The sequence below is a fragment of the Actinomadura sp. NBRC 104425 genome, from assembly GCF_030269545.1.
Taxonomy (GTDB): Bacteria; Actinomycetota; Actinomycetes; order Streptosporangiales; family Streptosporangiaceae; genus Spirillospora; species Spirillospora keratinilytica.
Genome location: NZ_BSTN01000009.1, coordinates 57099 through 248362, shown reverse-complemented (window position 1 = coordinate 248362; position 191264 = coordinate 57099). Strand labels below are relative to the sequence as shown.

General features: G+C 72.7%; 184 protein-coding genes, 2 tRNA genes, 1 pseudogene and 2 riboswitches (1 of these 189 only partly in view). Of the genes and pseudogenes, 108 read left to right on the top strand and 79 right to left on the bottom strand.

Annotated features, from left to right (window positions below):
* The coding region (locus QSK22_RS16970) for an amino acid adenylation domain-containing protein (RefSeq protein ID WP_502872321.1) at positions 1-7940 on the top strand (7940 nt) is incomplete at its 5' end.
* Between the two features lie 10 nt (positions 7941-7950).
* On the opposite strand, the gene QSK22_RS16965 is transcribed toward QSK22_RS16970, so the two are convergent.
* The 4 genes from QSK22_RS16965 to QSK22_RS16950 all read right to left on the bottom strand — a co-directional run bounded on the left by QSK22_RS16965 (position 7951) and on the right by QSK22_RS16950 (position 12674).
* Positions 7951-9168, bottom strand: a complete 1218-nt coding sequence (locus QSK22_RS16965; RefSeq protein ID WP_285495164.1) for a sensor histidine kinase — start codon at positions 9166-9168, stop codon at positions 7951-7953.
* 5 nt (positions 9169-9173) lie between these two features.
* Positions 9174-9827 carry a response regulator transcription factor gene (locus tag QSK22_RS16960; protein WP_285495151.1) on the bottom strand — a complete coding sequence of 218 codons (654 nt, stop codon included), beginning with the start codon at positions 9825-9827 and terminating at the stop codon, positions 9174-9176.
* Positions 9828-10034: 207 nt separating this feature from the next.
* Positions 10035-12269, bottom strand: coding sequence for a glycoside hydrolase domain-containing protein (locus QSK22_RS16955; RefSeq protein WP_285495150.1), 2235 nt, complete (start codon positions 12267-12269; stop codon positions 10035-10037).
* A 174-nt stretch (positions 12270-12443) separates the two neighbouring features.
* On the bottom strand, positions 12444-12674 hold the full coding sequence (locus QSK22_RS16950; RefSeq protein ID WP_285495149.1) for a hypothetical protein: 231 nt from the start codon (positions 12672-12674) through the stop codon (positions 12444-12446).
* Positions 12675-13114: 440 nt separating this feature from the next.
* Between QSK22_RS16950 and QSK22_RS16945 the strand changes: the two genes are divergently transcribed.
* Positions 13115-14005: a hypothetical protein gene (locus QSK22_RS16945; protein ID WP_285495148.1), complete on the top strand. Its 891-nt coding sequence runs from the start codon at positions 13115-13117 to the stop codon at positions 14003-14005.
* A 461-nt stretch (positions 14006-14466) separates the two neighbouring features.
* Complete coding sequence (locus QSK22_RS16940) at positions 14467-14775, top strand: hypothetical protein (RefSeq protein ID WP_285495147.1); 309 nt, start codon at positions 14467-14469, stop codon at positions 14773-14775.
* Between the two features lie 729 nt (positions 14776-15504).
* Here QSK22_RS16940 and QSK22_RS16935 read toward each other — a convergent pair.
* Positions 15505-15576 (bottom strand) — tRNA-Arg (locus QSK22_RS16935).
* A gap of 119 nt (positions 15577-15695) precedes the next feature.
* On the opposite strand from QSK22_RS16935, the gene QSK22_RS16930 reads away from it, so the two are divergent.
* The 27 genes from QSK22_RS16930 (at position 15696) to QSK22_RS16800 (ending at position 43346) form a co-directional block, all read left to right on the top strand.
* Positions 15696-16058, top strand: a complete 363-nt coding sequence (locus QSK22_RS16930; RefSeq protein WP_285495163.1) for a response regulator transcription factor — start codon at positions 15696-15698, stop codon at positions 16056-16058.
* A 21-nt stretch (positions 16059-16079) separates the two neighbouring features.
* Positions 16080-16763, top strand: a complete 684-nt coding sequence (locus tag QSK22_RS16925) for a DALR anticodon-binding domain-containing protein (protein WP_285495146.1) — start codon at positions 16080-16082, stop codon at positions 16761-16763.
* The gene (lysA, locus tag QSK22_RS16920; protein ID WP_285495145.1) at positions 16760-18151 is read left to right on the top strand and encodes a diaminopimelate decarboxylase; all 1392 of its coding nucleotides are present in this window, start codon (positions 16760-16762) and stop codon (positions 18149-18151) included. Before QSK22_RS16925 ends, lysA begins: the two co-directional genes overlap by 4 nt.
* 32 nt (positions 18152-18183) lie before the next feature.
* Positions 18184-19470 carry a homoserine dehydrogenase gene (locus QSK22_RS16915; protein WP_285495162.1) on the top strand — a complete coding sequence of 429 codons (1287 nt, stop codon included), beginning with the start codon at positions 18184-18186 and terminating at the stop codon, positions 19468-19470.
* 112 nt (positions 19471-19582) lie between these two features.
* Positions 19583-20650: a threonine synthase gene (gene thrC, locus QSK22_RS16910; protein ID WP_285495144.1), complete on the top strand. Its 1068-nt coding sequence runs from the start codon at positions 19583-19585 to the stop codon at positions 20648-20650.
* Complete coding sequence (gene thrB, locus QSK22_RS16905) at positions 20647-21633, top strand: homoserine kinase (RefSeq protein WP_285495143.1); 987 nt, start codon at positions 20647-20649, stop codon at positions 21631-21633. The genes thrC and thrB overlap by 4 nt, the downstream gene beginning before the upstream one ends.
* Positions 21634-22124: 491 nt before the next feature.
* Positions 22125-24095 (top strand): transcription termination factor Rho, encoded by a 1971-nt coding sequence (gene rho, locus QSK22_RS16900; RefSeq protein ID WP_285495142.1) that lies wholly within the window; start codon positions 22125-22127, stop codon positions 24093-24095.
* A 252-nt stretch (positions 24096-24347) separates the two neighbouring features.
* Positions 24348-25655 (top strand): sensor histidine kinase, encoded by a 1308-nt coding sequence (locus QSK22_RS16895; RefSeq protein WP_285495161.1) that lies wholly within the window; start codon positions 24348-24350, stop codon positions 25653-25655.
* A gap of 44 nt (positions 25656-25699) precedes the next feature.
* Positions 25700-26350, top strand: coding sequence for a response regulator transcription factor (locus QSK22_RS16890; RefSeq protein ID WP_285495141.1), 651 nt, complete (start codon positions 25700-25702; stop codon positions 26348-26350).
* Positions 26351-26579: 229 nt separating this feature from the next.
* Complete coding sequence (rpmE, locus tag QSK22_RS16885) at positions 26580-26804, top strand: 50S ribosomal protein L31 (protein WP_285495140.1); 225 nt, start codon at positions 26580-26582, stop codon at positions 26802-26804.
* Positions 26805-27033: 229 nt separating this feature from the next.
* Positions 27034-28119 (top strand): peptide chain release factor 1, encoded by a 1086-nt coding sequence (gene prfA / locus QSK22_RS16880; protein ID WP_285495139.1) that lies wholly within the window; start codon positions 27034-27036, stop codon positions 28117-28119.
* A complete protein-coding gene (gene prmC / locus QSK22_RS16875) occupies positions 28116-28976 on the top strand; it encodes a peptide chain release factor N(5)-glutamine methyltransferase (RefSeq protein ID WP_285495138.1) in 861 nt (286 codons plus the stop codon). Before prfA ends, prmC begins: the two co-directional genes overlap by 4 nt.
* Positions 28977-29040: 64 nt before the next feature.
* Positions 29041-29874 (top strand): L-threonylcarbamoyladenylate synthase, encoded by an 834-nt coding sequence (locus QSK22_RS16870; RefSeq protein WP_285495137.1) that lies wholly within the window; start codon positions 29041-29043, stop codon positions 29872-29874.
* Between the two features lie 733 nt (positions 29875-30607).
* Entirely contained in the window at positions 30608-31819 is a 1212-nt protein-coding gene (locus tag QSK22_RS16865) for a DUF2207 domain-containing protein (protein ID WP_285495136.1), read from the top strand.
* A gap of 15 nt (positions 31820-31834) precedes the next feature.
* On the top strand, positions 31835-32995 hold the full coding sequence (locus tag QSK22_RS16860) for a glycosyltransferase family 4 protein (RefSeq protein ID WP_285495135.1): 1161 nt from the start codon (positions 31835-31837) through the stop codon (positions 32993-32995).
* A gap of 318 nt (positions 32996-33313) precedes the next feature.
* Positions 33314-33742 carry a Cg1360 family ATP-synthase-associated protein gene (locus QSK22_RS16855; RefSeq protein ID WP_285495134.1) on the top strand — a complete coding sequence of 143 codons (429 nt, stop codon included), beginning with the start codon at positions 33314-33316 and terminating at the stop codon, positions 33740-33742.
* Between the two features lie 81 nt (positions 33743-33823).
* Positions 33824-34051 (top strand): AtpZ/AtpI family protein, encoded by a 228-nt coding sequence (locus tag QSK22_RS16850; RefSeq protein WP_285495133.1) that lies wholly within the window; start codon positions 33824-33826, stop codon positions 34049-34051.
* Between the two features lie 154 nt (positions 34052-34205).
* Positions 34206-35006 carry a F0F1 ATP synthase subunit A gene (gene atpB, locus QSK22_RS16845; protein WP_285495132.1) on the top strand — a complete coding sequence of 267 codons (801 nt, stop codon included), beginning with the start codon at positions 34206-34208 and terminating at the stop codon, positions 35004-35006.
* Between the two features lie 115 nt (positions 35007-35121).
* On the top strand, positions 35122-35346 hold the full coding sequence (gene atpE / locus QSK22_RS16840) for an ATP synthase F0 subunit C (protein WP_285495131.1): 225 nt from the start codon (positions 35122-35124) through the stop codon (positions 35344-35346).
* 38 nt (positions 35347-35384) lie between these two features.
* Positions 35385-35957: a F0F1 ATP synthase subunit B gene (locus tag QSK22_RS16835; RefSeq protein ID WP_285495130.1), complete on the top strand. Its 573-nt coding sequence runs from the start codon at positions 35385-35387 to the stop codon at positions 35955-35957.
* Positions 35954-36772 carry a F0F1 ATP synthase subunit delta gene (locus QSK22_RS16830; RefSeq protein ID WP_285495129.1) on the top strand — a complete coding sequence of 273 codons (819 nt, stop codon included), beginning with the start codon at positions 35954-35956 and terminating at the stop codon, positions 36770-36772. Before QSK22_RS16835 ends, QSK22_RS16830 begins: the two co-directional genes overlap by 4 nt.
* 37 nt (positions 36773-36809) lie before the next feature.
* Entirely contained in the window at positions 36810-38456 is a 1647-nt protein-coding gene (gene atpA, locus QSK22_RS16825; protein WP_285495128.1) for a F0F1 ATP synthase subunit alpha, read from the top strand.
* Positions 38457-38463: 7 nt separating this feature from the next.
* Positions 38464-39363 (top strand): F0F1 ATP synthase subunit gamma, encoded by a 900-nt coding sequence (locus QSK22_RS16820; RefSeq protein ID WP_285495127.1) that lies wholly within the window; start codon positions 38464-38466, stop codon positions 39361-39363.
* Between the two features lie 2 nt (positions 39364-39365).
* Complete coding sequence (gene atpD / locus QSK22_RS16815) at positions 39366-40796, top strand: F0F1 ATP synthase subunit beta (protein WP_285495126.1); 1431 nt, start codon at positions 39366-39368, stop codon at positions 40794-40796.
* A 42-nt stretch (positions 40797-40838) separates the two neighbouring features.
* Positions 40839-41228 carry a F0F1 ATP synthase subunit epsilon gene (locus QSK22_RS16810; RefSeq protein WP_285495125.1) on the top strand — a complete coding sequence of 130 codons (390 nt, stop codon included), beginning with the start codon at positions 40839-40841 and terminating at the stop codon, positions 41226-41228.
* A 93-nt stretch (positions 41229-41321) separates the two neighbouring features.
* The gene (locus QSK22_RS16805) at positions 41322-41753 is read left to right on the top strand and encodes a DUF2550 domain-containing protein (RefSeq protein ID WP_285495124.1); all 432 of its coding nucleotides are present in this window, start codon (positions 41322-41324) and stop codon (positions 41751-41753) included.
* A gap of 51 nt (positions 41754-41804) precedes the next feature.
* Complete coding sequence (locus tag QSK22_RS16800) at positions 41805-43346, top strand: M28 family peptidase (RefSeq protein ID WP_285495123.1); 1542 nt, start codon at positions 41805-41807, stop codon at positions 43344-43346.
* Positions 43347-43383: 37 nt separating this feature from the next.
* On the opposite strand, the gene QSK22_RS16795 is transcribed toward QSK22_RS16800, so the two are convergent.
* On the bottom strand, positions 43384-44322 hold the full coding sequence (locus tag QSK22_RS16795) for a DUF4097 family beta strand repeat-containing protein (RefSeq protein WP_285495122.1): 939 nt from the start codon (positions 44320-44322) through the stop codon (positions 43384-43386).
* A gap of 135 nt (positions 44323-44457) precedes the next feature.
* On the bottom strand, positions 44458-45108 hold the full coding sequence (locus QSK22_RS16790; protein ID WP_285495121.1) for a cob(I)yrinic acid a,c-diamide adenosyltransferase: 651 nt from the start codon (positions 45106-45108) through the stop codon (positions 44458-44460).
* 149 nt (positions 45109-45257) lie between these two features.
* Here QSK22_RS16790 and QSK22_RS16785 point away from each other — a divergent pair, with 149 nt between their 5' ends.
* Positions 45258-46847: a GMC family oxidoreductase gene (locus QSK22_RS16785; protein WP_285495120.1), complete on the top strand. Its 1590-nt coding sequence runs from the start codon at positions 45258-45260 to the stop codon at positions 46845-46847.
* A gap of 380 nt (positions 46848-47227) precedes the next feature.
* On the opposite strand, the gene QSK22_RS33775 is transcribed toward QSK22_RS16785, so the two are convergent.
* The 6 genes from QSK22_RS33775 to QSK22_RS16755 form a co-directional block, all read right to left on the bottom strand.
* Positions 47228-48127, bottom strand: coding sequence for an N-acetylmuramoyl-L-alanine amidase (locus QSK22_RS33775; protein ID WP_352231453.1), 900 nt, complete (start codon positions 48125-48127; stop codon positions 47228-47230).
* Between the two features lie 122 nt (positions 48128-48249).
* Positions 48250-49752, bottom strand: coding sequence for an aldehyde dehydrogenase family protein (locus QSK22_RS16775; RefSeq protein ID WP_285495119.1), 1503 nt, complete (start codon positions 49750-49752; stop codon positions 48250-48252).
* Between the two features lie 399 nt (positions 49753-50151).
* On the bottom strand, positions 50152-51459 hold the full coding sequence (locus QSK22_RS16770; RefSeq protein ID WP_285495118.1) for a sensor histidine kinase: 1308 nt from the start codon (positions 51457-51459) through the stop codon (positions 50152-50154).
* Positions 51460-51532: 73 nt separating this feature from the next.
* Positions 51533-52348, bottom strand: coding sequence for a site-2 protease family protein (locus QSK22_RS16765; RefSeq protein WP_285495117.1), 816 nt, complete (start codon positions 52346-52348; stop codon positions 51533-51535).
* 85 nt (positions 52349-52433) lie between these two features.
* Complete coding sequence (locus QSK22_RS16760) at positions 52434-53018, bottom strand: TetR/AcrR family transcriptional regulator (RefSeq protein ID WP_285495116.1); 585 nt, start codon at positions 53016-53018, stop codon at positions 52434-52436.
* A gap of 56 nt (positions 53019-53074) precedes the next feature.
* Complete coding sequence (locus tag QSK22_RS16755; protein WP_285495115.1) at positions 53075-53482, bottom strand: DUF3224 domain-containing protein; 408 nt, start codon at positions 53480-53482, stop codon at positions 53075-53077.
* Positions 53483-53633: 151 nt separating this feature from the next.
* On the opposite strand from QSK22_RS16755, the pseudogene QSK22_RS16750 reads away from it, so the two are divergent.
* A pseudogene (locus tag QSK22_RS16750) lies at positions 53634-54846 on the top strand (RNA-guided endonuclease InsQ/TnpB family protein); the annotation flags it as partial.
* Between the two features lie 69 nt (positions 54847-54915).
* On the opposite strand, the gene nucS reads toward QSK22_RS16750, so the two are convergent.
* Complete coding sequence (nucS, locus tag QSK22_RS16745; RefSeq protein ID WP_285495114.1) at positions 54916-55596, bottom strand: endonuclease NucS; 681 nt, start codon at positions 55594-55596, stop codon at positions 54916-54918.
* A 253-nt stretch (positions 55597-55849) separates the two neighbouring features.
* Between nucS and QSK22_RS16740 the strand changes: the two genes are divergently transcribed.
* Complete coding sequence (locus tag QSK22_RS16740; protein WP_285495113.1) at positions 55850-56236, top strand: SCO5389 family protein; 387 nt, start codon at positions 55850-55852, stop codon at positions 56234-56236.
* Positions 56237-56305: 69 nt separating this feature from the next.
* Here QSK22_RS16740 and QSK22_RS16735 read toward each other — a convergent pair whose 3' ends face one another.
* Positions 56306-57352: an LLM class flavin-dependent oxidoreductase gene (locus QSK22_RS16735; RefSeq protein WP_502872320.1), complete on the bottom strand. Its 1047-nt coding sequence runs from the start codon at positions 57350-57352 to the stop codon at positions 56306-56308.
* On the opposite strand from QSK22_RS16735, the gene QSK22_RS16730 reads away from it, so the two are divergent.
* The 3 genes from QSK22_RS16730 to QSK22_RS16720 all read left to right on the top strand — a co-directional run bounded on the left by QSK22_RS16730 (position 57351) and on the right by QSK22_RS16720 (position 60301).
* Positions 57351-58982, top strand: coding sequence for a 3-hydroxyacyl-CoA dehydrogenase family protein (locus tag QSK22_RS16730; protein WP_285495112.1), 1632 nt, complete (start codon positions 57351-57353; stop codon positions 58980-58982). The genes QSK22_RS16735 and QSK22_RS16730 overlap by 2 nt on opposite strands.
* A 40-nt stretch (positions 58983-59022) precedes the next feature.
* Positions 59023-59358 (top strand): Rv1322 family protein, encoded by a 336-nt coding sequence (locus tag QSK22_RS16725; protein WP_285495111.1) that lies wholly within the window; start codon positions 59023-59025, stop codon positions 59356-59358.
* A gap of 151 nt (positions 59359-59509) precedes the next feature.
* Positions 59510-60301, top strand: coding sequence for an alpha/beta fold hydrolase (locus QSK22_RS16720; protein ID WP_285495110.1), 792 nt, complete (start codon positions 59510-59512; stop codon positions 60299-60301).
* A gap of 15 nt (positions 60302-60316) precedes the next feature.
* On the opposite strand, the gene QSK22_RS16715 is transcribed toward QSK22_RS16720, so the two are convergent.
* The 3 genes from QSK22_RS16715 to mce all read right to left on the bottom strand — a co-directional run bounded on the left by QSK22_RS16715 (position 60317) and on the right by mce (position 64160).
* Positions 60317-61774: an AI-2E family transporter gene (locus QSK22_RS16715; RefSeq protein ID WP_285495109.1), complete on the bottom strand. Its 1458-nt coding sequence runs from the start codon at positions 61772-61774 to the stop codon at positions 60317-60319.
* Positions 61775-61959: 185 nt separating this feature from the next.
* Positions 61960-63276 (bottom strand): DivIVA domain-containing protein, encoded by a 1317-nt coding sequence (locus QSK22_RS16710; RefSeq protein WP_285495108.1) that lies wholly within the window; start codon positions 63274-63276, stop codon positions 61960-61962.
* 458 nt (positions 63277-63734) lie between these two features.
* The gene (mce, locus tag QSK22_RS16705) at positions 63735-64160 is read right to left on the bottom strand and encodes a methylmalonyl-CoA epimerase (RefSeq protein ID WP_285495107.1); all 426 of its coding nucleotides are present in this window, start codon (positions 64158-64160) and stop codon (positions 63735-63737) included.
* A 131-nt stretch (positions 64161-64291) separates the two neighbouring features.
* Between mce and QSK22_RS16700 the strand changes: the two genes are divergently transcribed.
* A complete protein-coding gene (locus tag QSK22_RS16700) occupies positions 64292-65482 on the top strand; it encodes an acetyl-CoA C-acetyltransferase (RefSeq protein ID WP_285495106.1) in 1191 nt (396 codons plus the stop codon).
* A gap of 78 nt (positions 65483-65560) precedes the next feature.
* Here the strand turns inward: QSK22_RS16700 and QSK22_RS16695 are convergent, their stop codons facing one another.
* Positions 65561-66181: a DUF4230 domain-containing protein gene (locus QSK22_RS16695; protein WP_285495105.1), complete on the bottom strand. Its 621-nt coding sequence runs from the start codon at positions 66179-66181 to the stop codon at positions 65561-65563.
* A gap of 228 nt (positions 66182-66409) precedes the next feature.
* On the opposite strand from QSK22_RS16695, the gene QSK22_RS16690 reads away from it, so the two are divergent.
* A complete protein-coding gene (locus QSK22_RS16690; RefSeq protein WP_285495104.1) occupies positions 66410-66724 on the top strand; it encodes a DUF3817 domain-containing protein in 315 nt (104 codons plus the stop codon).
* A gap of 71 nt (positions 66725-66795) precedes the next feature.
* On the opposite strand, the gene QSK22_RS16685 is transcribed toward QSK22_RS16690, so the two are convergent.
* Together QSK22_RS16685 and QSK22_RS16680 are read right to left on the bottom strand one after the other, a co-directional pair.
* Positions 66796-68220 (bottom strand): hypothetical protein, encoded by a 1425-nt coding sequence (locus QSK22_RS16685; RefSeq protein ID WP_285495103.1) that lies wholly within the window; start codon positions 68218-68220, stop codon positions 66796-66798.
* Positions 68213-69070, bottom strand: coding sequence for an ATP-binding cassette domain-containing protein (locus QSK22_RS16680; protein WP_285495102.1), 858 nt, complete (start codon positions 69068-69070; stop codon positions 68213-68215). Before QSK22_RS16680 ends, QSK22_RS16685 begins: the two co-directional genes overlap by 8 nt.
* 637 nt (positions 69071-69707) lie before the next feature.
* Between QSK22_RS16680 and QSK22_RS16675 the strand changes: the two genes are divergently transcribed.
* Together QSK22_RS16675 and QSK22_RS16670 are read left to right on the top strand one after the other, a co-directional pair.
* Positions 69708-70604 (top strand): tetratricopeptide repeat protein, encoded by an 897-nt coding sequence (locus tag QSK22_RS16675; RefSeq protein ID WP_285495101.1) that lies wholly within the window; start codon positions 69708-69710, stop codon positions 70602-70604.
* A gap of 513 nt (positions 70605-71117) precedes the next feature.
* Positions 71118-72521 carry an NAD-dependent malic enzyme gene (locus tag QSK22_RS16670; RefSeq protein WP_285495100.1) on the top strand — a complete coding sequence of 468 codons (1404 nt, stop codon included), beginning with the start codon at positions 71118-71120 and terminating at the stop codon, positions 72519-72521.
* Between the two features lie 33 nt (positions 72522-72554).
* Here the strand turns inward: QSK22_RS16670 and QSK22_RS16665 are convergent, their stop codons facing one another.
* Positions 72555-73313, bottom strand: coding sequence for a hypothetical protein (locus QSK22_RS16665; protein WP_285495099.1), 759 nt, complete (start codon positions 73311-73313; stop codon positions 72555-72557).
* Positions 73314-73481: 168 nt separating this feature from the next.
* On the opposite strand from QSK22_RS16665, the gene QSK22_RS16660 reads away from it, so the two are divergent.
* The 5 genes from QSK22_RS16660 (at position 73482) to QSK22_RS16640 (ending at position 77408) form a co-directional block, all read left to right on the top strand.
* Positions 73482-74057: a YqgE/AlgH family protein gene (locus QSK22_RS16660; protein ID WP_285495098.1), complete on the top strand. Its 576-nt coding sequence runs from the start codon at positions 73482-73484 to the stop codon at positions 74055-74057.
* 9 nt (positions 74058-74066) lie between these two features.
* Complete coding sequence (locus QSK22_RS16655; RefSeq protein ID WP_285495097.1) at positions 74067-74201, top strand: hypothetical protein; 135 nt, start codon at positions 74067-74069, stop codon at positions 74199-74201.
* Positions 74198-74446, top strand: coding sequence for a DUF3039 domain-containing protein (locus tag QSK22_RS16650; RefSeq protein ID WP_285495096.1), 249 nt, complete (start codon positions 74198-74200; stop codon positions 74444-74446). The genes QSK22_RS16655 and QSK22_RS16650 overlap by 4 nt, the downstream gene beginning before the upstream one ends.
* A 358-nt stretch (positions 74447-74804) precedes the next feature.
* Positions 74805-75605: a zinc metalloprotease gene (locus QSK22_RS16645; protein ID WP_285495095.1), complete on the top strand. Its 801-nt coding sequence runs from the start codon at positions 74805-74807 to the stop codon at positions 75603-75605.
* 36 nt (positions 75606-75641) lie between these two features.
* Positions 75642-77408: a DEAD/DEAH box helicase gene (locus QSK22_RS16640; RefSeq protein ID WP_285495159.1), complete on the top strand. Its 1767-nt coding sequence runs from the start codon at positions 75642-75644 to the stop codon at positions 77406-77408.
* Between the two features lie 45 nt (positions 77409-77453).
* Here QSK22_RS16640 and QSK22_RS16635 read toward each other — a convergent pair whose 3' ends face one another.
* Positions 77454-78032: an isochorismatase family protein gene (locus QSK22_RS16635; RefSeq protein ID WP_285495094.1), complete on the bottom strand. Its 579-nt coding sequence runs from the start codon at positions 78030-78032 to the stop codon at positions 77454-77456.
* Between the two features lie 50 nt (positions 78033-78082).
* Complete coding sequence (locus QSK22_RS16630) at positions 78083-79441, bottom strand: nicotinate phosphoribosyltransferase (RefSeq protein WP_285495158.1); 1359 nt, start codon at positions 79439-79441, stop codon at positions 78083-78085.
* A gap of 122 nt (positions 79442-79563) precedes the next feature.
* Between QSK22_RS16630 and clpS the strand changes: the two genes are divergently transcribed.
* From clpS to QSK22_RS16560, 14 genes are all read left to right on the top strand, one after another.
* On the top strand, positions 79564-79860 hold the full coding sequence (gene clpS, locus QSK22_RS16625; RefSeq protein ID WP_285495093.1) for an ATP-dependent Clp protease adapter ClpS: 297 nt from the start codon (positions 79564-79566) through the stop codon (positions 79858-79860).
* Positions 79861-79873: 13 nt separating this feature from the next.
* Positions 79874-80404 (top strand): DUF2017 domain-containing protein, encoded by a 531-nt coding sequence (locus tag QSK22_RS16620; RefSeq protein WP_285495092.1) that lies wholly within the window; start codon positions 79874-79876, stop codon positions 80402-80404.
* A gap of 98 nt (positions 80405-80502) precedes the next feature.
* The gene (locus QSK22_RS16615; RefSeq protein ID WP_285495091.1) at positions 80503-80919 is read left to right on the top strand and encodes a M67 family metallopeptidase; all 417 of its coding nucleotides are present in this window, start codon (positions 80503-80505) and stop codon (positions 80917-80919) included.
* A 384-nt stretch (positions 80920-81303) separates the two neighbouring features.
* Positions 81304-81576, top strand: coding sequence for a MoaD/ThiS family protein (locus QSK22_RS16610; protein ID WP_285495090.1), 273 nt, complete (start codon positions 81304-81306; stop codon positions 81574-81576).
* 18 nt (positions 81577-81594) lie between these two features.
* On the top strand, positions 81595-82542 hold the full coding sequence (locus QSK22_RS16605) for a PLP-dependent cysteine synthase family protein (protein ID WP_285495089.1): 948 nt from the start codon (positions 81595-81597) through the stop codon (positions 82540-82542).
* Between the two features lie 191 nt (positions 82543-82733).
* Positions 82734-83549 carry an acyl-CoA thioesterase gene (locus tag QSK22_RS16600; protein WP_285495088.1) on the top strand — a complete coding sequence of 272 codons (816 nt, stop codon included), beginning with the start codon at positions 82734-82736 and terminating at the stop codon, positions 83547-83549.
* 139 nt (positions 83550-83688) lie between these two features.
* Positions 83689-84501: a glutamate racemase gene (gene murI / locus QSK22_RS16595; RefSeq protein WP_285495087.1), complete on the top strand. Its 813-nt coding sequence runs from the start codon at positions 83689-83691 to the stop codon at positions 84499-84501.
* Positions 84502-84531: 30 nt separating this feature from the next.
* Positions 84532-85281, top strand: a complete 750-nt coding sequence (locus tag QSK22_RS16590) for an MBL fold metallo-hydrolase (RefSeq protein WP_285495086.1) — start codon at positions 84532-84534, stop codon at positions 85279-85281.
* Positions 85282-85307: 26 nt separating this feature from the next.
* Positions 85308-86027, top strand: a complete 720-nt coding sequence (rph, locus tag QSK22_RS16585; RefSeq protein WP_285495085.1) for a ribonuclease PH — start codon at positions 85308-85310, stop codon at positions 86025-86027.
* Complete coding sequence (gene rdgB / locus QSK22_RS16580; protein ID WP_285495084.1) at positions 86024-86665, top strand: RdgB/HAM1 family non-canonical purine NTP pyrophosphatase; 642 nt, start codon at positions 86024-86026, stop codon at positions 86663-86665. Before rph ends, rdgB begins: the two co-directional genes overlap by 4 nt.
* 126 nt (positions 86666-86791) lie before the next feature.
* Entirely contained in the window at positions 86792-87262 is a 471-nt protein-coding gene (locus QSK22_RS16575; protein ID WP_285495083.1) for a hypothetical protein, read from the top strand.
* Positions 87263-87284: 22 nt separating this feature from the next.
* The gene (locus QSK22_RS16570; protein ID WP_285495082.1) at positions 87285-87845 is read left to right on the top strand and encodes a SigE family RNA polymerase sigma factor; all 561 of its coding nucleotides are present in this window, start codon (positions 87285-87287) and stop codon (positions 87843-87845) included.
* The gene (locus tag QSK22_RS16565) at positions 87835-88374 is read left to right on the top strand and encodes a hypothetical protein (RefSeq protein ID WP_285495081.1); all 540 of its coding nucleotides are present in this window, start codon (positions 87835-87837) and stop codon (positions 88372-88374) included. The genes QSK22_RS16570 and QSK22_RS16565 overlap by 11 nt, the downstream gene beginning before the upstream one ends.
* Positions 88375-88378: 4 nt before the next feature.
* Positions 88379-88855, top strand: a complete 477-nt coding sequence (locus QSK22_RS16560; RefSeq protein WP_285495080.1) for a ribosomal protein L7/L12 — start codon at positions 88379-88381, stop codon at positions 88853-88855.
* A gap of 43 nt (positions 88856-88898) precedes the next feature.
* On the opposite strand, the gene QSK22_RS16555 is transcribed toward QSK22_RS16560, so the two are convergent.
* Positions 88899-89819 (bottom strand): anti-sigma factor RsbA family regulatory protein, encoded by a 921-nt coding sequence (locus tag QSK22_RS16555; RefSeq protein ID WP_285495079.1) that lies wholly within the window; start codon positions 89817-89819, stop codon positions 88899-88901.
* The gene (locus QSK22_RS16550) at positions 89816-90742 is read right to left on the bottom strand and encodes an MEDS domain-containing protein (protein ID WP_285495078.1); all 927 of its coding nucleotides are present in this window, start codon (positions 90740-90742) and stop codon (positions 89816-89818) included. Before QSK22_RS16550 ends, QSK22_RS16555 begins: the two co-directional genes overlap by 4 nt.
* Positions 90743-90954: 212 nt before the next feature.
* Here QSK22_RS16550 and QSK22_RS16545 point away from each other — a divergent pair.
* Positions 90955-91039: transfer RNA gene (locus tag QSK22_RS16545), tRNA-Leu, on the top strand.
* An 89-nt stretch (positions 91040-91128) separates the two neighbouring features.
* Here QSK22_RS16545 and bcp read toward each other — a convergent pair.
* Positions 91129-91596: a thioredoxin-dependent thiol peroxidase gene (bcp, locus tag QSK22_RS16540; protein ID WP_285495077.1), complete on the bottom strand. Its 468-nt coding sequence runs from the start codon at positions 91594-91596 to the stop codon at positions 91129-91131.
* A 187-nt stretch (positions 91597-91783) separates the two neighbouring features.
* On the opposite strand from bcp, the gene QSK22_RS16535 reads away from it, so the two are divergent.
* On the top strand, positions 91784-92086 hold the full coding sequence (locus QSK22_RS16535) for a DUF3618 domain-containing protein (protein ID WP_285495076.1): 303 nt from the start codon (positions 91784-91786) through the stop codon (positions 92084-92086).
* Positions 92087-92155: 69 nt separating this feature from the next.
* Here the strand turns inward: QSK22_RS16535 and QSK22_RS16530 are convergent, their stop codons facing one another.
* The 6 genes from QSK22_RS16530 to QSK22_RS16505 form a co-directional block, all read right to left on the bottom strand.
* A complete protein-coding gene (locus tag QSK22_RS16530; RefSeq protein ID WP_285495075.1) occupies positions 92156-93283 on the bottom strand; it encodes a carbohydrate kinase family protein in 1128 nt (375 codons plus the stop codon).
* A 50-nt stretch (positions 93284-93333) separates the two neighbouring features.
* Positions 93334-94011 (bottom strand): SIMPL domain-containing protein, encoded by a 678-nt coding sequence (locus QSK22_RS16525; RefSeq protein ID WP_285495074.1) that lies wholly within the window; start codon positions 94009-94011, stop codon positions 93334-93336.
* Positions 94012-94069: 58 nt separating this feature from the next.
* Complete coding sequence (locus tag QSK22_RS16520; protein ID WP_285495073.1) at positions 94070-95254, bottom strand: amino acid deaminase/aldolase; 1185 nt, start codon at positions 95252-95254, stop codon at positions 94070-94072.
* Between the two features lie 64 nt (positions 95255-95318).
* Positions 95319-96284 (bottom strand): CE1 family esterase, encoded by a 966-nt coding sequence (locus QSK22_RS16515; protein ID WP_285495072.1) that lies wholly within the window; start codon positions 96282-96284, stop codon positions 95319-95321.
* Between the two features lie 45 nt (positions 96285-96329).
* Positions 96330-96638: a winged helix-turn-helix domain-containing protein gene (locus QSK22_RS16510; RefSeq protein WP_285495071.1), complete on the bottom strand. Its 309-nt coding sequence runs from the start codon at positions 96636-96638 to the stop codon at positions 96330-96332.
* The gene (locus QSK22_RS16505; RefSeq protein WP_285495070.1) at positions 96635-97066 is read right to left on the bottom strand and encodes a hypothetical protein; all 432 of its coding nucleotides are present in this window, start codon (positions 97064-97066) and stop codon (positions 96635-96637) included. Before QSK22_RS16505 ends, QSK22_RS16510 begins: the two co-directional genes overlap by 4 nt.
* Positions 97067-97275: 209 nt before the next feature.
* Between QSK22_RS16505 and purU the strand changes: the two genes are divergently transcribed.
* Together purU and QSK22_RS16495 are read left to right on the top strand one after the other, a co-directional pair.
* Positions 97276-98139, top strand: coding sequence for a formyltetrahydrofolate deformylase (gene purU / locus QSK22_RS16500; protein WP_285495069.1), 864 nt, complete (start codon positions 97276-97278; stop codon positions 98137-98139).
* A gap of 132 nt (positions 98140-98271) precedes the next feature.
* A complete protein-coding gene (locus QSK22_RS16495) occupies positions 98272-98862 on the top strand; it encodes a DUF6286 domain-containing protein (protein ID WP_285495068.1) in 591 nt (196 codons plus the stop codon).
* 496 nt (positions 98863-99358) lie between these two features.
* On the opposite strand, the gene QSK22_RS16490 is transcribed toward QSK22_RS16495, so the two are convergent.
* Entirely contained in the window at positions 99359-100849 is a 1491-nt protein-coding gene (locus QSK22_RS16490) for a cation:dicarboxylate symporter family transporter (protein WP_285495067.1), read from the bottom strand.
* Positions 100850-101035: 186 nt separating this feature from the next.
* Here QSK22_RS16490 and QSK22_RS16485 point away from each other — a divergent pair, with 186 nt between their 5' ends.
* The 6 genes from QSK22_RS16485 (at position 101036) to QSK22_RS16460 (ending at position 107068) form a co-directional block, all read left to right on the top strand.
* Positions 101036-102670, top strand: coding sequence for a sensor histidine kinase (locus tag QSK22_RS16485; protein WP_285495066.1), 1635 nt, complete (start codon positions 101036-101038; stop codon positions 102668-102670).
* Positions 102667-103350: a response regulator gene (locus tag QSK22_RS16480; protein WP_285495065.1), complete on the top strand. Its 684-nt coding sequence runs from the start codon at positions 102667-102669 to the stop codon at positions 103348-103350. The genes QSK22_RS16485 and QSK22_RS16480 overlap by 4 nt, the downstream gene beginning before the upstream one ends.
* A 67-nt stretch (positions 103351-103417) precedes the next feature.
* On the top strand, positions 103418-103690 hold the full coding sequence (locus tag QSK22_RS16475; RefSeq protein ID WP_285495064.1) for a hypothetical protein: 273 nt from the start codon (positions 103418-103420) through the stop codon (positions 103688-103690).
* A 138-nt stretch (positions 103691-103828) separates the two neighbouring features.
* On the top strand, positions 103829-105229 hold the full coding sequence (locus tag QSK22_RS16470; RefSeq protein ID WP_285495063.1) for an MFS transporter: 1401 nt from the start codon (positions 103829-103831) through the stop codon (positions 105227-105229).
* 130 nt (positions 105230-105359) lie between these two features.
* Positions 105360-106523 (top strand): thiolase family protein, encoded by a 1164-nt coding sequence (locus QSK22_RS16465; RefSeq protein ID WP_285495062.1) that lies wholly within the window; start codon positions 105360-105362, stop codon positions 106521-106523.
* A 104-nt stretch (positions 106524-106627) separates the two neighbouring features.
* Positions 106628-107068, top strand: a complete 441-nt coding sequence (locus QSK22_RS16460) for a winged helix-turn-helix transcriptional regulator (RefSeq protein ID WP_285495061.1) — start codon at positions 106628-106630, stop codon at positions 107066-107068.
* A gap of 39 nt (positions 107069-107107) precedes the next feature.
* Here the strand turns inward: QSK22_RS16460 and QSK22_RS16455 are convergent, their stop codons facing one another.
* The 6 genes from QSK22_RS16455 to gcvT form a co-directional block, all read right to left on the bottom strand.
* Positions 107108-107485 carry a type II toxin-antitoxin system death-on-curing family toxin gene (locus QSK22_RS16455; RefSeq protein ID WP_285495060.1) on the bottom strand — a complete coding sequence of 126 codons (378 nt, stop codon included), beginning with the start codon at positions 107483-107485 and terminating at the stop codon, positions 107108-107110.
* Entirely contained in the window at positions 107482-107691 is a 210-nt protein-coding gene (locus QSK22_RS16450) for an Arc family DNA-binding protein (protein ID WP_285495059.1), read from the bottom strand. Before QSK22_RS16450 ends, QSK22_RS16455 begins: the two co-directional genes overlap by 4 nt.
* 102 nt (positions 107692-107793) lie before the next feature.
* Positions 107794-109167, bottom strand: coding sequence for an L-serine ammonia-lyase (locus tag QSK22_RS16445; RefSeq protein ID WP_285495058.1), 1374 nt, complete (start codon positions 109165-109167; stop codon positions 107794-107796).
* A gap of 47 nt (positions 109168-109214) precedes the next feature.
* Entirely contained in the window at positions 109215-110471 is a 1257-nt protein-coding gene (gene glyA, locus QSK22_RS16440) for a serine hydroxymethyltransferase (protein ID WP_285495057.1), read from the bottom strand.
* A 3-nt stretch (positions 110472-110474) separates the two neighbouring features.
* Positions 110475-110864, bottom strand: a complete 390-nt coding sequence (gene gcvH, locus QSK22_RS16435) for a glycine cleavage system protein GcvH (RefSeq protein WP_285495056.1) — start codon at positions 110862-110864, stop codon at positions 110475-110477.
* A gap of 20 nt (positions 110865-110884) precedes the next feature.
* Positions 110885-111964, bottom strand: coding sequence for a glycine cleavage system aminomethyltransferase GcvT (gene gcvT / locus QSK22_RS16430; protein ID WP_285495055.1), 1080 nt, complete (start codon positions 111962-111964; stop codon positions 110885-110887).
* Positions 111965-112042: 78 nt separating this feature from the next.
* Positions 112043-112132: riboswitch (glycine riboswitch) on the bottom strand.
* A gap of 1 nt (position 112133) precedes the next feature.
* Positions 112134-112230: riboswitch (glycine riboswitch) on the bottom strand.
* A 229-nt stretch (positions 112231-112459) separates the two neighbouring features.
* On the opposite strand from gcvT, the gene QSK22_RS16425 reads away from it, so the two are divergent.
* Complete coding sequence (locus QSK22_RS16425; RefSeq protein WP_285495053.1) at positions 112460-113752, top strand: M50 family metallopeptidase; 1293 nt, start codon at positions 112460-112462, stop codon at positions 113750-113752.
* On the opposite strand, the gene cds1 is transcribed toward QSK22_RS16425, so the two are convergent.
* Positions 113713-114876 carry an L-cysteine desulfhydrase Cds1 gene (gene cds1, locus QSK22_RS16420; RefSeq protein ID WP_285495052.1) on the bottom strand — a complete coding sequence of 388 codons (1164 nt, stop codon included), beginning with the start codon at positions 114874-114876 and terminating at the stop codon, positions 113713-113715. The genes QSK22_RS16425 and cds1 overlap by 40 nt on opposite strands.
* A 70-nt stretch (positions 114877-114946) precedes the next feature.
* Positions 114947-116548 (bottom strand): ATP-dependent DNA ligase, encoded by a 1602-nt coding sequence (locus QSK22_RS16415; protein ID WP_285495051.1) that lies wholly within the window; start codon positions 116546-116548, stop codon positions 114947-114949.
* 162 nt (positions 116549-116710) lie between these two features.
* On the opposite strand from QSK22_RS16415, the gene QSK22_RS16410 reads away from it, so the two are divergent.
* Both QSK22_RS16410 and QSK22_RS16405 read left to right on the top strand, forming a co-directional pair.
* Complete coding sequence (locus QSK22_RS16410; protein ID WP_285495050.1) at positions 116711-117514, top strand: hypothetical protein; 804 nt, start codon at positions 116711-116713, stop codon at positions 117512-117514.
* A 397-nt stretch (positions 117515-117911) separates the two neighbouring features.
* Entirely contained in the window at positions 117912-118622 is a 711-nt protein-coding gene (locus QSK22_RS16405) for a 4'-phosphopantetheinyl transferase family protein (protein WP_285495049.1), read from the top strand.
* 49 nt (positions 118623-118671) lie between these two features.
* On the opposite strand, the gene QSK22_RS16400 is transcribed toward QSK22_RS16405, so the two are convergent.
* The gene (locus QSK22_RS16400; protein ID WP_285495048.1) at positions 118672-119535 is read right to left on the bottom strand and encodes an SDR family NAD(P)-dependent oxidoreductase; all 864 of its coding nucleotides are present in this window, start codon (positions 119533-119535) and stop codon (positions 118672-118674) included.
* A gap of 60 nt (positions 119536-119595) precedes the next feature.
* On the bottom strand, positions 119596-120222 hold the full coding sequence (locus tag QSK22_RS16395; RefSeq protein WP_285495047.1) for a TetR/AcrR family transcriptional regulator: 627 nt from the start codon (positions 120220-120222) through the stop codon (positions 119596-119598).
* Positions 120223-120304: 82 nt separating this feature from the next.
* On the opposite strand from QSK22_RS16395, the gene QSK22_RS16390 reads away from it, so the two are divergent.
* Positions 120305-121768 carry a flavin-containing monooxygenase gene (locus QSK22_RS16390; protein ID WP_285495046.1) on the top strand — a complete coding sequence of 488 codons (1464 nt, stop codon included), beginning with the start codon at positions 120305-120307 and terminating at the stop codon, positions 121766-121768.
* On the opposite strand, the gene QSK22_RS16385 is transcribed toward QSK22_RS16390, so the two are convergent.
* The 5 genes from QSK22_RS16385 to QSK22_RS16365 all read right to left on the bottom strand — a co-directional run bounded on the left by QSK22_RS16385 (position 121758) and on the right by QSK22_RS16365 (position 126154).
* Entirely contained in the window at positions 121758-122825 is a 1068-nt protein-coding gene (locus QSK22_RS16385; protein ID WP_285495045.1) for a hypothetical protein, read from the bottom strand. The two genes, QSK22_RS16390 and QSK22_RS16385, sit on opposite strands and share 11 nt — an antisense overlap.
* A gap of 269 nt (positions 122826-123094) precedes the next feature.
* Positions 123095-123742 (bottom strand): TetR/AcrR family transcriptional regulator, encoded by a 648-nt coding sequence (locus QSK22_RS16380; RefSeq protein ID WP_285495043.1) that lies wholly within the window; start codon positions 123740-123742, stop codon positions 123095-123097.
* A 106-nt stretch (positions 123743-123848) separates the two neighbouring features.
* The gene (locus QSK22_RS16375) at positions 123849-124481 is read right to left on the bottom strand and encodes a TetR/AcrR family transcriptional regulator (protein ID WP_285495042.1); all 633 of its coding nucleotides are present in this window, start codon (positions 124479-124481) and stop codon (positions 123849-123851) included.
* A gap of 110 nt (positions 124482-124591) precedes the next feature.
* Positions 124592-125536: an aggregation-promoting factor C-terminal-like domain-containing protein gene (locus tag QSK22_RS34020; protein ID WP_502872319.1), complete on the bottom strand. Its 945-nt coding sequence runs from the start codon at positions 125534-125536 to the stop codon at positions 124592-124594.
* 102 nt (positions 125537-125638) lie between these two features.
* A complete protein-coding gene (locus QSK22_RS16365) occupies positions 125639-126154 on the bottom strand; it encodes a MarR family winged helix-turn-helix transcriptional regulator (RefSeq protein WP_285495041.1) in 516 nt (171 codons plus the stop codon).
* A gap of 204 nt (positions 126155-126358) precedes the next feature.
* Between QSK22_RS16365 and QSK22_RS16360 the strand changes: the two genes are divergently transcribed.
* From QSK22_RS16360 to QSK22_RS16315, 10 genes are all read left to right on the top strand, one after another.
* Positions 126359-127174, top strand: a complete 816-nt coding sequence (locus QSK22_RS16360) for an MlaE family ABC transporter permease (RefSeq protein ID WP_285495040.1) — start codon at positions 126359-126361, stop codon at positions 127172-127174.
* On the top strand, positions 127175-128029 hold the full coding sequence (locus QSK22_RS16355; protein WP_285495038.1) for an MlaE family ABC transporter permease: 855 nt from the start codon (positions 127175-127177) through the stop codon (positions 128027-128029).
* Positions 128030-128072: 43 nt separating this feature from the next.
* The gene (locus QSK22_RS16350) at positions 128073-129137 is read left to right on the top strand and encodes an MCE family protein (protein WP_285495037.1); all 1065 of its coding nucleotides are present in this window, start codon (positions 128073-128075) and stop codon (positions 129135-129137) included.
* Positions 129134-130273 carry an MCE family protein gene (locus QSK22_RS16345; RefSeq protein ID WP_285495036.1) on the top strand — a complete coding sequence of 380 codons (1140 nt, stop codon included), beginning with the start codon at positions 129134-129136 and terminating at the stop codon, positions 130271-130273. Before QSK22_RS16350 ends, QSK22_RS16345 begins: the two co-directional genes overlap by 4 nt.
* Positions 130273-131328 (top strand): MCE family protein, encoded by a 1056-nt coding sequence (locus tag QSK22_RS16340; RefSeq protein WP_285495035.1) that lies wholly within the window; start codon positions 130273-130275, stop codon positions 131326-131328. The genes QSK22_RS16345 and QSK22_RS16340 overlap by 1 nt, the downstream gene beginning before the upstream one ends.
* Complete coding sequence (locus QSK22_RS16335; RefSeq protein WP_285495034.1) at positions 131328-132386, top strand: MCE family protein; 1059 nt, start codon at positions 131328-131330, stop codon at positions 132384-132386. The genes QSK22_RS16340 and QSK22_RS16335 overlap by 1 nt, the downstream gene beginning before the upstream one ends.
* A complete protein-coding gene (locus QSK22_RS16330) occupies positions 132383-133489 on the top strand; it encodes an MlaD family protein (protein ID WP_285495033.1) in 1107 nt (368 codons plus the stop codon). The genes QSK22_RS16335 and QSK22_RS16330 overlap by 4 nt, the downstream gene beginning before the upstream one ends.
* Entirely contained in the window at positions 133486-134793 is a 1308-nt protein-coding gene (locus QSK22_RS16325; protein ID WP_285495032.1) for an MCE family protein, read from the top strand. The genes QSK22_RS16330 and QSK22_RS16325 overlap by 4 nt, the downstream gene beginning before the upstream one ends.
* Before the next feature lie 24 nt (positions 134794-134817).
* Entirely contained in the window at positions 134818-135864 is a 1047-nt protein-coding gene (locus QSK22_RS16320) for a prolipoprotein diacylglyceryl transferase (protein WP_285495031.1), read from the top strand.
* Positions 135865-135952: 88 nt separating this feature from the next.
* Positions 135953-136420 carry a MarR family winged helix-turn-helix transcriptional regulator gene (locus tag QSK22_RS16315; RefSeq protein ID WP_285495030.1) on the top strand — a complete coding sequence of 156 codons (468 nt, stop codon included), beginning with the start codon at positions 135953-135955 and terminating at the stop codon, positions 136418-136420.
* A gap of 20 nt (positions 136421-136440) precedes the next feature.
* Here the strand turns inward: QSK22_RS16315 and QSK22_RS16310 are convergent, their stop codons facing one another.
* The 3 genes from QSK22_RS16310 to QSK22_RS16300 are packed head-to-tail and all read right to left on the bottom strand — an operon-like array spanning position 136441 to position 138961.
* Positions 136441-137340, bottom strand: coding sequence for a DMT family transporter (locus tag QSK22_RS16310; RefSeq protein ID WP_285495029.1), 900 nt, complete (start codon positions 137338-137340; stop codon positions 136441-136443).
* A 13-nt stretch (positions 137341-137353) separates the two neighbouring features.
* Entirely contained in the window at positions 137354-137794 is a 441-nt protein-coding gene (locus tag QSK22_RS16305; protein ID WP_285495028.1) for a thioesterase family protein, read from the bottom strand.
* 15 nt (positions 137795-137809) lie between these two features.
* Entirely contained in the window at positions 137810-138961 is a 1152-nt protein-coding gene (locus QSK22_RS16300) for an acyl-CoA dehydrogenase family protein (RefSeq protein ID WP_285495027.1), read from the bottom strand.
* Positions 138962-139142: 181 nt separating this feature from the next.
* On the opposite strand from QSK22_RS16300, the gene QSK22_RS16295 reads away from it, so the two are divergent.
* Entirely contained in the window at positions 139143-139868 is a 726-nt protein-coding gene (locus tag QSK22_RS16295) for an ArsR/SmtB family transcription factor (protein ID WP_285495026.1), read from the top strand.
* A gap of 169 nt (positions 139869-140037) precedes the next feature.
* Here the strand turns inward: QSK22_RS16295 and QSK22_RS16290 are convergent, their stop codons facing one another.
* Together QSK22_RS16290 and rpsD are read right to left on the bottom strand one after the other, a co-directional pair.
* The gene (locus QSK22_RS16290; RefSeq protein ID WP_285495025.1) at positions 140038-140925 is read right to left on the bottom strand and encodes a TauD/TfdA dioxygenase family protein; all 888 of its coding nucleotides are present in this window, start codon (positions 140923-140925) and stop codon (positions 140038-140040) included.
* A gap of 93 nt (positions 140926-141018) precedes the next feature.
* Positions 141019-141624 (bottom strand): 30S ribosomal protein S4, encoded by a 606-nt coding sequence (gene rpsD, locus QSK22_RS16285; protein ID WP_285495024.1) that lies wholly within the window; start codon positions 141622-141624, stop codon positions 141019-141021.
* 67 nt (positions 141625-141691) lie between these two features.
* Between rpsD and QSK22_RS16280 the strand changes: the two genes are divergently transcribed.
* Together QSK22_RS16280 and QSK22_RS16275 are read left to right on the top strand one after the other, a co-directional pair.
* Positions 141692-142585: a DUF2470 domain-containing protein gene (locus QSK22_RS16280; protein WP_285495023.1), complete on the top strand. Its 894-nt coding sequence runs from the start codon at positions 141692-141694 to the stop codon at positions 142583-142585.
* Between the two features lie 330 nt (positions 142586-142915).
* Positions 142916-144148: a trans-sulfuration enzyme family protein gene (locus QSK22_RS16275; protein ID WP_285495021.1), complete on the top strand. Its 1233-nt coding sequence runs from the start codon at positions 142916-142918 to the stop codon at positions 144146-144148.
* Between the two features lie 78 nt (positions 144149-144226).
* On the opposite strand, the gene QSK22_RS16270 is transcribed toward QSK22_RS16275, so the two are convergent.
* On the bottom strand, positions 144227-145408 hold the full coding sequence (locus QSK22_RS16270) for a DUF5925 domain-containing protein (RefSeq protein ID WP_285495020.1): 1182 nt from the start codon (positions 145406-145408) through the stop codon (positions 144227-144229).
* Between the two features lie 117 nt (positions 145409-145525).
* Between QSK22_RS16270 and QSK22_RS16265 the strand changes: the two genes are divergently transcribed.
* Positions 145526-146383: a hypothetical protein gene (locus tag QSK22_RS16265; RefSeq protein WP_285495019.1), complete on the top strand. Its 858-nt coding sequence runs from the start codon at positions 145526-145528 to the stop codon at positions 146381-146383.
* 57 nt (positions 146384-146440) lie between these two features.
* Here the strand turns inward: QSK22_RS16265 and QSK22_RS16260 are convergent, their stop codons facing one another.
* On the bottom strand, positions 146441-147118 hold the full coding sequence (locus QSK22_RS16260; protein ID WP_285495018.1) for a uracil-DNA glycosylase: 678 nt from the start codon (positions 147116-147118) through the stop codon (positions 146441-146443).
* Here QSK22_RS16260 and QSK22_RS16255 point away from each other — a divergent pair.
* Both QSK22_RS16255 and QSK22_RS16250 read left to right on the top strand, forming a co-directional pair.
* Entirely contained in the window at positions 147117-147242 is a 126-nt protein-coding gene (locus QSK22_RS16255; RefSeq protein WP_285495017.1) for a hypothetical protein, read from the top strand. The two genes, QSK22_RS16260 and QSK22_RS16255, sit on opposite strands and share 2 nt — an antisense overlap.
* A gap of 121 nt (positions 147243-147363) precedes the next feature.
* Positions 147364-149064: a WS/DGAT/MGAT family O-acyltransferase gene (locus QSK22_RS16250; protein WP_285495016.1), complete on the top strand. Its 1701-nt coding sequence runs from the start codon at positions 147364-147366 to the stop codon at positions 149062-149064.
* An 801-nt stretch (positions 149065-149865) separates the two neighbouring features.
* Here the strand turns inward: QSK22_RS16250 and QSK22_RS16245 are convergent.
* Positions 149866-150969, bottom strand: a complete 1104-nt coding sequence (locus QSK22_RS16245; RefSeq protein WP_285495015.1) for a GH12 family glycosyl hydrolase domain-containing protein — start codon at positions 150967-150969, stop codon at positions 149866-149868.
* A 304-nt stretch (positions 150970-151273) separates the two neighbouring features.
* On the opposite strand from QSK22_RS16245, the gene QSK22_RS16240 reads away from it, so the two are divergent.
* Entirely contained in the window at positions 151274-152692 is a 1419-nt protein-coding gene (locus tag QSK22_RS16240) for an MFS transporter (protein ID WP_285495014.1), read from the top strand.
* A 47-nt stretch (positions 152693-152739) separates the two neighbouring features.
* Here QSK22_RS16240 and ddaH read toward each other — a convergent pair whose 3' ends face one another.
* Together ddaH and lpdA are read right to left on the bottom strand one after the other, a co-directional pair.
* Positions 152740-153606, bottom strand: a complete 867-nt coding sequence (ddaH, locus tag QSK22_RS16235; protein WP_352231455.1) for a dimethylargininase — start codon at positions 153604-153606, stop codon at positions 152740-152742.
* A gap of 250 nt (positions 153607-153856) precedes the next feature.
* Positions 153857-155260, bottom strand: a complete 1404-nt coding sequence (gene lpdA, locus QSK22_RS16230) for a dihydrolipoyl dehydrogenase (protein WP_285495013.1) — start codon at positions 155258-155260, stop codon at positions 153857-153859.
* Positions 155261-155825: 565 nt separating this feature from the next.
* On the opposite strand from lpdA, the gene QSK22_RS16225 reads away from it, so the two are divergent.
* Positions 155826-156287 (top strand): hypothetical protein, encoded by a 462-nt coding sequence (locus QSK22_RS16225; RefSeq protein WP_285495012.1) that lies wholly within the window; start codon positions 155826-155828, stop codon positions 156285-156287.
* Positions 156288-156348: 61 nt separating this feature from the next.
* On the top strand, positions 156349-157818 hold the full coding sequence (locus QSK22_RS16220) for an MFS transporter (protein WP_285495010.1): 1470 nt from the start codon (positions 156349-156351) through the stop codon (positions 157816-157818).
* An 8-nt stretch (positions 157819-157826) separates the two neighbouring features.
* Here the strand turns inward: QSK22_RS16220 and QSK22_RS16215 are convergent, their stop codons facing one another.
* The 3 genes from QSK22_RS16215 to QSK22_RS33770 all read right to left on the bottom strand — a co-directional run bounded on the left by QSK22_RS16215 (position 157827) and on the right by QSK22_RS33770 (position 159537).
* Positions 157827-158417, bottom strand: coding sequence for a hypothetical protein (locus tag QSK22_RS16215; protein WP_285495009.1), 591 nt, complete (start codon positions 158415-158417; stop codon positions 157827-157829).
* Positions 158414-158818 carry a hypothetical protein gene (locus QSK22_RS16210; RefSeq protein WP_285495008.1) on the bottom strand — a complete coding sequence of 135 codons (405 nt, stop codon included), beginning with the start codon at positions 158816-158818 and terminating at the stop codon, positions 158414-158416. The genes QSK22_RS16215 and QSK22_RS16210 overlap by 4 nt, the downstream gene beginning before the upstream one ends.
* Before the next feature lie 362 nt (positions 158819-159180).
* Positions 159181-159537 (bottom strand): epoxide hydrolase N-terminal domain-containing protein, encoded by a 357-nt coding sequence (locus QSK22_RS33770; RefSeq protein ID WP_352231454.1) that lies wholly within the window; start codon positions 159535-159537, stop codon positions 159181-159183.
* A 207-nt stretch (positions 159538-159744) separates the two neighbouring features.
* Between QSK22_RS33770 and QSK22_RS16205 the strand changes: the two genes are divergently transcribed.
* From QSK22_RS16205 to QSK22_RS16160, 10 genes are all read left to right on the top strand, one after another.
* On the top strand, positions 159745-161166 hold the full coding sequence (locus QSK22_RS16205; protein WP_502872318.1) for a family 2B encapsulin nanocompartment shell protein: 1422 nt from the start codon (positions 159745-159747) through the stop codon (positions 161164-161166).
* A gap of 136 nt (positions 161167-161302) precedes the next feature.
* Positions 161303-162673, top strand: coding sequence for a family 2B encapsulin nanocompartment shell protein (locus QSK22_RS16200; protein ID WP_285495006.1), 1371 nt, complete (start codon positions 161303-161305; stop codon positions 162671-162673).
* 8 nt (positions 162674-162681) lie between these two features.
* Positions 162682-163776, top strand: coding sequence for a family 2 encapsulin nanocompartment cargo protein polyprenyl transferase (locus tag QSK22_RS16195; RefSeq protein ID WP_285495155.1), 1095 nt, complete (start codon positions 162682-162684; stop codon positions 163774-163776).
* Positions 163777-164034: 258 nt separating this feature from the next.
* Positions 164035-164796, top strand: coding sequence for a GntR family transcriptional regulator (locus QSK22_RS16190; RefSeq protein WP_285495005.1), 762 nt, complete (start codon positions 164035-164037; stop codon positions 164794-164796).
* 90 nt (positions 164797-164886) lie between these two features.
* Positions 164887-166266: a hypothetical protein gene (locus QSK22_RS16185; RefSeq protein ID WP_285495004.1), complete on the top strand. Its 1380-nt coding sequence runs from the start codon at positions 164887-164889 to the stop codon at positions 166264-166266.
* 8 nt (positions 166267-166274) lie between these two features.
* On the top strand, positions 166275-167726 hold the full coding sequence (gene ulaA / locus QSK22_RS16180; RefSeq protein ID WP_285495003.1) for a PTS ascorbate transporter subunit IIC: 1452 nt from the start codon (positions 166275-166277) through the stop codon (positions 167724-167726).
* A 31-nt stretch (positions 167727-167757) separates the two neighbouring features.
* Positions 167758-168057 carry a PTS sugar transporter subunit IIB gene (locus tag QSK22_RS16175; protein WP_285495002.1) on the top strand — a complete coding sequence of 100 codons (300 nt, stop codon included), beginning with the start codon at positions 167758-167760 and terminating at the stop codon, positions 168055-168057.
* A gap of 39 nt (positions 168058-168096) precedes the next feature.
* Positions 168097-168831, top strand: coding sequence for a sugar isomerase domain-containing protein (locus QSK22_RS16170; protein WP_285495001.1), 735 nt, complete (start codon positions 168097-168099; stop codon positions 168829-168831).
* A gap of 24 nt (positions 168832-168855) precedes the next feature.
* Positions 168856-169452 carry a TetR/AcrR family transcriptional regulator gene (locus QSK22_RS16165; RefSeq protein WP_285495000.1) on the top strand — a complete coding sequence of 199 codons (597 nt, stop codon included), beginning with the start codon at positions 168856-168858 and terminating at the stop codon, positions 169450-169452.
* 53 nt (positions 169453-169505) lie between these two features.
* Complete coding sequence (locus QSK22_RS16160) at positions 169506-170705, top strand: geranylgeranyl reductase family protein (RefSeq protein ID WP_285494999.1); 1200 nt, start codon at positions 169506-169508, stop codon at positions 170703-170705.
* Positions 170706-170912: 207 nt separating this feature from the next.
* Here the strand turns inward: QSK22_RS16160 and QSK22_RS16155 are convergent, their stop codons facing one another.
* Positions 170913-171176 carry a hypothetical protein gene (locus tag QSK22_RS16155; RefSeq protein WP_285494998.1) on the bottom strand — a complete coding sequence of 88 codons (264 nt, stop codon included), beginning with the start codon at positions 171174-171176 and terminating at the stop codon, positions 170913-170915.
* A 163-nt stretch (positions 171177-171339) separates the two neighbouring features.
* Entirely contained in the window at positions 171340-172254 is a 915-nt protein-coding gene (locus tag QSK22_RS16150; protein ID WP_285494997.1) for a DNA-processing protein DprA, read from the bottom strand.
* Between the two features lie 392 nt (positions 172255-172646).
* On the opposite strand from QSK22_RS16150, the gene QSK22_RS16145 reads away from it, so the two are divergent.
* The 3 genes from QSK22_RS16145 to QSK22_RS16135 are packed head-to-tail and all read left to right on the top strand — an operon-like array spanning position 172647 to position 173944.
* Entirely contained in the window at positions 172647-173015 is a 369-nt protein-coding gene (locus tag QSK22_RS16145; protein WP_285494996.1) for a phage holin family protein, read from the top strand.
* 15 nt (positions 173016-173030) lie between these two features.
* Positions 173031-173480: an ATP-binding protein gene (locus QSK22_RS16140; RefSeq protein ID WP_285494995.1), complete on the top strand. Its 450-nt coding sequence runs from the start codon at positions 173031-173033 to the stop codon at positions 173478-173480.
* 35 nt (positions 173481-173515) lie between these two features.
* Entirely contained in the window at positions 173516-173944 is a 429-nt protein-coding gene (locus tag QSK22_RS16135) for an SRPBCC family protein (protein ID WP_285494994.1), read from the top strand.
* Positions 173945-174018: 74 nt separating this feature from the next.
* Here QSK22_RS16135 and QSK22_RS16130 read toward each other — a convergent pair whose 3' ends face one another.
* The 7 genes from QSK22_RS16130 to QSK22_RS16100 all read right to left on the bottom strand — a co-directional run bounded on the left by QSK22_RS16130 (position 174019) and on the right by QSK22_RS16100 (position 183435).
* Entirely contained in the window at positions 174019-174975 is a 957-nt protein-coding gene (locus QSK22_RS16130) for a LamG-like jellyroll fold domain-containing protein (protein ID WP_285494993.1), read from the bottom strand.
* 138 nt (positions 174976-175113) lie between these two features.
* Complete coding sequence (locus tag QSK22_RS16125) at positions 175114-177228, bottom strand: PQQ-dependent sugar dehydrogenase (RefSeq protein WP_285494992.1); 2115 nt, start codon at positions 177226-177228, stop codon at positions 175114-175116.
* A gap of 96 nt (positions 177229-177324) precedes the next feature.
* On the bottom strand, positions 177325-178548 hold the full coding sequence (locus QSK22_RS16120; RefSeq protein ID WP_285494991.1) for an SLC5/6 family protein: 1224 nt from the start codon (positions 178546-178548) through the stop codon (positions 177325-177327).
* Between the two features lie 6 nt (positions 178549-178554).
* Positions 178555-179706 (bottom strand): Gfo/Idh/MocA family protein, encoded by a 1152-nt coding sequence (locus QSK22_RS16115; RefSeq protein ID WP_285494990.1) that lies wholly within the window; start codon positions 179704-179706, stop codon positions 178555-178557.
* Between the two features lie 726 nt (positions 179707-180432).
* Positions 180433-181248, bottom strand: coding sequence for an ABC transporter ATP-binding protein (locus QSK22_RS16110; RefSeq protein WP_285494988.1), 816 nt, complete (start codon positions 181246-181248; stop codon positions 180433-180435).
* Between the two features lie 176 nt (positions 181249-181424).
* Positions 181425-182447 carry an ABC transporter substrate-binding protein gene (locus QSK22_RS16105; protein ID WP_285494987.1) on the bottom strand — a complete coding sequence of 341 codons (1023 nt, stop codon included), beginning with the start codon at positions 182445-182447 and terminating at the stop codon, positions 181425-181427.
* 91 nt (positions 182448-182538) lie between these two features.
* Positions 182539-183435: an ABC transporter permease gene (locus QSK22_RS16100; protein ID WP_285494986.1), complete on the bottom strand. Its 897-nt coding sequence runs from the start codon at positions 183433-183435 to the stop codon at positions 182539-182541.
* 135 nt (positions 183436-183570) lie between these two features.
* Between QSK22_RS16100 and QSK22_RS16095 the strand changes: the two genes are divergently transcribed.
* Positions 183571-184722 (top strand): LacI family DNA-binding transcriptional regulator, encoded by a 1152-nt coding sequence (locus tag QSK22_RS16095; RefSeq protein ID WP_285494985.1) that lies wholly within the window; start codon positions 183571-183573, stop codon positions 184720-184722.
* Between the two features lie 149 nt (positions 184723-184871).
* Here QSK22_RS16095 and QSK22_RS16090 read toward each other — a convergent pair whose 3' ends face one another.
* From QSK22_RS16090 to QSK22_RS16075, 4 genes are all read right to left on the bottom strand, one after another.
* On the bottom strand, positions 184872-185723 hold the full coding sequence (locus QSK22_RS16090) for a GntR family transcriptional regulator (protein ID WP_285494984.1): 852 nt from the start codon (positions 185721-185723) through the stop codon (positions 184872-184874).
* 83 nt (positions 185724-185806) lie between these two features.
* Complete coding sequence (locus tag QSK22_RS16085) at positions 185807-186025, bottom strand: DUF397 domain-containing protein (protein WP_285494983.1); 219 nt, start codon at positions 186023-186025, stop codon at positions 185807-185809.
* 36 nt (positions 186026-186061) lie between these two features.
* Positions 186062-186268: a DUF397 domain-containing protein gene (locus QSK22_RS16080; protein WP_285494982.1), complete on the bottom strand. Its 207-nt coding sequence runs from the start codon at positions 186266-186268 to the stop codon at positions 186062-186064.
* The gene (locus QSK22_RS16075) at positions 186265-187107 is read right to left on the bottom strand and encodes a helix-turn-helix domain-containing protein (RefSeq protein WP_285494981.1); all 843 of its coding nucleotides are present in this window, start codon (positions 187105-187107) and stop codon (positions 186265-186267) included. The genes QSK22_RS16080 and QSK22_RS16075 overlap by 4 nt, the downstream gene beginning before the upstream one ends.
* Before the next feature lie 97 nt (positions 187108-187204).
* On the opposite strand from QSK22_RS16075, the gene QSK22_RS16070 reads away from it, so the two are divergent.
* Both QSK22_RS16070 and QSK22_RS16065 read left to right on the top strand, forming a co-directional pair.
* Entirely contained in the window at positions 187205-187540 is a 336-nt protein-coding gene (locus QSK22_RS16070) for a hypothetical protein (RefSeq protein ID WP_285494980.1), read from the top strand.
* Positions 187537-187947 carry an ATP-binding protein gene (locus QSK22_RS16065; RefSeq protein WP_285494979.1) on the top strand — a complete coding sequence of 137 codons (411 nt, stop codon included), beginning with the start codon at positions 187537-187539 and terminating at the stop codon, positions 187945-187947. The genes QSK22_RS16070 and QSK22_RS16065 overlap by 4 nt, the downstream gene beginning before the upstream one ends.
* A 345-nt stretch (positions 187948-188292) precedes the next feature.
* Here QSK22_RS16065 and QSK22_RS16060 read toward each other — a convergent pair whose 3' ends face one another.
* The 4 genes from QSK22_RS16060 to glpK all read right to left on the bottom strand — a co-directional run.
* Positions 188293-188763 (bottom strand): hypothetical protein, encoded by a 471-nt coding sequence (locus tag QSK22_RS16060; protein ID WP_285494978.1) that lies wholly within the window; start codon positions 188761-188763, stop codon positions 188293-188295.
* A 142-nt stretch (positions 188764-188905) separates the two neighbouring features.
* Positions 188906-189331, bottom strand: coding sequence for an SgcJ/EcaC family oxidoreductase (locus QSK22_RS16055; protein WP_285494977.1), 426 nt, complete (start codon positions 189329-189331; stop codon positions 188906-188908).
* A 192-nt stretch (positions 189332-189523) separates the two neighbouring features.
* On the bottom strand, positions 189524-189667 hold the full coding sequence (locus QSK22_RS16050) for a hypothetical protein (protein WP_285494976.1): 144 nt from the start codon (positions 189665-189667) through the stop codon (positions 189524-189526).
* A 181-nt stretch (positions 189668-189848) separates the two neighbouring features.
* A protein-coding gene (gene glpK / locus QSK22_RS16045; protein ID WP_502872322.1) for a glycerol kinase GlpK crosses the window boundary here: on the bottom strand, positions 189849-191264 show its 3' portion. 81 nt of this gene lie beyond the right edge of the window; 1416 of the gene's 1497 nt are visible here — the last part of the coding sequence; its start codon lies beyond the right edge, outside the window — the gene reads right to left on this strand; its stop codon occupies positions 189849-189851.

The window sequence follows — 191264 nt, the reverse complement described above, 5'->3', positions numbered from 1 at the left end:
AGTTGTACATCGCCGGTGCCGGGCTGGCGCGCGGGTATGTCGGCCGGGCGGGTTTGACGGGTGAGCGGTTCGTGGCCTGCCCGTTCGGTTCGGGTGAGCGGATGTACCGGACCGGTGACCTGGCCAAGTGGACACCGGACGGGCAGTTGGTGTTCGCGGGCCGGGCGGACGAGCAGGTGAAGATTCGCGGGTTCCGGATCGAGCTCGGCGAGATCGAGAGCGTCCTGCATGCCCACCCCCACGTCGTGCAGGCGGCGGTCGTCGCACGCGAGGACACCCCGGGGGACCGGCGTCTGGTCGCCTACGTGGTGCCCGCCGGGGGCGAGACAGCCGTCTCCCTGACCGATGAACTGCGTGACTTCGCGGCTCGGCGGTTGCCGGAGTACATGGTTCCGGCCGCTGTGGTCGTGTTGGGCGAGTTGCCGTTGACCGCGAACGGGAAGCTGGACCGTAGGGCGCTGCCTGCGCCCGAGGGGGCTGCCGGTGGTGGCGGCCGGGGGCCGGCGAACGAGACCGAGGTGGTCTTGCTGGAGGTGTTCGCCGAGGTTCTCGGGTTGGAGTCGGTCGGGGTCGACGACGGTTTCTTCGAGCTGGGCGGGCATTCGCTGCTGGCGATCCGGCTGCTGTCGCGCATCCGGGCCCGGCTGGGTGTGGAAGTGAAGATCCGGATGCTGTTCGAGGCGCCGACGGTGGCGGGTCTGGCGGCGCGGCTGGCCGAGGAGGCGGGTCGGGCGCGGTTGCCGTTGCGGGCGGGGAAGCGTCCGGAGCGGGTGCCGCTGTCGTTCGCTCAGCGTCGCCTGTGGTTCCTGGCCCAGCTCGAAGGCCCCAGCCCCACCTACAACCTTCCGCTGGTCGTACGGCTGACCGGGAACTTGGACGTCGCAGCGCTGAACGCGGCGTTCCGCGACGTCATCGCCCGCCATGAATCGCTCCGCACGGTCTTCCCAGCCGTGGACGGCGAGCCCTACCAGCGGATTCTCGACCCGGACGAACTGGACTGGCGGATGGAAGTGCGCCAGGTGGCGCCCGCCGAGATGGCCCGGGCCGCCGAACAGGCCGGATGGCACACATTCGACCTCTCCGCCGAGATGCCGATCCGGGCCTGGCTCTTCGTCCCCGCCTCCGAGGAGACGGAGAACGGCCCGGTCCAGAGCCTGCTCGTGGTGCTGATCCACCACATCGCGGGCGACGGCTGGTCGCTGGCACCGCTCGCCCGCGATGTGTCGACCGCATACACCGCGCGGGCGCGCGGCGAGGCCCCGGCGTGGGAGCCGTTGCCGGTGCAGTACGCCGATTACGCCTTGTGGCAGCGGAGGCTGCTGGGTGAGGAGTCCGATCCGAAGAGTCTGCTGTCGGCTCAGGTCGATTACTGGCGGCGGACTCTGGAGGGCGCGCCGGAGGAGCTGGTCCTGCCGACGGACCGGCCGCGCCCGGCGGTGGCCGGCCACCGCGGCCACGCGGTGCCGGTGCGGGTGCCCGCCCAGGTGCACGAACGACTGGTCGACCTCGCCCAGGCCGAAGGCGCCACCCCCTTCATGGTCCTGCAGGCCGCACTGGCCGTCACCCTGTCCCGGCTCGGCGCCGGCACCGACATCCCCATCGGATCGGTCGTCGCGGGCCGCACCGACGAGGCCCTGGACGACCTGGTCGGATTCTTCGTCAACACGTTCGTCATCCGCACCGACCTGTCCGGGGATCCAACGTTCCGGCAGGTGCTGGCCCGGGTGCGGGAGGCCGGCCTGAGCGCGCTGGAACACCAGGACGTGCCGTTCGAACGGCTGGTGGAGGAGCTGGCGCCGGAGCGGTCGCTGGCCCGGCACCCGCTGTTCCAGGTGGCGCTGACCGTCCAGAACACCGCCCGCGCGACGCTGGAGCTGCCCGATGTGCGCGCCGCCGGCGGCGGCTCGCCCGAGGACGGGCCGCTCCTGGTGCCGGCGAAATTCGACCTCGACATGACGGTCCGGGAGGTGTTCGACGCGCAGGGGCGGCCCGCCGGGCTCCGCGGCATGGTGATCGCCACCGCGGACCTGTTCGACCAGGGCACCGCCGAGACCTTCGTCCAGCGCTGGGTGCGGGTGCTGGAGGCCGTGACCGCGGCACCGGACCAGCCCGTCCACGCCGTCGACGTCCTCGACCCGAGCGAGCGCGCGCAGGTGCTCGACGGGTGGAACGACACCGCGGTCGACGTGCCCGAGACCAGCGTCGTGGACATGTTCGAACGGCACGTCCGCGCCCACCCGGACGTCCCCGCGGTCGTGGCCGACGGGGTGGAGCTGTCGTACCGGGAGCTGGACGTGCGGGCGAACCGGCTCGCCCACCATCTGCGCGGCCTGGGCGTCGGACCGGAATCCGTCGTGGGCGTGGTGCTGGAACGCGGCGCCGAGCTCCTGGTGGCGATCCTCGCGGCCTGGAAGGCGGGCGCGGCGTACTTGCCCGTCGACCCGGTCAACCCGGCCGAACGCGTGGGCCTGATGCTGGCCGACGCCGGCGTGGCCTGCGTGCTGGCCGGCGGCGGCGCGCGCGACCTCGCCGCGGCCGCCGCCGAGCACGCCGCGGTCCCGGTGATCGTGCTGGACGAGCCGGAGACGCGGGCGCGGGTCGAGGCCCTGCCCGACACGGCTCCGGACGTCCACGTGGATCCCGGCTGCCTGGCGTACGTCATCTACACGTCCGGGTCGACCGGCGTGCCGAAGGGCGTGGCGGTCTCGCGCGGTTCGCTGGTGAACCTGGTGTCGGTGTTCGGGCCGATGCTGGACGTCGGCCCGGGCGTGGGAATGCTGCAGTTCGCGTCGTTCGGGTTCGACGCCTCGGTGCTGGACGTGGCGGTGGCGTTCGCGTACGGCGCGACGCTGTGGGTGGCCGGTGAGCGGCAGCGGCTCGAACCGCGGCGGCTGCGGGAGCTGTCGCGGGTCCGGGTGGCGAGCCTCGTCCCGTCGCTGTTGAGCGCGCTGGAGCCGGAGGACCTGGCGCACATCGGGCCGATGGTGGTCGGTGCCGAGGGCATCAGCGAGCCGGTCGCGCGCAGGTGGGCGGCTGGACGGCTGCTGATGCACGCCTACGGCCCGACCGAGGCGACGGTGATCGTCGCGGTGGGTGAGGTGGACCCGGACGGGGCGGGGCCGGTGTCGTTCGGCCGTCCGATCGCCAACACCCGCATCTACGTCCTGGACGACAGGCTCAACCCGGTGCCGGTCGGTGTCGTGGGCGAGCTGTACATCGCGGGCGCCGGGCTGGCACGCGGCTACATCGGCCGGGCCGGGCTGACCGGTGAGCGGTTCGTGGCCTGCCCGTTCGGCTCGGGCGAGCGCATGTACCGCACCGGCGACCTGGCCAGATGGACGCCGGATGGGCAGTTGGTGTTCGCGGGTCGGGCCGACGACCAGGTCAAGATCCGCGGGTTCCGGATCGAGCCGGGCGAGGTCGAAGCCGTCCTGCGAACCCACCCGGATGTGCACCAGGCCGCCGTGCTGGCCCGTGAGGACACCCCCGGAGACAAGCGCCTGGTGGCCTACGTGGTGCCCGCCGGTGACGCTCGGCCGGGCGCCGAGGTGTTGCGTGAGCACGTGGCGCGGCGTCTGCCGGAGTACATGGTCCCGGCCGCCGTGATCACCCTGGACGAGCTACCGCTGACCGTGAACGGCAAGCTCGACCGCAAGGCCCTGCCGGTCCCCGAATACGCCACCGGCACCGGCCGGGCCCCGTCCACGGTCCAGGAGGAGCTGCTGTGTGGCGCCTTCGCCGACGTGCTCGGCGTGGCGTCCGTGGCGGTGGACGACGACTTCTTCGAGCTCGGCGGCCACTCGCTGCTGGTGGTCCGGCTGCTGTCGCGGATCCGGGCGGTGCTCGGCGCGGAGGTGCCGCTGTGGATGCTGTTCGAGGCGCCGACCGTGGCGGAACTGGCCGCCCGCCTCGCGGAGGACGGCGGGGACCGGGCCCGTCAGCCGCTGCGCGCCAGGCCCCGGCCCGAGCGGGTGCCGCTGTCGTTCGCACAGCGCCGCCTCTGGTTCCTGGCCCAGCTGGAAGGCCCCAGCCCGACCTACAACATCCCGGTGCCGGTTCGGCTGAGCGGTGACCTGGACGTCGCCGCGCTGAACGCCGCCCTGCGGGACGTGATCGGCCGTCATGAGTCGCTGCGCACGGTGTTCCCGTCCGCGGACGGCGAGCCGTACCAGCACGTCCTGGACATGCGGGACCTCGACTGGTCCCTGGAGACCCGCCGCGTCGAACCCGAACAACTGGCCGACGCGATCGCCCAGGCGTCCCGGTACGCGTTCGACCTGTCGGCGGAGGTGCCGATCCGGGCGTGGCTGTTCGAGCCGGGCTCCGACGAGCGGGTGCTGCTGCTGGTCATGCACCACATCGCCAGCGACGGATGGTCCATGGGCCCGTTCGGCCGGGACCTGTCGACGGCGTACGCGGCGCGGATACGCGGCCGGGCGCCGGACTGGGAGCCGCTGCCCGTCCAGTACGCCGACTTCACCCTGTGGCAGCGGGAACTGCTGGGCGACGAGTCCGACCCGAACAGCCTGCTCGCCGAGCAGATCGGCTACTGGCGGCGGACGCTGGCCGGTGCGCCGGAGGAGCTGGCGCTGCCGACGGACCGGCCCCGCCCGGCCACGTCCCGCCACCTCGGGCACTGGACGCCGCTGCGGGTGCCCGCCGACGTGCACCAGCGGATCACCGAACTGGCCCGCGCCGAGGGCGTGACGGTGTTCATGGTCCTTCAGGCCGCGCTGGCGGTAACCCTGTCGCGGCTCGGCGCCGGCACCGACATCCCCATCGGGTCCCCGATCGCCGGACGCACCGACGAGGCCCTGGACGACCTGGTCGGGTTCTTCCTCAACACGCTGGTGATCCGCACCGACCTGTCCGGCGACCCGGACTTCAGGCGCGTCCTGGCCCGGGTGCGCAGGACGAGCCTGGACGCCATCGCGCACCAGGACGTGCCGTTCGAACGGCTCGTGGAGGAGCTGGCGCCGTCCCGGTCGCTGGCCCGGCACCCCCTCGTCCAGACCGTGCTCACCATGCAGAACACCGAGCGCGCCGCGCTGGACCTGCCGGGCGCCCGGGCCCGCGGCCAGGCCGCCGACACCGGCGGCACGGCGCTCGTCCCGGTCAAGTTCGACCTGTACCTGCCGGTCGCGGAGACGTTCGACGCGCAGGGCCGGCCGGCCGGGATCCGCGGCGCGGTGACCGCGTCGGCGGACCTGTTCGACGCGTCGACGGCGGCCCGGATCGCCGACTGGTTCACCCGGGTGCTCGACGGGGTGACCGCGGCTCCGGACATGCGGCTGCACGAGGTGCGGGTGCTCCGCCCCGAAGAACGCGAGCTGGTGCTCGACCGGTGGAACGACACCGCCACCGCGGCCGCGGCACCCCTCCTCGTCCGGGCGTTCGAACGGCGGGCGGCCGCCGACCCGGACGCGGTGGCGATGGTCGCCGACGACGAGGAGCTCACCTACGGCGAACTCGACGCGCGGGCCAACCGGCTGGCGCACCACCTGCGTTCCCTGGGAGTGGAGGCCGAGTCGGTCGTCGGGCTGTGCTTCCCGCGCGGTGTGGAGATGGTCACGGCGATCGTGGCCGTGTGGAAGGCGGGAGCGGCGTATCTGCCGGTCGACGGGCGGCTGCCGGTCGAGCGGATCGCGTTCATGCTGGCCGACTCCCGGGCGCAGGTGGTGGTCGGCACGCAGGAGGCGCTGGACGATCTTCCCGCCGGGCGGGTCACCCTGGTCGCGCTCGACGACCCGATGACCGAGGCCCTGCTGTCCGCCTGCCCGGACACGCCGCCGCAGGCCGCCGCCGATGCGGCGGGGGCGGCGTACGTGATCTACACGTCGGGGTCCACCGGCACCCCGAAGGGCGTGGCGGTCACCCAGGGAGCGCTGGCCAACTATGTCGCCTCCGTGTCCGACCGGCTGGGCTGGACCGGCGCGGGCACCCGCTACGCCCTGCTCCAGCCGCAGTTCACCGACCTGGGGAACACCGTGGTCTTCACGGCCCTGGCGACGGGCGGGCGGCTGCACGTTCTCGACCCGGCGAACGTCACCGACCCCGAGGCGGTGGCCGGATACCTGGCCGAGCAGCGGATCGACGCGCTGAAGGCGGTGCCATCCCACCTGGCCGCGCTGACCGCGGCGGCCGGGACGCAACGGCTGATCCCGGCACGGTCCCTGGTGCTGGGCGGCGAGGCCGCGTCCCCGGACTGGGTCGCCGAGCTGGTGGAGGCGGCCGGAGACCGGCGCGTGTTCAACCACTACGGCCCCACCGAGACCACCATCGGCGTGGCCACCGCCGAGCTGACCCCGCAGGTCGTCGCCGACGGCGTCGTGCCGATCGGCACGCCGATCGCCAACACCCGGCTGTTCGTCCTCGACGACGCGCTGAACCCCGTGCCGGTCGGGCTCACCGGAGAGCTGTACGTGGCCGGGGCCGGGCTGGCGCGCGGCTACGTCGGCCGCCCCGGGCTGACCGCGGAACGCTTCGTCGCCTGCCCCTTCGGAACCGGCGAGCGGATGTACCGCACCGGCGACCTGGCCAAGTGGACGCCGGACGGCCAGTTGGTGTTCGCCGGCCGGGCCGACGACCAGGTGAAGATCCGCGGGTTCCGGATCGAGCCCGGCGAGATCGAAGCCGCCCTGCTGGCCCACCCGGACGTGTCCCAGGCTGCCGTCATCGCCCGCGAGGACACCCCCGGCGACAAACGGCTCGTCGCCTACGCCGTGCCCGCCGCCGGCGGCACCGCGGACGACGCGTCCCCGGACCGGGGCGGGCTGCGGGACTTCCTCGCCCAACGGCTGCCGGACCACATGGTGCCCGCCGCCGTCGTCACGCTCGACGAACTGCCGCTGACCGGCAACGGCAAACTCGACCGCAAGGCGCTGCCCGCCCCCGCCCGCACCGGCGCCGAAACGGCCGCGGGGACCGCCGGGCGCAACCCCGCCACCGCCCTGGAAAACCTGGTCGGCGAGGTGTTCGCCGAGGTCCTCGGCGTGCCGGCGGTCCGGGTCGACGACGACTTCTTCCAGCTCGGCGGGCACTCCCTGCTGGCCGTCCAGCTCGTCACCCGGCTGCAGGAGAAGGGCGTGTCGGTGACGGTGCGCAACGTCTTCGCCGCACCGACCGTCGCCGGGCTGATCAACCAGCTGAGCCTGTCGTCGCTGAGCGACTCGCTCGGGCGGCTGCTGCCGATCCGCACCGAGGGGGACCGGCCGCCGTTCTTCTGCGTCCACCCCGGCGCCGGCCTGAGCTGGTGCTACCGGCCGCTCGCCCGGTTCGTCCCGGACGATTTGCCGCTGTACGGGCTGCAGGCCGCGGGCCTCGACGGCGGCACCCCCGCCGAGAGCGTCCGGGAGATGGCCGCCGACTACATCGAGCAGATCCGCGCGGTGCAGCCGACCGGCCCCTACCACCTGCTCGGCTTCTCCTTCGGCGGCGTGCCCGTCCACGAGATCGCCGTGCAGCTCCAGGCCGCCGGGGAGACCGTCGCCGCGCTGGTCGTCATGGACGCCTACCCGTTCGTCGACCGGGACGGCGCGCGGCCGCCCGCGCCCCTGTCCGAGCCCGGTGAGCACCCGGCCCCCGAGGAGACCGGCCCGGAAACCGACCTGCGGCGCACCGCGGAGCGGTTCCGCGAGGAGGTCGGCGAGGTCCTCGGCGGCATCTCCGACGAGGAGCTGATGCTCGTCGCGAAGATCTTCCACAACAACACCGCGTTGCGCAGGAAGCACCGGCCGGGCGTCTTCGACGGGGACATGCTGCTGTTCACCGCCGGCGAGTACGCCGACGGCAACGCCCCGGACCCCGGCCGCTGGGAACCCTACGTGCGGGGCGAGATCACCGTGGTCAGCCTGCCCTGCCGGCACACCGACATGATGCTGCCCGACATGCTGCGCGACGCCTGGCAGGCGATCGCCGAATGGCTGGAGTCCAGGGGCTGAGCGGCCGGGCTCAGCGCGCCGGCGCGCGCGGGGGGACACAAGTGCGGACCGGGAGGGCGACGGTGACGCGGAGCCCGCCGTCCGGGTTGGCCGTCGCGTGCACGGCGCCGTCGTGGGCGCGGGCGATGGCGGCCACGATGGACAGGCCGAGCCCCGCGCCCTCCGCCGCGCCGGTCCGCTCGGCGTGCAGCCGCCGGAACGGTTCGAAGAGCTCGCCGACCCGCTCCGGCGGGACCAGCGGCCCGGTGTTGCTGACCACCAGGCCGGTGTCCGGGGCCAGCTCGACCGCGACGCGCCCGCCCGGATGGTTGTGCCGGATCGCGTTCTGCACCAGGTTGGCGACCAGCCGGGCGAGCATCACCTCGTCCCCGACGACGGTCACCGGGACGGTGGCGACCGAGACGGCGACGCCGCCCCGCTCGGCGAGCCGCCGGTGCTCGGCGACGACCTGCTCCACCACGCCGCCGAGGTCCACCGGATCGCGGGTGTCGAGGCCGCGTTCGCCCTGCGCGAGGGTGAGCAGGCCCTCGATGAGCCGTTCCGACCGCTGGGTGTTGCGCAGCAGCTCGGCCCGGATCCGCTCCACCTTCGCGGGCGTCGGGTCGGCCAGGCCGATCTCGATGGCGGTGCGCTGGATGGCCAGCGGGGTGCGCAGCTCGTGCGAGGCGTTGGCGACGAAGCGGCGCTGGCTGGCCACCGCCCGCTCCAGCCGGTCCAGCATCGCGTCGAAGGTGTCGGCGAGCTCCTTCAGCTCGTTCTGCGGCCCGCCGAGCGCGATGCGCTCGTGCAGGTTGGACAGCGACAGCCGGCGGGCGGTGGCGGTGACGTGGTGCAGCGGCCGCAGCAGCCGCCCGGTCAGCCACCAGCACACCGCGAACGCCAGCACGGCGATCACCGCGATCGCCACCACGGTGATCAGCCGCTGCGAGCTCGCCAGACTGGCCAGCAGCTCGCCCCGCTCGTCGTCGGGGTTCACCGCGCCCGGCCCGGCCGCCGAGTAGGGGACCGACGCGCACGGCGCCTGGGGCGGGCGCCGGTCGCACGGAATCGAGGCGACGCGGGAGCCGAACGGGAAGTCCTGAACCTTCCGGCCGAGGACCTCCTGCTGGAGCCGCGCCGCGCCGACCAGCACGGCCGAGGTGATCACGGTGAAGAGCCCGCCGTAGAGCAGCGTCATCCGGGCCCGCACCGAGCCGCTGAACGGCCACATGCGCCGCACGGCGCGCATCGCCCTCACAGCCGGTACCCGCTTCCCGGCACCGTGATGATGACCGGCGGGTCACCGAGCTTGGCCCGCAGTTTGCTCATCGTCACCTTGACGACGGTGGTGAACGGGTCGGTGTGCTCGTCCCAGGCCCGTTCCAGGAGCTCCTCGGTGCTCACGACCCTGCCGCGCGCCTGCATCAGCACCTCCAGCACCGCGTACTCCTTGGGGGACAGCCGCAGGTAGCGGCCGTCGCGGTGGGCCTGCCGGCGCGCCGTGTCCAGGGTGATGCCGCTGCGTTCCAGCACGGGCGGCAGCGGCGGGTTGGCCCGGCGGGCGAGCGCGCGGATCCGGGCCACCAGCTCGTCGAACGCGAACGGCTTGGCCAGATAGTCGTCGGCGCCGAGGTTCAGGCCGGTGATCCGCTCGTGCACCGCCCCGGAGGCGGTCAGCATCAGGATGCGCACCGGGTCGCCGCGCTGCGCCAGCTCGCGGCAGATCTCGTCGCCGTGGACCTGGGGCAGGTCCCGGTCCAGCACGAGCACGTCGTAGCGGTTGACCGCCAGGCGTTCCAGCGCGGCGGCCCCGTCGTAGGCGACGTCGACGGCCATGGCCTGTTCGCGCAGCCCTTCGGCGATGAGGTCGGCGAGGAAGCGTTCGTCTTCGGCCACCAGTATGCGCATGATCTCATTGGGCCAGATCGACGGTAAGACCGCGGTTAACGCACTCAGCCGCAACCGGCCATCCCGGCTTGCGGGGCCCCGAGCAGCACATTCGGGGCGGCCGCCCGCTTCCTCGCGCACCGGAACGGGAGGCGGCGTCGTCAGGCGTCTGTGCCGCTGCCGACGTCGCCGGGTCGGCGGACCCGTGCGGTGGCGCGGCCGCGCCGGTCAGCCGCGGAGCGGGGCGTTGTACTTCTCGAAGATCAGGTAGAAGTCGAAGGCGCGGCGTCCATAAGCGATCGCATCCGAGCCCGTGCCGTTGTACCGCGCCAAAACCTTTTCCGTTTCCGCGTCGCTGTAGCGCAGCGGGGCGGTCGTGACGCCGACCTTGTGCGCGCCGTGGATGAGCACCAGCGGCACGGTGCTCACGTTGTAGTCGTCGTCGTCTCGTAGGCGCCTCCAGACCCGCCACATGACGTGCCAGTCGTCGCCGTTCAGCCGGGGTTCGCTGATGAGGTGCACGTCGATGGCATGGTTGCGGGCGCCGATGGCCGTTTCCGCGAAGATCTGGGCCACGCCGGTGCTGGCGTCCTTCCTCGACACGGTCGGCGGCGGCGGGGGGCCGACGGGGTTCTTCTCCCATTCCTCGTACGCCTCCAGGTACTGGTAGTAGGCGGCGACGGCGAGGTCGGCGACCGGGTCGCCGATGTCGGCGTGGTACTCCCAGAAGACCACGGTCTGGATGAGGGACTTGCGTATCCGGAAGGCGCGGCTGAGGCCGGTGATCAGCGCATCCATGTCCTGCAGCTTGCCGACGCACATCCTCGTGCTGCGCAGGCGTCCGCCGCCTTCCAGACCGTGGGACTCCATGTAGGCGAGGAGTTCGCGGAAGAGCCGGTCGCCCTGAGACCAGTCGAACGCGACGTCCAGCCGGTCGGTCGCCGGACGCGGGGCGAACCGCGTCTGGCCGGGGTCGCGGCCGGAGGCGATGTTGTTGTCGATCTCGATGCGGCCGGCGTCCCCGCCGACCCAGATCGTGGAGATCTGGTCGAAGGCCCAGTTCTTCGGCAGCGGGAACCCCAGGTTGCCGCTGTAGCCGACCGACATGTCCGATACGAAGCTGGAGACCGTCAGCCCCTCCGCGGCCAGGCGGCTGCACACGTTCCGGGGTGCGTAGACGCCGATGGAGTAGGGACCGCCGTAGTTCGCCATGCGCGCCGCGAGGGCCCGGAAGTAGGGGATGACGCGGCTGGTGACCTCCTCGTCGACGGCGTCGTAGTCGACCGCAAAGTAGACCGTGGTGCCGCGCTGGAAGCCGTGCTCCTGGGCGGCGTCGACCGCGGCCTGGGCGTCGTGGGCGCCCTGGCCCGGGGTGAAGTAGTCGCGGTCGCCGCCGTTGGTCTGGTAGATGGGGAACACCGAGAGCCCCGCCGCGGTGATCGTGTCGAGTTCGCCCGGCTGGATCTTCTTGTTCTTGGCCTTCGGGCCGGGTGCGTTGCACAGGTACCGGCCCACGGTGGTGTAGCCCTCGGCGCGCAGTGTCCGCGCGCGGGCGGCGGTGATCTCGGTGATGCAGTCGCAGGCGGTGCCGCGGCGGGTCGGGTCGCCGGTGCTGACGAGCAGCGAGGCCCAGGTGCGGAAGTCCCCGGTTCCGGTGGCCGGGAGCCGTACGAACCGCTGGAAGTCCGCCACCGTGCGCGCCACGGCGTCGGTGTAGCGGCCGTCGAACGGCGTCCGCCAGCCGTTGAAGGTCATGGCGGCCTGGAAGAGGTGCACGAACTGCTTGCCGGTGTCGGCGGCGCCCACGCCGAGGACGGCCTGCTGCTTGATGCCCGCCTGGGTGCCCGGGCCGAAACGTCCGTTCGCGACGTCGTCGGACATGCCCAGCTCGAACTGGATGGCCAGGAGCAGGGCCTTCTGAACGTCTCGGGAGAAGTGGCCGTCACACGGCGTGATGAAGAAGTCGCGGCGGCCGGTGTAGCGCCCGTTGAGCCACTGCTGGATCGAGCGGACCTGGTCAGAGCCGTCTCTGACCGGGACGTAGGCGTCCATGGTGAGCAGCGCCTTGAACACCTTCGGCGTCACTCCATCGCCCGGGTACACGCTGGCGACGCCCATGTGCTGCTTCAGCCTGGTGACCGCGGCGGACACCCGCGCGTTGTAGACGCCGTCGATCTCCCCGCCGTCGTACCCCTTGCAGTACAGGGCGGACTGGACGATGCGACAGATGTTGCCGTGGCGGGTGTTGCCGTCGATGACCGGGAACCGCGACTGCAGGACGGCCAGGGTGGCGGGGCCGAAACTGTCGGACAGTTCGGCCAGGCCTAGTTCGTACTGCAGCGCCCGGGTGAGCGCGTGCATCACCGTCCAGCCCGTCTTACCGGTCACCTCGATCTTCGGGATGCCGGGGACGTTGTAGGAGTTGACGAACCGCTGCGCCCGCTCCACCATCGCGTCGGCCATGATCGGTCTCCCTCGACGCCGTGCCTTCGACTACCGTGACTACATTGAGTGACAAGTAAATAGCATGGTGTATTTCATTGATCCGAGGGGGGACTAGGGCATGTCCGGTGGGGCCTTACAGCCTTTGTCCGGTGGCGCGGGCTCGGCCGTGAACCGAGCCCGCGCCGTCATGCGTCACGGTCGAAGCACCCACAGCACCCACTTGAGCGTGCCCGGGCGGCACTGGAACCTGCTCCAGTCCCCGCGCTCCACGCCCTGGTGGCCCGCGGAGACACAGCCGTCGTAGGTCCAGTACTTGTCCTCGATCACCCAGCCGGTGATGCGCGAGTGGGCCGTGGAGGACGAGGCCTGCGCGGGAGGGGCGGCGAGCGTGAGCGACGCGATGGAGGCGGCCGTGAGCATCACGGCGGCCGGAAGCGTAGTCGCATCTTGGTTTCTCCTTCTGGATGCCAAGCGCGGTGCACCGGACGGGCACCGTCGGCGGGAGCCGGCGCCGCGCGACCGGCGGCCGACGCCCGGAGACCAGAAAAATCCGCTGGTAGAGGCGTCCAACAGGGCGGTGGACAGGCTCGGCCGCCTTCGTCCGAGCCGCGGCCGGGGACGGACAGCAAACGGCGAGGCCCGACCACAAGTGGACACGCATAGTCACCGCTCGGACACTTTCCGACAGAATCGGGTGAGATAATCGGCGGCGGGGTCGGCACACCACTCGAGCGCAGAGGGCCGGCGTGACGATAAGCGATGATTCACAGGCTTCCCGGGCGGCGCGTCGACCCGAGCTGGACTCGGTGACGAGCGGAGACGAACTGGCGAGACTGCTGGCCGAGCAGTACGCGCGGGCGGACGTGTCGCTGCGGGAGCTGGAGTTGCGGGCGAGCAAGGCGGGCGGGACCCGGCTGCCGCGTGCGACCTGTTCGGACATGCTCGCCGGTCGCAGGTTCCCCAAGAAGGCGGTGATGGTGGCGTTCCTACGGGCGTGCCAGGTGCCCGAGGAGCAGATACCCGGATGGGAACGGGCATGGGAGCGGGTGAAGATTTCCCAGATGTCCGCCGCGCAGGCCGTCAAAACGCGGATTCCCGGAGCGGAACAGGACGCCGCCGACCCTCAGCGTCCCTCAGGGGAATCCGAAGACGGCGGCGCAACGGCGACTCGGAACACAGACGGCCCCGTCCGCGGCCGCACGCGTCTCTGGCGTCGCATCGGGGTATTCGTCGGGCCGGCCGCTGCAACGGGGGCGGCCACCGCCATCGGACTTATGACGCTCACCGACTCCGGCGCCCCGCGCACACTGACCGACGACGGACGTGCGTTCGGCAGCGGCGGGTCGAGTCGCTTCACCGTGATCGTCGATCCGGCCCATTCCGAAATACGGCTGACCCGCCGTCTCGACGCCGCCATCGCGCGGCAGACCGCGACCGTCGCCGTCAACGGGGAACTGGCCGAGATATGGCATCCCCTGCATGGAGAGGCCCAGGGCTGGAAGGAGCAGAGCATCGTCCTTCCACCGGCACTGACCGTGGGGCGCCGCCGGCTCACCATCACCAACACGTTCGTGTCCTCGGCACTGGACTTCAACGAGTTCACCTACTTCGTCGACCAGAAGGTCGACGGCGTCTGGTCCCGGGCCGACACCGTCGACATCGGCCAGAACCATCCCGACAGTGAAGCGGCGCATCACTACCGCATCGCCAACCAGACCTGGTACGGAACGCGCCATCTCCGCTGCCTGAAATGAACCCGCCCCGCCGCGATGCGCCCGGCCCGGAATGCGCACGGAATGGGTTCGACATTTCGGCCACCCCAACACTCGCCCGAAAGAACGTGGTGCGATCATCCGGCCCCACCATGCTGCTGATCACCATGCTGGTGGCGGCCGCAGGGGGCGCGGTTGATCGGAGCTCCGAGGCCGGTATGCGAATCTGCACCGGCCGCAGGAGACGGTCGTGCCCCGTCGTTAATGCGCCGCCGATCGAGACCGGCGGGCTCCGGCCCGCAGTGCGTTGCAGGGGGACAAGCCGACGCTGCGGCAGACCGCCTAACGTCTCCTGATCTCAGTCAACAGGCCCAATGCTGGGGCGTCCGCCGCCCGATGGCACGCGGCCCTGCGGGTATGAGCGGGGCCGGGGGCGCGGCCGGCGGGACGATCCGTTTTCATGGTGACTGGAACAGCGGCTGGTCGAGCGGCGGGAGCGCACGGTGACCTTGGACGACTTCCGGGCCCTGTACGAGCGGCACGTCGGATATGTCGCGTCGGGCGATGTGCGGGCGGCATTGGCGGACATGGTGCAGGAGAACATGCCCGCGGTGTTCGAGGGCGTGCGGGTGCCGGCAAGAGGAGCGGTCGAGGGATACGAGATCAGGAGTGTGCGCGCCGAAGGAGACCGTCGGATCGGCGAGACCGTGTACCGGACTCCTGACGGGCCGATCGGCCTGCGGTCGATCTGGGAACTCCGAGACGGGGAATGGAAGGCCGCCGAATTGGAGAACTTCCCCCCGCAGGAATGACGCCGACTCGCGGTGGGGGCCGCACCGGACGGCTCAACGGGGGTTTCCGAGACGAACTGGCGCGCGGTGAGCCGAATGCTGCGCCGCGTTCGGCGTCGCCGGCCGAAACGCCATGATCCCGGGCTTTCCCCGTCCCAGCGCAGGCCCGGTGACCGGCGCGAGGCCGCCGTGCCTGCTCCGCCCGGCCGCCCGACCGCAGTACTTGACCGCACTCGCTCGCGGGCAAGTGCTGTGACTTCCCTCACGAAAGATCTCTCGTGGAGGCTGAACGGTGGTGTGCGTGGGCGGGGCACAGCGTGGACGTCCTGCTGAAGATCTACGCAAAGTGCATCCACGGCCTGGATGACGTCTGGGCGGGGCGCATCGACGATGCCCTACGCGGCTGGCGCGCTGGACCCCATGTGGAGCACGCGCCGTGGCATACGGCGCCCCATGGTGGCATGTGGTGTCACATGTCCCGCGCATGCAAACGGTCGGTCGTGGGTGCTCGCCTGGAAGCGGCTCGCGTACGTTGCGTGACATGCGCGGTTGGCGTGCCCCGGTCTCCCGCCTCAACTCGCGGCGACCGTCACGGACACGGCACCCGCCCCTCTGAAGTGGGGCCCGCCGGTTCCATCCCCAGATGCTCCGCAACCGTGATGGACGGTGGCTTGCGGGGTGCATGCACACGAAAACCCCGGTGACAGACGTCGTGTCTGGCTGACCGGGGTTTTGGCTGGTCGCCTCGGGTGCCCCCTGCAGGATTCGAACCTGCGCACACGGCTCCGGAGGCCGTTGCTCTATCCCCTGAGCTAAGGGGGCGGCGTTCGTTGCGAGAAAAGGTTACCAGGATCGGCGGGCTGACGCGCACCTCGTTGTTCGCTGTGCGCGGGCGGGCGGGGTCGACTACCTTCGTGGCCGTGACCGAGCCACTGGGACGCGTGCTGGTCGTGGACGACGATGAGGTGATACGCCAGCTCATCGCCGTGAACCTGCAGTTGGAGGGGTTCGAGGTCGCGACGGCCGTGGACGGGCAGGACTGCCTGGACAAGGTGCGCGAGGTCGGGCCGGATGTGATCACGCTGGACGTGATGATGCCGCGGCTGGACGGATGGGTGACCGCGGTGCGGCTGCGGCAGGATCCGGCGACGAGCCACATCAAGGTCGTGATGATCACGGCGCGGGCGCAGGAGCACGACGTGCGGCGGGGGGAGGAGATCGGCGTGGACGCCTATGTGACCAAGCCGTTCGACCCCAACCATCTGATCCAGACTGTGCGGAAGCTGGCGGCAGTGTCCAAATAGTGGTCGGATAGTCTCACGAGGGTGACTCCAGCCGATGTGTGCGGTGCCCTCGCGGCCGCTGCCGGGGCCGACCCCGGCGAGGTGGCGCTCAGGTGTGTGGGGCCGGGCCTGTACGCCAGCCCGGTGGCCCTGCGCAGGGGCCTGTCGGCGCAGGTCGTCGCCGAGAGGGTCGCGGCGTCCGCCGGGGTCGCCGAGGTCCGGGTCGACGGGGGGTTTGTCACGGTCCGGGTCGAGCGGCCCGGTGATCTGCTGACCTGGCTCGTGGAGGCGGCCCCCGAGCCGGCCCCGCGGCAGAGGATTTCCACCGCACCTGTGTGGCCGGAGTGGCCGCGGACGTTCGATAATCCCGGGTTCTGCGTGCGGTACGCCTACGCGCGTGCGGCCGCTGTGCGCAGGCAGGCCAGGGATCTGGGGGTGGACGCAGGGGAGCCTGTGGGGTTGGACGCCGAGGAGGAACTCCGGCTGATCGGGGTGCTGGGTGAGTTTCCCGCGCGAATGGGGCAAGGTTCCCGGCCCCTGAAGCGTTATCTGGAACGGCTGGCCGAGGCGTACCACGACGTCCACGAGCGGTGTCCGGCGCTGCCGAAGGGCGCGGAGAAACCCGGGGCGGTGCACGCGGCCCGGGTCACGTTGGCGGAGGCCACGCGCATCGCCCTCGGCAGTTGCCTGAACACGATCGGTGAGACCCCTAGAGAGCGGATATGAGCAGAGTGCACCCCGCGGGACCGAGGCACGCCGACGTCCTGCCCGAAGAACACCCGTTGCCTCCGGCGGAGGATTTGAACGCGCTGGAGCCCCAGATCTGGCCGCGCAACGCCAAGCGTGAGAACGGCGTGCTGTACCTGGGCGGGGTGGACGTACGGGAGCTGGCGGAGAGGTTCGGGACGCCCCTGTACGTCTACGACGAGGAGGACGTGCGGGCGCGCGCACGCGAGTATGCGGCGGCCTTCCACGACGGGGAGGTGCACTACGCGGGCAAGGCGTTCCTGTGCACGGCCGTCGCGCGCTGGCTCAACGAGGAGGGCCTCGGGCTGGACGTGTGCACCGGGGGCGAGCTCGCCGTGGCCCTGGCGGCGGGCTTCCCGGTGGAACGCATCACCCTCCACGGCAGCAACAAGTCCATGGCGGAGCTGGAGAAGGCCCTGGACGTGGGGGTCGGGCGCATCGTCATCGACTCGTTCGAGGAGATCGCGCGGCTCGGGTACCTCGCCAAGGAGCGCGGTGTCCGGCCCAAGGTGATGGTGAGGGTCACCACAGGCGTCGAGGCGCACACCCACGAGTTCATCGCCACGGCCCATGACGACCAGAAGTTCGGGTTCTCCCGGAACACGGGGGCCGCGCTGGAGGCCGTCCGCAGGGTCCTGGCGCTGAGCCAGCTGGAGCTGGTGGGGCTGCACTCCCATATCGGGTCGCAAATCTTTGACACGGACGGCTTTGAGGTGGCCGCGCACCGGCTGGCCGAACTGCTGGTGCAGATCCGCGACGAGCACGGCCTGGAACTGCCCGAGCTGGACCTGGGTGGAGGCTACGGAATCGCCTATGTCACAGGGGACGAGCCGCACGACCCCAAGGCGATCGCCGACTCGCTCAGGACCATCGTGTGGCGCGAGTGCCGAACGTATGGCCTGGCCATGCCGCGACTCACCGTGGAGCCCGGCCGGGCGATCGTGGGTCCGGGCGGCGTTACCCTGTACCAGGTCGGCACCGTCAAGGATGTGGAGGGGCTGCGCACCTACGTCTCGGTGGACGGGGGGATGAGCGACAACCTCCGCACCGCCCTGTACGGCGCCGAGTACACCTGTACGCTGGCCAGCCGCTCGTCCGATGCGGCCCCGATGCTCAGCAGACTTGTCGGCAAGCACTGCGAGAGCGGCGACATCGTCGTGCGGGATCTGTGGCTGCCCGAAGATCTTTCGGCGGGCGACCTGGTGGCGGTCGCGGCCACCGGTGCGTACTGTCGATCAATGGCCAGTAACTACAACCACGTTCCCCGGCCCGCCGTGGTGGCGGTGCGCGATGGGGAGGCGCGGGTCATCGTCCGCCGGGAGACCGACGAGGACCTGCTGCGGCTCGATGCGGAGGTAGGAGTGTGAAACCTGGGCGGGGGACGCCTCGGCGGCTGAGGGTGGCGCTGCTCGGCTGCGGCGTCGTCGGCACCGAGGTGGTGCGGCTGCTGCGCGACCAGGCCGACGACCTGGCCGCGCGGATCGGCGCGCCGCTGGAGCTGGCCGGGATCGCGGTGCGGCGGCCGGACCGGGTCCGCCAGGGCGTGGACCCCGCGCTGCTGACCACCGACGCCCACGCCCTGGTCACCCGGGACGACGTGGACATCGTCATCGAGGTGATCGGCGGCATCGAGCCCGCCCGCTCGCTGCTGCTGGAGGCGATGAAGTCCGGCAAGTCGGTGATCACCGCGAACAAGGCGCTGCTGGCCGAGGACGGCGCGACGCTGTTCGCCGCCGCCCGCGAGTACGGGGCCGACCTGTACTACGAGGCGTCGGTGGCCGGGGCGATCCCGCTGCTGCGGCCGCTGCGCGAGTCGCTGGTGGGCGACCACGTGCACCGGGTGCTGGGGATCGTCAACGGCACCACCAACTACATCCTCGACCAGATGGACACGCACGGCGCCGGGTTCAACGAGGCGCTGCAGGAGGCGCAGGCGCTCGGATACGCCGAGGCCGACCCGACCGCCGACGTCGAGGGGTTCGACGCGGCGGCCAAGGCGGCCATCCTGGCGCAGCTGGCCTTCCACACCCCGGTGGCCGCCGCCGACGTGCACCGCGAGGGCATCACGGAGGTCACCAGCGCCGACGTGGCCGGGGCCAAGGCGATGGACAGCGTGGTCAAGCTGCTGGCCATCTGCGAGCGGGTCCCCTCGCCCGACGGGCGCAACGGGCGCGGCGTGTCGGTCCGGGTGCACCCGGCGATGATCCCCCGGTCGCATCCGCTGGCCAGCGTCCGCGAGGCCTACAACGCGGTGTTCGTCGAGGCCGAATCGGCCGGGTCGCTGATGTTCTACGGGGCCGGCGCGGGCGGCGCGCCCACCGCCTCGGCGGTGCTCGGCGACCTGGTGGCGGTGGCCCGCAACCTGGTGGGCGGCGCGTCCGGCCCGGTCGAGGTGACCTACGCCAGCCTGCCGGTGCTGCCGATGGGCGAGACCGTCACCCGCTACTACATCCAGCTGGACGTGGCCGACCAGGCGGGCGTGCTCGCCACGGTCGCCGAGGAGTTCGCCCGGCACGGCGTGTCGATTCAGGCGGTACGGCAGGTCGGGTTCGGCGACGACGCCCAGCTGGTCGTGGTGACGCACCGCGCGCCGGACGCCGCGCTGTCGGCGACGGTGCAGGGGCTGCGCGGTCTCGACAACGTCCGCGAGGTCTCCAGCGTCATGCGCGTCGAGGCCGACGAGTAGACGATGGGCAGACGGCGGGCAGACGGCGGGCGGACCCGCCCGGATGCGGCCGCCCCGGCCCGCCCGGGGCTCTAGAATCTGCGCAACACCGCAGGTCATCCAAGGAGCGACAGTGAACGCGACCGCCCGCGCGTGGCGCGGCTTGATCGAGGAGTACCGCGACCGGCTCCCGGTGTCGGACCGGACCCCGGTGATCACTCTGCGGGAGGGGGGCACACCGCTGCTGCCCGCCCCGCGGGTCTCCCGGCTGACCGGCTGCGAGGTCCACCTGAAGGTGGAGGGCGCCAATCCGACCGGGTCGTTCAAGGACCGCGGCATGACGGTGGCGATCAGCAAGGCCGCCGAGGAGGGCGCCAAGGCGGTGATCTGCGCGTCCACCGGCAACACCTCCGCGTCCGCGGCCGCCTACGCGGTGCGCGCGGGGATGACCTGCGCGGTGCTCGTCCCGCAGGGCAAGATCGCCATGGGCAAGCTGGCGCAGGCGCTGGTGCACGGCGCGCGGCTGCTGCAGGTGGACGGCAACTTCGACGACTGCCTGGAGCTGGCCCGCAAGCTCGCCGTGGACTACCCGGTGGCGCTGGTCAACTCGGTCAACCCCTTCCGCCTGCAGGGCCAGAAGACCGCCGCGTTCGAGATCGTGGACGCGCTCGGCGACGCGCCCGACGTGCACTGCCTGCCGGTCGGCAACGCCGGCAACATCTCCGCCTACTGGATGGGCTACAAGGAGTACGCCGCCGACGGCGTGGCATCGCGGACCCCGCGCATGCTGGGTTTCCAGGCCAGCGGGGCGGCGCCGTTCGTGCGGGGCGGGCCGGTGGCCAAGCCGTCGACGATCGCCACCGCGATCCGCATCGGCAACCCCGCGTCGTGGGACCTGGCGGTCGCCGCGCGCGACGAGTCGGGCGGCGCGATCGACGCCGTCACCGACCGCCAGATCCTGGCCGCCTACCGGCTGCTGGCCCGCGAGGAGGGCGTGTTCGTCGAGCCCGCGTCGGCGGCGAGCGTGGCGGGCGTGCTGCAGGCCGCCGAGCAGGGGGTCCTGCCGCGCGGGTCCCGGGTCGTGTGCACCGTGACCGGCAACGGCCTCAAGGACCCCGATTGGGCGATCTCCGGGGCGCCGGCCCCCACCACGGTCAAGGTGGACGCCCACGCGGCCGCGTCCGCGCTGGGCCTGGCGTGAGCCGCCGCGGGGGCGGCGCCGGCCCGCCGGGCCCGGTGCGGGTCCGGGTGCCCGCCACCAGCGCCAACCTCGGCCCGGGGTTCGACTCCCTCGGCCTGGCCCTGACGCTGTACGACGACGTCGAGGTGGACGTCGACTTCGACGGCGCCCGCTTCACCGGCCTGTCCATCGAGGTGGACGGCGAGGGCGCCGAGGTCGCCGAACGGGGCGAGCGGCACCTGATCGTCGCCACGCTGCGCCGGGCGTTCGAGGCCATCGACGCGCTCGCGCCCGCCGCCACCGGGGCCGACTGGGCCGGGCTGCGGCTGCGCTGCGTCAACCGCATCCCGCACAGCCGCGGCCTGGGCTCGTCGTCCGCCGCGATCGTCGCGGGCATCGTCGCGGCGCGCCACCTGCACCCGCACGGGCAGGTGCTCGACGACGACGCGGCGCTGCGGCTGGCCACCGAGATCGAGGGGCATCCCGACAACGTCGCGCCGTGCCTGGCAGGCGGCCTGACGGTCGCGTGGACGGCCCCGCAGGGCCCCCGCCTGGTGCGGCTCGACCCTGAGGTCGGGCAGGTCGTGGTGTTCGTCCCACAGACGCGGCTGGCCACCGAGCGCGCGCGGGGGCTGCTGCCGGAGACCGTGCCGCACGCCGACGCCGCCGCCAACGCCGCCCGCGCCGCCCTGCTCGTCGCCGCGCTCACCCGGGGGCTCGGCCCCGAGGTGCTGCTGGACGCGACCGAGGACCGTCTGCACCAGAGATACCGGGCCCCCGCCATGCCGGAATCGGCCGCGTTGGTGGAAAAGCTGCGCGCCAAGGGCGTGCCCGCGGTGATTTCCGGGGCAGGACCTACTGTCCTGGCCTTCACAACCGCATCACAAGTTGATTCGATGGGCCCGGAAGTGGGTAATGGGTGGCACATACACCCGCTGGACGTTGCCCCCCATGGCGCCTGCGTTCAGCCCGATGGTTCCGACGGTCCCGGTATCCGGTCCTGAGCGCAGGGCCTGGGAGAACCGGTTCCCGACGTCCGGACGGCCGTGACGCCGCGCGCAAGGGGGAAGGGGGCTGTGCGGCGCTCCGGCCGGGTGCAACGATCCGCCTAGGTAAAATGCGAAGACATCGACCTCTGGGGAATAGCAGTGCGCCCTGGTGATGTTAGGCTGATTGCCGCACCAGATGCCCCGTTCGGGGCCGTGTGCTTGTCAGCCACGCGTCACCTGTTCGGCCGTTCGGTCGTGTCGGTCCCGCGTACTAGGCTTCCCGCAACCGTGACATCCCGTTGTCAGCCGTTCCAGCGATACTACGGACGTGGCGGTACCGGGGACGACGCGCGAACCGCCCCGACCATCATCTGGCTGTGCTCAGAAAACGCAGATCGCGGCCCCATCGTGATCCGCGGAGCCCGACTCGGCGCCCCCGCCGGGCCGCACCACCGGGTTGCCTGGCCGACCGCCGGCCTACGCCCGCTCCCTGGGAAGGACCCTTAGTGAGCGAATCCAGCGAACTCCTTACGGACGCAACGAGCAAGGCGCCTGCCGACGAGGCCGCCGAGGCCAGCGAGCAGCGTGCCACCCCCCGGCGTCGCCGGTCCGGCACCGGCCTGTCGGCCATGGTGCTGCCCGAGCTCAAGGCGCTCGCGTCCAGCCTCGGCATCACCGGCACCACCGGGATGCGCAAGAGCCAGCTCATCGCCGCCATCCAGGAGAAGCAGGGCGGCGCCCAGGCGGAGGGCTCGGCCGGGGGCGAGCAGGGAGCCGCTGCCACCAAGACCGAGCGTCCGCGCCGCACCCGTTCGGCGGCCAAGCGCGACGCCGCCGAGGGTCAGGTGACCATCGCCGAGGCCGTCTCGGCCGCCGACAAGGCCGCCGAGGAGGGCAAGACCACCGACAAGGCCGCTGAGAAGGCCGCCGACAAGGCCGACAAGACCGACAAGGGCGCCGAGAAGGCGGAGCGCACCCAGTCCAAGGGCGACGGCAAGGGCGAGCGCGGCGAGCGCGACGCCGAGCGGCCCGCCGCGGCGCAGAACGGCAAGTCCGAGGGCGCCAAGTCCGAGACCAAGTCCGAGGGCGACGCCCGCGCCGAGGAGGGCGAGGCCCAGGGCGGACGCGACGGCAACCGGGACGGCGCCCGCGACGGCGGCCGCCAGCGCGGCCGCAACGGCCGCGACCAGCAGGGGCGGCAGCGCGGCGGCCAGGGATCGGGCCAGTCCTCCGACGACGACGGCGACGGCGGCGGCCGCAGCCGGCGGGGCCGCCGGTTCCGCGAGCGCAACCGCGGTCGCGGCCGTGGCGACCGTTACGAGGAGCCGGTGATCAACGAGGACGACGTGCTCATCCCCGTCGCCGGGATCCTCGACATCCTCGACAACTACGCCTTCATCCGCACCACCGGCTACCTGGCCGGGCCCAACGACGTGTACGTCTCCCTGGCCCAGGTCCGCAAGAACGGCATGCGCAAGGGCGACGTCATCACCGGCGCCGTGCGCCAGCCGCGGGAGGGCGAACGGCGCGAGAAGTTCAACGCGCTGGTCCGGGTGGACACCATCAACGGGATGGAGCCCGAGCAGGCCAAGAACCGCGTCGAGTTCTCCAAACTGACGCCGCTGTACCCGCAGGACCGGCTGCGCCTGGAGACCGAGCCGAACGTGCTCACCACGCGGATCATCGACCTGGTGTCGCCGATCGGCAAGGGGCAGCGCGGTTTGATCGTCTCGCCGCCCAAGGCCGGCAAGACCATGGTGCTGCAGGCGATCGCCAACGCGATCACCAAGAACAACCCCGAGTGCCACCTGATGGTGGTGCTGGTGGACGAGCGCCCGGAAGAGGTCACCGACATGCAGCGGTCGGTGAAGGGCGAGGTCATCCACTCGACCTTCGACCGTCCCGCCGAGGACCACACCACGGTCGCCGAACTGGCCATCGAACGTGCCAAGCGGCTGGTGGAGCTGGGCCACGACGTGGTCGTGCTGCTCGACTCGATCACCCGTCTGGGCCGCGCGTACAACCTGGCCGCGCCCGCCTCGGGCCGCATCCTGTCCGGTGGTGTGGACTCCACCGCGCTGTACCCGCCCAAGCGGTTCTTCGGCGCGGCCCGCAACATCGAGAACGGCGGCTCGCTCACCATCCTCGCCACCGCGCTGGTGGAGACCGGGTCCCGCATGGACGAGGTCATCTTCGAGGAGTTCAAGGGCACCGGCAACATGGAGCTCAAGCTCAACCGGCAGCTCGCCGACAAGCGGATCTTCCCCGCGGTGGACGTGGACGCGTCCGGCACCCGCAAGGAGGAGATCCTCATGGCGCCGGAGGAGCTGCGCGTGGTCTGGCAGCTGCGCCGCGTGCTGCACGCCCTGGACACCCAGCAGGCGCTGGAGCTGCTCATCGAGAAGATGAAGGAGACCAAGTCCAACGCCGAGTTCCTGCTGCAGGTCCAGCAGACCACGGTCGCCGACTCCCGGTGACCTCGCGCCGGGGGTGGTCCGCCGCGGCACCACCGGCCCGTGCGTGACGGCGGTCGTCGCGATGCCCGCGCGACGACCGCCCGCTTTATTGCCCGTCCTTCGCCGGGTTCCGGACGCCGCTGATCGCGACCCTCGCGAGGGGTGGGGATATCACCACCCTGAACCGGGCGGCGGGCACCATGGCCCCGCGGAGGCGGCACCGGCAGGCTGAGTTCGTACGGCGGACCCGGCACGGAGGTCGATGTGGGCGAGATGAAGGGCGGCGGGGCCTCGATCCTTGAGCTGCCGTGGCGGCCGGTGGCCATGGCGCGGTCCTGGCTGCTCTGGCGGTCGGCGGTGTTCCAGGTGGCCGGTTTCGCGTTCGGGCTCGCCTGGCTGATCGGGCTGACGGTGGGGATGACGGTGTCGTCCGCACTGGTGGTCTTCTGGGTGGGCATCCCGATGCTGGCCGCGATGATGGTGCTGTGGCGGCTGGCGGCGATGCTGGAACGAACGCTCGCGCGCCTGGCGTTCGGCGTCGACATCCCCACCCCCTACCGGCCGCTGCCTTCCGGCCGCAACCCGCTGACCAAGCTGAAGGTCATGGCCGGCGACCCGGCGACCTGGAAGGACCTGCTGTTTCTGTTCCTGCGCTTCCCGCTGTCGCTGGTGGAGTTCGTCGCCGCGGTCGCGATGTGGGCGACGACCGGCACGTTCCTGTTCCTGCCGCTGATCACGGCGGCCACGCCCGGCGGAACCGAGGTCAGCCTCGGGGTGGTGTCGTTCTGGGCGGACAACCCGGTCGGCGCGCTGCCCGCCGTCCCGGTCGGCCTCGGGCTGCTGGTCCTCAGCCTCTACGCCACGCGCGTCATCGCGATCGGGCACGCGCTGCTGGCCCGGGCGCTGCTCGGCCCCAGCGCCTCGCAGGCGGAGAACCGCGAGCTGCGGGCCCGCACCGAGCGGCTGCGGGCCAGCCGGGCCCGCGGGGTGGACGCCGCCGAGGCCGAGCGCCGCCGCATCGAGCGCGACCTGCACGACGGCGCGCAGCAGCGGCTGCTGGCGGTCGCCATGGACATCGGCCGGGCCCGCGCCAAGCTCGACGACGACCCCGAGGGGGCGAGGGCGCTGATCGAGCAGGCGCACGCGGGCACCAAGGAGGCCATCACCGAGCTGCGCGACCTGGCCCGCGGCATCTACCCGGCGATCCTCACCGACCGCGGCCTGGACGCGGCGATCTCCGGGCTGGCCGGACGCGCCCGCGTGCCCGTCGAGGTAACCGTGGACCTACCCGAACGCCCGCCCGCCGCGGTGGAGAGCATCGCCTACTTCATCGTCGCCGAGTGCCTGACGAACGTCACCAAGTACGCCCGGGCGACCCGCGCCACGGTCCGGGTGGCCCGCGAGGACTCCTGGGTGGTCGTCGAGGTCACCGACAACGGGGTCGGCGGGGCGGTGGCGCACCCGGGCGGCGGGCTGGCCGGCCTGGCCGACCGCGCCGCCACCATCGACGGCATGCTGATCGTCGACAGCCCGCCCGGCGGTCCCACCGTCGTCCGCGCGGACCTGCCGTGCACCTGGTAGCGGCCCGCCCGGCGGACGCGGACGGGGCCGCGATAATCGAGGGCATGCGGGTGGTGATCGCCGAGGACTCGGTGCTGCTGCGGGAGGGGCTCGTCCGGCTGCTGGACGACGCCGGGATCGAGACGGCCGCCGCGGTGGGGGACGGGCCCGGTCTGCTCGCCGCGGTGGACGAACACCAGCCCGACCTGGCCATCGTGGACGTGCGGATGCCGCCGTCGTTCACCGACGAGGGCCTGCGCGCCGCGCTGGCCGTCCGGGAACGCCGCCCCGGCACGCCCATCCTGGTGCTGTCGCAGTACGTGGAGGAGCGCTACGCCACCGACCTGATCGGCGGCGGCGCCGAGGGCGTGGGCTACCTGCTCAAGGAGCGGGTGGCCGACGTGGCCGACTTCATCGACGCGGTGCGCCGCATCGCCGCCGGCGGCACCGTCATCGACCCCGAGGTGATCGGCCAGCTCCTCGGCCGCCGCCGCACCGGCGACCCGCTGGCCGCCCTCACCCCGCGCGAGCGCGAGGTGCTGGCGCTGATGGCCCAGGGCCGCTCCAACGGGGCGATCGCCGAGGCGCTCGTCGTCACCGAGGGCGCCGTGGAGAAGCACATCTCCAACATCTTCATGAAGCTGGACCTGCAGCCCGCCCAGGGCGGCCACCGCCGCGTGATGGCCGTTCTCACCTATCTGGGCCGCAACACGTGACCGTGCGGGGGCGCCCCTGACGCCCTCCGCCGGTCGGCTGGGAAGCTTCGACGTTGCGGTGCCGGTCTTTGGGGAATGCCGGGTGACCTCGGCACGTTCGGGTATCTGGCACACTTGGAGTGCGACCGCTGCGGTACCGGTTCACGCCTCCCCTATGCGCTCCCCACCCTGGTGGGAACGCAGGCAGGCGATGGGAAGCGCCCGGCGACCGCCCTGAGCGAGGAGAACCATGAAGCCCGACATCCACCCGAACTACGTCGTCACCACCGTGACGTGCACGTGCGGCAACACGTTCGAGACCCGCAGCACCGCCGAGAACGGCGTGATCCACGCCGACGTGTGCTCCAACTGCCACCCGTTCTACACGGGCAAGCAGAAGATTCTGGACACCGGCGGCCGCGTCGCACGCTTCGAGCAGCGGTTCGGCAAGAAGGCGGGCCGCAAGCAGGGGTGAGCGCGGCGACCGAGACCGGCCCGGGGACGATGCGCGTCCTCGGGCCGTTCGGAGTCCGCCGGCGCCCCGCCGCGCCACCAGACCGACCCCGGCCGGACCCGCGGCCGGGACAGACCCAGCCATCCCGGCCGACCTCCCGGCCCCGATCGACGTTCCGGCCCCGGCCGTCCCGTGGGCCCCGCCGGTCCGCCGGCCCGAAGGCCGCCACCAGGCCGGAGACGACGACACCGTGAAGATCGACGATCTCATCCGCGAATACGCCGACATCGAGGGCAGGCTCGCCGACCCGAGCGTGCACGCCGACCCGGCGCTGGCCCGCCGGCTGGGCCGCCGCTACGCCGAACTCCGGCCGGTCGTCGAGACCCAGCGGGAGATCACCGCGATCGAGGACGACCTGGCCGCCGCCCGCGAGCTGGCCGGAGAGGACCCCGCGTTCGCCGCCGAGGCCGAGGAGCTGGAGCGCAAGCGGGACGAGCTGGCCGAGCGGCTGCGCCGCCTGCTGCTGCCGCGCGACCCCAACGACGGCAAGGACGTCATCCTGGAGATCAAGGCGGGCGAGGGCGGCGAGGAGTCGGCCCTGTTCGCCGGGGATCTGCTGCGGATGTACCTGCGCTACGCCGAGCGGTCCGGCTGGAAGACCGAGATCATCGACTCGCACCCCTCCGACCTCGGCGGCTACAAGGACGTGACGGTCGCGGTGAAGTCGCGTCCCGGCCAGGAGGAGGGCGTGTGGACGCGGCTGAAGTACGAGGGCGGCGTGCACCGCGTGCAGCGGGTGCCGGTCACCGAGTCGCAGGGCCGCATCCACACCAGCGCCGTCGGCGTGCTCGTCACCCCGGAGGCCGAGGAGGTCGAGGTCGACATCGACCCGGGCGACCTGCGCATCGACGTGTACCGCTCGTCCGGACCGGGTGGGCAGAGCGTCAACACCACCGACTCGGCCGTGCGCATCACCCACCTGCCGACCGGCGTGGTGGTCTCCTGCCAGAACGAGAAGAGCCAGCTGCAGAACAAGGAGCAGGCGATGCGCATCCTGCGTTCGCGGCTGCTGGCGATGGCGCAGGAGGAGGCGGACGCGGCCGCGGCGGCCGAGCGCAAGAGCCAGGTCCGCACCGTCGACCGGTCCGAACGGGTGCGCACCTACAACTTTCCGGAGAACCGGATCTCCGACCACCGGGTCGGCTACAAGGCGTACAACCTCGACCAGGTGCTGGACGGCGATCTGCACAACGTCACCCAGGCGCTGGTGGACGCCGACACCGCACGTAGGCTGGCCGAGGCCGGACAGGCGCAACAGGCGCAACCAACGTCATGAATCTGCTGCTCGACGAGGTCGCACGGGCGACCGTGCGGCTGGCCGACGCCGGGGCCGCCTCGCCCCGCGCCGACGCCGAGGAGCTGGCCGCCGCCGTGCACGGGGTGCCGCGCGGCGAGCTGCACACCGTGCCCGACTCCGCGTTCGACGCCCGCTTCTGGGAGTACGTGGCGCGGCGCGAGGCGGGCGAGCCGCTGCAGCACATCACCGGCCGCGCGTTCTTCCGCTACCTGGAGCTGAAGGTCGGACCGGGGGTGTTCATCCCGCGTCCGGAGACCGAGGTGATGGTCGGCTGGGCGCTGGAGACGCTGCGCGACATGGACGTGCGCGACCCCCTGGTGGTCGATCTGGGCACCGGGTCGGGCGCGATCGCGCTGTCCATCGCCCAGGAGGCGCCGCGGGCGCGCGTGCACGCCGTGGAGAAGGACCCCACCGCGTTCGTGCACGCCACCCGCAACGTGGAGGAGCTGGACGAGCGGGGCCGGGTGCGGCTGCACCTGGACGACTTCGCCACCGCCCTGGCCGAGCTGAACGGCACCGTCGACCTGGTGATCAGCAACCCCCCGTACATCCCGATGAGCGAGTGGGAGTACGTTCCCAGGGACGTGCGCGACCACGACCCGGCGGCGGCGCTGTGGGGCGGCGGCGACGACGGCCTGGACGCGATCCGCGTGGTGGAGCGCACGGCGCGGCGGCTGCTGCGGCCCGGCGGGTACGTGGCGGTCGAGCACAGCGACCGGCAGGGCAACGACGTCTACTGGGTCTTCGCCGAGGAGAACGGCTGGCGGGACGTGCGCAACCGCCGCGACCTGACCGACCGCGACCGCTTCGTGACCGCGCGCCTGGGAACGGACTGAGGCGGCCCCGGCGCCCGCCCGGGGCGGGGCCGGTGCGCGGCGCGGGCATGGAAGGATGGGCACCGTGAGCCGACGTTATGACTGCGCCGCCGACCCCATGGAGCGCACCCGGGGGATCGCCGAGGCGGTCTCGGCGGTACGGCGCGGAGAGTTGATCGTGCTGCCCACCGACACCGTGTACGGCGTCGGCGCCGACGCCTTCACCCCGGCCGCCGTGACCGCTCTGCTGGACGCCAAGGGCCGGGGCAGGGACGCTCCTCCGCCGGTCCTGGTGGGCTCTGTACGGGCCGCTACGGCGCTCGTGGAGGACCTCGGGACCTACGGGCAGGACCTCATCGACGAGTTCTGGCCGGGCGCCCTGACGATCGTGTGCCGCGCCAACCGGAACCTGGTGTGGGACCTGGGCGACACCAAGGGCACCGTCGCGGTGCGGATGCCGATGCACGACCTGGCGGTGGAGCTGCTCAAGGAGACCGGTCCGCTGGCGGTCAGCAGCGCCAACCTCAGCGGCCGTCCGGCGGCCCGCTCGGCCGACGAGGCCGAGAAGATGCTCGGCGACGCGGTGTCGGTGTACCTGGACGGCGGTCCGGCGGGCCTGGGCGAGGCGTCCACGATCATCGACCTGACCGGACCGATCCCGCGGCTGCTGCGCGCCGGGGCGATCTCCGAGGACAAGCTCCGCGCGGTGGTGGGCGTCCTGCTGACCGACGAGGAGCAAAACGACGACGCGGAGGAGTCTTCCGTCTCGCTGGAAAAGCCGGCGGCGTCCGGGGACAAGCCCGCCGGAACGGCCTCCGGAGAAGCCGCGGAAAGCAGCGCGGAAACCGCTGCCAAGGAGCCTGCGGAAGAGGCGGATGATTCGGCCGGGCCGTCCCTCAAAAAGGACGGGGCCAAGTAATTTCCGCCACCTCGGAAAAGGCCTGAAAAAGGCTTGGTGAATGGTCGGCTGAAACGTCGGATCAGCAGATCTTCCGGCGGCTTGCGCGCTTCGCGGCGGGCACGCGGTCGGGGGTGGCGGCGCATTCTCGCGCGCGGGCGGGCGACCGGTGCCGCCGGAGTCGCAAAGTCGGCCGTACTGCGGGCGAAAAGGCAGGTCAGCGGCCTGTCGCCGGTCTGGAGCGCGTGCACGGCGCCGGCCGCTGTCGGTGGTGGGCGACCGCGGCGCGGCGGCCCGTGCGGCGCGCCGCGCTTCCGCTGTGCGGCCCGTCGGCCTTCACGCACACGCAAGCCGCCTCGTAAGCCGCCTCGTAAGCCGCCTCCGACCGTCCGCGGACCGGTCAGGGCGGCTCGCGCCCAGAGGCGGCGCAACAGCAGCCCGGCGCAGACGGTGATCGCGGCAGCGCGATGCGGCCCGGACGCGGGAAACAGCGGCCCCGTTCGGCGACGGAAATCGACCCTCGCGCACGTCATGGACGGGTGCCGGAAACGGCGGCCCGCCATTCCCTGAAGCGGCGCGTTGAAACCATCTGGTTCGTCACAAGGCGCCTGTCGGCCATGCGACCGTACCGTGCCCGTGACGGTTACGGCGGTGTGCAGGACACGTAACCTGAACGGGACGGGCCTGGAGACTTCTGCAAGCAATAGCCTCGTTACCGGGATTGTGTCGGCCGAGCGGTGAAATGATGCCAGACGTGCGTGGCCGGGTCCGGGCGCGGACGGTCGCCCTCGGTGCCCTTCCGGCGATCGTCGTCCTCGTGCTGCTCGCGCTGGTGCCCGCCGCCCCGGCGGCCGCGCGGGCGGAGGAGGAGGGCGGCGGTACCTGGGACGCGGGGCCCGAGCAGTTCGAGAGCATCCCGGCCTATGACGTCGTCCTCATGATCGCCACCAACGGCGATCTGCACGTGCGGGAGACCATCACCTACGACTTCGCCCGGGGCGGCGAGCACGGGATCGTCCGGCGGCTGCCGTACCGGCGGGGCGACCGGCTGTTCGAGATCCGCGACGTGCGGACCAGCTCGTCCACCGGCGCCCCGGCGCGGGCGCGGACCCGCAAGCTGTGGCACGACCTGCTGATCACCGTCGGGGACGACGACCGCACCGTCCACGGGCGGCAGGCGTACGTCATCGAGTACACGGTGTCGGGGGCGTTCACGCCGGGCGCCGGTCACGACGAGCTGGACTGGGACGTCCTCGGCACGTCCTGGGAGGTGCCGATCCGGGAGGCCGCCGTGCGCGTAGAGGCGCCGGTGGTGCTGCGCAAGGCGCGGTGCCGGTCCGGGACGGGCGAGGCCGTCACCGGCTGCCTGCGTGACCGCGACGGCCCGTACGCCATCGACTTCACCCAGAGCGGCCTGCGCCCGCGCGAGAGCATGCGCGTCACGGTGCTGCTGCCCAAGGGCGCGATCGCGGTTCCGCCGCCCCTTTACGCCCGGCCGCACTGGGCGGTCACCTGGGCCGGCTCGGGGCTGCTCCTGCTGGCGCTCGCCGGGCTCGCAACGGTCGCCGGGGCCGCCCGGTGCGGGCGCACGATTCCGGTGCACGGGGGCCGTGTGCTGCTCGCCCTCGGCGGCCTGCTGGTGGCCGCCGACGTGTCGCACGAGGTCGCCCGGCACGGCGTGTGGGCGCTCTCGGTGGGCGACGCGAGCATGGGCGGTGTCGCGTTGGCAGTGGTCGGAGCCGCTATCGTCTCCCTTCACCGGTTCCGGATGCGGATCACACACCGGGGGCCGGGCGAGAGGAATAGAGTTGGCGATGAACCGCCGGTGCGAACCGATCGCCTCCGGCGGCCGTCTGTTTTGTTGGTCAGGTCCGGCCGCATCGCCGCTGACGACGACGTCCCGCGAGGTCCCGAACCCGGGCGGCGTGCGCGACGTGCCGCGCAGCGGCGGCCAGGAGGCCGATGAGGGGAGGCGTGCGGCGTGCGGGAGTACCTGCTGACGATCCTGATCGCCGCACTCGTGACCTACCTGCTCACCCCCGTCGTCCGCCGGTTCGCGGTGTGGTTCGGGGCGCAGGCGGCCCCCAGGGACCGCGACGTGCACGTCATCCCGACGCCCCGGCTGGGCGGCCTGGCGATGTTCGGCGGGATGGTCGCCGCGCTGGCCGCGGCCGGGGGGCTGCCCGCGATGCGCCGGGTGCTGGAGGACGGCGACGTCAACGTGCACCGGGCGCTGCTGCTGTCGGGCGGCCTGATCGTGCTGGTCGGCATCTTCGACGACCGGTGGGGCGTGGACGCGCTGACCAAGTTCGCCGGCCAGGTCGCGGCCGCCGGGATCTTCATCATGCAGGGCATCCAGCTGTACGTGATCCCGCTGCCCACCGGCACCTCGCTGTCGCTGCCCCCGGCCTACGGGGTGCCGCTGACGGTGTTCCTGGTCGTCGCGACGATCAACGCGGTGAACTTCATCGACGGGCTGGACGGCCTGGCCGCCGGGGTGGTGGGGATCGCCGCGCTGGCGCTGTTCTCCTACGCCTACCTGGTCGCGATCGACTTCAAGCTGATCACGCTGAGCGCGGCCACGCTGACCGCGGCGGTGCTGGTGGGCATGTGCGCGGGCTTCCTGCCGCACAACTTCAACCCGGCCCGGATCTTCATGGGCGACACCGGGTCGATGCTGATCGGGCTGCTGCTCAGCGCGTCCACGATCATGCTGACCGGCAACTTCGACCCGGCGGTCATCGGCACCTACCGGCTGTTCCCCTTCTACGTGCCGATCCTGCTGATCCCGGCGGTGGCGGCGGTGCCGTTCATCGACATGCTGCTGGCGGTGTGGCGGCGTACCAACCAGGGCAAGTCGCCCTTCGCCCCGGACAAGCAGCACCTGCACCACCGGCTGCTGGAGCTGGGCCACTCGCACCGCCGGGCGGTGCTGATCATGTACTTCTGGGTGGGGCTGCTGGCCTCCAGCCTGGTGACGCTGTCGTTCACCAACTCGGTGCCGCTGGTGGTGTCGGTGACCGGGGTCGTGGCGGTCGCCGGGGTGGTGGTGATGATCGGGATGCCGCGGATGGTGCAGCGCAAGCAGGCGCGGCCGGCGTCCGGCGACGCCGCCGCGGCCCACCCCCGCCAGCCCGCCTGACCCGCGTCCGGCCCGGCCCGCTGTCCCGCCGACCTGCCCGATCTGGAGCGGTCCCCACAACTGGCCCGGACCGGCCGCACGATGCGCATCGCGCAAGGTCGGACCCCGTCGGCGCGGGTGAACATCAGGGGGCGCGCAGCCGTATCTGGACGTTCCAGTGCGAGACGTGGGCTACAGTCCGTGTTGCGCCGCGATCTCAGCGTGTGACCGCACGCGACGTCGCGTCGCTACGTACAGGGTAATTGTGGACGTTCCGGACGCTTGTGATACCTTTCACGAACAAGGGACGAACACATTACGTGACCAGCCGGAGCCCTCATGCAGTCTTCCGACGCCCGGATACTCCGCGGCGCCGCGATCCCGTCCGGTCTCGCCGGCCTGGCCGTCATTGCGGCGGCCGTGCCGCTCGCCGGGGCCAAGGGCGCGCTGGGCGCCGCGCTCGGTACCGTCGTCGTGCTCGCTTTCTTCACCATCAGCGTGGTCGCGGTCGGGTACGCCGCCCGCATCTCGCCGCAGATGATGTTCGCCGCCGCCGTCTTCAGCTACCTGGGCAAGGTGCTGGCGATGCTGGTGCTGGTGGCCGCGCTGGACGGCGTCACGCTGTGGAACACCAAGGCGTTCGCCTGGTCGGTGATCGTGCTGACCCTCGTGTGGGTCGTCGCCGAGGCGCGCGCCGCCATGAAGAACAAGACGCTGTCCCTGGACCCCGCAGGGGCCGCCGGTGTCGCCCGTGACCGGAGCCCGTGATGCACAAGCGGGCGATCTTGGCGGTATGGGACTACTCCAATATGACCATCCGGGGGGGCGCCTGCTATGGTCCGTGCTGCGATGAGCAAGGAGGGGCGACGGCCCGATCCGGAGTCCGATTCGGACCATCGAGCCTTCACCAACGCCGCCTGGTCCATCCCCGGCTACCTGCTGAGCGGGATGGCGGTCTACGGCGGCCTGGGTTGGCTGCTGGATCGCTGGCTGGGCACCTCGGCGCTGCTCCCCATCGGCGTCCTGGTGGGCCTTGCTCTAGCGCTCTACCTGGTCTACCACCGCTACGGTCGCTGACGGCGCCCACGGCGGAGTCGACCGCCGCCGACTGTGGACCTGCCGACCGTGGACCGGCCGACCGCGGCCACGTCCACCACGGGCATGGCACCGTCCTCGGGCACGCACGTGTAGTACTGACCGACCTGCGAGTCACTGACGAAGGGACTGCCGCGTGATAGCGCGACAACTCCTCGCCGCCGAGGGCGGAAACGAGTTCCAGGCCCCGGGCACCGAGATCTTCGACTGGGGTCCCCTCTGGGACGGCGCCCCGTCGTGGCTGACCAAGCCGACGCTGATCGTCGCCCTGTCCGTGATCATTGTCTGCGGTTTCTTCTGGGCGGCCTTCAGCAAGCCCAAGCTCGTGCCCCGCGGCGTGCAGAACATCGGCGAGGTCGGCTACCTGTTCGTACGCGACCAGGTCGCCCGGCCGATGATCGGCAAGGACGGCGACAAGTGGATGCCGTTCCTGCTGTCGACGTTCTTCTTCATCCTCGTGATGAACCTGATGGGCGTCATCCCGGTGCTGCAGCTGCCCGCCCCGTCGCACATCGCGTTCGCGATCGTGCCGGCCGCGGTGGTGTACGTGCTGATGGTCTTCCTGAGCATCAAGCACCAGGGGCTCGGCGGCTGGTTCAAGAACATGATGTTCCCCCCCGGGCTGCCCGCGTGGCTGTACATCATCCTGGCGCCGATCGAGCTGCTGTCGACCGTGATCCTGCGGCCCTTCACGCACGCGGTCCGGCTCTTCGCCAACATGTTCGCCGGCCACCTGCTGATCGCGTTCTTCGCCTCGGTCGGCTACTGGTTCCTGATCGAGAAGCTGACCCCGCTGGGGTCCGGCCTGGGCGTGCTCGGCTTCGTGATGAGCGTCGTCATGACCGGCTTCGAGATCTTCGTGCAGGCGCTGCAGGCCTTCATCTTCACCCTGCTGGCCGCCTCCTACATCGGCGGCGCGCTGCACCCCGACCACTGACGCGGCCCGGCCCCGGCGGGCACCGCAGACCCCGGCAACACCGACAGACTTCGCAACCGCAACCGGCAAGAGCTCCGGTGGGGAGCCCCACCGGCCGACTGAAAAGGGAAAGAGAATGGGCGTTCTCGCCGAAGTGACCGGCAACGTTGGCTCCATCGCGTACGGTCTGGCCGCCATCGGCCCGGGTATCGGCGTGGGCATCATCTTCGGCCAGGGTGTGCAGGCCATCGCCCGCCAGCCGGAGCTGTACAACACCATCCGCCAGAACATGCTGCTGGGCTTCGCCCTCACCGAGGCGCTCGCCCTCATCGGTTTCGTCGTGCCGTTCGTGCACAGCTGAAGCCTCCTGACCCGTACTGACAGGAAGGCGGAACCCTCATGAGCAACCTGCTGGCGGCCGCCGCCGTGGCGGCCGAGGAGGGCGGGCACGGCAACCCGCTGCTGCCGCACGCCTCCGAGCTGGTGTTCGGCACGATCTCCTTCGCGATCGTGCTGATCCTCGTCGGCTGGAAGCTGGTCCCGCAGATCCAGAAGACCCTCGAGGAGCGCACCGACGCGATCGAGGGCGGCCTCAAGCGCGCCGAGGAGGTGCAGCAGGAGGCCAAGGAGACGCTGGAGGCCTACAAGCGCCAGCTCGCCGAGGCGCGGCACGACGCCGCCCGGCTCCGCGAGGAGGCCAAGGAGCAGGGCGCGCAGATCATCGCCGAGATGCGCCAGGAGGCCCAGGCCGAGGCGCGCCGCATCGTCGAGGCCGCGCACGCCCAGATCGAGGCCGACCGGCAACAGGCGCTCCAGCAGCTGCGGGCCGAGATCGGGGCGCTGTCGGTGGAGCTGGCCGGCCGCGTGGTGGGCGAGTCCCTTGAGGACAGCGCCCGGCAGAGCCGCGTGGTGGACCGGTTCCTCGCCGAGCTTGAGGAGCGCACCCGCACCCAGGAGCGGATCTCGTCATGACCATCACGGGAGCGGTGAGCAGGGCGTCGCTGGCCGAGGTGCGCGAGCGGCTGGAGGCGGTCCTCCCCTCCGCGGACCTTACGGCGCTGGGCGGCGACCTGTTCGCCGTGCTGCAGCTGATCGACCGCGAGCATGGGCTGCGCCGGGCGCTGTCCGACCCGGCGCGCGACGGGGCCGACAAGGCCCGGCTCATGCACGTGCTGCTGGAGGGCAAGATCTCGCCGGCCGCGCTGGACCTGGTGGCCGACACCGTGCGGCTGCGCTGGTCCAGCCCCGCGGAGCTGTCGGACGCCATCGAGGTCCTGGCGGTCACCGCCCAGGCCGCGCGCGCCGAGGCCGAGGGGAACCTGGACGACCTGGAGGACGAGCTGTTCCGGTTCTCCCGGGTCATCGAGGGCGAGCCGCAGCTGCGCGCCGCGCTCTCCGGTCCCGCGCTGCCCGACGACCGCAAGCGGGGGCTGGTCGCCTCGCTGCTGGAAGGCAAGGTGACCGCGGCCACGCTGGCGCTGGTCACCGAGCTGGTGGTGCGGCCGCGAGGCCGTAGCCTGGAAGGCGGGCTGGCCGAGTACGGCCGGCTCGTCGCCCAGCGGCGGCAGCGCCTGGTGGCGCTGGTGCGCACCCCGGTGGAGCTGTCGGAGGACCAGCGGACCCGGCTCGCCGCGGTGCTCGCCGCGGCCTACGGGCACGAGGTACATCTGAACATCGAGATCGATCCCGGGACGATCGGCGGCCTGTCGATCCAGATCGGGGACGAGATCATCGACGGCACGATCGCCGGGCGCCTGGACGACGTGCGCCGGCGGCTCGCGAGCTGAGCACGACCACCCCACCACAGGGAGCAAGAGAGGAATCATGGCGGAGCTGACGATCCGTCCGGACGAGATCCGGGACGCGCTGGAGCGCTTCGTCCAGTCGTACGAGCCCGAGGCAGCCGCGCGCGAAGAGGTCGGCACCGTGGTCGATTCCGGCGACGGTATCGCCCACGTCGAGGGGCTGCCTTCGACCATGGCGAACGAGCTCCTGGAGTTCGAGGACGGGACGCGCGGGCTGGCGCTGAACCTGGACGTGCGCGAGATCGGCGCGGTCGTCCTGGGCGACTTCTCCAAGATCGAGGAAGGCCAGAAGGTCCGCCGCACCGGCGAGGTGCTGTCGGTGCCGGTGGGCGACGCGTTCTTGGGCCGCGTCGTGGACGCGCTGGGCAACCCGATCGACGGCAAGGGCCCGATCGAGGCGAACGAGCGCCGCGCCCTGGAGCTGCAGGCCCCCACGGTCGTGCAGCGGCAGTCGGTGAAGGAGCCGCTGCAGACCGGCATCAAGGCGATCGACTCGATGACGCCGATCGGCCGGGGCCAGCGGCAGCTGATCATCGGTGACCGGCAGACCGGCAAGACCACGATCGGCATCGACACGATCCTCAACCAGAAGGACAACTGGGCGTCCGGCGACGAGAAGAAGCAGGTGCGCTGCATCTACGTCGCGGTCGGCCAGAAGGGCTCCACGATCGCCAATGTGCGCCGCACCCTCGAGGAGGCCGGCGCCATGGAGTACACCACGATCGTGGCGGCCCCGGCGTCCGAGCCGTCCGGCTACAAGTACATCGCCCCCTACACCGGGTCGGCGCTCGGGCAGCACTGGATGTACCAGGGCAAGCACGTCCTGATCATCTTCGACGACCTGTCCAAGCAGGCCGAGGCCTACCGCGCCATCTCCCTGCTGCTGCGCCGCCCGCCGGGCCGCGAGGCCTACCCGGGCGACGTGTTCTACCTGCACTCGCGGCTGCTGGAGCGGTGCGCCAAGCTGTCGGACGATCTCGGTGGCGGCTCGCTGACCGGCCTGCCGATCATCGAGACCAAGGGCAACGACGTGTCGGCCTACATCCCGACCAACGTCATCTCCATCACCGACGGCCAGTGCTTCCTGGAGACCGACCTGTTCAACCAGGGCGTGCGCCCGGCCATGAACGTCGGTATCTCGGTGTCCCGGGTCGGCGGTTCGGCGCAGATCAAGGCGATGCGCAAGGTCGCCGGTACGCTGCGGCTGGCGCTGTCGCAGTACCGCGACCTGGAGGCGTTCGCCGCGTTCGCCTCCGACCTGGACGCGGCCTCGCGCGCCCAGCTGGAGCGCGGCGCCCGCCTGGTCGAGCTGCTCAAGCAGCCGCAGGGCAACCCGTTCCCGGCCGAGAAGCAGGTCGTGTCGGTGTGGGCCGGCACCTCCGGCGAGCTGGACGACGTCCCGGTGGCCGACATCCGCCGCTTCGAGACCGAGTTCCTGGAGTACATCGAGCGCGAGCACGGCGGGCTGCTGACCTCCATCCGCGAGACCGGCGAGCTGTCCGACGACGGCCTCACCACCCTCAAGGACGCCATCACCGAGTTCAAGAAGGGCTTCGAAACCAGCGAGGGCGGCCTGCTGGGCGAGGAGGCCCCGGTGGAGGCGATCGACCAGGAGGACGTGGAGCAGGAGACCATCAAGCGCGTCAGCAACCCCAAGAAGGACTGACGCACCGATGGCTGCACAGCTTCGCCAACTGCGGCAGCGGATCAGGTCGGTCAAGTCGACCGCCAAGATCACGCGTGCCCAGGAGATGATCGCGACCTCGCGGATCGTCAAGGCCCAGCAGGCGGTGGAGGCGTCCAAGCCGTACGCCGACCAGATCACCCGGGCGCTGTCCGCGCTGATCAGCCACCATGTGGGGATCAAGCACCCGCTGCTCACCGAGCAGCCGGAGGACAAGCGCTCGGCGGTGCTGGTGATCACCAGCGACCGCGGATTCGCCGGCGGCTACAACGCCAACGCCATCCGCGAGGCGGAGTCGCTGATCACGGCCCTGCGCGAGCAGGGCCGTGAGCCCGTGCCCTACGTGATCGGCAACAAGGGCATCACCTGGTACCGGTTCCGCGGTCGGGAGATGGCGGCCGAGTGGCGGGGCATCAGCGACCGTCCCGACTTCGCCAGCGCCGAGCAGGTCGGGCGGCGGCTGACCGAGGACTTCCTCAAGACCGACGCCGAGGGCGGGGTCGGGGAGATCCACGTGGTCTACACCGAGTTCGTCTCGATGCTGACCCAGCGGGCCCAGGTGCGCCGGCTGCTCCCGGTGGAGGTCGTGGAGACCGCCGATTCCGACGTGGTGCCCCCGGCCTACGACTTCGAGCCGTCCGCCGAGGCCGCGCTGGACCTGCTGCTGCCGAACTACATCGAGAGCCGCATCTACCACATGCTGCTCCAGTCGGCGGCGTCCTACCACGCGTCGGTGCGCCGGGCGATGAAGTCGGCCACCGACAACGCCAACGAACTGCTCGGGGTCTACACGCGCCAGATGAACCAGGCGCGGCAGGCCGCGATCACCCAGGAAATCAGCGAGATCGTCGGTGGCGCTGACGCGCTGGCCGATTCTGGCGGGGAGTGAGAATGACTGCACAGGTAGAGACGGCGACCGCGACCGGGCGCGTCGCCCGCGTCATCGGTCCGGTCGTCGACGTGGAGTTTCCCGCCGACGCCCTCCCGGAGATCTACAACGCGCTGCATGTCGAGGTCGCGCTCGGCGAGGAGACCAAGACGCTGACCCTGGAGGTCGCCCAGCACCTGGGCGACAACATGGTCCGCGCGATCTCCATGCAGCCGACCGACGGCCTGGTGCGCGGGGCCGCGGTGGTCGACACCGGCGACTCGATCGCGGTGCCGGTGGGCGACGTCACCAAGGGCCACGTGTGGAACGCGCTCGGCGAGTCCCTGGACGTGCCGACCGCGTCGCTGAAGATCACCGAGCGGTGGGGGATCCACCGCAAGGCCCCGGCCTTCGACCAGCTGGAGTCCAAGACCGAGATGCTGGAGACCGGCATCAAGGTCATCGACCTGCTCACCCCGTACGTGCGCGGCGGCAAGATCGGCCTGTTCGGCGGCGCGGGCGTGGGCAAGACCGTGCTGATCCAGGAGATGATCACCCGGGTGGCGCGGAACTTCGGCGGTACCTCGGTGTTCGCGGGCGTGGGCGAGCGCACCCGCGAGGGCAACGACCTGTGGGTCGAGATGGACGAGGCGGGCGTCCTGAAGGACACCGCGCTGGTGTTCGGCCAGATGGACGAGCCGCCGGGCACCCGGCTGCGCGTCGCGCTGTCCGGCCTGACCATGGCCGAGTACTTCCGCGACGTGCAGAAGCAGGACGTGCTGCTGTTCATCGACAACATCTTCCGGTTCACCCAGGCCGGTTCGGAGGTGTCGACCCTGCTCGGCCGCATGCCGTCGGCGGTGGGCTACCAGCCGACGCTGGCCGACGAGATGGGCGTGCTGCAGGAGCGGATCACCTCGACCCGGGGTCACTCGATCACCTCGATGCAGGCGATCTACGTGCCCGCCGACGACATCACCGACCCGGCGCCGCACACCACGTTCGCGCACCTGGACGCCACCACGGTGCTGTCGCGGGCCATCACCGAGAAGGGCATCTACCCGGCGGTGGACCCGCTCGACTCGACCTCGCGGATCATGGACCCGCAGATCCTGGGGCAGCAGCACTACGAGGTGGCCCAGGAGGTCAAGCGGATCCTGCAGAAGTACAAGGAGCTGCAGGACATCATCGCCATCCTCGGCATCGACGAGCTGTCGGAGGAGGACAAGGTCACCGTCCAGCGGGCGCGGCGCATCGAGCGCTTCCTGTCGCACCCGATGTACGTGGCCGAGCAGTTCACCGGCCAGCCCGGCGTGACGGTGCCGCTGTCGGAGACCATCGAGTCGTTCAAGGGGATCGCCGAGGGCAAGTACGACCACCTGCCCGAGCAGGCGTTCTTCATGTGCGGCGGCATCGAGGACGCCGAGCGCAAAGCCAAGGAGCTGGCCAAGTAGCCGGTCCCCGGCGCGGGGCCGCTCGACGCGGAGGATGAACAGGTGGCGACTTTGAAGGTCGGGCTCGTCTCGCCGGAGCGCGAGGTGTGGTCCGGCGAGGCCAAAATGGTGGTCGCGCAGACCATCGAGGGCCAGCTCGGCATCCTGCCCGGGCACGCCCCGGTGCTCGGTGTGCTGCTCGACGGCAGCGTGGTGAAGATCGAGCCCGCCGACGGCGGCGAGTGGGTCACCGCCATGGTGGGCAGCGGCTTCTTCTCCATCGCGGGCGACGAGGTGTCCATCCTCGCCGAGCAGGCCGAGCTGGGCGCCGAGGTGAACGTGGCGGCCGCCCAGCAGGCCCTGGAGGAGGCGCTGTCGGCCGAGGGCGGCGCGGACGCCACGGCCGAGCGGCGGGCCCGGGCGCGGCTGCGCGCCGCGGGGCAGAACGCCTAGCGAACGGAAAAGGTGCCGGGCGGCGCACGGACGACTGGACGGACACGGAAACGGCGGGGGTAGTTGGGCGGGCAGCTGGCAGTGGATGCGGGCGTGGCGCTCGCCGCGGTCGCGCTGCTGGTCGCGCTGCTGTTCGCCGTGGTGTCCGTGCGCCGCTGGCTGTTCGTGCGCGGCGGCGGCACGGTGGAGTGCAGCCTGCGGGTGATACCGGAGGAGGGCGCTCCCGGGCCGTGGCGGCTGGGCATCGGCCGTTACCGCGGGGACGTGCTGCACTGGCACCGCGTCTTCGGCTTGCGGACCAGGCCCCGGCAGGTGATCCACCGCCGGGGCCTTGTCGTGTCAAATCGGCGCCGGCCCGAGGCGGGGGAGGCCGCGGGGCTGCCGCCGGACGCCGGCGTCATCGAGGTGCGCGACGGGGACCTCACCGTGGAGCTGGCGATGAGCGCTTCGGCGCTGACGGGGTTCCTGGCCTGGCTTGAGGCCGCGCCGCCGGGCTTCCCGGTGGACATCCACCAGTCCGAATGACCCGGGGGCGGGCGTCGGACCGGATCGAGCGACACGTGTTCGGGGGGACACATGCGCAAACTCGCCGCGTCGGGCGCCGTCGGGGGGACGGTGGCGCTGGCCGTGGCCGCGACGGGGCTGTCGGGGAGGGCCGCGGCCGAGCCCGCGGATCGCGGCGGCCCGGCGGATGTGGTGACGATCGGGGACGTGCGCCGTCACCTGGCGGAGTTCCAGCGGATCGCCGAGCGCAGCGGAGGCAACCGGGCGGCGCAGACCCCCGGTGAGGAGCGCTCGGTGGCGTACGTGGTGGGCCGGCTGCGGCGGGCCGGGTACGCACCCCAGGTGCAGCGGTTCGGCTACGTCCTGTTCGAGGAGACCCGGGCCGCCGAGTTCGCCCAGGTCGAGCCGGTGCGGGCGGAGTTCACGGCGGACGGCGACTTTCAGACGATGCTGTACTCGGGGGCGGGGGACGTCACCGCGCGGGCCGTGGCCGTCGACGTGCCGCCCGAGGGCGCAACCGGTACGAGCGGGTGTGAACCGGGCGACTTCCAGGGTTTCCCCCGGGGCGCGATCGCGTTGCTGCAGCGCGGCACCTGCCGGTTCACCGACAAGGCGGCCAACGCGCAGGCGGCCGGCGCGTCGGCCGTGGTCATCTTCGACGTGTCCGGGACGAAGAAGGCCCTGGCGGGGTCGCTGGGCCGGCCGTTCACACTGCCGGTGCTGGGGGTGTCCCACGCTGTCGGGGTGCGGCTGGTCAAGGCGGCGGCGGACGGGCGGCTGCGGCTGCGGGTCGCCGCCCACACCGTCAACACCCAGCGGCGGTCGGTCAACGTCGTCGCCGACGCGCCCGGGGGCGACGAGCGCCGCGTCGTGGTGGTCGGGGCGCATCTGGACAGCGTCCGCAAGGGCCCGGGGATCAACGACAACGCCACGGGGGCGGCGGCGGTGCTCGCGGTGGCCGAACGGTTCGGCGCGCTGCCCGCCGGGGCGCGGCGGAACCGGGTGCGGTTCGCGTGGTGGGGCGCGGAGGAGGACGGGCTGCGCGGTTCCGACCACTACGTCCGGACGCTGCCCGCCGCCGACCGCGCCCGGATCGGCGCCGTCCTCAACTTCGACATGCTCGGCTCGCCCAACGGCGTGCGCGGGGTGTACGACGGAGACGCCTCGGGCGGCACGCCGGTCGAGGAGTTCGCGCCGCCGCCGGGGTCGGCGCGGATCGAGAGGCTGTTCCGCGACTACTTCGCGGCGCGGCGGCTGCCGACGGCCGAGCAGGCCTTCGACGGGCGTTCCGACTACGGGCCGTTCGTCGTGCGCGGCATTCCGGCGGGCGGCATGGCCACCGGCGCCGAACAGGTCAAAACGGCCGCGGAGGCCGCGACGTTCGGCGGCACCGCGGGCAAGCCGTACGACCCCTGCTATCACGCGGCCTGCGACACCGTCGCGAACGTCGACATGCGGCTGCTGGACACCAACGTCGACGGCGCGGCACACGTCACGCAGCGGCTGGCGGCCGGACCGCTGCCGGTCAAGAGGGCCAGCCGGCGGACGGTCTCCGGCCGCGCCGCCGATTCGGTGACGTGGGGGCCGGACGGCGGCCTGCGGTGGACGCGCTGACGCCCGTCCCGCGTCGGCGGGCCGGGCGTCCGGGCGCCTACGCGGCGGAGACGACGATGCGGCCGTCGCCGGTCCTCAGGTCCACCTGGCGGGGCGAGCGGCTGTCGTTGTGCACGCCGGACTCGATCCGGCGCTCGCCGCTCTCGTTGTCCATCGTGATCGCGTAGGACTGCCCGGCGGGCAGGGCCAGCCTGATCTGGCCGCTGTCGGTGCGGGCCCGCACGCTGTCGGGCGGCGAGGCCAGGGCGATCCGCACGCCGCCGTCGTTGGTGCGCGCGTCCAGCCGCCGCGCGCTCAGCTCGGTGGCGTCGATCCCGCCGGTGTCGGTGCTGAGGTCGGCGGTGTCGGCGCGGCCGGTGAGCCGGATGGGGCCGTCGGCGGTGCGCGCGGTGAGGCGTACGGCGCGCAGCCCGGTGGCGCTGATCCGGCCGGTGTCGGTGCTGAGGTCGGCGGTGTCGGCCCGGCCCCCGATCCGGATGGGCCCGTCGGCGGTGCGCGCCGACAGGGCGGAGGCGCGCAGATCGCGTGCGGTGATCGAGCCGTTGTCGGTGCGCAGGGTCAGGCGTCCGCCGAGGCCGGTCGCCTCGATGGCGCCCTCGTCGGTGGTCACCTGCACGGCGAGGCCGCGCGGCACCCGCAGCCGGTAGGTGATCCCGCAGGCGCCGGGGCCCAGCACCGTGCGGCCGCAGGAGGCGCCGAGCGTCAGCGTGCCGCCCGCGACCAAGTGCCGGGGGTTCGGCTTGTTCCGCGAGTTCGACCAGCGCAGCCGCTCCTGCACGTGGACGCCGGGGGAGTCGGAGCCGACGATCTCGACACGGCCGTTGCCGGACTCCAGCTTGACCGCGGTGACGGCGTCGCGGACGTCGTAGGACCGGGTCTCCCGGTGGGTGCCGAAGTCCACGGAGCAGCCCGTCAGTGCGAGCGCGGCGGCCGCGGCGGCCCCTGTCGCCAGCGCCACGGTCGTGAGGGTGTTCACTCGTCGTCTCCCGCCCGTCGGTGGTCGAATCCCCGTCGAGCTTCAGCATCGCCCGGAGGACGGGGCCGCTACCAGGAGGCGGCCCGCCGTCCTCATGGTGGGGCTAACCCCACCCCCGGCGTGCCCGGCGGGAGGTCAGCGTTCGCCGCCGGGCTTCCACAGGACGTCGCCGTGCTCGGCGTTGGCGACGCGGCAGAGGATGAACAGCAGGTCCGACAGGCGGTTGAGGTAGCGCGCCGTCAGCGGGTTCACGCCGCCCTCGACCGCGCCGGAAGCGTCGGCGCCCTCGCCGGAAGGGGAGGCGGCGGGGGCGGCGCCGTGCGCCTCGATCGCCGCCCACGCCGAGCGCTCGGCGCGCCGCGTCACCGTGCGGGCGACGTGCAGCAGCGCCGCGCCGGGCGTCCCTCCGGGGAGGACGAAGCTGCGCAGCGGCGGCAGTTCGGCGTTGTGCTCGTCGCAGGCGGCCTCCAGGCGGTCGATGTAGGTGGAGTCCACCCGCAGCGGCGGATACGGCGGATTCGGCGTCACAGGGGCGCACAGGTCGGCGCCGACGTCGAACAAGTCGTTCTGCACCCGGGTCAGCAGCGCCTTGATCGGTTCGGGCAGGCCGCCCATCGCCAGCGCCACGCCGATGGCCGCATTGGCCTCCTCCACGTCGGCGTAGGCCGCCAGCCGCGGGTCGGTCTTGCGGGTGCGCGACCCGTCGCCGAGGGCGGTGGTGCCGTCGTCGCCCGTCCGGGTGTAGATGCGGGACAGCACGACGGGGGTCTCCCTGTTCTTCGCCATGCCCTCACACTAAGCCGTGGCCCTCGCCTCAAGCCGTGGCCCTCGCCTCAAGCCGTGGCCCTCGCCTCAAGCCGTGGACGAGCGCTCGGTAGGGTGCGAGGTGTCTCTTAGGGACGCCCCCCGCCGAGACCCCCGTACCGGAGGCGCCAATGGTGTACGACTACATCATCGTGGGCGCGGGCAGCGCGGGATGCGTGCTGGCCGCCCGGCTCAGCGAGAACCCCGGCACCCGGGTGCTGCTGCTGGAGGCGGGGCCGCCCGACGACGCCCCGGAGATCCACATTCCGGCGGCGATCGCCACGCTGGCCCGGGGGCCCTACGACTGGGACTACGGGACCGTCCCGCAGGAGCACGCCGCCGGACGCAGCGTGTACTGGCCGCGCGGACGCACCCTGGGCGGCAGCTCGTCCACCAACGCGATGATCTACATCCGCGGCCACCGGTACGACTACGACACCTGGCGCGACTCCTACGGCTGCACGGGCTGGGGGTACGCCGACCTGCTGCCGTACTTCCTGCGGGCCGAGGACCAGCAGCGCGGGCAGTCCCCCTACCACGGGGTGGGCGGGCCGCTGCGCGTGGAGGACCTGCGGTACAAGCATCCGCTCACCACGGCGTGGGTGCAGTCGGCCAAGGCGTACGGGCTGGCCGCCAACGGCGACTTCAACGGGCCCGAGCAGGACGGCGTCGGCTTCTACCAGGTCACCCACAAGCGGGGGCGGCGCTGGTCCACCGCCGACGCGTACCTGCGCCCGGCCATGGCGCGTCCCAACCTCACCGTGGTGACGGACGCGCTGGCGCACCGGATCCTCATCGAGAACGGACGCGCCGCAGGGGTGCGGTACGAGCGGCGCGGGGAGCTCGTCGACGTCCGGGCCGAGGCCGAGGTCGTGCTGTCGGGGGGCTCGGTCAACAGCCCGCAGCTGCTGATGCTGTCCGGCGTGGGCCCGGCAGACCATCTGCGCGCCCACGGCATCGACGTGGTGGCCGACTCCCCGGTCGGGCAGGGCCTCCAGGACCACCCGTACGTGAACGTCATGTTCGCCGCGCCCCGCAACAAGGCGCTGTGGGAAATGGCGGGCACCGGCAGCCTCGCGCTGTGGCAGGCGCTGGGGCGCGGCCCGTACGCCTCCAACGTCGCCGAGGCGGGCGGTTTCGTCCGCACGGTCGAGGGCCTGCCCGCCCCCGACCTGCAGTACCACGTGCTGCCCACGCCCCTGGTGGACCAGGGGCTGACGGAGGCCCGGCAGCGGGTGGTGTCGGTGCTGGTCACCGCGATCGCGGTGGGCAGCCGGGGTTCGCTGCGGCTGCGGTCGGCCAGCCCGTACGCCAAGCCGCTCATCGACCCGGCCTACCTGGCCGACAAGGCCGACCTGGACGTGCTGGTGGCGGGGATCCGCCAGGCCCGGGAGATCGCCGCGACCGGGCCGCTGGCCGCGCTGGTGGGCGGCGAGTTCGCCCCGGGCGAGCAGGTGTCCGGCGACGAGGCGCTGGCCGAGTTCGTGCGGCGCCAGGTCGCCACGCTGTTCCATCCGACGAGCACCTGTGCCATGGGCGGCGACGGCGCCGTCTGCGACCTCGAACTGCGGGTGCGCGGTGTGGAGGGCCTGCGTGTGGTGGACGCCTCGGTCATGCCGTCGGTGCCGCGCGGCAACACCAACGCCCCCACCATCGCCATCGCCGAACGCGCCGCCGACCTCATCCGGGGCCGCACCCCCCTGGACCCGGTCACACCCTGAGACGCGAGAACGCCCCCGCCGGTCCTTGCGGGGACCGGGCGGGGGCGTCGGCCGGAGCGGCAGCCTTTCCGGGGGGACGGCCGCGCCTGCCCACGGCTCACCGCTTGCGCGCCTCGGCGGCCTGGCGGGCGGCCTTGGCCTCGGCCTGCAGGCGCCGTACGCGCTCGGCGGCGATGGCCCTGGCCACGTCGTGGTGCAGCATTCGCGCTCTCCTCGGTTCCGCGGGCCGGCCTTCCCGGCCCGGTATGTTCGAGGTTCGCGCTAAGGCCGTACGCGCCGCATCGGGACGACGCCTTATCCGTGCGGCCCGCCGCCGCCTTAGCCGCGCCCAGGACGTCTTACGCGTCCCCAGGCGCCTTATGAGGCGGCCCGGGCGGGGCCTACTGCTCCCAGATGAGCACCTTGGCGGACCCGCCGGTGATCTGGGCGGTCTGCGTGCCGTAGTGGATGACCTGGAACCGCACCCGCCGGCCCGTCCCGACGGTGTCCGCCGGGAGCGCGTAGTGCACGAACGTGTCGCCCTCGCTGGCGACGTACTCGGCGATGGGACCGGCCTCGATCTCGCCGTCCGACTCGCGCCGCTCGATGGCGCGGGCCTGCAGCTCCGTCCCGGCGGGCAGCCCCTTGATGCGGACGTTGGCGGTCAGGGAGTAGCGGGCCGGGCCGTGCACGAGGCTGGGGCCGCCCCGGTTCCAGTGGTGGTGCGCGGAGTCGGCGTACTCCTTGGGCCAGTCGACCGTCGTCCAGGTTTCGGGCGGCAGGGACTGGGCGTCGGTGACTCCGACGGACACGTACACGGGCATGTCGTCCTCCTGGTTGGATCCGGCGGGCATCCCTGCCCGCACCCACGCGTACAACTGGTCACCCGGGCACGAGGTCGCGGTGACGTCGCGGTGCCCCAGCTTCTTCAGCGACCGGCCCGCGCGTCGGACCGCCTCGTCGTACAGCCACCGGATCGCGTTCTCGGCGGCGGTGGTGGCGTCTCCATTGCGGCCGATCATGCACACGCCGATGCCCGAGGTGTTGTGGCCGGTGGCGTGCGCGCCGACGACCAGCCAGCCGCGGCCCTCGTAGATCCGGCCCATGACGTCGACCAGGAAGTTGTAGCCGATGTCTGCCCACCCGTTGGAGTCCATGTGGTGGTCCTGGATCTGGCGGGGGGTCTGGGTGGTGGGGCCCTCGGAGTAGTGCACGATGAACTCGGTCCGCCGCGACCACGTGGTGGTGGTACGGGAGCGCGGGGCGCGGGCGCCCCATTCCGCGCGGCCGATGATGTCCACGGAGCCTCCCTGTGGTGAGCGGGTACCAGCGGCGCCGTCAGCGACGCTAGCGGCCCGCTCACCACCCGGTGGGCCGTCCGGGGAATTACGCCCTATGCCACACCTGTTGGAAACGTGGGCTATCAGCGCTTGTAGTGGCGGCCGTGGAGGAACGTGACCAGCTGCAGGATGCGCGCCATGTCCTTGTCGGTGCGGGTGAAGGACGTCAGATTCGTCGGCAGCGCGAAGCGCTGGCGGGTGATGGCCTTTGGGCGGGCGAACTCGCGCAGCCCGTCGGCGCCGTGGATGCGCCCGAACCCGGACTCGCCGACGCCGCCGAACGGCAGCGCCGCCACGGTGGCGAACGCGGCGAAGGCGTTGATCGAGGTCATGCCCGAGCGCATGCGGCGGGCCAGCTCCATGGCGCGGCCGCGGTTGCGGGAGAAGATCGTCCCGGCCAGGCCGTAGCTGGTGCGGTTGGCCTTCTCCAGCGCCTCCTCCAGGTCCTTGACCCGGTGCACGGTGATCGTCGGGCCGAACGTCTCCTCGCACACGGCGGCCGAGTCGTCCGGCACGTCGGTGAGGACGACCGGCTCCACGTACGGCTTGCGCACCGACTCGGGCCCGCCGACGACGGCCCGGCCGCCCTTGTCGATGGCGTCGGTGATGTGGCGTTCGATGATGTCGAGCTGGGCGGGCATGGTGATCGGGCCGTAGGCGGCCTCGCGGTCGAAGCCGGGGCGCAGGTCGCGGGCCTTCTCGGTGAGCTTGGCCAGGAACGCGTCGTAGGCGGCGTCCACGACGTAGATGCGCTCGACGCCGATGCAGGTCTGGCCCGCGTTGGACATCGCGCCCCACAGCGCGGCGTCGGCGGCGGCGTCCAGGTCGGCGTCGGCGTCGACGATGCAGGCGTCCTTGCCGCCGCACTCGGCCACGATGGGGGTGAGGTTCTGCGCGCAGGCCGCCATCACCTTCTTGGCGGTGCGGGCGGAGCCGGTGAAGGCGATCTTGTCGACGCCGGGGGAGGAGGCCAGCGCGGCGCCCGTCTCTCCCAGCCCGGTGACGACCTGCAGCACCGGCTGCTCGGGGACCACCGCGGCGAACAGCTCGGCCAGCAGCACGCCCACGCCCGGGGTGTACTCCGACGGCTTGAACACCACGGCGTTGCCCGCGGCCAGCGCATAGGCGATCGAGCCCATCGGGGTGAAGATCGGGTAGTTCCACGGGCCGATCACGCCGACCACGCCCAGCGGCAGGTACTCCAGGACGCACTTGTGGTTCACCGCGATCAGGCCGGGGAACACGGTGCGCGGCCCGAGCACCTTGTCGGCGTTGCGGGCGGCCCAGTCCAGATGCGTGATCGCCATGATCACTTCGAGCTGGGCGTCCTGCAGCGGCTTGCCGGTCTCGTTGTGGATCAGCTCGGCCATCCGGTTCAGGTTGCGGGTGAGCGAGCCCTTGACGTTCAGCAGCCGCACCCGGCGCTCGCGGCGGTCCAGCGCCGCCCACCACTCGGCCGCCTCCCGGGCCCGGCGCACCGCCTCCTCGACCGCGTCGCGGTCGTGGACGGGATGCTCGGCGACGACCTCACCGGTCGCCGGGTTCAGCGAGGCGAACGTCGCGCTGCTCTGCGTGTCCACGGTCATCGGAACCTCCCGAGGGCTCGGCCGCGGTAGTAAGCGGTCACTTTCGTCACCGAATAGTCAACCACTGGACCGACGATACGGCTCCGCCGGGACCGCACATGGCGGGAAACGCCTCCGCCTGGCAGGGCGCCCGCGCTGAGAACGCGGGGCGCGGCGGGAACAATCCCGGGCGGCCGCCGGTTACACTCTTCGTGGCCGGTGTGCCTGGTGTCCCCGGGCCTCACCTATCGCCTTCGCGGAATACCGGGTCGGTGTTCCCCGCTCCGGCGGGGCGGCGCCGATCGCTTGGAGCCACGTTGTGCCTTTCGCCGAGAGGCGACCCGCACACCGGTTGCAACGTGGGGAAGGCCCCGCGGGATGCCTCCCGCGGGGCCTTCTCCATGTCCGCGAGGCCGCCGATCAGCCGCCGGTCCCGGTGGGCCCGTCGGGCAGCTCCACCGTCAGCGTCGTGCCCTCACCGGGGGCGCTGCGGACGGTCACCGTGCCGCCCAAGCTCTCGGCGCGGCGGTGCAGGCCGAGGAGGCCGAAGTGCTCGCCGGTGCCCAGATCGGGCCGGGCCGCGTTGGCGGGGTCGAACCCCACCCCGTCGTCGGCCACCGTGAGGCGGGCCGCGGTTGCGTCGAACGCCAGCCGCACCGCCACCGTGCGGGCGCGGGCGTGCCTGCGGACGTTGGCCAGGGCCTCCTGCGCGGCCCGCAGCAGCACCACGTCGGCCGCGGGCAACAGCGGACGCGGCTCCCCGTCGATCTGGTACGTCGCGTCCACGCCGGTCTCCTCGCCGAACGTGGCGGTCAGACGGCGCAGCGCCTCGGCGACCGGGGCGGCGTCCAGCGCCACTGGCGGACGCGCCGCGATCAGCGCCCGCGCCTCGGCCAGGTTGTCGCGCGCCGTGCGGATCGCCGGCTCGACGGCGGCGCGCAGCGGATCGTCCGGCGGCATCCGCCGCTCGGCCGCCTGCAGCAGCGTCAGAATGGTCAAAAAGCCCTGCGCCAGCGTGTCGTGGATCTCGGTGGTCAGCCGCTCGCGCTCGGCCGCAGCCCCGGCGGCGTGCGACAGCCGCGCCACCTCGGCCTGGCTGGAGCGCAGCCGCTCGATCAGCCGGGCCCGCTCGCGGCTCTGCGTGATGACCCGGTCGATCCAGGAGCCGAGGAACACCGCACAGACCGTGCCGAGCACGCCGATCGCCGCCATGATCATGATGACCGACGACTCGTGCCGGTACCGCAGCAGCGCGGCCAGCGGCACCATGTTCACCACCATCGCCGCCATGCACGCCCGCCGCAGCGACAGCAGCTGGAAGCAGTGCGGGACGAGCGCGAACGCCGCGTACCAGGCCGTCCCGGCCACGAACGACGCCATGCCGAACAGCGCCAGCGCGCCGGCCAGATAGCCGTAGGCGAGCGGGGTGTCGTCGGCGTCGGCGCGGGCGGCGCGGTGCCCGACCGTCAGGTAGAGCGGCAGGACCCCCGCCAGCAGCACCGACGCGGCGAACGGGTGGTCGGACGCGGCCGGCATCGCGAACGTGAGGGCGACCGCGCCCGCCAGCACGAGCAGCGTGTAGGCGTCCCACACGGGGAGCCGCTGCCAGGCGTGCGACCTGTCGGCGTGCACGGCGGCGTCCGCACGGGCGTCCGCGGCGGCGTTCATGGCGGCGTCTTCGGCGGAGGGGGTGACGGGGGGCATCGCCGCCTGGGCGCCGTCGCTCATGAGTCCAGTATGTCGGCAGCCACTGACACAATCACCGCGGGGGCGTCCGTCCCGGACCGGCCGCCCGCCGGGCTCAGCCGCGCCAGACCTGGAACAGGTCGTGGCCCAGCTTGATCGGGAAGTTGTCCACCGGAATCGCCACCTCGAACGGGAACTCGCCCAGCCCCATCAGGTCGGTGAGGTGGTAGATCAGCCCGAAGAACTCCCGGTTGACGGCCGGGATCCACAGCAGCGCGATCAGCGCCAGGAACACGTACCCGCCGTACGCGCCGACGCGCTCCACCCACGCCCGCGGCAGATACGGCTCGACGATCCCGAAGCCGTCCAGCCCCGGGATCGGCAGCAGGTTGAGCAACGCCGCCGTCACCTGCAGGAACGCCAGGAACGCCAGCGCCGACCAGAACACCGCGTGCTCCCGGTCGGCCAGGTTGGCGAACGCCACCGCCAGCAGCGCCGCGAACAGCACGTTGGCCAGCGGGCCCGCCGCCGAGATCAGGCTGTGCCGCAGCCGGCCCCGGATCGCGCCGCGGTCGATCCACACCGCGCCGCCGGGCAGGCCGATCCCGCCGAGCAGGATGAACAGCAGCGGGATCGCGAAGCTCAGCGTCACGTCGGCGTACTTGAACGGGTTGAGGGTCAGGTAGCCGCGGGTCGCCACGCCGTGGTCGCCGGACCGGTGCGCCAGGTAGGCGTGCCCGAACTCGTGCAGGCACAGCGACACCACCCAGCCCGCCAGCACGAACCCGAGCACCGCGAACCGCGCGGCCGTCTCCATGGACGTGCCGTACCGCCAGGCGATCAGGCCGCACGCCACGGTCACCGCGACGATCACGAGGAACACCGGACTCGGCTGGACCGCCGAGCGTCCGCGCTGGTACACCGTCCCCATCCTCCGGGTCCCTCCCCGTGTCGGCGGGCGCCCCCCGCGCCCCGATCCTGCCCGATCCTGCCTGTCGACTGCGCCCGGCCCGCCCTCAGGGCCCGGCGATCACCGGAACCACGTACGTGCGCAGGAACCGGCGGGTTTCCTCGTCGCCGCGGTCGCGGTCCATGACGATCAGCGAGGTGATGACGCGGAAGAGGAACTCCACCGTGCCCTCCACCTCGATGTCGGCCCGCAGCATGCCGCCGCGCTGCGCCCGCTCGAAGTAGGGGCGCACGTAGTCGCAGCACAGGGCCAGCATCTGCTCGACGGCCCCGGCCACCGCGGCCTGCATGTGCCCGGCCGCCTCCGGGGCCAGCAACCGGCCGATCGTCGGCTCGGCGCGGACGAACTCCACCGCGTCCATGGTGCCCGCCACGATCGCCTCGGGCACCGACCGCTGCCGCCGCAGCCGCTCGGCCAGCCCGTCCAGATAGCGCCGCAGATTGCGCAGCAGCACGGCCAGGATCAGCTCGTCCCGCCCGCCGGTGACGCTGCGGTACACCGTCGCCCTGCTCAGCCCCGCCGCGGTCGCGATGTGCTCCACCGTCGTCTTGGCGACGCCGAGGCGGGCGAAGCACTCCTCGGCCGCGTCGATGATGCGCTCGCGCGTGGCGTCGGCGGTCGCAGGGGGCATGCCCTGAAGGTTACCGGCCGTCCGCCCCGCGTCCGCCGCCCCGGCGTGCGGCGGCGTCAGGCCAGGGTGTAGTCCAGCGACCAGCTGTGGCCGCCGTCCGCCAGGGCGGTGATCTGCCCGTGGCCGCGGATCCCGGCCAGCTCGCCGGTGCCCGAGGTCGGCACGATCAGCCAGCGCAGCCACTGCGTGGCGGGCGTGCCGTCCTCGCTGCCCGCGCTGTGCTGCAGGACGAACGTGCCCTCCCGGCCGTGCAGGATGCCGGTGACCGTCTCGATCCCCACGTACGCGGCCGGGCCCGCGGCGGTCTCCACGGTGATCAGCTCGGCGGTGCTGGTGCCGACCAGGTCGCCGTGGAAGGTCTTGCGCACCCGCACCCGCGTCAGTGCGGTGCCGTCGTGCTTGGCGTACGGCTCGCCGGCCTCCCAGGCGTCGATGTCGAAGGTCCCGCTGGCATGTGAGGTCATCGGAAACCTCCGAGGAGACCCCCGCCTTCAGGCGGGGGGAGGAATCGGACCCCTGCGGAGCAGGACAGGGGCAAGCGATTGGCCGCCAGGTGAATCACCGTATCGAACAACCGATCGAAACTCAACTGATCTTGCGGTACCGTGCGAGATCGTGGCGCAGATCGTGAAGCGGGCGTACAGGTACCGCTTCCACCCGACCCCGGAGCAGGCCGAAGAACTGCTCAGGACGTTCGGCTGCGTCCGCCTGGTCTACAACAAGGCGCTGGAGGAGCGGACCCGCGCCTGGTATGCCGAGCAGCGCCGCGTCTCCTACGCCGAGACCTCCGCGATGCTCACCCAGTGGAAGCGCACCCGGGAGCTTGCGTTTTTGGGCGAGGTGTCCAGCGTGCCGTTGCAGCAGGCGCTGCGGCACCTTCAGGCGGCGTTTGCGAACTTCTTCGCCAAGCGGGCCGAATACCCCACGTTCAAGAGCAAGAAGAAGTCGCGGGCGTCGGCGGAGTACACCCGTTCGGCGTTCCGCCGGCGGAACGGGCGTTTGTACCTGGCGAAGATGCGCGAGCCCTTGCGCATCGTGTGGTCTCGTCCCCTCCCGGAGGGGGCCGAGCCGTCCACGGTGACCGTGAGCCGGGACGCGGCCGGCCGCTGGTTCGTATCCATCCTCGTCGAAGAGAAGATCCGCCCGCCGGCCCCGGTGGAGTCGGCTGTGGGGGTGGATGCCGGGGTCACGGCGCTGGTGGCGCTGTCCACCGGGGAGAAGATCACCAACCCCAAGTTTGAGCGCCGCGATCGGCGCAGGCTCGCCAGGGCGCGGCGTGCCCTGTCCCGCAAGGCCGAGGGCAGCGCGAACCGGGAGAAGGCCCGGCGGCGGGTCGCCAAGGTGTACGCCCGCATCGCCGACCGGCGCCGCGACTTTCTGCACAAGCTGTCGACTCGGCTCGTCCGTGAGAACCAAACGGTCGTGATCGAGGACCTGACCGTGCGCAACCTGGTCCGCAACCGTTCGCTGGCCCGCGCGATCTCCGATGCGGCGTGGCGTGAGCTGCGGTCGATGCTGGAGTACAAGTGCGGCTGGTACGGGCGCCGACTGCTGGTCGCAGACCGCTGGTTCCCCAGCTCGAAGCTGTGCTCGGTGTGCGGCACCGTGCAGGATGCGATGCCGCTGGACGTTCGGATGTGGGAGTGCGCCTGCGGCGCGGTCCACGACCGGGACGTCAACGCCGCCAAGAACCTCCTCGCCGCCGGGCCGGCGGAGAGCTGAAACGCCTGTGGAGCTGGTGTAAGACCTCGAACGGGAGTCCTCTCGGGCGAGGCGACCGGCGGTGAAGCAGGAAGACCGACCGGCGACGGTCGGAATCCCCGCCCTTCAGGGCGGGGAGGGAGTCAACATGCCCGCGGACGGTTGTGCGAGGCGCGGGACCGTGACGCGGTGCGGGTCAGAACAGGGTGCCCTCGTGCTTGATGCCGCGCAGCGCGTCGTAGTCGAGCGTCACGCAGTCGATGCCGCGGTCGGTGGCCAGCACCCGCGCCTGCGGCCGGATCTCCTGCGCCGCGAAGACTCCCCGCACCGGGGCCAGGTGCGGGTCGCGGTTGAGCAGCTCCAGGTAGCGGGTGAGCTGCTCCACCCCGTCGATTTCGCCGCGCCGCTTGATCTCCACGGCCACGGTGGCGCCGTCGCCGTCCCGGCACAGGATGTCCACCGGCCCGATCGCGGTCGGGTACTCGCGGCGGATCAGCGTCCACCCCTCGCCGAGCGTGGTGATGTGCTCGGCCAGCAGCTCCTGCAGGTGGGCCTCGACGCCGTCCTTCTGCAGCCCCGGGTCGAGCCCCAGCTCGTGGCTGGAGTCGTGCAGGATCTCCTCGATGGTGAGGACGAGCCGCTCGCCGGACTTGCCGTGGGTGACGGTCCACCGGGCGATCGCGCCGTTCTCCTCGTACGGCTCCTCGCGCAGGGTGCAGGGCGGGTTCATCCAGTTGAGGGGCTTGTAGGCGCGATCGTCGGCGTGGATGCTCACGCTGCCGTCGGCCTTGATGAGCACCAGGCGGGGCGCCATCGGCAGATGGGCGGTGAGCTTGCCGACGTAATCGACACTGCAGCGGGCGATGACGAGACGCACGCGGCCTAACCTTAGTGACTCCGCTGACGGGATCGCGTCCCATGAGCGACATCGAGACACGCGGGGGCGCGGCGGCGGGACGGCGACGTGTCCCACCCTCTGGACGCGGCGGCCGGAACCCGCAGGTAGAAGGCGTGATTGCCGGCGCTCTTGACCGAAGTGGGCGTCCTGTCAAGCCTGGAATTCTCAGACGGGCCTGTTTAGCGTCGCGGGAGTCGGGTGCTCATCACACGCGGTGAAAGGAACCCCTTCCATGTCTCTTGACGTGTCCCCCGAGCTTCTCGAGGCCGCGCGGCGCGGCGAGGTCGACGACAAGGCGTTCGTCGACTGCGTGCGCACGTCCCTCCCGTACGCCTGGGAAATGATCAGCGGGCTGGTGGCCCGGCTGCAGGTCGACGGCGGGGACTTCGCCGACAACCAGACCCCGCCGCCCGACGAGCAGGCCCGCGGCCAGCTGCTGCGCGTGCTGGCCAGCGACGCCATGCGCGGGGCGCTGGAACGGCACTTCGGGGTCAAGCTGGCCTTCCAGAACTGCCACCGGGTCGCCGTCTTCCCCACCGGCGACTCGGTCGCCTACCGCCGCTTCATCACGGCCCGCGAGCAGATCCTCAACCAGTCCCCGGAACTGCGCGACTGCTGACCGGCGTGCTTGAGGGCCCGGCCCGTGCCCCGCACCGGCCGGGCCCTCGCCGCGCAGGCAGGCGGGGGCTCACGCCGACAGCGCGGCGCGGGCCTTGGGGAGGACCTCGGTGCCCAGCCGCGTGATGTTCGCCAGGATGGCCTCCCGGGAACCGGCCCCCTCCACCATCAGGATGAGATGCCGGATGCCGGTGCGTTCCACCGTTGTGACGAGCGCCTCCACGCAGTCGTCGGGGGAGCCGACCGGGTGCAGGTCGCACAGGTGGCGCGTGTAGGCGAGCGCGTCACGCTTGGGGCGGGGCCGGTCGTCCACGGGCACGTACCCCTCCAGCCCGGGGCCGAGCCAGCGCGGCATCTCCCGCAGCAGCGTGTCCACCGCCTCCGCGCGCGTGTCGGCCACCTGGGCGAGGTGTGTGGAGACGTGCGGCGCTCCTATGTCGCCGTGGCGGGCCACGGCGGCGGCCTTCTCCGCGTCGCCGACGTGCATGCCCAGCAGCATGGGCAGCCCCCGGGCGGCGGCCAGGGACTCGGTGGCAGGCGACGTGCACGCTACCGTCACCGGGGGCGGCTCCGGCGCGCGCGGCACCACCGGCACCTCGCGGAACCGGAAGTGCTCGCCAGCCCACCCCACACGCTCCGAACGCAGCCAGGCCAGCAGCAGGTCGAGCGCCTCGGCGAACCCCTCCTCGTAACGCGCCAGGCCCGTCCCGAACACCTCCAGGTCGCGCCAGGGGCCGCCGCGTCCCACGCCCAGGCGGAACCGCCCTCCCGACACCAGCGACAGCAGCGCCGCCTGCTCGGCCAACGCCACCGGATGCCGGGTGGACAGCACGCTCACGGCCGTCCCCACGTGCACGCGCGACGTCAGCCCCAGCAGATGCCCCGCCAGCGTCACGGCCGACGGCACGACGCCGTAGGACATGAAGTGGTGCTCGGCCAGCCACACGTCGTCGAACCCGGCGCGCTCGGCGGCGACGGCGGCCTCGACCGTGCGGGCCAGGGCCGCCGCGTCGTCCTGGCCGGGATGGCGGGCGGCGAGCAGGAACACGCCGAAGCGCACGCGCGGGCCGCACCCGGGCGCGGGCCGGCCGGACGGCTCTGGGAGACTGCGGGCCATGACTGGAGGTTCGTTCGGCAAGGTCGGTGTCGTGGGGCTGGGCACCATGGGCGCGGGCATCGCTGAGGTCCTGGCCCGTGGTGGTCTGGCGGTCGTCGGGATCGAGGTGGGCCCGGAGGCCCTGGAGCGGGGACGCGGCAATCTTGAGTCCTCCACCGGGCGCGCCGTCAAGCGCGGCCGCCTCACCGAGGAGGCGCGGCGTGAGATCCTCGGCCGCGTCGCGCTGTCCACCGAGTTCGCCGACCTGGGCGACTGCGACCTGGTCATCGAGGCCGTCCCGGAGCGGCTGGACCTCAAGCGCCGCGTGTTCGCCGAGCTGGACCGGGTGTGCCGGGACGACGCGGTGCTGGCCACCAACACCTCCTCGCTGTCGGTCACCGAGATCGCGGCGGCCACCGCGCGGCCCGCGCAGGTCGTCGGCGTGCACTTCTTCAACCCGGCGCCGGTGATGAAGCTGGTCGAGGTCATCCGCACCGTGCTCACCGACCCGGAGGCGGTGCGGCGCGTGGCCGAGCTGGTGACCGGGCTCGGCAAGACCCCGGTGACGGTCGGCGACCGCGCCGGGTTCGTCGCCAACCGGCTGCTGTTCGGCTACCTCAACCAGGCCGCGGCCATGCTGGAGAACGGGCACGCCACCCGCGACGACATCGACACCGCGATGACCGTGGGCGCCGGGCTGCCGATGGGCCCGTTCACCCTCATGGACCTCATCGGCCTCGACACCTGCCTGGAGGTGCTGGAGGCCGTCCACGCCGAGTCCCGCGACCGGCGGCACGCCCCCTCCCCACTGCTGCGCGAGCTGGTCACCGCCGGGCTGCTGGGCCGCAAGACCGGCCGCGGCTTCTACGACCACGGCGCCGCCGCCCCCGCGCCCTCCGGGGAGCCGTCCGAGGCGGCGCCGCCGGCGGTGGGCGTCGCGGGCACCGACCCGTCCGCCCTCGCCGTCGCCGCCGCCTGCGCGCGGGCCGGCGGCCGGGTGCGCGCGACCGCCGACGCCGAAAGCGGCCTGCGCGCGCTGCTGGACGACGCGGGCGCCCTCGCCAGGATCGAGACCGGCGACCCGGCGTCGTTCGCCGACTGCGACCTGATCGTCGCCGACGCCTCCGCGCCGCCGGCCGTCCTCGGCGAGGCAGCCGGACCGGACGCCGTGCTGGCCATCGCGTCCGACACCGGCCCCGTCATCGAGCACGCCGCCGCCACCGGACGCCCCGGCGCCGCGGTCGGCCTGCACCTGCCCGAACCCGGCGGCACGCTGGTGGAGATCGCCACGACCGTGCTGACCGATCCCGGCACGGCCGACCGCGCCGCCGCCCTTGTCGCCGCGCTCGGCCTGACCGCGGTGCGGTGCCGCGACCGGGCCGGGTTCATCGTGGACGCCTTGCGCTTCCCCTACCTCAACGACGCCGCCGCCATGCTCGAGGCGGGCTACGCCGACGCCGACTCCATCGACGCCGCGATGACCCTCGGCTGCGGCTACCCCGCGGGCCCCGTCGCCGACCTGGACCGGCTCGGCCTCGACCGCGCCGTGACGGTGCTGCGCGCCCTGTACGCCGAGACCCGCGAGGCCGCGCTGGCGCCGTCCCCGCTGCTGGAGGAGCACGTCAGGGCGGGACGGCGGACCCTGCGGTGACGCCCCCGCACCGGCCGGACCCGCGCCTATCCTGGACGCCATGAGCCCCCGGAAGAACCGCCGCGCCACCCCCGGACGCCCCCGCCGGGGCGGAGGCGGCGGCGCCGGTCCCTCCTTCGGGCTCGGCCGCCGCGTCGAGGAGTCCGACGACGGCGAGTGGATCGTGCAGGCCATCGCCGGGGCCAACGCCGTCAAGGCGTACCGCTGCCCCGGCTGCGACCAGCTCATCCAGCCCGGCGTGCCGCACCTGGTCGCCTGGCCCGCCGATGAGCGCGGCGGCGCCGACGACCGGCGGCACTGGCACCGGCCGTGCTGGCAGGCCCGGGAGCGGCGCCGCCCCCGCCTGCACCGCGGACGGGGCGCGCCCCGGTACTGACGGCGCCGCGGCTGTGAAGCGGCAATAGTTCACACTCGGGCGGCCAGTGGCGGCCATTTTCGCCCCACTGCCGCCGTCCCGGGGCGACGATTGCCTGACCGCCGTGCTGAGGGCGCACGGCCGCGGAGTCGAGGATGGGAGGGGCGTCGCCATGTCCGTGCAGCTCTACGCCCGGGACGTCGGCATCGGCACACCGCTGGTGCTGCTGCACGCGTTCCCGCTGTCCTCGGCGATGTGGCTGGAGCAGCGCGCGGGACTGGCCGCCCGGTGCCGGGTGATCACCCCCGACCTGCGCGGCTTCGGCGGCTCCCTGCTCGGCGCCGAGGAGCCGTCCATCGACGCGATGGCCGACGACGTGGCGGCCACGCTGCGTGGCCTCGGCGTCACCAGCGCCGTCGTCGGCGGTGCGTCCATGGGCGGGTACGTGGCGATGGCGCTGTGCCGCCGCCGGCCCGACCTGGTGCGGGGGCTGGTGCTGGCGGGCACCCGCGCCTCCGCCGACTCCGGCGCCGTCCGCGAACGGCGGCTGCGGCAGGCCGAGCGCATCGACCGCGAGGGCACCGTCCAGGTCCTGCTGGACGAGGTGCTGCCGCACCTGGTCGGCCCCACCACCCTGCGGCAGCGGCCGCTGGTCTTCGGACGGGTGCGCGGCCTGGTGCAGTCGGCGCCGCCGTCCGCCGCGGCCTGGGCCCAGCGCGCCATGGCCGCCCGCGGGCCCGCCTTCGCCACGCTCCGGGAGCTGGACGTCCCCGCGCTGGTCATGGTCGGCGCCGAGGACGCGCTGACCGGTCAGGACGAGGCGCGCGCCATGGCGGACGCCCTCCCGGACGCCGAGCTGATGGTCGTCCCGCAGGCCGGGCACCTGTGCGCCGTCGAGCGGCCCGACCTGTTCAACGAGGCCGTCGCCGAGTTCACCGACGCCCTGGCCCGCACCGCCCGCTGAGCCCCGCCGGGCCCGTCACAGGCTCTCCTGGCGCGGGAGGACGACCTCGCGGATGATCAGGGCGACCGCCGCGGCCGTCGGGATGGCGAGCAGGGCGCCGACGAACCCCAGCAGCGCGCCGCCGATCAGCGCGGCGATGATGGTCACCGCGGGCGGCACGTCCACCGCCCGCTTCATGATCCGCGGATGGATCAGGTAGTTCTCGATCTGCTGGTAGACCACGAAGAACACCACGCAGGCGATGCCGGTGCCGAGGCCGTCGAAGAACGCCACCACGCTCACCAGCACCGCGCCGATCGTCGCCCCCACCAGCGGGATCAGCGAGGTGAACGCCACCGTGATGGCCAGCGGCAGCGCGAACGGCACCCCGACGATGCTCAGGAAGATGTAGGCGGCGGTGCCCGCGATCAGCGCCACCATGACGGTGCCCGCCACATAGCCGCCGATCCGGCCCAGGATCTCGTCGCCCAGCAGCGCCACCCGGGCCCGCCGCGAGCGCGGCGCCAGCCGGTAGAAGAACGACTTGATCGTCGGCAGCGAGCCCAGGAAGTACAGGGTGAGGATCAGCACCGTCAGCGTGCTGAACGCCCCGCTGACCACCACCCGTCCGGCCCCGACCAGGCCGCCCGCCGCGCCCTGCCCGAAACTGGGGTTGGTGACGGCGTCCTGCACCTTCTCCAGCAGCTGGTAGCGCCGGTCCCACTCCTGGATCTGCCGGTTGCTCTGCAGCTGGTTGATGTAGGTGGGCACGTGGTCGATGAACTGGCTGACCTCGTTGGTGACCGGCGGGACGACCGCGAAGCCGACCCCGACGAACACCAGCACCACGCCGAGGAACACCAGGCCGACCGCCGCGCCGCGCGGCATCCGGGCCCGCTGCAGCGCCTCCACGGCCGGGTTCAGCCCGACCGCCAGGAACATCGACACGATGATCAGCACCAGCACCTGGCGCACGTTGATGACGGCCTGGACCAGCAGCCACGCCGTCAGCACCCCGAGCGCCCCGGTGAAGCCGAACACGAACGGATGCGCCTGCCGCAGCGGCCGACCGGGCCGCCCGAACGGCGCCTTGTCGTCCGCCCCGGCCTCCCGGCGGCGCACGACGACGTCCGTGACCGGATCCGGCAGCGCCGGGTCTTCGGCACCGCCGTCCGCGTCGGCTCGGGCGGGATCCGGCGGACGGGGGACCGCCGGCCCGGCGGCGGACTCCGCGCCGCCGTCGGGCTCCGTGCCGCCGTCGGGCTCCGTGTCGTCGCCGGGCTGCGTGTGGCCGTCGGGCTCCGTGTCGTCGGCGGAGGCCGTCTTGGTCGCGCCGCCGCCGTTCGATGCGTCGGACTCAGCCCCGGACTGCGCCCCGGAGGAGGCGCGGCCGGGCGAGGTGGGGCGGGACGGGGGAAGCGGTCGCTCGCTGCGGTCGCCGCCCTGATCCGCGGGGGGCGCCGGCCGGTCGTCGTGTGGCGTCTGGTCGGGCACGCCGCTCTCCTTCTGCTCAAGTCGGGCCGATAGGCCGATACCCGCGGGACGTCGGCGCCCGCGCGGGGCGACGGGCCTTGCGCGAACACCCGCTCACACGACGAAAAGCCTAGAGGCAGCGCGGCGCCTCTAGGCTTTTCGCAGGTCGCGGGCTCGGGCCCGGGTCGCAGGTCAGGACCGGGCGGTCACTCCTGCCACCAGTCCTCGTCCTCCTCGTCGGACTTCTTGGCCTGGCTCTTGGCGGGCTGCTGCTTGGCCTGCGAGGCCTGCTGGCCCTGGGACGAGGCGGGCTTGGCGGGCTCGGAGGCCGACAGCTCCGGCTTGGGCGCCGGGGCGGCGATCTCCTCCGGGGCGCCCATCGCCGGTGCGACGCCGCCGATGAGCTGGCGCAGCTGGTTGAGGTGGCTGGTGATGCTGTCGCGCTGGCGGGTCAGCTCGTCCACCTGGCGCTGGGCCGCGGTGCGGATGCGGTCGGCCTCGGCCTTGGTCTCGGCGAGCAGCTGCTCGGCCTGCGCCTTGGCCTCGGCGATGACCTGGTCGGAGTTCTTGCGCGCGTTGGCCATGAGCTGCTTGGCGTGCTGGTCGGCCTCACGCCGGGTCTGCTCGGCCTGCTGGGTGGCCTTGGCGGCGCGCTGCTCGGCGGAGGCGGCGCGCTGCTCGGCCTCGGCGACCAGCTTCTGCGTGGCGGCCTGGGCGGCGGCGTGCCGCTCGGCGTCCTGCCGGTCGGCCTCCTCGCGCCGGGCGGCGAGCTGGATCTCGAACTCGGCCTCGGCCTGGGCGCGCTGGGCCTCGCTCTCCTCCAGGATCCGCTGGGCCTGGGCGCGCATCTCGTCGGCCTGCCGCTTGGCGGTGGTGAGGATCTCGTCGCGCTCGCGCTTGGTGGACGCCCGCAGCTGGGCCACCTCGCGCTCGGTGGTGGTGCGCAGCTTGGCGATCTCGCGCTCGGCGGAGGCGCGCTTCTCGGCCACCTCGTGGTCGGCGGTGGCGCGCAGCTTGGCGACCTCGCGCTCGGTGGTGGAGGTCAGCTCGTCGGCCTCGCGGCGGGCCGCGGTGCGGGTCTCCTCCGCCTCGCGCTCGGCGGCGCTGCGCATGTCGTCGCACTCGCGCTGCGCGGTGGCGCGCAGCTCGGCCGCCTCGTTCTCGGCGGTGGCGCGCAGCTCGGCGGCGTCCACCTTGGCCGCGGCCTTGATCTCGTTGGCCTCGGACCGGGCGGCCTGGACCAGCTCGGTGGCCTGCTCCTCGGCGAGCCGCAGCAGCTGCTCGATCCGGGCGCCGAGGCCGGAGTAGGTCGGCCGCTCCTGCTCCTGCAGCTGGCGATGCGCGTCCGACAGCTCCCGCTGCAGCGCCTGGGTCTGTTCGCGGGCCTGGCGGACCTCGTTGTCGAGCGCCTTGATGTGCTCGTCGACCTGGTGCCGGTCGTAGCCGCGAAGCACCACGTCGAACTCGCGCGGGGGCGTGTCTTCGAAAAAGTTGCTGAGCTGGGCGTCGATGTCGGACTGCATAGGGCTCAATCCTGATGTGACGGGGCTACGTGGGGTTCCGGAACCGGTTGATCGCCTGGCTGAACGGGCGCGCGGGCCCCAGACCTCTTCCGGCGGAAGAAGCGTACTCCCGCCACTGCCGTGTTGGGGGCTCATCTTAACGCGCTGCGCAGTTTGTCGTATTTGTCGCTGCGCTCCGCGGTGCCCCGGATACGTGGGCGTCTACCCTTCAAACACACCAAACGTGGTCGAATCGTCACAGAATCGAGCCCGACGCTCCCTCTTCCGACCGGGTGATATCGAACACATCACGATTCGGGGGTTCGGTCGAACATCACTCCCGTCCGCCGCGTCTCAGGCCCGTCACCGCCCCTGCGGGCCCTGCGCGCCCTTCGTCGTTGCGCCGCCCCGCCCGCGTCCGCCGCGTGCACCCGCCACGCCCGCGCGTGCGCGCGGACGCGGGCGGCGGCCCGGCGCCCTCAGGCCTTTTTCTGGACCAGCTCGGTGAGCACCCCGTGGCAGTCCTTGGGGTGCAGGAAGTTGATGCGCGAGCCCATGGAGCCGCGCCGCGGCGCCTCGTACAGCACGCGCACGCCCTTGCCCGCGATGCCGTCCGCCTCGTCCTGGACGTCGCCGTCGGTGCCGAAGGCGATGTGGTGCACGCCCTCGCCGTTCTTGGCCAGCCATTTGGCGACCGGGGAGTCGTCCCGGATCGGCTCGATGAGCTGCAGGTAGCTGGCCGCGCCGTCCCCGGTCTCGTTGATCTTCAGCATGGCCTCCCGGACGCCCTGCTCCTCGTTCACCTCGAAGTGCACGTCGGTGAATCCGTAGGTGGACCGGTAGAACTCCACCGTCGCGTCCAGGTCGTGGCAGGCGATGCCGATGTGGTCGATACGCGTCAGCATGCGCGCTCTCCTCCGCTCTCCGTCCGGGCTGTCCGTCCGGCGGACGGTCGCCTGGGGCCGCCCCCAGGTCGAAAGGGCTCCGCTGGGTATGGTGACAAACGTCGCCGCCGACGTCTGTGGAGGCCCCTGTCATGACCGTTTCATCCGTGATCGTCGCGGGAGCGCGCACCCCCATCGGCCGCCTGATGGGGTCGCTCAAGGACTTCACCGCAGCCGACCTCGGCGCCCTGGCCATCAGGGCGGCGCTAGAGCGCTCCGGGATCACCGGCGACCGGGTGCAGTACGTGATCATGGGCCAGGTGCTGCAGGCCGGCGCCGGGCAGATCCCGTCCCGGCAGGCCGCGGTCAAGGCGGGCATCCCGATGAACGTCCCGTCGATCACCATCAACAAGGTATGCCTGTCCGGACTGGACGCGATCGCGCTGGCCGACCAGCTGATCCGGGCCGGCGAGTTCGACATCGTGGTGGCCGGCGGCATGGAGTCGATGACCCGGGCGCCGCACCTGCTGCCCAAGTCCCGCGGCGGCTACAAGTACGGGTCGATCGAGGTCCTGGACCACATGGCCTTCGACGCGCTCACCGACGCCTTCGACCGCATCTCGATGGGCGAGTCGACCGACCGGTACAACGCCCGGCTCGGCATCACCCGCGAGGAGCAGGACGAGTTCGCCGCCCGTTCGCACCAGCGCGCCGCCGACGCGATCAAGAACGGGCTGTTCGACGCCGAGATCGTCCCCGTGGAGATCCCGCAGCGCAAGGGCGACCCGGTGCTGTTCACCGCCGACGAGGGCGTGCGCGGCGACACCACCGCCCGGACCCTGGCCCGGCTGCGCCCGGCGTTCGCCGCCGACGGCACCATCACCGCCGGGTCGTCGTCGCAGATCTCCGACGGCGCCTGCGCGGTCGTGGTGATGTCCAAGGCCAAGGCCGAGGAGCTGGGCCTGCCGTGGCTGGCCGAGATCGGCGCGCACGGCAACGTCGCCGGGCCGGACAACTCGCTGCAGTCCCAGCCCGCCAACGCGATCAAGCACGCGCTGGGCAAGGAGGGGCTGGACGTCGCCGACCTGGACCTCATCGAGATCAACGAGGCGTTCGCGGCGGTCGCCGTGCAGTCCATGCGCGACCTGGGCGTCGGCCCCGAGAAGGTCAACGTCAACGGCGGCGCCATCGCGCTGGGCCACCCCGTCGGCATGTCGGGCGCCCGCATCGTGCTGCACCTGGCCCACGAGCTGAAGCGGCGCGGCGGGGGCGTCGGCGCCGCCGGCCTGTGCGGCGGCGGCGGACAGGGCGACGCGCTCATCGTGCGCGTGCCCGCCTCGTGACCCGCCGCCTCCTGGCGTCCGCCTGAAGGGCGGGGAACGGCCCATGCCGCCGGAACCGGCGGCATGGGCCGGAGCCTTTCACCGCGCGGCGGTCTGGACGTCGACGGTCCTGAAGCCCAGCGCGCGCAGCATGTTCTCCAGCATGAGCCTGGCGTTGTGGTCGGCGCGCTCGCGCAGCCCGCTCTGCGCCGCCGCGTCCTGGATCTTCTGGGCGGCCAGCATGTACAGCTGCCGCTGGTCGTTGGGGTTGCCGCTGAAGAAGTCGCCCAGCCGGTCGATCAGCCCGCGCTCGGTGGTGAACACGTGGCTTTGCCGGGGGTCGAGGGCGGCGGCGGCGAGCTGGGCGCGGGGCAGCCGCACGGTGGCGGCCGTCCGGTCGGCGTTGACGGTGATCGCGCCCGAGCCGAGCCGGGAGAAGTCCACGTAGGCGCTCACCGAGCCCTGCCCGACGAACAGCGTGCGGGACCCGCGCACCGCGCTGGGCAGGAACTTGGCGTCCTTCTCCAGGTCCACGATGACCTGGAAGTTCCCGCTGGCGGCCTCGTAGCGGGACAGGTCGCGGATGGACTGCAGCAGCACCGGGCCGCTGCGGTCCTTGGTCTCCTCCTCGAAGGGGTTGAGCGAGCCGGGCAGCAGGCGCAGCGCCTGCTGGGCGACCAGCACCACCGCAACGGTCGCCGCTATGAGAAGCACGGACATGCCGATGCCGCGCCGGGACGCGCTCCCGAAGGCGGCCGGCCGTGACGCGGGGGCGTCCTCGGTGTCCGAGGGGGGGCTGCGAACGTGCCATGCCACAGGACATTCCCGGCGGGACCCCAAGGTCACCTCACTACGGCGCGGTATCGCCTCACCGACAGTCCGGGCGGCTGTGATCGGAACCATAGCCGCGGCCGAAACCCGGCGGCCGGGCCGGAACGTTGGCCGGACGTGGACATCGTGCGTGCTCTCCGCGTCGTCTCGATCGCCGAGGCGATCTCGTTCCTGGTGCTGCTGCTGATCGCCATGCCGCTCAAGTACATGGGCGACATGCCGCAGGCCGTGTCCGTGGTCGGCCCCATCCACGGGGTGCTGTTCATGGCCTACATCGGCCTGGCCGTCGTGGCGCGCGAGCAGCTCGGCTGGGACTTCAGGCGCACGGTCCTCGCGCTGGCCGCCGCGGTCCTGCCGGTCGCCCCGTTCCTGGTCGAGCGGTACTGGATCCGGCCCGTCGGCGAGGGGGCGCCGGCGGAGGAGGCCGCCTGACCGTCCGCCGGGCTTCCGCGTGACCACGACGGGACTCGGGGGCTCGACGTGGTCACGCGGAGAAGGCCCGGTCAGCGGAGGCCGCCGTACGGGCGGCGGGGCACGACACCGTGGCGCGCCGCGGTCCGCCCGGGGTGGACGACGGTCCGGCGCGACGTCCGCGTCGGATAGGGGCGCGTGGAGTCGCGGCGCGCAAGACCGCGGCGGGTGAGGCCGGGGCGCGTCGAGGACGGCCGGAAGTGCCCGGGGCCGAGCGCGCAGTGCCGGTAGTCGGTGTAGTGGCGGCGCAGCCAGGCGCGGCGCGTCTCCTCGCGCCAGCCGCGGAAGCGCCGCGCGGCCGCCCTGTCGGAGATGTCCGGCGGTTCACGTCCCAGCAGCCAGGCGTCCACCAGCGCGCGGTACTCGGCGGCGGCGGGGTCGAGGGACGCTGCGCACGCCCGCCCGTCCACCAGGGCGTCCTGGATCTGCCGCACCGCGCGCGCCTCGAAGCCGGGGGACAGGTCCCTCAGGTGGACGACGGCCACACCGCCCGCGACGCGCGCGGGCTCCCGTTCGGGGCGCTGCTCGACGCGGTTGAACGCGGACGGGGTGCCCGCCAGCCGGGCCGCCAGCGGGGTCGCCGCGTTGGACAGGGCGGGCAGGGCATTGCGCAACGCCGGGTGGACGCAGACGGTCAGGGGCCACTCCCGGCAGGCGAGCTCGACGGGCGCGGGAGCCGCCGCCTGCCCGTGGGAGGCACGCAGCCCCACGGTGCCCACCGCGGTCAGCGCCAGGGCGGCGGCCACCGGCACCGCCACCGCGGCGCGCCGGTTGGCCCACCCCACGTACGCCAGCACCAGCGCCGCGATCAGCCCCAGCGACCACAGCGTCTGGTCGGCCAGCACGCGCGTGCGCAGACCCGTGAACAACGGCACCTGGGGGAGCGCGGCGGGCGGCAGGAGGCTCCACCACGACGAGCCGGGGGCACGCGCCACCGCCCACAGGCACGTCACCACGGCCACGGCCACCGCTGTCGGGGGACGGGGGAACAGGCGTCCGGCCAGGTAGCCCAGCACCACGTGCAGGACGAGTGCCGCCGCCCCCGCCGCCGCCCCGAGGGGATGGAGGCGGCCCGCCTCGCCGCGCGCCAGCGTCTCCGCCACGATGACGGCGGTCACCGCCCCGTACGCCGCCAGCGCCGCCGCCGCCAGCAGCGCCAGGTCGTGCAACGCGCCGGTGGCCGGGGACCGGGTGGTGAGGTCGCGCAGGAAGTCGAGCCTGCGTTCGCGCAGGGCCGCCCATGCCGCCAGCACCGCCGCCGCCGGGCCAAGGACGCGGACCGTGTTGACCAGGGCCACCACGGAGTTGTCCCAGTAGCCGACGTTGGGGCCGAGGCTCAGCCACGCGGTGACCGTGCCGATGGCGGTGAGCGCCGGTACGGCCAGCAGCAGCGCCGTACGGCGGGCGTCCAGGCGCAGCACCCGTCCCAGCTCGGACACGCGGCCGAGCTCAGACACCGGCGCCCGTCCTCAAGGCCAGCCGTTGGACGCGGTCGCGCGGCGTCTGCGGCCGGGGCGCCGGGGAGGCGTCCACCGGTGCGGGCGCCCCGCCCACGCCCGAGCCGGGGACGCGGCGGGGCGAACGCGTGGGCAGGTCGGTGATCCGCCCCCGCGACAGGGCGAGCAGCCGGTCGCACCACCCGGTGAGGAGCTGCGGGGCGGGGGCGGTGATGACGACCGTGGGCGCCAGCGAGTGCAGCAGCGGCATGAGCTCGGCCAGGTCCGCGAGATCCGCCTGGTCCGCCGGATCGCCGTAGGGAAAGCGGGCGTCCGCGCCCGTGCGGGCGTGCGCCCCGCCGCCCCGCCGGGAGGACGGGCCCCGGGCCGGCGCGCCGCGCCGCGCGGACGCCACGCCCAGCGGGTCGTCCAGCAGCACCAGCTCCGGCTCGTGCACGCAGGTCGCCGCCAGCCCCGCGCGCAGCCGCACATCGGGCGGCAGCAGCGCCAGTTCGGTGGCCGCGGTGTCGGCGATGTCGAAACGCCGCAGCGCCGGCCGCACGGCCGTGCCGCGCATCCCTTTGTAATACGCGGCATAGGCGACGAACTCCGCGGCGGTCAGATTATCCGCCCAGTGGAATCGGCCGGGAAGATAACCGATCCGCGCCCGGGCCGCACGCAGATCCGCGCAATTGGCGGTGTCGCGGCCGAGAATCCGCAGCGCCCCGACCTGCGGTCTGCGCAGTGTCGCGAACGTGGCCAGCAGAGTGGATTTACCGGTACCCGGCGGTCCGGCCAGCCCGGTCACGCCCCCGGCGATGCCGAAGGCCGCCGGGCGCAGGAGCCACCGCCCCCCGCGGCGGACTCCCATCCCTCGGGCCACGATCGCGGAATGCTCCGCGATCAAACTCCTACCCCCCGTTGTCGCGTCGTGCCGTTCCTGCGGGGCGGTCCCCGCGGGCGGACGGTGCGGCCGGAAAAACGCGGGGACCCCGCCCCCGCGGCGCGACGCCCCGTCGGCGTCCCCTCCGCTGCCGCGGCCGCGCCCGCTCCGAACCCCTCCCGGGGGCGGGCGGCGTGCCTCTTTGCCGTCGCGCCATGCATCGACATCGCGACTATAACCGCGCTTGGCGATAGCTGTCAGCCGTCTTTTTGCTGCCGCGCGGAACGGCCTGGATTCTTTGCTCTGCGCACCAAGAGGAGACTTCGGAAAATGTTCCGCTCTGTCCGGGCCGGGTGCGGAGCGCGCCGTCCGGACGGCCGCCGAAATGTCGGAAAAAATGCCGGGCGGGTCGCCCGCCCGGCCGCCCCTTTGATCGAAATGGCGCCGATTCCCGGCGGCGGGCGGGGCGGCCGGGACCCGCAGCGGGCGCCGGGCGCCGCGCCGGAAGGTCCGCTGGGAGCGGACGGGCGCACGGACCGGGGCCGCGATGGGGCAGGATGGACCCATGCCTTCTCGGGACTTTTCGTTGCACGGGGCCATCGATCTGGGTGCCCGTCAGGCGGCCGTGAAGCGGCAGCAGGAGCGTCAGGCGGCCGCGGAGGCCGCGGGGGGCGGCGCCGCGGCGAACGGCGCCGCCGGCGGCCCGTACGTCGTGGACGTCACCGACCAGACCTTCAACGCCGAAGTGGTCGACCGGTCGCGCACCGTTCCGGTGCTGGTCGACTTCTGGGCCGAGTGGTGCGGACCGTGCAAGCAGCTCGGCCCCATCCTGGAGAAGCTGGCGAACGAGGCAGCCGGCCAGTGGGTGCTGGCCAAGGTCGACATCGACGCCAACCCGCAGCTGGCCGCGTACATGCAGCAGATGGGCGTGCGCGGCATCCCGTTCGTGGCCGTGGTGGTCGCGGGGCAGCTGCTGCCGTTCCTCAACGGCGCCGCGCCCGAGCCGCAGGTGCGCCAGGCCCTCGATCAGCTGTTCGACGCCCTGCGCAAGGAGGGCATCCTGCCGGAGGCCCCGGCGGGCGGTGCGGGTGCGACGGGCGAGTCCGCCGCCGGCCAGGTGTACGGCGAGGCGGAGGAGGCCCTGCAGAAGGGCGACCTGGACGGCGCCAGGGCGGCGTTCCAGCGGATCCTCGACCGCAACCCGCGCGACGGCGGCGCCAAGCGCGGCCTGGTCCTGGTCGAGGTGAGCCGGCGGGTGCGCGGAGTCGACGCCCAGGGCGCGGTGCGGGACGCCGATGCCAAGCCCGACGACGTCCAGGCGCAGCTGCTGGCCGCCAACGTGGAGGCCGTCTCGGGCCGGATCGACGCCGCCTTCGACCGCCTGCTGGGCGCGATCCGGCGCACCGCCGGCGACGACCGCGACGCCGTCCGCAAGCACCTGGTGGAGCTGTTCGACCTGCTGCCGCCCGACGACCCCAGGGTCGGCAAGGCGCGCCGCAGCCTGCAGGCCGCCCTGTTCTGAGCGCCTGCCCGCGAGCGCGCCGGACCGGCGGCCCCCGGCCGTCTCCGGCGGTGCGGCGCCCGCCGGGCGGCCCGCACGCGCGACCGGTCCGGCGGGGAGCGGCGTGCGCCCACGCGGGCTGCCGGGGCCGGGGTCGGGGCGGCGCGGACACGGCGGGGACGTGGCGGGGAGGCCGGGCCCGGTGTGCGGAACAGAGCATGATGTCTGTGCCCTCCGAACGCGATGTTGAGCGTATCCTCGGAGGCGATGACCGCGCCCGGGCGGCCTGCGTGAAGCACTTCCACAAGCACTTGCACCGGGTCGGCCCCGCCGTTCCGCGGCCCTGCCGTCTTCCGGCCGCCGGCACCCGCGTCCCCGAGCCCACCGTTGCCGGGCCCGTCGTGACCGCGGCCCCGGCGTTGGAGGCGACCGGTCCGCGGGGCGCCGCGAGGACGGGCGACGGAACCGCCCATACCGTCCTGACGTGGGACGATGAGGCGGATCAAGAGGGACCCCACAGCTAAGGGAGCAGTCGTGGCCAGCGTGCCCAGCGTGTCGTACTCCATCACCGTCCGGCTGGAGGTGCCGGCCGGCGGCAAGGCCGTCAGCCAGATCACGCACGTGGTCGAGAACGCCGGCGGCATCGTCACCGCCCTCGACGTCAACACCGCCGGGCACGAGACGCTGCGCATCGACGTCACCATCGCCACCCGCGACACCGAGCACGCCGAGGCGATCGTCGGCGCCCTGGAGCAGCTCGACGACATCACCATCCACAAGGTCAGCGACCGCACCTTCCTCATGCACCTGGGCGGCAAGATCGAGATGCAGTCCAAGGTGCCGCTGCGCACCCGCGACGAGCTGTCCATGGCCTACACGCCGGGCGTGGCGCGGGTGTCGCTGGCCATCGCCCGCAACCCCGAGGACGTGCGCCGGCTGACCGTCAAACGCAACAGCGTGGCCGTGGTGACCGACGGGTCGGCCGTGCTGGGCCTGGGCAACATCGGCCCGGAGGCGGCGCTGCCGGTCATGGAGGGCAAGGCCGCGCTGTTCAAGCGGTTCGCCGGCATCGACGCCTGGCCGATCTGCCTGGACACCCAGGACACCGACGAGATCGTCCGGACCGTGCAGATCCTGGCCCCCGCGTTCGGCGGCATCAACCTGGAGGACATCTCCGCGCCGCGCTGCTTCGAGGTGGAGGCCCGGCTGCGCGAGCTGTTGGACATCCCCGTCTTCCACGACGACCAGCACGGCACCGCGATCTGCGTGCTGGCCGCGCTGACCAACGCGCTGCGCGTGGTCGGCAAGGAACTGGGCGCGGTGCGCATCGCGATGGCGGGCGCGGGCGCGGCGGGCACCGCGATCCTGCGGCTGCTGCTGAACGCCGGCGCCAAGAACGTGGTGGTGTGCGACTACCGCGGCGCGGTGCACACCGGCCGCGACGACCTGGACGACTCGCTGCGCTGGATCGCCGAGCACACCAACGCCGAGGGCTACGCGGGCGACCTGCGCGGCGCGGTCAAGGGCGCCGACGTGTTCATCGGGGTGTCCGCGCCGGGCATCCTGACCGGCGAGGACATCGCTGCGATGAACGACGACGCGATCGTGTTCGCGCTGGCCAACCCCGAGCCGGAGGTGTCCCCCGACGAGGCGCGCGAGCACGCCGCCGTGGTCGCCACCGGGCGCAGCGACTACCCCAACCAGATCAACAACGTGCTGGCCTTCCCCGGCGTGTTCCGCGGCCTGCTGGACGCCCAGGCCAGCGGCGTCACCCAGGACATGCTGCTGGCGGCCGCCAAGGCGCTGGCCGAGGTCGTCACCGACGAGGAGCTCGGCCCCAACTACATCGTGCCGAGCGTGTTCCACCCGGAGGTCAGCCACCGCGTCGCGGGCGCCGTCCGGGAGGCCGCCGGCGGCCGCCCCCGCACCGAGGCGTGACGGGCGCCGTCCGGCGCCCGGGACGGGGACGCGTCACCGGCCGCCGGTCTTCTTGGCGAAGATCTGCTCGCGGCGCCGCGGCCAGATGCCGCCGTACCAGAAGATGATCGCGCCGGTGACCATGGCGGCGGTGCCGGTGGCGGCGCGCGCCCACAGCACCGTGGAGTCGGCGCCGGTGTGCGGCAGCTCGTCGGTCGGGCTCGGCGCGGGGGTGCCGCGGCGGCAGTTGGCGGTGATCGTCCGCTCCCGCACCGGCCGGTTGCGCCAGGTGACCTCGATGCGGGTGCGGCGGTCCTCGCGCAGGGTGAGCTCGGTGGTGCGGGACGCGCCGGGGCCGAGCCGGCCGGCCACGGCGGCCGACCCGTCGTTGCGCTCGATGGCGTAGTCCTCGGTGCCCTTGCCGGTGTTGCGGACGGTCACCTCAACGGTGCGGTCGGGGCAGTCCACCGCGCCGAACGTGACGGTCAGCGGCGCGGTGCCGGGCGCGGAGGTGCGCGTGGTGCGCGTCGCGCTCGGCGAGGCGCTGCGGCTCGGCGACGACGTCGTGCGGCTCGGGCTGGGGCCGGCCGAGCCGTCGTCACCGCCCTTGCCGCGGGTGCCCGACGGCGACGGGCTGCCCGACCCCGAGTCGCCCGGGCTGGGCGTCGCCGAATCGTCCGGGCTGGGCGACGACGTGGACGCCGCCGGCGCCGACGCCCGGGTGATCCCGGTGATGTCGGTCAGCCAGGGCAGCGCGAGCAGCAGCCCGATGACGAAGAATACGGCGGCGATGAGGACCCTCGGCAACTGCATCGCGTTCCTCCCGGCCCGTCGGCTGGTTCCCGGCGCTCGGCGATCCCGAGTAGATCATTCTTAACCCGGCCCCGCGTTCTGCCGATACCCCGGGCGATAGGGATGCGTAACAGGCTAACCGCGCGGGGGGCGTGCCGCCGGGGCTCCGGGCAACGCATGATGGTTGCCATGGAAGACGGCATAAGGGTGGGGCAGCTGCTCGTGGCCACCCCGCAGCTGGACGATCCCAACTTCCGGCGCAGCGTCGTCCTGGTGGTCGAGCACGACGCCGAGGGCGGCACGCTCGGCGTCGTCCTCAACCGGCCGACCGAGGTCCCCGTCGACCGGGTGCTGCCGCCGTGGGCGGAACTGGTGACCGGGCCGTCGGTGGTGTTCCAGGGCGGGCCGGTGGCGCTCGACAACGCGCTGGCGCTGGCGCGGCTGCCCGGCGAGGGCGAGCCGCTGGGGTGGCGCGCCCTGGACGGCGCGTCGGAGGTGGCGCGGGTGGGCCTGGTGGACCTGGACGCCCCGCCCGGCCTGCTGGCGCCCGAGCTGCTCCAGTTGCGGGTGTTCGCCGGGTACTCCGGCTGGTCGGCCGGGCAGCTGCTGTCGGAGATCGAGGAGGGCGCGTGGTACGTGGTTGCGGCCGAGGCGGGCGACGTGTTCGCCGGCGACCCCTCCCGGCTGTGGCGCGAGGTGCTCCGCCGCCAGGGCGGTGACCTGGCGTTCGTCTCCACTTTCCCCGACGACCCGGCCCTCAACTAAGGTGTTGGGGTGAGCGAGGCGACGGGCCGCCCGGCGGCGCGCAGCCGAGCCCGGCCGATGGGCCGCAGCGGCCCGGTCGGCCAAGATGAGCACAGCATTCCTGCGGACGCGGCTTCGGAGCCGCTGGGCGAGGAGGCCACGTGAGCACGAAGATCCTTCCCGAGAGCGACACCCGGCCGGATCTCTCGCACGGCGACGGCGACCACGAGCGGTTCGCCCACTACGTCAAGAAATCCAAGATCACCGAGAGCGCGGTGACCGGCACCCCGGTGATCGCGCTGTGCGGCAAGGTCTGGGTGCCCAACCGGGACCCCCAGAAGTACCCGGTGTGCCCGGAGTGCAAGGAGATCTACGAGTCCCTGCCCAAGGGCCACGACAGGGACCAGTGAGCGCGGCCGCGCCGCCCGGGGATGACGGTCGGCGCGGCGCACGGGCGTGCATGACGTGATCTCGCGGTCGGCGGGCAGACCGGCCGCGAGATCATGAGTTTTTGGATTCGGGGGATCGATGAAGCGGCTCGGCAGGGGTTTGCGCTGCTCACTTGTGGTTACTCTCTGTGCACTGTCCCTTGCGTATGGCGATGCCCGGGTCGTCCGCCGGGCCGCGCCGGCGAGGCCCGCCTGCGACGACACGCCCGGCCGCGCACTGCCGGGCCGCGGGGCGCTGCGCCGCACGGGCGAACCGGGAGGGCCGGGCGACCCGCCCGTCCGCGACCGCGCCGACCTCCCGCCGGCCCAGGTGCGGGCGATGCTGGACGACTACCGCCGCACCCTGCGCGCCCGGTTCGGCACCGACGACGAGCGGCTGCTGGAGGCCCGGTGGCGGCGCCGGCGGGTCGTCATCCCGGTCCGCTTCCACGTGGTGACCGACGGCCGGAGCGGACGCCTGTCGCGGGCCACGGCCAAGCAGCAGGTCGCCACCCTCAACGCCGCCTACGGCGGCCGGTGGGGCGGCGCCGACACCGGCATCCGGTTCCGGCTCCAGAGCTACGACGTCACCGTCCACCCCGGGTGGTTCGCCCACCCGCACGCACACGAACGGGACATGAAGCACCGCCTGCGCGGCGGCGGGCCCGGCACCCTCAACCTGTTCACCGCCGCCGTCGGCACCGACGTGCTCGGCTTCTCCACCTTCCCCCAGTGGTACCGCGGCGAACCGGACAACGACGGCGTCATCGTCGACCACCGCAGCGTGACCAACGGCTCCCTGCGGCACTTCGACCGCGGCTACACCGTCGTCCACGAGGTCGGGCACTGGATCGGGCTGTTCCACACCTTTGAGAACGGCTGCGAGGTCCCCGGCGACGACGTGGGCGACACGCCGTACGAGGCGTGGCCCGCCCAGGGCTGCCCGCGGAGCAAGGACACCTGCCCCGAGCCCGGCAGCGACCCTGTGCGGAATTTCATGAACTACGGCTGGGACGACTGCATGCGCGAGTTCACCGCTGGTCAGGGAAGGCGTTTGCGCACGTTGTGGGCGGCGTATCGGGAGCCGCGGCGGACGGCTTCCGCGCGCGGTGGGGCGCGGTTTGTCGGTGAGTCTGGGTAGCCTTCGATGACCGTGAGCACCTTCGCCGCTTCCAGCATGCCCCCCGCCTTCCCTGAGCGGGCCGCCTGGGGGACCGCCTCGTCCCTGCGTGCCTGGCAGCAGCAGGCTCTGGAGGCGTACTTCGGTGCGGGCGGGGGCACCGGTCCGCGCGACTTCCTCGCCGTCGCCACGCCCGGCGCCGGCAAGACCACCTTCGCGCTGCGGCTGGCCCGCGAGCTGCTCGACCGCCGCGTGGTGTACGGGGTGACCGTGGTGTGCCCCACCGAGCACCTCAAGCGGCAGTGGGCCGAGGCCGCCGGCCGCGTGGGTATCAAGATCGACCCCGAGTTCCAGAACGCCCAGGGCCGCGTCGGCAAGGACTTCCACGGCATCGCCGTCACCTACGCCACGGTCGCGGCCCGTCCGGCGCTGCACCGCAACCGCACCGAGGCCCGTAAGACCCTGGTGATCTTCGACGAGGTGCACCACGCGGGCGACGGGCTGTCGTGGGGTGACGCGGTGCGCGAGGCGTTCGAGCCCGCCACCCGGCGGCTGTGCCTGTCCGGCACGCCGTTCCGCACCGACGTCAACCCCATCCCGTTCGTGCAGTACGAGGAGGGGCCCGACGGCATCCGCCGCAGCCGCGCCGACTACACCTACGGCTACGGCCCGGCCCTGGCCGACGGTGTCGTCCGCCCGGTGCTGTTCATGGCGTATGCGGGCGAGATGCGCTGGCGCACCCGCGCGGGCGAGGAGCTGACCGCCACCCTCGGCGAGCCGCTCACCCAGGACCAGATGTCCCAGGCGTGGCGGGCCGCGCTCGACCCCAAGGGCGACTGGATCCGGCAGGTGCTGGTCGCCGCCGACAAGCGGCTCACCGAGCTGCGCCGCGCCATCCCCGATGCGGGCGGCCTGGTCATCGCCACCGACCACGAGGCGGCCCGGGCGTACGCGGCGATGCTGCGGTCGGTCACCGGGCAGGGCGCCACCGTGGTGCTGTCGGACGACCCCACCGCCAGCAAGAAGATCAAGCAGTTCGCCGCGAGCGACGACCGGTGGATGGTGGCGGTGCGGATGGTGTCCGAGGGCGTCGACATCCCGCGGCTGTGCGTGGGCGTGTACGCCACGTCCACCAGCACGCCGCTGTTCTTCGCCCAGGCCATCGGCCGCTTCGTCCGGGCCCGCAAGCGCGGCGAGACGGCCTCGGTGTTCCTGCCGTCGGTGCCGACGCTGATGAGCCACGCCGCCGAGATGGAGGCCGAGCGCGACCACGTGCTCGACAAGCCCGTGCGCGAGGACGGCCTCGACGACGACCTGCTGGCCGAGGCCAACCGGCGCCGCGACAACCCCGACGCGGTGGGGGAGGAGTTCGCCTTCGAGACCGTCGAGGCGTCCGCCACCTTCGACCGGGTGCTGTACGACGGCGGCGAGTTCGGCATGCAGGCCACGCCCGGCTCGGTCGAGGAGGAGGAGTTCCTCGGCATCCCCGGCCTGCTGGAGCCCGAGCAGGTCAGCGCGCTGCTGCGCAAGCGCCAGGCCGACCAGATGCGCGCCCGCCGCAAGAAGAAGACCGGCGACCCGCGGGCCGACGGCGCCGCCGACCGCGCCGCCGACAGAACCGCCGCGGAGGACCTGCACGCCCTGCGCAAGGAGCTGAACGGGCTGGTCGGCGCGTGGAACCACCGCACCGGGCAGCCGCACGGCGTGATCCATGCCGAGCTGCGCCGGGTCTGCGGCGGGCCCGCCATCGCCCAGGCCAGCGCCGAGGACATCCGCCGCCGCATCGACAAGATCCGCGAATGGGCAGCCCGGCGCCGCTTGTGACCCGCCGGGGCCGCACCCGCGGGCAGCGCCCGCGGCGGCGCCCGGTCAGGCGCGGACGACGGGGCTGCCGACGAGGTCGACGCCCTCGCGGCGCAGCTCCTCCAGGGCCCGGTCGACGGTGTCCTTGGCCACGCCCGCCGTCAGGTCGAGCAGCACGCGGGTGCGCAGCCCGGCGCGTGCGGCGTCCACGGCCGTGGCCCGCACGCAGTGGTCGGTGGCGATGCCGACGATGTCGACCTCGTCCACGCCGTGGCCGAGCAGCCACTCGGCCAGCGGCACCTCGTCGTCGGTCGCGCCCTCGAACCCGCTGTAGGCGGCGTCGGTGCGCCCCTTGCTGAACACCACCTCGATCGGGGCGAGGTCCAGGTTGGGGTGGAAGTCGGCGCCGGGCGTGCCGATCACGCAGTGCGGGGGCCAGGTGTCGACGAAGTCCGGGGCGGCGGAGAAGTGGTCGCCGGGGTCGAGATGGAAGTCGCGGGTGGCGACGATGTGGGCGTACTCGTCCCGATGCGCCGCGACATGCGCGGAGATGGCGGCGGCCACGTCCGCGCCGCCGCCGACGGGCAGCGAGCCGCCCTCGCAGAAGTCGTTCTGGACGTCAACGATGATCAGGGCCTTGCCCATGTGCGCTCCTCGATGAGGTTCCCCCGATATCTCCCCGGACGACGCGGACGTTACGCCGGCGGGCGCACGTCGTCGTCGACGAATTGGGTCGGGATGGCGGGCTGCCCGCGCGACAGCCGCACCGCGGCCGGGGGCAGCTCGCGCAGGGAGCGGGCGTGCCGCTCGCGGGCGGCGGCCAGCGGCTCGCGCCCCACCACCTCGCCATTCCTGATCAGCGGGACGTGCAGCAGCCGGTCGCGCGGCCCCGGCGCCGGCTCGCCCGTGCTGATCAGCTCGCAGGTCGCGGTGCCGTGCGGGTCGATGCGGCGGACCGCCGTCTTGCGGCCGCCGCGGGTGGGCTTGCCCGCCGACCGCTTGGCCACCGGGCGCATCGGGGCGTCCGGCTCCGGCCCGTCGGCCCGCGCCACCAGCTTGTAGACCAGGGACGCGGTGGGCGCGCCCGACCCGGTCACCAGCGACGTGCCGACGCCGTAGCCGTCGACGGGCGCGGTGCCCAGCGCCGCGATGCCGTACTCGTCCAGGTCTCCGGTGACCACGATGCGGGTGCCGGTGGCGCCGAGCGAGTCCAGCAGCTCGCGGACGCGCCGCGCCGTCACCCCCAGGTCGCCGCTGTCGATGCGCACCGCGCCCAGGGACGGCCCGGCCAGCTCCACGGCGGTGCGCACGGCCCGTTCGACGTCGTAGGTGTCCACCAGCAGCGTCGTGCCCTCGCCGAGGGAGGTCAGCTGGGCCTTGAAGGCGTGCCGTTCGCTGTCGTGCAGCAGGGTGAAGGCGTGCGCGGCCGTCCCGGCGGTGGGCACCCCGTACCGGCGGCCCGCCTCCAGGTTGGAGGTGGTGGCGAAGCCCGCGATGTAGGCGGCGCGGGCGGCGGCCACGGCGGCCCGCTCGTGGGTGCGGCGCGAGCCCATCTCGATCAGCGGGCGCCCCGCCGCGGCCTGCACCATCCGGGACGCGGCCGAGGCGATCGCGCAGTCGTGGTTGAGGATCGACAGCACCAGCGTCTCCAGCAGGACGGCTTCGGCGAACGTGCCTTCCACCGTCAGGATCGGCGAGTCCGGGAAGTAGCACTCGCCTTCGGGATAACCCCAGACGTCGCCGGTGAAGCGGTACTTCTCCAGCCATTCGGCGGTCGGCCGGTCCACCACGCCGTGGGCGGTGAGGAACTCCAGCTCGGCGGCGTCGAAGGTGAAGCGCTCGATCGCGTCCAGCAGCCGTCCGGTGCCCGCGACCACGCCGTAGCGCCGCCCGTTGGGCAGGCTGCGGGCGAACACCTCGAACACCGCGCGGCGTTCGGCGGTGCCCTCGCGCAGCGCCGCCTGCAGCATCGTCAGCTCGTAATGGTCGGTCAGCAGGGCCGTGCCGTCACCAAGGTCCACAAGTGGAACCTTAAGGCCCGGTGTGTGCACCATGGAGATGCGGGCCGCCGCGCACCGCGGCGGCGCAGCGGCGGACGCGGCCGACGGCATCGCGCATAGCATCGGGAACGGTGGCGGAATCGACTCCGCGGATACGAGGGAGACGTGAGGAGCCGATGAGCACAGCACCCGCGCCGGTCGAGCTGGAACGGCCGGACGTCGGAGAGGACCAGAGCGCCGACCGGCCCTGGCTGGCGATCGTCTGGAACGACCCCATCAACCTCATGTCGTACGTCACGTACGTGTTCCAGACCGTGTTCGGCTACCCGCGGCCCAAGGCCGAGAAGCTCATGCTGGACGTGCACCACAAGGGCCGGGCCGTGGTCGCCAACGGCACCCGCGAGGAGATGGAGCGGGACGTGGAGATCCTGCACTCCTACGGCCTGTGGGCCACGGTGAAGCGAGACGACTGAGAATCGAGATGCCATGAGTGCGGTCAAGAGGGTCCGGGGGGGCGGCGTCAGCGTGCGCCTGGAGCCCGAAGAGGCGGCGCTGGTCCGGGCGCTGATGGAGCAGCTGCTGGCGCTGCTGGACCAGGACGCGCCGGGCCCGGGCGACGAGCTGGCCGCCGTGGGCATCTCCGAGCGCACCTCCCCGCCGGACGACCCGGTGCTGGCGCGGCTGTTCCCGGACGGCTACCGCGGGGACGACCGCGCCGCCGGCGAGTTCCGGCGCTACACCGAGATGGGCCTGCGCGACGGCAAGCGCGAGGCCGCCCGCACGGTCCTCAAGACGCTCGACCGGGGCCCGCGGCCGGTCCTGGACGACGAGGAGGCGCAGACCTGGCTGCGGGCCCTCAACGACGTGCGGCTGGCGCTCGGCACCCGCCTCGACATCACCGAGGAGTGGTACGAGCAGGCCGCCGAACTGGACCCGGCCGACCCGCGCACGCCCATGTACGCCGCCTACGACTGGCTGACCATGCTGCAGGAGAGCCTCGTCCGCGCCGTGTGGTGACCGCGTCCGCGCCGGGTTGCGACCGGCCGGGCGGCGGCGCGGGCCGCGGGGCGGGGCGGCGGCCGGGACGGCACGCGGCGGCGGGTAGCCTTCGGGTCATGCTGACGATCGAGCGTGCCCTGGTCGACAAGATCGTTGCGCATGCGCGCGCCGACCACCCCGACGAGGCCTGCGGTGTGATCGCCGGTGCGGCCGGATCGGACCGGCCGACCCGGTTCATCGCGATGACCAACGCCGAGCGCTCCCCCACGTTCTACCGGTTCGACTCCATCGAGCAGCTGAAGGTGTGGCGGGAGATGGACGACCGGGACGAGGAGCCGGTGGTCATTTACCACTCCCACACCGCCACCGAGGCGTACCCGTCCCGCACCGACGTGTCCTACGCCTCCGAGCCGAACGCGCACTACGTGCTGGTGTCCACGCGCGACCCCGAGGAGATCGAGTTCCGTTCCTTCCGGATCGTGGACGGCGAGATCACCGAAGAGGAAGTGAAGATCGTCGACAGCTACGAGTGAGCGGCGCCGCCGGGCGGGCGGGCGCGCCGGGCGGCTGATCGGCGCCCCGGACACGGCCGGTAAACTGGCTGTCATGTGGACGAGCGGGCGGTCGGGGCCGGGCGTGCGCGGTGCGTCGGCCGGTTTCGCGCCGGCGCCGCCGCGGGCGTTCCGCTCAGCGCTCTCCGGGTTCCCGCGGGGTGCCGCGTCCCCCTGTCCCGTGCAGAGCTTCCTGTTCGGGCACTCGCGCGCCGAGGTCGTCTACGACTGTCGCTGACGCGCCTGATCCCGCCTTGGAATTCCCCCGCCTGCCGCCCGGTTGTGATGCCTCGGGCGGAAAGCCCTTTTCGGGGGGCGTGGGGGTCGGCCCCCACAGACAGACACGACCCGAAGGAGATCATCGCGATGGCGATCGAGGTCCGGATCCCGACGATCCTGCGCAATTACACCGGCGGCGCCAAGTCCGTGGAGGGCAAGGGCGGCACGCTCGACGAGCTGTTCTCCGACCTGGACTCCCGCCACCCGGGCCTGCGCGAGCGGCTGGTGGACGACAAGGGGCTGCGCAAGTTCGTCAACGTGTACCTGAACGACGAGGACGTGCGCTTCCTCGGCGGTCTCGACACCAAGGTCGCCGACGGTGACAACGTCACCATCCTGCCGGCCGTCGCCGGCGGCTGATCCCGGGACGCCGTGCCGATGCGTTTCGACTCCCTGCTGGACTCCGTGGGCCGCACCCCCCTGGTCGGCCTGCCCCGGCTGTCGCCGAGCCCCGAGGTGCGGCTGTGGGCCAAGTTGGAGGACCGCAATCCCACCGGTTCGGTCAAGGACCGGCCCGCCTTCTGGATGATCGACAAGGCGGAGAAGGAGGGCCTGCTCAGCCCGGGCTGCACGATCCTGGAGCCCACCTCCGGCAACACCGGCATCTCCCTGGCCATGGTCGCCCGGCTGCGCGGCTACAACATGGTCTGCGTGATGCCGGAGAACACCTCCGCCGAGCGGCGCCAGCTGCTGGAGATGTGGGGGGCGCGGATCGTCTTCTCCCCGGCGGCGGGCGGGTCCAACGAGGCCGTCCGCGTCGCCAAGGGCCTGGCCGCCGAGCACCCCGACTGGGTGATGCTCTACCAGTACGGCAACGAGGCCAACGCGCAGGCCCACTACGAGACGACCGGCCCGGAGATCCTCGCGGACCTGCCGACGGTCACCCACTTCGTGGCGGGGCTGGGCACCACGGGCACGCTCATGGGCGTCGGCCGGTACCTGCGCGAGCAGCGCCCCGACGTCAAGATCGTGGCGGCCGAGCCCCGGTACGGGGAGCTGGTGTACGGGCTGCGCAACATCGACGAGGGGTTCGTCCCCGAGCTGTACGACGACTCCGTGCTGACCACCCGGTTCTCGGTGGGGTCGGCCGACGCGCTGCGCCGCACCCGCGAGCTGCTGCAGCAGGAGGGCATCTTCGCCGGCATCTCCACCGGCGGCGCCCTGCACGCCGCCCTCGGCATGGCCGCCAAGGCGGTCAAGGCGGGGGAGCGGGCCGACATCGTGTTCATCGTCGCCGACGGCGGCTGGAAGTACCTTTCGACGGGCGCCTACTCCGGCACGCTGGAGGAGGCCGAAGAGCGTCTCGAAGGCCAGCTCTGGGCCTGACGGCGGGCCGACCCGCTGGGGGCCGGCCCGCCGACCGTTGCACCGCAACTTGCGTGCCGATCCGCTCCCGCCGCCCCGCCGGGGCCGGTGACGGCTGCCCTGGGGGATAGAGTTCATACTCGAACGTGATTCTAGATCCGTGCCGGCCGTGCGCCGGCGCGGATCTGTTCGGGCAGCGGCCGGGAGGGCGGATGAGCAGGTTCGGCGACGCGACGGCGGTCACGCGGGTGGACGACGGCAGGTACCGCATCGATCTCGACGGCGCCTTCGGGTTCGCCGAGGCCCTCAACGGCGGCTACCTGATGGCGGTGCTGGCCCGCGCCGCCGTCGACGCCGCCCCCCACCGCCACCCCGTCGCCACCGCCGCGAGCTTCCTGCGGGTCGCCAAGCCCGGCCCCGCCGAGGTGCTGGTGGAGCCGCGCAAGGCCGGCCGCACCGCCAGCGCCGCCCGCGTCAGCCTCGTCCAGGACGGACAGGTCGCCGTGGACGCCCTGATCACCACAGCCGACCTGGAGCCGGGCGGCGAACCCGAATGGACCGGCGAGCCGCCCGCACCGCCGCTGCCGCCGATCGAGCGGTGCATCCACTTCGAGGCGAGCGACCGCGACCGCGGCTTCGCCGACCAGGTGCAGATGCACTTCGACCCCGCCACGCTCGGCTGGCTGGACGGGCGCCCCAGCGGGCGGCCCGAGTGCCGCGCCTGGTTCCGGCTGCGCGACCCCCACGAACCCGACGCGTTCGTCCTGGCCCTGGCCGTGGACGCGCTGCCGCCCGTCGTCCTCAACACCGGCGCCAAGGGCTGGGCCCCGACCGTCGAGATGACCTGGCACATGCGCGCCGTCCCCGCCCCCGGCCCGCTGGCGCTGCACGGCAGCGGCCGCCTGGTCGCCGGCGGCTGGTTCGACGAGGAGGTCGAGGCCTGGGACTCGGCGGGCCGCCTGGTCGCGCAGGGCCGCCAGCTCGCCCGCGTCGGCCGCCCGTCCCGCCGGGCCGCGGCGACCGCGTGATCGGCGGCCGCCGCCGGCGCGGGGACACGCCGAAGATCACGAGGATCGGGCGCGCGCACGGTGGTTTCGAGCATGTGACCGTGTGATGTCCGACGCATGACGCGCCCCGGCGGCGTCCGTTCCCCTAGCCTTGAGTCTCATGTCTGACGCGCCGATCGGGATCTTCGACAGCGGATTCGGCGGGCTGACCGTGGCCCGCGCCATCTTGGACCAGCTGCCGAACGAATCGATCGTCTACCTCGGCGACTCGGCGCGCCAGCCGTACGGGCCGCGACCCATCGCGCAGGTGCGCGCCTTCGCCCTACAGATGCTCGACCAGCTGGTGGACGAGGGCGTGAAGATGCTGGTCATCGCGTGCAACAGCGCCAGCTCGGCGATGCTGCGCGACGCCCGCGAACGCTACGACGTTCCGGTCGTCGAAGTGATCAACCCCGCGGTGCGGCGGGCCGCCCGCGCCACCCGCAACGGCCGGGTCGGGCTGATCGCCACCCGCGCGACGGTCACCAGCCGCTCCTACGAGGACGCCTTCGCCGCCGCCCCGCACATCGAGCTGACCGCCGCCGCCTGCCCCCGCTTCGTGGAGTTCGTCGAGTCCGGGGTGACCATGGGCGACGAACTGCTGGAGGTGGCGCGCGAATACCTGCGGCCCATCATCGACGCCGGCTGCGACACCCTCATCCTTGGGTGCACCCACTACCCATTGCTTACCGGCGTCATCTCGTATGTCGTGGGAGACGGGGTCACACTGGTCTCAAGTGCCGACGAGACCGCCAAGGACGTCTATCGAGTGCTGCACGACAAGGGGCTGGCCCGGGCGGAGGCCACGCCCCCGCCCGTCCACCGGTTCCGCGCGACCGGTGACCCGGCCGTGTTCGCGGCGCTCGGCCGCCGGTTCCTGGGCCCGGAGATCGGTCTCGTGGAGCCCACCGCGAACAAGGCTCTGACCACCTGATTCCTCGGGGACACAAGAGGAGGAGTGAGCGTGCGGGTCACTGTGATCGGCTGCTCCGGCAGCTTCCCGGGGCCGCAAAGCCCCGCGTCCTGTTATCTGATCCAGGCGGAGGACTACTCGCTGCTGCTGGACCTGGGCAGCGGAGCACTCGGCACCCTGCAGCGCTACCACGGCCTCTACGACATCGACGCCGTATGCCTGTCGCACCTGCACGCCGACCACTGCCTCGACCTGTGCGGCTACTGGGTCGCACGCAAATACTGTCCCGAGGGCCCGACGCCCCGCATCCCCGTCTACGGACCCGAGGGCACCGCGGCCCGCATGGCCAAGGCCTACGACCTGGAGCCCGACCCGGGCATGGCCGAGGCGTTCGACTTCCGCCCGCTGCTGCGCGGCCCGTTCGAGATCGGGCCGTTCCGCGTGACCACCGCGCTCATGCCGCACCCCGTCGAGGCGTACGCCTTCCGCGTCGAGCACGACGGCAAGGTCCTGGCCTACTCCGGCGACACCGGACCGTCCGCCGCGCTGGTGGAGGTGGCCCGCGACGCCGACCTGTTCCTGTGCGAGGCGTCCTTCCTGGAGCAGCCCGACCTGCCCGACGACCTGCACCTCACCGCCCGCGAGGCGGGTGAGCACGCCGCCCGGGCCGGCGCCCGCCGGCTCGTGCTGACCCACCTGGTGCCCTGGAACGACGCCAACCGCTCGCTCGCCGAGGCCAAGTCCAGCACGTACGCGGGCACCATCGAACTGGCCCACGTGGGCGCCGCCTACGATCTGTGACGCGCCCGGGGGCTAGGGTGGTCCCCATGGCACGCCCCGATGATCGCGCACCAGACCAGCTCCGTCCCGTCCGCATCCAGCGCGGCTGGCTCGACCATGCGGAGGGCTCGGTGCTCATCGAGTTCGGCGGCACCCGCGTGCTGTGCGCCGCCTCCGTGCAGGACTCGGTGCCGCGCTGGCGCCGCGACAGCGGCCTCGGCTGGGTGACCGCCGAGTACGCCATGCTGCCGCGCGCCACCAGCACCCGCAACGAGCGCGAGTCGGTCAAGGGCAGGCTGGGCGGCCGCACCCAGGAGATCTCCCGGCTGATCGGCCGGTCCATCCGGGCCTGCGTCGACTACAAGGCGCTCGGCGAGAACACCGTCCAGCTCGACTGCGACGTGCTGCAGGCCGACGGCGGCACCCGCACCGCCGCCATCACCGGCGCGTACGTCGCGCTCGCCGACGCCATCGCCTGGATGCGCGGGCGCGGCATGACCAAGGGCGAGCCGCTGATCGGCTCCGTCGCGGCGGTCAGCGTCGGCGTCATCGACGGCGAGGCCCGGCTCGACCTGTGCTACGAGGAGGACGTCGTCGCCCAGACCGACATGAACGTGGTGTGCACCGGCGACGGCCGGTTCGTGGAGGTGCAGGGCACCGCTGAGGGGCGCCCGTTCGACCGGGCCGAACTCGACGCCCTGCTCGACCTGGCCGCCGGCGGCTGCGCCGAGCTGACCGCCCTGCAGCGCGAGGTGCTCGGCCGATGACCCGGATCGTGCTGGCCACCCGCAACGCCGCGAAGATCGCCGAACTGCGCGCCATCCTGGCCGGTCTGCGCTCCGCCGACGGCTCCGGCGTCGAGGTCGTCGGCCTGGCCGAGTTCCCCGATGCCCCCGAGGTCGCCGAGACCGAAACCACCTTCGCGGGCAACGCCCTGCTCAAGGCCCGCGCGATCGCCGAGCACACCGGCCTGCCCGCCGTCGCCGACGACTCCGGACTGTGCGTGGACGCCCTGAACGGCATGCCCGGCGTGCTGTCGGCGCGCTGGTCCGGCCGGTTCGGCGACGCGGCGGGCGACAAGGACCGCGCCAACCTCGACCTGGTGCTGGACCAGCTCGCCGACGTGCCCGCCCCGCACCGCGGCGCCGCGTTCGTCTGCGCCGCCGCGCTGGTGCTGCCCGGCGGCGCCGAGCACTGCGTGGAGGGGCGGCTGCGCGGCCGCATCCTGGACGCCCCGTGCGGCACCGGCGGCTTCGGCTACGACCCGATCTTCCTGCCCGAGGGCGAGACCCGCACCACCGCCGAGATGGCGCCCGAGGAGAAGAACGCGATCAGCCACCGCGGCCGCGCCTTCCGCGAACTGGCCGCCCTGCTCCCGGAGGCCCTCGCCGCCGCGTCCCGCTGACGGGCTTCCCGCGCCGCGCTGACAAAGGCCTCGCCCGCACCCGCCGAAAAAATCGGCGCCGTGACAACCTTGCGGCGCACCGCGCGGGTTCTAGGGGTGTCGACCTGTTCACCCCAGAGGAGCAACATGAGCGAACAAGGGCGTTCCCGGCGTCCGCGTGGGCGGATCACGGCGGCGGTCGCGGGCATCGTCGGCGCCGGAGTGCTGGGCGCGGGCATCTGGCTCGGCGTGACGGCGGCCACGGACACCGCGGACACCACCGGCGCGGCCAACGTCGCGGCCAGGGGCACCCTCCGGGAGTCCACGCCGCCCACCAGCCCGCTGGCGTCGGCCGACGCCACGGCCAGGCCCAAGTCGCCGACCACGCGCCCGTCCACGCCGTCTCAGCGCTTGTGCCCGACGACGCGGCCGGTGCCGCCCACGGCGGACGCCACGCGCCGCCCGGTGCCTTCGTCCACGGCCGACCCGACACGTCGCCCGGTGCCTCCGTCGACGGCCGCCCCCACGCGCCGCCCGGCGCGTCCGGCCGCGGCGTCGGACGCCGACCCGACCGTCAGGCCGGGCAATCCGACCTGCCCGCCGGAGCAGCAGCGCTAGGCGCGGCCCCTTCGTGTCCGCGTTGAGCACCGGGGAGGTCCGCGGCGGTGACGTCACGACGTTCGAGGAGTTCGTGACCGCCACCGCGGGCCCCCTGCTGCGCACCGCCGTCTTCCTCGTCTACGACCGGCACGTCGCCGAGGACCTGGTGCAGCTGGCCTACGAGCGCGTCGCGCGGCGGTGGCGGCGCCTGGCCTCGGGCAACCCCGAGGCCTACGCCCGTAAGATCATCGTCAACCTGGCCATCGACGAGCGCAGACGCCGCCGCGACCTGCCGGTCGGCTCGGTGACCGAGGTGGAGCGACTGGCCGGGACCGCGTCCGCCGGACCGTTCTGCGGACCGGCCGGCGCGGCGGACGGCGAACTGGACGAGGCGCTGCGCGCCCTGCCCGCCAAACAGCGCGCCGTCCTGGTCCTGCGCTACTGGTGCGATCTGAGCGAACAGGACATCGCCGAGACCCTCGGGATCTCCCGGGGGACGGTCAAGAGCCACGCCGCGCGCGCCATGGCGGCCCTGCGCGAGCACATGACGGCCGACAAGCCGCGGCCCGCGGCGAAAGGGGACGGGGCGCATGGACGATGAGCTGGAAGCCCTGCTGCGCGACCACTACCGCCGGGCCGCCGAGGAGATCCACGCCGACCCGGCGCTGCTGCGCCGCTACCGCGCCGCCGCCCGGCCCGGCGCCGACGGCACCCGGACGCCGAACCCGCTGGGGAAAGGCCTCGGCCTCCGCCGCTGGGCGCTGCCCGTCCTCGCGGCCGCCGCAACGGCCGCCGTCGTCCTCGCCGCGGCGATGCTGCTGTGGCGGTCCCCGCAACCGGCGCCGCCGCAGCCCGCCGCGCCGCCCTCGCCCGCGGCCACCACGACACCGCCGCCCGCGCCGACGCCGTCCCGGGCTTCGACACGGCCGCCGGTGCCGGAGTCGACCGCGCGCCCCCGCTCCGCGCGGTCGTCCGCGCCGGCGGCCCCCGACCCCGCCTCGACGGTGCGGCCCGAGGCGACCGGGAACCCGCCGTCCGAACGCCCCGCGACGCCCCGCGACGCCCCGCACACCGCACACGACGGGAGCGTCGCAGACGGCCCGGCCGCCCGCGGGATCGGGTTAGAGTGACGCAATGTCCATGACCGAGATGATCATGCTCGGCGCCGTCGTCATGTTCATCCTGGGCCTGCTGATGGTCGTGGCGGCCCGGGTCGTCGAGCGGCGGCGTCGGCTTCGGCCCGAGTCGGCCCCCGCCGAGCCGACCGTCATCGTCGGCGTGCCCGCCTCCCGGCCCGCCCCGCCCGCCGTCGCGGTCCCCGCCGCAACCCGCGACCGCGCGCTCGAACTGATCGGGCAGGGCCGGGTCATCCAGGCGATCAAAGAGGTGCGCATGGACACCGGCCTCGGCCTGAAGGAGGCCAAGGACTTCGTCGACGCCCTCAAGGACGGACGCGTTCCGCCCCGGCCGGTCATCGGCGACGCCACCCTCTCCGACCGGGTCCGGCGGTACAAGGCCGACGCCGACGTCGAGGCGGCCATCGCCCTCGTCTGCGCCGAGACCGGCATGACCCGCGACGAGGCCGAACGCTTCGTCGCCGCCCTCGACTGACGCCTCAGCCGGCCGTCTCAGCCGACGGTCTCAGCCGACGGTCTCAGCCGATGTACAGGCGCACGTACGTGCCGTCCCAGTCGGTGCGCAGCTCCACCAGGTCCACCAGCAGCCGGACCGTCCACAGCCCGAAACCGCGCTCCAGCGCCGAGCCCGGCGGAACGAACCCCGTCAGCGGATCCGGCCGCGGACGCCACAGGCCGTGGTCACCGACCTCGCACACCACCTTCCGGCCGTCCCGCCACAGCCACAGCCCGACCGGCGGGCAGCCGTACGCCAGCGCGTTGGCGGCGACCTCGTTCGCCGCCGTCACCAGGTTCCGCGCCGACCCCTCGGGAAGCCCGTACCGCACCGCCCGCTCGCCGACGAAGGCGCGCAGCGGATTCAGGTCGTCCGACCGGATCGGCAGGTAGTCGGCGCCGGCGGGACGGCCCACCCGGCGGGCCCGGTCGCACTCCTCCCCGAACGCCACCGGATCGGTGTAGCGGCCGTTGCGCACCGTCACACCGCCCTCCAGCAGCAGCGGATGCGTGCGCCGCGCGTGGTCGATGACCTCCTCGGGCAGCACGGCCCGGTCGTACGAGCACAGCGCCCGCGCGTCCACATCGCCGAACACCACGTTGATCAGCGACTCGTACCGCGCCCACTCCACCATCTCCCGGGCATCCCACCCCTGCCACACCGGCTCGGCCAAGGCCCGGACGCGGCGCGCAGCCATCGCCTTGACCAGCTGCTGGTACTGCTCCAGCGTCCGCACCGGATGCCGGTAGAACTCCTCGGCGTCGAAGAACCGCACGAGCCCCGCGGCATCGGCCAGAGCGTCACGCAGCGCGCCCAGCACCGGTTCGCAGACCACCGCCACCACCGCGTCGCCCGCCCGCGCCCCGTCGCGCAGGAACGGCACGGCGACCCGGAGGAACTCCTCCTGCCCCCGGTAGAGGAACGCCCGGTGCTCCAACGTCACGAGGTCACGACCCCTCCCGGGGCGGAACCGCGACGGCCCTGCACCAGCCCGGGCAGCCGGTGCCAGCCGACCATGTCGATCAGCTCCGCCACGCCGGCCGGCACGTCGTCCAGCACCAGGCCGCACCCGCCGGGCACGCCGGTGGCGTGCCGCGCCAGCAGGCTCAGCCCGGCCACGTCGATGAACCGCAGCCCGGACAGGTCCAGGTGAGCCCGCCGCCGCAGGGCGGTGACCCGCGCCAGCCGGTCGGCGAACACCGTGTGCCGCGCCGCGTCCAGCTCGCCCTCCACCCGCAGCCCGTGCGGCTCGAACGTGCGCACGAGCCGCAGGACGCCGTCGTCGTACTCCGGATTGGCCGCCACCAGCACCTCGTGCGCGTCGCGCAGCGCCGCCAGCTCGTCCCGCGGCAGGGCGTCGCGGTGCACCTGGCAGACCGCCATGGCGGTGGTGCTGGGCGCGACGGCCTGGTCGACCAGGTGCTCGCAGCTGAGCATCCGGGCCAGGCCGGCGGGCCCGGGCGCGGCCGGCAGCCGACCGAGCTCGGTGGTGACCCGCACGGCCCGGAACTCCTGCCCGAACGCCGACTCCACCTCGCGCGCCACCGCGTCCGCCATGCGCGGCGGATCGAACCGCCCGGCCCGGTCGAGGCAGGTCTGCTTCAGCGGCAGCACGCGCAGCTGCCGGCGGCGCAGCCGGTCGGCCAGGTCCGCACCGGCCAGCCGCCGCACGCCCGGCAGCCGTTCGGGCGGCGCGTCGGTGACGTACACGACCTTCTCCACGGTGCCGCGCAACCCGTCGTGCACGAAGTCGCCGATGACGTGCTCGCGTTCCTCGGGTGTGCGGTAGGCGAGCCACCCGTGGTCCCCCGGCCGCAACTCGCCCACGGCCCGCTCGGTGAACCACCCGCCCTCCGACCCGCTCATGACGGCCCCCTGAGGGCCGGGACCATGCCGAGGGGGAGCCGCATGATCCACCTGAAACGACGCCATGCCCAAGAGTAAGCCCGCCGCCCCTTCCCCGCCCCCGCCGCTTTCTCGACGGCGGCGGCCCGACGTGGCCGGGAATGCCGGTAAACCGGATGCGGCACCCACCCGTCCGGGCGCTAAGCTGATCGCAGTTTCCTCGTCATATTCCGGCGGGCGTGGCGAAATCAGGCATACGCGGCAGGTTTAGGTCCTGTTGGTGGCGACACCGTGGGGGTTCGAGTCCCCCCGCCCGCACTGGACATCCGACACCGGCACCCCGTCACGCCGACCATTGCGTCCGGCAAATGCGTACCGTCCGCAAAAGGCGTCGGGGACGCGGGAAATCACAGGCCGAGGTCGCGGCGGAGGCGCTCTACGTGGCCGGTGGCCTTCACGTTGTAGTAGGCGTGCTCGATCTTGCCGTCGGGGTCGATGATGAAGGTGGAGCGGATCACGCCGACGACGATGCGGCCGTAGAGCTTCTTCTCGCCGTAGGCCCCGTAGGCGCGCAGCACGTCGGCGTCGGGGTCGGACAGCAGCGGGAAGGTCAGCCCCTCCTTCTCGCGGAACTTGGCGAGCTTGGGCGGCGCGTCGGGGGAGATCCCGACGACGGTGGCGCCCGCGGCCTCGAAGTCGGCCAGGCTGGACTGGAAGTCGACCGACTCCCTGGTGCAGCCGGGCGTCATGGCCGCCGGGTAGAAGTAGAGGATCACTCGCCTGCCGCGCAGGGACGTCAGGGACACCGGGTTGCCGTCGGCGTCGGGAAGCTCGAACTCGGGGGCGACGTCTCCGGGCTGCAGCCGATCGGACACCACTTCCGCCTTTCTTGCTCGAATGGACATCCTCCACCGTACCGGCTGGGGTCTGGCGGGCGTTCGGCGGGAAGACCTGACAGACTGTTCGGATCATGCGCTGCCGACGCCCGTGCACGATGCCCGTATCCGGTCCTCGAACGGGCGGGACGATCTCGAAAGACCACCAACGACGATAGGAAACGGCATGGCTGACAGGGGCCGCGACCCGGAGGCGCTGGAGCGGGAGATCGAGCGCACCCGCCAGGAGCTCGCCCGCACCATCGACGCGCTGGCCGAGCGGGTCAGTCCGCGCAACGTCGCCCAGCGCGGCGCCGAGCGGATCAAGGAGGAGGCCGGGCAGGTCGCCAAGGTCGCCCGCACCATGCTGACCCCGGACGGCCAGGAGCCGGGGGAGCGTGCGGGCGCCGACCGCCGGGCCCTGCTGATCGGCATCGGCGTGGCGGTGACGATCACCGCCTTCGTCGTCTGGCGCCGCAGGCGGCGCTGAACGATCTCCTCGGACGGGCGCCGGTCCGCTCTTGCGGCCGGCGCCCTTTTGTGTGTCCGGCGGTACGGGTCAGCGGAGGGTCGGTTCGGCGCGGGTGACCCAGTCGGGGCCGCGTTCCAGTTCGGCCTCGGGGATGTAGGGGACGATGAACGCGTACCGTTCGAGCACCTCGGGCGGCACCTCCCCGGTGTCGCCGAAGGCGGCGATCTCGCCCCAGCAGGGAGCGCCCAGCGAGCCGCTGTGGTGGCGGACGGACAGGCCCGCGCACAGGTTGGCGAACGACAGCCGGTGGGCGAGGGGCCAGCCGGCGAGGGTGCCGAAGCAGAAGCCGGCGGCGAACACGTCGCCCGCGCCGGTGGGGTCGAGGGCCTCGACCGGCAGGGCCTCGGCGCCGGCCTGCTCGCCGGTGGTCGAGTCGATCGCGATGGCGCCGCCGGCGCCCTGCTTGACGGCCACGACGGGGACGCGGTCGGCGAGGGCGTGCAGGGCCTCCTCGGGGGTGCGGGTGCGGGTGTAGGCCATCGCCTCGACGGCGTTGGGCAGGAAGACGTCGACGTGGCGGAGGCGGTCCAGGACGTCGGTGGACCAGGTCTCGGTGGGGTCCCAGGCGACGTCGGCGAAGACGCGGGTGCCCGCGCGGCGCAGCTCCAGGGCCCAGCCGGGGACGGGGCGGTCGATGTCGACGAAGCAGGTGGCGGCGGCGGGCGGGTCGGTGACCGGGTCGGCGTCGCCGGGCGGGAACGGGCGGGCGTAGGTGACCATGCTGCGGTCGCAGTCGTAGGCCAGCGACACCGTGACCGGGGTCGGCCAGCCGGTGATTTCGCGGGACCAGCGCAGGTCGACGCCCTCCTGCTCGGACAGGGTGCGCCAGAGGTAGGCCCCGAACATGTCGTCGCCGAACGCGGCGGCCAGGCCGGTGCGCAGGCCGAGGCGGCTCATGGCGACGGCGAGGTTGGCGACGCCGCCGGGGGCCGAGCCGAGGCCGTCGGTGACCAGTTCGGTGCCGGGCGGGGGCAGGCCGGGCAGCCCGGTGAAGATCATGTCCATGAAGACCCGGCCGGTGAGGAAGACGTCCAGGCCGTGCGGTTCGTCCCCGGCGTGCAGGAGCTCGCCGGCGGGGCCGCGTTCGGTGCACGGGTCGCGCAGGGAGGGTTCGGGGGGCGTGCCGGGCGGCGGCCCCGGGTCGGTCACGGTCATCTCATCCCTCCGGGTCGGTGGCGTGCCCGTGCCGGGCCCGCGTCACCGCCCTAGCCGTCCAGGTCGGGAGGTGTCACGGTGAAGCGGGCCTCGACTGAGGAGCGCACGTACTGGATCTCGGGTTCCAGGGTGATCGGCTCGGGTTCCGACGGGGGGACGCCGCGGGACACTTCGCCGGCCAGGGTCGCCATCAGGGGCGTCGCGCTGCGGTGGTCGTCCCGGATGAGGCCGGAGTCGGCGAGTTCGACCAGGCCGGTGAGGCGGGCGCCGAGCGCCTCGGCGTAGCTGCGGGCGCGGGCGACGGCCTCCTGGGCGGCCTGGCGGGCGGCGCGCGCGTAGACCTCGCTGTCGCGGCGCAGGTCCCACTGGGGGCCGTGGACGAAGGTGCGCTCCATGTCGCCGAGCCGGGTGACCAGTTCGCCGAGCACGGTGAAGTCGACGACGGTCACCTTGATCCAGGCGGTGCCCTGGTAGCCGCGGATCTCGCCTTCGCGGCGCCGCTGCCGAAGCACCGGGGAGATGGACAGGCCGCCGGTCTCGACGCGTTCGACCGCCTCCCCGTACGACCTGATGAGGTCGAGGGCGCGCTGGTTGCGTTCGACGAGGCGGTCCAGGGCGGCGCGGCGCTCGTCCTCCCGGCTCTGGACGTGCACCGACAAAAGGGCAAGTTCGGGCTGGGCCTCCAGCACGACCTCGCCGCGGACGCTGATCACTGGGGCGTCGCTCATGCCCACAATCTACGTCCCCGGTCCGCCGTCCGGCGGATGCGCTGCGGGGAAAGAGCGGTCAGAGGAAGGTGCGGCCCTCGCCCCGGTAGGTAGGGACGGTCCGCACCAGGCGGTCGCCGTCGATCAGGTGGAGTTCGGCGAAGCGTTCGCACAGTTCGCCGGCCTTGGTGTGCCGGAACCAGACGCGGTCGCCGATCGCGAGCCTGTCGGCGGTCTCGCCGAGCAGCGGCGTCTGGACCTCTCCGGCGCCCTCCTCCGGGTCGTAGGACAGGCCGGTGGGCAGGTACGGCTGGGGGAGGCGCATCGGGTCGCCGGGGCCGGACGCCAGGTAGCCGCCGCCGAGGCAGGTGACGACGCCGGGGGCGGGGCGGCGGACGACCGGCAGGGCGAACAGGGCGGCGGGGCGGCCGCGGAAGTTGGAGTAGTGGTCGAACAGGTGCGGCTGGTAGAGGCCGGAGCCGGCGGCGACCTCGGTGACGGCGCGTTCGGCGGCGGTCTTCTCGACGCTGCCGGTGCCGCCGCCGTTGACGAACTCCAGGTCGGTGAGCCGGCGGACGGCGGCGACGATGGCGGCGCGGCGGCGGGCGAGTTCCCGGCGGGAGCGGCGCTGCATGACCTGGATGGCGCGGGCGCGCACGGGCCGGCCGGGCGGCAGGTCGCCGACGCCGGCGATCTGCCCTTCGTAGGCCATCAGCCCGACCAGCCGCAGTCCGGGCCGTTCGAGGATCCGTTCGGCGAAGGCGCGCACCTGGTCGGGGGTGTGCAGCGGGGAGCGGCGGGCGCCGACGCGCAGCCGTCCGCGCAGGGCGCGGTAGGAGGCGTCGATGTCGATGCACACGCGGACGGGATGGCCGTGGGTGTGCCGTTCGATGAGGTCGAGGTGGTCGTCGCAGTCGACCATGAGGGTGACGGTGCGGGCGGCATGCTCGTCGCGGGCGAGGGCGGCGAGGGCGGCGCGGTCGGTGGTGGGGTAGGCGACGAGGATGTCGTCGCTGACGCGGTGCCCGGCGAGCCAGAGGGCCTCGGGGAGGGTGAACGCCATGACGCCGGCGAAGCCGTCCAGGGCGAGGACCTCCTCCAGGAGCGCCCGGCAGCGCACGGACTTGCTGGCGACGCGGATGGGTTTGCCGGCGGCGCGGCGGACGAGGTCGGCGGCGTTGGCCCGGAACGCGGCCAAGTCCACGACCGCGAACGGGGCGTCGAGGGCGGCGGTGGCCGTGTCGTAGCGCTCCCGGAAATTCATGGGCACACCCTGCCATAGGTACCGCCGAATATGAAAACAGTTCATATCCGGTGGAGTGTGGAGGTCAGGCGCGGGTGTGGTCGGCGAAGAAGTCCCAGAGCATGCTGCTCGCGCGGGACGGCCATTCGTGCGTGCCGCCCCGGACCCGGCACAGGGTGACCTCCGCGCCCCGCGCGCCTTTGCCGGTGGAGTCGCACTCGATCGCGCCGGCGGTGATGACCTTGGGCCGCAGCCGGGGCAGGTTCCCGGCGTCGCGCCAAACATCGACCGCGTAGGAGACGGGCGGGTAGGGGCGGTCGTCGTTGAAGTCGCGGCGGCCGCCGCCGTTGAACGGGACGTTGCGGTCGGCCGTCCCATGGAAGATCATCGCGGCGACCGGGCGGTCCGGGTCGCACTCGGTCACCAGCGCGCCCTCGACCACCCCGATCGCGGCGACCTTGCCGGGCTTTTCGCAGGCCATGCGGTAGGCCATGCCCGCGCCGTTGGAGAAGCCGGTGACGTACACGCGCCGGGCGTCGGCCAGGCCCGCGCCGGTCAGCCGGTCGATGAGCTTGCTGAGGAATCCGACGTCGTCGATCTTGCCGATCTTGGCGGCGCCGCAGCAGTCGCCGGCGTTCCAGGTGGTCATGAAGCCGTCGGGGTAGGCGACCAGGAAGCCCTTGTCGTCGGCCAGGTCGTCGAACCCGGTCAGCGTGCGCATCTTGTCCATGGTGGCCAGGCCGCCGTGCAGCGCGATCACGAGCGGCAGGGGCTTGGCGGGCCTGCCGTCGCGCCATCGCCCGTTCGCCGGCTTCGGCGGGACGTGCAGCAGGTACTCGCGGTGCCCGAACGTGCCCACGTCGAGTTTCTGCCTGTGCGTGCCGGCGGAGGTGGGAATGCCGGACACGGTCGCGGGCCGCTTGCCGTCCGCGTCCGAGCCTTTGCGCGAGCCGCTCGCGGTGCCGCTGCCGCTGCGGCCGCCACCGCCGCCGTCCGTGCATCCGGTGAGCGTCACGATGACCGTCAGGAGGAGGACGAGGAGCCGCCGCATGGGTGCGAATCTAACCCGCCGCCGCACGCCGAAACTACCGCTCGGTCAACGAAGTCGGGGCGCCGTTCCTGCGATCTGGTTGAGGAGCGCGACGTGGCGGGTGAAGGCGGCCCGGCCCTCGTCGGTGAGGGCGATCCAGGTGGTGGTGCGGCGTCCGGACTGCGTCTTGCGGACGGTGACGTAGCCGGCCCGTTCCAGGGACGTCAGGTGCTGGGACAGGGCCGAGTCGCTGAGCTCGACCGTCTCGCGGACGAAGCGGAACTCGGCGCGTTCGACCGCCGCCAGCAGCGCCAGGACGGAGAACCGCGCGGGGGTGTGGACGATCGGGTCCAGGTCGTGCCGGGGATGGCTCATGCGCGCCGTCCCATCCAGGCGGCCACGAAGAACGGCAGCGCCGCGACGGCCGAGGCGAGCGTCCAGGCCGGGACGGAGGTGTCCCACTGCCAGCGGGTGACCGGCCCGACCGCCACCAGGTAGAGGCCGAACCACGCTGCGGTGGCCACCGTCAGCCTGCGCCCGGCGCCGAGCGGAAGCGCCGGGCGCCGCTTCATCCACTCGCCAGCCAGCAGGAACAAGGCCGCCCACACCCCCGCCAGGGCGTAGCGGCCCTGCGGCCACACCGCCTCCATCGCGGTGATCCAGACGATCGACACGGCCCCGACCGCCGCCAGAAACCAGGTGAACCAGCGGCCCGACCTGCGAACCTGCTCCTGGACGCGCTGCGCTTCGGTGAGGGCCGCACGGGCCTCGTCGGGGGTGGGCACGGTGAACTTCCCTTCCACTCAACTACTTTAGTAACACTAAAGTACATGCCGACCCCTGAAACGGACAACCCGGTGCGCCGCCCGACGGCGGCCGGCGGGAGGCGACGGCCGTGAAAACTTCCGCTCGGTGGCACGGCGCGCGGTGACGGCGGCGAATGCGCCAGTAAGCTCGTAGGTCTCACCCTGCGTAATCGTTGAGACGTCTCCGAAAGCGACGAAAAACCATCGTGACCAGCTCCAGCGCAAGCGAATTCGTGCTGACGCTCTCCTGCCCGGACCGTCCCGGCATCGTGGCGGCCGTCTCCGGGCTGCTGGCCGAGCGCGGCTGCAACATCGTGGAGAGCCAGCAGTTCGGCGACCGCGACTCCGGCACGTTCTTCATGCGGGTGCAGTTCTCCGCGCCGCCCGGCACCGATGCCGACGCCCTGCGGGGCGCGTTCGCCTCCCTGGGGCCCGAGCTGGGCCTGGACTGGCGGCTGTACGACGCGGCCGAGCGCACCCGCGTGCTCATCATGGTCTCCAAGGGCGGGCACTGCCTGAACGATCTGCTGTACCGGCAGCGGTCCGGGCTGCTGGACATCGACATCGTGGCCGTGGTGTCCAACCATCCCGACCTGCGGCCGCTCACCCAGTCCTACGGGATCGACTACCACCATCTGCCGGTGGCGGCGGGCGGCAAGGCGGCGCAGGAGGCCGAGGTGCTCACCCTCGTCGAGCACTACCGCGCCGACCTGGTGGTGCTCGCCCGGTACATGCAGATCCTGTCGGACGACTTCTGCGCCAAGCTGCCCGGGCGGGTGATCAACATCCACCACTCGTTCCTGCCGAGCTTCAAGGGCGCCCGGCCCTACCACCAGGCGCACGCGCGCGGCGTCAAGCTGATCGGCGCCACCGCGCACTACGTCACCGCCGACCTGGACGAGGGCCCGATCATCGAGCAGGAGGTCGCCCGCGTCGACCACACGCACAGCCCCGAGGACCTCATGGCGGTCGGCCGCGACATGGAGTGCCTGGCGCTGGCCCGCGCCGTGCGCTGGCACTCCGAGCATCGCGTGCTGCTGAACGGGAACCGCACCGTCGTCTTCCGCTGAGCGCCGCCCCCGCCCGGCCGTTCCCGCGCGCGTGCGCTGGAGTAATGATCCGTCACGGTGGGTAGTGGCAAGGTTACGCATGCCCACTTGTCGACGGGGGTGGCGATGGGCGAGACGACACTGGTCACACACGTGACGGAACGGACGCGCGCACCGGAGGCCGCGCAGTGGCTGACCCGGCGGGCGTTCCGGCCGCAGTGCGCGCTGGCGGCGCTGGTCGCGGCGGCGGTGGTCACGGCCGCCGGTGCGGTGACGGCGGTCGAGGCGGTCTGGGCGATGGCCGCGGGCGGGGCGCATCTGCTGCCGGTCGACCGGATGGCCTCCGTGCTGCGGCACGTCGCCTGGGGCGACCCGCCCGTGCTGGCTGCGGCGGCCGCGCTGGCCGCGCTCGGGTTGGCCATGGTGGTCTCGGCGGTGCCGCGCAGGGGCCGGACGCTGCCGATGCGCGGCGTCACCCCGTGGTCGGCGGCCGGGATGAGCCGCGCGGACGTGCGGCGGGTCCTGGTCGACACGGCGGCGCGCGTGCCCGGCATCACGCGCGCGCGGGTGGGGGTGCGCGGCAGGCGGCTGCGGCCCCGGGTCGTCGTGCGGACGACCACGCACTACTGCAATCCCGCCATGTTCGACTCGCGGGTGCGCCGGGCGGTGCTCGACCGGCTGGCCGAGCTGGACCTGCTGGAGGAGCGGCGCGTCAGCGCCCTGACGACGTGGCGGAGGGACTGAGCGATGCGAGTCGCCACGGCCCTGACCGGCACGGTGCTGCTGATGTGCGGAGCGCTCGCGCTGTGCGCCGGTCTCGGCGGGTTCGGCGCGGCGTGGCAGGTGCGGCCGGTGCTCGACCCGGCGGTGGTCCGGTACGCGTTGCGCAACGCCTGGTTCTGGCCCGTCCTGGCCAGCGTCGCCGAGTTCCTGGCGCTGGTGGGGCTGGCCTGGCTGATCCGGGAGGGGCGGGCGGCGCTGCGCCGGTGGCGTCCCGCGCTGCGCGGCCACGTCCGCGTGCAGGCCCGCCGGGCGGGGGAGGAGCTGCTGCGCGACGCCGGGCGGGTGCCCGGCGTCGCGCAGGTGCGGATGCGGCTCACCGGCAGCGCGGCCCGGCCGCGGCTGCTGATGACCGTCACCTGCGCCGAGGACGCGTCCCCGGCCGCGATCTACGCCGCGCTGGTCGCGGGGCCGGTGGCCCGGTACCGCGCCGCGACGGCGATGGGCGGCCTGGAGGCGGTCATCGACTTCCGGCTGCGGCGGCCTGGGCGGGCGCGTCGCCGTCCGGTCCCGGCCCGGACGCCGCGCCGCTGGGGGCGGCGGACCCCGTCGCGGACGCACCGGACGGTTCGGGCGCGGATCGCCCGGACGGCTCGGACGGTTTCGCCGGCTCGGCTGCTGCGCCGTGGTCGTCCAGGAGCGTCGCCTCGTTGAACGGGTCCTCGCCCGCCAGCACGCGGCGCGCCCGGGCCGAGTCCAGCTCGCCCGTCCAGGCCCCGACGACCACGGTGGCGACGGCGTTGCCGGCGAAGTTGGTCAGCGCCCGCGCCTCGGACATGAACCGGTCGATGCCGACGATGAACCCGACGCCGTCCACCAGCTCGGGCCGGTGCGACTGCAGGCCGCCCGCCAGCGTGGCCAGCCCGGCGCCGCTCACCCCGGCCGCGCCCTTGGACGCGATGATCATGAAGACCAGCAGGGACAGCTGGGCGCCCAGGGACAGCGGCTCGTCCTGCGCCGCGGCGATGAACAGGGTCGCCATGGTCAGGTAGATGGCGGTGCCGTCCAGGTTGAACGAGTAGCCGGTGGGCACGGTGATGCCGACCACCGGCCGGCTGACGCCCAGGTGCTCCATCTTGGCGATCAGCCGCGGCAGCGCCGACTCCGAGGAGGAGGTGGACAGGATCAGCAGGAACTCGCGGGCCAGGTAGCGCAGCAGCTGGAACAGGTTGATCCGGGCCACCGCCCACAGCACGGCGCCGAGCACCACCACCACGAACAGCACGCAGGTGATGTAGAACCCGAGCATGATCACCGCGAGGCTGCGCAGCGCGGACCAGCCGGTCTCGCCGACCACCGCGGCGATCGCACCGAACGCGCCGACCGGCGCCGCCCACATGATCATCGCCAGGATGCGGAACACCAGCCGCTGGATGTGCTCGATGCCGCGCAGGATCGGGGCGCCCGCGGGGCCCATCTTCTGCAGCGCGAACCCGGCCAGCAGCGCCACCAGCAGGGTCTGCAGCACCTCGCCCTCGGTCAGCGCCGACAGCAGCGAGGTGGGGATGATGCCGAGCAGGAAGTCGACGGTGCCCTCGCCGCCCTCGGCCGACTCGTGCGCCTTGGCGGCCGAGCCCGGATCCAGGTGCATGCCCTCGCCCGGGTGCAGGAAGTTGCCGACCGCAAGGCCGATGCCCAGCGCGAACGTCGACATGACCAGGAAGTAGCCGAGGGAGATCAACCCGACCTTGCCGACCTTGGCGGCCTTGGCGACCGAGCCGATGCCCAGCACGATCGTGCAGAAGATGATCGGCGAGATCATCATCTTGATCAGGTTGACGAAGCCGGTGCCGAGCGGCTTGAGTTCGGTCGCGACGTCCGGGGCGGCCAGGCCCACGGCGATGCCGGCCGCCACGGCGCCGATGACGGCCAGGTACAGGTAGTGCACCCGGTCCCGGCGCTGTCGGGCCAGGGGGGTGCCGGTGCCGCCGGATGTCGGCGCAGTGGACACGGTCGCCTCCTCGGGGTCTTGTGGACCTTCGCGGGTCCGGGGGGACGGGAGAGCGCCGGGCGCCCCCCGGCGCGTTTTCCGAACAGCGACTATCCGGGTTCGTGTGATGCCCGTCACGTTTTTGTACATTTCGTTCACATGCAGGTGATGTGCTCGTCATGAAGGCCGCGCGATGAGGGCGCTCCGATGAGGGCGCCGCTTCCGGGAGCGGGCCGGCGGTGGAGCCTGGCCGGGCAGCTGCTGGTGCTGCAGGCGGCCGTGGTCGCCCTGCTGGTGGTGCTCGGCGCCGCGCTGGCGTACCTGGACGCGGCGCGCGCCGCCGACACCCGCGCCCGCGAGAAGGTCACCGCCGTGGCCGCCACGCTGGCCCGCACCCCGAGCGTGCGCGAGGCGCTGGCCGGGCGCGACCCCAGCCGCACGCTGCAGCCGCTGGCTGAACGGGTCCGCGCCGACACCGGCGTCGACTTCATCACGATCATGAACCGGAACCGGATCCGCTACACGCACACCAACCCGGCGCAGATCGGCCGCCCCTTCCTCGGCCACGTCGGCCCCGCCCTGGCCGGGCGCACGTTCACCGAGACCTACACCGGCACGCTGGGGCCGTCCGTGCGCGCCGTCGCGCCCGTCTTCGACGAGCGGCACCGGGTGGTGGCGATGGTGGCGGTCGGCATCACCGTCCGCGTGATCTCCGCCGAACTGCGCGAGCGGCTGATCACGCTGGCCCTCGTCGCGGTCGCGGTGCTGGCGGTCGGGATCACCGGCAGCGGCCTGGTCAGCGCGCGGCTGCGCCGGCAGACCCGGGGCGCGGCGCCCGCCGAGCTGCGCGCCATGTTCGACTACTACGAGTCGATCCTGCACGCGGTGCGCGAGGGCCTGGTCCTGCTCGACCGGGACGGCCGCGTCGTGCTGTGCAACGACGCCGCCCGCGAGCTGCTCGACCTGTCCGGCGACCCGCGCGGCCGCCCCGCCGCCGACCTGGGCCTGCCGGACGAGCTGGCCGCCGCGCTGGTGTCGCCCGAACCCCGGTCCGACGAGATCCACGTCGCCGACACCCGGGTGCTGGTCGTCAACACCGTCCCGGTGCGGTCGCGGGGCCGCGCCATGGGCACCGCCGTCACCTTGCGCGACCATACCGAGCTGCAGACGCTCACCGGTGAGCTGGGCGCGGTGCGCGGGTTCGCCGAGGCGCTGCGCGCCCAGGCGCACGAGGCCGCCAACCGTCTGCACACCGTCGTGTCGCTGGTCGAGCTGGGCCGCAGCGAACAGGCCGTCGAGTTCGCCACCGCCGAGATGGCGACCGCCCAGCGGCTCACCGACCGGGTGGTGGGCGCGGTCGGCGAGCCCGTGCTGGCCGCGCTGCTGCTCGGCAAGGGCGCCGACGCCGCCGAACGGGGCGTCGAACTGGTCCTCACCGACGACTCCGCGCTCGGCGACGCGGTGATCGAGCAGGCCGGGATCGACCCCCGCGACCTGGTCACTATCCTCGGGAACCTGATGGACAACGCGATCGACGCGGCGATCGAGGGCGCGGCCGCCCACCGCGAGTCGCCCCGGGTGGCGGTCACCGCCCGGGCGGACGGGGGAGAGCTGATGCTGCGCGTGGCCGACAACGGGCCGGGCGTGGACCCCGAGCGCGCGCCCGCCATGTTCCGCCGCGGCTGGACCACCAAGCCCGCCGAGGGCCCGGTGGGGCACGGCCTCGGGCTCGCGCTGGTCGGCCGGGCGGTGCGGCGGTACGGCGGCTCCATCGAGGTCACCCGCGACGTCGGCGCGGTGTTCACCGTCCGCCTGCCGCTGCCCGAGGGGAGCGGCTCGTGATCCGGGTTCTGGTGGTGGAGGACGAGCCGGTGGCCGCCGACGCGCACCGGACGTACGTGGAGCGCGTGCCCGGGTTCACCGTCGCCGGGGTCGTGCACTCGGGGGCGGCCGCGCTGCGGTTCTGCGAGCGCACGCCCGTCGATCTGGTGCTGCTGGACTTCTACCTGCCCGACACCCACGGGCTGAAGGTCTGCCGGGCGCTGCGGGCCGCGGGCAGCACCGTCGACGTGATCGCGGTGACGTCCGCCCGCGACCTGGCCGCGGTGCGCTCGGCGGTGTCCGCCGGGGTGGTGCAGTACCTGCTCAAGCCGTTCACGTTCGCGGCGCTGCGCGACAAGCTGGAGCGGTACGCGCGGTTCCGGCAGCGCGCGGAGCGCTCCGGCGAGGTGACGGGCCAGGCCGACGTGGACGCGATGCTCGCCACGTTGCGCACCCCCGACCGCGGCTCGCTGCCCAAGGGCATGAGCCAGGAGACCCTGCAGGCGGTCACCGAGGCGCTGGCGGGCGCGGAGGAGGGGCTGTCGGCGGCGTCCGCGGCCGCCCTGACCGGCGTGTCCCGGGTGACCGCGCGCCGCTATCTGGAGTACCTGGCCGACCAGGGCGTGGTGGTGCGCCGCCCGCACTACGGCCAGGTCGGCAGGCCCGAGGTGCGCTTCTACCGGGCCGCCGCGGCGGAGTAGATCTTCGCAGGTCCGGGTACGTAACCCGCTGTCCGACCAGGACCGAACGGCAACGGGGGGATGCGCTGTGGGGGACCTGCACGACAACACCGATCGCACGGGCGCCGCGCGGGCGGGCGGCCGGGCCGGGGGCAAGGGCGCGGGACGGGACCGGCGCGCCGGCGGCGAGGCCCGCCGCACCGAGGCGCGCCGCGACGAGGCCCGGCGTCGCGATGCCCGCCGCGACGAGGCCCGTCCGGACGACGCCCGGCGCACGGGACAGGTGCGCCGGACCCCGGACAAGGCCAAGCGGACCGAGGCGGCGAAGAAGATCAGGGCCATGTTCGAGCCCAAGCTGTAGCCGCCGCGCACGCGGAGGGCCGCCGGCCCTCCGCGTGCGTCCGGACGGTTGTGTTCCCGGACGCGCGGCGCTACGTTCGGGCGAGTAGGTTGGATTTTCCAACTTACCATTCGCCGAATGTGATCTCGGAGGAACGCCGTGAGCAGTCCGACCATCCGGGCCGGGGGCGCCGCAGCGGACGGGGCGGTGCGCCCGGCCCGGCCGGGGGCCGTCTTCGCCGTCGTCGCCGCCGGAGTGGCGATGTCCAACCTGGACATGTTCATCGTCAATGTGGCCCTGCCGCGGATCGGGGAGCGGTACGCGGGGGCGCCGCTGGCGGAGCTGTCCTGGGTGCTCAACGCGTACGCGGTGGTCTTCGCCGCGCTCATGGTCCCCGCCGGCGGGTTCGCCGACCGGACCGGGCCCCGCCGCGCCTACCTGCTCGGCCTGGCGGTGTTCACGGCCGCGTCGGTGGCCTGCGCCGTCTCGCCGGGGGTGTGGACCCTGGTGGCCGCGCGCGTCGTCCAGGCCGCCGGGGCTGCGCTGCTCATCCCCTCCTCGCTGGGCCTTCTGCTGGCCGCGACCCCGCCGCCGCGGCGGCAGGCCGCGGTGCGCGGCTGGACCGCCGTCAGCGGGCTGGCGGCGGCGCTCGGCCCCGTCGCGGGCGGGCTGCTCACCCAGTTCGACTGGCGCTGGGTCTTCCTGGTCAACGTGCCGATCGGGCTGGCGGCGCTGGCGGCGGGCGCGCGGCTGCTGCCCCGTCCGCCCGCCCGCGCGGACGGGGCGCGGCCGGACCTGCCGGGCGCGGCGCTGCTCACCGCCGGCGTCGCCGCGCTCGCCCTCGGCGTGGTCAGGAGCGACGACTGGGGCTGGACGTCGGCGCGGGTGGCGGGCTCCCTGGCGGCCGGTGCCGTGCTGCTCGCGCTGTGCGCGTGGCGGTCGGCGCGGCACCCGGCGCCGGTGGTGCCGCCCGAGCTGCTGAGGCTGCCCGCGTTCGGTCCGGCCACGGTCGCCGGCGTGCTGTTCTCGGTCGCGTTCGCCGCGATGCTGCTGTCGGCGGTGCTGTGGTGCCAGCAGGTCTGGCACTGGCAGGCGCTGCGCACGGGGCTGGCGATCGCGCCCGGACCGCTGATGGTGCCGACGCTGGCGGTGGGCGCGGCGCCGGCGGCCCGCCGGCTGGGCGCCGGGCCGCTGTCGTTCCTCGGCTGCGCCGTCTTCGCGGCCGGGATCGGCTGGTGGATGTGGCGCATGGAGGACGGCTACGTCGCCGGCATGCTGCCCGGGATGCTGCTGACCGGGGTGGGCGTCGGACTGGCCCTGCCCACGCTGATCGGTGCCGCGGTGGCCGCGGTGCCGCCGCACAACTTCTCCACCGGCTCCGCGGTGGTCACCATGGCCCGCCAGATCGGCACCGTCCTCGGTGTCGCGATGCTCGTGGCGCTGCTGGGCGCGGGGGAGCCGGACGCGGTCTCCTTCGACACCGGCTGGCTGGGCACCGCGCTCGCCGCCGCGGCCGCCGCGCTGGCCTGCCTGACGCTGCCCCGCGCCCGCCGGTCCTGAGCCCGCACGGCGCCCGCCGGATGTGATCCCGCCCACCCGGCAAGTGGGTTGTGTTTTCCAACTAACTAGCGCAGAGTAGAAACAGAACGAGATTCGGCCCGGTGGGGCCGGCTCACCGAAGGAGATCCAGATGCGAGACGCGGTGATCGTGGAGGCGGTGCGCACGCCGGTCGCCAAGGGCAAGCCGGGCGGGCAACTGCACGGCGAGTATCCGGTGGACCTGCTGGCCCGCACCCTCAAGACCCTGGTGGAGCGGGCCGGGATCGACCCGGCCGAGATCGACGACGTGGTGGGCGGCGTGGTCACCCAGGTGGGCGACCAGGCGCTGAACGTCACCCGGTCCGCGGTGCTCGCCGCCGGGTTCCCCGAGAGCGTCCCGGCCACCACCGTCGACCGGCAGTGCGGTTCCTCCCAGCAGGCCGCGCACTTCGCCGCGCAGGGAGTGATCAGCGGCGCGTACGACGTCGCGATCGCCTGCGGCCTGGAGTCGATGTCGCGCGTCCCGATGGGGTCCAGCGTGCTGCCCGGCAGCGACCCCTTCGGCACCCTCCTCCCCGAGCGCTACCCCGGCGGGCTCATCGGGCAGGGCATCGCCGCCGAGCGGATCGCCGCCCGCTGGAAGCTCTCCCGCGAGGAGCTCGACGCGTTCGCCTACGAGTCGCACATGCGCGCGCACGCCGCCTGGGAGAACGGCGAGTTCGACCGCGAGGTCGCCTGGACCGGGCAGCGCGACGAGACCATCCGGCCCTCCACCTCGCCGGAGGTGCTCGCCGGGCTCAAGCCCGCCTACTACGACCCCGTCTACGAGGAGCGGTTCCCCGAGATCGACTGGCGGGTCACCGCGGGCAACGCCTCCCCGCTCAACGACGGCGCGGCCGCGCTGCTGATCATGAGCGGCGACGTCGCCCGGCGGCTGGGGCTGCGGCCGCGGGCCCGCTTCCACTCCTTCGCGGTCACCGGGGACGACCCGTTGATGATGCTCACCGCGATCATCCCCGCCACCGAGAAGGTGCTGCGGCGCTCCGGCCTGACCTCCGCCGACATCGACCTGTTCGAGGTCAACGAGGCGTTCGCCTCGGTGGTGCTGGCCTGGCGGCGCGAGCTCGGCGTCCCCGCCGACAAGGTCAACGTGCGCGGCGGCGCGATCGCCATCGGCCATCCGCTGGGCGCCAGCGGCGCGCGCATCATGACCACCCTCCTGCACGCCCTGGAGGACCGCGGCGCCCGCTTCGGCCTGCAGACCATGTGCGAGGCCGGCGGCATGGCCAACGCCACCGTCATCGAACGCCTCTGATGCGAACGCCTCTGACGGCCTTCGGGAGGGGCGGGGCGGCAGCCCCTCCCGGACGGACGGCGAAACGGGCGCGTCGGAAAATCAAACCGACGTAGGCTGGGGTCATGCCGAAAGACGCCGACCCGCGCGAGTGCTCCATCGCCGACGCCCTGCAGGTCATCGGGGAACGCTGGAGCCTGCTGGTCATCCGCGAACTGGTGTACGGGGTCCGCCGGTTCGACGCGATCGCCCGCAACACCGGCGCCCCGCGGGACATCCTCACCACGCGGCTGCGCAAACTGGAGACCGCCGGGATCGTCCGCCGCGAGCTGTACAGCGAGCGCCCGGCCCGGTACGAGTACCACCTGACCGAGTCGGGCTGGGAGCTGAGCGACGTGCTGGCCGTGCTGATGAGCTGGGGCGACCGGCACCTCAACCCCGACGATCCGCCCGTCCGGTGGACCCACGTCTGCGGCGAGCGCCTGCGGCCCCAGGTGGTGTGCGCCTGCTGCGGCCGCCCGGTCAGGGACGGCGCCACACCCACCGGCCGCGGCGCCCGCACCTGACCCGCTCGCGGGCGGGCGGCACGGCCCCGGCGGGCCTCCTCACGCGGAGACGACGCGCAGCGCCTCGGCGATCTCCTTCACCTCGATCTCCGAACAGGACGTCGCGATCCGGATCACCAGGTCGTACGCCTCGTCTTCGGTGAGATCGGGGCGGCCGCCGTTGAGGGCGAGCATGACCCGCATGGCCGTCCATGCCGTGCGCTTGTTGCCGTCGACGAAGGCGTGGTTGCAGATGATCGAGTGAAGCAGGGCCGCCGCCTTCTCGGGAAGCGTGCCGTACGCCTCGACACCGAAGGCGACGGTGGTCGGGCGCATCGCCGACGATGTCACCAGGCCCGCGTCGCGCACCGCGGCCGCACCGCCCAGCACGGCCGCGTTGATGCCGGTCAGGTCCTCTGCGGTCAGGTATTCGGTCATGAGTCGGCCAGCCGCCTGAGCAGGTTCGCGTCCTCCGCCATGACCTCCGCGACCACCGCCTGCACCCGGGCGCGGTGGTCGCGCGCCTGGGCCCACTGCTCCACTGCCTGGACGATGGCCGCGTTGATGGAGATGTGCTCCGCTTCGGCGGTCCTGACGAGGAGTTCGTCGATGTCGTCGGGGATGCGGACGCTGCGAGTGGTCATGTTCGCAGCATAACTCAGTGTCATACCGGAATGGTATCACTAAGATAGCTCTGTGTCATCGGACGGTCACAGAAAGGCCATCTTTATGATGGCGATCCGCACTCAGCACTCGATCACGTTGACGGCAAGGCCGCCGCGCGAGGTCTCCTTGTACTTGTCGAGCATGTCGCGGCCGGTGTCGCGCATGGTCTTGATGGCCTTGTCGAGGGAGACGAAGTGGCGTCCGTCGCCGCGCAGCGCGATGCGGGCGGCGCTGATGGCCTTGGTGGCGCCGACGGCGTTGCGCTCGATGCAGGGGATCTGCACCAGGCCGCCGATGGGATCGCAGGTCAGGCCCAGGTTGTGCTCGATGCCGACCTCGGCGGCGTTCTCCACCTGCTCGGGCGTGCCGCCGAGCGCCTCGGCGAGGCCGGCGGCGGCCATCGAGCAGGCCGAGCCCACCTCGCCCTGGCAGCCGACCTCGGCGCCGGAGATGGAGGCGTTCTGCTTGAACAGCACGCCGATCGCGCCTGCGGTGAGCAGGAAGCGGACGACACCGGTGTCATCGGCACCGGGGACGAACCGGTCGTAGTAGTGCAGGACAGCGGGGATGATGCCCGCGGCGCCGTTGGTGGGGGCGGTGACGATGCGTCCCCCGGCGGCGTTCTCCTCGTTCACCGCCAGCGCGAACAGGGTCACCCAGTCCATCGCGTGCAGCGGGTCGGCGGGACGCTCGGCCAGCAGCCGGCGGTGCAGGTGGGGAGCGCGGCGCCGCACCTTCAGGCCGCCGGGCAGCAGCCCCTCGCGGGTGCAGCCGCGTTCGACGCACGCGCGCATCACCCGCCACAGCTCCAGCAGCCCCGAGCGGATCTCGTCCTCGGTGCGGCCGAACGCCTTCTCGTTCTCCAGCATCAGCGCGGGGATCGACATGCCCGTGTCACGGCACAGCGCCAGCAGCTCGGCGGCGGACGCGAACGGATAGGGCAGGACGGTGTCGTCGGGCTTGATGCGGTCGGCGCCGGCGGCGTCCTCGTCGACGACGAAGCCGCCGCCCACCGAGTAGTAGACCCGGGAGCGCAACTCGGCGCCGGAGTCGTCGTAGGCGGTGAACCGCATCCCGTTGGGGTGGCCGGGCAGGGTCTGCTTGCGTTCGAAGACCAGGTGCTCGCCGACGACGAACGGGACCTCGCGGGAGCCGAACAGCCGCAGCGCGCCGTTCGCCCGGACGGCGGCCAGCCGCTCGTCCACGGTGTCCACGTCGACGAGTTCGGGCTTGTCGCCCTCCAGGCCGAGGATGACGGCCTTGTCGCTGCCGTGGCCCTTGCCGGTCAGGCCGAGCGACCCGTAGAGGACCGCCCGGACGGAGGCGGTCTTGTCCAGCAGGCCGTCGCGGGCCAGGCCGCGGGCGAAGCGGTGGGCGGCCGCCATCGGCCCGCCGGTGTGCGAGCTGGACGGTCCGATTCCGATCTTGAAGAGGTCGAAGACGCTGATGGCCATCGCAGGATCCCTCCGTGACCGGGGGGTCGCCCCGGTCACGGGAGGCGCTAGAGGGTCGGGTACAGGGGGTGCTTGTCGGCGAGCGCCCGCACGCGGGCCGCCAGGGCCGCCTGGTCGAACGACGGCTGCAGGGCCGCGGCGATCACGTCGGCGACCTCGGCGAAGTCCTCGGCGGTGAAGCCGCGAGTGGCGAGGGCGGGGGTGCCGATCCGCAGGCCCGAGGTGACCATCGGCGGACGCGGGTCGTTGGGCACGGCGTTGCGGTTGACGGTGATGCCGATGTCGTGCAGCCGGTCCTCGGCGTCCCGGCCGGTCAGCTCGGAGTCGACCAGATCGACCAGGACCAGGTGCACGTCGGTGCCGCCGGTCAGCACCTTCACCCCGGCCTTGGCCGCGTCCTCGGCCAGCAGCCGCTCGGCCAGGATGCGGGCGCCCTCCACGGTGCGGGCCTGCCGGTCGCGGAACTCCGCCGACGCGGCGATTTTCAGCGCGACCGCCTTGGCGGCGATCACGTGCTCCAGCGGGCCGCCCTGCATGCCCGGGAACACCGCCGAGTTGATCTTCTTGCCGTACTCCTCGCGGGCCAGGATCAGCCCGCCGCGCGGACCCCCGAGGGTCTTGTGCGTGGTGGTGGTGACGACGTCGGCGTACGGGACGGGCGAGGGGTGCAGCCCGGCCGCGACCAGCCCCGCGAAGTGCGCCATGTCCACCATGAGCAGGGCCCCGACGGAGTCGGCGATCTCGCGGAACGCGGCGAAGTCCAGCTGCCGGGGGTAGGCCGACCAGCCCGCCACGATCATCTTGGGGCGGTGCTCGGCGGCCAGCCGGGCGACCTCCTCCATGTCGATGCGGCCGTCCTCCGGCCGCACGTGGTAGGCGACCACGTTGAGCAGCTTGCCGGAGTAGTTCAGCCGCATGCCGTGGGTCAGGTGCCCGCCGTGCGCCAGGTCCAGCCCGAGGATGGTGTCGCCGGGCTGCAGCAGGGCGAAGTAGACCGCCGTGTTGGCCTGCGCGCCCGAGTGCGGCTGGACGTTGGCGTGCTCGGCGCCGAACAGCTCCTTGGCCCGGTCGATCGCCAACTGCTCGGTGACGTCGACGTGCTCGCAGCCGCCGTAGTAGCGCCGCCCCGGGTAGCCCTCGGCGTACTTGTTGGTCAGCACCGAGCCCTGCGCCTCCAGCACGGCGACGGGCGCGAAGTTCTCCGAGGCGATCATTTCGAGCGTGCCCTGCTGGCGGCGCAGCTCGGCGGCGACGGCCTCGGCCACCTGCGGGTCGACGGCCGCCAGGGACTCGTTGAGGGGCAACGGTCAGCCCTCCTCGATCAGCTTGCTGTAGGCGGTGGCGTCGAGCAGGTCGCCCGGCTCCTCGCTGATCCGCACCTTGAAGATCCAGCCCTCGCCGTACGGGTCGTCGTTGATGACCTTCGGCTCGTCCACCACCGTGGCGTTGATCGCGGTGATCTCACCGCTGACCGGCGAGTAGATGTCGCTGACCGACTTGGTCGACTCCACCTCCCCGCAGGGCTCCCCGGCCTCGACGGTGTCGCCCTCGCCGGCCTGCAGCTCGATGAAGACGATCTCGCCCAGGGCGTCGGCGGCGTACTGGGTGATGCCGACGGTGACGATGCCGTCCTCGTTTTCGAGGCCGGACACCCACTCGTGCTCCTCGCTGTAGCGGAGCTGTTCCGGAACGCTCACGTTCGTTTCTCCCAGGTTTTTCAGGATCGCTTGTAGAACGGCAGGGGGACGACGTCGACCGGTTCGTGCCGGCCGCGGACGTCCACGGCGAGCCCGCTGTCCGCGGCGCCGCTGTCGACGTACGCCATGGCGATCGGCCTGCCCAGTGTGGGCGACGGAGCGCCGCTGGTCACGACGCCGCACGGCGTGCCGTCGGAGCCGACGACCGGGTACCCCTTGCGGGGTGCCCGGCGGCCGCGCGCGACCAGCCCCACGAGCCTACGGCCTGGCGGGGTCTCGGCCTGCGCCGCGAGCGCGGACCTGCCGACGAAGTCGGCCTTCTTGCCGAGCTTGACCACCCGGCCGAGCCCGGCCTCGTACGGGGTGGTCTCGGCGGTCAGCTCGTTGCCGTACAGCGGCATGCCCGCCTCCAGGCGGAGGGTGTCGCGCGCCGACAGCCCGGCGGGCACCACGTCGTCGGCGTCGGCGAGCGCCCGCCACAGCGCCTCGGCGTCGGCGGAGGAGACGAACAGCTCGAAGCCGTCCTCGCCGGTGTAGCCCGTGCGGGCGATGAGCGCGTCCACCCCGCCGACCTCCCCCGCCATGACGGCGTAGTAACGCAGGTCGGCCAGCGGGGCGGCGGTGTGTCCGGACAGGACGGCCTGGGAGCGCGGGCCCTGCAGGGCGACCAGGGCGTAGGAGGCGGAGCGGTCGTCGACGGCCGCCTCGAAGCCGGCGGCGCGCTCGGTCAGCTCCGCGCGGACGGTGTCGGTGTTGGCGGCGTTGGCGACCACCAGGAACGTCTCGGCCGCGAGCCGGTAGACGATCAGGTCGTCCAGCACGCCCCCGTCGGGCGCGCAGATCATCGTGTAGCGGGCCCGGCCGACGGCCAGCGTGGACAGCTCGCCCACCAGCGCATAGTCGAGTGCGGCGCCCGCTTCCGGCCCGGTTACGAAAATCTCTCCCATGTGGGACAGATCGAACAGCCCGGCCGCGGTGCGCACGGCGCGGTGCTCGGCGGTCTCGCTCTTGTAGCGCAGCGGCATCCGGTAGCCCGCGAAGTCGACGAGCGTGGCGTCGAGGCCGGCGTGGACCTCGTACAGCGGCGTCTTCCTGGACATGGGTGGGCTCCTTCATCGCGGGGGCGCGCGTCGGGACGGGCATCATCATCGTCCCATCGGCGCACCGGCGTCGTCGGTGCCTCCCCCTCTGTCATCGGCGCCTGAGAGCTTCACCCCTCGGGGTTTTCACCTTCGGCGGGGGACGGCGTCCCCGCTTTCCAGAGGGCGCCTGGCCTGCGCGGTCCTGGGGCCTGAGAGGTTCCGGGGAGGGTTTGCTCCTTCGGCGGCCCCCGCCGGCTGCGAGGGCGCTCTCCCGCGCGGGATCAGCGGCGCACGGCCAGCGTATCAGCGGCCCGTCCCCCCGCGTAGGCCCGCGTCGCGCCCCGTCCCCGGGGGTATGCCGCACCCGGGCCCGCTCGGCCGGGAACGCCGCCGGAAACGCCGCCGGAAACGTCCGAACGGCCCGCTGAGGCCAAGGTGCATTCGTACGCGGTCGGATGTGCGGCTCATGACGTAACCTGAGCGGGTTGCCGGAGATCACAGGAGGGTGCCACGGTGGACTGGCTGACGGGGGTGCTGATCCTCTTCCTGGGCCTGATGGCGTCCATCGCGCTGCACGAGCTCGGGCACTTCTCCTTCGCCAAGCTGTTCGGCGTGCGCACCACCCAGTTCATGGTGGGCTTCGGGCCCACGCTGTGGTCGCGGACCAAGGGGGAGACCGAGTACGGGATCAAGTGGATCCCGCTCGGCGGCTACATCCGCATGATCGGCATGCTGCCGCCGCGCCGGGGCGACCGGCCCGGGCACGTCCGGCAGATCTCCACCGGTCCGTGGCAGGGGCTGATCGAGTCGGCCCGCGGCGCGGCGCTGGAGGAGGTCCGGCCGGGCGACGAGAACCGCGTCTTCTACGCCAAGCCGTGGTGGCAGAAGCTCATCATCATGTTCGCCGGACCGGCCATGAACCTGGTGCTGGCCGTGGTCTTCTTCGCGATCCTGCTGATGGGCATCGGCACCCCCACCGCGCAGCCGGTGATCGGCTCGGTGGCCAAGTGCGCCATCCCGGCCGGGCAGGAGACCACCGAGTGCCCGGCGAACTACACGCCCACGCCCGCCGCGCAGGCGCGGCTGCAGGCGGGAGACCGGTTCGTCTCCTACGACGGCCGCAAGATCTCCTCCTACGAGCAGCTGCAGGAGCTGATCCGCGACTCCGGCGGCCGCACCGTGCCCGTCGTCGTCGAGCGCGACGGCCGCACGCTGCAGCTGAACATCGCCGTCACCCGCAACCAGATGTACGACCTGAAGGACCCCGACAAGATCGTCAACGTCGGGTTCCTCGGCATCACCCCGCTGCAGGAGCGCGAGCGGCAGGGCCCGGTGGCCGTCGCCGAGTACATGGGCGAGCTGACCGCGCACACCGCCGGGGCGCTGGTGCGCCTGCCCCAGCGGATGGTCGGGGTGTGGCAGGCGGCGTTCGGCGGCGGGGAACGCGACCCCAACGGGCCGATCGGCGTGGTCGGGGTGAGCCGCCTCGGCGGCGAGATCGCCGCGTCCGAGAGCCCGGTGGTGGAGAAGCTGGCGATGTTCGTCGCCCTGCTCGGCTCGGTGAACCTGGCGGTCGCCCTGTTCAACCTGGTCCCGCTGCTGCCGCTGGACGGCGGGCACATGGCCGGGGCGCTGCTGGAGGCGCTCAAGAAGGGCTTCGCGCGGATGCTCGGCCGGCCCGACCCGGGGTATGTGGACGTCGCCAAGGCGCTGCCGGTGACCTATGTGATGGCCGCCGTCCTGATCGTCATGGGCGGTCTGCTGATCTACGCCGACCTGGTCAACCCGATCAGATTCTCCGGCTGACGGCCCCGCCCGCCGGACGGGGCCGCGGTCACGGCGCCGCGGGGCTCGCCGGTCTTGTGGAAGGAGCGCAGCGCCTCCAGGTACGGGGTGATGTCCAGCCCCTGCTCGGCCAGCCACGCGTCCGACCCGTACGTCCCCGCGTACCGCTCCGCGCCGTCGCAGATCAGCGTGACCACGCTGCCGCGCTCGCCGCGCGCCAGCATCTGCGCGATCAGCTCGATCGCGCCCCACATGTTGGTGCCGGTCGAGCCGCCGACGCCGCGCCCGGTGACCTCGGCGGTCCAGCGCATGGCGGCGATGGACGCCGCGTCCGGCACCTGGATCATCCGGTCGATCACCGATGGCAGGAACGACGGCTCGACCCGGGGCCGTCCGATGCCCTCGATCCGCGAGCCCGCCGCGGTGCGGGCCGCGTCGTCGTCGCGGAACGCCCCGAAGAACGCCGACCCCTCCGGATCGACGACGGCCACCCGCGTCTGGTACCGGCGGTAGCGTGCGTACCGGCCGATCGTCGCCGACGTGCCGCCGGTGCCCGCCCCCACCACGATCCACGCCGGCTCGGGGAAGCGCTCCAGCCGCATCTGCTCGTAGATCGACTCGGCGATGTTGTTGTTGCCGCGCCAGTCGGTGGCGCGCTCGGCGTAGGTGAACTGGTCCATGAAGTGGCCGCCGCACTCCTCGGCCAGCCGCCGCGACTCGGCGTAGATCGCCGCCGGGTCGTCCACCAGATGGCAGCGGCCGCCGTGGAACTCGATCAGCTCGATCTTCTCCCGGCTGGTCGAGGCCGGCATCACCGCCACGAACGGCAGGCCCAGCAGCCGCGCGAAGTACGCCTCGCTGACCGCGGTGGACCCGCTGGACGCCTCGATGATCGCCGTGCCCTCCCGGATCCACCCGTTGGCCAGCGCGTACAGGAACAGCGAACGGGCCAGGCGGTGCTTGAGCGAGCCGGTCGGATGCACCGACTCGTCCTTCAGGTACAGGTCGACGCCCCATTCGGGCGGCAGGGGGAACACCTGCAGGTGGGTGTCGGCGCTGCGGCCGGCATCCGCCTCGACCTTGCGGATGGCCTCGGCGATCCAGGCGCGCGACCCCGGGTCGCAGCGGTCCACGACGCGGCTCATCAGTCGGCCTCCCTCCCCGGTACACCGGGCACGATATCTCCTGTCATGTCCCGATCTGCCGGAGCTGGCGTCACGAGGACGGGCCGTCGCCGTCCGGCAGCGGGGCGACGGCGCGGACGGTGTCGATCGTGTCGGCCTCGGTGGCGGGCTTGTCGGGGCGGTAGCGCAGGACGCGGGCGAACCGCAGCGCGATGCCGCCCGGGTAGCGGGGGCTGCGCTGCACCCCGTCGAAGGCGATCTCGACCACCAGTTCGGGGCGCACGTACACCGTGGAGGAGTCCTCGCGGGTGGCCAGGGCCCGAAGCCGCTCGGTCTGCCAGGCCAGCAGCTCGTCGGTCAGGCCCTTGAAGGTCTTGCCGAGCATCACGAACCCGCCGGCGGCCGGGTCGCGTGCGCCCAGGTGCAGGTTGGACAGCAAGCCGCGGCGGCGGCCGTGCCCCCACTCCGCCGCCAGCACCACCAGGTCGAGGGTGTGGCGCGGCTTGACCTTGATCCACCCGGCGCCGCGGCGGCCCGCGGTGTAGGGGGAGGCGAGCGACTTGACCACCACGCCCTCGTGGCCGTGCGCGACCGCCTCGTCGAACATCCGCTCGGCCTCGCCCGGGTCGCGGGTGACCAGCCTCGGCATGCGCAGCTCGCCGGGCACCACCCGGGCCAGCGCCGCGCCGCGCTCGGCGCCGGACGCGTCGAGCAGGTCGGCGCCGTCCAGATGCAGCACGTCGAACAGCAACACCGACAGCGGCACCGGCTCGGCGAGCTTGCGGGTGCGGGTGGCGGTGCGCGCGGCGGTCACCTGGAACGGGTGCGGCCGCCCGTCCGGCCGCAGCGCGATCAGCTCCCCGTCGAAGACGGCGTCGCGCACCGGCAGCCCGCGCATGACCTGCACGACCTCCGGCAGCCGCGCGGTGATCTCGTCGAGCGTCCGGGTGAAGATGCGCACCTCGGCCCGGCCGGGCCCGCTCTCGGGCCCGTCCTCGGGGACGCGGCGGATGTGGATCTGGGCGCGGATGCCGTCGAGCTTCCACTCGACGGCCGCGACGGCGGCCTGGCCGGGCCCCTCCGCGGGGAGCTTGGCGAACGCGTCGTCCAGCGTGGGCGCCGAGGCCGCCAGCATGGGGCGGATCGGGCGGCCGACCTGCAGGCCGAAGGCGCGCAGGCCCGGCACGCCCTCGGCGAGGGCGGCGGTGGCGACCGGGCCGAGCGCGCCGCGCAGCATCGCCGCGCGCCGCACCTCGGCGGCGGGCACCCCGGCGGCCGCGGCGATCGCCTCGGCCATCACCCCGTCCAGCGCGCCCTGGCGCAGCTCGCCGGCCAGCAGGCGGACGAGGAAGTCCTGCTCGGCGGGGGTGGCGCGGGCCAAAAGCGCGCCCACCAGTTCGCGCCGCCGGGCCACCGAGCCCCTGCCGGACACCGCGCCGATCTCGGTGAACGCCGCGTCCACCTGGGCAACCGTCAGGGTCGCCGCGGCGGCGGGCGGCGGCAGGCCGCGCAGCGCGGCGTACCCCACCCCGATCTGGCGCTGCGGAAGCTCACCGGACAGGTAGGCCACCACGACGGGAGCCTCGCCGGGCGCCGCGGCCCGCAGGCACTCGGCCAGCGCCCCGACCTTGGCCTTGCGCGCCGACGTCGCGGCCACCGCCGCCGAGGTACGGGCGATCCGCTCCAGCAGCACACGACCCATTGTGTCTTCGGGGTCTGACAACTGGCGCCTCCGGGGGCCCTGGCCAGCACCTCGCCCGGCTTACTACCTTGCCTGGAGTACGGGAGGAGCGATGCCCGGGCCGCGCGGATGCGCCACGCGTGCCGCGGACGGCCGGGAGTGAGGAGCGGGAGAGTGGGCCTTCCGCGTCCGTCGGAGTTCCAGCGCGTCTACTCGACGCCCGAGCCGCCGTCGGGGCGGCGGCCGCGCCTGCTGGCCGTGGTGGTCGCGCTGGCGGCGTTCGCGCTGGCCGCCGGGGCGGTGTTCGTCCTGTCGGGCGGAGACGAGGGCGAGCGGGCCGCGTCGGCGTCGTCGCCGGACGCCGACCGGGGGTCCGCGACCGGTCCGGACGCCGCGTCCACGCCTGCGCCGTCCGAGTCTCCCTCCTCTGCGGCTCCGTCGCAGACGTCCGCGTCGCCGCCGCCGACGTCGGCGGACACGGCGCGTCCGATCACCTCGCTGCCGTCGGCGTGCGATACCGTGCCCCGGGCGACGGTCGCGCGGCTGGTGCCGAACGCCCAGCGGCGCGAGAGCTCCAACAGCACGCTGACCACCTGCACGTACTCGTCCACGGGGAAGGACTTCCGCTGGCTGCGCGTCGAGGCCCACCTGTACGCGCCGGCCGACACGGCCACGCCGGTGGAGGACGCCCGCGGCTACTTCGGCGCGCAGTGGACGCAGGCCCACGAGGCCACGCTCGAGCGCACCGTCCGCCTGGAGCGCCAGACCGGGCTCGGCGACGAGGCGTTCCGCTGGTTCAAGGTCGACAAGGGGCAGCCGACGGTGGTGGGGCAGGTCACGATGCGCATCCGCAATGTGGTCGTCACGGTCGCCTACAGCGAGCAGGTGCGCGACGCGGCGGCCGCACGGGAACGAGAAAACGCTTGCCTGAGCAATGCCGGCGCGGTGGCGCGAGAAGTACGCGGCCGCTTCGGCTAACTTGGTTTCTGACCTCAATCGGCCGATCATGGCATATTCGCAGTCAATGGAAACTAAGGTGTTTTCGTAAAGGGGAGGGAAGACACCGGTCGGGGCCCGTGACCACAGGCGGGCCCACCGGCGCCGAACGCCTGGGGAGGAGGAGATCGGCGACGTGACCGCATATCGGACAGGAGTGTCCTGGGTGTGAGGTAGCCGCCGTGAGCGGATCGACCACAAGGCCGCGGAATGGGGCATCCGTTCCGCGGCCTTTGCCGGTCCGGGCGCGGTCCGACCGCCGGCGCCCGGACCGGCGCCGTGCGAACCCGTGCAGAAATATGGCCGCCGTCCTCATTGCGGCGGCTTTCCGCAATCGTCATCATGACGAATGGCGACGGCGCGCAGGAATGGAGTGAAAGTGGAACCGGTTACCGTATGGTGGGGCGAGCCCGGCTGGGCGGGCGCCGAGCACGTGGCGTTGCTCGACCCGGTGGAGCGGGGCCGGCGCGACCGCTTTCTGCGGGACGCGGACCGGAACCGGTTCACGCTCGGCGTCGCGGTGACCCGGCTGGCCGTGGGCGCGCTGCGCGGGATGCGGCCGGACCGGGTGCCGATCTCGCGAGCCTGCGCGGACTGCGGCAAACCGCACGGGCGCCCCGTCGTCGACGGCGGGCCGCACGTGTCGGTGTCGCACTCCGGCGACCGGGTGGCGGTGGCGCTGTCCCCGCACGGGCCGCTCGGCGTGGACGTGGAGGCAGCCGACCGCGAGCTGGGCGCCGACATCGTCCGGCACGTCCTGGGGGCGGCCGAGCTCGAGGCGTCGGCCGGCGGGCCGGGCATGGGCCGCGACGAGCTGCTGACGTACTGGACGCGCAAGGAGGCCGTGGTCAAGGCCACCGGGGACGGGCTGCGCGTTCCGCTGACCGACGTGACCGTGTCGCCCGCCGCCGCCCCGCCCGCCCTGCTGGCGTGGGGCCGCCGCCCCGACATGCCGGAGCGGATCGCCATGCGCACCCTCGACCCGGGCGAGGGCTACGCGGCGGCGATCGCCCTGCTCGACCACCCGCCGGGCGTGCCGGTCGTCGAACGCTCGGCGGCCGAGCTGCTCGAACTCGCCCCGCGCCGGTGAACGCCCCGCAGCCGCCAACGCCCGGCGCTTCTGGGCGGGCCTGGAGCCGTCAGCGGAGCGGGCTCGGGACGCGGGCCAGCAGGCGCATGGCGCCGGGCGACACGCGCGACAGCACGCGCGCGATGTGGCTCTCGGCGGAGACCGGCACCAGCGGCTTGTTCTTCACGATCGCCGTGACGATGTGCTCGGCGACCTTCTCCGGCGGGCAGCCGCGCACCCGCAGCACCTTCTCCGCGCGTTCGCGGGCCCGGCGCCGCCCGGCCTCGTCCCGCCCGACGAAGGTGGCCGCCCGCACGATGCCGGTGGCGGTGAAGCCGGGGCACACGGCGGTGACCCCGATACGCAGGCCCGCCAGCTCGGCGCGCAGCGACTCGCTCAGCATCACCACCGCGGCCTTGGTGGTGTTGTAGGCGGCCCCCTCGCGCCAGGGCGCGAACGCGGCGGCCGAGGCGATGTTGACGATGTGCCCGCCGAAGTTGGGCGGCTCGGGCCGGACCGGCAGCGCCCGCACCCGCTCGGCCATCTGGCGGCCGAACAGGCGGCAGCCGTGGATCACGCCCCACAGGTCGACCCCGACGATCCGCTCCCAGTCGTCCAGCCCCGTCTCCAGGAACGGGCCGGTGACCAGGATGCCCGCGTTGTTGACCACGATGTCGGGCACCCGGTGCTCGGTGCGCACCCAGTCGGCGAACCGCTCCATCGCCGCCGCGTCCGCCACGTCCACCTGGTAGGCGGCCGCGGCCGGGCCGACCTCGGCGGCCAGCGCGGCGGTGTGCTCGGCGGCGGGCCGGTCGAGATCGGCGGCGACGACCGTGGCACCGCGTTCGGCCAGGGCGAGCGCGGTGGCCCGGCCGAGGCCGCGGCCGGCGCCGGTGACGACGGCCAGCGCTCCGTCGAACTGCGCGATGGGCATGGGCACCTCCGGGAGGCAAGGGATACCCCAACCGTACTCAGCGGGCGCCCGGCGGCGCGATCACTTCAGGTACGGCGCCAGCCCGTGGCGGCAGAAATCGGTCATGTGGCGTGCCGCGTCCTCCACGGTCAGCTCCGGGTGTCCGGCGCGCCACAGCGCCAGCCGTTCGCAGGCGCCCACGATGATCTGGGTGTAGGCGGCGACGGCGGTGGCGGGGGCGTCCGGGGCGAACGTGCGCAGCACCCCGGCGATCAGCTCGCTCTGCTGGCGGCGGGTCTCCTCGATCGCCTCGGCGGTCTTCGGCGGCCCCGACAGCGGCTCCTGCAGCAGCATCGCGAAGGGGCGGCTGTGGGAGTCGATGAAGGAGAAGTAGGCGACCATGCCGCGCCACAGGATGTCGTCGGGGGTGCTCGCCCCGGCCATGGCCTTCTGGGTCACCTCGTACAGCTCGGCCTTGGCCCGGCCCATGCAGGCCAGCAGCAGCCCGTCCTTGGAGCCGAAGTACTCGTAGAGCATCGGCTTGGACACCCCGCAGCGTTCGGCGATCTCGTCCATGGACGTGCCGCGGTAGCCGCGCTCGGTGAACACCTGCTCGGCGATGTCCATCATCTGCCGCTCCCGCTCGGCGCGCGACATGCGGCGGCGCCGCGGCGGCTCCGGGTCGGCGCCCGGTGTGGCGGCCTTCACAGCGCAATCCCCTTCATTGGACCTACCGTCAGTAACCTACCGCGAGTAACTTACTCATAGTAGATCACGCGGAGGGACGAGCATGGACGAACGGCACCCCGCGATCGTCATCATCGGCTCCGGCTTCGCCGGGCTCGGCATGGCGATCCAGTTGAAACGGCACGGCTTCCACGACTTCGTGGTGCTGGAGAAGAGCCAGGCCCTGGGCGGGACCTGGCACGACAACACCTATCCCGGCTGCGCCTGCGACGTGCCGTCGCACATGTACTCGTTCTCCTTCGAGCTCAACCCCGGCTGGTCGCGCATGTTCGCGCCGCAGCCGGAGATCCGCGCCTACCTGGAGCGCACCGCCGACAAGTACGGCGTCCGGCGGCACATCCGCTTCGGCGTCGCGGTCGAGGAGATGGAGTACGACGAGGCGGCGCGGCGCTGGAACGTCACCACCGCCGACGGCACCGTGCTGTGCCCCCGGGCGGTCGTGTCCGGCATCGGCGCCCTGCACATCCCCAAGTACCCGGACCTGCCGGGCATCGAGAACTTCCGGGGCACCGCGTTCCACTCCGCCGAGTGGGACCACTCCTACGACCTGACCGGCAAGCGCGTCGCGGTCATCGGGACCGGCGCGTCGGCCATCCAGTTCGTTCCGCAGGTCGCAAAGAAGGCCGCCGAGCTGGTGGTGTTCCAGCGCACCGCGCCGTGGATACAGCCCAAGCCCGACTTCGCCCTCCCCGCCCCCGTCCGCGGGCTGTTCAAGACGGTGCCCGGCGCCGCCCGCGCGTTCCGGTACGGCATCTACTGGGCGCTGGAGGCGCGCGCCGTCGGTTTCACCATCGACCCGCGGCTGTCCGGCCCGCAGGAGCGGCTGGCGCTGCGGCACATCCGGCGGCAGATCCCCGACCCACAGCTGCGCGCCAAGGTGACCCCCGACTACACCATCGGCTGCAAGCGCATCCTGCTGTCCAACGACTACTACCCCGCGCTCATGCGGCCCAACGTGGAGCTGGAGACCGCCGGCGTCGCCGAGGTGCGCGAGCACTCGATCGTCACCGCTGACGGCCGCGAATACGAGGTGGACGCCATCATCTACGGCACCGGCTTCAAGGTGACCGAGGCACTGGCCGAGCTGCGCGTCGTCGGCCGCGGCGGCCGGAAGATCCAGGAGGCGTGGGCGGACGGCATCGAGGCGTACCGGGGCACCACCATCCCCGGCTTCCCGAACCTGTTCTTCCTGCTGGGACCCAACACCGGCCTCGGCCACAACTCGGTCGTCTTCATGATCGAGGTGCAGATCCAGCACGTGCTGAGCTGCCTGCGGCTGCTGGCCGAGCACGGCGCCGACGCGATCGAGCCGCGCCCGGAGGCGCTGCGCCGCTTCAACGACCGCATGCAGCGCCGCCTGCGCCGCGCGGTGTGGAGCGAGGGCGGTTGCCAGAGCTGGTACCTGGACGCCGACGGCGTCAACCGCACCCTGTGGCCCGGCCACACCTTCGAGTTCTGGGCGACCACCCGCAAGGCCAGGCCGGAGGACTACATCCTCACCCGCTGAACGCGCGCCTGCGGACCCTTCCGGACGGCTGCGGGGGCAGGGTGCGCAGGCGCGACGCGGTCAGACGCTTGCCGGCGTACAGGTGGCGGGCGCGGCGCACGTCGCGGCGGCGCCGCGCCACGCGCACCCGGACGAACACGATGGCGCCCGTCGAGGTCAGCGCCGCCAGCCAGCCCGCCTGGACCGCGGCCAGGTCGCCGGTGTCCCAGCCGTCGTCCGGCACGGCCCGCAGCCCCGCCACGGGGGTGAGCGGCTCCGGGCTCGGCGCCGTCTGCGGCGCGGACACCGGCGGCAGCGCCACCTGCGGCGCGCGGATCGCCGGCACCGACTGGAACGAGGAGTTGGGCAGCGGCGCCACCTGGGGCACCGCGGCGGTCGGCAGGGACGTCCCGGAACCGGCGTTCGAATTGGAGCCGGAGCCGCTCGACGGCGCCTCGGTCACCTTGAACGTGAACGTCCGCGACACCGGCTCCGCCTTGGCCGCGGTGACCTTCGCGGTGAGCTTCACCGTGCCGGGCCTGGCGTCGGCCGGCACCCGCACCGTCACCCGCGCGGTGCGCCCGGCGGCGCCGACCGTGCCCAGCGCCACGCTGCCCGGCTTCACCGTCACGTCGGCGGCGTTGACGCTGAGCCTGGTCTCCTGCGCCGTCGCCTTGGCCGCCTTCACCTTGGCCGTGGCGGTCACCGACTCGCCGGGCCGCACCGACGTCTTCGACACCGACACGCCAAGCGACAGCACCGGCGTCTGCGGGTTCTCACTCGGCGGCGGTTCGCTGGACGGCGGGTCGGTGGGAGACGGCTCGCCGGTCGGCGGATCGCTGGGCGACGGTTCGCTCGTGGGCGGGGTGCTCGTGGGCGGATCGCTGGGCGACGGCTCGCTCGAGGGCGGGTCGCTCGGCGCGGGCTCCGGCGAGGTGGGCTCCGCGGACGGTTCGCTCGACGACGAGCCGCTCGGTGAGGGCGTGGGACCGGCCAGCACGGGCGGAGTCAGCACCCCCAGGACCGCCGCCGCGCCGAATCCGACCAGGACCGCTCCGCCCGCCGTTCGCGACAGCACCCGTCCGCCTCCCCGGTCCGTCGTTCCGCATCCGTGACTAGTGATCAGAACAGAAACGCGCGGCCCGGTTCAACCCCCGTCGGACAAGCCTTCCGGGTGCGCCAGACAGGCGTGCCCCGGCGGTCAGCGATGGGCGACCCTCTCACGTGCGGTTTCGCGCGCCGTACAGGGTGCGCAGCAAGCCGACCTCGGCGACGTTCTTGGTCGGCTCGACGCTCATCGGCGCAGTGTCCCACCGCGCCGGTGGGGCCCGCAAAGGAGTCTCCGGCCTACTTGAGCGGCGCGAAGAGGGGGCGCAGGCCGGTGATGAGGCGGCGGATGACGGCGCGCTGCTCGGCCGGGGTGCGGCCGCGCAGGCCGAGGACGGGGTCGAGGCCGTCGTAGTAGGGGGCCAGCGCCAGATGCGGCAGCATCATCAGCATGACCGTCGCCAGCACGTCCAGATCGGCGTCCTCGCGGATGTCGCCGCGCTCCCGCCACAGCTCCAGCGCCGGGTGGATGACCTGCAGGTAGTGCTGGGTGGCGGTGTCGCGCACCACCGAGCGCACCGTGTTGTCGAGCTCGAAGTTGGTGGCCGCCGTGACCGCGCGTTCCAGCGGGTGGTCCGCCATGTACTCGGTCCACTCGCACATGACGTCGAAGAGCCAGTCGTCGAAGGGCTGATCGAGGTCCAGGCGGGAGATGCGGCGTTCCATCTCCTCGCGGATGCGCCGGGACGTCTCGTCGCACACGAACGCGTAGAACTCGAGCTTGTCGGAGAAGTACTGGAACAACGAGCCCTTGGCGATGCCGGCCTCGCGGGCGATGGTGTTCAGGCTGCCGGTCGAGTACCCGTGCTCGCCGAACTCGCGCATCGCCACTTCGAGGACCCGCTCGCGCTTGGCGACGTTGAGCCGGAACCACGTGGAGGTGGGCATGTGGAGTCGTCTCCTGTCAGCGTGCGCGTGGCCGACCGTTAGGGTACCGGTACGCAGCGGGGTCGGGCAGGAGAACCGGCGGCCGGCGCCGCTGCCGGGGCGCCGGTCAGCCCGCCAGGCGGATCAGGATGCGGCAGACCTCCTCGATGATCTCGTTGGCGTCCGCCTCGTCGTCGGCCAGCGCGATCTCCCGGCCCGCCTCGCCGATCACGGTGGTCAGCACCAGGCTGAGCACCTGCTCGGGCCGTCCGGTGCCGGCGACCCCGCGCAGCAGCTTGGTGTTCTGCCCGACCCACTGGCGGGCGCGGGTGCGGCGCATCAGCGAGAAGCCGGACGGGCCCTCCCCGCCGTGGAACAGCCGGGCGGCCTCCCGCCGCTCCCAGCAGACCCGCAGGTAGGCGCGGGCGCCGGCGATGAACAGCGCGATCGGTGCGCGCTCGCCGACCGCGCGGGCGGCGGCCACCGCCTCGGCTGCGCTGCGCTCCTGCTCGGCGCTGAGCTCCTCCCACAGCGCCAGGTACAGGCCGGCCTTGCCGCCGTAGTGGTGGTAGAGGCTGCCCACGCTGATGCCGGACCGTTCGACGATCTCGGCGATGCCGGCGTCGGCGTAGCCCCGGTCGGCGAAGACCTCCAGGGCGGCCGTCAGCAGCGCCTGGCGGGTGGCGTCCGCCCGCGCCCACTGCCGTCCCGTGCCCGCGCCCGTGCCGTTGCTCCCGGTCCGGGCCCTGCTCGTTTGCATGCTCACATGGTGCCTCACCGGGACGCCGTGAACCGGCCTGTTCGACACCGCCTGTTCGACGTTGCCTGTTCGACGCTGCCTGTCCGACGGCGGCGGTTCGGCGCCGGCTGTCAGTACCAGTGGTTGCGCTGCCAGAAGGCCCACGCACGGCAGGGGTCCTTGTAGCGGGCCTTGATGTAGCCGAGCCCCCAGGCGATCTGGGTGGGGGAGCTGGTGCGCCAGTCCGCGCCCGCGCTGGCCAGCTTGGAGGCGGGCAGCGCCTGGGGGATGCCGTAAGCGCCGCTGGACGGGTTCACGGCGCGTTCGTTCCAGCTGCTCTCGTGCATCCAGAGCGTCTCCAGGGACGGCCAGCAGCTGCTCCACCCCTTGAGGGCGTTCATCTTCTTGCCGTACGCCTTGTTCTGCGCGGCGGTGGGGTTGGACCGCGCCAGCCGTTCGCGCTCCTGCTCGGCCTTGAGCTTGGCGCGGGCGGCGGCGTCCCGCTTGGCCTTCTCGCGCAGCGCCTTCAGTTCGCGCTGCTGCTGCTCGTAGGCCCGCTTCTTGGCCTGCGCGACGGCGTCGGCGGCGATCGGGTCCATGTCGGACGAGGTCATCAGCGCCAGCATGTCGTTGGTCGACAGGTCCCCGGCGCCCGGCGGCGGCTCGGGATCGCCGGCGAACCGGTGCCAGTCGACCGCCACGACGGCCGTCATGACCGCCGCGATGGCCACGACGGTGATGGTGACGTTGCTCGTCAGCACACGCAGGAGCCGGCGCCGCTTCCGCCGTCGCGGGGCAGGGGGCTCGGCGTCGGCCTCGTGGGGCGGAAGATCGTCGTAGGGGCCGTACCCGTCGGTCGCGTACGGGCCGGTCCCGTATCCGCCCGTCTCGTATCCGCCCGTCTCGTATCCGCCCGTCTCGTATCCGCCCGTCTCGTACGGGGGCTCGTACGGGGGCCCGGGCTCGTGCGGCGCGCCTCCCGCGCGGCCTGCCGCCCGTCCCGTCCGTCCGTGCCGGGAGAGCCCCTGGGGACGTGACGCGGGGGTACGTCTGCGCGTGCCGTTGCTTCGAGGCATGGGAGTACTTTGCCTTATCGCCCGTCGGGTTTGGCCTTCGCTGCCCCTGTACGCGTCCGGGGACCGGTCCGGTTCAGGCCGTGACCGTCGGTCGGAACGGGGTCACAGGTCGGCGTCGCCGGCCGCCAGACGGGTCGGCTGCAGGGCGTCGAATATCTCGCGGTGCCGCCCGGCGAACGCGCCGAGCGCGCCGTCGGGCGACTCCAGCGCCTCGTTGGCCGCGGCGGCGCGCCGACGGCCCTCCTCGGTGATGGACACCAGGGTGGCGCGCCGGTCGGTGGGATGCGGGCGCCGCACGACCAGGCCCGCCTCCTCCAACTGGTCGACGGTCAGCTTGACCGTCGTCGGGTGCAGCAGCATCAGCCTGCTGAGGGTGCCGAGCCGGGCGTGGCCCTCGCGGGTCAGCGCCAGCATGGTCAGCAGGAAGTAGCCGGTGCGGCCGAGATCCAGCCGCTTCAGCTCAACCTCAAGGGCCTTGGTGAGGAGGTGGTGGAGCCGGGCCACCGAGCACATCGCCATGAACGGCCAGGGCGCGCCGGGCAGTCCGCGTTCGGCCCAGCGCTCCTGTACACCGCTGACCAGGGGATCGTCAACGCACCTCGGCGTGGGTGTTCGCACCGGACGATCGTAGCCGCGTTATATATCGGAAGTAAGTACTCGCTTCTTAGAGCTTCCTGGCCTAGAGTGCTCTAGATCACACCGGTGCTCCCGGGGCTGCGTGCGGCGGGAGGGGAACGGGGTGAGGTATCGGACCGGCGTCCGAGCACGAAGGAGGGCTGGCATGTTCCTTCCCCCCACCCCCGCAGGGGAGGGATCCGGCTGATGGCCCCCTCGCTCGTCACGGGCCTGGCGAGGGCACCCGACCTGGCCCGGCGGCGCGTCGAGAGGGCGCTCGACGAGACCGGCCTGCTGTGCGTGACGTTCCTGGAGGGGCTGCGCCGCACCTGGGACCTGCGCCAGTGGTGGGGCGAGTTCATCGAGCAGTGCTGGTTCCTGGCCCGGGTGACCAGCCTGCCGGTCATGCTGATCGCGATCCCGCTGGGCGCCACCATCTCGCTGCAGGTCGGCGACATCGCCCGGCAGCTCGGCGCGCAGTCCGGCACCGGCGCGCTGCTGGTCGCCGCGATGATCCAGCAGGTGGCGCCGCTGGCCGCGGCGCTGCTGGTGTCGGGGGTGGGCGGCTCGGCCATCACCTCCGACATGGGCGCCCGCAACATCCGCGACGAGCTGGCCGCGCTGGAGGTGATGGGCATCAACCCCGTGCACCGCCTGGTCACGCCGCGGCTGTGGGCGGCCAGCACGGTGTCGGCGCTGCTGTGCTCGGTGGTGATCCTGGCGGGGGTGCTCGGCGGCTACTACTTCAACGTCGTCCAGCAGGGGGTCAGCCCCGGCGCGTTCTTCGACGGGGCCACCACGCTGCTGCAGTTCTCCGACCTTGCGGTCACCCTTTTCAAGGCGTGGGTCTTCGGGTTCATCGCCGCGGCGGTGGCCTGCTACATGGGCATGAACTGCGACTACGGACCGGTCGGCGTGGGCCGCGCGGTCAACAAGGCGGTGGTGGTCACCTCGATCGTGGTGTTCACCGCCAACTACGTGATCACCATGATCTACCAGGTCCTGTTCCCCCCGAGGTTCTGAATGGTCGCCATCTCCCCGGTACGCAGGATCGGCCGCGCGGTGCGCGGGCGCACCGCCGGCCTGGGCGCCTCGCTGAACCTGCCGGTGTTCCTCGGCCGGGTGCTGTACCACCTGGCGGTGGACATCGTGCTGCGGCGCAAGTACGGCAGGACGCTGGCCCGCCAGGTCAGTGACATCACCGTCGGGGTGGGCGCGCTGGTGATCGGCGGCGGCATGATCTTCGTGATCGCCACCATGTCGCTGGCCACCGGCGCCATGGTCGGCCTGCAGGGCTATCCGGGGCTGGAGCGCATCGGCGCCGAGGCGTTCACCGGCCTGGTGGCCAGCTACTCCAATGTCCGCGAGGTCACCCCGATCATCGCCGGGGTGGCCCTGGTGGCGCAGGTGGGCACCGGTTTCACCGCCGAGATCGGGGCGATGCGCATCTCCGAGGAGATCGACGCCCTGGAGGTCATGGGCATCAACTCGCTGGCCTACCTGGTGTGCACCCGGGTCGCCGCCGGGGTGATCGCGCTGGTGCCGCTGTACCTGGTGTCACTGTTCATGGCGTTCGCCGCCACCCGGCTGATCACCATCGAGTACTTCGGGCTGTCGCCCGGCATCTACGACTACTACTTCCATCTCTACCTGCCGCCGATCGACGTGTTCTACAGCGCCGTCAAGGTGGCGGTGTTCGCGTTCATCGTGATGTTCGTGCACTGCTACCGCGGTTACTACGCGGCCGGCGGGCCGGTCGGCGTCGGGGTGGCGGCGGGCCGCGCGATCCGGGAGTCGACGATCCTGATGATCCTGACGAACCTGGTCCTCTCCTACATCTTCTGGGGCCACGGCGGCACCGTGAGGCTGACCGGATGAGCGGCGTCCCGATGAACGGCGCCCCGGCCGGCGGGAGGCGCCGATGAGCGAGGAGCCCCTGTCGGGCCGGGCTCGGCTGATGTTCGGCCTGCTGGGCACCGGGGTGCTCGCCGCCGCCGCACTGGCGGCGGCCGCCGGGGCCCGGGAGGACACCTCCGGCTCGACGTACTACACCGCCTCGTTCGGCCGCGCCGGGCAGGGCCTGGACCCCGGCCGGTCGGACGTGAAGATCCGCGGCATCACCGTCGGCACCGTCGATCGGGTGACCCTGGAACGCGACGGCCGGGTGACGGTGCGGCTGCGGCTGGACGCGGGGGTGCGCGTTCCCACCACCGCCGGCGCCCGCATCGAGCCGGTGTCGGTGTTCGGGCCCAAGGACCTGGCGCTCGACCTCGGCCGCGGCGAGGGCAGGGGCCCCTACCTGGCCGACGGCGGACGCATCACCCGCACCGAGGACCCGCGCGAGCTGTCGGAGACCGCCTGGCCCGCGTACCGGCTGACCCAGGCCATCAACCCCGACGAGGTGACCGCCATCCTGCGCACGTTCGGGGCGGGGCTGTCCGGGGAGGGGCCCGCGCTGCGCCGCACCATCGACAACGGCGCCAAGGTGATCGACGCCGCGCACGCCAACCGCGCGGTCATCCGGCGGCTGATCGGCGACCTGGACGGCCTGTCCGGCGAGCTCGCCGACAGGGGCGACACCGTCACCGCCCTGTCCCGTGACTTCAACCGGCTGTCGCCCGCGCTCACCGGACGCCCCGACAAGGTGTCGCAGCTGCTCGACCAGTCCGCGGAACTGGCCGCCAAGGTCGGCACGTCCCTCGAAGGCCACGGCGCCAACCTCGGCAAGGTCGTCGACGGGGCGGGCGACACCGCGTCCGTGCTGGCCTCGGGCCGCCGCAACATGCCGGTGATGCTGGACGACCTCAGCGGGTTCTTCGCGATGCTGTCGCAGGTCATCCGCGTGCAGGGCCCGCAGGGCACCATGCTGGGGCAGATCGCCGACACCCTGCCGCTCGACCTGTGCCAGACGTTCGTCGACCTGTGCCCGACCAGGACGGCGCGCACGGCGTTCGACCAGCCGATCAAGACGGTGGTGCAGCGGTGAGCGGGCTGGGCGGCATCGTCCTGCGCGGGCTGGGCATCCGGCGCGGCCGGGGCCGCAGCGCCCGCGGCCCCGCGCCCGGCGTCGCGTTGAAGTTCGCGGTGTTCGCCGTGCTGACGCTGCTGCTGACGGTCTACATCGGCCAGCAGATCCTGGGCACCAGCCTGCGCTCCCGCTACCGGCTCACCGCCGTGTTCGACGACGTCACCGGCCTGCTGGAAGGCGACGTCGTGAAGATCGCCGGTGCCCCGGTGGGCCGCGTCGAGGACATCAGGGTGCGCGACGGCAAGGCCGTGGTGCGCATGGCCATCGACGACGACGTGCGCATCCCCGCCGACTCCACCGCCGCGATCCGCTGGCGCAACGTCGCCGGGCAGCGCGTGGTGTACCTGGAGCCCGGCACCAGCCCCGCACGGCTGGGCGACGGGGCGCGGGTGCCGCACACCCGCTCGGTCGTCGACCTCGGCGAGATCGTCAACAGCCTGGGCCCGCTGACCCGCAACCTGGACCCCGACCAGCTCAACAAGATCCTTTTCGCGCTGGCGCAGGCGCTGGACGGCAACGCGCAGAGCGTCAACCAGATGATCGACAACCTGGACGCGCTGCTCAGCACGTTCGCCGCCCGCCGGAAGACCATCGAGCAGATGATCGACGACTATGAGACCGTCTCCGCCGCCGTCGCCGCCCGGGACAAGCAGATCGCGGCCGCCGTCGACAATCTCACGGAGCTGACCCGGGTCTTCGCGGGCAACCACCGGCTGCTGGAGGACGCCGTCGTGCAGATCTCCGGAGTCACCACCGACCTCAACAAGGTGCTCGGCGGCAACGAGGCCCAGCTGTCGCGGATCGTCCGCAACCTCGGGGTGTTCGCCGACACCTTCCGCCAGAACGTCGACCAGCTGGAGAAGATGGTCCAGCAGCTCCCGCTGACGATGCGGCAGCTGTTCGCCGCCGTCAACGGCGGCCACTTCATGCGCACCAACGCGCTGTGCCTCAATGTCGTCCAGGGGCCGTGCCCGTTCCCCATGGAGCTGCCGGGCTCGCAGAGCAGCGGCAGCGGCGGCGCGTCCGCGACGTCGGACGGGCCCACCGAGGAGGACCTCGAACAGCTCAGGCGCATCCTGCGGGGTGGTCGCTGATGGCGCTGAAGTCCCTGCGAGACGTCAACCACCGGATCGTGGCGATCGTGACGCTGTCGGCGCTGACGGCGGGCTGCGTGTTCGCCTTCGCGGTCGGGCAGCTGCACCTGTTCGACCGCGGCTACACCATGAGCGGGGTGTTCTCCGACACCGGAGGCCTGAAACCCGGCCAGGACGTGCGGGTCGCCGGGGTCAAGGTCGGACGCGTCACCTCCGTCGAACCCGACTTCGACAAGGGCCACGTCATCATCACCTGGCACGTCGACGCCGGGATCGACCTCGGCCCGCAGACCCACGCCGACGTGCAGACCACCACCCTGCTCGGCGGCCGCTACCTGCGCCTGTCCGGCCCGGTGACCGAGCCGAAGATGGCCGACCTGCCGCAGGCGCGGCGGCGCATCCCGCTGGAGCGCACCAGCGTGCCGTACACCGTCCCGGACGCCATCGAGGGCGCCCAGAACATCGTCGGCCGCCTCGACCAGCGCAGCGTCAACAAGCTGCTGGACGAGATCAACAAGATCGAGTCGCCGGACGCGCCGAAGCTGCGCCGGATGCTGGTCAACGTGCAGGAGCTGGCGCGCACCCTCAACGACAGCTGGCCCGAGGTGCGCCGGCTCATCGACAGCAGCCGCAAGGTCACCGGCACGCTGGCCGCCAAGGACGAGCAGCTTCGCGAGATCATCAACGCCGGGCAGGTGCTGCTGCAGGCGCTGGTGCAGCGGCGCGACGAACTGGCCGCCACCATCGGGCAGGGCAGCCGCACCGTGCGCACCCTGTCCAACGTCATCGAACGCAACCAGCGCGAGATCAACGGCCTGCTGGACAACCTGCACCTGCTCACCACCCGCCTGGCGCCCAACATGGACGCCCTCAACACCGACTTCGCGCTGATCGGCCCGACGCTGTTGCAGGTCGCGGGCATCAAGGGCAACGGCGACTGGATCGAGGGGGTGCTGATCGGCCTGGGCCCGCTGCAGCCGCCCGGTCCCATCTCCACGCGGCGCCCGTCCACCGGGCAGCGGGGCGGCGCCACCGGACGGGAAGGGGGCGACTGATGACACCCGGACCCGCCGCCCTGCGCAGGGCGCTCCCGGCGGGGCTGTGCCTGCTGGTGACGGCGTCGCTCGGCGGGTGCTCGCCGGTCCCGCGGCCCGACGCCGGGCAGCGCACGATGACCGTCTACTTCACCAAGGCCCGCTCCTTCTACAAGGAGTCCAAGGTCAAGATCATGGGCGCGGACGTGGGTCTGGTGGACCGCGTCGAACCCCAGGGCGACCGCGTCAAGGTCACCTTCCACCTACGCCGCGATATCCGGCTGCCGCGCGGCGTGCGGGCGTCGATCGTCCCGCTGAACCTGGTGGGCGAGCGCAACCTGATCCTGCACCCGGTGTGGAAGCCGGGCATGCCGGTGGAGACGGGCAACGTGATCCCCATCGAGCGCACGCACGTGCCCGTGGAGGTCGATGACGCGCTCACCTCGTTCACCAACCTGGCCACCGCGCTGGACCCCACCAAGACCCGCACCGCGCTGGACCGCGCCGCCCGCTCCGTCGACGGCAACGGCCGCGAGTTCAACGCCACGCTGGAGCAGAGCGCCCGCCTGGTGGAGAACGTCGCCGGGCAGGACAAGGAGCTGATCGAGGTGGCGCGCAACCTCGACCGCCTGGCCGGGGTGGTGCGCGGACGCGAGCAGGTGCTCGGCCAGATGATCAACGACTTCTCCGCGGCCACCCGGGTGCTCAGCGCCGAACGCGGCGAGCTGCAGGACCTGATCCGCGGCATCCTCGCCCTGGCCGACAACGGCGGCAAGCTGCTCGACAAGTACAAGGGGCAGTTGCCGTCCGACCTGGCCGTGCTCACCCGCACCGCGCTGGTGCTGCGGGGCAACTCCCGGCAGATCGCCCAGCTGATCGAGGCGCTGCCCGGCCTCAACGACGCGCTGATCGGCGGCTACAACCCCGAGAACAAGTCGCTGCAGATCCGCTTCGCCACCGACGCGTTCCTGCGCACGTGGCTCAAGGGGCTGCTGGACGACGACGACGTCGCCTGCCCGCTGCCCCCGCCCAACTCCAACTGCCCCTGGCAGAACGGGACGCAGGGAGGCGGCGAATGACCATCCGGGCGAACGCCGGGGCGGCGGCGGCCGTGTGCGCGCTGGTCGCCGCGCTGCTCGCCGGCTGCTCCATCCGGACGGCCGGCGCGCCCCGGGGCGGGCTGACCCTGACCGCGACGTTCGACGACGTGCAGGGGCTCGTCACCGGGCACAGCGTGCAGATGTCGGACGTCAAGGTCGGCACGGTGACCGGGGTGCGGCTGAACAAGCGCACCTTCACGACCACGGTCACCATGTCGATCAAGGACGGGTACCGGATCCCGCGCGGCACCCGCGCCGAGATCAAGGTGACCTCGCTGCTCGGCGAGAACTACGTCGACCTGGTGCTGCCGCCCGGCGGCCGCACCGACCGCGGGCCGTTCCTGGCCGACGGCGCCGAGATCGCCGACACCAGCGTGCAGCCCTCCTTCGAGCAGGTGGTGGGGCAGGCCGGGCCGCTGCTCAAGGCGCTGGCCAGTAACGACGTCGCGGCCGTCGTCAACGCCGGGGCCACCGCGCTGGACGGCAACGGCGGAAAGCTGAACACCATCGTGGCCAAGAGCGGCGACCTGCTGGCGACCTTCGCCCGGCAGCGGGCCGAGCTCGGCCGGTCGGTGGACCGGCTCGCCCGGCTGGGCCGGTCGCTGGCCGAGGGCGGCGACGAACTGGCACGCACCCCCGCCGAGCTGGAGAAGACCACCCGGCTGCTCAACGACAACAAAGAGGAGATCCTCACCACGGTGCGGCGGCTCACCGAGCTGGCGGTGCAGCTCGACGACAAGGTGCTGGAAGGCCGGATCCAGCGGTTCCGCGACCTGCTGCGCGACCTGGACCCGGTGCTGGCCACCCTCGCCGCCAACCGGCAGCGGCTCACCGACCTGGTCGACGGGCTGGTGACGTTCACCCAGAAGCTGCCGCTGGCCACCTACGACGGCCAGCTGCTGATCTATCCGCTGCTGAAGATCGTGTGGCCGGACGGCACCCCGGTCGTCCCCAGCGGGAACAACAGCGGGAGCAAGGCGAACGGGAGCGGCGGCGACGGGACGCAGTCCGGGAAGCGGTCCGGCACGTCCCAGAACCCCCTGCCGGATATCAACGAGCTGCTGGGGGGACGGCCACGATGACCCGGCGCGTCGCGATCAACCTGGTGGTGTTCGCCGTCCTCGGCGTGGTGATGGTGTTCTGGGCGTTCCGCAACGTCGTCCGCTTCGACTTCATCGACCGGCCCTACCACATCACCGTGGAGTTCGAGTCGTCGCCGGGCCTGCATCCGGGTTTCGAGGTGGACTACCTCGGCGTGCGGGTCGGCAAGATCGACTCGGTGCGGCTGGACGGCGGCCGGGTGGTGGTGCGGCTCGACATGGAACGCGGCGTGCGGATACCGCAGGGCGTCACCGCCGCCGCGGCGCGCAAGTCGGCCGTCGGCGAGCCGGTGGTCGAGCTGACGCCCGGCCCGGGGCAGGGCGACGCGCCGCCGCTGCGCCCGGGCGCGGTGATCCCGGTGTCGAAGACCAAGGTGCCGCCCAAGTACAGCGACCTGTTCGACTCCGTCCTGGACTCGCTGGAGGCCGTCGACCCCGACGACGCCCGCGTCCTCACCCATGAGCTGGCCGAGGGCTGGTCCGGCCGGGACGGCTCGCTGCGGCAGATCATCCGCGGCTCCGATCAGCTCACCGCCACGTTCGCGAGCAACAGCGAGCTGCTGGACGGCCTCACCCGCGACCTCGGCAAGATCACCGAGGTGCTCAACCGGAACCGCGGCCGGCTCGGCGAGGGCATCGACGACCTGGCCGCGCTGACCGCGGCGCTGCGGCAGGTCCGCGGCGAGCTGACCAGGCTGCGCGACGACGGCCCCGACCTGCTCGACACCGTCAACGGCCTGCTGGACAAGACCACGCCCGACGTCGAATGCGCCGTCGACACCCTGGCGAACTGGGGGATCCGGCGGCACAACCCCGACCCGCTGGACGACCTGCGCCGGACGCTGGAGATGGCGCCGCAGCTGAACGAGGTGCTGCGCAACGTCGTCGGCCGAGACCAGGGCAAGCCGGTGCTGAACGTGGTCTTCCTGGTGACCCTCGAGAAGCAGGCCGCCCTGGAGTACCGCTACCCGCTGCCGCAGCCGCGCGCGTCGCAGATCCCCGACTGCCCGGACGGCCGGCAGCCCGGCGTGACCGGGCAGAAGCCCTACAAGGCCAAGGACCCGGGGGAGACCATCCCCACGCACGACCCGTCCGTGCAGCAGGCCGGCGACGAGCTGCAGGCGCGCAACGCCGCCGGCAGGTCCGCGCAGGACGGGTCCGGGGGGCCGCCCGGGTGGCTGCTGTACCTGCCGCCGCTGCTCGCCGTGCTGGTGCTGATCAGGGTGGCGGCGGGCTCCGTCCCCGTCCTGTCCCGCCTGTCCCGCCTGCGGCGCGGCAGGAGATGACCCCGACCCCGAGGAGCATCCGAAGTGACAGACAGCGAGAACACGGCCGCGCAGCGCCCGGGCGGCAAGGGAGCCGCGCCCGCCGACCGGCCGCGCCGCAGGCGCCGCGTGCGGGTCATCGAGGTGCTCGACGACGAGGACCTCGACGAGATCCTGGACGCCATCGAGGCCGAGGAGGAGCAGGCCGAGCCCGCCCCGAAGCCCGCCACCGCCGAGGCCCGCCCGGCGGAGAAGCCCGCCCCCGCCGAACACCCCGCCGAGGCCGAAGAGGACGACAAGGCCGACGCGAACGACAAGGCCGCCGAGGACGCCGTGTCATCCCCCGGACCGGCGCGCAAGTCCGCCGACTCAGGCGAATCGTCCGCCGACACGTCCGCCGACACGTCCGCCGACACGTCCGCCGACACGTCCGCGGACGAGCCCGCCGCGGCGGACGAGCGGCCACCGCGCCGCACCTTCCTCGGGTTCGGGACCGGACAGGCCGTGGCCGTGGTGCTGCTGGTCGCCGTGCTGGCGACCGTGGCCGTCTGGCAGTGGCGCAGCGCGTCCGCCCGGTCGTCCGCCGAGGACGCGCGCGACGAGGTCGCCAAGGTCGCCGCCGCCTACGGCGACGCGGCGCTGACCTACAACGCGTCCAACTACCGGCAGAACATGGCGCGGGCGCAGCGGCTGATGGGCGGCGACCTGCTGGAGTACACCAAGACCACCCTGCTGTCCAACCTGGACAGCCTCTTCAAGAACAGCCCCAAGGGCGAGTTCCGCTCCAAGACCAGTCAGGTGTTCGTGGGCACCGTGGACGACCGGTTCGCCACGGCCGTCATCTCGGTCGACATCACGGTCAGCAACGCGGGGCAGTCCGCCGAGGAGCCCGCCACGCTGCTCCGCCTGGCGCTGTCCAAGATCGACGGTGAGTGGAAGGTGACCCGGCAGTACGCCTCGGGCGTCAACGACCAGAACCGCGACACCGGAACCCTCGGCGGCGTGACGAGCAGTTCCCCGTCGCCCAGCGCAACCTCCACCGGCAAGGAGGCTGAATCCGGCAAAGACGGCAAGGCCGACGGCGACGGCTGAGTCGGGGTGTGGCAGTGTGCGCCCTGTGCGGGAAGTCGTGCGGGGCGCACACGCGTTGCCAGGGGCCGGGACGGGGGAGGAGGCGGGTATGGGGACGCCCGCGGAGAGGGACGGGCTGGTCGGTGAGTTCGGCGTGCTGCTGGCCGCGGCGGCGCTGCTGGAGCGCATCGCGGGCCGGGAGCTGGAGCGCCGCTGCGGCATCCGGCATGTGATGTTCGAGGTGCTGCTGCGGCTGTCGGACGCCGACGGCCCGCTCACCATGGGCCGCCTGGCCGAGCAGCTGATCCTCACCAGCGGCGGCATGACCCGGCTGGTCGACCGGATGCAGGCGGCCGGGTACGTGCGGCGGCACGCCGCGCCCGGCGACCGGCGGCGGCAGCTGGTGGAGCTGACCGACGCCGGTCGCGCCAAGCTGGCCGAGGCGCTCGACGTGCACGCCGCCACCCTGGAGCGCCACTTCGCCGGGCCGCTGGCGCCCGAGCAGCGGCGCGGGCTCGTCGAGGCGCTCGCCCTCCTGCGCGAGCACGCCCGCCGCGAACTCGGCAGCCTCGGCTGACGCGCGCGGGCGGCCGGCGCTCACGGGCGCGTCGTCAGGACCGTGCTCACGGCGACCGGGATCACGGCGAGCAGGGCGAGCAGGGAGACGCTCTCGCCGAGGAAGAGCATGCCGAGGGCGACGCTGAACAGCGGCGGCATGAACTGGGCGACGCTGGCGCGGCCCGGTCCCACGCGTTGGATCAGCAGGAGCCACAGCGTCATGCCGAGCACCGAGGCGCCGAAGATCAGGAACACCAGTTCGCCCGCCAGCGCGCCGGCGATGTGCCCGGGCGGCAGCGCACCGGTCGCCGCGGCCGCGACGAGCAGCGGCACGGCTCCGACCAGGGCCTGCCACCCGGTGGCGAGCAGGGGGTCGCTGCCCGGCCGCACCAGCCGCGGGGTGAGGTAGGTGCTGGCGGCCAGGGCGATGACGGCGCACACGCCGAGGGCGACGCCCCGCCCGCGGATGGCTCCGGCGTCCAACCGGTCGAGCGCCGACAGCACGATGCCCCCGACGCCCAGCACGAGGCCGACGACGTGCACGGCGCGCAGCCGGCTGCTTCCGGTCACCGCGCCCGCGCCCAGCACCAGCAGCGGGGTGCCGGCCGACAGCACGGCGGCCATCCCGGCCGACAGGTGCGGGAGCGCGACGCCCATGACGCCCAGGTAGCCGGTGTTCGTCAGCAGCCCCGCCACGGACCAGCGGAGCAGTTCGGTCCGGGCCGTGCGCAGGCGCCGCCGGCGGAGGGCGAGCAGGACCAGTCCGGCGCCGGCGCAGCGGACGCCGACCACGAACGTGCCCGCGGCGTGGTGCAGCGCGAGCTTGGTGGCGACGAACGCCCCCGCCCACAGCAGCGCCCATGTCACGGCGATGAGGAGGGTGACCGTGCGGACCCTGACGGCGGTGTCCGCACGGTCGGTCGAACTCGTCAGCGTCATCGAGCGGGGACTGTCATCGGGTGGGGACCGCGCCGAGGCGTTCGGCCTTGCGGGCGACCCCCTTGAGGAACCGTTCGGTGTCGATCACGTTGCGGCCGTGGACGCCCGACGCCGCGACGGCGCCCTCATCGTCGACGGCCTCGACCTCCCATTCGAGGTAGTTGCCGTCGATGAGGGTGCAGCGGGCGGTGACCGTCAGCCGGGCGCCCGGCGGGGTGGGCGCGCTGTGCCGGATGTCGACCTTGGTGCCGAGGCTGCCCTCGCCGTCCTCCAGGACCGGCCGCAGGGCCAGGATGCAGCACCACTCCAGCAGGCCGACCATGAACCCGGTCGCGAAGACCTCCGGCATCTTCCGGTAGTCCTCGGACTCGGGGTACAGGTGCGGCACGGTCTTGTCGCCGGGGACGACGTATTCGAGCTTCTGGACGCTGCCGACGGATATCGCGTCGCGCATGGCGTGTCCTTCCGGTCAGAGTGTGAGCGTGCGCTCGCGGGCGGGGATGTAGGTGCCGAGCACCATCTCGGCGAGCCGTTTGCGGTTCACGTCGGCGGTCCCGGAGGGCGCCTGGGTCATCAGCGCGTCGTTGAGCAGCTGCACGGCGCCGGTCAGGGCATGGCAGCCGCGGGCGCCCATGAGCTCGGTCGTGGCGATCGCGCCCTGCACCGCGCCGTCGCTGGCGAGCAGCTTGCCGACCAGGAACCCCACATCGTGCTGCTCGCCGACGTCGACCCGGTCGCCGGCGTGGTAGAGGGCGAGGCGGGCGGTGTAGAGGTTGGTGAACATGTCCGAGAGCCGCCGGTGCACGGCCTCCAGGTGGTGCAGCGGCCGCCCGTACAGGTGGCGGGAGCGGACGTGGGAGCAGGCCAGGTCCAGGCTGGACTGGGCGAGGCCGAGCGCGACCGCGCCGATGTTCGGCTTGCCGTGCCGGGTGACGACCGCGTGCGCGATGCCCAGGCCCTCGCCGACCCGCCCGACCAGGTGGGAGTCGGGCACCCAGCAGTCCTGGAAGATCACTTCGCCCAGGGAGAAGCCCCGCAGCCCGGCCAGGTCGTGCTCTTCTCCGGTGCGGCAGCCGGGGGTCGAGGACTCCACGACGAACGCGCTGAGCGCCGACGCGGAGTTCTCCTCGGAGGTGCGGGCGATGACGCCGTGCAGGTCGGCGATGTGGGAGTTGCCGATGAAGCACTTGCGGCCGTTGAGCAGCCAGCCGCCGTCGACCCGGCGCGCGGACGTGCTCATGCCCAGCAGGTGCGAGCCGGACTCGGGCTCGGTCATGCAGATCGTCATGACGTCCTGGCCGCGGGCGAGGCTGGGCAGCCAGCGGGCGCGCTGCTTGTCGCTGCCGAAGTCCAGCAGCAGCCCCGTGCCCAGCGAGGCCGCCGACAGGGACGCGCCCAGGGCGGGGCGGTACCTGGTGGCCTCCTCGATCGCGGCGATCTTGGCGACCGTGCCGAGGCCGCGCCCGCCCCAGCGGGTGGGGATGGCGGCTCCGGTCCAGCCGAGCTGCTCCAGGACCGCGTGCATGTCCGGGAGGTCGCCATCGGGGAGGTCGAGTCGTTCGAGGTCCTGACGTACTTGGTGCCGGTACTGCTCGGCCTGGTCCCAAAACCCTGGGCTCATCGAACCTCCAATTGTGTCGGAGCGTTGACAACCGACCCGGACATCATTCACGAGTTTGTGTAATGTGAATGATGGCGACAGAGTAAGTAGGGTGGGGGCGGTCCGCAAGGCGGGGGACAGTGTGATCGTGGTTACATGGTTCACGGACCTGTGAACCATGGTTGTGTGCTGGGGGAGCACTGTGCACGCGTCATCGCATCCGGAGCACCGGGACGACGAGCAGGGGGGAGCGGTCGGCGCGGCCGCGGATCTCGCCGCGGAACTGGCGTCTCCGGTGCGCCTGCGGGTCCTCACCCATCTCGCCCGCGAGGGCGCCTGCCAGGTGCGCGAGATGTCGCAGACCCTCGGGCTCGGCGACTCCCAGCTGTCCAACCACCTGGCCCGGCTGCGCCGGCGGGGCCTGGTGGAGGTGGAGCGGTCGGGGCGCTTCGCCACCTACCGGCTGGCCGACCGCGACATCCGGGAGCTGCTGGACGTCCTCTACGCGGCCGTCGGCCACCCTGGCGTCCAGGACGCCACGCCGAACCGCCGGGCCGCGCTCGCCTACTGCCGCTCCTGCTACGACCACCTCGCCGGCGAGCTCGGCGTCCGCCTGTACGAGTGGCTTCTCCGGCGGGGGGCGCTGCACCAGGACGACGACGGCAACGTGGACTTCGGCGAGCAGGCCGAACGCGCCTTCATCGACCTCGGGGTGGGGCTCACCGCGCTGCCCGCGGGGCGCCGCCACCTGGGCTTCGCCTGCCGCGACTGGACGCAGGGGCGCTACCACCTCGGCGGCGCGCTGGGGGCCGCCCTGCTGTCGGGGCTGTTCGAGCGAGAGTGGCTCACCCGCGAACCGGGGAGCCGGGTCCTGCGCCTCACCGGATCCGGCGAGCGCAACCTGCTCGCCCTGCTGCCGCGCGAATGAGCGCGAATGACGGCGAGGGGCCTCGCGGCGGCGAGCGCCCCTCGCCGTTCAGACGCCCTGCGTCGGATGCCGCGTCCGATGCCGTGTCAGATGCCGTGTCAGATGCCGTGTCAGATGCCGCACCGCGCCGGAACCGGGCGGTGCCGGGACCGGCGCGTCGGCGGCGGTGTCACAGATAGCGGGCGGCGGCGGTCTCGGCGGGGGCGTCGGCGCCGGTGACACCGCCGGGGCCCTTGGGCACGCCGTCGTCGATCTCGGCGGGCGCGTTGATGGTGACGCGGTGCATCTTGCGGCGCTGGGTGTAGTCGGCGACCGCGTAGTGCTGGGTGGGGCGGTTGTCCCAGAACGCCAGGGTGCCGACGCGCCAGCGCAGCCGCACCTGGAACTGGGGGTCGCGGACCGCGTCGAACAGCAGCGGCAGGATCTGCTCGTTCTCCCGGCGGGACAGGCCGATCAGCCGGGTGACCGACGAGCGGTTGACGAACAGCGCCTTGCGGCCGGTCTCGGGGTGCACCCGCACCACCGGGTGGATGACCGGCGGGTTCTTCTCCTGCATCTCCCGCAGGTCCAGCCGGTGCCCCTTGGCGATCGCCTTGGTGACCGACATCGTCAGGTCGTGCTCGGCGTACAGCTCGTCGCACAGCCGCCGCAGCCAGGGCGCCAGCGACTCGTACACCAGGTACATGTTGGCCCACAGGGTGTCGCCGCCGATGTCGGGCAGGATGACCGCGCGCAGCAGCGAGCCCATGGGCGGGGTCTTCATGAAGGTGTTGTCGCTGTGCCAGGAGTCGCCGCCCTCGCCCTTGGGGTCGGTCTGGTCCAGGACGTGCACGGGGCCGCCGGAGACGTCCATGGGCGGCAGGTTGGCGGTGCCGAACTGCCGGGCGAACGCCACGTGCTGCTCGTCGGTGATGTGCTGGTCGCGGAAGAACAGCACCATGTGGTCGAGCAGGCCCTGCCGGATCGTCTGCACCTGCTCCTCGTCGAGCGGCTTGCCGATGTCGACGCCGGTGACCTCGGCGCCGATGTTCCGGGTCACGGGGTGGAATTCGATCATGTCCTGGGGCCTCCCCATCGATCACCAAGCAATCGCTAGGTTGATGCTAACCGATGGAGGTGGACAGCTGTCCAGAGGCGGGGGCGGCCGGAATCAGCGGGAGTAGTGCTCGACAACGAGCTGCTCGTCGCAGATGACCGGGATCTCCGCGCGCGTGGGCAGCCGGGTCAGGCGGGCGACGAGCCCCTCGTGCCGCACCTCCAGGTACGGCGGGACGCGGTCGGCGTGCGCGCCCGCCGCCGCCTCGACGAACGGCGCCATGCGGCGGCTGCGCGCGGCGATGGAGATCACGTCACCGGGCCGGACGCGGAACGACGGCCGGTCCACGCGGCGCCCGTTCACCAGCACGTGCCGGTGCACGACGAACTGTCGGGCCTGGTAGATGGTGCGGGCGAACCCGGCGCGCAGGACGAGCGCGTCCAGGCGGCGCTCCAGGTCCACCAGCAGCGCCTCGCCGGTCTTGCCCTCGGACTTGGCGGCCTTGGCGAAGGCGTTGCGCAGCTGGGCCTCGCGGATGTTGTACTGCGCGCGCAGCCGCTGCTTCTCGCGCAGCCGCAGCTTGTAGTCCGACTCCTGCCTGCGGTCGCGTCCGTGCTCGCCGGGCGGGTAGGGGCGGGCCTCGAAGTACTTGACGCTCTTGGGGGTCAGCGGGATGCCGAGCGACCGGGACAGCTTGATCTTGGGCCGGGGGTTGTTCACGGTCCTCCTCAGGTGATTAGGTAAACCTTAGTTAGGTAAGCCTAACCTACATTGCCAAGGAGGGGCCGTGAGCGACCAGCCAGCCGTGAGCGAGCAGCCGCACGACGGGGCGGGCGTGCGCCCCGGGCGGCGGGGCCGGCCGTCCCGTCCGACGGCGGGGGAGCGGGCGCGCACCCTGGCCTACGGGGTCGCCGACGGCGCCCTGACGGTGCCGGACGTGCCGTACGCCCCCGTGGCCGCGCACGCCACCGACCCCGACGGCCGCCCGTTGCTGCTCGTGGAGGCCGCATCGCCCGTCGTCGCCGCCCTGCGCGGCGAGCCCGACCTGCCCGCCGTTCTGCAGATCGGCGACGTGGCGCCGGTGCCGTTCCCCGACCGGGTGCGCGGGCGCGCCTGGCTGCACGGCTGGCTCGTCGAGGTCCCCGCCGACGAGCGCCCGCGGGCGGCGGCGGTGCTGGCGCGCCTGCACCCGCGTCCGGAGGTCCTCGGCATCCGGGCCGCCGGGCGGAACGCGTACGGGACCGGGCCGTGGCGGCTGCTGGCGCTGGAGGTCGCCGAGGTCGAGATCGAGGACCCCTGGGGCGGCGCCACCGTCGAACCGGAGGAGTACGCCGCCGCCGCGCCCGACCCGTTCGTGGTCGTCGAGGCGGGGGTGCTGTCCCACCTCGACGGCCATCACCGCGACGAGCTGGCGGCGCTGCTGCGCGGGCTGGTCGGCGGCCGGGCCCCGTCCGGGCCGGAGGCGCCCTGGAACGAGGGGCTCGCGGCCGTCGCGCGCGCCGAGACGGTGCGGCCGCTGGCCCTGGACCGGTACGGCATGTGGCTGCGCTGCGCCCACCCTGGGGAGGACGGCGCGCCGCCGTGGACCGCGGACGTGCGGATGGTGTTCCCCGAGCCGGTCAGTGATCTCCCGGGTCTGCGGTGCGCGTACCGGCGTCTGTACGCCGCCGCGTTCCGCTGAGCGCCACCACCTACGTGGACGGGAGCCGGTCACCCCGTAGCGAAATCCGAGTCGATTGCCGGTGTTGTCCCGGATGTCAAAACCGTCGTCGTCGGGTGATCCTCAGAACTCCGGCCGTGGGCGGCCCGCGGCGCCCGGCCCGGCCCGCTCCGGTGCGTCTTGCGGGGTTGGCGATCCGGGGCGGGAATCGGGGACGGGCCCTTCCGGCGTCCGGGGCGTCCTGGCCGGGTGACGGTGGTCCGGCGCCGCGGTGTTCACGGGGACGCGGCCCGGGCCACTCTTCGTGATTGGATCTGTCGGCGCCGCGCGTCCCGCCCGCACCCTGGGGATATGACCGATGCATACCCGACGAATGCCCCATCATCGGACGCACGACGTTCAAACGGACACCATCCGCAGACGCGGACCGTCCATCCGCCCGTCGAGACGCCCGTCGGGAGCCGGCCGCTGAACGTCCCCCTCTACCAGGGGCACCTGTTCGCCTTCGACGACGCCGACGCCATGGCCGCGGCGTTCGACGGCCCCCGCGCCGCCTACCTGTACGGCCGCATGGGCAACCCCACCGTGCGCGCCTTCGAGAACGCCGTCGCCGAACTGGAGGGCGGCGCAGGTGCGTACGCGGCCGCCTCCGGGATGGGCGCGATCAGCGCCGTGCTGATGGCGCTGCTGCGCACCGGTGACCACGTGATCGCCCAGTCCGGTCTGTACGGCGGCACGTGGGCGCTGCTGCGCGACCTGCGCGAGCGCTGGGGCGTCGAGGTCACCGAGGTCTCCGGCCAGGACGTCGGCGAGGTGCGGGCCGCGCTGCGCCCCACGACCCGCCTACTGTACCTGGAGACCATCGCCAACCCCATGACGCAGGTGGCCGACATCCCCGCGCTGGCCGCCGCCGCCCGCGAAGCCGGGGTCGCCACCGTCGTGGACAACACCTTCGCGCCGCTGCTGTGCCGTCCCCTCGAGCACGGCGCCGACATCGTGGTCCACTCGGCCACCAAGTACATGGGCGGGCACGGCGACATCGTCGGCGGGGTCGCGGTGTTCGCCGACCCCGCCGTGCACCGGCGCGTGTGGGACCACGCCGTCGAGCTGGGCGCCACCGCCGACCCGTTCGCCGCCTGGCTGCTGCTGCGCGGTCTGGTCACGATGCCGATGCGCGTCGAGCGGCAGTGCGCCACCGCGCTGGAGCTGGCCCGGCGGCTGACCGCCCACCCGTCGGTCGAGGGCGTCCGCCATCCGGGGCTGCCGGACCATCCGCAGCACGAGCTGGCGGGCCGGCTGCTGTCCGGCGGCTACGGCGGCGTGCTGTCGTTCGACCTGGCGGGCGGGCGCGAGGCCGGACGGGCGTTCATCGAGTCGGTGCGGGTGGCGTCGCTGGCCGTATCGCTGGGCGATGCCGCGACGCTGGTGATGCACCCGGCCAGCACCTCGCACCGGCAGCTGGACGCCGCAGCGCTCGCCGCCGCCGGGATCGGGGAGGGCACCGTCCGCGTCGCCGTCGGCCTGGAGGACACCGGCGACCTGTGGGCCGACTTCGAGCAGGCCCTCGCCAAGGCCGCCGGCTGACCCCGGGGCCGAGTGCCTGGCCCCCGGGGGGCTACCGGGTCCGTCCGTAGTGCTCCGGCCCTCAGGCCGGGGAGCGCATCAAAGGTAGAAGCCGGTCGCGCCGGAGGGGGCGTCCTCGTCGTCGGGGCGTCCCCCGCTCCGGCGCAGGGCCGCCAGCTCCGCCAGCGTCGCGCCCTCGGCGGGGACGGCGTCCCGGGCGGGCGAGTCGTCGCCCAGCCACGCCAGCGCCTCCTGCCGGGTGAGCCGCCCCACCTCGATCTGGGCCAGGCAGCGTCCCGGCCGCACCACCGCGGGGTGCAGGCCCGCGATGTCCTCGTTGGTGGTGATCGCCACCATCACGTTGCGGCCCTGCCCGAGCATCCCGTCGGTCAGGTTGAGCAGCCGCGCCAGGCCCTGGCCCGTCGCCCGCTTGGCGTCGCCGCCGATCAGCTCGTCGCAGTCCTCCAGGATGAGCAGCCGCCAGCGGTCGGTGTCGTCCTCGTCCTCGTCGCCGATGGCGACGCGCAGCAGGTAGCTGGGCGTGCCGAACAGCGCCTCGGCGTCGAGCACGCAGTCGGTCTGGCACCACGGGCTCCACGCGCGGGCCAGCGCCCGCAGCGCGGTGGTCTTGCCGGTGCCGGGCGGGCCGTGCAGCAGCAGGAGCCGCCCGTGCGCCTCGCCGCGGCGCAGGTTCATCACCCGGTCCAGCTGGCGGGCGACGCGGGCGGTGTAGTTGCCGCGGATGTCCGCCCAGGCGTCCGCGCTGATCGTCCGCTCGGTGCGCTGCGGGCATTGGGCCAGATGCCAAAAGCCCATCGGCACCGCGGCTCCGTCGGTCTTCGGCGGTTCGACGGCGTCGCGCAGGCACTCGTCCATGACCGAGTCGGCCAGCTCCTCGCTGACCGCCGACACCTCGATGAACGCGGTGCCGTTGGTGTAGCGGATGGTCAGCAGGCTCCAGCCGTCGCCCTCGGCCAGCTCCGCCACCCGCGCCCTCTCCCGCACCGCGCGCACCACCCGGGCGGTCGGCGGGCGCAGCGGCGCGTCGGGGCGCACGCGGTCCAGGCGGGTGGACCGCCCCCACGGGTGCTGCCCGGTGGCGAACGGGCGCAGCGACATGACTTGCATCACGTCGGCCTGGCTGCTGCTCTCGTCGAGGTTGAGGGCCACGGGCAGCCCCAGATCGTCGCCTCCGAAAACCGGTGTGAGGGCGGGGGTTGGCTGCTGCCGGGCCTGGGGGAGGCGGACGACCTCCTGGGGCCCCTCCTTGGCGGCGGACATGCCTTCGATGATCGGGTGTATCGGCCGCAGCCGTCCAACGAATTAGCCGAGGGATCGCCGTGTACGCCCCATCTCTGCCATGGTGGGAGGGACGTGATCCTGTGAAGGGGGATGAGCATGGAACCGTTGGACGCGGCGGCGGACGCGCACGCGCTCATCCGGGACCTGCTCCCGGTGCTGGCGCCCACCGCCTGGTTCGACGGCGGAACCTCGGAGGTCGTGGTGCCGGTCGGCCGGTCCGAGGCCCGCGCCTCCACCTGGACGCTGCTGGAGCGGTGCGCGCGGGCGCCGCGCCCGGCCTGGCCGCGGCTGGTCGACGAGTGGGTGTGCGAGGTCCGCGACCGCGCCTTCATGGCGATCGGCGAGATGGAGCTGTTCGGCGACCTGCGCGAGCTGCTGCGGCTGCGGATCGTGCCGAAGCTGGACCCGCGCGACCGGGAGGGCCTGGTGGTGGTCCCGGCCGGGGACCACTTCGACGCCATGGTGATGATCGAGCATCCCCGGTACGGCGGCCCGCTGACCAAGGCGCGGGCCGGGCTGCTCGGGCTGCGCCGCCTCGGCTATGTGGTGACCAACACCCACGACCGGGAGCTGGCGGACGTGGTGGCGCGCGAGCAGCCGCTGCTGTTCGGCGAGAACGTGCGCGTCGTCACCAAGCCCGGCAGCCGGTACGTGTCGGCGCTGCTGGGGGAGATCGAGCAGTTCCTGCCCCGGCACAACCCGTACGGGGCGCTGGTGGGCGTGCCGAGCCACAGCACGCTGCTGCTCTACCCGATCAGATCGACCTCGGTGCGCCGGGTGCTGCCGGTCTTCGCCGACGTGGTCCGCGAGATGCACGACGACGCCGACGACCCGTGCGCGCCCGGCGTGTACTGGAGCCACGGCGAACGCCGCCTCACGCCGCTGCGTCCGCCCGCAGACCTGGAGGGCTCCACCGAGTTCGCCGCCATGCTCCGCCGCCTGCCCGACGAGTGAGCCGCCGGGCTCGCGCCCGGCCGCGGGGGCGCGGGCCGGGGCGGCCTCGGGCCGGGGCTACGGCAGCTTCCAGTCGACCGGCTGGGCGCCCTGGCGTTCGAGGAGCTGGTTGGCGCGGCTGAACGGGCGGGAGCCGAAGAAGCCGCGGTCGGCCGACATCGGGCTGGGGTGGGCCGACTCGATGCACGGGACGGCGCCGAGCAGCGGCTTGAGGTCGCGGGCGTTGCGTCCCCACAGGATGGCCACCAGAGGGCGGCCGCGCGCGGCCAGGGCGCGGATGGCCTGCTCGGTGACCTCCTCCCAGCCCTTGCCGCGGTGCGAGTTGGGCTTGCCGGGCATCACCGTCAGGGACCTGTTGAGCAGCAGCACCCCCTGCTCGGCCCAGGGCGTCAGGTCGCCGGTGGACGGCATGGGGTGGCCGAGGTCGTCGCAGTATTCGCGGAAGATGTTGATCAGGCTGCCGGGCAGCGGTCGCACGTCCGGCGCCACCGAAAAGCTCAACCCCACCGGGTGACCCGGGGTCGGGTACGGGTCCTGGCCGACGATCAGCACCTTGACCTCGTCGAAGGGCTGGGTGAAGGCGCGCAGGATGAGGTTTCCGGCGGGCAGGTAGCGGCGGCCCGCCGCCACCTCGGCGCGCAGGAAGTCGCCCATGGCGGCGATCCGCCCGGCCACCGGCTCCATCGCCCGGGCCCAGCCCGCCTCCATGATCTCGGTGAGTGGTCGTGCCGTCATGACCGACCAGCGTAACGACGTGCTGTCGGGGCCGTTCACCGAACGCTTCTTTGATATCCCGGTAAGGTGGCTTGACCATTTCGGGTCAGAAAAATTGCTCGTTTTCCATGCTTCAGCCGGGTGAACTGCGGCGTATGTCCTGTTAAGTCCGCGTTACTTTCTGCGCTGGCACATTGACGTACCGTCCCGTACCGACATACCTCTCGGAAGAGCAGCGGACTTCGACCGGGACGGGGACGACGAGCATGAGCCAGTTGACCGCCGTGGACGCCGCGTTCCTCAACGCCGAGACGGACACCACGCACGTGCACATCGCCGGGGTCGGGATCCTCGACCCGACCGCCTGCCCGGGCGGCCGGCTCACCGTGGCGGACGTGGCGGACATGATCCGGCGGCGCGCCCACCTGGCCCGCCCGCTGCGGCAGCGGCTCGCCCGGGTCCCGTTCGGGCTCGACCTGCCCTACTGGGAGGACGACCCCGACTTCGACCCCCGCCGCCACATCCTGGAGATCGCGCTGCCCGCCCCCGGCGGCCCCGCCCAGCTCAACGAGGTCGTCGCGATGCTGCACGAACGCCCCCTCGACCGGTCCCACCCGCTGTGGGAGCTGGCGCTGATCCAGGGGCTGGCGGGCGGACGCGTCGCCGTGTACCTCAAGGTGCACCACGCCGCCATCGACGGCGTCATGGCCGCCGAGACCCTCGCCGCCTTCCTGGACCTGTCCCCCGTGCCCCGCGAGGTGCCCGCCGACGACGAAGAGCCCCGGCGCGCCCCCGGCCCGCTGCGCATGCTCCGCACCGGCCTGCTCAAGACGGCGCTGTACCCGGTCCGCAGCGCCGTGACCATCGCCAGGACCGCCCCTTACCTGGACGAGATACCCGTGCTGTCCCAGCTTCCCGGCGCGGCGCTGATGTCCCAGGTCGCGCAGGCGATCGGCCGCGAGGAGATGCCGCCCGCCCCCCGCGTCAACGCCCCGCCCACGCCGTTCAACCGCCCCATCGGCCGCCGCCGCGCGGTCGCCTGCGGGGAGCTGTCGCTGGCGGAGGTCAAACAGGTGCGGCGGGCGCTCGGCGGCAGCGTCAACGACGTCGTCATGGCGATCTGCGCCAGCGCGCTGCGCATGTGGCTCGACAAGCGCGGCGAGCTGCCCGACCGCCCCCTGGTGGTGGGCGTGCCGGTGTCGCTGCGCCGCCGCGGCGGCGCCGGGGAGGCGGGCAACCAGCTGTCGCTCATGTCCGCGCCGCTGGCCACGCACATCGCCGACCCGGCCGACCGCTACGCCGCCGTCCGCGCCGACATGGACGCCGCCAAGCGCCGCTTCGTCGCCTCCGACGGCGCCTGGGTGCGGCAGGTGAGCCGGCTGCTGCCCGCGCCGCTGGCCGCGCCCGTCACCCGCCTGGCCCTGCAGGCGCTGCCCGCGCTGCGCGCCGTCCCCGCCCCGGCGCTGCGGCCCATCAACCTGATCATCTCCAACGTGCCCGGCCCGCAGTTCCCCCTGTACCTGTGCGGCGCCCGGGTGCTCGGCTACTACCCGATCTCCGTGGTCACCGATATCAGCGGCGGCGTGAACATCACCGTGTTCTCCTACGACGGCAAGATCGACGTGGGCATCGTCGCCGCCCGCGACCTCGTCCCCGAACCCGCCGAGATCGTCGACCATCTGCGCGACGCCCTCAACGAGCTCAAGGACCTGGCCGACGTCGCCGGCCTAACCGAGGAGCAGGGCGCGGTGGTGCCACGCCAGGCGCAGGGCGGCGGCGCCGGCGGGCTGCATGGGGGACGGGACGGTACCGTCGAAAACGGCCATGCGCACGGCTCCCTCGGCGTTGACGGCGACCAGGCCGCCGAAGACCTCGGCGAACAGCGCGTCGTCGAAGACGGCCGCGGTGAGGACGTCGACGGCCAGGGTGAGCGGGTCCACGCCCAGGCCGAGGCAGTGCACGCGTAGGCGGCCCTCTGCGCGGGCGCGGGTGAGGGCCCGGTGAAACGGCCATGACTCCTGGTCGAAGCCGGGGCCGTAGTCCTCGGACGTGCCGAGCAGCTCCTCGCTGTACTCGCGCACCATGCACCGCCACAGGTCCAGGTCGGCGCGCTCGTCGGTGAGGGGCTGGAACACGCCGACCGGCATGACCTGGTGCAGCCCTCCGGCGTGGGCGACCTTCTCGGGGTCGCGCCAGTGCAGCACGTACGAGCCCGACCTCGTCAGCGTGAGCGTGGTGATGGCGACCAGCGCCGGGCGGCGCGTCAGGTCGCAGGGATCGCCGATGCGCGCCCTCAGAGGCAGGCCCGGGGGCGAGGCCGCCAGCTCATGGGCGACGGCCTCGCCGACGTTCACGCCGTCGAAATACCGCGCCGGCCCCAGCCGCAGTACGGCATCGCCTTTGAGGTCGGCGTGCAACAGCCGGTAGCTGGGGCGGTCATCGAACACCTTGGGGGGAGCCAGGGCGGCCATGGCCTGCGCGTAGGTGCGGAAGCCCGGCGGCAGCCCGTCGGACGGTTCCGCCACGGCGGGCGGGGCGGGCTGCGCGTCCCACTCCAGCCGCAGGTCCTCCAGGGGGATCGGCGCGGAGGGCACCCATTGCGGGCGGCACAGCAGCGAGGTGCCCGCGACGCGCGGCATGTCGTCCGGATACAAGCCGTCGGCCAGACGGCCCAGTTCGTGTCGGCTGCGGTTGAGGTGCGCGCGGACCTGCTCCCACACCCGCCCCAGCCTAGATCGCGGGCGTACGGCTCGGCTGTGCGTGCTCGCTCAGCCGGGCGTGCAGTTCAGGGACGTGCCGCTCGGTGCGGCGCCGCTGCCCTGGAAGCCGAAAGTCGTCGTGCCGCCGGCGGCGACCGCGCCGTTGTAGGCCGCGTTGACGGCGCGCACCGACTGCCCGCTCTGCGTGACGGTGGCGTTCCAGGCGTTCTGCACCTGCTGGCCGCCAGGGAACGTCCAGACGACGGTCCAGCCGTTCAGGGGCTGGGCGCCGGTGTTGGCGACCGTCACCGTCGCGGTGAAGCCGGTGTCCCAGGAGTTGTCGACGCGCAGGGCCGCGGTGCACGCCCGGTCGTCCGCCGGCGGGTCGGTGGGCGGGTCGGTGGGCGGGTCGGTGGGCGAGGTCGTGCCGCCGACGGTGACGGAGAACGCGTCGGTGGCCAGGCCCGCGCCGCCCTGCCAGATCTCGAAGCCCGCCTCCACGTCGATCAGGTACCAGGAGTCCTGGATCTGGCCGCGGGCGACGGCGTCGCGGGTGAAGGCGCGCAGGTCCAGGTCGGACACGGACGTGGTGCCGGACGTGCGGACGTAGGCGATGTAGTTCCAGTCCAACCGGGCCGTCCACACGTCCCAGGTGGCGCCGGCGATCTGCACACCCGTCGCCACACGCGACCCTGCCGGCTGCACACCGCCGTTGTGGTTGAGCCAGATCATCACCTCGGCGCCGTCGGGTGCGCCGGTGGTGGCAGGCGTGGTGTTGTACCAGAGGTCGTAGGCGACGTTGTAGGCGCCGCTGCCGGTCTGCGTCGTGCTCCAGCTACTGGTCACCGCGGGCATCGAGCCGACCTGCACCGGAAGCCCGCTATCGGACGTGCACAGGCCCCAGTGGCATCCCTTGAACAGGGACGGGTACGCGGCGGGCGAGCCGCTTGTGCTGTTCTGGTGGCCGGAGGAGTCCACGCGGAACGACGTGCCGTCCACGGTGATGCACTGCGGGGTGGACGCGCCCCAGATGTTGTTCTGGGCGATGTACTGCCCGCCGCTGACGGACAGGGTGTCGGTGGCGCCGCACAGCTGCGTCGCCGCGTGCGCGGGGAGCGCGAGGCGCACCGCCAGGGCGGCGGTCAGCGCCAGCAGGCTGAGCGCTACGGCCACGGCGGCGGCCGCCCTCCTGAGCGGCGCTCCGGGCGCCGTGCCGGGCGGGGGAGAGGTTCTCGGCTTTGCGGACATCGTGGGATCGCTCACTCTCCGGGCCGGACGGGAAAGCGGCCCTCCAGGGGTGGGAGCGCTCCCAAATTCCGCGAACCGGCCTCCGGGTGTCAAGCGGAAGCCCATGTCCGCGGCGTGGTCGGCCCGCTGACCGGTGCCTGCGCCGCGCACGCCGGTGAAAGGCCGGTGAAAGACGGCCGGAACACGGCGTTCACCGAGCGGGCGAAAGGCTAGGTTATGGTGAGTAAACGTGCAAAACGAAAAAACCCTTACGCGTGCCCCGTCCTCGACCCCATCGCCGACCTCCTCGCACACCTCCCGGGACACCCGCGTACCCGCTCTCGCCTGGACGATCTGGGCGGTCGGCGTCGCCGCGTATGTGGTGGCCGTTTTGCACCGCACCTCCTTCGGTGTGGCCGGGCTGGACGCCGTCGACCGCTTCGGCGCCTCCGCCGGGATGCTCGCTTCGTTCACCGTCCTGCAACTGGTCGTGTACGCGGGTCTGCAGGTCCCCGTCGGGCTGATGCTCGACCGCCTCGGCCCGCGCCGCATGGTCGCCGGCGGCGCGCTGGCGATGGCCGCCGGGCAGGCGCTGCTGGCGTTCTCCACCGACATCGGCACGGCCGTCGCGGCGCGCGTGCTGGTGGGCGCGGGCGACGCCATGACGTTCATCAGCGTGCTCAGCCTGGTGACGGCGTGGTTCCCCGCGCGGCGCGTCCCGGTCGTCACCCAGCTCACCGGCCTGCTCGGGCAGAGCGGGCAGGTGCTCAGCGCCGTCCCGCTGGTGGCGCTGCTGCACGGCCCCGGCTGGAGCGCCGCGTTCGGCTCCGTCGCCGGGCTGGGCGTGCTGGTCGGCGTGCTCGCGCTGGCCGTGCTGCGCGACGCCCCGGCCGGGAGGGAACGTTCCAAAACGTCCGGTCTGGCCGAGCTCGGCGGCAACCTGGTCGCCGCCTGGCGGCAGCCCGGCACCCGCCTGGGCCTGTGGACGCACTTCGTCACCCAGTTCTCGGGCACCGTCTTCGCACTGATGTGGGGCTACCCGTACCTGGTGTCCGGGCAGGGCATGGCACCGTCGACGGCCAGCACTCTGCTGACGGTGTTCGTGCTGGCCACCATGGTGTCCGGGCCGTACGTGGGGAGGCTGGTGGCCCGGTATCCGCTGCACCGCTCCTGGCTGGTGCTGGGAGTCGTCGCCCTCAACGCCGGCGCATGGGCGGCGGTGCTGGCCTGGCCGCCGCCCGCACCCGCCTGGCTGCTGGTGGTCCTGGTGCTGTGCGTGGCGCTCGGCGGCCCCGGATCGATGATCGGCTTCGACTTCGCCCGCACGTTCAACCCGCCGACCCGGCAGGGCGCCGCCACCGGCATCGTCAACATGGGCGGGTTCTGCGCCGCGCTGGTGACGATACTGATGATCGGTTTCGTGCTGGACGCGCTGTCGCCGGGCCGCGAGTTCACACCCGAGGCGTTCCGGGTCGCGTGGCTGGTGCAGGTGCCGATCTGGGTCATCGGGACGGTCTGCCTGCTGCGCAGCCGCACCCTGGCCCGCCGCCGCCTGACCGAGGAGGGCGTCACGGTGCCGTACATGCGGCACGCCGTGCGCCGCACCGTGCGCGCCGCCGTCCGCCGCCCCCGCCGCCGCGCCCCGGGCCGCCGCTCCACCCGCCGCTGACCGCCCCGCCGGCGCGCGCCTCCCGCCGGTGGGCGCGTGCCGGCGGGTTAGGCCGGAGTCTGGCGGGGGCGCAGTTCCAGCGTGCAGCACTTGGGGCCGCCGCCGGCCTTGCGCAGTTCCGACAGATCGACCGGAACGGGCTCGTACCCGTGCCGCCGCAGCGTCGCGATCAGCCCGGCGGCCTCGGCGTTGATCACCACGTTGCGGCCGTCGCAGACCGCGTTCAGGCCCAGCACGGCCGCGTCCCGCTCGTCGGCGATGATCGCGTCAGGGAACAGCCGCTCCAGCACGGCGCGGCTGCCGGGGGAGAACGCGCCCGGGTAGTAGGCCACGTTGTCGTCGCCGAGCGGAAACAGCGCCGTGTCCAGGTGGTAGAAGCGCGGATCGACCAGCCGCAGCGTCACCACGGGCATGCCGAGGTACTCCTGCGCCTCCTGGTGGGCCGCCACCTCGGTGCGGAACCCCGTCCCGGCCAGGATGAGGCGGTCCAGCACCAGGAAGTCGCCCTCGCCCTCGTTGGTGTGGGCGGGCTCGCGCACGTCCGGGAAACCGTTGGCGCGCAGCCAGGCGGCGTACGCGGGGCCCTCGGCCGCCCGCTGGGGGTGGAAGAACCGGGCCCCGTACGCCCGGCCGTTCACCACCAGCGCCCCGTTGGCGGCGAACACCATGTCGGGCAGGCCCTCGATCGGGGTGATCAGGCTGACCCGGTGGCCCAGGCCCAGGTACGCGGCGCGCAGCGCCTCCCACTGCGCCACCGCGCGGGCCGCATCGGCGCCCGCCGCCGGGTCCATCCAGGGGTTGATGGAGTAGGTGACGGCGAAGTGCTCCGGGCGGCACATCAGGAAGTGGCGCGGCCGCGCGACGCGTTCGCCGCACCGCACGCTCTGCGGCAGCGGCGAGGACGCCGGTTCCATCGCCGGGGACAAGGTCATGCGCAGCTCCCGAAAGGCTTCCCGGAGCGGATCGGATGATCGAAAGCCTAGGGAGCGCACGGGCCGCGACCAAGCCGCCGACCTTGCGTTGACCTGCGCATTCGTTGCGTCTTACCGCCCTGCGGCGGCGATTCGTTGCGCGCCGCCCCGCACCGGGACCGGCGGCCCGGCAGGCGGCGCCCGGTGCGCCGGGACGGGACGCACCGGGCGGGCCGGTCGGACGGCGTGCCGATCAGAGATTGATCATGTGCCCGGCGGCGCCGTGCACCGCCTCCTTGATCGCCTCGCTGAGCGTGGGGTGGGCGTGCACGTTGCGGGCGACCTCGTGCACGGTCAGGTCCCAGCGCTGCGCCAGGGTCAGCTCGGGCAGCAGCTCGGTGACGTCCGGGCCGATCATGTGGGCGCCCAGGATCTCGCCGTACCGGGCGTCGCTGACCACCTTGACGAACCCGTCGGAGTCGCCGAGGCCGAGGGCCTTGCCGTTGGCGCTGAAGGGGAACTTGGCCACCTTGACGTCGAAGCCCTGCTCGCGCGCCTGCGCCTCGGTCAGCCCGAAGCTGGCGACCTGCGGCTGGCAGTACGTGGCCCGCGGGATCATCTCGTACTCCAGCTCCATGGTCTCGGCGCCGGCGATGGTCTCGGCCGCGATGACGCCCATCGCCTCGGCGGTGTGCGCCAGCATCAGCTTGGCGGTCACGTCGCCGATGGCGTAGATGTGCGGCACCGAGGTGCGGCAGCGGCCGTCGACCGCGATGGCGCCCCGGTCGGTCAGCGCCACGCCGGTCTTCTCCAGACCGTAGCCCTCCACGTTGGGCTGGAAGCCGATGGCCTGCAGCACCTTGTCGGCCTCCAGCACCTGCTGCGCGCCGTCCTTGCCGGTGACGGTGACCTTGACGACGTCGCCGGAGTCGTCGATCGCGTCCACCCGGGTGGAGGTCAGCACGTCGATGCCGAGCTTGCGGTAGCGGCGCTGCAGCTCCTTGGACACCTCGGCGTCCTCGTTGGGCACCATCCGGTCGAGGAACTCGACGATGGTCACCTTCACGCCGTAGTTGTGCAGCACGTAGGCGAACTCGACGCCGATCGCGCCCGCGCCCGCGATGACGATGCTGCGGGGCAGCTCGGAGCTGAGGATCTGCTCCTCGTAGGTCACCACCCGCTCCGACAGCGACGTGCCGGGGAGCAGCCTGGTGTGCGCGCCGGTGGCGATGATGCAGTGGCCGAAGGTGACCGTCTCGGACGAGCCGTCGCTCAGGGCCACCTGCAGGGTGTTGGGGTCGGTGAACGTGCCGCGTCCCTGGAACGTGGTGATCTTGTTCTTCTTCATCAGGAACTGCACGCCCTTGACCAGGCGCTCCGACACCTGGCGGCTGCGCTGGAACGCCTCGCCGTAGTCGAAGGTGACCTGGCCGTCCACCTTGATCCCGTACGTCTTCGCCTCGTGGGTGAAGATGTGCGCCAGCTCGGCGTTGCGCAGCAGTGCCTTGGAGGGGATGCAGCCGACGTTGAGGCAGACCCCGCCCCAGTACTTCTCCTCGATGATCGCCGTCTTCAGCCCGAGCTGTGCCGACCGGATCGCGGCGACATAACCACCCGGGCCGGCGCCCAGGACCACGACGTCAAAGTGATTGCTCATTCTTGAGACGATATTCGGCTTCGGCGGGTCCTCGCATCCCGACCCGGCACCTATGTGACCTGCGTCCATGCGCCGGCCGCGGTGCGGTCCGCCGGTGCGGGACGGCCCGCGCCGCGGCGGTCCGGCCGGGGCGCGCGGGGACGGTCTGCGGGGCGCCGTGCGCACGGGCGGTGGACGCCTGTTAGTGTTTCGAGCAGCCCCACGTGGTCACGATTCTTCTGCGTAGCGCGGGGGCGCGTGAGCTACGCGACCTCCGACCTGACCTGGAACCTCTCGCGTCGGCGGCATCGTTGTCGCCTCATCGGCCCGCCGGACGTGCGTGCCCAGTCCTCGCCGTCCGGCCCGCCCTGGGCACGCGCACGGCCGCGCCCAGGGCCCCGCCCCGGCGCCCGGCCCGGACACCATCCGGCGCGGGCGCGGCAGGCCGGCCCCGCAGGGACGACGCCGAGCGCAGGACGCCGACGCCCGGGACGCCGCCCAGGCCGGGTGCCGAGGGCGGCCGGGGGACGCGGCGCGCGGGGTGCCGGGCGGATCACTGAGCGGCAGAACCGGAGGAGAGAGCCGAGTGAGGATTCCCAAGCGCGTCAACACCGTCCTGGACCGGGCGGAACAGCACCTTGGCGCTCTTGCGGCCGTCGCCGCGCTGGTGGCCGCGGCCGCCGCGGCGATGTGGATCCCCGTGCTCGCCGCTTTCATCCTCGGCGTCGCCGTCGGCGGCTTCCTGGTGCATCTGCGCAAGGCCCGCCGGGTGGCCCGGCTGCGCGCCGAGGTCGACGACCTGCTGCGCCAGAACGGCGCGCTGCGGCACCGCAACAACGTGCTGGCCAGCGGTGTGATCACCAAGGAGGCCCAGGTCACCCAGGCGCTGCTGCAGATCCCCGAGGACGGGCTGCTGAAGATCGAGGGCGACCCGGGGCGCACCCAGCGGCTGCCCGAACTGCCCGACGACCTCGACGTCTCCGGCTCCCCGGAGGACACCCTGGAGGAGGGCGCGGGCGGCGACGCCAAGGGCGCATCGTCCGGCTAGAGCCCCGCGCGGCGTGGTAGATCCGCCGCATCCCGGGGATGTGTAGCGGCCGGAGGTGCTCGTGCCGATCTCAATGAGCAAGCCGCCCCGAGCCGGCGGCGAATCCGGCGACCCTACCGAACCGGGCGGACCCGCCGAACCGGGCGGACCCGCCGGACCTGAGGACTCCCCGGCGGACGAGGGATCGGGCGCCGACCCGGCCGCGGTGAAGAAGGCCGTGGTCGCGTCGGTGATGGGCAACTGCATCGAGTGGTTCGACTTCGGGGTCTTCACCGCCGGGGTGATGACCTCGATCATCGGTACGGTGTTCTTCCCGGAGGACGCCGCGGGCAGCGCCACCCTGCGCTCGTTCGCGCTGATCGCGGCGGCGTTCGTGGCGCGCCCCTTCGGCGGGCTGTTCTTCGGGCCGCTCGGCGACCGGCTGGGCCGCAGGCGGGTCCTGGCCGCCACGATCCTGCTGATGTCCGGTTCGACGTTCTGCATCGGCATCCTGCCCGGCTACGCCACCATCGGCGTCGCGGCGCCGATCCTGCTGCTGCTCGTCCGGCTGGTCCAGGGGTTCTCCACGGGCGGCGAGTACGGCGGCGCCGCCACCGTCATCGCCGAGTACGCGCCGACCCGCAGGCGCGGCTTCCTCGGCAGCTTCCTGGAGCTCGGCACGCTGACCGGCTACATCTGCGGAGCCGGGCTGGTGCTCGCCGTCGATCTGCTGCTCAGCCGGCAGGCCATGCACTCCTGGGGCTGGCGCGTCCCGTTCCTGATCGCCCTGCCGCTCGGCCTGGTCGGCCTGTACCTGCGCAGCCGCATCGAGGACACCCCCGCGTTCCGGCAGCTGGAGCGCGCCGGGGGCAAGGCGCGCTCGCCGCTGCGCGAGACGCTGGCGCGCAACCGGCCCATGGTCCTCAACCTGATCGGAATCGTGTTCCTGCTGAACGTGGCCGACTACACGCTGCTGACGTTCATGCCGTCCTATCTGACCGACAACCTGGCGACCGGCGAGATCACCGCGCAGCTGATCACCATCGGCGTGGAGCTGGCGATGATCGCGGTGATCGTGCCGCTGGGGGCGCTGTCGGACCGGATCGGGCGCCGGCCCCTGCTGCTCGCCGCGGCCGCGGGGTTTCTGGTGCTGTCCTGGCCCGCGTTCGCGCTGATGCAGACCGGGCGGGCGCTCGGTGTGGCCGCCGGTTACGCGATCATCGGCGGGCTGCTGGTGCCGATGCTGGCGGTGATCGGGGCGACGTTCCCGGCGATGTTCCCGACGCGGGTGCGCTACGGCGCGTTCGCCATCGGCTACAACGTCTCCACCTCGCTGTTCGGCGGGACGTGCGCGGTGCTCGTCGGCTCGCTGATCAAGGTGACCGGCACCAACTACATCCCGGCGTACTACCTGATGCTGGCGGCGGTGGTGGCGCTGGTGCCGATCATGCTGATCCCCGAGACGGCGGGCGTGCCCATCCAGCGCGCCGGACAGCCCCGTCCGCGCCGCGCCGCCGTCCGACCCCGCCGCCTCGACCTCGGCACCGGCTGAACCGGGGCTCAGCCCCAGTCGGCGTCCGTCCAGAACCGGGCGCGGCGCCACGCCTCCTCGAATTCGGCGGCGTCGATCACCATGGGGACCAGGGCCGGGTCGTACAGGTCGATCGGCGGGTTCAGGGGGAACACCGTCTCGTCGGAGGCCACGGCCTCGCCGTCCGGGCGGATCTCCACCTGCCGGATGCGGCGCCCGTCCGGGCCGTGCTCGGTGAGGAAGACATAGTCGGCGAACCCGTCGTCGCCGGCGCCGTCGGGCTCCTCGGCACTCGGGTCCCAGTCGCCGGGGGTGCGCAGGTAGACGCGCTCGTGCCCGGCCAGGGCGCCGAAGCCCGGCCGGCGGCGCTGCCGGTCCCGTCTGGCGCGCATCTCGCTCAGCGAGACGTCGTCCTTCGCCGGGTCGTCGACGTCGGCCTCGTGCAGGTCCCACTCCCGGGCCCGGGCGATCAGCTCGGGCTCGGTCACCACCTCCGTCTCGGCGAAGGTGGTGACGACCTCCTCGGGCGACGCCGCCCAGACCCACCACCACATGCCGCCCATGCCGTAGTCGTGGCAGACCAGGTGGCGTGTCCTCCCGTCCCGGGTGCTCATGGTCATGACGCCCGGCTGTCGGCGGCCGCCAGGCGTTCCAGGGCGCCGTCCAGCAGGTCCCAACCGTCGATCTCGGCCCGGCCGGTGTCGAACCCGTGGCCGCGGTGCAGCGCCTCGTCCAGCAGCGCCCGCACCACCCCGGGACGGTGCAGGTTCAGGTAGGCGTCGTCGTCGGCTCGTACGACGGCGCCGTTGTGCAGCAGGCCGTCGGCGACGAGACGGCCCGGACCCGCGCGGAAGACGATGTCCAGCCGACCGGGCGAACCCTCCCGGCCGATGGTGAGCACCTCCCGGCAATCGAGCAACCGGGGGCGGCCCATGTCGTCCTGCCCGCGCGTATGGGCGTGGCCCGCCCCCCAGCGGTAGACGTCGGCCCCCACCAGGAGGCGTCGGATGCGGCGACCCATGATCCGCAGTCAACCAGCACTTTCCAGACATGCGCGACATGTTTGTGAGCCCGTGCCCTTTCAGGGGCTGCCCCCATCCGCGCCCGGAGGGCCTGCGCGCGTGGTGGTGGCTGGTGCGTGGACTGTGCGGGCAGACGTTCGGCCCGGGTGGGGCCGCTGTGCGTACGCGGGCGGTCCGACCGGTGGGTGCCTCAGCGCGGACGGCCTGTCGTCAAGGGCTCGGCTGGGTCGAGTGGTGCATGGGACCGGGGTGGTCGGTCGCTCGTCGCTATCGATGGGCGCGCTATCGATGGGCGCGCTCCAGCGGCTGGCCGGGCAGGCGTTGCGCCTGGACGGGGCCGCCATGCGCGTGGGGGCGGCGCTTATCCGGCTGACGCCGGTGAGCTCGCTTGGCCAGCCGTGGGTGAAGGGGGAGCGGCGGCATGTCGGGTTTCGGGGGAGCGGGCGTGCAGGAAATGTGCGCGTCGCGCCTCGGTCTCGACGTTGAAGTGCGGAAATTCGTTCGGCTGCGTCTCGTGCCGCCGCTGGTCGTATTCGGTGCGCTGGTATCCGGTCGGCTCTTTCACACGTTCCCGTGGGATGTTGCGGCCGTCGATCCGCCCCTGGGGCGCGCGGGTCGTCCGGATCGGACTGGGGGACGGTGATGCGGAACGGTTGGATCCCCGGTCTGGTCCATGGCCGAAATGCGGGGTGCGGCGGCGGTCGCGGGCGTCCGCCATGGTCGGCGGGATGCCGCCCGAGTCGGGATCCGGCATCGCGGCGCAGGTAAAGCGGGGGTAAGGAAAGTCTCCCGTTGCATTTGGATGATTACGATGGGTAGCGTCGCTGGCGGATGCGGGCCGCGCATTCCGAAAGAAGCGTACGCGGCGATTTCCCATGCGTTTTCCGTGGTTGTGCCGTGCGCGTTCCGGTGATTCGCGGTTCTTATGACGGCGACAACGGATCGGTGGTGGACCGTGACCGAACAGCAGTTCAGCCTCGCCACAGCTGCTGCACGCAACCTGGCGACGACGACCAAGTCCGTCCCGCAGATGCAGGGCATCACCTCGCGGTGGCTGTTGAAGCTGCTGCCGTGGGTGCAGGCGTCCGGCGGGACGTACCGGGTGAACCGCCGCCTCACCTACACCGTGGGCGACGGCATCGTGACCTTCGTCATCGAGGGGTCGGACGTGCGGGTCGTCCCGCGGGAGCTGGGCGAGCTGCCGCCGCTGCGCGGCTATGAGGACGAGGAGGTGCTGCGGGCGCTGGCCGACCGGTTCACCCAGCGCCAGTACGCCCCGGGCGAGACGATCGCCGAGGCGGGGCAGCCCGCCGACCAGGTGTTCCTCATCGCGCACGGCAAGGTCAACGAGATCGGCGCCGGCGAGTACGGCGGCGAGGCGGTGCTCGGCGTGCGCAGCGACGGCCGATACTTCGGCCATACCGCGCTGCTGGACGAGCAGGCCCGCTGGGAGCACACCTACCGCGCCCTCACCCCCTGCACGGTGCTGGCGCTCAGCGCCGACGAGTTCCGGCAGGTGCGCGACAACGCCGAGTCGCTGCGCGAGCATCTGGCGCGCACCCGCGACGAGACCGAGCCGGCGTACGACGAGAACGGCGAGGCCGCCATCGTGCTGGCGTCCGGCCATGAGGGCGAGCCCGTGCTGCCGGGCACGTTCGTCGACTACGAGCTCAAGCCGCGCGAGTACGAGCTGAGCGTGGCGCAGACCGTGCTGCGCGTGCACACCCGCGTCGCCGACCTCTACAACAAGCCGATGGACCAGGTCGAGCAGCAGCTGCGGCTGACCATCGAGGCGCTGCGCGAGCGGCAGGAGCACGAGCTGATCAACAACCCGGACTTCGGCCTGCTCGCCAACGCCGACCTGCGCCAGCGCGTCCCCACCCGCAGCGGCCCGCCCACCCCCGACGACATGGACGAGCTGCTGTCGCTGGTGTGGAAGGACCCGGCGTTCTTCCTGGCCCACCCGCGCGCGATCGCCGCGTTCGGCCGCGAGTGCAACCGGCGCGGCATCTACCCGGGCACCGTCGACGTCGGCGGCCACAAGATCCCGGCCTGGCGCGGCGTGCCGATCTACCCCTGCAACAAGATCCCGGTCAGCGCCACCCGGACCAGCTCGATCCTGCTGATGCGCACCGGCGAGGCGGCGCAGGGCGTGATCGGCCTGCACCAGACCGGAATCCCCGACGAGTACCAGCCGGGTCTGTCGGTGCGGTTCATGGGCATCGACGAGCGGGCCATCATCTCCTACCTGGTCAGCGCCTACTACTCGGCGGCGATCCTGGTGCCCGACGCGCTGGGCGTGCTCGACAGCGTGGAGGTCGCGCACGGCGACGGCGCGGCCGCCTGAACCGTCCCGTGCCCGTTGAGGCGGCGGCGCGGCGAGCGGAGGCGCGGGCGGGCGCACCGCATCAGGGGCCTCGCCGCGCCGCCTCCCGGCCCGCGGGGCCGGACTCGTCCATCCGTGAAGGCGGGAGGAGCAGGCCGTGACGGTCGAGCAGTCGAGCCTGAGCACGGCGGCGGCGCGCAATCTGGCGACCACCACCAAGTCCAGGCCGCAGATGCAGGGCATCACGCCGCGGTGGCTGCTGCGCGTGCTGCCCTGGGTGAACGCGCCCGGCGGGACGTACCGGGTGAACCGCCGCCTCGCCTACCGGGTGGGCGACGGCCGGGTGACGTTCGCGGTCACCGCCGGGCGGGTGCGGGTGGTGCCGCCGGAGCTGGCCGAGCTGCCGGCGCTGCGCGGCCTGGACGACGACGAGGTCCTGGACGGCCTGGCCGAGCGGTTCGCGCAGCGGGGTTACGAGCCCGGCGACACGATCGTCGAGGCCGGCGGGCCGGTCGACCGGGTCGTGCTGATCGCGCACGGCAAGGCCGTCAAGCTCGGGCCGGGGGAGTACCAGGGCCTCACCCGGCTCGGGGTGCTGGCCGACGGCGAGTTCTTCGGCGACCGCGCGCTGCTGGGCGGTGACGAGCGCTGGGAGTTCACCGTCCGGGCGCTCACCCCCTGCACGGTGCTCACGCTTGCGCGCGCCGACATCGACGAGCTGACCCGCCGGTTCGGCGCGCTGCGCACCCACCTGGAAGAGCGGCGGTCGGCGGCGCCGCCTCCGCACAACCGGCACGGCGAGGCCGACATCGCGCTGGCGTCCGGGCACGAGGGCGAGCCGGTGCTGCCGGGCACGTTCGCCGACTACGAGCTCAACCCCCGCGAGTACGAGCCGGCCGTGGCGCAGACGCTGCTGCGCGTGCACACCCGCGTCGCCGACCTCTACAACGGACCCTACGACCAGGTGGGCGAGCAGCTGCGGCTGACCATCGAGGCGCTGCGCGAGCGGCAGGAGCGCGAGATCGTCAACAACCGCGACTTCGGGCTGCTGCACAACGTCGACCTGCGCCAGCGCGTCCAGACCGACGGCGGGCCGCCCACCCCCGACGACCTGGACGAGCTGCTGAGCCGCCGCCGGGGCACCCGGGTGCTGCTGGCGCATCCGCGGGCGATCGCCGCGTTCGGCCGCGAGTGCACCCGGCGCGGCGTGTACCCGCGTCCGGTCGAGCTGGACGGGGCCCGCGTGCACGCCTGGCGCGGCGTGCCGCTGCTGCCCTGCGACAAGATCCCGATCAGCCGCCGGGGCACCACCGCGATCCTGGCGATGAGGCTCGGCGAGGACAAGCAGGGCGTGGTCGGGCTGCGGCAGACCGGCATCCCCGACGAGGTGTCGCCCGGCCTGTCGGTGCGCTTCACCGGAATCGACCGGCGGGGCATCCTGTCGTACCTGGTCGGCACCTACTTCTCGGCCGCGGTGCTGGTGCCGGACGCGCTGGGCATGCTGGACGATGTGGAGATCGGCCGGTGAGCGCCGCCATGCCCGCCGCCCGGCCCCCGGCCGCCGGGCAGCAGGGCGGCGCGCCCCGTCCGGCGGCGGAGGTGCTGGCCTGGAGCCGCGTCCTGATCGACCCGGGGCTGCGCGCGGTCGTCGACGGCCTGCCCGACGAGGTGCGGGCGGTCACCGCCTACCACTTCGGCTGGCTGGACGAGCACGGGCGGCCCGTCACCGGCGACGCGGGCAAGGCGCTGCGCCCGGCGCTGGCGCTGCTGTCGGCGGAGGCCGTCGGCGGCGCCGCCGCCGACGGCCTGCCCGCCGCGCTCGCCGTCGAGTTGACGCACAACTTCTCGCTGCTGCACGACGACGTGATGGACCGCGACCGCACCCGCCGCCACCGGCCCACGGCGTGGAGCGTGTTCGGCGCCAATCCGGCGATCCTGGCCGGGGACGCGCTGCTGGCCTGCGCCTTCGAGAGCCTTGCGGGGGCGCCGCCCGCGGAGGACGCGTCGGCGAGGCGCGCCCCGGCCGAAGGGGTGCTGGCCGCGGGCGTGCGGACGCTCAGCCGCACCGTGCTGGACCTGGTGGAGGGCCAGTGCGCCGACGTGTCGTTCGAGACCCGCACCGACGTCGAGGTGCCCGAATGCCTGCGCATGGCCGAGCACAAGACCGGTGCGCTGCTGGCCGCGTCATGCGCGCTGGGCGCCGCGTACGGGGGTGGGACGCCGTCGCAGGTCGGGGGGCTGCGGCGGTTCGGCGCATATATCGGCCTGGCCTTCCAGCTCGTCGACGACCTGCTGGGCATCTGGGGCGATCCGGCCGTCACCGGCAAGCCCGTCCATGCCGACCTGCGCCGCCGCAAGAAGTCGCTGCCCGTGGTGGCCGCGCTGGCGTCGGACACCCCGGCGGGCGGCGAACTGGCCCGCCTCTACCTGCGCGACGGCCCGCTGCCGGAGGACGCCGCCGCCCGCGCCGCCCGCCTGGTCGAGGAGGCGGGCGGCCGTGCGTGGGCGCGGCACCGGGCCCGCCGTCTGAAGGCCGACGCCCTCGCCGAACTCGACGCCGCCGCCCCGGCCGAGCGTCCCCGCGCCGAGCTGCGCGCCCTGGCCGACCTTGTCCTCGACCGCGACCACTGACCGTCTTCGCCGCCGCCTCGGGCACCAGCGCCGCCTCAGTCCCCCCACGGGCGGCGCTGGGGCGGCGGCGTGGCCGCGGCAACGCCCATCGTGTGGGCTGTGCGGCGGCTGCGGGCAGTGCGGCGGGGGCGCGGCGCATCTGAGAGCGGACGTGCGGGTTGCGGTTCGCGGACCGGCGTCCGACGCGTCATCGGCCGGATTGCTTTCCGGGGAAAGTGGTATTGACCACTTCGGCGGCTGATCGTACCGTGGACGGCGATGGGAACGACGGCGAGAGGTACGGGCGGCCTGCGATCCGGCGACGGAGGGAAGACGGCGCCGACGAAACGGCGGGCGGTGCGGCGGGAGTTGCTGGCGATGCTGGACGGTCTGGAGGTCGGCGACGCGCTGCCGTCCGAACGGCGGCTGGCCGAGGAACTGGGCGTGTCGCGGCTGACGCTGCGCGCGGCGATCGACGGGCTGGTCGCCGAGGGGCGGCTGGAACGGCGGCACGGCAGCGGCACCTACGTCGCCGAACCCCGGATCGCGGTGCCGCTGACCATGACGTCCTTCACCGAGGACATGATCCGGCGCGGGATGAAGCCCGGCGGGCGGGTGCTGTCGTTTCGGGTCGAGGCGGCCGGCGCCAGGATCGGCCGCAAGCTGTCGCTGTCGCCGGTGGAGGAGGTCTTCACCATCCGGCGGCTGCGGCTGGCCGACGGTTCGCCGATGGCCATCGAGACGCTGCACATGGCCCGGGCGCTGCTGCCCGGCCTGCGCCGCGAGGACCTCGAAGGCCGGTCGTTCTACGAGCTGCTGCGCGAGCACGGCGTCGTGCTCGGCACGGGCACGGAGACGATCGAGCCGACCGTCACCACGCCCGAGGAGGCGGAGCTCCTCGGGGTGCCGGTGCACGCCCCGGCGTTCCTGTTCGAACGGCTGACGCGCGACGACCGGGGGAGTCCCGTGGAGTTCGTCCGCTCGGTCTACCGCGGTGACCGGTACCGGCTTGAGCTGGAGCTCAGACCGCCCGGCGACTGACCCCCAATTGGTCAATACCAGTTGATTCGTCCGCGCCGTCCCGGGAGGCGCAGCGCCCGAGGAGAGGGAGGGCACGCCTTGAGGAGATGCTTGAAGGCCACCGTGGCGGCCGCGGGGGCGACCGCAGTGGCGGCCGCCCCCGCCGTGCGGCCGGTCGCCGCGGAGTCCGAGTCCGGCGCCGGACGCGAGGGCTGGAGGCTTGTCGCCCGGGAGGACTTCGACCAGCCGCTGCCCGTCGACCGCGCGCCGTGGCGGCGGGATCCCCATGGCCCGCGCAGCCCATGGCACGTGGACGCGTTCGACGACGACGGCGAGGCGTGGAAGAAGATCAGCGGGCCGGCGTTCGAGCGGCAGCTGGCGACGCTGAACGTGTACCGCAAGCGCGTCCCGTTCGGCCGGGACGGCTGGCTCACCGCCGAGATCGCCGCCGTCGACAAGGACCGCGACGGCCGTCCCGACTCCCGGCCGGGCCTGGCGAACGCGACGCTTCCGGACGGCGGGCGGGTCGCACGCATCTTCGAGCCGAGCTGGGACGCCGGGGTGCTGATCCGCCCGACCCGCCCCCTGCCGCGCCGCTACCGGGTGGAGATGACGCTGCGCGGCATCGACTTCGGCGGCAAGCGCGGCGGAACCTTCGACTACGGCGGCAAGCACAACGGCTACACCAGACAACCGTGCAAGACCCGCTTCCCGTGGACGTTCTGGGGCGCGCTGCCCGGCAAGACCAGGTGCGAATACCCCGATGTCACCAGGGAGAACGGGTTCTACTACCTGACGATCCTCGACTACCCGACCCCGGCGCCGCACGGCAACCCCGGCATCCACTTCCGGCGCAAGGTCATCATGGACGGCTACTACAGCGACGACGACCGCTGGAAGAACGCCGGCACCTGCAATCCGAAGACGCGGCAGATCTACCGCACCTTCGACGGCACCTTCAACGGCGTCAACGCCCTGTTCGTGCGCGGCGACAAGTTCCGCGAGGCCGCCAACAACAACGTCAGCAACGAGTACTACATCAAGACCCCGTGCGGGAACGTGTCCATGGACCGCCCGTACGGACCGGGCGGCCGTTTCCAGGGCCACCTCACCAGTGTCGAGCTGCGCCCGGAACTGCTGCCCCGGGCCGCCTACCGGTTCGCGGTGGAACGCGACAACTCCGGCTACACGCTGGAGATGAGCGGCCCGTTCCTGCACACCGGCCCGACGACGCTGCGCGTCCGCCATGAGTTCGTCGAGGACGGCCGTCCGATCTGGCACTACAACCAGACGCCCGGCGAGTACGACGGCCGCTTCGACCGCAGGCTCGTCCACACCGGCCCCGCCGGCACCCACATCACCGAGCACACCTGGCCCAAGGGTTCGGCCTACCCCGATTCGTTCATCATCGGCGATCCCCACCTGAACTATTACGAGGGGTCGGCGCTGGTGGATGACATCCGCCTCTACGTCCCCGACAACGCGAGGTGACACCCCCCATGGACATCGTCAAAGACGTCCTCACCTTCCTGGCCGACAACGTGTTCGGCCAGGTGCCCGTCCTCATCGGGCTGATCACGCTGATCGGCCTGCTCCTGCAGCGCAAGCGCCTGGAGGACGTGCTGGCGGGCGCGCTGCGCGCCACGATCGGCGTCGTCATCCTGTTCATCGGCGTGGAGGTGTTCACCGGCGGCCTGACCAGCTTCCAGACGGTGCTGGCCAGTGCCATGGGCACCGAACCGCCCAAGGCCGACCACACGCTGACCGAGTTCCTGTCCCGTCAGGGCGGCACGGTCGCACTGGTGATCACGGTGGCGTTCCTGCTGCACGTGGTGATCGTCCGGCTGTTCCCGGCAGCCCGGTACCTGTACCTGACCGGGCACCTGATGTTCTGGATCAGCACCGTCACGGTGGCGGCGCTGGTCACCATCGCGCCGGACGCCGACCAGCTCACCCTCGTGCTGTGCGGCGCCGGGTTCGTGGCCGCCTACTGGACGCTGCAGCCGCTGTGGATGCGGCCGCTGATGCGCCGCGTCATGCCGGACGACCGGTTCGGCTACGCCCACACCAGCTCGCTGGCCGCGCTCGTCACCGGGTACGCGGCCCGCCCGTTCGGGGACCGCGAACGGCACGACACCGAGAAGCTCAAACTGCCCCGCCAGCTGTCGTTCTTCAAGGACATCAACGTCAGCACCGCCCTGGTCATCACGGTGATCATGCTGGCGGCGGTGGCGTTCGCCGACGACGCGGTGGTCGCCAAGCTGGCCGCCGAGATGGACGACAAGCTGTCGCCGTGGGTGTGGGGCCTGCTGGTGGGGCTGCGCTTTGCGGGCGGCATCGCGATCCTGCTGTTCGGCGTGCGGATGTTCCTGGCCGAGATCGTGCCCGCGTTCAAGGGCTTCAGCGACCGGGTGATCCCCGGCACCCGGCCCGCACTGGACGCCCCGACCGTCTTCCCCGTGGCGCCCACCGCCGTCATGATCGGGTTCGTGTCCGCGCTTGCGGTGTTCTTGGCCTGCCTGGCGGCGTTCGCCGCGGCCGGCTGGTTCACCCTCGCCCCGCCGATGATCATGCTGTTCTTCGTGGGCGGCGCGGCCGCGCTGTTCGGCAACGCGGTGGCGGGCTGGCGCGGCGCGGTCATCGGCGGCGTGATCAGCGGCCTGACGCTGGCCGTCGGGCAGGCCGTCACCTGGGACCTGTTCGACCGCACCGCGCCCGAGCTGGCCACCCTCGCCGACCCCGACTGGTACGCGATCGCCTGGCTGCTCAAGGCCGCCGACCCGCTGGTGGGCGGCGCCGCCGTGTGGGCCGTCCCGGTGGTGGCGCTGGCCGCGACCGCGGTGACCCTGGTCGTCCTCGGCCGCCGGGAGAGCCGCCGCGCGGCGGTGCAGGACACCGCCGGCAAGGACACCGGCCCGGGCAAGGGCGCCGAGGCCGTCTCCGGCGCGTGAACCGCCGGCACCGACGAGAAGGAGAACGAACATGGCACTGGACCGCAGGCTCGAAGTGCTCGCCGTCTGCGGCGTCGGCATGGGGTCGAGCCTGATGCTCAAGATGACCGCCGAGGACGCGCTGCGCTCGCTGGACGTGGACGCCCGGGTGGAGAACACCGACATCTCCACCGCCCGCGGGATGAGCCCCGACGTCGTCATCGGACAGGGCATGCACACCGCCGAGATCGGCGACCTGGCGCCCGTCGTCATCACGGTCACCGACTTCCTCGACCGGGACGGCCTGGAGAAGCGGCTGCGCGAGGCGTTCACCGCGCAGGGCTGGCTCTGACCCCGCACCGACCACACCCCCCGAAGGAGGCTGCGCCCGATGCCTGAAGGGCATCCCGCCCTGGTCCGCGCCCTGCTCGACGAGCTCGACGAGCGATCCGCCAAGCCGATCGGCGACGCCGCCGCCCTGGTGCTGGAGGCCGTCGCCGCCGACGGCCTGGTGCACGTCGGCGGGGCCGGGCACTCCCTGGCCCTGGTGTGCGAGACGTTCTACCGCGCCGGCGGCCTGGCGTGCGTGCGACCGCTGTGGGACCCCTCTGTCCTCCCCCTGCACGACGCCACGGCCAGCACCGGCGCCGAACGCCGCCCCGGCCTGGGCCTGTCGGTGGTGCGGGCGGCCGACCCGTCGCCCCCGGACGTGGCGGTGGTGTTCTCCACCAGCGGGCGCAACCCGTACCCCGTGGAGATCGCCCGCGAGTGCGCCGCGCGCGGCGTCCCCGTCATCGCCGTGACGTCGCCCGAGGCGTCCCGGCACGCCGCGGCGCGCGCGGGCAGCCGGCTCACCGACCACGCCGCGGTCGTCGTGGACACCGCCGTACCGCCCGGCGACGTCGTCCACCCGCCCGGCGCGGCCCGCACCGCCGCCGTCTCCACCGTCCTGGCCGCGTACGCGTGGAGTCGGCTGCTGGCCGAACTGCACGACCTGGCCGCCGCGCGCGGTCTGGACCTGCCGTGCTGGACCAGCGCCAACGTCCCCGGCGGAGACGAACGCAACCGGCACCTGCTGGAGCGCTACCGCCACCGCGTCCCCGAACTGGGCGGCCCGCCGGACTGACCGGCCGGTTATACGCTCGTCGGCATGGGACGACCGCCGCGTTACGACGCCGACCGGCTGCTCGACGCCGCCGCCGACCTGGTGGCGGCGTCCGGTCCGCGCAACGTCACGGTCGCCGCGGTCGCCCGCACCGCCGGTGCCCCCAGCGGCTCGGTGTACCACCGCTTCCCGGGGCTGCCGGCGCTGCTGGCGGCCCTGTGGGTGCGCACCGTCGAGCGCTACCAGGAGGGACTGTACGACGCGCTGCGGCTCGACCCGCCGGGCCGGGCGATGATCGCCGCGTCCCGGCACACGCTGGTGTGGAGCCGGGAGAATCCGCGCGACGCGCGCATTCTGCTCTATAGCCCCGCCGACTTCGACGAGCCGGAGTGGCCGCCGGAGACCCGCGAGCGGCTGCGCGCCGCCAACCGCCGCGTCCTGGCCGAGGTGCGGGCCCTCGGCGGCCGGATGGGCCTGGACACCCCCGAGGGGTTGGAGCGCCTGTACCAGATCGTCGCGGACCTGCCGCTCGCGGTCGCCCGGCGGCACCTGTCGGCGTCCGGCACCATCCCCGGGTACGCCGAGACGATGCTGGTGAAAAACCTGGAGGCGCTGCTGGCGGGCGATCCCGTGGCATCGTGACCGCATGTGGTCAGATAATTACGTAACGGTCGTCCGTCGGGAACGATCAGGCCGTGACCGATGTGATCGTGGTCGGTGCGGGACCCGCGGGCTCGGCGGCGGCCTGCCACCTCGCCCGCGCGGGCCTGGACGTCCTGCTGCTGGAGAAGGCCGCCTTCCCGCGCGAGAAGGTCTGCGGCGACGGCCTGACGCCCCGCGCGGTCCGCGAGTTGATCACCCTCGGCGTCGATCTGGACCGCCCCGGCTGGATGCGCAACCGCGGCGTCCGCCTGGTCGCCGGGGGACGCGCGCTCGACCTGCCCTGGCCGGACGGCACCGTGTTCCCCGCCTTCGGCCTGCTGCGCACCCGCCGCGACCTCGACGAACTGCTGGCCCGCCGCGCCGTGGCCTGCGGCGCCGTGCTGCGCGAACGCACCCGGGTGACCGGCCCGCTGCTGGACGACCGCACCGGCCACGTCGTCGGCGTCACCACCGACGCCGGCCCGCACGAGGCGCGTCTCGTCATCGCCGCCGACGGCGCCTCCTCCCGCCTCGCCGTCGCGCTCGGCCTGCGCCCCCGCGCCGACCGCCCCGTCGGCGTGGCGGTGCGCCGCTACTTCCGCAGCTTGCGCCACGACGACGACATGCTCGAATGCCACCTCGACGTCGTCCCCGCCGGGTACGGCTGGGTGTTCGGCATGGGCGACGGCACCTGCAACGTCGGCGTCGCCCTGCTGCGCCGCACCCACCGCGACCCGCGCCGCCTGATGGACTCCTGGCTGGCCGCGCTCCCGCCCGCATGGGGCCTGACCCCGCGCAACGCCACCGGCCCCGTCCGCGGCGCCGCGATCCCCATGGGCTTCTCGCGGCTGCCGCACTACCGTCCGGGCCTGCTGCTGGTCGGCGATTCGGGCGGCATGGCCAACCCGATGAGCGGCGAGGGCATCGGCTACGCCCTCGAATCCGCCCGCATCGCCGCCGACGTGATCGTCCAGGCCCTGGCCCGCCCGACGGCGTCCCAGCGCGAACGCGTCCTGCACACCTACCCGCGGGCGTTGCGAACGTCCCTCGGCGTCCCCTTCACCCTGGGCCGCTGGTTCACCCAGGCGATCGAGAACCCCCGGATCATGCGCCTGGCCACCCGCCAGGGCCTCACGCACCCTTCCCTCATGCGCCTGGCCGTCCACATCCTGACCGGCCACACCGACCCGTCCCCCCGCACCCTCACCGACCACCTGGCCAAAGCCTTGACCCGCCTGACCCCCGCCCCCTGACACCGCCGGTGCAAAAGTCCGGCACACCGTCAGCGGCGCTTGTACTGCGGAAGGAACCACCGCCACGACCCCGGTGGCGCGCATTGAGTCGTCCGGTGCCCGGGTGACGCGAACGCCTCCGCCGTGACCCCGCGAATCCGCTAACGAGCGCCTGCGACTCGTCGCGGATCTCGGCTGCCGTGGGCACGTGCGGCACCGGTTTCCCGCTCACGCCGCAGTCCTGGACCGCTGCTCCTGTCTTTGCGGGCCGGGCCGTCCCTTGGTGCTCGGCACGACCGCCGCGGCGGACGGAGCCGTGCCTCCCGCCGCTTCCACCAGGCAGCGGCCGTGGTCGGCGAGGAACACGACGAGCAGACTGAGTAACCGGCTGCGGCTGATCTCCGGCGGGGTGCGCCACTTGTACGTGCGAAGGTCGTGCATGTGCTGCTCATGCGCGTGGGCGTAGGAGATCGGCGCTACGACGTCGGCCATGCTGTCCGGGGCCGCCCGCAAGTGCTTGTCGCACGGTATGCAGCGCAGGAACGAGGAGCCGGCGGGACCTCTGCACGTCATGCAGATTCCGGCACCGACCGGGAGCGGGTTGCGAAGGTATTGGGCGTGTTCGGCGAGCCATGTGCGCAGCGGCGCGACAGGGTCACGTCCAGGCAAAGGGGGACGCCTCCGAAAGCGAGTCCGGCGATATCCCGGCCCGACGGATCAGTGTGTTGGCGACGTCGAGCATCTCCGCCGCGCTGTGTACCACGTGAACACCGGGGCGCCGAGCGAAGTCGCGCGCCCAGTCATGCTCCAGCAGCCTGTCGGTGATGATCACCGGTCGGCCGAGTGCGAGGGCGAGCCCCGCCTGGCTGCGCGCGCCACTGCGCCATGGCGCTTCGACGACCAGAGTGGCCGCAGCATAACCGCTCATAACGGCGTTGCGCATCAGAAAACTGCGCTTGTGCGGCGGTGCGTCCGGCCAGAACTGGCTGATCACCAGGCCCTCGCGGGTGATCTGCTCCTGAAGCTCGCGGTTCTCCGCCGGATAGTGCCGTCGGATCCCGGTTCCGATCACGGCGACGGTGCGGCCGCCCGCCCTCAGCGCAGCGCGGTGTGCGGCCGTGTCGATGCCTCTGGCCAGGCCACTGACCACGGTGACTCCGTCGGCGGCCAGTTCGCTGGCCACGGTGTCGGCGATCCGCAGGCCCTCCGGGCTGGCCTGCCGGGTGCCGACCACCGCGATGGCCCGGCGGTCCTCGGCGAGTGCGCCCCTGGTGAACAGGATCGGCGGCATCTGGTGGATCTCGCGCAGCTGCGCCGGATAACGCGGGTCGAAAAAGGCGTGCACGCCCAGCCCCTCGGCCTGCCAGGCCGTCACGTCGCGGGCGGCCTCCACGATCGCCTCTTCGACCGGGTCTCCTTCGGTGAACAGGACCTCCTGTGGGCGGAGCCGTCGCGCCAGCACATCCACGACACTGTCGGCCAGGACCTCCTGGGCCGTCTCTTGCCACCGTGCCCCTGGCAGACGCAGCAGGGCGACGAGAGCGCTCCGTTCTCGCAGCTGGGGGTCCATGTCCCCGAGGCTAACCCGGGGCACCGTCGAAGCGGAGGGATAGGCCCCTGTTTTATCGAAAGTATGTGCGAACGTGGTCGTCCGGGGTGGTGGCGGAGCGGAGGTTCAGCCTTGGATGCCCGGTAGCGCGCCTTGTGGGCCCTCGCGGCGACTCGAGCGACTGGACCGCTCCCGTGAGGGCAGCCCCTTGGCCACCTCCTGGCGGTACCGGCAGTGGTTCAGGGCCAGAGGCCGCGGCCTTGGAAGGTGTCGGGCGCGGCTGCGCTGGCCGCCGGGGGCTGCTCGTCGGTGAGCGTCATGGATGGGGGCGTTGTCGCGAATCCCCCGAGGCGTGCGGTGCTGTGGTGGGGGCTCACATGCTTAGCGGGGTGGGGGTGGGTAGGGGACGGGGCATGGTGAAGCAGGCACCGCAGGAGGTGCTCGACCAGAGCGTGGCGATCACGCGGGATGTGGCCGAGGCGGCGCAGCGGGAGATGTGGGACAAGGCGCAGCGCCGGCTGCCGGCCGTGCAGATGGGCATGGTGGCCGGGACGCTCGGCGCGCTGGCGACCGCGGCCTCGTACCGGCTGAGCGTGCTGCTGCTGGAGAAGAAGCTGCGGCCCGAGCTCGCCGCGGCCGTGGCGGCTGCCGCATACGGCGGCGGGGCGGGGGCGGCGGCGATGGCGGCGGTGCGGCGCTGGCGGGGGCACCCGGTGCCGCTGCCGACCGAGACCGCCCGCAAGGTCGCCGAGATTCTCGCGGACGCGGCCGCCGGCGACTAGGCCGGAGGTGGCTGCGTGCGGCCCGACGTGGTGGTCATGGTCGGGTTGCCGGGAAGCGGCAAATCGACCTGGGTGGCGGCGCATCTGGCCCGGACTCATGCGGTCGTGAGCAAGGACCACTGGCCGAACGCCCGCGGGCGGGAGGCGCGCCAGCGGCGGGTGCTGCACGAGCTGCTCGGCCGGGGACGCGACGTCGTCGTCGATAACACCAACCCGTCGCCGCGGGAGAGGGCGCCGATCATCGAGATCGCCCGGCGGCACGGGGCGACGGTGCGGGCCGTGTTCGTCGACGTGCCGCCCGAGGTGTGCCTGCAGCGCAACGCCGCCCGGACGGGGCGGGCCCGAGTACCGGAGGCCGGGATGCTGCACGCGAGAAAACGGCTCGTTCCCCCGGCGGTGAATGAGGGGTTCGACCGCGTCGACGTGATCAGGTTTGAGTCGGTTAGGGCGGATATTTCCGGGTAGCCGATACCCGTCGTCCAACACCGGGAGTGAGGGCCATGGAGTACGAGGCCAGCCGCACCATGCCGGCCGACGGCCGCGTGGTGTTCGACATCGCCGCGGACACGCAGACCATGCACCGGTGGCTGCCCGGCGAGATCGACGTGCACGAGGTCGCCCCCGGTATCGCCGAGGCCGAGGACCACGCCCGCGGCGTCGACCGCGAAGGTGTCATGCGCACCTCGCCCGAGCGGTTCCGGCTGGAGTGGGGAACCCGGGGCACGCCCGACTACACGGGCTGGCTCCAGGTCATGGACAGCCCCGGAGGCACCAGCGAGGTCGTGGTGCACCTGTCGTTCCTCGGCGACCAGCCGGAGGCGACGGGCGAGGCGCAGGCGCACGACCACGCCGAACGCGAGCTGCGGCAGGCGCTGGACCGCCTGGCGCAGGAGGTCGCCCGCCGCGCCGGGCAGCCCGGCGGGGGCTGACCGCCGCCCGGACATGGAGCCGGCCCGGGCGGCGGGGCGGATCCCGCCGGCCGGGCCGGACGTCGCAGGCGTGCCTACTTGCGGGCGACGAGGTGGTACTGCCGTTCGATCTCCCAGGCGGTCAGCGGGCGGTCGAACAGCATGACGCTGTCGATGCGGCAGTTGCAGGGATTCTGCTCCCGCGTGTTCTGCGGGAAACTGCCGCCGATCTTGATGCCGCGCGGGTCGGTCGCGCTGGTCGTGTGCGGGCCGGGGGTGCCGCCGATGGCCCACGGGTCGTCGTTGCGGGTGTAGAAGCCGGACAGCGGCTTGCCGTTCTTGTACAGGGCCATGGTGCCCTTGTCGAAGTCGAACGTCGCGGCCAGGAACACCCAGGTGTTGAGCGGCAGGATCTTCTGCCAGTCCTCGTCGGCGGCGAACGTCTGGGAGTTGCCGCCGTCAATGCGGCGGCCGAGGGCGACGACGCGCTGCTCGCCCTGCACGTCGATGATCTCCAGGAGGGCGCGCACGTCGTGGCCGTTGGAGTCGCCGCTGAGCACGCCCGCCAGCCCGGTCGCGTTGTACTTGTCGTTCGGGTCGGCGGTGTTGGAGTTGGGGCTCGGGTTGGCGCCGGTCATCTTGAACCAGCCCAGGACGGTGGCGCCGCGCGTGGCGTTGAACGCGCGCAGCGTCGGCACGCCGGTCTCGGAGTAGATCCCGGCCTTCCAGTCGTCGTTGCCCGCGACGGTCGGGTTGACCTGCCCGAGCTGGATCGAGCCCTTGCTGCCGCGGTGCGCGCCGTCCGGCACGCGCATGGCGGCGCCGCCGTTGACCAGGTCGATATCGGTGCCGGACGGACCGAGGTCGCGTTCGCGCGCCGGGTCGCCCTTGACGGGGTGCTCGAAGTCGTAGTGCGCCACCAGGCCGTGCCGGAGGCTGGGGAACACGTCCGGGCGGCCCTTGCCCGACGCCGCGTCGGCCTGGGCCTGCGCCGGGACCGCGGCGAGCGCACTGCCGAGCAGCGCCGCCACCGCGATACGGCGAACGATCATCGTTTTCTCCTTGGGGCGGGGGAGGTGTCCAGGGACGAAGGGGGCGGCCCGGGCGGGCGAGGGAGGTCTGGCGCCCGCCCGGGGCCGGCCGCACGGCCGCCGGAGCGTCGAAAAGCGGCCGTGCCGGTCACCTGCTGATCAGCCGGCGCGGGTTCCGGTGACGGTCAGGTTGCGCAGGCTGCCGACGTTGTCGAACGAGCCGAAGCCCACCCTGCCGGAGCGGAACGTGGTGTCGACGGCCGTCATCAGCGGGCGCTTCGAGCCGTCCATGTAGACGGCGATCTCGCCGGTGTCCGCGCAGTGCTTGATGCGCACGTCGTGCCACGCCTCGTCGGTGACGGCGGGCGGTGCGCCGTGCGGGACGAGCCGGTTGCCGTTCCACTGCTGGTCGATGCGCGCCCGGTCGGCGTCGTCCACCACGAAGATCCCGTTGTGCGGGTAGATGGTGTTGTCGCTGGACAGATGCGCGTAGTAGAAGCGGGTGTCGGACTGGTAGCCGAAGAGGAGGACCACGTCCCGGTTGCTGACCGACACCGGCGTGTCCAGCCGGACCTTGGCGGTGATCTCGGTGGAGCCGAGCTCAGGGCCCTTGCTCAGCACGGCGTACTCGTACGGGCGGCGCGGGCCGGGACGCTCGGTGCCGGCCTCGGCCAGCACGGCCTCGCGGCCGTTGAACCGCCACTTGGACGGGGTGACCGGCGTCCAGTCCTTGCCGGACGTGGCCTGCACGCGGACCGGCGTGGTGCGGCAGTCGGCGAAGGTCTTGGTGCCGACGACCTTCCAGATCTTGCCGTTGGCCTTGGCCAGCAGGTACGGCTCGCCCTGCGCGTCCTGGCCGAACCGGGCGTCCACGCGGGTGTCGCCGGCCAGCTGCTGCAGCGTGACGGGGTTGCCTTCGGTGTCGTAGGCGGCCATCGAGTAGAGCTGCGCGCGCTTCTGCCCGGTCGGGTCGCGCTGCATCTCCTTCTCCTCGGCGTACAGGAGCCGGCCGTTGACGATGTCGGTGATCAGGAACTTGCCGCGCAGGGCCGCCAGCTTCCCGCCGCGGTAGACGAAGCCGGTGGAGATGGCGTTGCCGCTGTCGGCGGTGCAGGACAGGTTCGGCGGACGGTCGTGGTCGTAGGCCGCCAGCGGGTAGGTGTAGCCGTACTTGGCGTCGTCCTCGGGCAGCGGGTGCAGGTAGCAGCGGTCGTTCTTGTCGAACCGGAACGCGCCCTCGCGCTCGCTCCAGCCGAAGTTGTCGCCGGGGCGCACGTCGTAGACGGCCTCGATGGCGTGCTCGCCGATGTGGCCGAGGAACATGCGCTTCTGCCCGCCGGTGTCCCAGCTGAACCGGTGCGGGTCGCGCATGCCGATGGCGTAGATCTCCTTGACCACGCCGTCGCGGCCGGCATACGGGTTGTCGGCGGGGATGCCGTACTTGCCGTTGTCGCTGTTGTTGCCGGCCGGGTCGATGCGCAGGATCTTGCCCTGCGGGACGGCGAGGTTCTGCGGGTCGCCGCCGTTGTCGCCGACGTTGCCGTTGCCGCCGTCGCCGACCGCCAGGTAGAGCTTGCCGTAGTCGGCGCTGCCGGGCCGGGCGTTGGGGTTGAAGTCGATCTGCTGGATGCCGTGGATGCGCCCGGAGAACCCGATGCGCAGCAGCTCGCGGTGGGTGCCGCTGAAGGTCTGCGCGGACGGGTCGTCGGCCGTCCACTCGGTGATGATGCCGTGGTAGGCGGTGTTCGGCTGCGGTGTCAGGTCGGGCTTCTTGGTGGTCAGCGCGTTACCGGACTCCACGTGCACGGTGTAGAACTTGCCGTTGCGCTTGAAGTCGGGGTGGAAGGCGACGAAGCCGAAGCCCTGGCCGAGGCCCTGGGCGGAGAAGAAGTCGGGGAACTGGGCCTTGACGTCCAGGTAGACGTGGTACCGGTAGGTCTTCTTGTCCAGGAAGTACAGGTTGCCGTTCAGGTCGGGCACGTACAGGCGGCCGGAGCTGTCGGGCACCTCGCCGACGTAGTTGATGCGGTTGTGCCGCACCAGCCGCGGGTCGGTGACCATGTCGGCCGGGGTGGGGGTGGATTCGGGGAGTTGGGCGACCTCTTTGAGGACCAGCCCGATTCCGGACGGTACGGGGTCTTCGGGAATGGGGTCGATGATCGGGTCGTCCGCCCTCGCCTGCGGCGGGGCCGCCAGCAGCACGGCGGCCAGAGCCGTGAACAGGGCTGTGACGAGTGCGACCAGTTTCGGAGGAGACCAGCGGATTTCTGTCATTCCGGCCCTCCAGGGGGGTGGGGGTGGGATGAAAGCGCTTTCTGTAAGCGCTTTCCTAGAACGTACGAGCGTCGATCCGGTCCGTCAAGAATGAACTTATGGCTGATGGTGTGGCCGGTTTCGGACGAAGTGCTGTCCCAACGTCAGCACAGCCGAAACCAGGAGTCCGGCCGGGGCCGCCGCCGCGAACCCGGCCAGCGTGAGCACCAGCGCGGCGCCCGCCGCGGGCGCCCACAGCCAGGTGGACACCGGCCGCGCCGGACGCCCCCGGCGCCGCCGCGCCGCCTCGGCCGCCAGCGGGGGGATGAGCGCCGGCAGCGCCGCCGCCAGCAGGGTCAGCCAGGACAGCAGCATCTGGTCCACGCGCAGCGCGGCCAGCACCGAGCCCGGCACCGCGATCGCCAGTACCGCCGCTGCGTGCGGCAGCGGCGGGGCGAACCGCCGGACGGCGAACACCCCCGAATGCACCGTCGCCAGCGTCGGAGCGATCACCGACGCGGCCACGAACAGGTTCGCCACCGGCAGCCCGTGCGGCCCGGCCAGCACCGCGACCACGTCGGTCGAGCCGCTGGAGGCCGCCAGCCCGGCCCCGACCACCGAGGCCGCCAGCGCCGGGACCACCAGCAGGCCCACGCACCAGGCCAGGTCGCGGCGGTCGCGCAGCCCCACCGTGAAGTCGGGCGCGCGCACCGCGAACACCGACACGTAGCCGACGTAGCCCGCCAGGTCGGTCGCCAGCGTGACCGGCGGTCCCGCGCGCGACCACGCCACCGGCGGGTCCGGCGGCGCCAGCCGCACCGCCACGATCGCCACCAGCGCGATCGCGGTGAGCGTGGTCCCCACCGCCACCGCGTTCCAGCGGCCGCTGCCGCCCAGCAGCACCGTCACCAGCGGCACCGCCAGCAGCGCCACCCCGACCGGGTCGGCCAGCCCGGTCAGCTCGCCAAGCGCCGCCCCGCCCAGGCCCACGTTGAACCCGAACCAGCCGACCATCGCCACCGCGAGCAGCCCGGTCAGCATCCGCTCGGCCGGGCCGGGCAGGTACCGCGGCATCAGCGCGGCCACCGCCACGCCGTCGCCGCGCGGCGGCCGCAGCCCCAGCCGTCCGCCCGCCGCCAGCAGCAGCGCCATGACCGCGCCGCCCGCCGCCAGCACCAGCACGGGCAGGACGCCGTCGTGCCGCCCGCCGATCTGCGCACCGAGCACCAGCGCGCCCGGCGCCGTGCCGATGCCCAGCCACGCGCCCGCCGCGCTGCGCCACGTCCGCTCGGGGACGCCGGCGGAGCCCGCGGGCCCAGACCGGTTCGACGATCCTGCCATGCCAGATCAGCGGCCCAGCTCGGGGATCTCGATGCGGCGCCCCTCCCGCCAGGACCGCAGGCCCAGCTCGGCGAGCTGCACGCCGCGCGCCCCGGCGTAGAAGTCCCAGGTGAACTCCGCGTCCTCGGCCACGTGCCGCAGGAACATCTCCCACTGCACCTTGAAGCCGTTGTCGAAGTCCTCGTTGTCGGGGACCTCCTGCCACTGGTCGCGGAACTTCTCGGTGGCGGGCAGGTCGGGGTTCCACACCGGCTTGGGCGTCATCGCGCGGTGCTGGACGCGGCAGCGGCGCAGCCCCGCGACGGCGCTGCCCTCGGTGCCGTCCACCTGGAACTCCACCAGCTCGTCGCGGAACACCCGGGTGGTCCACGACGAGTTGATCTGCGCGATGATCCCGCCGTCCAGCTCGAAGATGCCGTACGCGGCGTCGTCGGCGGTGCAGGTGTAGGTCTTGCCGTTCTCGTCCACCCGCTCGGGGATGTGCGTGGCGCCCAGGCACTGCACCGACCGCACCGGCGCGACGATGTCCTCCAGCACGTACCGCCAGTGGGCGAACATGTCGAGGATGATGCCGCCGCCGTCCTCGGCCCGGTAGTTCCAGCTGGGGCGCTGCGCCTCCTGCCAGTCGCCCTCGAACACCCAGTAGCCGAACTCGCCGCGCACCGACAGGATCCGGCCGAAGAACCCGCCGTCCACCAGCCGCTTGAGCTTGCGCAGCCCCGGCAGGAACAGCTTGTCCTGCACGACACCGTGCTTGACACCGGCCTCGTCGGCCAGCCGCGCCAGCGCCACCGCCTCGGCGGTGTCCTCGGCCAGCGGTTTCTCGGTGTAGACGTGCTTGCCCGCGGCGACCGCGGCGCGGATGGCCGCGGCCCGCGCGCTGGTCACCTGCGCGTCGAAGTAGATTTCGACGTCGGACCGTTCCAGCGCCGCGTTCAGGTCGGTCGTCCACTCGGTGAGCCCGTGCCGGTCGGCCAGCGCGCGCAGCTTGCCCGCGTTGCGCCCGACCAGCACCGGCTCCGGCCACAGCACGGTCCCGTCGGCCAGCCGCAGCCCGCCCTGGTCGCGGATCGCCAGGATCGAGCGCAGCAGATGCTGCCGGTACCCCATCCTGCCGGTCACGCCGTTCATGACGATCCCGAGGGGCCTGCGTGCCATCCGTTCCTCCTGTGTCCGTCGAGGACGCGGCGCCGTTCGCCGCGTCCGCGGCCTCGGTCCTCGCCGGGCGGCTCGATCGCCTGGCGGCTGTCTTCTTCGCTCCCACGGCCCCCGGGCCCGCCCCGGGTGGCCCACCCCGGCCCGGGCCGGGCCCGGCCTTGGCCCGGCGGCCTGGCCTTGGCCCGGCGGCCTGGCCTTGGCCCGGCGGCCTGGCCTTGGCCTGATGTCCGGCACCCGGCCTGGTAGCCCGGCCTCGGCCCGGTGCCCGGGACCTGGCCCGACGGTCCGGTCCCGGCGTCCGGCACCTGGCTCGGCGGCCCGGCCTCGGCCCGGTGACCTGGCCTTTGGCCTGGCGTCTGGCACCTGGCCTGGTGGCCCGGCCTCGGCCCGGTGGCCTGCACTTGGCCCCGTCCCTGGCCTGGCGTCCGGTACCCGGACCGGTTGCCCGCTGCTGACCCGGTGGTCCGGTCCCGGCGCGGTGACCTGCCCCCGGCCCGGCGCTTCGGCCCTGGCCTGGTGCCCCGCTCTCGGCCCGGCGGCTCGGCTCCGCCTGGCGGCCAGGATCGGGACGCCATTGCGGCGAGCGCGGCGCGCCGTCCAAGCCCGATGCCGCGCCGGCTCGGGTGGCGCGCGGTGTCGTCCCGCGTGCCCGGCCCGAGCCGCTTTCGCGCCCGGACGGCGCGCTCGCGCTCTCCGGCGGGCGGCCCGCGCGCCGCCCGGGACCGGTCAGTCGGCGGCGGCGCCGGCGCCCAGCAGCTCGCGGATGCGGGCGGTGACCCGCGCGAACTCCGGGGTGGCCACCGTGGTGGAGTACTCGCGCTCCGCCGGCAGGTCCACGTCGATGACCTCCGCGACCCGGCCCGGCCGGGACGTCATCACCACCACCCGGTTGGCCAGGTACGCCGCCTCGGCCACCGAGTGCGTGACCAGCAGCACCGTGGTGCCCGTCTCCCGCCAGATGCGGTTGAGCTCGATGTTGAGCTGCTCGCGGGTGAGGGCGTCCAGGGCGCCGAACGGCTCGTCCATCAGCAGCACCGGAGGCTCGTGCAGCAGCGCCCGGCACAGCGCCACGCGCTGCTGCATGCCGCCCGACAGCTCGTGCGGATAGGCGTCCTCGAAGCCGGTCAGCCCGGTCATCTCCATCAGCTCGGCGGCGCGCCGCCGGGCCTGCTCGGCGGGCATGCCGCGCATCTCCGCCTGCAGCAGGATGTTGCGCTTGGCCGTGCGCCATTCCAGCAGCGCCGCCCGCTGGAACACGTATCCGATGTCGTGCCGGGGCCCGGTCACCGTCTGGCTGCGCAGCCGCGCCGTGCCCGACGACGGCTTCAGCAGCCCCGACACCAGCTTCAGCAGCGTCGACTTGCCGCAGCCCGACGGCCCGACGATCGCCACGAACTGGCCCATCGGCACGGTCAGTGAGACCTCGGCCAGCGCCGTCACGTCGCGCTTTCGGGTGCGGAAGCGCACGGCCACGCGGTCGAGCTCCACGGCGTTCTTGGTCGCCCGGGCCGGTGCCCCGGCCGCTGTCTCCGCCTTGCTCATGATCCTCATCGCTGCTCGTCCCGTCGCTCGTCGGTGCGGGCACCGCCACGCGGCTCGCTCATCCGCGTCTCCCGCTCGCCTTCGGGGCGCCGGGAAGGCGGCGCCTTCCCTGCTCGCCCGTGCCTCGCTCTGCGGTGCGGGCGCCGGTGCGCCCCGCCGACCCGCTCATTTGCGTGTCACCCCTGCGGCGCGGTGTCGGCCAGCCAGTACTCCGACGGCGGCTGGGCCTTTTCGATCACACCGGCCTGATGGAAGACGTCGATCGTCTGCTTCCAGTCCGCCTCGGTGTTGACGCCGGGCGCCTTGCCCTGGGTGCTGGGCGTGTGCAGCAGCGTCAGCGTCGTCTTGAACTGCTCGGTCAGCACCGACACCGGCGGCAGCTGCTCGGAGGCGCCCTGCATGGACGCCACCGCGCCCGCCTGGTCGGACTGCGCCGCCGTCCACGCCTCGCTGGTCGCGGCGACCATCTTCTTCACCAGGTCGCGGTCGCTGCTCAGCTTGCGCTCGCCGACCAGCAGCCCGTTGGAGTAGAAGTTCAGCCCGTACTCCGAGAAGCGCAGGTACGACACCGGCTTGCCCGCCTTGTTCTGCATGGTCGGGCCCTGGTCGCTGGCGTAGCCGAGCAGCCCGTCGGCCTGCCCGGAGATCACCGCCGACATCTTGCCCGCCGGGTCGGTGTTCTGGATGCGCACGTCGCTCTCGCTCAGCCCGTTCTTCTGCAAGAAGACCGGGAAGGTGCGCGACAGCGCGTCGCCCGCGGTGCCCGCGATGCGCTTGCCCTTCAGGTCGGCGGGCGTCTTGATGCCGGTGGCGGTGAACGACTGCACCGACGCCGGGGTGGTCTGCAGGAACACGCCGATGCTCTTGACCGGCATGCCCTTGTCCACGGCCGCCAGCAGCGCCGGGGTGTCGGCCCAGCCGAAGTCGGTCTGGCCCGCGCCGGTCGCCTGGACGGTCTTCTGCGAGCCCTGGCCCGCGTTGATCGTCAGGTCGATGCCGTACTTCTCGTAGATGCCCTTCTTCTTGCCGTAGTAGAACGGCGCGTGCTCGCCGTAGGGGTACCAGTTGAGGGTCAGGGTGACCTTCTTCAGCTTCTTGCCCGAGGCGCTGGTGGTCTCCTCGCTGTCACCGCCGCCGCACGCCGACAGCGCCAGCGCGGGGATCAGGGCGGCGGCCGCCAGGGTGGCAAGTCGTCTCATTTCTCCGGCCTCCGAGGATGGGGTGGGTCACGCCGCTGGGGTCGAAGCGGGGTGCGGCGGCATGGGGGTGGGATGCGGACGCGGCGTCCGCTCAGAAGGTGGTGGTCGTGGCGTCCGCCCGGCGGCTGGCGTGCCAGGGCAGCAGCAGCCGTTCGGCCAGCTCGATCAGCACGAACAGCACGACGCCGAGCGCCGACATCACCAGCAGCGCGGCGAACAGCATCGGAGTGTCCAGGTTGCCGTTGGCCTGCTGGATCACATAGCCCAGGCCCTCGTTGGCGCCGACGAACTCGCCCACCACGGCGCCGGTGACGGCCAGTGTCACCGCCACCTTCAGCCCGGAGAACAGGTGCGGCAGCGAGGCCGGGAAGCGAATCTTGGCGAAGGTCTTCCAGGGGCCGGCGCCCATGGTGGCCGACAGCTGCAGCATCTCCGGATCGACCGACTTCAGACCGGTCACCATGGCGATGACCACCGGGAAGAAAGCGATCAGCACCGCGACGAAGATCTTGGGCGTCACCCCGAAGCCCAGCCAGACCACGAACAGCGGCGCGATGGCGATCTTCGGGATGACCTGCGCGAACAGCAGGATCGGGTAGAGGGTGCGCTCCACCGAGGAGGAGTACACCATCACCACGGCCGCGGCCACGCCGATCAGCGTGGCCAGGATGAACCCGGCCACCGTCTCGTACGTGGTCACCCAGCTGTGGTGCCAGATGTAGCCCCACTTGTCGACCATCAGGTCGAGCGTGGCCCCCGGCGAGGGCACCAGGTAGGACTCCACCAGTTCGGCCGCGGTGACCGCCCACCAGGCGGCCACGCAGGCCAGCAGCATCGCCACCGGCCGCCAGGACCGTTCCAGGGCCTCTCGGGCCCGTTCGCCCAGGGGCGGGCGGCCGCGTTCGACCACCGCCGCGTGCGGCGAGTTCTCGGCCGCGGGCGTCGCGGACGCCGCCGTGGACGTCGACGTCGTGCCCTGGCTCACCATCGGGGCCACCTCCGTGGTCGGCTTGGAAAGCGATTTCAGAAAGCGCTTTCTGATGTACCGTAAGAACGACGCAGCGCGCGGTCAAGAGGCGGTTCGGAAAGTGACCGCGCGACCGGGGCGACCGAGAGGGCGGCGATGGGAGAGCAGACGGGACCTGGGCGTTCGCACGTGACCCTGCGGGATGTGGCGCGGCGGGCAGGGGTGTCGCTGGCGACGGCTTCCCGGGTGCTCAACGGCACCGCGCAGGTGCGCGCCGACCTGCGCGAGCGGGTGCTGGCCGCGGCCGCCGAGCTGGCGTACGCGCCGAACGCGCACGCCCAGGCCCTGGCCAGCTCGTCCAGCAAGGCCATCGGCGTGATCTGCCACGACGTCAGCGACCCCTACTTCGCCGCGATCTCCCGCGGGGTGATGCGCACCGCCGCCGAACACGACCTGCTGGTCATGCTGGCCAGCACCTTCCGCGACCCCGACCGCGAGATCGAGTACATCGCGATGCTGCGCGCCCAGCGCGCCCGCGCCATCCTGCTCATCGGCTCCGGCTTCGAGGACCGCGCCTGGGAACGCGCCATGGCCGCCGAACTGGACCCCTACGTGCGCGCCGGCGGCCGCGTCGCGGTCGTCAGCCGGCACCGCAGCCTGCGCGTCGACACCGTCCAGCCGCAGAACCGCGAGGGCGCCGCCGCCCTGGCGCGCGCCCTGCTCGACCTCGGCCACCGCGACTTCGCCGTCCTGACCGGCCCGCGCTCGTTGACCACGGTCGCCGACCGGCTGGCCGGCTTCACCGGCGCGCTGGCCGACGCCGGGCTGCGCCCCCGCGTGGTGGAGGGCGGCTTCACCCGCGACGGCGGCTACGCGGCCGCCACCGAATTGCTCCGCCTCGACCCCCGTCCCACCTGCGTGTTCGCGGTCACCGACGTGATGGCGATCGGCGCGCTGACCGCCTTGCGCGACCACGGCGTCGACGTGCCCGGCGAGGTGTCCCTGGCGGGCTTCGACGACATCCCGATCGTCGCCGACCTGACCCCGCCCCTCACCACGGTCTCCCTCCCGCTGGACGAGATGGGCGAACGCGCCATGCGCCTGGCCCTCAAGGAACCTCGCGCCAGCCGCAGCCGCATCGAACGCATCGCCGGCCGGGTCGTCCTCCGCGCCAGCACCGCCCCGCCCCCCAGCGCCCCGACCCCGCGCGCGCCCCGCCCGGCAGCCCCCGCCGACCGCCGCCGGCACGGCACTTCCGCCCCGCGCCGAACCACCGCCCCCGGCAATTCCGCCACCCCCGCCCGCTAACGCGTGTCGGGCCCGCCCCCGAGCACCCGGCCGCCTGTATCTGCCGGGCCTCGATACCGGTGCCGCAGCCGACGCCCAGAACATCGGCTGCGGCACCACCGTCCACCGCCGATTAACGTTGTGGCGGTCTCATGACTGCCGTCCGGTGACTATGGTTCCGTGGCCGGAGCCACGGGTGGGCCGTCGGGGCCGGTGGCCTGGTGCGGCCACTTCGCCGAGTCGTCGCGTCGCAGCTGGGCCACCTCCTCCATGCGGTCGCCCGGGATGACGACCTGCGTGACGTCGACGGCCTTCTCGTCTCTTGCGCTGTAGCTGATGCGCACGATCTCCCACACCGGCAGGCCGGCCGGGATGAGCAGGAGTTTGCGCTCTTCGACGGTCGGCATGCGCACGCGCCGTCGCTCCAGCCACTCCAGGGGCCCGTGCCCTCGGCTCTCGATCGCGTCGATCCAGGCGCCCGGCCCGGTGCCGTAGGGGTCTTCGACCTCCGGCACCTCCTCCGAGATGCGGGGGTGGATCCACGTCGTCGAGATCTGGAAGGCCGGTTCGCCCTCCGGCCCGGTGACCCGGAGACGGCGCGTGACGACCTCCCCGACCGGCACGTTCAGCAGGTGCGCCAGTCGTGGGTCGTTGAGCGGAGCCTTGCCGGTCTTGGGGGTGATGTGGTGGGTCCACAGCTCGTTGCCCATCGCGGCCGGAAAGCTGTAACCGCCCGCGATCTGTTGGCCATCCTTCACATGCCGCGTGTTGCGCCTGACAATGTCCGTCCGCATGATGACTTTGCGGTGCCTCGGGCGCACGACGGTGCCCCTGCGCGGCACGGAGACCAGGCGGCCCTGCTCGGCCAGCTTACCGACGGCCCGCGCGACCGCGTTGCGGCTGACGCCGTAGTGCTCGGCAAGCCGCTCCATCGGCGGCAAGGTCTCGCCGGCCTGCCACTCGCCCTCATCGATGCGCCGCCGCAGATCCTCCGCGATCTCGCGATACCGCGCTGACCCCACCTACCGCCCCCTTCGCCGATGCATGTCGAGTCGTGGGGCCTCCGCCGGTGGACGGCGGAGGCCCACAAGGAGTCAGGGGAGCCTCAGCTCAAGTCGTGTTGGCCCGTCTTGATGTTGTGCAGGAAGGTGGCCCACTCGTCGGGGCGGAAGCTCAGAGTAGGGCCGGTTGGGTGCTTGCTGTCGCGTACGGCCACTCCGTGGTCTGTGGTGGCGAGTTCGACGCACTCGCCACCGGCGCCGTTGCTGCGGCTGCTCTTGCGCCACGTGATGCAGGACGGCACGGCGTGGACATGCCGTGCCATCCTCTCGTTTTTCGGACGCGCTTCCGAGGGGTTAAGTCAGGCGTCGAATTGACCTGTCTTGATGGCACTGGCCAGGTTTGCCCACGCGACAGGAGAGAGGAGCAGCTTGGGACCCTCGGGGTCCTTGGAGTCTCGGACGGCTACGGCACTCGGCAGCGCGGCGAGCTCGACACACGTGGCCGGCGCGGAGTTGGATCGGGAGCTCTTCCGCCAGCGAGCGCGTGTTAGGGCTGCTTCCGTCATGGTGCGATCTCCTTAATGAGGTGCTCTATCAGCTTATGTGACTCTTCGCCGAATGTCGCTACACGTTTGATGTCCGCCCAGTCTGCTCGGAACAGCGCCACGTCTTCGGCTTCTTCGAAGTAGCGCTCGCCGCATCCCTCCACCAGGACCACGTCCGGGTCACGGGGATCAGTGAATCTCAGGATCGCGAACGGTATGCCGAACGACGGGTAGGCCTCTGCGCTCAGTGGGATGACGCCGATCTCGATGTTCGGGCGCCGCATGGCATCGCAGAGCGCCTCAAGCTGGGCCCGCATGACGGCAGGGCCTCCGATGCAGCGGCGGAGTGCGGCCTCGTCGATAAGCGCGTGGAGCGTCAGCGACGGAGTCTCGGCCCAGAGCCGGGTCTGGCGAGTCATCCGAATTTCGACGAAGCGAGGAACGTCCTCGCTGTGAAGACGGCGATCTGTGCTGATCAAAGCCCGTGCGTAGTCGGGAGTCTGCAGCAGGCCGGGAATGAAGCTCGTCTCGTAATTGAAGATCTTGGAGGCTTCTGCCTCGAGTGCGACGTACTTGCCGGGCAGGAGATCGCGGTAGCTCGACCACCATCCGCCGCGCTTGCGCGCGTTACGGGCGAGGTCGATCAACTGCTCCTGGTCCTGGGCGGGGACCTCGTAAAGCGCCAGAAGGGCGCGTAGATCACCTACTGAGACCGTGCTCTGCGCGTTCTCGATGCGCACGATCTTGGATACGGCGGCGCTCAGGTGTTCGGCGACTGCCTCCTGTGAGAGCCCCGCTTTGTGACGCAATGCCCGAAGCTCTGTCGCCAGCCTGCGTCGCAGCACGATGGAGGTGCTCATTTTCGCAGTTCCTGCCTTGTGAAGTCGCAGAGTTGTGTCTACTGTCTTGGTGCGTCCGGTCACAGAATGCCATGACTTCAACGCGCAGCGTGGCCGGATGGGCGAAGTCGTGCAGGGCGAGAGGGCATCGGTGGTGATCTCGATGGGGCCGGAGACGAGGGTGGCTCAGGCGGAAGCCGGGTGGGAGCGGTTCAGACTGCTCTTGCAGCTCATGCTCGATCTGCGGGAGGTCGGACGGGGATCGTCCCTGGTACTTCCTGCGATCGGACAGCCCGTGCTGTACATGCGGGTTCGGTCGGGGCGGCGGTCGCTGGCGGTGCTCGGGGGCCAGGAGCCGCGGGGCGGGTGGTCGTATCTGTGGGACGGGCGGTGTCAGGCGCCGGCGGACGGGACCAAGCGGGCGGCTCGGCAGATCGCGGCGGTGGAGTGGTGATCGTGTGGGGCCGGGTGGCGACGGAGCGAGTGACCGGCGTTCCGGGGGTGGATGTCCGGGCGGTGCGCCGGTTCGTGCGGGAGGCGGTGTCCTCTGGCAGCTCGGTCGATCTCGGTGACGTGGATCTGTTGACAGCGGAGATCGCCACCAATGCCGTGCGGCACACCGCGAGCGGGAAGCCCGGCGGTGGGGTGTGGGTGACGGTGCTCAGCGCGCCCGAGCGTGTCCGGGTGGAGATACAGGACGACGGCGGCGCGGACACTCTCCCGGAGATCCCGGCCGGTGACGAGTGGGGGGAGTCCGGGCGGGGGCTGCTGCTGGTGAGCGAGCTGGCCCATGCATGGGGTGTCAAGGTCACCGGCGACGGGCAGCGGCAGGTCACCGTTTGGTTCGAGGTGGCGGGTTGACTTCCTCCCCCGCCTGAAGGCGGGGGTCTCCTCGGAGGCTTCCGATGACCCGTGCGCGGAAGACGGCCTACCGGCTCTGGGCCGCGATCGTCCTGACTCTGTACGGGCGGGTGGCGGGTGCTCGCGGCCGCTCCTGAGCAGAGGTCGGCCGAGGAGGCGGTGCTGGGACGGGGGCGGGGGCCACTCGGCTCGCGCGGAGGCGTACACGGCCGCGGCCTGCGAGGTGGAGGACGCGCTGTCATGGCTCGGCCCGTGTTGAGGGCAGTACATGCGGTGGGACGAGCGGCCGCGCCGGTGGCGGTGGGTACTGCGCCTGCTGTTGGACCGCGTCACTCGGTGAGCACCTCAGAAGAGGTGGGCGCGTTCGTCGGTGGCGTGGGTCGGGGGAGTCAGGAAGATATTGGGTGGGAATGCGTGACCGTAGGCGATGTTGAGGGTGTCCTGCCTGTACGACCAGCCGTAGTTGCCGCTGAAGCGGTAGTTGATCTTCCAGCGGAGGGTCTCGCCGGGGGCCAGGCGGATGTTCTTGCGAGGTCCTTGGCGCCAGGGGTTGCCGAAGGGGCACGGCCTGAGTTCGACGTGCAGCAGGCCGTCATGCTCGCGGACGTGCACGAGATCGCGGTGCGGCGGGCCCTCGGTGACGGTCTCATGCGGGGCGAAGTCGTGTTCCTCGCGCATGTGGACCGTGTGCACGAACGGCGGGTCGACCGAGGGGAGCGGAAACGCCTCGGGGCAGGCGTTGCGGCGTGCGGCGCCCGGGCCGCCGCGGGACGCCTTCGTCCAGGAGACGCGAACCAGCTGAATTGTGACATCCACCCCTCAATGATCGCGCGCTGAACCCGCCGGGGGCGCCTCCGGAGCGCGGAGGTGCCCCCGGGTCCCGTGTTCGGACGGACGACCGGTGTGGATGTCGGCCGACGCGGTGTCTCCGTGCATCGGCCATGGCCGTCCGCGCGTGTCACTCGGTGGTGTACGGGGTGTTCTGGCCAGCGACGATCTTCCAGCCGTCGTGCTGCTTGGCGATGATGTGGAAGGCGGTGCCGTGGGTTCCCTTGACAGGGGTGCCCGCGCTGTCGGTGGGGGTTTGCGTCACGTTCACCGCGATCACGTCAGGGGCGAGTTCCAGCAGTTTGACGACGTCGTAGCGGGCGTAGGCGTCGCGCAGGAAGGTCTGCATCGCCGGGGCGCTGAACTCGGCGATCGCCTCGCGGCCGTCCAGGCGCTTGCCGGCGGCGTTCGTCCAGGACGTCTGCTCGGCGAACTGCTCGCTCAGGGCGATCGGATCCTTGTCGTTGAACGCCTTCTCCAGCGCCTTGACGACGTCGTTGACGGCGGCCTGGGTCTCCGCCGGGATGTTCCCCACCACGAGGATGTCGTGTGCCATGGCCGTGCCCTTCTTCCGGTTCGGTGATCACTGCCATGGCCTACTCAACAACCTCGAGAAAGGTTGAGGTCAACTGGGAGCGGGCCGGCCGGGGGCGCCTTCACGAGCGCGGGCGCCCCCGGCGGGCACAGAGGTTGGGGGTGGGAAGCCCGTGGTCTGACGGGCCCATCGAGCAACCTGGATGTCGGCCGATCAACGATCGGCGCGCTCTGCCGCGGGCGCCGGTGACGTGGACTCGGCAGGCTTGGCGTCCTGGTCGGTCCGTACGTCGACCGTGCGCTGCTTCGGCCAGGCGTCGAGCCTGGTGCGGCGAGGGTTGGCAAGACGGCTGCTCATGTTCGCGGTTTTCCTCCCATGGGGCCGCTGACGCGGCCGATGATCTTGTACGTTGGACCGATCGTCCTTGCGGTACAACACCAGCAAGTGGACAGATCTTCTCCGATAACCCGGCCCCTACCGCAAAATGGTCTAGACCGTTAGGCGCCGCCCTACCCGGCGCAACGACCGTTATGCCTGGTCAGTCACGTTTATTGGGCTTTGCCCAGTCGAACGTCCGTTCAACCGCCCGCCGCCAGTTGTCGTACTCGCTCTCCCGCCGCCGCGGGTCCATCGACGGCACCCAGCGGGCGGCGCGGTGCCAGTTGCGGCGCAGGCCCTGCAGGTCCGGCCAGTAGCCGACGGCGAGCCCGGCGGCGTAGGCGGCGCCCAGGGAGACCGTTTCGACGACCATGGGCCGTTCGACCGGCACGTTCAGCACGTCGGCGACGAACTGCATGAGCAGGTTGTCGGCGGTCATGCCGCCGTCGGCCTTCAGCTCGCGCAGGCTGAGCCCCGAGTCGCGGTTCATCGCGTCCACCACCTCGCGGGTCTGCCAGCCGGTGGCCTCCAGCACCGCGCGGGCCAGGTGGCCCTTGGTGATGTAGGAGGTCAGGCCGACGATGATGCCGCGGGCCTCGCTGCGCCAGTGCGGGGCGAACAGCCCGGAGAACGCCGGGACGATGTAGCAGCCGCCGTTGTCCTCGACGGTGCGGGCCAGCGTCTCGATCTCCGGGGCGGTGGAGATCAGCCCGAGCCGGTCGCGGAACCACTGCACCAGCGCGCCGGTCACCGCGATCGAGCCCTCCAGCGCGTACACCGCGGGCTCGTCGCCGATCTTGTAGCCGACGGTGGTGAGCAGCCCGTTGGCCGACCGGACGGGGGTGGTGCCGGTGTTCATCAGCAGGAACGCGCCGGTGCCGTAGGTGCACTTGGTCTCGCCGGGGGAGAAGCACGTCTGCCCGAACAGCGCGGCCTGCTGGTCGCCGAGCGCGGCGCCGATGCGCACGCCGGGGAAGATCCGGCGGGCGGTGGCGTAGGTCTCGGTGGACGAGCGGATCTCCGGCAGCATGGCCCGGGGGATGCCGAAGAACGCCAGCAGGTCCTCGTCCCAGCTCAGCGTTTTGAGGTCCATGAGCAGGGTGCGGCTGGCGTTGGTGACGTCGGTGACGTGCACGCCGCCGTCGACCCCGCCGCTGAGGTTCCAGATCAGCCAGCTCTCCATGGTGCCGAACAGCACCTCGCCGCGTTCGGCGCGTTCGCGCAGGCCGGGGACGTGGTCGAGGGTCCAGCGGATGCGCGGGGCGGAGAAGTAGGTGGCCAGCGGCAGGCCGCTGCGCTCGGTGACGATCCCGGCGCCCGGGGCGCGCGACAGCTCCTCGACGAGGGCGTCGGTGCGGGTGTCCTGCCAGACGAGGGCGCGGCCGACGGGCGCGCCGGTCAGCCGGTCCCACAACACGGTGGTCTCGCGCTGGTTGGCGATGCCGACGGCGGCCACCTGGGCGGGGGTGGCGCCGGCCTGGGCGAGGGCCTCGGGCGCGATGCGTTCGAGGTTGCGCCAGATCTCCACGGGGTCGTGCTCGACCCAGCCGGGCCGGGGGAAGTGCTGGCGGTGCTC

What these genes read in the sequence shown, in the direction of transcription:
- QSK22_RS16965 (WP_285495164.1), bottom strand. Translation starts at nt 9,168, where the DNA reads ATGCGCGCCGTGCGGCGCATGTGGCCGTTCAGCGGCTCGGTGCGGGCC.
- QSK22_RS16960 (WP_285495151.1), bottom strand. Translation starts at nt 9,827, where the DNA reads ATGCGCATACTGGTGGCCGAAGACGAACGCTTCCTCGCCGACCTCATC.
- QSK22_RS16955 (WP_285495150.1), bottom strand. Translation starts at nt 12,269, where the DNA reads ATGGCCGACGCGATGGTGGAGCGGGCGCAGCGGTTCGTCAACTCCTAC.
- lysA (WP_285495145.1), top strand. Translation starts at nt 16,760, where the DNA reads ATGAGCAGAGTGCACCCCGCGGGACCGAGGCACGCCGACGTCCTGCCC.
- QSK22_RS16895 (WP_285495161.1), top strand. Translation starts at nt 24,348, where the DNA reads ATGAAGGGCGGCGGGGCCTCGATCCTTGAGCTGCCGTGGCGGCCGGTG.
- QSK22_RS16890 (WP_285495141.1), top strand. Translation starts at nt 25,700, where the DNA reads ATGCGGGTGGTGATCGCCGAGGACTCGGTGCTGCTGCGGGAGGGGCTC.
- rpmE (WP_285495140.1), top strand. Translation starts at nt 26,580, where the DNA reads ATGAAGCCCGACATCCACCCGAACTACGTCGTCACCACCGTGACGTGC.
- prmC (WP_285495138.1), top strand. Translation starts at nt 28,116, where the DNA reads ATGAATCTGCTGCTCGACGAGGTCGCACGGGCGACCGTGCGGCTGGCC.
- QSK22_RS16855 (WP_285495134.1), top strand. Translation starts at nt 33,314, where the DNA reads ATGCAGTCTTCCGACGCCCGGATACTCCGCGGCGCCGCGATCCCGTCC.
- QSK22_RS16850 (WP_285495133.1), top strand. Translation starts at nt 33,824, where the DNA reads ATGAGCAAGGAGGGGCGACGGCCCGATCCGGAGTCCGATTCGGACCAT.
- atpE (WP_285495131.1), top strand. Translation starts at nt 35,122, where the DNA reads ATGGGCGTTCTCGCCGAAGTGACCGGCAACGTTGGCTCCATCGCGTAC.
- QSK22_RS16835 (WP_285495130.1), top strand. Translation starts at nt 35,385, where the DNA reads ATGAGCAACCTGCTGGCGGCCGCCGCCGTGGCGGCCGAGGAGGGCGGG.
- QSK22_RS16830 (WP_285495129.1), top strand. Translation starts at nt 35,954, where the DNA reads ATGACCATCACGGGAGCGGTGAGCAGGGCGTCGCTGGCCGAGGTGCGC.
- atpA (WP_285495128.1), top strand. Translation starts at nt 36,810, where the DNA reads ATGGCGGAGCTGACGATCCGTCCGGACGAGATCCGGGACGCGCTGGAG.
- QSK22_RS16820 (WP_285495127.1), top strand. Translation starts at nt 38,464, where the DNA reads ATGGCTGCACAGCTTCGCCAACTGCGGCAGCGGATCAGGTCGGTCAAG.
- atpD (WP_285495126.1), top strand. Translation starts at nt 39,366, where the DNA reads ATGACTGCACAGGTAGAGACGGCGACCGCGACCGGGCGCGTCGCCCGC.
- QSK22_RS16800 (WP_285495123.1), top strand. Translation starts at nt 41,805, where the DNA reads ATGCGCAAACTCGCCGCGTCGGGCGCCGTCGGGGGGACGGTGGCGCTG.
- QSK22_RS16790 (WP_285495121.1), bottom strand. Translation starts at nt 45,108, where the DNA reads ATGGCGAAGAACAGGGAGACCCCCGTCGTGCTGTCCCGCATCTACACC.
- QSK22_RS16785 (WP_285495120.1), top strand. Translation starts at nt 45,258, where the DNA reads ATGGTGTACGACTACATCATCGTGGGCGCGGGCAGCGCGGGATGCGTG.
- QSK22_RS16775 (WP_285495119.1), bottom strand. Translation starts at nt 49,752, where the DNA reads ATGACCGTGGACACGCAGAGCAGCGCGACGTTCGCCTCGCTGAACCCG.
- QSK22_RS16770 (WP_285495118.1), bottom strand. Translation starts at nt 51,459, where the DNA reads ATGAGCGACGGCGCCCAGGCGGCGATGCCCCCCGTCACCCCCTCCGCC.
- QSK22_RS16765 (WP_285495117.1), bottom strand. Translation starts at nt 52,348, where the DNA reads ATGGGGACGGTGTACCAGCGCGGACGCTCGGCGGTCCAGCCGAGTCCG.
- QSK22_RS16760 (WP_285495116.1), bottom strand. Translation starts at nt 53,018, where the DNA reads ATGCCCCCTGCGACCGCCGACGCCACGCGCGAGCGCATCATCGACGCG.
- QSK22_RS16755 (WP_285495115.1), bottom strand. Translation starts at nt 53,482, where the DNA reads ATGACCTCACATGCCAGCGGGACCTTCGACATCGACGCCTGGGAGGCC.
- QSK22_RS16740 (WP_285495113.1), top strand. Translation starts at nt 55,850, where the DNA reads ATGTCTCTTGACGTGTCCCCCGAGCTTCTCGAGGCCGCGCGGCGCGGC.
- QSK22_RS16730 (WP_285495112.1), top strand. Translation starts at nt 57,351, where the DNA reads ATGACTGGAGGTTCGTTCGGCAAGGTCGGTGTCGTGGGGCTGGGCACC.
- QSK22_RS16735 (WP_502872320.1), bottom strand. Translation starts at nt 57,352, where the DNA reads ATGGCCCGCAGTCTCCCAGAGCCGTCCGGCCGGCCCGCGCCCGGGTGC.
- QSK22_RS16725 (WP_285495111.1), top strand. Translation starts at nt 59,023, where the DNA reads ATGAGCCCCCGGAAGAACCGCCGCGCCACCCCCGGACGCCCCCGCCGG.
- QSK22_RS16720 (WP_285495110.1), top strand. Translation starts at nt 59,510, where the DNA reads ATGTCCGTGCAGCTCTACGCCCGGGACGTCGGCATCGGCACACCGCTG.
- QSK22_RS16710 (WP_285495108.1), bottom strand. Translation starts at nt 63,276, where the DNA reads ATGCAGTCCGACATCGACGCCCAGCTCAGCAACTTTTTCGAAGACACG.
- mce (WP_285495107.1), bottom strand. Translation starts at nt 64,160, where the DNA reads ATGCTGACGCGTATCGACCACATCGGCATCGCCTGCCACGACCTGGAC.
- QSK22_RS16700 (WP_285495106.1), top strand. Translation starts at nt 64,292, where the DNA reads ATGACCGTTTCATCCGTGATCGTCGCGGGAGCGCGCACCCCCATCGGC.
- QSK22_RS16695 (WP_285495105.1), bottom strand. Translation starts at nt 66,181, where the DNA reads ATGTCCGTGCTTCTCATAGCGGCGACCGTTGCGGTGGTGCTGGTCGCC.
- QSK22_RS16680 (WP_285495102.1), bottom strand. Translation starts at nt 69,070, where the DNA reads ATGGGAGTCCGCCGCGGGGGGCGGTGGCTCCTGCGCCCGGCGGCCTTC.
- QSK22_RS16665 (WP_285495099.1), bottom strand. Translation starts at nt 73,313, where the DNA reads ATGCAGTTGCCGAGGGTCCTCATCGCCGCCGTATTCTTCGTCATCGGG.
- QSK22_RS16660 (WP_285495098.1), top strand. Translation starts at nt 73,482, where the DNA reads ATGGAAGACGGCATAAGGGTGGGGCAGCTGCTCGTGGCCACCCCGCAG.
- QSK22_RS16645 (WP_285495095.1), top strand. Translation starts at nt 74,805, where the DNA reads ATGCTGGACGACTACCGCCGCACCCTGCGCGCCCGGTTCGGCACCGAC.
- QSK22_RS16640 (WP_285495159.1), top strand. Translation starts at nt 75,642, where the DNA reads ATGCCCCCCGCCTTCCCTGAGCGGGCCGCCTGGGGGACCGCCTCGTCC.
- QSK22_RS16635 (WP_285495094.1), bottom strand. Translation starts at nt 78,032, where the DNA reads ATGGGCAAGGCCCTGATCATCGTTGACGTCCAGAACGACTTCTGCGAG.
- QSK22_RS16630 (WP_285495158.1), bottom strand. Translation starts at nt 79,441, where the DNA reads ATGGTGCACACACCGGGCCTTAAGGTTCCACTTGTGGACCTTGGTGAC.
- clpS (WP_285495093.1), top strand. Translation starts at nt 79,564, where the DNA reads ATGAGCACAGCACCCGCGCCGGTCGAGCTGGAACGGCCGGACGTCGGA.
- QSK22_RS16620 (WP_285495092.1), top strand. Translation starts at nt 79,874, where the DNA reads ATGAGTGCGGTCAAGAGGGTCCGGGGGGGCGGCGTCAGCGTGCGCCTG.
- QSK22_RS16615 (WP_285495091.1), top strand. Translation starts at nt 80,503, where the DNA reads ATGCTGACGATCGAGCGTGCCCTGGTCGACAAGATCGTTGCGCATGCG.
- QSK22_RS16610 (WP_285495090.1), top strand. Translation starts at nt 81,304, where the DNA reads ATGGCGATCGAGGTCCGGATCCCGACGATCCTGCGCAATTACACCGGC.
- QSK22_RS16605 (WP_285495089.1), top strand. Translation starts at nt 81,595, where the DNA reads ATGCGTTTCGACTCCCTGCTGGACTCCGTGGGCCGCACCCCCCTGGTC.
- QSK22_RS16600 (WP_285495088.1), top strand. Translation starts at nt 82,734, where the DNA reads ATGAGCAGGTTCGGCGACGCGACGGCGGTCACGCGGGTGGACGACGGC.
- murI (WP_285495087.1), top strand. Translation starts at nt 83,689, where the DNA reads ATGTCTGACGCGCCGATCGGGATCTTCGACAGCGGATTCGGCGGGCTG.
- rph (WP_285495085.1), top strand. Translation starts at nt 85,308, where the DNA reads ATGGCACGCCCCGATGATCGCGCACCAGACCAGCTCCGTCCCGTCCGC.
- rdgB (WP_285495084.1), top strand. Translation starts at nt 86,024, where the DNA reads ATGACCCGGATCGTGCTGGCCACCCGCAACGCCGCGAAGATCGCCGAA.
- QSK22_RS16575 (WP_285495083.1), top strand. Translation starts at nt 86,792, where the DNA reads ATGAGCGAACAAGGGCGTTCCCGGCGTCCGCGTGGGCGGATCACGGCG.
- QSK22_RS16565 (WP_285495081.1), top strand. Translation starts at nt 87,835, where the DNA reads ATGGACGATGAGCTGGAAGCCCTGCTGCGCGACCACTACCGCCGGGCC.
- QSK22_RS16560 (WP_285495080.1), top strand. Translation starts at nt 88,379, where the DNA reads ATGTCCATGACCGAGATGATCATGCTCGGCGCCGTCGTCATGTTCATC.
- QSK22_RS16550 (WP_285495078.1), bottom strand. Translation starts at nt 90,742, where the DNA reads ATGAGCGGGTCGGAGGGCGGGTGGTTCACCGAGCGGGCCGTGGGCGAG.
- QSK22_RS16535 (WP_285495076.1), top strand. Translation starts at nt 91,784, where the DNA reads ATGGCTGACAGGGGCCGCGACCCGGAGGCGCTGGAGCGGGAGATCGAG.
- QSK22_RS16530 (WP_285495075.1), bottom strand. Translation starts at nt 93,283, where the DNA reads ATGACCGTGACCGACCCGGGGCCGCCGCCCGGCACGCCCCCCGAACCC.
- QSK22_RS16525 (WP_285495074.1), bottom strand. Translation starts at nt 94,011, where the DNA reads ATGAGCGACGCCCCAGTGATCAGCGTCCGCGGCGAGGTCGTGCTGGAG.
- QSK22_RS16520 (WP_285495073.1), bottom strand. Translation starts at nt 95,254, where the DNA reads ATGAATTTCCGGGAGCGCTACGACACGGCCACCGCCGCCCTCGACGCC.
- QSK22_RS16515 (WP_285495072.1), bottom strand. Translation starts at nt 96,284, where the DNA reads ATGCGGCGGCTCCTCGTCCTCCTCCTGACGGTCATCGTGACGCTCACC.
- QSK22_RS16510 (WP_285495071.1), bottom strand. Translation starts at nt 96,638, where the DNA reads ATGAGCCATCCCCGGCACGACCTGGACCCGATCGTCCACACCCCCGCG.
- QSK22_RS16485 (WP_285495066.1), top strand. Translation starts at nt 101,036, where the DNA reads ATGAGGGCGCCGCTTCCGGGAGCGGGCCGGCGGTGGAGCCTGGCCGGG.
- QSK22_RS16465 (WP_285495062.1), top strand. Translation starts at nt 105,360, where the DNA reads ATGCGAGACGCGGTGATCGTGGAGGCGGTGCGCACGCCGGTCGCCAAG.
- QSK22_RS16460 (WP_285495061.1), top strand. Translation starts at nt 106,628, where the DNA reads ATGCCGAAAGACGCCGACCCGCGCGAGTGCTCCATCGCCGACGCCCTG.
- QSK22_RS16455 (WP_285495060.1), bottom strand. Translation starts at nt 107,485, where the DNA reads ATGACCGAATACCTGACCGCAGAGGACCTGACCGGCATCAACGCGGCC.
- QSK22_RS16450 (WP_285495059.1), bottom strand. Translation starts at nt 107,691, where the DNA reads ATGACCACTCGCAGCGTCCGCATCCCCGACGACATCGACGAACTCCTC.
- QSK22_RS16445 (WP_285495058.1), bottom strand. Translation starts at nt 109,167, where the DNA reads ATGGCCATCAGCGTCTTCGACCTCTTCAAGATCGGAATCGGACCGTCC.
- gcvT (WP_285495055.1), bottom strand. Translation starts at nt 111,964, where the DNA reads ATGTCCAGGAAGACGCCGCTGTACGAGGTCCACGCCGGCCTCGACGCC.
- cds1 (WP_285495052.1), bottom strand. Translation starts at nt 114,876, where the DNA reads ATGAGCCGCGTCGTGGACCGCTGCGACCCGGGGTCGCGCGCCTGGATC.
- QSK22_RS16400 (WP_285495048.1), bottom strand. Translation starts at nt 119,535, where the DNA reads ATGCCCATCGCGCAGTTCGACGGAGCGCTGGCCGTCGTCACCGGCGCC.
- QSK22_RS16390 (WP_285495046.1), top strand. Translation starts at nt 120,305, where the DNA reads ATGGACGAACGGCACCCCGCGATCGTCATCATCGGCTCCGGCTTCGCC.
- QSK22_RS16380 (WP_285495043.1), bottom strand. Translation starts at nt 123,742, where the DNA reads ATGCCCACCTCCACGTGGTTCCGGCTCAACGTCGCCAAGCGCGAGCGG.
- QSK22_RS16375 (WP_285495042.1), bottom strand. Translation starts at nt 124,481, where the DNA reads ATGCAAACGAGCAGGGCCCGGACCGGGAGCAACGGCACGGGCGCGGGC.
- QSK22_RS34020 (WP_502872319.1), bottom strand. Translation starts at nt 125,536, where the DNA reads ATGCCTCGAAGCAACGGCACGCGCAGACGTACCCCCGCGTCACGTCCC.
- QSK22_RS16360 (WP_285495040.1), top strand. Translation starts at nt 126,359, where the DNA reads ATGGCCCCCTCGCTCGTCACGGGCCTGGCGAGGGCACCCGACCTGGCC.
- QSK22_RS16355 (WP_285495038.1), top strand. Translation starts at nt 127,175, where the DNA reads ATGGTCGCCATCTCCCCGGTACGCAGGATCGGCCGCGCGGTGCGCGGG.
- QSK22_RS16350 (WP_285495037.1), top strand. Translation starts at nt 128,073, where the DNA reads ATGAGCGAGGAGCCCCTGTCGGGCCGGGCTCGGCTGATGTTCGGCCTG.
- QSK22_RS16340 (WP_285495035.1), top strand. Translation starts at nt 130,273, where the DNA reads ATGGCGCTGAAGTCCCTGCGAGACGTCAACCACCGGATCGTGGCGATC.
- QSK22_RS16335 (WP_285495034.1), top strand. Translation starts at nt 131,328, where the DNA reads ATGACACCCGGACCCGCCGCCCTGCGCAGGGCGCTCCCGGCGGGGCTG.
- QSK22_RS16330 (WP_285495033.1), top strand. Translation starts at nt 132,383, where the DNA reads ATGACCATCCGGGCGAACGCCGGGGCGGCGGCGGCCGTGTGCGCGCTG.
- QSK22_RS16325 (WP_285495032.1), top strand. Translation starts at nt 133,486, where the DNA reads ATGACCCGGCGCGTCGCGATCAACCTGGTGGTGTTCGCCGTCCTCGGC.
- QSK22_RS16315 (WP_285495030.1), top strand. Translation starts at nt 135,953, where the DNA reads ATGGGGACGCCCGCGGAGAGGGACGGGCTGGTCGGTGAGTTCGGCGTG.
- QSK22_RS16310 (WP_285495029.1), bottom strand. Translation starts at nt 137,340, where the DNA reads ATGACGCTGACGAGTTCGACCGACCGTGCGGACACCGCCGTCAGGGTC.
- QSK22_RS16305 (WP_285495028.1), bottom strand. Translation starts at nt 137,794, where the DNA reads ATGCGCGACGCGATATCCGTCGGCAGCGTCCAGAAGCTCGAATACGTC.
- QSK22_RS16300 (WP_285495027.1), bottom strand. Translation starts at nt 138,961, where the DNA reads ATGAGCCCAGGGTTTTGGGACCAGGCCGAGCAGTACCGGCACCAAGTA.
- QSK22_RS16290 (WP_285495025.1), bottom strand. Translation starts at nt 140,925, where the DNA reads ATGATCGAATTCCACCCCGTGACCCGGAACATCGGCGCCGAGGTCACC.
- QSK22_RS16275 (WP_285495021.1), top strand. Translation starts at nt 142,916, where the DNA reads ATGACCGATGCATACCCGACGAATGCCCCATCATCGGACGCACGACGT.
- QSK22_RS16270 (WP_285495020.1), bottom strand. Translation starts at nt 145,408, where the DNA reads ATGTCCGCCGCCAAGGAGGGGCCCCAGGAGGTCGTCCGCCTCCCCCAG.
- QSK22_RS16265 (WP_285495019.1), top strand. Translation starts at nt 145,526, where the DNA reads ATGGAACCGTTGGACGCGGCGGCGGACGCGCACGCGCTCATCCGGGAC.
- QSK22_RS16255 (WP_285495017.1), top strand. Translation starts at nt 147,117, where the DNA reads ATGACCGACCAGCGTAACGACGTGCTGTCGGGGCCGTTCACCGAACGC.
- QSK22_RS16260 (WP_285495018.1), bottom strand. Translation starts at nt 147,118, where the DNA reads ATGACGGCACGACCACTCACCGAGATCATGGAGGCGGGCTGGGCCCGG.
- QSK22_RS16250 (WP_285495016.1), top strand. Translation starts at nt 147,364, where the DNA reads ATGAGCCAGTTGACCGCCGTGGACGCCGCGTTCCTCAACGCCGAGACG.
- ddaH (WP_352231455.1), bottom strand. Translation starts at nt 153,606, where the DNA reads ATGGAACCGGCGTCCTCGCCGCTGCCGCAGAGCGTGCGGTGCGGCGAA.
- lpdA (WP_285495013.1), bottom strand. Translation starts at nt 155,260, where the DNA reads ATGAGCAATCACTTTGACGTCGTGGTCCTGGGCGCCGGCCCGGGTGGT.
- QSK22_RS16215 (WP_285495009.1), bottom strand. Translation starts at nt 158,417, where the DNA reads ATGACCATGAGCACCCGGGACGGGAGGACACGCCACCTGGTCTGCCAC.
- QSK22_RS16210 (WP_285495008.1), bottom strand. Translation starts at nt 158,818, where the DNA reads ATGGGTCGCCGCATCCGACGCCTCCTGGTGGGGGCCGACGTCTACCGC.
- QSK22_RS33770 (WP_352231454.1), bottom strand. Translation starts at nt 159,537, where the DNA reads ATGGCGGACGCCCGCGACCGCCGCCGCACCCCGCATTTCGGCCATGGA.
- QSK22_RS16205 (WP_502872318.1), top strand. Translation starts at nt 159,745, where the DNA reads ATGACGGCGACAACGGATCGGTGGTGGACCGTGACCGAACAGCAGTTC.
- QSK22_RS16195 (WP_285495155.1), top strand. Translation starts at nt 162,682, where the DNA reads ATGCCCGCCGCCCGGCCCCCGGCCGCCGGGCAGCAGGGCGGCGCGCCC.
- QSK22_RS16190 (WP_285495005.1), top strand. Translation starts at nt 164,035, where the DNA reads ATGGGAACGACGGCGAGAGGTACGGGCGGCCTGCGATCCGGCGACGGA.
- ulaA (WP_285495003.1), top strand. Translation starts at nt 166,275, where the DNA reads ATGGACATCGTCAAAGACGTCCTCACCTTCCTGGCCGACAACGTGTTC.
- QSK22_RS16175 (WP_285495002.1), top strand. Translation starts at nt 167,758, where the DNA reads ATGGCACTGGACCGCAGGCTCGAAGTGCTCGCCGTCTGCGGCGTCGGC.
- QSK22_RS16170 (WP_285495001.1), top strand. Translation starts at nt 168,097, where the DNA reads ATGCCTGAAGGGCATCCCGCCCTGGTCCGCGCCCTGCTCGACGAGCTC.
- QSK22_RS16165 (WP_285495000.1), top strand. Translation starts at nt 168,856, where the DNA reads ATGGGACGACCGCCGCGTTACGACGCCGACCGGCTGCTCGACGCCGCC.
- QSK22_RS16155 (WP_285494998.1), bottom strand. Translation starts at nt 171,176, where the DNA reads ATGGCCGACGTCGTAGCGCCGATCTCCTACGCCCACGCGCATGAGCAG.
- QSK22_RS16150 (WP_285494997.1), bottom strand. Translation starts at nt 172,254, where the DNA reads ATGGACCCCCAGCTGCGAGAACGGAGCGCTCTCGTCGCCCTGCTGCGT.
- QSK22_RS16145 (WP_285494996.1), top strand. Translation starts at nt 172,647, where the DNA reads ATGGTGAAGCAGGCACCGCAGGAGGTGCTCGACCAGAGCGTGGCGATC.
- QSK22_RS16135 (WP_285494994.1), top strand. Translation starts at nt 173,516, where the DNA reads ATGGAGTACGAGGCCAGCCGCACCATGCCGGCCGACGGCCGCGTGGTG.
- QSK22_RS16130 (WP_285494993.1), bottom strand. Translation starts at nt 174,975, where the DNA reads ATGATCGTTCGCCGTATCGCGGTGGCGGCGCTGCTCGGCAGTGCGCTC.
- QSK22_RS16125 (WP_285494992.1), bottom strand. Translation starts at nt 177,228, where the DNA reads ATGACAGAAATCCGCTGGTCTCCTCCGAAACTGGTCGCACTCGTCACA.
- QSK22_RS16120 (WP_285494991.1), bottom strand. Translation starts at nt 178,548, where the DNA reads ATGGCAGGATCGTCGAACCGGTCTGGGCCCGCGGGCTCCGCCGGCGTC.
- QSK22_RS16115 (WP_285494990.1), bottom strand. Translation starts at nt 179,706, where the DNA reads ATGGCACGCAGGCCCCTCGGGATCGTCATGAACGGCGTGACCGGCAGG.
- QSK22_RS16110 (WP_285494988.1), bottom strand. Translation starts at nt 181,248, where the DNA reads ATGAGCAAGGCGGAGACAGCGGCCGGGGCACCGGCCCGGGCGACCAAG.
- QSK22_RS16105 (WP_285494987.1), bottom strand. Translation starts at nt 182,447, where the DNA reads ATGAGACGACTTGCCACCCTGGCGGCCGCCGCCCTGATCCCCGCGCTG.
- QSK22_RS16100 (WP_285494986.1), bottom strand. Translation starts at nt 183,435, where the DNA reads ATGGTGAGCCAGGGCACGACGTCGACGTCCACGGCGGCGTCCGCGACG.
- QSK22_RS16095 (WP_285494985.1), top strand. Translation starts at nt 183,571, where the DNA reads ATGGGAGAGCAGACGGGACCTGGGCGTTCGCACGTGACCCTGCGGGAT.
- QSK22_RS16085 (WP_285494983.1), bottom strand. Translation starts at nt 186,025, where the DNA reads ATGGCACGGCATGTCCACGCCGTGCCGTCCTGCATCACGTGGCGCAAG.
- QSK22_RS16080 (WP_285494982.1), bottom strand. Translation starts at nt 186,268, where the DNA reads ATGACGGAAGCAGCCCTAACACGCGCTCGCTGGCGGAAGAGCTCCCGA.
- QSK22_RS16075 (WP_285494981.1), bottom strand. Translation starts at nt 187,107, where the DNA reads ATGAGCACCTCCATCGTGCTGCGACGCAGGCTGGCGACAGAGCTTCGG.
- QSK22_RS16070 (WP_285494980.1), top strand. Translation starts at nt 187,205, where the DNA reads ATGGGCGAAGTCGTGCAGGGCGAGAGGGCATCGGTGGTGATCTCGATG.
- QSK22_RS16055 (WP_285494977.1), bottom strand. Translation starts at nt 189,331, where the DNA reads ATGGCACACGACATCCTCGTGGTGGGGAACATCCCGGCGGAGACCCAG.
- QSK22_RS16050 (WP_285494976.1), bottom strand. Translation starts at nt 189,667, where the DNA reads ATGAGCAGCCGTCTTGCCAACCCTCGCCGCACCAGGCTCGACGCCTGG.